The sequence below is a fragment of the Nostoc sp. MG11 genome, from assembly GCF_014904695.1.
Taxonomy (GTDB): domain Bacteria; phylum Cyanobacteriota; class Cyanobacteriia; order Cyanobacteriales; family Nostocaceae; genus Komarekiella.
Genome location: NZ_JACXXN010000001.1, coordinates 346,030 through 576,715, shown reverse-complemented (window position 1 = coordinate 576,715; position 230,686 = coordinate 346,030). Strand labels below are relative to the sequence as shown.

Below are 230,686 nucleotides of genomic sequence, written 5' to 3'. Positions count from 1 at the left end.
CTCTGAATCGTTAAATGCTAATTGATTATTGGACTCAATCTCTAAAGTATTAGTTGTTTTTATTTATAATCATCAATCCCAAGGGATTTGACTTATTGCCAAAGTACTTTGTTTTAATCTTCACTTTGGTAGTAGAATGACGATGTTAAGTTTTATATCCTTGCATTTTAAGGATATGAAACTTCCGAACACTAAACCTGCAATTTCCTAAGCTTTTGTAATAGCTTTAAACTGGAAAACAGTAAAGAGAGGATTTCACAAAATGGCATTTAAACAGCCCCCCCTACCCTTCGACTTTAATGCTTTAGAGCCGTATGGCATGAAAGGTGAGACTTTCGAGTATCACTATGGCAAGCATCATAAAGCTTATGTAGACAACCTGAACAAGTTAACTGAAGGTACGGAACTTGCTGATAAGTCTCTAGAAGAAGTAATTCAAACTTCCTTCAAAGACTCCTCTAAAGCGGGAATCTTCAACAACGCGGCTCAAGTTTGGAACCACACCTTCTTTTGGAACTCCTTGAAGCCTTCCGGTGGTGGCGCACCCACAGGTGATCTCGCAGCCAAGATTAATAAAGACTTTGGTAGCTTCGATAAATTCAAGGAAGAGTTCTCTAACGCTGCTGCAACTCAGTTTGGTAGTGGATGGGCTTGGTTGATTGATGATGGCGGTACTCTGAAAGTGATTAAGACACCGAACGCCGAAAATCCCCTAGCTCATGGCAAAAAGGCACTCCTAACATTAGACGTTTGGGAACATGCTTACTACATTGACTACAGAAATGCTCGTCCAGCGTTTATCAAGAATTTCTTAGATCAGTTGGTAAACTGGGACTTCGCTGCTGAAAATTTAGCCAAAGCTTAATTGGCAACCAGTTGTAAACTGGTTGTAACAGTGGCTTTTACTAAGCTTAATAAAGCGTAAACAATTAGTTAATTTATCAATGTTGCCAGCAGTCACGACTAGTATCGTGGCTGTTTTTGATTAGCTGAGCATTAAAAGCAAAAAATAAAATATATGGATAGCGAAGAACTAGCGCAATACATCGAAGCAACAAATAGTATCTCCAAGCCTTGGCTATTAGTGCAACTACGCCTTAAGAAACTGCAAGAGCGTCGAGCCTCCTTATCAGAAGATATCTATGCCGAAGAATTAGAAGATATTTACCAAGACTTGATGAATTTGGGTGAATGGTGGCGAGGTATTGAAGATGAAGTATTTTAGTAAGTCAAGAGTCAGCAGTCTATTATCCAATTTTAACCCTAGACTCTAGACCCTAGACCCTTGACTATTGACTATTGACCATTGACCATTGACTAACTTTTATGGATTATCGGGATGCAGGCGTTGATGTTGAAGCTGGTCGAGGCTTCGTAGACCAAATTCGCAATTTGGTTCACAGCACTTTTAGACCAGAAGTAATTGGTGGACTGGGTGGTTTTGGTGGCTGCTTTCAACTACCAGGGGGTTTTAAGGAACCAGTGTTGGTTTCTGGTACGGATGGTGTGGGTACAAAGCTCAAAATCGCTCACATCCTTAACCGTCACGATACCGTTGGTATTGATTTGGTGGCGATGTGCGTAAACGATGTACTGACATCGGGCGCAGAACCGCTGTTTTTTTTGGATTATGTGGCAACAGGTAAGCTAGACAAAGAGCAGTTAACTCAGGTGGTGGCGGGTATAGCCTCTGGGTGTCAGCAGGCGGGTTGTGCCTTGCTGGGAGGAGAAACGGCAGAAATGCCTGGTTTCTACCAAGTAGGTGAATATGACTTGGCTGGTTTTTGTGTAGGAATTGTGGAAAAAAGCCGGATGCTGGATGGTTCCCAAGTACAAGTAGGGGATGTAGCGATCGCTCTTGCTAGTACAGGTGTACACAGTAATGGTTTAAGTTTAGTACGAAAGATTGTTAGCGATCGCGGGTTTTCTTGGAGTGACCGCCCAGAATCTTTAGGTGGTGAAACTATCGGCGAAACTTTCATCAAACCCACCCGTATTTACGTCAAACCTGTTTTAGCAGCTCTACAATCAGGGTTAGACATTCACGGTATGGCTCACATCACAGGTGGTGGATTGCCAGAAAATTTGCCCAGATGTTTGGGGAAGGATCAGGCGATTAAAATTGATCCTAGTAGTTGGACTATCCCCTCTGCATTTGCATGGCTAGCTGAGGTTGGAGCGGTCAGTCTCGATGCCATGTACAATACATTCAATATGGGAATTGGATTTGTATTGCTGGTGCCACCCCATCAGGTAGAGCAGACAATTACCCACTTTCAATCACAGGATATTCCTACTTATGTAATTGGTGAAGTCATTACTGGTTCGGCAGAATTGGTAGGATTACCCGTGTAAAAGATAATCTTTACACATTAAAGTAGAGCTTTGCTTGAGGCTTAGTAGAGATAATAACTCTACAAGCCTGAATTTTACTCAATTATTCAGCAAATGTAATAGCAAAAATTATAAGTAGCTTGAACGATATTTTTTACTAAGCCTTATAAGAGCAATCGAAAATGCTCATGACCGTCTGCGTTTAGATTTGCTAACGTAGTCTTAACATATTGAAAAATTTTGCTCATGAGCCTGAGAAATTAACTGCCAACACTAATTTAAAGTGCTGGTTATCTCTCATCTGGTAAGTGTGGATGTTGGTGTCTTAAAAATTACGTATTTTTCTTCAGAGGGGGTTATGGCTGTAAATTTTGCCCGGACTACTGCTTCCACAGAACTTTTGAAGCAAGTATTCCAGAGCATTGATGCACAAAGTTGTCCGAGGTTATTTAACTTTCACATGCACACGGTCTACTCGGATGGAAGATTGCAGCCGAGTGGATTGATGGAGCAGGCGATCGCTATTGGTCTAAAAGGGTTTGCGATCACTGACCATCATAGTATTGCTGGCTATCAACTGGCACAAGCTTGGTTGGAAGACTGGAAGTGGAATAATCCTGGCGAAAGCACTCCTCACCTGTGGAGTGGCGTGGAAATCAATGCCAACCTTTTGGACATAGAAGTTCACATTTTGGCTTATGCTTTCGAGCCAGAACACCATAGTATAAAACCTTATCTGCAAAGAAAAGCTACTACAGGCAAAGAATATCAGGCAAGTAACGTGATTGCGGCTGTTCATCAAGCTGGAGGATTAGCAGTACTTGCTCATCCAGCTCGGTACAAGCGATCGCATTTTGACTTAATTCCTGCTGCTGCCCAAAAAGGTATCGATGGTGTTGAAACTTTCTACGCCTACAATAATCCTAACCCTTGGCAACCTAGCGCTTTGGAATCACAACAAATGCAAAAGTTAGCTGATGAATACTCTCTTTTCAATACATGTGGCACTGATACCCATGGTTTAAGTCTACTACAACGGTTGTAAACCATAACTTTGATCGCTTCAGATGATTGAGGGTCAGGTTCGAGAATCAACAACCCCCGATTCATAATAGAAACCTGTGCCTCAACTTTCTGAATAGAGATTTTGGGTAATTGGAATTATTGCGCTTCTAGTTTCAATCCCTAATAGGGATTTTGTGTAATTGAAATCGGTAGAATTGGCATCCACGCGCCACAAAGTAGCGTTTCAATCCCTAATAGGGATTTTGTGTAATTGAAATACTCTTATAGTTCATAGCTCTGGGCTTTCTCTTCTTGTTTCAATCCCTAATAGGGATTTTGTGTAATTGAAATCTCGTTTGGTTTATTTTGTCACATCACAGCCACAAGGTTTCAATCCCTAATAGGGATTTTGTGTAATTGAAATTGATGGGGGTATTAAGAGGCGTGTTGTTCCTCTTAGTTTCAATCCCTAATAGGGATTTTGTGTAATTGAAATTCGATCGCTGCCAAATTGAAATCTGCCATCTCTTAGTTTCAATCCCTAATAGGGATTTTGTGTAATTGAAATTCCGCAAGGGGAGTACGCCAATAAAAGGTATTGTTTCAATCCCTAATAGGGATTTTGTGTAATTGAAATTCATTGATCTTTGCGCCAATTTCAGCAATGGTCAATTCGTTTCAATCCCTAATAGGGATTTTGTGTAATTGAAATGCTATCAACAAAATCCTTAGAAACACTTTACAGAGTTTCAATCCCTAATAGGGATTTTGTGTAATTGAAATATATTTACTCCAACATCATCACAAAATTTTATAATGTTTCAATCCCTAATAGGGATTTTGTGTAATTGAAATAACCCGGGTTTGTGCCACTGACTCATACAGCTTCAATCCTTGTTTCAATCCCTAATAGGGATTTTGTGTAATTGAAATTTGTTGAGCGTGTTGCTTTTTTTGGGCAAGGGCTATCTACACGTTTCAATCCCTAATAGGGATTTTTTGTAATTGAAATGAGATTTGATAGCACAGTTTGGCAAGAGAGCAAAAGTTTCAATCCCTAATAGGGATTTTTTGTAATTGAAATCCAGCAGTGAGTACACCAAGTGGGCTAGGTTGAATGTTTCAATCCCTAATAGGGATTTTTTGTAATTGAAATCTTGAAACAACAGGCTTGTTTGATAAAGGAAAAATACCGTTTCAATCCCTAATAGGGATTTTTTGTAATTGAAATAAACTACCACCTAATTCTTCTCTTAATTTATTTCTTGTTTCAATCTCTAATAGGGATTTTTTGTAATTGAAATTCTTCTGTGCGGCTGCTTGTTGTTGCTGGGCACTGTGTTGTGTTTCAATCCCTAATAGGGATTTTTTGTAATTGAAATGTGCAGCCACTCCCAATCGTGTAGGTGCTGTAGTTCGCTTAAGGTTTCAATCCCTAATAGGGATTTTTTGTAATTGAAATCCCACATCTGTTGAGAATTCCTGATTGTAGGTCTGTTTCAATCCCTAATAGGGATTTTTTGTAATTGAAATCGATTATTTAATTCTTAAATCATTAGAAAAAGGAAGTTTCAATCCCTAATAGGGATTTTTTGTAATTGAAATATCTTAGTATCAACTTGAGTTAGTAATTCTACAAGTTTCAATCCCTAATAGGGATTTTTTGTAATTGAAATCAAGCGGCGATGAGCGACAATCGCAAGATTTTCTTAGTTTCAATCCCTAATAGGGATTTTTTGTAATTGAAATTTGCGTGTTCCCACAACATGATACAAAACTACGTTTCAATCCCTAATAGGGATTTTTTGTAATTGAAATTAAAGTGGCTTTGGAAACTATTGCTTTTGATGCTGTTTCAATCCCTAATAGGGATTTTTTGTAATTGAAATCCCAATATGATTTTGCCTACTTCTCTGGATATGTGTTTCAATCCCTAATAGGGATTTTTTGTAATTGAAATGCTCACACTTCGACCTTGTGCGTGAGCAACCATTTTTGTTTCAATCCCTAATAGGGATTTTTTGTAATTGAAATAAATTCTCTGGGTGGAGTTCACGCATCTTCATTAACACGTTTCAATCCCTAATAGGGATTTTTTGTAATTGAAATCTTTATGTATTCCTGCTACAAGAATCGCGTTTATTGTTTCAATCCCTAATAGGGATTTTTTGTAATTGAAATGGCAGAATGTCAGCTTAGCTATGCGCTACGAGTCTGTTTCAATCCCTAATAGGGATTTTTTGTAATTGAAATAACAGATGATAATGCGATTGATGTTAAGGTAAACAAGTTTCAATCCCTAATAGGGATTTTTTGTAATTGAAATGTGGGGTATTAAGTGATATAGGACACGATTTTAGTTTCAATCCCTAATAGGGATTTTTTGTAATTGAAATGTGTTAAAAATCTCAAACGCCATTTGAGGTGAGTGTTTCAATCCCTAATAGGGATTTTTTGTAATTGAAATCTTAGCATTCGTTCCGAAATTATTGAGGAGGGTGTTGTTTCAATCCCTAATAGGGATTTTTTGTAATTGAAATCGAAGGGATAAGTACGTCTAAGCTTGCAGCAGAAAGTTTCAATCCCTAATAGGGATTTTTTGTAATTGAAATGAGCATTGAAGTTTGTTTGAGTAAAGATGGAGCAAGCAGCAGAAAGTTTCAATCCCTAATAGGGATTTTTTGTAATTGAAATGCTAAATTAGCAGTGTTCAGCGCTTTATTAAAATGTTTCAATCCCTAATAGGGATTTTTTGTAATTGAAATCTAATACCATAAGCTTAAAAGCTGGAAAGCTTAGATGGTATTTGTTTCAATCCCTAATAGGGATTTTTTGTAATTGAAATCTAAATCAGTACACACAGCGTAATCAACAACTTTCCAGTTTCAATCCCTAATAGGGATTTTTTGTAATTGAAATTCAACATACGCACGGTCTGGGCTAATTGTAAACATGTTTCAATCCCTAATAGGGATTTTTTGTAATTGAAATGGTAATGTCAATATATAAATCACCATTGTTACCTAGTTTCAATCCCTAATAGGGATTTTTTGTAATTGAAATAAACCAGTTAATGTATCAGTCAAGTTAGTTACTGAGTTTCAATCCCTAATAGGGATTTTTTGTAATTGAAATAATAGAATCAAGACCGGGATACTAGGCAATTGGTCGCGTTTCAATCCCTAATAGGGATTTTTTGTAATTGAAATTATTGGAGATAGACCACATAGTAAGAAAAAATGGTTTCAATCCCTAATAGGGATTTTTTGTAATTGAAATTTAGCAATGAAGTACTTTAAAAAGGAAGATGGTAGTTTCAATCCCTAATAGGGATTTTTTGTAATTGAAATCATTAATGCCTCCTCGTCTACAAGTCTCGTACCCGTTTCAATCCCTAATAGGGATTTTTTGTAATTGAAATCTATGCTACACAACTAGCTTGCTACTCTTATTCAATGGGTTTCAATCCCTAATAGGGATTTTTTGTAATTGAAATTATTCAGATACCGGAGATTCCGGCTCCGTAAATGTTTCAATCCCTAATAGGGATTTTTTGTAATTGAAATTAAGCACATAACCAAGCAGCTCGTCATGTACAGTAGCAGTTTCAATCCCTAATAGGGATTTTTTGTAATTGAAATTTTCTTTCTTAACTATAGACGCTATTTAACAAAAAGTTTCAATCCCTAATAGGGATTTTTTGTAATTGAAATTCCCGGTAACGCGGCTTATGGTTCGGATGGTATAGTTTCAATCCCTAATAGGGATTTTTTGTAATTGAAATTTTACTTTCTCCTCTGTTTCTATATTTATAATATGTTTCAATCCCTAATAGGGATTTTTTGTAATTGAAATTTCCTTCCAGGTATCCAGTGGGGGTGGAAATGTTGAATTCGTTTCAATCCCTAATAGGGATTTTTTGTAATTGAAATGCTATTTGTTTATTCTGGTACGTGACTTTCTTTAGTTTCAATCCCTAATAGGGATTTTTTGTAATTGAAATGTACCTGTCTTTAATCTTGCCTGAGTACAGCTTAGTAGTTTCAATCCCTAATAGGGATTTTTTGTAATTGAAATATTAGCCTGCCAATAAACGACTTTCAGCCATACGTTTCAATCCCTAATAGGGATTTTTTGTAATTGAAATTCTATAATGTGCCCACACAGATGGAGATAAAGGGTTTCAATCCCTAATAGGGATTTTTTGTAATTGAAATATAGTATCAAGAGGCTTAAGTTTTATACCTTTGAGTTTCAATCCCTAATAGGGATTTTTTGTAATTGAAATAATTTTTACAACAATACAATCTTCATAAATTGTGAGTTTCAATCCCTAATAGGGATTTTTTGTAATTGAAATTCCCAGATAAGTATCTCAAAGCTAGAGATATTGAAGTTTCAATCCCTAATAGGGATTTTTTGTAATTGAAATCTAGTGTGCGTATTTTGCTAGGGCAAGGCACTGGGTTTCAATCCCTAATAGGGATTTTTTGTAATTGAAATAGGTAGGGGAAGCGGTGGTACTGGGTACATAGTAGTTTCAATCCCTAATAGGGATTTTTTGTAATTGAAATAATAGATAAATTAATCGAGTTAAGGAATCCAATAAGTTTCAATCCCTAATAGGGATTTTTTGTAATTGAAATAAGAAAAAGCGAATTTGTAGTACGATTTTTACCCGTTTCAATCCCTAATAGGGATTTTTTGTAATTGAAATGGCAGGATTCTGAAACCCTTGCCGTATTTGGTTTTCAAGGTTCTGTTGCGCGAATGTAGAAATCATAACATAAGGTATGGTAGTTGTGCTAAATGCAAATGCCTAAAAGCTAGTCTAGATAAGGTGCGCGGATAGTTTCAAGATTTTCAAGATGCGATCGCAATCAATTTCTTACACACAAGGGAATTCAGCCATTTTCTTGTCGCCACTTCCCTAACACCTACCCATCCGCGCACTCAGCAAAAAACTAGTCTGATTGCAAAGCATATCATCAATCAGCTTAGCTAACTTTGGAGCAATGCCTACGGCGTTAAACTACGCACTCCTCACAACCGAAGCATGACCGAGTTAATTGTCGCATCTGACAAATTAATAGTCTTAATAAAATTTAAAGTTTTTCTTTAGTAGCTAACATGTGTAAAATTTTCTCCACATGATCTAAATCGCCAACAATTCGCCGAATCGGGTGAGGCCAAACTTTGACAAGGGTAGGAGTTGCAGAAACTTGATTGATTTCTGCTTGTTCTGGATTAGTTAAAACATCAATGACTTTCAAAGTATAAGGGTGTCCAAGCGATCGCTCCAACAGTTCGTGCAGATTTTGAAGGATGCGTTCGGTAGTTCCACTATGCCCTGCAACAAACAAGCGCAGGACATAGCCTTGTGTTGTTACTTGCTCCTTTTGGGCGGTTATTACCGGTTGATGGTATTTTGGTACTGGTTCGGAAAGGTCTAAGCGCACAATTAAATCATGGTCTTCCCAAAGTTGCGGGAATGAGGAACGATAAGTTGTTAACACCATGCGATCGCACAACCCATCTTGCCAGGGAGCGGCTTGCCATACTAGCTCTTTTGTGCCAAAAATAGCGTTAAGCACGGACTGATGTCTGATTACTGCCGGATAAGCTTCAGCAAAAGTTCGCACTCGTTGGCTACGCGGATCTAACCAGTGGTCAATAGTTGCTGTATAGCAAGGCACTAAAAAATGTGGTGGCTCTGGTAAGTCTAAGATTTCTTGCAAAGCATTACACAAATGCAAATGCCATCGACCTTGCTTGCTAGGGTCGATACAGTAAATCAAATCTCCTCCAGGAGTAAATAGAGCAATGCCTTTGAACAACTGGGGTTTAGATAATTTGTTTGTTGTCAAGTTATTCACGGAGGCTAGGGAACTAAAAGTAAAAAGTAAAAAATCTGTCTTTTACCTTTTACCTTAGCTATAACGGCAACCAGGAACATAAAAATATTTACGATTGGGGCATTGGGTATGGGGAAGCCACTGCGGTCTTCTCCCTTCTGGTGCGTCGGCTCCGCCAACGGCATGGCTTCTCTTCGAGACGCTGCGCGTAGCTTGTTTAAGCGCAGGGGTACGCTTAGAGCAAGTCCGCGAGCGTCTGGGGTTCCCCAAGTGAAGCAAGTGGCGTCATGGGGCATGGGTTATTCTCTTTATCCCCCAACCGCCTTGGTCAATAAACTCATTGCCCCTTGTCCTCAATCCCCAGTCCCCAATCCGTTAAACTCGACCTCGGAGAAATTGCGCCATTTCGTTAGGAGTTGGTGACATTTCCAAAGCAGTTTCTTCAGTGATGCGCCCATCTTGATAGAGATTGAGTAACGACTGATTCATCGTAACCATGCCGTCAAAACTGGCTTGCTTCATTAGCTCGGTAATTTCATCATACTTACCGTCTTTGATCCATTCTTTGATTGCCTCAGTGTTAATGAGGACATCGTGGAAAGCAGCCCGCTTGCCATCAGTTGTACGGCACAAACCCTGAGCAATAACTGCTACTAAAGACTCAGAAATTGCTACCCGCATTGCATCCTGTTCCTCACCAGAGTAAAGATTCAGAATCCGTTCAATGGTTTTTACAGCGCTATTCGTGTGTAGGGTTCCCATTACCAAGTGACCAGTTTGAGCAGCTTTGAGGGCAGTATTGACCGTTTCTTTATCACGCATTTCCCCTACCAGAATCAAATCTGGATCTTCCCGCAAAGCCGCTTTCAAAGCGTTGTCAAATTTCCGGGTGTGCATTCCCACCTCCCGCTGTTTGACTAAGGACTTGCGGCTTTGGTGGACAAATTCTATTGGATCTTCAATGGTGATGATATGCTTAGCCATCTCTTTATTGATGTAGTCAATCATCGCTGCCATTGTCGTAGACTTACCAGAACCAGTAGGCCCAGTCACCAAAATTAAACCTTTATGGTTATGGCAAATATCCCGAAAAACTGTAGGTAATCTCAACTGTTCCATAGTCAAGATTTTTAGCGGAATCAACCGTAACACCATTGCTGGCCCTTTGAGAGAGCCAAAAACATTAATCCGCACGCGAGCAAAATCATACTGAGTCGCTCCGTCAAATTCTAGATGTTCTTCAAAGCGCTGAATTTCCGCTTCGGTCATTACCTCTCGCAACCAATTCATCAAAGTCTCTTTATCCGTTTCTGGATAATCCGTTGGTTGAATTTCTCCTCGGTTGCGAAAGCGGGGTACTTCACCTACACCCAAGTGAAGGTCAGAATATCCTTGATCGTAAGCTTCTCTGATTAACTGCGCCAAAGTAAGTCCCGTACTGCTGTTTTTGGAACGAGATGTAGGCATTGGTGGTGGACTACCCGGACGATGAGCTCCAACAGGTGTGGAAGCTGGCGGTGGCGGTGGTGCAGAGTTAATAACAGGAGTGTTGGTACTCCTATCAATTGACATATCCAATGTTTGTGTAAACTGGCGCTGTGTACTAAACGTTGGTGGTGGCGGCGGTACTGGCGGCAAATTACGGCTAGCAGCATTGGAATTTAAGGGATGCTGTGATTCTGTCATATATCTTAAAATTTGGCTGATAGTAAAGTTGAGTTACAAAGAAGTCATTTTTGTTGAGGACTTCTGGAGAATGCTTGTGTGGACGCTCTATGGACGGTAAAAAGTAATCGGAATTCTAGAGCCACGGTCAGTCTATTTCATTCTCCTCCACTAGTATCTTTTTTTCTTTAACTGCCACTATCTAGTAGTCTTATAAAAAATATTTCACTCGTATAACCTTGTTTAACATACATAAGACCTTAAAAAGCCTCAGTTATTATACTTTAGCAAAAAGTGCTTTTATATACTTAGATTTTTATTGTTAACACTTCAACTTGTTAGATGAGAAATTTGCTTCAGATAAAAACCAAAAATTGCTAGCAATTAACAGCATAGTCAGCGGCAGATAATTTTTTTAGCCTATTTATGAATTATGAGAAGTTCTACTCTTAGTTATAAGAAATGTTAAGTTGGGCGGAAATAAAGTGCTGACGATAAGCGTTAAAAGCTAATGACTTTTAGCTTCTATACCTCAAGACAGATGCTAAAAACTAGCTGTTTAAATATATGTGAACTTGAGTTTACATTCATAATTACGAAAGATTAACTGTAAACTTTAGTAAATAAATGCTCATTTTCTCTATTGGTTTTTATATACTGAATTTCACTTGAAGAAGTTCAGTTTGCTCGTAAAAAGCGAGATTTTACTGAAATTACATTTGCTGTGTATTTTGGGAGGAAAAGTCATGGTTTCGGCTCAAAGCTCTAATCTAGGAAAGACCTACTCCTTATTAAAGGTCAAAAGCTTTTTGATCTGGACTTTCACGTTGGCAGTATGCTTGTTGGTTGTCGGTTTCCCCTTAGTTGTGTTGATGGCTACGGTCGGATGTCTGTTGTCGATTGTTCTACAATCTGTGATGCCTGTTAGTGCTGTTTTGCTCGTAGCAGGTGGTTTAATAATGTTCAATGTCATGGCAGTTGTCTTTGCTGCGGGTGTGCTAACTATTAAGGGTGTTCATCCTAGTGAAGTCAAATGGTTAAGCTGGCTTCATGGAGAGGCAGACCAAATGCAGACTACTGTTTATGCCGCTTGTCCTTTAACTTGTGATATCAAAATGTAGTTATCACTGCTAAATTCGATAAACAGTGCATCTGCCCGGTTAAGCCGGGTTTTTTCATGCTTATTTGTAATTTGTAAAGATTAGACCTATTGCATAAATCCCTAAAGTATGATTTTGAGCAAAGCGAAACTGGCTCCCCAATACCCATTGCCATAAGCCCGATTTTCAAAGTTTTCTGTAAGGTGGGCATTGCCACCAATATCTTAAATGTATATTAGATAAACTTTTGTAAGCAATGCCCACTCTACGATTTGTCGTCTAATCATTTGAAAAGCGCTGTAAATTTGAATTTTTTAATTACAAATTACGTTAGTGTACCTCTACGGTGAAGCAAGTTACACACAGCGTTTTTTAGAGAAGCGGGGCGTAACCTATTACGAATTGGTGAACGTTGTGATCTGAACGCATGTTGCATCCAAACAAGAACTGCTATATTGGCTCTTGACTAATCACTAAAATAACTAATTACTAATGGCTAATGACTAACCAAAAACGAGTTTGCATTATTTTGGGTACTCGTCCAGAAGCAATCAAACTAGCTCCGGTGATTCAAGTTTTCCAAAAATCTACAGATTTTGAGTTGAAAGTAATTTTAACTGGACAGCATCGAGAAATGGTTGAGCAAGTCATGCAATTGTTCAATATAAAGGCAGATCATGACTTGGAGATTATGCAGGCTCAGCAATCCTTAAGTGATATTACCTGCCGTAGCTTGCGAGGTTTAGAAACATTATTCCAGGAAAAAAAGCCAGATTTAGTGCTGGTGCAGGGAGATACTACCACAGCTTTTGCCGCAACTTTAGCAGCTTTTTACCAAAAAATCCCTGTAGGTCATGTAGAAGCAGGGTTAAGAACTGATAATATTTTTAATCCTTATCCAGAAGAAGCTAATCGGCGGTTAATTTCTCAACTCACTCAGTTGCACTTTGCGCCAACTTCTTTAGCTATGGAAAACTTGCAACGTTCTGGTGTTTTGGGTGAAATTCACCTAACAGGTAACACGGTGATTGATGCACTGTTGAATGTGGCTGCAACTCAACCAGCCTGCAATATACCAGGTTTAAACTGGGACTCATATCGCGTTCTGCTAGCAACAGTACATCGTCGAGAGAATTGGGGAGAACCACTACAAGCGATCGCTCAGGGGTTTTTACAGATTTTAGATAAGTTTCCAGATACAGCATTGCTTTTACCATTACATCGTAACCCGACAGTGCGTGAACCTTTGCAAGCGCTTTTAGGAAATCATCCCCGAATTTTCTTGACAGAACCTCTAGATTATGGAGAACTAGTAGGAGCGATTGGGCGATCGCATCTTTTGCTCACCGACTCTGGTGGATTGCAGGAAGAAGCACCCAGTCTTGGAAAACCAGTGTTAGTGCTGAGAGACACCACAGAAAGACCGGAGGCTGTTGCAGCAGGTACAGCTAAACTTGTAGGAACTACGAGTGAGAAAATTTTTGCCCTCACTAGTGAGTTGCTCAGTAACTCAGCTGCTTATGAAGCAATGGCAAATGCAATTAATCCCTTTGGTGATGGTCATGCAGCAGAGTACATTTTGGAAATTGTGCAAAATTACTTATTAGATCTTGACTAAAAAATATTATTTTAGGTCTAAATTATCTGTCATTTGAGTTATGCGATCGTGTAAAGCTAATTAGATGTAAAAGTTAGTTTTTAATCTTCACAGGAATCTCAATCACAAACTCTGCCCCTTGCCCTGGAATAGAAATACAGCTAATTTGTCCGCCATGTTTTTCAACTATAATTTGATAGCTGATTGATAAACCTATTCCAGTGCCTTTACCTACAGGTTTAGTAGTAAAAAAGGGGTCAAATAACCTGGAACGCACTTCTTCGTTGATTCCACAACCATTATCGGCAATACTTATTGCTATCCATTTGTTATCAAGTGCCTTGGTGCGAATGTGAATTGTCGGTAATAGGTAGTTATATTTTTCTTCTATACTACCCGTAACCAGTGACTCATTAAAACTTTGTAACGCATCAATGGCATTGGCAATAATATTCATAAAGACTTGATTGAGTTGGCTGGGATAGCATTCTATTAAAGGTAATTGACCATATTCTTTAATAACTTTGATTCCTGAATATCCTTGTCTAGCTTGCATACAGTGTTCCAGAATCATTAAAGTGCTATCAATACCTTCGTGAATATCGATAGTTTTAACTTCTGCTTCATCTAAACGAGAAAAATTTCGCAGTGACTTAACAATCTCGCTAATTCGTTTTGTTCCCACTGTCATGGAATTTAGAATTTTAGTTAGGTCTTCAGATAGAAAATTTAGTTCAGTTTCTTTGATTAATTCTTGAATTTCCTCTGGAGGATTTGGATAATAAGCTTGATAGCTTTGGATTAAATTTAGTAAAATCTCGGTATATTGTTTAGCATAAATGAGATTACCATGAATAAAATTTACAGGATTGTTAATTTCATGAGCAATACCAGCAACTAGTTGTCCCAAACTAGACATTTTTTCAGTATGAACTAGCTGGATTTGAGTTGTCTGAAGCTTGTCTAAAGTTTTTTGAAGGTGGGCGTTTGTTTGTTCAAGGCGATCGGATTGACTGATGGTAGATTGCTCAGAAACATCCAATAACTGAGTTAATGTTGCAATTTGTGAGTTGAGATACTGAAAGTTATCATTTTTATTTGTTGCAATTGAAATTTTATCGTTCATAACAGTTTTATTATGCTTAGTAAAAATATTTTCATCCTCAAAAGGTAGGATTGCCATTTTTACATTTAATGCTAGTGGTTGCAACAAATCGACAGTTATCCGAGGAATTACTACTCTCAAAAACATGAGAATTACAAACATATTTCCCGATGGTAATAATCCTCCAAATCCAACCACAGACTTTATATTAAATGGGATTACAAACGATGTTTGTGAAGGGATGTAGGGGCTACCCAAGGCATCGGGAATATAAAAGACGTTATACATCCGTTGTTCTAAATCAGTTAATAAATTTGCATCTGGTTGTACTACAGTGCCGAGATTTAACCCTAGTTGTTGGATAAGTTGAAAAATCATTGGTATGCGAGCGATCGCCTCTTCATTTGCTAGAGGAATTGCCGTGTCCCCCAGATTTGTGCCGCGAGTTCCATTCTGGTAGTTCCCCAGCAGTTGCTAATAAAGTTAAGCACTTGAGACTATCATCTGGTAAATGATTACCTAACTGACTTTGTGCATATTCTTGCAATTCTGATGTTAGTTCGATGTACGAGTGAGTTTTGAAAAAACGGATAAGTACCCAGGCATTTTTACCAGATTGCTTATCAATTAAATTTTCATAAAGATGTTGGATAATATAATTGCTAGCCTCTTCCATACTGTTAGTTTTATTGCCTAAATGACGCAGAGCTAAACCGCATTCTGACATATCTCTTAAAGTAAATTTTTGCAAGTCATACATAATAGACATCTCCTGAATATGCATGAAGGGGATGATGACGAAGTACCAGATCAAGCAAGGACACGTAATTATCAAAACCCCTAATTTAAAGTTATTCCCACATAAAACAGTTGTATTTCATACAAGACTGACTTAGGGAATTGAGGAGAAAGCCTTACTAAAGCTTCTTGAAACTGATCTTCGATATAAATTTTAGGTAATATGACAATCTTGAAAGAAATATATTGTGTTATTGATTTCAGCAATTTTGCTGCTAAGATAATTTGTATTTTTTTAATTTTGATCTAAAACAAGAACTAGTGATGCTAGATGCCATATTTATTCAGCGAGTTCCAAATTTGCAACCCGCGTCTTGACTAATATTCAGAAAATCGATTTTGCAAGGACTATTTCAATACGGTTCGGATAAGCATACTGTTGCTTAAAAATACTAGTTGGGAAAAGGTTAATGGGGAAGGGTTAAAGGAAAAGAGAAACACCTTATCCCTTAACCGAACTATATTGAGAGCTATTTGGCTCATCAAACTTACTTTCATGAAAAGCGATCGCGCCAAAAAAAACTCATGATTAGCATGTTCGAGCAATGCTATCATGAGCCATAAAAATATCTACTTAATTTAGGCGATTTAGGATTTGCTACTAGTTACTGCCTTGTTTAGCACTAACTCTGGTTGTGGTGTTTGCTCCTCTTCTTCTGGTAAGCCGTAAATTGACCTGTACAACTTCACATATTGCTTAGCAGACTGATACCAGCTAAAGTCTTGGCTCATGCCGCGTTTTTGTAATTCTTGCCACTGGGGTTTGAAACGGAAGCCTTCCCAGGCACGGATCATACAGGTAAAGAGGTCTAGCGGTTCATAGCGGTCAAAGCAATAACCGGTGCCTACTTCATTTACGGGGTCGTAGTGCGATACGGTGTCCACTAATCCGCCTGTACGGCGAACAATAGGTACTGAACCATAACGTAAAGACATCATTTGGCTAATACCGCAGGGTTCAAAACGGCTAGGCATTAAGAAGGCGTCAGTACCAGCGTAAATCCGGCGAGACAAGGCATCGTTATACAGTAGGTAAGTCGCCATGCGTCCGGGAAAGCGAGATGCTAACTGCCACATTTGGCTTTCGTAGTAGCGATCGCCTGTTCCCAAAAGCACAAATTGTGCATCTGTATAAGCCATGAAGCGATCGAGGATTTGCAATATTAAATCAATGCCTTTTTGTTCCACTAATCGCGTCACAATTCCAATTAAAAAGGCATTAGAGTTAACTTCTAATCCTACTTCTTCTTGCAAAGCAATTTTATTAGCTCTGCGTTTATCTAGAGTATCAGCAGTGAAGGTTTGGGCAATATATTTGTCATTTTCTGGATTATAAACTTCGGTATCTATGCCGTTAATAATCCCAGATAATTTGCCGCTAATAAAGGACAGCAAACCTTCTAATGTTTCACCATAAGTAGGTGTTTTAATTTGCTCAGCATAAGTTGGGGAAACTGTATTTACCTTATTAGCATATTGCACCGCAGCGGCCATTGTATTGTGTCCTTGCATATACCAAGGACACCAGGTAATTTTCTCCAAATACCAACGCCATGGCCCTTGATAAGCCAGGTTATGAATGGTAAAAACAGTGGTGATATCAGGATCTTGATGCATCCACACAGGAATCATTCCTGTGTGCCAATCGTGGCAATGGATAATTTCCGGCTTCCAGTGATTCCAGGCAAATTCAGCTGCACCATTGGCAAAAAAGGTGAACCGCCAGTCTTCATCTTCTCCAGAGTAAATGCGGCGGGGCAAAAAAACGGGATGTCCAAATAAGTACAAAGGAACATCAGTACCAGGTAAAACTGCTTCGTAAACAGCAAAGTCCTGGAACATAGCAGATCCCCGCCAGACGGGTTCTTTGGGAATTTCCATTTTGTCTGGCAGGAAACCGTAGTAAGGCAAGAATATTCGTACATCATGCCCCATTGCTCTTAAGAATTTGGGTAATGCCCCAACAACATCACCCATTCCGCCTACTTTCGCAATGGGTGCTGCTTCTGCTGCAACAAATAGAATCCGCATGGTAATTTTTGCTTCCCCGGTTCTGCCTAATATTGTCAAAGTAACTTCACGATCCTGCTCAACGCGAGCTGTCGCGTCTAGCACACCTTTTGTGCAACGGCGATCAATTCTTATCTAACCACATCTCCTCGCCCTATAGCCTAGGAACCCCGCTGAATCACAGCAAAGATTTCTGCCAAAATTTCTTCTGCTCCTTGTTGGCGTAACAGATGTGCTAGTTCTGTACCTACGGCTTCGGCATTGTTGGCTTCTCCAGTGACGGTATCTTTTACCATCTTTTGACCATCAACACTGGCGACTATCCCCGTTAATGTCAATTTATTACCAGTAATTTCTGTATTTACACCAATAGGTACTTGACAACCACCTTCAAGATCGCGCAAGAATGCTCGTTCGGCGAGACAGCGATCACGTGTTTGGGGATGTTCGATCGCTTTGAGTAAGGAGATCAATTCGCTATCATCAGCACGGCATTCAATACCTAAAGCTCCTTGTCCAACGGCATGGAGAGAGATTTCTTTAGGTATAATTTGGTGAACGCGATCGCCCATTCCCAATCGCTCTAATCCTGCTGCTGCCAAAATCAAAGCATCGTACTCACCTGCATCCAGTTTTGCCAAGCGTGTATTCAAGTTTCCCCGCACATCTTTGAAAGTAAAGTGAGGGAAGTAGTGGCGTAATTGTGCTAACCGCCGCAGAGAAGATGTACCGATTACTGCACCCTCTGGTAAAGTATCGATTTGTTTATCTTTGTGTTTTTCATGCACCACCAGTGCATCTGCCGGATTTTCCCGTTCTGTAATTGCTGCTAGTGTTAACTCTGCTGGTAAGTGAGTCGGTAGATCCTTCAAGGAATGAACTGCAAAGTCAATCTCCTTGTTGAGCATTCCCAGTTCAAGTTCTTTAGTAAATAGTCCTTTATCGCCAATCTTGGCTAAAGCTACATCCAAGATTTTGTCACCTTGGGTAGACATGGTGTGGACTTCAAAAGTGATATCAGGAAAGCTTTTCTGGAGTTGCTCTTGTACCCAGTATGTTTGAACAAGAGCAAGTTGGCTTTTGCGTGAACCAATACGAATAGTGCGTGTGGGGCTAGCAACAACTGAAGTCATAAAAAATTATGTCAAACCAGGCGATAAATTCACTCTCATCTAGACTACCGTAGTCAGTGACTCACCGGATTGCATTTGCCCAATTACAGTCAAGTTTATTTTTGTTTTTCTTTACATACTTTTACATTCTTTCTTATTACTCAACACTCGTCATGAGTTGCATACACCAACACTTATGAGAATGTATTTCTTTAAGAATTTTCACTCAGTACTCTTTACTCAGCACGGACTAAACGCCCCGCTACCGCACTTCAGCACTCGTCTTAAGGGTCGGATTTAAGATATTCCTGTAATTGTTGCGTGCGCTGTTTTGTGGTCTTTTCTAGGCAAGTAAAATAAACAGTAGGAATAATACTTCCACCTTCGTATCTGCTTTTTTCAAATTCACAACTAGTATCTCTAAACTTGATCCATGCTTGTTGTGCAGTAGTTAATTTCTGTCGCCTAGACCTTTCTAATTTTGGCAGTAGTTGCTGATAAACTTGATTCAATTTTTTGTCTGTATTCTGATAGAACAACTGAGTGCATCTATTAATTTCTGCTTGAGTTTGAGCATTATTGCAATTTAAATTTTGAGCAAAGAGGATCTCTGTTATATCTGGCGTTGTGCTTGTTATTGTTACGGCAGAGGTATCTAAACTGCTAAAAGTTAGTATATTTATAAAAACTAGTAATAACTGACGCATAGTAAAATTTATTTTGTAAGTATAAATAAAAGATACCAGCACATCTGTCACCATTGCTCTGTGCATCCGAAAGAGATTCCCACACTTTATAGATAAGCAAACCTGTCGTCAGATGGAAGTTGAAATTGTACAGGAATGCTAGGAATAGTTTGGTATTTTATAAATCTAAGCTTAATTTTCATACCTTATGAACCGTTCCGCCTGCCTTATCTTCAATCCAGTTGCGGGTCAAGGAGACCCAGAAGTAGAACTGGCACAGATTCGGGCAATATTAGAGCCAGAAATTGACCTGGATATTTATCTCACAACAGAAGAAATCGACGCTGACGCACTGGCTCATGCAGCAGTAGAACGGGGGGTAGATGCGATCATTGCTTCCGGGGGAGATGGCACGCTGTCAGCAGCGGCGGCGGCTGTAGTGGGTACAGATATTCCATTTGGGATTATTTCCCGTGGAACAGCAAACGCTTTTGCCACAGCTTTAGGAATCCCTGACACGATCGCAGGTGCATGTCAAACAATTTTGCAGGGAGATACTTGCAGCGTAGACGTAGCCTATTGCAATGATCAGCCAATGGTACTGCTTGCAGGTATTGGCTTTGAGGCTGAAACTGTAGAACTGGCAGATCGAGAAGCTAAGAATCGTTTTGGAATGATGGCGTACGTCCTAGCAGGAATTCAGCAATTAAGAAATTTAAAGACCTTTGATGTTGAAATTGAAACTGAAGACAAGATAATTAAAACTAGCGCCGTGGCAGTAACAGTAGCAAATGCCGCACCGCCAACTTCAGTCTTAGCTCAAGGTCCAGCAGGTTTGGTTTATGACGATGGGCTACTAGATTTGACAATCGTAGCTCCAACTAGCAAAGCCGGAGCGATCGCCGCGACATTCCATCTATTTCAAACAGCCTCAACGGGTAACGCCGCAGAACGTGATGATATTGGCTTTCTGCGAGCCAAACAATTTAAAATCACCACAGACCCACCACAAAAAGTTGTCCTGGATGGTGAAATCGCAGGCACAACTCCGATAGAAATTAAGTGCGTACCAGCCGGCTTGAAGATTTTTGTGCCATTAGTAGAAGAAATAGAGCCTACGGAAAAACTAAATGGACTTCCTAACCTGACTGTTGAAATGAAAGAGCCAGCGGAGGAGTGAGGAGAGTGCTGAGCGGAGTGGGGGAGTGGGGAGACAATGAGGAGAAGGAGAACAAGAGGGACAAGGGGGAAAATAATAACTTTTGACTCTTGACTCTTGACCCTTGACCCTTAACCCTTGCCCAATTCCTAGTGAAAGATTCAGGAGTAAGTGGCGTTGAAATTTGTATCTGATCCGGCGATCACTAAAAAAATTCGCAAGATGAATCAGCGGGTGCGGTGGCAAGATCCGTTGATTGTGGAACGAGGCATTGATCAAACTCGGCTAGTGCTGGAAGATGATCAGGCAGATGATTCTGAGTTCTCGTTTTTGGTTGTAGGTGATAGTGGTTCTGGATCACACAAGGGACACAATCCCCAGCGACAGGTTGCTGAACTCATGCTGCCCCATCACAATGAATGCCGTTTTATGCTGCATATGGGTGATGTGATTTATCTAGTGGGGTCGAGTGAATACTACCAGCAAAACTTTATCAAGCCTTACCGAGAGTTTATCTTGGGCGGAGAGCATCCAAGACAGATAGCTTACGACCAGATGATTTTCAGTCTGCCCATTCTACCTGTACCTGGAAATCATGATTACTATGACTTGCCGATACTTTTGAGCTTAGCGTCCTTGACAACATTACCTATTCGTCAGCTGTTGCGATCGCGGCTAGACATTGATGTAGGCTTACATGGCTCAAACGCAGGTGATGCTTATGCAAAGGCGTTTTTGGACTATCTCAAGGCGTTTCAGCTTCCTGGAGAATTAGATCGTCACTTAAACAAGCACTACACTGCTAAGACAGATACAGGGCGTTGTCTTTGCTATGAACCTGGGCAATTCACCCGCCTCCCTAATCGCTACTACACTTTTCGCTATGGCGGTATTGACTTCTTTGCTCTGGACTCTAATACATTTAATGATCCATTGCCACTGCCTAAAACAAAAGAAGGCGCAGCTGATCGGAAAATTCTAGAAAAACGTCGTCAGGATTTAGAGCAGGAAAAAATGCAAATCTTGGAAGAATCAGCAAAGCTTAATCCCGACAATTCTCAAGAAGCCGATCAACTGGATGACATGCAAGGTAAGGTGTCACAAATTGAAGAAATTGTAGTTGATATCGACAAGCAACTGAGTTCTAACCAACAAACACTAACTGACATCGAACAACTTGACTGGCTCAAGCAAAGACTAATTGAATCTTGGAATACCGCCGAAGTTCGGGGAAGGATAATTTATTTCCACCATCCTCCCTATGTAACTGAGGCGACGAAATGGCAACAGGCACAGACTCTTGTAATTCGTCACCGCTTGCGTAGTGTATTGGATGCGGTGGCTGAAAAAGTAGGTTCTTTAACTCAAGGGCGTCCCCTGATAGATCTGGTATTAAACGGTCACGCGCACTGCTTAGAATACCTGAAGACAATGGACACAGGACACGCTGATTCTCACATCCACTGGATTGTTTGTGGCGGTAGTGGGTATAGCCTGCGACGCCAGCGAACTGAAGGGCCAGATTTGGTGGAAACTTTTGGCAGTACAGATAAACAAGAGAGTAGATTAGTAGCGCGATCGCATTTCTTTCTCGGTCGCAACGGTCAAGGTTCCCAGAAACGACGACCTTACTCAGGTCTACGGATTGATGTTAAAGGCGAACATCAGCCCCAATTCATTATCCGTCCCTTAGTTGCCGAATGGTATCAGCGGCATTGGCATCATCCTGAACTTGAGCCGTTGAGCATTTAAGGAATGGGGCATTGGAAGCTTTGAGGTTCTAAGGTGGATGAATCCAGTTCTGAGGCGGATGAATCCAGTTCTGAGGTGGATGAACGAAGATCTAACTCTCCCCTGCTCTCCCGCTCCTCCGCTCCCACTCATTTATTTAACGGTCTACCGACCCCATCACAACATCAATACTTCCTAAGATGACGAAAATATCTGCTACTTTTTGACCCCGGATTAACTGAGGTAAAACTTGCAAATTATTGAAATCGGCTGGACGGATTTTCCAACGCCAGGGGAAAACATGATCATCACCGATGAGATAAATTCCTAATTCTCCTCTCCCTGACTCTACACGGACATAATTTTCACCTTGAGGAATCTTAAATGTGGGTGCAACTTTTTTGGCAATGAACTGGTAATCAAACCCGTTCCACTCAGATTTAGCCCCTGCTACCATGCGTTGTGCTTCCAAATTTTCGTATGCACCACCAGGTAATCCCTTGAGTGCTTGCTGAATAATCTTGACTGACTCACGCATTTCCCCAATTCTCACAAGATATCTAGCAAAGCAATCTCCTGCTGTATGCCACTGTACTTCCCAGTTAAAATCGTCGTAGCATTCATAGTGGTCAACCTTTCGTAAATCCCACTTCACCCCAGAAGCCCGTAACATGGGGCCAGAAATACCCCAGTTAATAGCATCTTCCCGACTTAGAACTCCCACACCCTCAGCTCGGCGGCGAAAAATGGGGTTATTGGTCATTAATTTTTCATACTCATCGATTGTGGGTACAAAGTAGTTACAAAAGTCTTCGCATTTATCCACCCAACCAAAAGGAAGGTCAGCAGCAACCCCTCCCATGCGAAAATAATTATTGTTGACCATGCGATAGCCTGTGGCAGCTTCAAACAAGTCAAGAATCATTTCGCGATCGCGCAAAGTGTAAAATATCGGAGTTTGTGCGCCAAAGTCTCCTAGAAAAGGCCCTAACCACAGCAGATGGTTAACAATTCGAGCTAACTCCAGCATGATTACCCGAATGTAGCTAGCACGTTTTGGAATGGAGATATTTGCTAATTTCTCAACAGCATTTACCGTTACTGCTTCATTAAACATCCCGCCATAGTAATCCCATCTACTCACATAAGGGACATACATAATGTTGGTACGGTTTTCAGCAATCTTTTCCATACCTCGGTGCAGGTAGCCGATAACAGGTTCACAGTCTACGACATCTTCTCCATCCAAGGTGACAACAATCCGAAAACACCCATGCATAGAGGGATGATGAGGGCCAAAGTTAATCACCATTGGGTCAGTTTTAGTTTCAATTCTGCCCATAAATAAAGTTTCCTTAATCCCTAAACATGCAGAACAAAATGCCGTTTTTGGATAGTGTAGGAACTTTACGAGCTAGAGTCTTTCAAATTCGTCTGATTTTTTGCATATTTGCCCTATCTTTGTTGAATAGTTTTCGGAGTTACACCCAATAGACGTTTAAATTGAAAATTCAGATGGCTTTGACTAGCAAAACCAACCAAGCGAGCAATGTCAGCGATCGCCATTTCTCCCTTCAGCAATAATTCCTTGGCTCGTTCTACTCGACAGTAAATTACATATTTATGAGGAGTCATTCCTATCGATTGTTTAAAAAGCTGGGAAAAATAATGAGGACTCATTGGTATCAACGCCGCCAATTCTGCTAAACCTAAATTTTGGTCGAGATGTTCGTGAATATAATCAATAACTTGCTGTAATTCCCGCCGTGGCAGACTTTTATATGCTTTTAATATTAGTTTTCGTGTGGAGTAGTGTTGCATTAAATGTACTGATAAAGCATTCACCATCGTCTCTGCATAAAGACGACTCCCTGAAGGATTGTTTTCCAAAATGCTTTTTAGTGCTAACCCTATTTGATAAACTAGGGGGTCTGGTGTGGCAAAGTGCGGCACAAGTTCAATCTGCTCGCTATCTGCTGTTTCATCAACTGCACGAGCAAGAATCTGTGGTTCAATGCCGAGTAAGATAAAGTCTCCCTCAGCATCCCAAGAAGCCTCATGCCCGATGTTCACGGGAGTAATGACTATATCACCGCCAAATACAGCATCACGATGTCTGCGTCCATCTATTTTCCGTTCAGCATAAATTACCCGCTCTCCATGAGTAAAAATGCCAAGAGAGTGCCACCGGGGAGTGGAAACTTCAGGAAATGCATAAGCAGGCTGACACATATACCCAAATGAAAAACCAGGCCAACCTGCTTGAAGGCTTGTGAGAATTGGTAGACGCGGGTAAAGCGGGAATATTTCATCTTCTTTGGTGATAACTAATGGCTTTTGTTCTGACATGGGCTACCACAAATTCTTACAAGCCCAATTTATCAAAAGCTGAGAAACGCTAACTAAACATTGATGTTAAAAACAATAACTCTACTAACGCCAAGCGCGATCGCTACCTCAAGCACTATTTATCCCTTGGTGGCATAATCCTGTTGAGTCGTTTAAAATTTGCTCCCACTCATCAATCTACTTAAATAGCAATACAGACGTGATTAATCGCGTCTGTATAACCTGTCCCGCTAGCCCTTTTACGTGTAATTGCACCTAGGAAAATCCGAAAAAGTAATAGATATTAACTAAATTACTCCTGGGCCTTTACCCCGTTTGTCACCCTTTTCTGTCAACTTACCTTCCTCGTCCTGATTAATTTCTCCGAGTTCTTCAACACGTTCAGCGGTGTCTTCTGCTGCTTGTTTACGTGCATCACCTGGTTGTTCGTAGTACATTTCCGGTTCAACTGCATAGTTGTTCGCCAAACCTTCTTTGTCCACAGTGTAGCCGTCAGTGGTGCGTATACTCCCGCTATCGGTTTGGTCATCGGTAGGCGCACCTGCCTCTCTCTCTTCTGTGGGAAGTGTTTTGTACTTATCTCCTTCTCTTTTCATCCGAGCAGCAGTTTCAGCTGGGATAATGCCGCGATCGTATGTATCTACTTCAGCCCGATCTGATGAGTCTATTGATTTATTATCTGCTTGATTAGCCATAATTTATGTCCTCGTTTCGTTAAAGATTTTGTTGAATAACTTCGAGAACTAGATTAGGAGGTTTCTCATTTATAATCTACTATCTTTAGAAGTGATTTGTATTAAAAGATATATTATTTTCTCTGTCTTTGGATGTATTTAGAACAACAATGCAAGTCAGCAAGGTAATACACAATTTCTATTAAAGATTAAGCTACTGAGAGTCATCATAGCTATATTAGAATATAACTCATCGGCTATAATTGCTTATTGATTAAATAGAGTAATTTACTTCTAAACAAAATCCAACCAAATACAGGATGGAAATTACCCATCTACTATAATAAAACATTGGCATTGCTGAATTGAAGTATAAAATTTAAAAACTTAACATCTTAAATTCTTACTCTCTGCGCCTCTGTCTTTAAAAGCTTTGATCGGAGGAAACCTCCGATCAAACTTTTCGCTGCGTCTCTGCGTGTTAGCATTCGCGGAGTGTTTCGTAGAGAAGCGGGGCGTAGCCCGGTAAATTCATACCTGGATTCAGCAACGCCAAAATATTCAACAGTACCAACTCCTGCCTTAAAACTAAGTTAATGAGTTTAAAATTTGTTAGCCTACAATTTGCTCTTTTAGTATTTGAATTTCCTTAGCTAATTCTTGCCGAGTTGAAGCTCTGATGAGATAACGGGAACTAAACCACGTGGCATAACCAATTCCAATTAACTCAAAAGTTGGTGATAACAGTGGAATATCGTTAATTGCATCCAGTACTGCTAGCACTACTTTAACTGTAACAATCGCAGTTAAAATTAAAGCTACAGTTATTAAAGACTGACTGTATTTATTAAAAAACCTACTTAAATAATCAGGCAGTTGTTCTAAAAATTGAGCAATTTGTTTGCTAACTTGCTGCCATTGTGATTCTGGTTCAGGAGCAGGTGGTAACTTTGGTAAGTTTGTAGTTTCTGCACCTTCCAGTGCTAGTAGACCTTGTGGTGACGTAGTATTGATAGATTCGAGTTGCTGTTGTTCAGCTTCCATAGTTTTTTCGGCAATTACGACAGTTTTTTTAAGTGACTGAGCTTAAATAAACATTATTTTGAGAGTCGTCAATTGTCAATTATCTGTGGTCAGTTGTATTGACTACTGACCACCATTTAGTAGGAGCATTAAAGTTTTATTTATGCTTACCTACTTCTATAAATTTGTTGTTAGCCACTTCAGCTTTTTGGTGGAGCAACAGTTGCTTTGTTAACTACGGCTGTGACACCTTTGATTTCTTTAGCTAAAGGTTCAATTTTAGATAACTGATCCTGATTATTTACAGTTCCCGCTACGGTAACAGTGCCATTTTCTACTGCATTAACTGTTAACTGTCCACCAGGTATATTAGCTTCCAATTTAGAGCGAACTTCACTAGCTAGGTCAGCTGGCGCTCTATTTGCATCGCCACCAGTTGCATTATTTCGCTGTTCACGAGCGCGAATATCTGCATCTAGTTGTCTTCTGCGGACTTCACTTTGTGCATCTTCTTTAGAAGCTTGTGTTGTTTGTGCAGTCGGCGCCTGTGGACTAGCATTAACAGTATCGGGCGCATCTACACTAGTTCTAGCAGGATCTTGACAAGCAGCTGCACCGAAAACTAAAAGGCCACTAATTAGGAAAGGAGTTAGCTTTTGCATATGTTTGATTCTGGCTCGAAAGAAGTCTGTTGATATTTGCGGCAGTAGTGAGGAGCAAGTATTTTAAGATAGAGCAAGGTTACGATATTCTTGCTCTAGCAATTTTTTAGAATGAGTGTGAGTGACAACTTTTTTGGGTTAAACTGTTTCGTCTCGACGGTCAACAATGATCACAGAAGGATCATGAGTTCCTGTTGAGTAATTAGTGCGAACGGTATCAGAATTTGTAACTCGGTCGAAACCAGAGCGATGTTCGCTTAAATCAGTAGCATCATAGATGGCGAATTCTTCTATACCTCGACGTTTGAGAATCCCTTCAGCATGACGTATTTCAGCTTCCGTACCATCTACAATTACTAAGTAGTCGCCTCGTTGAAAGCGATCGCTATAAACTCGCGCTCGATCTTCAGGAATTCCTAAGCCTACGAGTCCGCCAACTATACCCCCTGCTGCTGCACCAATCGCACCGCCAGTTACCGTTGTTGCTAAAGCAGTCGCGGCTGCACCACCGGCAATCACGGGCCCAACCCCAGGAATTGCTAAAGCGCCAAGTCCAACTAATAAACCGCCTAAACCGCCTAGAACGCCGCCTGTAGCCGCTCCAGTTTTGGCTCCCTCGCCTGCTTTATTACCTGCACCTGCATTTGTATCTACACCAGCTATATTTTGACCGTTTGCATCCTTGGCAATAATGGAAACGTTATTCATCGCGAAACCAGCATCTCGCAATTCTGTAAGTGCTGCTTCTGCATCTCGACGATGAGAAAATGCCCCGATCGCGCGTCTGCCGAAATCTCTACGAGCGGTAGTTGAAATTGGAGTAGTGGGAGTAGGAGTTACATAATCAGTAGTTGCATTTCTAGCATCTGGGTGATCATAAATGCCAAACTCTTCGACACCCCGATGATTTAGAATTGCTTGGGCGCTAGCGATTTCTGCATCTGTGCCATCTATAATGACTAAATAATGTCCTTGCTTGACTCGTTCATCGTAAACTCTGGCTCGTTCTTCGGGGATTCCTAACCCGATCAATGCACCCAATAAACCACCTGCTGCTGCACCAATACCAGCGCCAGCTAGAGTAGTAGCTAAGGTAGTTGCTGCGGCTCCGGCGAGCATGATTGGCCCAATTCCAGGGATTGCCAAAGTACCAAGACCGACTAATAAGCCAGTTAATCCGCCCAAAGCACCGCCTGTGACTGCTCCAGCTTTTGCACCTTCATCAGATTTATCGCCAACGCGATCGCGTACTTCAGCCCCAGCAATATCATCACGTTCCCCATCCTGGGTAATGACAGATACTCTATCCATGCCAAAACCAGCATTTTTTAAGTCATGGAGCGCTTGCTCAACATCACGACGATTAGAAAATACACCTACAGCACGCTTATGTAAACCTACAACCATGTCTTTTCTCCCAACACTAAAAAGCAATTATTCACAAATTTATAGTTGCCAATAATCCTCTTTATACCTTTTTAAATATTTTTTTTCATCAATCGCTTGGAGTAATTTTTACCTCTATCATTGGGCATAGGTGAATTTATCGAAATGCGTAAAAATTAGCAAGTATAAAATCTTGATTTATTCCCGACGATTTAATTTTTATTTGTGTCAATTACACACATATAAACAACTAAATTTTTCACTAAATACTAACTATATATAATATTTTTTAGCTTTTACATATCTTGTTCAATATGTTAATAACACATTAGTTTATTTGTAATTACTAAAGCCGTATATCAAATGAATTCGTGAGCAATTTGAGCAGTTTTGCAAAATATAGATTCAGAATATCTTGCTAATAGCGACTGCAAATCATCGCCAAATACTTGTAGATTTAATCAGCAAGATTTATCTCAAGAAGATATTAATCGCATTCATTGGTGCGATCGCTGTCAAATTTATAGCCTTATACCGATTCAATTAATGATTGCAACAAATCCTTTGGTAGAGACGTTGCAATGCAACGTCTCTACAATGATCTATCTGTCGCATTATTTTTTTTTAATTGGTATTACTTAGGTGAAGCTGCCATTTATTAGCGACAGATTTAATAGTCATAATCTCCTTATACTTTTCGCACTTTCACAGATTATTATTAAGTAATTTTATTTTTTTGGATTCTAAACAAATCTTTTTTATTAACTAACTATTCAAGCTTTAAACAGCATAAACAAGGGGTGTTGTTTATATTCCCCTTGTCCTGCTTTGAGTAATTAGCAACTTTAATTAATTACAACAATCCTTCCAATTTGCGACGAATGTTGTCAAGTTCAGAATCAGACAATTCTGGTTCTTCTAGTTGTTGGCTGGGTCGAATGTATTGATCAGTATCCTCCTTCGAGGCATCTGGTTGCCAATCAGTTTCTTCCACGTTAAGTTCGGGAACTTTTTCAATTAGAGGGCTGTTTTCCGGGACGATTTCCCATTCATAACCCGCACTTTCGCAAAATTCTTTGATTTCCTCAGCATCAATTGGCTCTGGTGTAGGTGCGGGGAAATCTTGAGCTTCTAACAGCAAAGAAAAGCGCGTGGCGTCGTCTTCTGACTCGAACATTAGAATTTTATTGCGATCGCCTACCCGAATCGTGTGAATCCCCTCATTTTCAGTTCGAGCGTTAAACATTAACACAAAAACACGCATAGGTGTAATCATCTGTTCTTTTTAAGGTCTATTCATATTAAAGTTCTAGGTTGTCCCTAAGGGAAAGTCACAGCGACAATTTTCACTTTCTGCGGATTTTCCTGAGAGTACCAACATTATTAAGGATAAATAACGAGTAGTGCAAATGCCGTAACTCAACCGATAAGGTCTTGGGTTTTGTTGATTTATCCTGGAAATGGCATAGTAAATTATTGTGCCAGTTAATGCTTGTGGTGTGCCAGCTACATCCGGCAATTGATACAGTGAAAGCAAATGATTAAATCTCCCAATCTAGATCATCACCCCTCTGCTCCTGTCCGCAAGCGTGTGTGGTTACTCGTGTTGAGTCGCGGTGGCATTGCCTTGGGCGGACTTTTGCTCATTGGAATTTTTGGCGGTATTTGGCGGTTGCGGACTTTTGTCCAAAAAGAGTTAACGCCACTGGCAGAACAAAGTCTCACTACTACACTCAATCGTCCGGTAAAACTAGGAAAAGTCAAAGAATTTTCCTTGACGGGGGTAAAGTTTGGGGCTTCAACCATCCCAGCAACACCTACAGATCCAGACCGAGCAGATGTCGATGCTGTAGAGGTGGGTTTTAACCTACTGCAATTAATCTTTAACCGCCAGCTAAAGCTAGATGTCACCTTAGTCAACGCCGATGTTTATATTGAACAAGATGACCAAGGGCGCTGGATTACCACTAACATAGCACCGCCAGGTAAAGGCGGAGGCATTAAAACAGATTTGGATAAACTGCGGTTTCGTAATGGCAAGCTGGCGTTGATGCCGCAGGTGCGGGGAGGCAGGGGAGCAGGGGAGGCAGGGGAGCAGGGGGAGCAGGGGGGCAGAGGAGCAGAGGGGCAGGGGAGAATAATAACTCAGGACTTAGCACTCAAAAAGCAATCTCCTGTGGCGTTTTCGCAAGTCAACGGAACTGCCCAACTCTTAGAAAACAACCAGCGAATCAGGTTTGACGTGGCAGGTCAGGCGGACAGTGGTGGCAACATTTCCATTCAGGGAGAGACGCGTTCTAAAGTACTAGCTGGCAACTTACAGTTGCAAGGGCAAGGCTTGCTGGCTGCGGATGTTACCCGCTTAATCAAGTTACCATTTAACCTAAAGGCGGGTCGAGTTAATGGCGACTTGCAGCAGGTTCAACTAGTCCCAGGACAGCCGACTTTATTGTATGGCAGTGCCAGTTTACAAGGGGTGACGCTTCAAGTACCCCGCGTACCACAACTATTTAACAACATCCAAGGCAACATTCGCTTCCAGGGAACGGAAGTGCAGCTAGACAATGTTGCCACTAATTACGGCAAAATTCCTGTAGTGGCTACGGGGATTATCGACTCCAAAGCAGGCTTTAAGTTAGCAGGGCGTGTAAATGCCGTGAGTTTGGCAAACGCCCAGGAGGCTCTCAAGATAACGCTGCCTGTACCTGTCGCCGGGCAAGTAAAAGCAGATTTACAGATGGTGGGGCCAACCACTAAGCCAATTCTCTCAGGCACAGTTACCACAATTAAAACTGCGCGGATTGACAAAGTTGATTTTAATAGCATCAGTAGCAAGTTTGATTTTTATACAGATTCTCCTAGAGTTACTCTGAGAGATATTCAAGGCAAAGCTACAGTTGGCGGTGAAATTACGGGTGCTGGTACAATCCAACTTGGTAAAGCTCCCCGACTCGATTTGAATTTCGCAGCCAAGAACCTTCCTGGAGATGCGATCGCTAAAGTTTACGAAACTAAACCTAACTTTAAAATCGGCACTATTTCAGCTACAGCTCAACTGCGAGGTGCTCCTACCAGTGTTCAAACTGTGGTACAGTTTCAAGCTCCTGGCGGAACTTACCCCGGAACTGGCGAAGTTGCGGTAGCTCCAAATCGTACCGTCTCTTTCCGCAATGTCGCCCTTAATGTTGCTAGTGGTATAGTGCGGGGAACTGGCAGTTACGCTAATCAACGTTGGCAAGCCGTTGCTCAAGCCTCTGGTGTCCAGGTAGAACCCTTTGTCAACAAAAATCAACTGCAAAATGTCTCTTTAGCGGGGGCGCTATTTAATGGTCGTCTGCTTCTTTCAGGAACTACAGGCCCATTCCAAGTGGCGACAATTCGCACTGAAGGGGCAGGAGTTCAAGTCGCTGGTGGTACAGTTGCAGTTTCTAATGTCCAGTTGCAAGACCAAAGCTTTTCTGCTCAATTAGTCGCAAATGGTGTGCGGCTAGGGCGAATATTGAAAAAGTCTCCCCCAGTTTTAACTGGGCCATTGGCGGGTACGTTTCAAATAGCAGGCAGCAGAGATAATTTCAGCCTCAAAACTCTACGCGCTACTGGTACAGCCCGCCTTGCTGTTGCTAGTGGTGCAGTTACAGCTAAAAATATCCAAGTTGCTGATGGTGTATATCAGGCGCAAATCCAAGCAAATAATGTACCTGTGCAACAGTTAGCAGGAGTTCCGGCACGGGTTAAAGGAGCCTTAAATGGTGATTTTAAGGTAGCGGGTTCTGTAGAGTCCTTCCAGCCGCAAAATATTCAAGCCAACGGTCAAGCACGGGTGAATATTGGAAGTGGCACAGTTATAGCCAAAAATATCCAACTGGCTAATGGTCGCTATCAGGCGCAAGTTCAAGCAAATAATGTGCCTTTGGAGCAATTGGCAGCAATACCGCCGCAGTTTCAAGGAGCGTTGAATGCTCAACTGAACGTGGCGGGTTCTGTGGAGTCTTTCCAACCGCAAAATATCCAAGCCAGCGGTCAAGGACAGGTAAATATCGCAGGTGGCGCAGTTACAGCCTCTAACATCCAATTGGTGAATGGTCGCTATCAAGCTGTAGTTGATGCTTCAGGTGTGGAATTAGGTCGGTTAAATCAGCAGTTGCGGGGTCAGTTTGGCGGTAGGGTGCAAGTAGTAGGCACACTAGAATCATCCAAATTAGCTGATGTGCGTGCTACTGGTCAGGTGCGGTTGTCTCAAGGTATACCTGGTTTTGAACAACCCCTAACAGCTGCGATCGCCTGGAATGGTGAAAGGCTTACCATTGAGCAAGCAACTGCTCCAGGTTTAAATATTACTGGTGCCATATTAGCCAATGCACAACGAGCAGGCATACCGGAAATTACCGCCTTAAATCTTAACGTCCAAGCGCAGAATTATAATCTTAAACAGTTACCTATTAATCTGCCTAATCAGTTGGCTGTAGCTGGTAAAGTTGATTTTAATGGACAAATTACTGGTAAGCTGCCCTTACCAAATGTTACAGGGCAAATCAAGTTACGAGACTTTATAGTTCAAGATATTGCTTTTGAGCCGTTATTAACTGGAAATATTCAGTCAGCGCAGGGAGGCGGTTTGAACTTAGACTTGACAGGTAGTAGTGACCGTATTGCTCTCAATCTAGATACGAAAAATCGTCCTCAATCCTTCCTAGTCAAATGGCAGCAAGCATTAGCATCAGGTCAAGCTCAAGGGGATAATTTGGCGCTCAAATTGGAGAACTTCCCCTTAAAAATATTGAATTTGACTGCACCACCGAATTTTCGCTTGGGTGCTGGTAGGGTAGCTGGGTTATTAACTGGGGATTTACTCGTTAATCAGCAGACATTAGCAGTAAATGGGAATTTAGCGATCGCTAATCCGCAAATTGGATATATTAAAGGCGATCGTTTAGCTGCTCAGTTCCGCTACGGTAATGGTCAAGCAACATTCACCAATAGTGAATTTGTCAAAGGCAACAGTCGTTATGCCTTTGCTGGTAATTTTGGTCAAACCGCCAAAGGGCCTCAATTACAAGGTAAACTTAACATCAACCAGGGTAATATTCAAGATGTCCTGGCAGTAGCACAGGTATTTGAATTACAAGATTTACAACGCGGTTCAGCAGAGCCAACCTACGGTACAGCAGCAGATTTGGCCACCAATCCCCAAGGTTTACCAAATCAACCTTTACTGAACCAACTCCAGCGCTTTTATGAAATTGACGCCCTGCTTGCAGAACAGGAACAACAGCAGATATCCACTCCCATACCAGATTTGGCAGACTTAAAGGGAACTTTTAACGGGGAAGTGGCTGTAGATACTGCCACAACTAACGGGCTTTCAGTGCAATTTAATTTGAATGGTCAAAACTTTGTTTGGGGTAAAGAAGAACAACCAGGTCGTTTTTATAAAGCTGATAGAGTAATTGCCGAAGGCAACTTTGAAAACGGGGTTTTGAGGTTGCGACCTTTACGGTTTGAATCTCAAAATAGACTAATTGCTTTTGCAGGTAACATTGGCGGTAATGAACAGTCTGGTCAACTGCGGGTAAGTAATTTTCCATTACAAGTACTGAATAATTTCGTTAAGCTCCCAGTTGGCATAACAGGTAATCTTAACGCTACAGCTGCTTTAGCAGGTAGCATTGCCAATCCTCAAGCTCAAGGCGAATTGCAAATCACAGAAGGAACGCTGAATCAAAAAGTAGTAGAGTCAGCAATGGCAAGTTTCAGTTATGCCAATGGACGTTTGAACTTTGGCAGCAACGTATCAGTTGCCGGGCCACAACCAGTTAATATTACTGGCAGCATACCTTACCAGTTGCCTTTTGCTTCCGTAACGCCAGACAGTGACCAAATAAGTTTGGATGTGAAGGTGGAAAATGAAGGATTGGCACTATTAAACCTGTTGACTAACCAAGTAGTATTTGAGAAAGGTGAAGGACAAGTAGACATTCAAGTGCGCGGGACGAGACAGCAGCCACAGGTAAATGGAATTGCTACCATTAATGATGCTACTTTTTCAGCACAAGCTTTGCCAGGAAAAGTAAGACGTGTCACAGGTAAGGTACAGTTTGATTTTGACCGTGTTTTGGTAGAAAATCTTCAGGGTAGATTTAGCCGAGGTAAGGTAGAAGCGGCTGGAGAGATTCCCATCTTTAACAATGACAAAGTGAGTATCAACAATCCCCTGACTGTTAACCTCGACCAGTTAAAGGTGAATTTGAAGGGATTGTATCAAGGAGGCGCTAACGGCAATTTGCAGATTACTGGTTCTGCTCTTAACCCATTAGTTGGCGGTAAAGTAGATTTGTTTGATGGTCAAGTTCTGCTAGCAGCAGATACCAACACCACGCAAAGTTCAAATAGTAGTATTGGTGTGTCACTTACCAAAGCCAACAAGCAAAGTAAAGCTGAAACGGGTAATGAGAATGCAAGGTTTAATAATCTAGAACTAGAGCTAGGGAAAAACGTCCAAATCACCCGTCCACCGATTCTCAACTTTCGAGCAACTGGTAATCTGACAGTTAACGGCTCCTTTGCTCAACCCATACCCGATGGCACTATTCGGCTAAAAGCAGGTGGGGTAAATTTGTTTACTACCCAATTTAGCCTGGCTCGTGGCTATGATCACACTGCAACTTTTACACCCAATCAACCCCGCGACCCCGATTTAGATATTCAGCTATTTGCCAAGGTTCTGGACATCATTCAGAATAGTGACTTCAGTCGCTCAAATTCTACTGGGTTAGCAGCCTTAGAAACTGTGCGAGTAGAAGCCAATATCAAAGGCCCTGCCAGTAAACTGAATGAAAATCTTCAATTAACTAGTAGTCCGTCACGTGGTCAAACAGAAATTGTGGCTCTGTTGGGTGGTGGATTTGTAGACACTCAGGGACGTGGTGACAGTACTTTGGGTCTGATAAACATAGCAGGCTCAGCTGTATTCAACAACTTTCAGTCAGCTTTTAACCAGATTGGCGGTGCTTTGGGTTTAAGTGAACTGCGTGTATTTCCCACCGTCATCTCTGAGAATCCCGAAGCGGGAAGGAGCAGCTCAAGTTTAGAATTAGCAGCAGAGGCCGGGATTGATATTTCTCCCAAAGTTTCCGTTTCTAGCATCAAGATTTTGACCGCAGATGATCCCTTTCAGTGGGGTGTAAATTACCGGATAAACGATGAATTTCGAGCGCGTGCTTCCACTAATTTATCTGATGACAGTCGTGCAATTGTGGAGTATCAAACGCGGTTTTAAATCAAACCTCGTGATTTGGGAAAAGGGTAAAGGGTAAATTCAAACATGCACCTCTTTCTCCTCCTAACCACCACCCCCGTTTATTTTCAAGGTAGGTCTAATAAAAAAGCGTTGCATGAAAACTTCGCAACGCTTTTTCCAAGATATTAGTTTAGCTCTTTCTCGCCTTTAATTACCGCTAGAGGGGTTTGTGCCATTACTCAACCAAGATTGTTGAACTATAGCTGTTGCCAGGTAGTTTGGGAGATCATCTGATCATAAAATCCTGATGCTAAAAGGCTTGAAAGCCTTTCCCCTGCTATATGGTCAAACAACACGGATGCAATTTATTCTCGATGAACTGAGTCCACAGACATTGTTTCAAAATCTGCTTTCTCCTTTTTCGAGGTTTTCTGTGGGTGAAATGTTATTGGGAAGTTTTGTCTAATCTTCACTTCTTTGTAGGTGGTAGGTCAGGGGTTGTTGATTATTCTGAACATCAGGTGAAGAATAGTGGGCGATGACAAACACTGGTAGTGTTAGAGTCAATAGTGCGATCGCAGTTCCCACAATGTCTGCCAAACGATGGGAATATGTGTCGGCATTGGCAGACTGGCTATTTGAATTCATACAAAAAATTGAGGTTCGTCGGATCACTTGTAGGTCTACTCTCTGAGTGAGAGTCTTGATGCTATTTTAGCTATTTTTTAACTGTAAACTGTTTAGCTGTCAAGAAATTCAACCAGTTTTGCAAGCGTCATAATATTATTTTTATACATGAAAGTTTTGATACAAAATCATCAGCTAACGAATCAGGTTTTATTTTGTGACTAATATTTTCAGATCCTTCACAGTATGGTGTAACAGATACCTTACGCATGGCTGATGATAACAGCATTATAAATTACCTTTTTCTGCTGATTAAAGATTAATTAGCAAAATGTGTTTTTTTGAACTTCTTCAATTATAACATCTGACAACGCCCTTGCTCACTTCATTTTGACATAATTAGCAATTTGTGATACAGAATACAATTCCCGCAAAAATACCGAACACATATCTGTGTTTTCAATTATTCAACAGTAGATATACATAAAAATATTTGAGACAAAGGATGAACCAGGTATTGATGATTTTTGAAACCATTAGTTCTTACCGAATAAATACAGATATATTAATCGTGTTGTCCAGAATTAATTCAGTGATAATACCAAACAAATATTTTAGGGTTTAAACTTATAAAACTGTTTAATATGACTGTAATTTTGTCAATCTGTATATAGGTAGAGTAAAAATATCTCGAACATAAACCATCGCTTGTATTCTACAAACACCCAATTCCAATTCTTAAAACTGCATAACTATGAGCCTTAGTTTTTGGTAAATCAAGATGTAATGTTTAAGTCCGTTCTTCCAATAGTCGATGCTACGCTCTGAGTCACAACTATTTAACCGGAATTTTTATATAAATCTTATAACAAATTAACCAAGCAAAAAAACCGCCACTAGAGTAGGGCGGTCTGGTTAAGCAATCGGAGGGTAATTACAGGTTACTCTGGTGATAAGTAAAATTGTTGTAGCAGAGTTTGCATTTGTTGCTAGCCTAAACCTAAAGATAAACTAACGTTTACCATAAACGCTCATTGGCTCTTTAATAAACCGGATGTAAAGATGCTTAAACGTAGACTTAACTACGCGGGGCATAGCAAAATCAATGGGCATTAATTTGTCTGGTAGCCGCCAATCTTCTATTTTTAGTAAGTCAGGATGTAAGTGAGGAAATTCTATAGCAGCAAGTTCTGGGCAAACTCCCAGTCTTTGAGAAGCTGCAATAGTAGGTACTTGTTCGGGTGGGACGTTGAGGATTTCTATCATTGCCCGGTCTAAGGCAAATACGTTTGATGCTGCTGCTAAAATGCCTAATTGACGAGGTTCGCCGCCACTAGGGCCATTACCTTCATGACCGATAATCCCATCTAAAATGGTTAAGTTTGGGTTAATTGCTTTAGCGGTTTCTACCAACATTTCACCAAATCGGTTTGTGTCTTTTCCTGCTTCCATGTGCCACCAAGCTTTCATTTTGCCGGGAACGCAACCAAACAGGTTTTTTACACCCAATGTTAATGTTAGCTGCATATGTGATTTGACTTTAGGTAGATTAATTACTACATCTGCTTCCATTGCCTCTTTGCAAAGCCGCAGATGATTAAAATCTTCATTTACTGTTTGGTAACGCTTGCCGTGAAACTCGATAATCGGCAAATTCAGTTCTTCTAAAATAGGTAGATAGCCATTTGCGAGTGCTACCCCTTTAGCACTGCCAAAAGCCGGACTATCTCCTAAAAATGGCTTACCACCAGCCTCAATTACCATCTGGGCAACTTCGTAAACTAGTTCAGGGCGGGTGGTACACTCTTTAGTAGGACGCGCTCCTGTAAGTAAATTAGGTTTGAGTAAGACGCGATCGCCTTTTTTGACAAAAGCTGCCATTCCCCCTAAAGGTTCCAGCAGTGTGGCTAAAGATTCTCTTAAAGTCTCTCGTTCGTAGGAAGTAGCCCGAATTAGACTAACAGATGGTTTTTGAGTCTGCATGGATAAATAAAGTGTTAAGAATGAATAGAAGAAAGAAGAAATTCTTCTTTGCTTCTATCTTCCTACTTTGTTTGTAATCTACTTCTGTCTATTCTGACTTGAGGGGTAAGATACCACTCATTTGTTCTAGATTTAACACTGTGGCTAATTCGGCTTCACTCATCAGCCCTTGTTCTAGGACAATCTGTCGCAGAGATTTGCCAGTTTTCAAAGATTCTTTGGCTACATCTGCTGCTTTTAGATAACCGATGTGCGAATTGAGTGCGGTTACTAAAGCTAAACTGCCTTCGGCATATGCTAAACAACGTTCTTTGTTAGCTGTAATTCCCTGGATGCAGCGTTGCGCGAGTGCGGCGATGGTTAACCCAAGAATTTCGATACTGTGAATCAGGTTATAGGCAATTAGCGGCATCATCACATTTAATTCTAATTGTCCTGCTTGGGCGGCTAAAGCGATCGCACTGTCATAACCCATTACCTGAAAACATACCATTGATGTCATCTCTGCCATTACCGGGTTATACTTCCCTGGCATAATTGAGGAACCGGGTTGCACTGGGGGTAATTGAATTTCTTTTAAGCCAGTTTTTGGCCCCGAATCCATCAACCGCAAATCATGGGATATTTTGACTAAATCTTGCGCTAAGTTGCGTAAAGCACCGGAAACATTCACAAATGGGGCCATACTTTGCATAGCTGCCATGAGATGGGGTGCAGGTTCCAGGGGAGAGTTTAGTAAGTCTGAGAGAATTTCTACCACACGAGCGCGATATTGAGGATGAGTATTCATCCCTGTACCAGCAGCACTACCTCCCAAACCCAGCACCATCAAGTCACCGGAAGCTGTGTAAATGCGGTTTTGATGTTCTGTCAGGATTTGCGCCCAAGCGCGAAAGTTTTCACCCAAACGCACCGGTACAGCATCTTGCATGTGGGTTCTGCCAGATTTGACGATATCTTGAAATTCTACAGCTTTGTCTTCTAGAGCTGCGATTGCATTATCTAAACCTGGGTGTAACGTCTTTGACAGCGCCAATAAGCCACCAATACGAATTGCTGTGGGAATCACATCATTGGTAGACTGCCCATAGTTAACGTGGTCATTGGGACTAACCCGCTTGTAATTGCCTTTTTCTTCACCGAGAATTTCTAAGGCACGATTTGCTAGAACTTCGTTGACGTTCATGTGGTGCGATGTTCCAGCACCCGCTTGATAGACATCGACAACAAACTGGTCACGAAATTTGCCGGCGAGTATTTCATCAGCAGCTTGCACAATTGCCTGACTAATATCTTGGGGAATACAACTTAGTTCACCATTAACAATTGCTGTAGCTTTTTTAATTAAAAGACAAGCATCTACGTAGGTAGGTAAAGGGCGTATCCCGCTAATGGGGAAGTTTTCGATCGCTCGCAGCGTTTGGATACCATAATAAACGCTACTGGCGATTTGGCGATCGCCCATCGAATCGCGTTCGATGCGAAATTCGGAGTCTGGTTGTTGAGTCATAGATTCTTTGGTAAATATCAAAAAACCGATCATCCCACGCAGGTAAACTCAGATCAGCTAGTCTGCATAGAATCTGTACATTTTTAAATTCCCTATGACTCTACCTAACTGGATTACCTTTTCTCGCCTTTCGGGGATTCCATTTTTGCTTTATGGCTTATATAATCCCACACCACAAGCTAGGTGGATATGTTTGGCAATTTTTCTGATTGCGGCATTAACTGATTGGTTAGACGGCTATTTAGCACGGAAACTCAACCAAATCAGCGAATTGGGCAAGTTTCTCGACCCTTTAGTCGATAAACTTTTGGTACTTGCGCCGTTATTAGTGTTAATTGAACTAGCAAAGGTTCCAGCTTGGGGAGTGTTTTTGATTTTAGCGCGGGAATTAGCGATCGCTGGTTGGCGAGTTAATCAAACGACAATTACTGGAGCAAATATTTGGGGTAAACTCAAAACTATTAGTCAAATAGTGGCGATCGCTCTTTTAATTGCACCCTTACCACCAGTGTGGGAAATTCCATCCCTGATTGCCTTCTGGGTTTCAGTTGCTTTGACAATCATATCTGGGGTAGTTTACCTAATACCACCAAAAGTTAGTGTTGCCGAATCTAAAAATAAAATTACAGATCAAAATCAGTAATCACAGATAAATAACGATTGTTCATTTACATTTATCTGTATCTAAGGAACCACAATTACAAGGGTTCCTATTCTCACTATTTCATACAATTTCCGCACATCCTCGTTATACATGCGAACACAACCATAAGAAATTGCCTTCCCTACAGAGTCTCGCTTATAAGTACCATGAAATCCGATTTCGTCTTTTCCATCAGTCCAAAATCCAATCCAACGCTCTCCTAGAGGATTTTTTAAACCTGGAGGAACAACTTCTCTGTAAGTAACGAATGGATTTTCCCAAGCTGGGTTTTCAACCATATTAAGCACTTTAAATTTGCCTGTAGGCGTTTCCCATTTTGGTTTACCAATAGCCACTGGATAACTGGCTAGTAAAACATCCTCCTGATAAACATAAAGTCTTCGTTGCTTGAGAACGAGTAGTAGATGGATATTTTGCTCAGAAGTGTTAGGAGGGGTTGGCTGCACTGGAAGCTTGAGCCTGAGCAGTAAACGCATCATTCGCTCAGAGGTGCTAGGAAGAGTTGGTTGCGTGGGCGGAGAGTTCAGTTGACTAATTATTGTCTTCTCCATTACTTCTTTCTCCATTACTCCTTGCTCAACCGTTGTTCTGGCAGTAGCACTTAATTGAAGCCAGAAAAGCAAAGTAATTGAGATCAATCCTAACTTGAGAGTATTACGATAATACACATTACTACTCATAAGCTCTTGCATCAACTGTATAAGTTATAAGTTTATTACAAACATTTATTAAAAGTAATTCAGAACTCAAATTCCAACTAGCTTGAAGTCTGAATTCTGAATTGTTACTCAGCTATTTTGTCAGATTTAACTAATCAAAGAAGTTTTATCCTCGTCCTCGAACGCGACGTATTTGTGTTGTATTATCAGGAGTATTTCGATTAACTGGCTTTGTGGTATTTGGTGTATTTTGATTAATCGGCTTTATGGTATTTGGAGCATTTTGATTAACTGGCTTTATGGGTTCTGGAGCATTTTGATTAATCGGCTTTATGGGTTCTGGAGCATTTTGATTAGTTGGCTTTATGGGTTCTGGAGCATTTTGATTAATCGGCTTTATGGGTTCTGGAGCATTTTGATTAATCGGCTTTATGGGTTCTGGAGCATTTTGATTAGTTGGCTTTATGGGTTCTGGAGCATTTTGATTAGTTGGCTTTATGGGTTCTGGAGCATTTTGATTAGTTGGCTTTATGGGTTCTGGAGTATTTTGATTAATCGGCTTTATGGGTTCTGTTGGTGTTGACTCTTGTGTAGGCTGCCCTAGTACTATTCGTGGGAGAATAGCAAAGCTGAAAGAAGAAGTGAAAAATAGTAAAGAAACTACGTTCAATATAAATTTTGAGTTTTTAGATGACTTCTGTTTCATTTTACCTTGCTCCTTGAACATTTCATGTTTTGCAGTTAGTCTATCATTAAAAGGAGATCTACTATTTTAAAATTCTAAAAGTTACAGAATATACTTATATTTATTATTTTTAATTACATGATATTATCTTTTCTCCTGACAAATTCCCTTTTTGCCAAACTCCACTCTTAAAAGAGCCATTAGCAAATTGAAATACTCCATCTCCTTCACATTTCCCATCTTTGAAATTTCCTCTATATTCATTACCATTTTTCCATCTTAATCTTCCTAGACCTTCAGGCTTATCGTTTACATATTGACCTATATAATCTTGATGTGAGATAGTTTCAGTCAGAAATGAATATCTTCCACAACCATCACGCTTATCGTTTTTTAATTCTCCATCATATCTATCACCATTTTTAAATAGTAAGGTTCCCTTGCCAGTTAATTTCTTATTGTGAACAAGATAGCCATGATATTTACTACCACCTTTACCCATTGTGTATGCTTCGTCTGGTAATGTAGGTAAAGGTAATAAAGATAGTTCAGCATCGCAAGGTAGTTGAGTAAAGTTTTCGGTCGTTTTGGTACGTAACATAATAAAAGGAGCTAACACAAGCATTACAAGTATTCCTGCTCCAGTGGCAACTAAAACTTTTCCGCGAGATGGTAATTTCCGCGACGTTGTTGACTTTGATCGTGCTGGAAATATAGAATTCAGTGCTTGCAAAGCCTCGCTTGCTGTTTGGTATCGCTGGCTAAAGTTGTAACGTACCATTTTGGTTAAAACGTCAGCCAGTTTATTGCTGACATTTGCCTCGTTTCGCCAAATTATTTCTCCATTACTGGGGTCTTCTTGGAAGTTTATAGGTAATTTGCCTATCAAAGCTTGAATACCAATAACTCCCACTGCATAGATGTCACTACACAGTCTTGGCTTAGAATTAGCTTGCTCATTTGGCATATAACCATTTGAGCCAATAACAATAGTTGAAGTAACTTGACCTTGAGTATTTGCCGCCAAACCTTTAATCTCTTTGACAGCTCCAAAGTCAATTAGCACAATCTTGCCATCCTCACGACGACGCATCAAGTTTTGGGGCTTAATATCTCGATGGATGATATTTTGCTGATGAACTACAGCTAAAACTTCTAGAATTTCTTGCAAAAGTTTAATGGCCTCGCCTTCACTCCATTTGTTACCAGGAATGATTTCTGCGGTCAAGTTATCCCCATCTACAAATTCCTGTACTAGATAAAATTCGTCATTTTCTTCAAAATGAGCAAATAGTTTAGGAATTTGCTTACTAAGCTGACCTAAGCGGTATAAAAATTCTGCTTCACTCTCAAATAGTCGTCTAGCAACCAGCAAAACTTCCGGCTCGGATGTTTTTGGCTTAAGCTGTTTCACAACACATTTGGGATGGCTAGGCAAATCTAAGTCTTCTGCTAAATAGGTGTCGCCAAACGCACCACTTCCCAAAAACCTTATAATTCTATAGCGTTTACGGATAACTGTGTATATTAGTCTATCAGCATCCATTTGATTCCAAAACCCTTAATTCTTCATTCTGCGTCTACTAACTGTAAAGTACCTGCATTACAGTTGAAGGCTTTCTTTGTAATCTTACGCTCTAATTTAACTTCGTAGAATTTGACTGGTTTTTCCTCTATATTTGCGTCAAGAAAAGGCTCTTGAATATAATTAAATTCTTTTTTTTCAACAAACCTTTCTATCCTACCTGTTTTTGTTGGTTCCCATATAATCTCTTCATTGTTAACACTCGTTTTTGCATGTAAAAACACTCCAGCATATATTGTCGCTCCACCGGGAGTTCTATCCAATCCCCCTGGCTCAACATTAATCCAACCTCTAGTTTCTGATACATCATCTAAAGCAGTGAAGCTAATAGCTACTCGTACAGTATTAGGACAACTATCATTAGTTTTTAGAGTTAATTGATTGTAAAATTCCTTTTTTTGCCTCATTGTTTCTTTAATTTCTCTAACTTTTTGCCTATGATCACTAAATTTCTGGTTGTATAGCTTTTGTTTCTCAATTTTAAACTCTTCTTGTTGCTTTAGTTTATCAGCTTGTAGCTGAACACGCTGCTTAATTTCTTCAGTTTTCTGGCTCATTATATTTGCATTTAAAGTAAGTATTGAACCAACAAGTGTTACTATTGCGCCTATTATCGCTACCTGTATTGTTGGCTCTTGCCACCAATGTTTTGGTTTATTTGAAGTTGAATCGGGATTAACCGGACTTGAATTTGGATTGGGATTAACCGAACTTGAATTTTTATTGGAATTAACCGGATTTGAATTTTGATTAGGATTAACCAAACTTGAATTTTTACTGGAAAATTTTAAACCCGAATAATTTGTCGATTCAAGTTCATAAATTTGAATATCAATAATTTCAATTTTTTGCGTTCCTAACACAATTTTGCTGTTTAGTTTTAATGGTAATTCTTTACCAATAGCTAAGTCTTCATCATCCACTTTAGGAATATTAGTATCTCTCAAATTCTTAATAATAAATCTTCTTATTTGTTCATCACAATAGATTTTAACGTGTTCTTTTGATACACTACTGTCATTTATAACGATGTCGCAGACTACATTGTCACGACCAATAATGATGGCATGATTATGTTTAGATACTTGTTGTTTAGAAATTTGCTGAGTTTTTAAGTTACCAGTGCTAACGTCGTTCCACTGGAAGGTGATTGCCCACTGTAAAGTAGATGCGTTCATGATTATGTCCTTGTAACTCTTTGTAAATTAATACAACTTTTCAGAAGATGATTCCTGAAAAAAAACTATACAAGAGTGAGCAACTTTTTACTTGATAATTGCACAATATTATGTCTGAGGTTTGCAGTCAGCATAATATTTATTCTCATCAGATAAAAAAAGGATAGGGAATGAGAAAAATATAGTTATTATAAATAGGACTTACGCACTGTACAAATTTTTTATGTTTTATGCATTAACAGAAATAGGTCCTTTCAGATTTTGATTAATTATCCTTTGAAAAATAGCGTAGGCGCAGCCCAACCTAGGCATCGCTTAAAAAGTGTCGAAAAATCAAGGTTTAATGCCTGAAATCAATACTACATATTTGGTATTTCCTGTCAATACATGAGTCTTAATAACTTATATATTGACAAATAACTTATCATTTGTATAACTCCTTAGACAAGGAACAAGGAGGTTCTATTTAACTAACATATTAGTTTTAATGTCATATTTATTAATTCTATAAAACTCATATAAAAACTCATATAAAAACTCATGTATAAAAATAATCTAGTATAAAATTGGGATTTTTAAACACTAAAGAACGATACGGGGTACGGAGATTTACAGGACATAAATCGTATAGCCAGCTTGGTTTTGCGGAACGGGAAAAGTCAGGAACAAACACAGCTAGCAGAAGCGCAAGCAGAACGTTTGGCAGCTAAGTTGAGAGAATTGGGTGTAAATCCTGACGAGTTAGTTTGATATCTAACCCAGTTTTTCATCTTTTTTGTTTTTTAGTCTGTGAAGGTAGGCTTTTCGGCCCACCCCACAAAACTAATTTGCAAATTAAGCAGTCACTAAATAAGGCGAGTTAATCGCCGCTACACGGACAGCATCTACTAAAGCTTGATACACCATTACTGCTACCTCAGCGCGTGTAGCATCGCGGGTAGGGTTGAGTTGCTTGAGGTTCGGGTGATTAACGATAATCTGCTTTTCTGTAGCTTTTGCTACTTCATCTTTGGCATAATCGGGAATTTTTGCTTGGTCATCGAAAGCTTTGATGGTCGTACTATTAGCAGATAACCCCAGTCCATTGACTAGAGAGACTATAACTTGCACGCGCTGGATATTCTGGTTAGGGCGGAAGGTGTTATCGGGAAAACCAGAGAGAAATAAACCTTGATACGCCTGCTGAATTACCTTGGATGCCCAGAAATTATCTGGTACATCCTTAAATTTGCTCACAGCGCGGTTTGGCGATGGATTGAAAGCTTTTACAAGTAAGGCTGCGTATTGCGATCGCGTCATTGTAGCATCAGGTTTAAACGTGCGATCAGGAAAACCGTTGACTATTCCCTGTTTAACTAATTCTCGAATAAATGCAGCTGCCCAATGATTAGCAATATCGCTTAAATCAATAAAGCTGGGTGTAGGGGTTGGTGTGGGTATGGGTATAGGTACGAGTATAGGTGGTGTGGGAGTAGGTGCGGGTGTTGGTGTAGGTGTGGTGGATATCGGGGAGGGTGTGGGAGTAGGTGCGGGTATTGGTGTCAGGATAGGAACTGAACTATCTTCAAACTCTAAGTTTCCCGTGGCTTTAGCCGGATTTATTTGGTTTCCTACCAAAACCAGCTTGTTGGAACTAGCATTTTGCAAATCAAATTTACCGTTATTGCGTAGGATGTTCCCGCCTGGATTATTGGTACTACCGAGATCAGGAAAGGCAGTTGCAATTATTGTCAGACCATCGTCAGTATTGTTTTCGCTGAGATTATTACGTAGCACAGGACGCGCACTACCAGAGATGACTATCCCAGAACGGTTTTCGTAAATTTTGTTTTCTAGAAGTGTGGGTGATGCTGTATCACTAATTGCTATGCCGTAGCCTGTTTTAACGCAGGTATTCCCTTTAATTTGACCTTTGGAATTTCTCGCGATCGCAATTCCATTGGCTGCATTCTCACTAAAAACATTACCTAGAATAACTGGGTTAGCATCACCTGTTGCAAATACTCCCTCACGCTTGCACTGGGTAAAGGTGCAATTAGCTACTGTAGGAGCGGTTGACTCAACCCAGACACCACTACCACGACTAGCTAAATTTGTCACAGTTACCCCCCGGAGTTCGGCGCTAGTCAGCAGTACCAAGGTGACGTTTTGACCAGCAAAAGTGCGACTGAGGTAGTTACCACTCCCTTCAATCACAATACCTCTGCCTTTACTAGCTTCATTACCCACCACTGTTACACCAGATGGAACTGTCAGAGGAAAAGCTTCACCACTGGCGGCATTGTAATTCCCTTCTGCTAGTTGAATTTTTGTGCCGAGTGTGGCAACTTTGAGGGCTTGCGTAATCGTTTTAAACGGGGTTTGTTGGCTACCAGAGTTGACATCACTCCCTCTTGAGGGATTCACGTAAAAGCTTTGAGTCATATTTATACTTTAAAAAAATATATAGCCATAGTAGCGCTAACCGCTGAAGTAGGTAGCGATCGCTGAAATTAATTTGCAATATTGATTGGGGATTGAGGACTGAGGAGCAGTGAGGAGCAGGGGAGAGAAATTCTAACTCAGCTACTCATCACTATTGATAGCAAGCCAGCACAAGACAATGGAAACTCTTGTAACAGCATTACTAGCTATGGCTTCGATATATTAGCGGTTAACAGGCAACGGTTAAAAGGAGTTAAAGAGATGGAAACTAAGCCAACTGACCCATCGCTAGCACTCACAGAAATTCCCCCTGGCTATCTCAACATCATGGGTTACGTTGATAAATCAGAGGTCAACGGGCCTGGTTGTCGTGCTGTTGTTTGGGTGCAGGGTTGTCCTCGTGAGTGTCCTGGCTGCTTTAATCCTGACTCTTGGTCATTTGAGACTAACCAGCTGATAGCTATTGATACCCTTGCAAAGAACATTCTCAGCAATCCCCACAATACAGGTTTGACGTTCTCTGGTGGAGAACCCTTTTGGCAAGCGCCTACATTAGCGTCTTTAGCCAGGAAGGTAAAAGCTGCGGGATTAAATGTGATGTCTTTTACTGGGTTTACTCTTGAGCAGCTACAGTCTGAATCTGCACCGCCAGGTTCCCAAGCATTATTAGAACAATTAGATATCCTAATTGACGGGCCTTTTGTGCAAACTCTAGCACTTAATTCTCCCAACTCCCCCGTTTCTTCTAGTAATCAGCGGGTTCATGTACTTAACCCAGCCTTCCAAGACCAAATTACTTGGGCGAGTGACCAGATAGAAGTTCACATCCTCAAGAATGGTGGTCGTATTGTTACTGGCTATCAAGGTGGGCTAGAGCTGACTTAGGAGGGAAGTGAGGAGTGGAGGAGATATTTTTTGGAATATAACAATGAGTTTTTGATACTCATTAATGACCTGAAATCATATCAATCGCTACTTGGCTGTCCTTGACTCGTGCCATGTAGTTTCATAAAACTATCAAAGGCATACCATGCTAATACGTACCAGGGAATAATTTCAAATTGCAGACCCTTAGCTATTAACTGCCTAGCAGCAAGAATACTAAGTCCTAGAGGGAAGAGAAAGCGCAAATCAACTGCACCGTTTGTTGCTAGTTCGACTTTTTTATTTAGGTCTACAACTGCATTCGTGACGCCCATTGCTGCCTCAGAGTCGCTTTGGGTAATACTGTCAAAAATCAGCCCTATATCTTGTAGAGTGGCAAAAACATTTTTTAAACTGCCATCTTTCCCATCGTGGTTGATAAGAATACTACCATGATAAATGTTAGTCCCTACCTGACTAATGTTAGGTTGTGCTTCTAATGCACTAGCAATGCGTTGCATTTCCTTTGCTTGACAATAGGGTCGAGCAATTCTTATTCTTAGCCTACCTGGGGTATTGCTGACAATTTTTGTGTATATATGTTTAGCTGGAGTTTTTATTGTTTTTGAGGTTGTTTGCTTGATAACTTTAGACATTTTGGCAAGATGACCGTGATTATTTCTCAACACACAGCCGCCCTCCTGTGATTAGATTTTGAACCTATGACAAAGAAGAACTTCTTTAGTGAGTAGGGGAAGCAGAGGGAGATACAGCAGATTTCAGGTAAATGAACTACATAAATAAAACCCGAAACCCTGTAGAGACGTTACATGTAACGTCTCTACATGTGATTCTTTCTTACGCACCATTATCTGCTGTAGTGTCAACAGGGGTGCTAACAGCTTCAAAAGCTGGATTTTGCTTGTCTTCAGCAATTTCTGCCTTGGCTTCGGCTACAATGTCTTCCCAGGTTTCGCCCAGTTCTGCAAAAGCTCCTTTGCTCTTTTCGTAAGCAACAAGTCCGCCTTTGATCATCGACTTGGCTAGGGGTTTACCAATTCCAGCTACAACGGGAACTATTACAGGGGCTAGCAGAACTGCCCCAATACCAGCTATAATTCCGACTGGGCCTGCATCTTCAACGAAATCAGTAATTTTAGGTGCCATTGTTAAATTTCCTCCTGTAAATTAGGGAAATTGTAGTAAAGGTTTGAAGCATACTCTACTCAAAATCGTGATCTCATCTTGCTAGTGATAGAGTTGTGCTTGATGACGGTTTGAGAATTGGACGCAGACCGTTTACTCCTGCAACCACTGTTGAGCCATTGTTAACTACTGTTGCTGCTAAGGGGTTAAGACCAAAGATCACAGCGATCGCCATTGCCGCTAAATTAGGAATAGCAACGATACTGGTATTTTGATGAATTAATTGCCTGGCTTTACGAGCGATCGCGATCGCTTCTAATAAACCATACAAGTCATTCTGCATTAACACCACGTCTGCTGTCTCGCGGGCAATATCAGAACTATTAGCGAAGGAGACTGAAACATCAGCATAGGCTAAAGCTGGTGAATCATTAATTCCATCACCTACAAATGCAACTGTTTTACCTTGTTCGTGTAGTTTGCGGACAACTGTTGCTTTTTGTTCGGGAAAAGCTTCTGCGTGAGTATGCGTTGGCGCAATGCCCAGCTTAGCAGCTACAGCCTTAGCTGTTCGCTTGTTATCTCCGGTGAGCATGTGAACTTCCACACCTTCGACCGTCAACAATTGAGCAACTACTTTTTGACTTTCTGGACGGAGAACATCACTATATTTTATCTTACCTTGAAGTTGCCCATTGCTAGCTACATAAATCGCTGAACTTGCCCCTTTTTGATGACCATTTAGCTGTTCGGTGTCAACGCCTTGCTGACGCAAAAAGCGATCGCTGCCTACATAAACAACCTCTCCGTCAATCTCTGCTTGCACACCCAAACCCAGTTGGTAATTCCACTGACCACGATTAGGAATTATCACTTGCTTTGCTTCGGCGTAGCGCATCACCGCCTCGGCTACTGGGTGTGTTAAACGTTGTTCAGCCGCCGCAGCTAATGCTAGTACCCGTGAACTTGGCGTTGAGGAATTGAGACTCTTAACATCAACAACCGCCACTTCTCCTTTAGTCAGCGTCCCTGTCTTATCAAACACAATTGTGTCAACTGCTGCTAGTTGTTCTAGAGCACGTCCACTACGGATAAGAATGCCGTGTTTTGCTGCATAAGTCAGAGCTGCCAAAACCGTTGTTGGAATAGATACCCGAATTCCTGTACATAAGTCGAGAGTAAGGACACTGGCTACTCGTGCTGGGTTGCGGGTTGTGGCAAACACTGCCCCACCTAGTAATAAAGTTGGTACAACAGCTTTTTCGGCAATTTTTGTAGCATAGTTCTCCATGCGCGTATCGTGAACAGGAGCTTCTTGCATTAACTTGATACTTTGTCCAGCACGGGTGTCATTACCTACCCGTTCTGCCAAGATATAAATCCGTCCCTCGCGCATTAAAGTGGAGGCAAAAACAGCCTGTCCCTTTTTTTTCAAAACTGGCATGGATTCGCCAGTGAGCTTTTGTTCATCCAGCAGTGCTTTACCCCGGAGGATACTACCATCAACTGGAACCTGTTCGCCGGGATAAACAATAACTGTATCACCGCTCTGCACTTCTTGCAGGGAAATTTGTTGCTTGATGCCATCGCGCTCAACCCAGACAAACTGTCCCAAGGAATTGAGTAGATCCAAAGTTTGCAATTGAGAAGAACGGGCAGTGCGATCACGAATATTTTCGCCAATTTCAATTAAACTCAACATTAGCGATGGTGTGAGAAATTGACCTTGGACAGTAGTAATCGCGATCGCCAGAAAATCTAAAAAGTCAATGTTCAGTTTACGCTGCGTCGTGATGCCATCCAAAGCTCTTTGGAAAACAGGCAATGTAGCCAAGGCAATGGTTCCCACCATCATAATTGGTGGAATGGGCAAGCCTAACGGCCCTCCTAGCAAAGCTAAACTGGTAGCCATAGCCGAAAGTTGCATACCAGGCCAGGATTTATTAGCATCGTTGTCTGTTGATGATGTGTTAGCAGCAGGAGTTATTGCTACGTCATTCGCCGCTAGAATCAAACGACTCAAATGCGATCGCATTTGAGCATCTGCAACCAAATCGCATTTATAAGTAACAACTAACGACGCAGCCGCAGTATTTATCCGTACACTTGTAACCAGGGGATCGCTTTGAATTAATCCTTGCAGCCTGTGAGCATAGTCTATATCATGGCGTAATCGAGCCACATGAAACCGTACTCTTCCCCGAATTGCATGGATGACACTGGAGGTAACTTGAGGAATCTGCTGGCGGGAATGTTCATTGCTATCAGCTAGACGAACTTTCCCATTCTGTTCTCCTGCAATCTCGTGAGCAATTATAGTTGGCGGCGATGCTAATTGAACCGTAACTTTTGCCATTCCCTTCACTCATGTAGGTTGGTTACACTTGGTTATCTCTCTCGTCACGCAGATAAGATAGCGCCAAGAGAGCAAAATAGCCCCAATCTTACGAGATTGGTTAGCTGATAAGTATTGCTGATAGATCAAATTCTTTTAGAGCCGTTCTCGCTTGCCATCCCTACTGTTACATCGCTGGCAGATTCAATTAGACTAGCTAAATGTGATGCTGCCGTTTCCAAGACGCTTTGAACTTGCTTTTGGGAATCTTGGAGCATTCCAGTTTTATAAGTAATCACAATTGATATTGCATCCCTATTAACTCGCTCACTTGTGACTACCGGATCTTCTTTGAGTAAAGCCTCTAAACGTTGGACGTATTTGGGATCTGAAGCAATTTGAGGTACGCGAAACCGCACTCTTCCTGGAATCGCATGAACAATGTTATACGCAACTTTTGCAGGCTGTTGAGCTAGTTGACGAGCTTGTTGGGGATGGGTAACAAGCTCCGGTTCTGATGCAGGCTGTTGAGCTAGTTGACGAGCTTGTTGGGGATGGGTAATAAGCTGCGGTTCTGAGTTTGAAATAGCTGGTTCTGTGGTTGTTTGCTCAACTGCCGCTTCTGCATCGCTAGCAGTCTGAAGGAGACTAATCAAATGCCATCGCATCTCAATATCTGACATTACCCCTGGCATATAGGTAATGACAATAGATCCAGCAATGGGATTAATTTGCTCACTAATTACCCAAGGTTCAGCTTGCAGCAACGCTAGCAGGCGTTGCTGATATTTGTGATTTTCGCTAATTTGAGGTACATAAAATCCTACTTGTCCGGCAACTGCATAAGTAATGCTATAAACTACCTTCATCGGTTGCGTGCAGGTGTGAATGGTAGATTTTGGAACTGAGTGTAATGTAGAGTCCTCCATTTTTTCCTCCAGTGTTCCTGATAGAACTCGTCTATAAGGGAAAGTTCGCCATCAAGGCTAAGGAATAAGACAGAGATGCAGGCTTTAAATCAGCCCATAAACTCGATATATTTAGAGTTTGTCCTGCCAAAACCGTTGTGGTTTGCATACGTTCAGTAGACTGACTAACTGGCTCTGGAGGTGGTTGCTGCTCTGTTATTTTAATCAGATTATTAGGTGGGTTCGTTTGCAAAGCCAACTCCATCAAATTCACCCAATGAGTTATGTTAATCTCACTAGACTGATAAGCGATCGCGATCGATGCTGCGTCACAATTCACGCGCACACTCAACACTAAGGGATCGCTTTTCATTAATCTCTCTAGTCGCCTCGCGTAGGCACGATCCTCAGCAAGTCGAGGCACACTAAACCTAATGCGTCCCTCAATTGCATGGACTACTCTATAAGCAATTTTTGCTGGTGCTGTAAACTCATTACCTTTATCAACAAAGACAGATTTGCTTTCTTCTTCTGTTGATAAAGGTTGCGAGGTATTCTTATCCTTCTTTCGAGGTTTACCTTCTCCAGTTGATAAGGGGGATTGCAGAGATTTTGTAAAAGCGGTTGTTTGAGAAGTTTTGCTGATTTTTGCTCCTGAAACTTGCGGCTCCAGATAATTCATCACCCGACGAGTTGCATCTGCTGTAATCATGTAGACTGAAATCGCGGCCAAACCGCTGACTCCTAGTCCTCCGGTTACTGCCAACCCTGTTATTAAGGGAATAAATGAAATAGACTGCTCTTTCCAAAAATCAAGTGATTTCCATACAGCAAAAGCATCCATCTCACTGACAGACTCAGACGAAGTTTGAGATTGGTGAATACCAAATTTTTGCAGTATCTCCAACACCTGCGACAATGACAGCTGATTTTCGTCATAAGTGACAATCATACTGCCCGTTTGCTGATTGATTACAATTTCCTTCACCCCACACTGTTGCCGTAAATGTTGGGATATACTTTCTAGTCTTGAGTTAAAACTATCTTCACTAACGCGGATTCTTACACGCCCAGTCGTAGCATGAATAATTTGCAGTCCATCTGAAGACAGTTGCACTTGTGACTGTGCGACTGCTTTACTTTGATTCTGACTAAATTTTACTTCATTACTTTGGCGTTCAGAAGAAACTAAGTCAGAAGACATTTTTAACTGCGGACTTAACCCGTTGTGACTAACAGTATTGGTCATTTACTCGATAGCTAAACCAAACCATAGGTTAACGCTAGGTTAAATGTACCTTAAACTTGAGTAGAAAGCATCATTCTTGAGAGCTATTCCGAATTAAGTATTGTTAATTACTCGTTGTTGGTATTCTTGCTCTGTGAGCATATCGAGAGTAGTTTCTAGACGATCTACAAATACAATACCGTCAAGATGGTCGTACTCGTGTTGAAAGATCCGAGCAACAAAATCAGTTAACTCTTGCTTTTGTAACTTGCCATTGCGATCAGTGTATTCCACTTCAATTGCCTGATATCTGGGAATTAACCCCCTAATCCCTGGAACGCTTAAACAACCTTCCCAACCTTTGACAATTTCAATTGAATGAGCAATGATTCTGGGATTAATCATCGCAGTTGGTTCCATTTCCGGGGCATTGGGATATCTAGGATTAGGACGGGAAGCGACAATCAATAAACGATAAGATTCTGCCACTTGAGGTGCAGCAATTCCCACACCGTTAGCCTTGGCAACAGTAGCAACTAGATCTTCAATTAATTTTTGAATCTGCTCATCTTGAGTATTGTCAACCCAAACAGCTTTTTGACGCAATATTGGATTGCCTAATTGAATAATTGTCACTAATTCAGCCATGATCAAAATTCCTCTAAATAATAGGAAGTAGAGTTGTGAGTGCTGAAGCGCGATAGCGAGGCGTTTAGCCCGTGCTGAGTAAGAGAAGAATAATTAATGACAAATGACATCAACCCTCACGTTGTACAGGCAAAGGAGCTGGTCGGACTCCTACTTGTGAACTTTGTCCATCGCGTTCTACTTGTATTTGCAACGTACTACCGATTTTGCTATTTTCTACGAGTTTTTGTACTTCCTCAATTTTTGTAACAGGCTGATTATTAATGCTTTTAATTACATCACCGGATTGTAGTCCAGCCACAGATGCGGGCGATCGCGGCACAACAGCAACTACCAAAACGCCCTGATCTGCTCTTAGATTGAGGCGATCGCCAACTCTATTTTGAATTCTTTCTTTCACTTCTGGCGTCAGTGTCACCATCTGAACACCTAAATAAGGATGCTCGACTTTGCCGTTAGCAATTAATTCCTGAGCAATTCTTTGCACCGTGTTGATGGGAATGGCAAATCCCAAGCCTTGAGCGCCTCGAATAATAGCTGTGTTCATCCCAATCGCCTGGCCACGAGCATTTAGTAGTGGCCCACCAGAGTTACCAGGGTTAATTGCAGCATCGGTTTGAATGTAATCAACCCGCTTGTCGCTAGCACCGATATCGCTACCAGAGCGGCCTGTAGCACTAATAATCCCAGAAGTAACGGTATTATTTAGACCTAAAGGATTACCGATGGCAATTACTGCTTCTCCGGGTTGCAGTCCATCGGAGTTACCCACAGCTAAAGTTGGCAGATTATTGGCGTCAATGTTGATTACAGCCACATCAGTTACCGGGTCTTCACCCAGTACTTTGCCATCAAAAGTCCGGCCATCTTTGAGTGTAACGGTGACTCTATCAGCACCATCTACCACGTGTGAATTGGTCAAAATTTGACCTGAAGAATTAATAATCCATCCAGAGCCGCTACCCCGTTCTACCCGTTGTCTAGGCTGTGATGGTACGTTTTCTCCAAAAAACCGCCGGAAAAATGGATCATTAAACTCATCTGGTACACGAGAAGTGACTGTTCTGGCAGAATCAATCCGAACTACCGCAGGCCCAACCTTTTGCACTACTGAGACTACAAAGTTGGGATCTCCAGAGGACGAGATAATTGGCGGGGGAGCAATTATCGGATTGGAGACAGTAGTATTTTGAGGCTGAGTATCGTTTTGTTGAGTCTCCAATGACTTGGTAGGTAGAAAAGAGCAGCTTCCCAAACACACCACTGCTAACCCTTTTAGCAGCATCAATAAAACGCTCTTTATTGATCGACGAGGCAAATTATTAGTATCAATATTTTTAGGCGTTAAGTAATGGTCTATGTTATTCATGTATTTTTACTTCTCCGTGCTAGCCAGCGAGTGGTAGGATATTGCCTACTGGGTATATCCCAGAATGATTACAACTTGAAAGCTTGTTTTAGGTCTTGAGTGTCTCAATGCTAAATTGGTGCTTGCTCATATCTTCTATTGTGACGACTAGCAGCAAAGGTAGTAGATAATGGAAATTCCCATAGAAAGTCTGTGGAGTCAGGTATTAGAGCGTTTACAGCTAGAATTATCCCGACCCACCTTTGAAACTTGGATCAAAACTGCTAGTGCGGAGCGATTAGAAAATAATTGTTTAGTTATACGTACTCCTAACCCATTTGCTCGTAATTGGCTACAAAAATATTACATCAATACAATTGCTCATGTGGTGCGAGATATTCTGGGGCATCCTGTGGAAATTTATATTACTGTTGCCAAAGGTGATGAATCTCATCTGAGTACACGAGATGTTACTGAAGAATTACCAATTTCAAGCAGTATTGCCCAGAGTATTGCTACAAACAAACAAAAAGCTACAGAATTAAATTCTAAGTATATATTTTCACGGTTTGTAGTAGGGGCTAATAACCGTATGGCCCATGCTGCTTCTTTAGCTGTTGCTGAATCTCCAGGTAGAGAATTTAATCCCTTATTTCTATGCGGTGGTGTAGGCTTAGGTAAAACTCATTTAATGCAGGCTATTGGTCACTATCGCTGTGAAATTTCTCCTGATTGCAAAATATTTTATGTTTCTACTGAGCAGTTTACTAATGATTTAATTACAGCAATCCGTAAGGATAGTATGCAAAGCTTTCGAGAGCATTACCGGGCTGCTGATGTTTTGTTAGTAGATGATATTCAGTTTTTGGAAGGTAAAGAATATACGCAAGAAGAATTTTTTCATACTTTTAATACCTTACACGAAGCTGGAAAACAAGTTGTGATAGCTTCTGACCGTCCTCCTAACCATATTCCTAGCTTACAAGAACGTCTTTGCTCTCGTTTTTCTATGGGGTTAATCGCAGATATTCAACCACCAGATTTAGAAACGAGAATGGCAATTTTACAGAAAAAATCTGAGTATGAAAATATTCGTCTTCCCAGAGATGTGATTGAGTATATTGCTTCTAACTATACTTCTAATATTCGAGAATTAGAAGGAGCTTTAATTCGGGCATTGGCCTATATTTCCATTTGGGGTTTACCCATGACTGTGGGAAATATCGCACCAGTTTTAGAGCCATCCAGTGAGAAAGTGGCAGCTACTCCAGAAGCAATTTTGAAAATTATAGCGGATACTTTTGATGTTTCAGTTGAAGACCTTAAAAGCAACTCACGCCGTCGGGAAATTAGCTGGGCGCGTCAAATAGGTATGTATCTAATGCGGCAACATACGGCTCTAAGTTTGCCTAGAATTGGCGAAGAGTTTGGTGGTAAAGATCATACAACGGTAATCTACAGTTGTGATAAAATCACCCAACTCCGGGAAAGCGATCGCACCTTAGCACAAACACTACGTCAACTGAGCGATCGCATCAATATGACTAGCCGCTCTCAACAATCATCGTAAAAGGGACTGGTGACTGGGGCAGCAGAAGGGCAAAAGAATAACTCTCTTTCCCCCTTACCCATTCCCCATGCCCGTGGTTTTTCATTTTTTATTTCACTAGAACTACTACAATTACTATTGATGCTAGATAATGGGAAAGCTTTGACATTTTCTTGCCAATCTAGCCCGGAAAAACAGACCTAACACTTATGCGAACTCACTATTGCGGCGAACTCCGAAAAGAACATATTGGAGAAACTGTTACCTTGTACGGATGGGTAGACCGTCGCCGCGATCATGGGGGTGTGATATTTTTAGACTTACGCGATCGCTCTGGCATCCTCCAAATTGTCAGCGATCCGCAACGCACCCCAGATTCCTACGAGCAGGCAAACGCCCTACGAAATGAATACGTTGTTGAAATCACTGGTAGGGTAACGCAACGTCCTGAAGAATCTTTGAATACCCGCATACCGACAGGTGAAGTTGAAATCTACGCTGATAAAATTGTACTGCTCAACGGTGTCCGTAAACAGTTACCCTTTCAAGTTTCCACTGCTGACACCGAGACGGTGCGGGAAGACTTGCGGCTAAAGTATCGTTATTTGGATTTGCGACGCGATCGCATGGCGCAAAATATGCAACTGCGTCATCAAATTGTCAAAGCCATGCGTCGTTACCTAGAAGATTTGGCAGGTTTTATCGAAGTCGAAACCCCAATCCTTACGCGTTCCACTCCTGAAGGTGCGCGGGACTATATTCTACCCAGCCGCGTTAACGCTGGTGAGTGGTTTGCCTTACCACAATCACCGCAGTTATTCAAACAATTGCTGATGGTATCTGGCTTAGACAGATATTATCAGATTGCCCGTTGCTTCCGCGATGAAGATTTACGCGCCGATAGACAACCGGAATTCACTCAGTTGGACATGGAAATGAGTTTCATGTCCCAAGAAGAAATTATCGAACTAAATGAAAAGTTAGTTTGTCATATTTTCAAAATAGTTAAAGGCATTGAATTACATAGTCCTTTCCCGCGTCTGACTTATGCTGAGGGGATGGAACGTTATGGTAGTGATAAACCAGATACTCGTTATGGATTGGAGTTAGTCAACGTCTCGGATGTGCTCAAAGACTCCGGTTTTAAAGTCTTTCGGGACGCCGTTGGCAATGGTGGTGTCGTCAAAATTCTGCCAATTCCCAACGGTAATGATGTAATTTCTAACGTCCGCATCAAACCAGGCGGAGATTTATTCAAAGAAGCCAACGAAGCTGGTGCCAAAGGTTTAGCTTACATCCGAGTCAGGGATGATGGTGAAATTGATACTATTGGCGCTATTAAAGACAACCTGTCAGCAGAACAAAAACAGGAAATTTTACGCCGCACAGGTGCAAAAGCTGGACATCTGCTGTTATTTGGGGCTGGTGATACTGCTACCGTTAATAAAACTTTAGACAGATTGCGGCAAGTTATCGCTAGAGAGTTTGGGTTAATTGATCCAGAAAAAATCAACTTGCTCTGGATTACAGATTTTCCTATGTTTGAGTGGAATGCTGACGAAAAACGCTTAGAAGCACTGCACCATCCGTTTACTGCACCGCATCCTGATGATTTGAGTGACTTGAAAACTGCACGCGCTCAAGCTTATGATTTAGTATTCAACGGCATGGAAGTGGGCGGTGGAAGTCTGCGGATTTATCAAAGAGAAATTCAACAGCAGGTATTTGAAGCGATCGGTTTGTCTCCTGAAGAAGCACAAAATAAATTTGGCTTTCTGTTGGAAGCATTTGAATATGGTACACCGCCTCATGGCGGTATCGCCTACGGTTTAGATCGTTTGGTGATGCTGCTTGCTGGAGAAGAATCTATTCGAGATGTAATTGCTTTTCCAAAGACGCAACAAGCGCGGTGTTTATTAACTGACGCACCTTCAGGAGTAGATGCCAAGCAATTGAAAGAACTGCATGTTGCTTCGACTCATAAACCAAAGTCTTAGTTGAGTCCAAGGGAATCTATTCTCAATCAATAGTAGGGTGGGCATTGCAATGCCCACACTTTCAACGCGAACAAATGAAATGGTAATAGTGGTTATCGTAATTAACACTCTAATTTCGCTGATGCTATTCTATGCAGCTTGGCGAGTCTGGCAACTCAAGCGGCAGTTAGCATACATAGCCGATAGGTTAATTGACTATGAACGCTGTAGCCATGCGGCACTGTATAAAGCACCCGAAAATATTTCTCTGAGCCAGCAGAGTATTCATAACTTGCGCCAAGGAAACCAAGGGCTACAGGTGCAAATTCAACAAGTGCGACAAATTATCAGTCTGCTATTTTTAGGACGCCAAGTCTGGCGGCGAAATTTTCCAAGAGTAAAGTTCACATCTGCAAAAAAGACAGTCGCAAAAAGAGTTTAATGAATACAAGCAACATTTCTGGATGATATATTGTCACGATAGGTTAAATGGATAAAATTCTTTGGGTCTTGCAAGGAGAGAAAACCCACCTAAAATGAGTGTAAGGAGAGAAACAATAAGATGTCTAATAACCGTTCTGGAGTATTTATTGGTGGGTTGATGTTGGGAGCTACCATCGGTGCTTTAACCGGGTTGCTAGCAGCTCCACGCACAGGGCGTGAAACGCGTAAATTATTGAAAAAATCTGCCAATGCTATCCCAGAATTGGCAGAAGATTTATCAACAAGTGTACAAATCCAGGCAGATCGTCTTTCTGCTAGCGCACTACGAAACTGGGATGATACTTTAGATAGATTACGGGAAGCGATCGCAGCTGGTGTAGATGCCAGTCAGCGAGAAAGCCAAGTCTTAAAACGGCAAACAGCTGTAGAAGACTCAGATCCGGTTCCCCAGCAATTAGAACGCTCATAGATGGCATAACTGTGATTGATCCCCTGTTTTGGTTGGGACTGTCTATTCTCTTAGTCGCTACCAGTTTGACTGCGGTTTTGGTAGCGGCGATACCAGCTTTGCAGGAGCTAGCACGCGCTGCTCGCAGTGCAGAAAAGCTATTTGATACCCTCTCACGAGAATTACCACCTACTCTAGACGCTATCCGTATGACTGGCTTAGAAATCACTGACTTGACCGATGATGTCAGTGAAGGTGTCAAAAGCGCCGGTCAAGTCGTTAAACAAGTTGATCAAAGCCTCGATAGTGCAAAAAAACAAGCTCAAAATCTGCAAGTAGGCACACGCAGCGTCTTTGTTGGCATCAAAGCAGCATGGAAAAATTTCACGCGTCAAAAACCTGCGAGGCGAACAGTAGAACGTCTGCCAATTAATGAGAAACCACCGCTAACGTTGCGCGAACGAGAAGCACTCAGACAAGAAAATCGCCGGACAAAAGCAGAAGCGTACCGCACTGAGGACGGTTTCAATGAAGCTGCTAGCTGGGAAACTAATTTTGAAGATGAAGATTTACTTTCCAAGTCCATAGCCTCTGACGATTGGTATAACCAAGACTAGAAAAGCATCAAAGGGATTTGGACTGGCGACTGGATATTTGGTGTAGAGAAAACTGTTTCCTAATTTTTAATCCCTAATCGCCAGTCCCCAGCCCCCAATTCCTAGCCCCCTAATCCCCAGTCCTTTGCTTTGATCCCTTAGATTAGAGTAAAGTAAACAAGTGTAAAGAAGTATCACTTTTCCATTACTCTTTTAAAACAACTTGTTCACTTCTACTGTTGATATTTGTATAAAAACGTCCATGCAGTCTTGTTTTTGGCGACGAATCCTGGTATCTATTGCGGTATTTTTCCTGGCTGGGTCAATTTGGGTCATGCATTCTTCCCCAGCTCTTGCGTATGACAATCCTGAATTACTACCTAACACCTTTACCCCAGTTGTAGACTTAGCTAAAACTCTTCCTGAGTTGCAAGAAGAAAAGCTTGTCACAGATTTAGAGCAATTTGAAGCTGATACTGGCTGGAAATTACGAGTATTGACCCAGTATGACCGTACTCCAGGGCGGGCAGTCATCAAATATTGGAGTTTAGATGATAAAAGTATTTTATTAGTTGCCGATTCTCGTGGCGGTAACATCCTCAGCTTTAGTGTTGGTGATGCTGTTTATAAACTTTTACCTCGGACTTTCTGGATAGAACTGCAAACCCGCTTTGGTAATTTGTACTTTGTACGTGAACAAGGCGAAGACCAAGCCATTCTCCAAGCCCTAGAATCGGTTAAAGGCTGTTTATTAAAGGGTGGTTGCAATGTTGTTCCTGGACTACCACGAGAGCAGTGGATTCTCACCTTGATTACCTCAATCATTGGTGGGGTAATTTGTGGATTTGCAGCTCAACCTCACCGCGAAGGACAAGTTTTTGCTTGGCAATGGGCTTTAATCTTCTCTCCTTTATGGGGAATATTATTCATTGCCTTCGGGATTGGGCCAGTAGTGACGCGCACGAGTGAATGGTTGCCTCTAGTTCGCAATATCGCCGGTTTTCTGATTGGCGTTTTAGTTGCGTACCTATCTCCTATTTTCAGTCGGCCTTCTTCTAGTCCTGAGTCCTGAGTCTTGTTAGCGGTAGCGGGGCGTTTAGCCCGTCCTGAGTCCTGAGTAAAAATAAAATAAAAATACTCAGTACTCAGTGTTCTCTGAAGCTGATAAGCTGAAAGCTGATATCTGAGAAGCTCAACAACAATGGAATGGCACGTAACTGATGCTCAAAGTTTAGCAATCATTGATAGTGAAATTGGTGATCATGTTTTTTCACCCGCAGAGTATGAGATTGTCCGGCGGGTAGTATATGCCACAGCAGACTTTGAGTATAAGTCTTTGATTCGCTTTTCTGAGCGTGCCTTGCAAGCTGGTGCAGCAGCATTAGCGGCGCGTACCACAATTGTGGTAGATGTGCCGATGGTACAAGTAGGTATTGCGTACGATATTCAAAATACCTTTGCCAATCCGGTGTATTGCAGTATGGAAGCCTTGACGCGCCCCCAAAAAGAAAAAACTCGTACAGCGTGGGGAATAGAAACCCTAGCTAAGCGTTATCCAGAGGGCATTTTTGTCGTAGGTCAAGCACAAACAGCACTAACAACATTGGTTGATTTAATTGAAGCTGAAGAAATTAGACCCGCTTTGATAATTGCTACTCCAGTGGGTTTTGTGAATGTGGATGCTGCCAAAGCCTGCTTACAAGATTCTCTAGTACCTCACATTACAATAGACAGTCGCAAAGGCAATGCAGTTGTAGCAGCCGCAATCCTTGATGGATTAGTAGACTTGGCTTGGCAAGCCTATGGACAAGATGGACATGGAGGAAATTGAAAAAGAGAGTAGGGGAGCAAAAGAGAATTAATATCTGTAATCTTCTCCACTCCCCTGCTCCTCTGCTCCTCTGCTCCTCCGCCCCTCTGCCCCTCCACTCGTCCGCCCCTCTGAGCGCCGCCGCCGCGGTCTTTCCTGTTGGTCTTCACGTAAGCGGCGACCGACTTCATTAAAGAAATCTCTTCGCAGATAAGGATAGTCGCTGACCCAGAGGTTGCGATTGGGAAAGTATATATCGCTGAATTCTTCAATGCTGCTCAAATCTGCGCGATTTGACATTAACACCATTTCTGCAATTTGACCGCGAGCAATGGCTTTGTGGGCAGGACGCAGCGGTGCCATAAACTCAATGCTAAATCCTGTGTCATCACCTATTTCTAAGTTAATCTGTTTTTCTCGATTTTCGACAATCACCAATTCGCCTTTACTGTTGACGGTTTCTTGTTTACCAATCAACTGGTCTGTAATCCACCAATCCAGTACTCGACCACGAAAAAAGCCGCTGTACTTGTAACGCCGGCATTGTATATTCCGCATACTTGCCTGAAATACTGGATACCACAACCAAAAAAAAGCGCTAATTACCCCCAACACAAATACTATTGAACCAAACTCAAGCCTGAACAAAGCTTTCACAAGTAGAATAACAACTACAGAAACTACAGAAATTAACAGCCGTTGCAAAAAATTTGAAAACTTCCCCCAGTAGTACTTGTACTGTAGACCAGTAGCAATCAGGGGGACGAGTTGTTCAAATTTCTGGCGAGTCAGTGGAACAAGCATTAGTGCTAAGTTTAGAGGATCTTTTCTAATCCATATACTAACGACTTTAGCGCCAAGACTTTGCGAATTGCCAATAGCACTCCTGGCATATAGCAAGCGCGATCGCTCGTGTCATGTCGTAAAGTATAAATCTGACCGGCTGCGCCAAAAATTACTTCCTGATGGGCAACCAATCCTGGCAAGCGCACGCTATGAATCCGAATGCCTTCGTTTGCCTGACTACCTCTGGCTCCTGGTAATTTCTCCGTCTCTTCCACAAGAGGCTGGTTAAAAGTTTTACCCAACTCTCCTAATAACTGCGCTGTTTGAATCGCTGTACCACTGGGAGCATCTGCTTTTTGATTGTGATGCAGTTCGATAATTTCCACATGGTCAAAATATTGCGAGGCTGCAACTGCTGCTTGTTGCAACAACACCATTCCAATAGAGAAGTTAGGAATAATTAGGCATCCGGTACTAGCTTTATCGGCAAAGTCTGCCAAATCTTGAATTTGTTCGGGACTTAACCCTGTCGTGCCAACAACCGGACGAATCCCGTAGGCGATCGCACTGCGAATATTGTCATACACTGAATCAGGATGGGTAAAGTCTACAATCACCCCCGGCGGAGACTGTCTATCGCCAGCCACATACCCTAACATCGGTTCTAATTGATTGGTAATCGGCACTTCCAGTGGTTCGCTTAAACCTGCCAATTCTCCAGCGTCTTTATCTTGATGTTCCACACTGTGGTCAATTGCACCCACTAGGTTCAAGTCAGGTGCTTGCGCTACCGCTTTTACTACTTCACGTCCCATTTTGCCAGCAGCACCGTTGACAATAACCGGGATAGGAGCTTGATTCGTCATAGATTGAGAAATACTTTTTGAGTCAACAAGGGAATTGTAGAGACTTTGGTGATCTAGTGGCTAGTTCTTCAAATCTCTGGTTCAATTCCGACTGCTCTTAGTTGTGCAGCTAATTGTGCAGTTTTTCCACTCTCCAAAGCAAGAGTTTACTCTACTGAGTACGGTGAACTACTCAAATACTGGTGACCACACATCAGAAATTGCTACTTCCCAGCCAGAGAGTAAGTCTTGGAGAGTCAGCACATCACCATCCTGTAATACTCCTTTTTCGCCAGGACGGTAGACTTCCATAGTTCTAGTTTTGGGGTCAATCAAAATTCCGATTTTGGTACCTAGGCTAATAAACTCCTGAATCTTCTGGCGAAGTTTATCTAGGGAATCAGTCTTAGACTTGACCTCTACCACTAAGTCAGGAACCAATTCTGCATAGTCTTCCGTGGAACGTTTGAGTCTATCTGCCCGAATAAATGATACATTGGAGCGCGTAAATCTGTGTTAGGCAGTCTGAAGCCAGCACTGGAACCAGCTACACGTCCAAGTTTGCGCGGTCTAACCCAATTCCTCAACAAAGCTGCAAACTCGGTTCCGACTTCTTCGGACTCATAACCTGATGGACTCATGACAACTACGTTCCCGTTAACCAATTCCATGCGATAGTCAGGATAAGCTGCCTGCATTTTCTCCAGGTCTTTGACAGTTAGAGACATAAGACCTCCTGAAACATCTAAATCTATATTGGATTGGCATTTCTAGTAAAAAAAGAGCCAGAAAACTAGTCTGGCTCATAGTTGGAGACAAAAGAATCATCAAATAAAGGTTGATGCTAAAAACTAGATTCTTCCTAAGTTATGTAGCCCTAAGATAATGCCTGTACCTAAGATGTGACCAAAGGCGGTAGTTGCTAATAGTGTAGGTAAACCAAACCGACCAAGTGGATTGGGTAAGGGGAGAGCTGGTTCTGCATCTGGATACTTGATTGTGGATTTGCCAAAGGCAATAGCAGCGAGATTCGCTAGAATCATGATTATCCCAACTGTAGGACTCCATGACAGGGGTGTAGTTGCAGCAGCTAGTAAGGTCGAAGTTAACACCTGATTTGCTCCTGAAATTTATTAATGATTGAAAATATAATCTGAAACTTTCCGAAGCAAATTACCAAAAACTCCTAATTTTGCATCAATATTTAACAGTTATTCTCACTACTTAATACAATCAGTCTCCTGCTGTAGCTTTTTCGCCGCCAGGGGCTAATTAAGTCTTGCTTGCGATCGCTCATTCTGAGAAACTTCTCAAAAATAGGAAAGGCTAACCTCCCATTAGGCAGGTTGGAAACTTGCACGCGCTAAAATAAAGATGTAGTACACCTGAACAAGCAGAACTAGTACCGCTACGCTAAATTCGTAATTGTTATATTGCAAGAGTTTAATTAATTAGGAATATGTGCTTTATTTACGCTGTACTGATGTCTCGCCTAGTCATAATTAAGTAATCAGCCTAATCTTCAGGAAAGATCAGAATTAAGTTTTTGTGATTAGACTAGTTAAAAAACATGACTAATATTAATGCGATCGCATTAATAACCTAAATTTGACATTTCATAGTCAATAACGGCTGTTATGGTTAACTTAGATGCCAAAGTGAAGTGTAAGCGCGATCGCTAAGCAAGATAATTTACACTCAAAGTGATACCGATTAATTGTAGCTTCTGTTATGTCCTCAACTCTAGATTCTTTGCCACCTGCACTCGCTAAAATTGTCCAGCGCTTTCAACGCGCTTCCGAACCCAAGCGACGCTACGAACAGCTAATCTGGTATGCTCAGAAGCTCAATGAGTTTCCAGAAGCGGATAAACTACCTGAAAATAAAGTTCCTGGTTGCGTTTCTCAAGTTTACGTCACAGCATCATTGAATGATGGCAAAGTTGCGTTTCAGGGCGACTCTGATTCCCAGTTAACCAAAGGATTAGTAGGGCTGTTGGTTGAAGGATTAGATGGACTAACTCCCACCGAAATTGTGCAACTAACTCCAGATTTTATTCAAGCAACAGGTTTAAATGTTAGCCTAACACCTTCCCGTGCTAATGGTTTTTATAACATTTTTAAAACCATGCAAAAAAAAGCTTTGGAATGTAAGTTAGATCTGCCAAACTAAGCTTATTTAGTTAATACTGTCATTGGTCATTAATAAAATAACAAAATTTAATCTGATGTCTACCAACTTATTATCAACTTCTGATGCTGTTGGCTTTGGTGGAGCAGTTCAAGAATATCTCTGGAATTGGGACAATCAGCAATTGCGCGTTGTTTATGAAACTCTTGGCAAAGGTTCACCACTATTGCTACTCCCAGCTTTCAGCACTGTTTCCACACGTTTAGAAATGGGTGAACTTGCCAGGTTACTAGCTCCCCATTTTCAAGTTACAGCGGTTGATTGGCCTGGTTTTGGGGAATCTTCTCGACCTAGTTTAGACTATAGCCCAACTTTATATCACCGATTTTTGGCAAATTTTGTCAAATCTGTGTTTAATACAGCTATTACAGTAGTTGCTGCTGGTCATGCTGCTGGTTACGTGTTGCAACTAGCTCAGAGAGAGCCTGCTGTTTTCTCGCGGATTGCGTTGGTAGCTCCCACTTGGCGGGGCCCCTTGCCAACAATGGGGGCAACTCAGCAGATAGCTGGTATGGTAAAAGAATTAGTGCGATCGCCTATTCTCGGTCAAGCTCTCTACAAACTCAATACCACTCCATCTTTTTTAAGTTTTATGTACCGCCGCCACGTCTTTACCGACGCGGCTAAACTTACACCCAACTTCATCGAAAAGAAATGGCACACAACTCAACAACCAGGAGCACGATTTGCTTCTGCTGCCTTTGTGACTGGTAATCTAGATGCTGTACACGAGCAATCTGATTTTCTGGCACTTGTGCGATCGTTATCCGTACCACTCATAATAGTAATTGGAGAATCTAGCCCTCCCAAATCACAAGCAGAAATGGAAGCTTTAGCAGCGTTACCAGGAGTTAAGAGCGTGGTAATTCCTGGTTCCTTGGGAATGCATGAAGAATACCCAGCAGAGGTTTTAGAAGCAGTTCAAGATTTTTTATTCTCTGCATAAAATTGGATTTTCACGCCAAGAGACAAAATCCTTGATCAGCAAAATTTAGATCACTGAGAACCTCCTGGGCATAAAACTCTACAGCCGTGCCGTAAGAGTTATTTAGCAAGGGAAAGCTTTTGTAGCTGTAAACTAAGCAGACACTTCAACGTCTTGCTTATACATTGCATATGCTTGATGATACTCCATCGTGCGAGCAACTTCAGTAATAAATTGGTCATCGTATCCCGCTCGTTGCAACAGATAAAATCCTAGCTCCATTCCCGAACTGATACCTCCTGCTGTAACAATCCGACCCGCATCCACTACCCGCGCACGACTCACCCGACACGCAGGTGCGATTTCTGCTAGGCGATCAATAGGAATCTTACCCATTGAAGAAGCTTCAAGTCGATCTGGCTCTTTACGATTAGTAGCAGCTAAACCATTCAGCAATCCCATCTTGCCGTAAATCCAAGAACCTGTACACACACTTGTTAACAGGCATGATTCAAGCAAAGAATCAATGAATGTGTGTAAATTGCGGTTGTGTAGTTCTTGGCGTGTACCAAATCCCCCCGGAATTAAGAAAGCATCCATTGCAGGCTTATCGTTAAATGAATAGTTTGGCAGAACGGTAAATCCTGCCTGAGTTTGAACAGGACGCATACTTTCTGCAACCAGAAACACATCAAGTTCTGGATCAAAACGGCGAGCAACGGAAAATACTCCGTAGGGAGATGCAAAATCAATGACTTCAGCATCTTTGAAAACGTAAATGCCCAAGCGAAACCCGGCAATGCGATGAGTTGACATGAGGTAATCTCTTGTGTGAATTGTTGATATCATTGAGCGGCGATAAGTTTTTCTAATTCAGTGATTCTGGCTTGCAATGCCGCAACTTCCTGTTCGGAATAGCGGATAGGGATGTGTTGCGGACAGTTCCAATTCCAGGCTTCAATTTGAAACAGAATCACTCGTTCAATCTCCGCTTCATAGTTGGGAACCTTCAAGCGTTCTATTAGTTGGTCATCTTTCTCTACATACCTAGCTCGTCCCCAAATTTTCAGCCGTTTGCGATGGCGATAATCCATTAAAAATAAGAAGGCTTTGTCGTTCTCTGAAAGATTGCCAACAGAGACATACTGAACATTTCCTTTATAGTCAGCAAACCCCAAGGTCTTGTCATCTAATGCTTTTAAAAAACCAGATTGTCCACCGCGAAACTGAATGTAAGGATAGCCATTAGAACTGACAGTTCCCAAGTAGAAACCATCTATTTGAGCAATAAATTCTTCAATTTCGGGCGTGATAGTATCGTTATCGGGGCCATTTTGTTCAAATCGGGCGTAGGTCTGTCGAGAACCACGTTGTTCTTGAGCTGCTTTGACGGCAGGAGTGAAGGCGAGTTGTGTAAATTTACGTGGCATAACTTCATCACATTAGATAATAATATGAGTCGAGCCAAGAGAGCATTTTCTAGAGCTTTACCATAGGGATGTAACCTGGTAATTGTTCGATTCGAGCAATCCACTGTTGGATGTGAGGATAGGGGTCAAGGGCAATTTTCCCGTCGGGTGACAGAGCAACGTAGGGGAAGACCGCCACGTCTGCGATGGTTGGTCGCTCGAACTCTAACCATTGGCGATCGCTCAAATGTTGATCAAGTTGCGTAAGAATGAATTCTGCTTTCTGGCTAGCTCGGTCGATATTGATACTCGTGGCGTTGAACAAGTAATACAGACGAGCAGATTCAGGGCCCTGACGGACTTCCCCTGCGGTAGTAGACAACCAGCGCACAATCTGGCTGAGGGACACCGCATCTAAAGGAAGCCACTGGTCGCCGCCATAGCAACGAGCCAAATAAACCAAAATCGCTTGAGCGTCTACAACAGTTGTATCGCCATCCACTAGTACAGGAACTTGACCAAAGGAATTGAGCGATAAAAACTCAGGTGATTTATGTTCTCCCTTCATCAAATCGACCTTAATCCACTCATATTCAAGATTTAAAAGTGATAGAAAGAGCCGTACTTTGTGACAGTTGCCAGACAATTCGTGACCGTAGAGTTTAATCATTCTGGTTCTTTTTAGATTTTATTTAGCGATGTTAATGTTAGATTTTTATGTTTTCTACGCTTGATTCCTTATTTTCTCAAACAGTATGAGCAGGAAGAAATCGGCGGATATGATTGGCAATAACATCACCCTCTTCATCAAGGGCAAAATGTCCCGTATCCAATAAATGCACCTCAATGGTTCTCAAATCCCGTGTAAATGCATTGGCCCCTTCGACAGCAAAGAAGGGATCGTTTTTGCCCCAAACAACTAGTGTTGGTGGTTGATGCTGACGAAAATACTGATGCCATTCGGGATAGCGTTCCAAATTTTTGCGGTAGTTGTAGAACAGTTCAAGCTGTGCGGCTGCATTTTCAGGGCGATTTAGAAAATACTGGTCGAGATTCCAGTTATCGGGGTTGATGTTGCTGCGATCGCGGCTACCTGCCGTATAAAAAAAGACTGTGGTATCGTATTTCAGAAATTCCTGCACTGCCGCTTCCGTTGCTTTTGTTCGTTCCTCCCATAAATCTCGGAATGGTTGCCAAGCATTAGTCAGTCCTTCCTCATACGCGTTTCCATTTTGGACAATCAACGCCTGAATCCACTCTGGATGACGGGTAGCAATCCGAAAACCAATCGGTGCGCCGTAATCTTGAAGATAGAAACTGAAACGATTTAACCTCAATATCTGGAGAAATCGTTCAACTACATCTGCGAGATGATCAAAGCTATATTCAAACTCTTCAACTGATGGACAGTCACTATTACCAAAACTAGGATAGTCAAGTGCAATTAAGTGGAATCTGTCTGAGAGTTCATACATCAGATCGCGGTACATCTGGGATGAAGTGGGAAAACCGTGCAACAGAATAATCGTAGGAAGGTCTTTTGAACCTGCTTGGCGGTAGAAGATATTGAGGTTATCAACTGCAATCGTGTGATAGGTCGCCATAGCTTTTCCCTTTGGAAATTGAGTAAAATATTTGTACCGTTCGTTCGGTTTGCTTTACTGTACCGAACGAACGGTCTGAAGTCAATACGTAAACTTAAAATTGCTTTCCATGCCAAAAGACACATACATTCCATGCCTGCTAAATCTGTTTCGGCAACATGGTTACGATGGAGCGACTCTATCTAAAATTTCTCAACAGACAGGCTTAGGAAAAGCGAGCCTTTATCACCACTTTCCTGGTGGTAAAGACGACATGGTGAATGCCGTGTTAAATTTTCTCGAAAGTTACTTGGAGCAACACATCTTACAGGCGCTTCGCAGTGAAGGAGATGCACTGGCTCGATTGCAGAAAATGTGTGCTCAGTTCAGTGAGCTATATGAAGGTGGGCAACAACCATGCCTGTTCGCCATATTGCTTATGGGTTCGGCACGAGATATCTTTCATACCAAAGTACAAACTTTATTACGCACATGGATTGATGAGATTGCAAGCGTACTGATTGAGGCAGGATTAGACAAATCGCTAGCAAGACAGCGAGGCGAAGATGCTGTCATTGCAATTCAAGGCTCTCTGATTCTGGCGCAAGGCTTAAACGATCTTGCTCCTTTTCAACGTATAGTCAAACAATTACCGCAAGAACTTTGCCGAGATTTGTAAGAATATTTGTCATTTAAACTATGCAATTATTTTACTAAAATCAAAATCAATGCTAAGTTCGCACAAAAATATAAAAAGTCTTATCATGGGTGATAATGATTATCCATAAGGTGAGACAAGAGGCATTTAGAGTATGGTGGCTGACGTAATCACACATTCAGTTCCCGTTACTGTTCTGACTGGCTATTTGGGAGCAGGTAAAACGACTCTACTCAATCACATCCTCACCTACGAACACGGCAAAAAAGTTGCTGTGATTGTTAATGAATTTGGGGAAGTGGGTATTGATAATCAACTGGTTATCGATGCAGATGAAGAAATATTTGAGATGAACAACGGCTGTATCTGTTGTACAGTTCGCGGCGACTTAATTCGCATCATCAACAATTTGATGAAGCGGCGCGATAAGTTTGACCATTTAGTAATAGAAACAACTGGAATAGCTGACCCTGCACCAGTGATTCAGACATTCTTTGTAGATGAAGATATGCAAAGCCAACTGTCTCTAGATGCGGTGGTGACAGTTGTAGATGCCAAGCACATTTGGCAGCACTGGGATGCAGACGAAGCACAAGAGCAGATTGCGTTTGCGGATGTAATTTTACTTAATAAAACTGATTTAGTAGCGCCAGAAGAGTTAGATGAATTAGAAAAGCGGATTCGGGCGATGAATGCGATCGCTAAAATCTACCGTACCCGCAACTCTGAACTAAAAATGGATGCTTTGTTGGGTGTAAAAGCCTTTGACTTAGACCGCGCGTTGGAAATTGATCCGAATTTCTTAGGCGAAGATGCCCACCAACATGATGAAAGCGTTTTTTCTGTGGCGTTAGTAGATAAAGGTGAACTTGATGGGGAAAAATTAAACGCTTGGATTTCTGAGTTACTGCGTACTCAAGGCCCAGATATCTTTCGGATGAAAGGCATTTTAAATATCGCTGGGGAAGATAATCGATTTGTCTTTCAAGGGGTACACATGATATTCGATGGTAGACCCGATCGCCCCTGGAAACCAAGCGAAACCCGCAAAAACGAACTAGTCTTCATCGGTCGCAACCTCGATGCAGACCAACTCAAACAAGATTTCCTCGCCTGTCTAGCATAAAAAAACTAAAGACTCTTAAGAAGGGAAAAAGCTTAAAACGCAAAGTCTGAGCGGAGGCTTCCTCCGATCAGAACTTTGTAAGAGAGGGTAAGGGGATGGTTTTTCCCTTTCCCCCTTACCCCTTTGCCTTTCCCCACTCCTCCACTCCCCCACTTCACAAATTATGAACTCCACAACCAGCAAATCTAAGGAATTTGAAGAACATTATTCGGGGACGCTTTCAGATTATGTAACTGCGATCGCCTGGTCGCCACAAGGAAAAACCCTAGTAGCAACTTCCGCCGCTGGGGAAGTAGTATTGTGGAACGATGGCGATTTGGCAACTCTGCAAACTGGTAACGGTCAATCAGTTGATTGTGTTGCTTTTTCCCCAAACGGAAAATTTTTAGCAGTTGGGGGACAAGATGGACAAGTCAAAATTTGGCAGGACACTGAATTAATCGCCACTTTAAAAAACGCCCCAGCATGGGTTGACAAGCTAGCTTGGAGTCACACTAGTAATCAACTAGCTTTTAGTTTGGGGCGTTACGTGCAAGTGTGGGATGCGGATACTCGTGAGATTGTCGTAACGCTGAATTTTGAAAACTCGTCAGTCTTGGGCATTGATTGGCGCATTGATGGGCAATACCTAGCGATTAGCGGTTATCACGGAGTCAAGATTTGGCACAGTCCAAACTGGGATGAAGAACCATATATCTTGGATATGCCTACTGTCAGTGTCGCTATGGCTTGGTCGCCCGATGGCAAATTTCTGGCTTCTGGGAATATGGATCGTAGTGTCACTGTTTTGGAGTGGAATAACCCCGACCCTTGGGTGATGCGTGGCTTTCCTGGGAAAATTCGCCAACTAGCATGGTCAGAAGTTACTACTAAACTGGGTGCGCCAATACTGGCATCTTCTAGTGTGGAAGGTATTGTAGTGTGGGAGAAGCTAGAGGATGATTCCTTGGGGTGGGAAGCGCGAGTCTTAACTAATCATGTAGGTGTCATCTGTGCGATCGCTTTCGCACCCAACAGTTTCCTTCTTGCTTCCGCTGGTGCTGATGGTTGGTTGTGTTTGTGGAACAAAGCCAAGCAAGTATCCCAAGTGATCACAGGTGTTGCAGCAGGATTTTCCAGTCTGGCTTGGCATCCCCAAGGCAAGTTACTTGCTGCGGGCGGTGAAAATGGCGAATTACTGGTCTGGTCAAGGGTTTCGCGCGGTCAAGGATTCGGGCGAATTTGAGTAATACTTAGTGATCAAGGTTGAAGGTAGCCCATAAATTGGCTATGCTGTATCAACAATAGTATCTATGTGTGAATTATGAATATAGCCAAACTGATTTTGCTTGCCTGTCCTGTATTTCTCGCATCTATACTAGTGGTAGCCAATCCGGCGATCGCATCCAGTCTGAAATCTGTACCTGCTATACAGACTATTACGGTAGCATCTACGCAGCAAATTACTGAATTTACAACACCAAAGTTAGCTCAAGCATCCAATCCGATCATTGAGCAACTTGGATGCAACTGCGGTAATTGCACTCAAGCTAAATTTCAGCGGTTACAAGGCAAGCTGCCATCTGCCAGTTTTTGATAAAGTTACAAGTTATAAATACTGTAAAGGAAAGGTACAGCAATGCTGTGCCTTTATTAATTTCAAATCTCACCCACGCTTCAAATATTTTAATTGTCTTAAAAAAGAATAACTCAGTCTCTTGTGCCAGCGATCGCTCTGTGACGCACGCTTCGTGCCACAAATACTTACTACTGTTCTCCCATAATTTGCTAATTGGTTGTTTTTTTAACTTCCACATGCCCACACGCCCTGAACCTACCGCTACAATTGCCTTAGATTCACGATTCGGCTAGCAAAATCACCTCATATGAACAATACACACCATCATCCTCACATTCCACACTTTAATCGCATAATCCCAGTCAATTTGCGACCTTTGCCAGAAATCACCACAATAGTGTAATTGCTGCTTCAGCAGGCGTTGAGAGAACCGCACTAAACTACTTACCAAAGGCACTAACCCCTGCATCACCCTCTTGCGACCTCTAGTTTTCTAGCCTGCAACGAGAAGCTAACATTTTGCGTAGCACAGACACCTTGGTAGTTGACAGCCTAACCCTGAACCTCTGGTATTTCGCTAAGTAAATATTAATAATGATTATCGTTTTTATGCAATTAGCAGGAGTGGATGATGTCCAACAATCCATTAAGTAATTCCTTACGAGCTGCTCTTGTCGCCTTGACGATTGGATTTTTTGGGTGCGGAAATCAAGCTGCAAGCACCTCATTCACTCAAACCACCACTGAGGTGAACGATAATCTTCCCCGAGTAGTAGCAACGACAACTGTACTGTGTGACTTAACTCAACAGGTTGCTGGGGATACTATTAATCTCACCTGCTTGATGTCTCCTGGTGCAGACCCCCACCTTTATCAACCAAAATCGGAAGATCGTAAAGCCATTGAGCAAGCAAGTCTTATTCTCTATAATGGCTACAATTTTGAACCAGGTTTAATCAAAATAATTAAAGCATCTAAAAACCCTGCGCCGAAAATAGCCGTTGGTCAAGCTGCTGTGCCTAAGCCACAACGACTCCAGAAAGGTAGCAAGAAAGTTACTGATCCTCATCTTTGGCATAATACCAAGAATGCCATCAGGATGGTGGAAGTAATTAATCGCAACCTGGGAAAATTAGAACCAAATGAAGCAAAAAATTATACTAGTAATGCTAGAAAAATCACTAATGAAATAACCCAAATGGATAACTGGATGAAGTCAACAATTGCCAGTATTCCGCCTAAACAACGTAAATTAGTCACAACTCATGATGCAATGGGTTATTATGCCAGAGCGTATGGTCTTTCATTAGCAGGAGCATTGGAAGGTATTAGCACTACGGAAAAACCGACAGATACACGAGTGAAAAATTTAGTTACGGGCATTAAACGGGCTAAAGTACCAACAATTTTTGCAGAGACGACAACTAACTCCAACTTGATTGAGTCTGTAGCTAGAGAGGCAAAAGTGAAAGTTTCTAGCAGAAAATTGTATGCTGATGGACTTGGTGAACCGGGAAGTGATGCAGAAACTTACCAAAAAATGATGGTTGCCAATACACGCACAATTGTAGAAGGGCTAGGAGGGACGTACTTGATGTTTGAAGCCAAAGCTACTAAGTAGCCCAAATAGGGGAGCTAGTGCGTTGCTCTGGTCAAGAGAGTTGTAACAACATAATTCGTAATTTGTGGTTATAACCAGTGTTAGCTCTAAACCCACCACTGTCTTGAAAAGTTTCCTGCGGAGAGAAACCCTCCTGCAGAACTTTTCGCTGATTGAAGATTACCAAATATGCAGACTTGGTGGTAGCTTATATCATGTGCGCTTAATTAATTATAATTTCCGCATCTGTGCAAAAACCGGAAAATCCTCTTTCCCCTGCTACCTGCTTCGGTTGCTGAGCGCAGTCGAAGCACTGCTCCCCTGCGGTCTTAATGATAAGTCTTTCGCCGGACACGATATTACCCATTTAATACGAATTACGTAAAGCCTCCAGCATAGCTACGCTTAGAGCGCAGCGGTGCGTAATACTCTGCTTGATAATAGCGAAGAGAGTTTTCTCACTTGCTATTCTCGCACCTAATAAATTCCGCGCTGTCAGTCCCACTTGCAAAGCAGCTAGTCTGCCCATGAGAAATAATTCGTAACCCGGCCAACGCAGATAAAGCGTAAGAGGTAAGGAGAACTCAAATTTTGGGCGTTGCATAATTGCGAGATAATTTATTTCACGCAGAGAGAAGTTTGTAGATTGCTTTCCGTAGGTGCAGCGGCTACTCTACGGGAACGCCAACGGCGGTTCGCCTTTGGCGCAGAATTTCATTCCCTGATTCAGCAAGCTCTATCAGTCTATAACGAAAGTATTAAATCAAATCTTAGACGTTTTTCGGATGTGGATAGTCAAGTTTAATTCGTATTATGCTGATATTAAGCAAAAAATACACAAATGACAAGATGCAATCAGATAACGGACATGAGGTTAAGCAAAAAGCACATGAGATTTATATGAGATTTATATGAGATTTATAGCTTTCATTTTCTTAAATGAATAACTAAACTGAAAACAGTTATAACTAATGAGGTGGTATCCATGAAATGCTTATGACTGGTATCTTGCAGTTTTAAATACTTTAGGATAATTAACGTTGAAATCCTTGTTTAATTGCCGAAAAAGCCGCTCTAATAAAACTTATCATAAGATGTCGAAAAATTAAGAAAACTCTATCCTTATCTCTCAAGTCCTTTTCTCGATTTTAGGAGACGAGAACACAAGATGTGAGGGGAGTTTTGGCATTATTTAACACTTTTTGTACATCTTATAAAACTTTTTTTGGAGGCGATAATTTTAACCCTGACTCTACATTTTTTTGCTCTACTATTGACATGCACACAATATAATCTTGGTCAATCAATATTTAGATGTATATTTCTAAATTTAGAAGCAATCGAGTCGGCAATTAAGCTAGGCTATTGATATAAGAAGCAAAATTTGTAAACTGCGGTAAAAAATAAAACGATTAAGCAAAATTATATCTCGTCATAACTTCAGTTTAATCTTAAAGCTTTAAACTTTTACACTGTTTGGTTTTAATTCAGTATAGCATCAAGAAAATTTCTTGATGAATTCGGTATTTGCTCTTATTAGAATAAAGAGAGTGGTAGTATCAAAAACTAGTGTAGAAGTTACCGAAAAGGCAATGCAGATGTTGGAAATAAACTTTAAAATTTGTAACAACTTACCTATTAGCAGAGAGTGTAAGACTTTAATGGATGACTCATTGATATATATAATGATTTGATAGAAATATGTTATTTGACATAACTCTTGAATAATGTATTATTTGAAAGTCTTTGAATAAAATTTGTATGTTGCTTTGATAGATATAGATTTTTGTTAATATTTGCATAAAACTTGAATAAGTAACAGATTTGTATAAAGAAAGAATAGTCAAATAACATAAAAATCTTTATTCAGGAGGGATGCAGATGTACAATACTATTCGAGTGCTAGTGGCTGATAGAGATTCGCTGATGGGAGTCGCTATTCGTGCTACTTTGATTGCTGAAAAAGATTTGATCATAGTAGGTGAAGCAAACAATCCCGATAAAGTTCAAGAATTAGAGCGAAAGCTTCAGCCAGATTTGCTAATAATTGATCTAGATTCACCAAATTTTACACCGCCTGAGCCAATATTCTATTTACATAAATCCTGTCCAAACTTGAAAATGCTGGCACTGGCTAACTGTGGTGAATTTTATCCCTCTATTTTAAGAGTAGGCGGTATAGTAGGCTGTGTTTTGAAATCTGAAAAGCCGCAAACGTTGGTTCGTGCTATTCGGACAGTGGCAAAAGGTAATACATGGTATAGTCAGAGCATTTTAGAGGAGCTTGTTGCACAAGAAGAGAATGAACTAAATCAAGATGGAAAAGCCGCTTTGACAGAGCGAGAGCAACAAGTTCTTAGCATGATTGCCCAAGGTTGGGATAATATTCGCATTGCTAGTGAGCTAAACCTTGGACACCAGACAGTGCGGAATTACATCAGCCGCATCTATGCTAAATTAGCAGTCAGTTCACGAGCTGAGGCGGTTGTATGGGCTATGGAACATAGCCCCAAGAGTTTTAAAAAAGTGCTGGAACCAAGATAGCCATAGCATTGGCGAATGTAATACAAAAATCTGAAAAGCATTGTTGTAATCACTAAACTCCGTTTTCAAGCAAGATAGTTACCGTCTGAGAGTTGTAGTGGATGCCGTTGGCCAAGTTAAGAAGCACCTTATAAGCCTTTTGCTTTCCAGATGTTTGCCAGAATATATAGCTGTTTCCAGGTATTTTAGGACATCAGCTGCTCATAAAACCCTGATATTAAGAGACTTTCAAGCCTGTTTCCTGTTAAGAGTTCCCTGCTATATATGCCTGTGACAAGCTGCATAATAGTATAAAAAGTTTTCTGTTATATCCCTTGTCTAAATTTAAAATAGTGTAATGATTCGACTTCTGCTTGTAGACGACCAAACGCTTTTTCGGCAAGGATTAGCATCTTTACTATCACTAGAAGAAGACTTAGAAGTTGTTGGTCAAGCTAGTCATGGCAAAGAAGCGATCGCTCTTACCGAACAACTCCAGCCCGATGTTATTCTCATGGATGTGCGGATGCCTATCTGCAATGGCGTAGTAGCAACACGCGAAATTCATCAACGTTTCCCCTGGATCAGAATTCTTGTATTCACAACATTTGATGAAGACGAGTACATCTGGCAGTCTTTGCAAGCAGGCGCACTCGGCTATTTGCTGAAAAGTACCCCCGCAGCACAGTTGGCGACGGCAATTCGTACTCTACACCAAGGCTATTGTCAACTTAGTTCAACGATCGCACATAAGGTCTTTGCTCAACTCAACCCTCCACCGGCTGTCAAACAAAACTCTTATCAGCAGCTTTTGAGTGAGCGGGAATTAGAAGTGTTAACCCTAGTGACTCAAGGTAAAAATAATCGAGAAATTGCCAGAGCGCTACATCTGAGCGAGGGAACAGTTAAAAACTATGTTAGTCAGATTCTAGCTCGATTGGGAGTACGCGATCGCACTCAGGCTGCTCTCTGGGCAAAGCAAAATATTTCCATTTAAAAGAGTGGAAAACCAAATTTTGATACCAATAACTTCGCTAAAAAAAGAGGGTATTGTTGGTGTGGTAATCCTAAAAGGAAAACATAGAAAGCCGTCTCTTAAAAGGCTTAACCTCCCTTTATCCAGATTTTAGGTAGTCAACCAAAGTTACATAACCAACACTATCTTCACCGCCTTGTCCTAAGATGCAAAATCCTGTGAACTATTATGAAACTTCATACACGTCTTCTGTCACCCGGCCTGATATGGTTCTTGCGATTTTCTCTCCCTTTTTTTCAAAAGTACTGGGTTCAATGGGTTTTGCTCATCTTAGCAGTGCTATTCCAACTGGCCTTTGAGGTGCTTGTTCCCTTTGCTTACAAGTTGATCTTTGATCGCGCTATTGTTAATCGTGATGCTAGTTTCCTTGCACTCTTACTGAGCGGACTAGCTGTTGCTTTCATCATCCAATCCTTAGCTGGTCTTAGTCAGGATTATCTCAGTGCTCGAATAGGGGCAGGTGTTTTGAAAGATATACGCCTCAAAATGTTCAATCATTTGCAGCACTTATCCTTGGGTTTTTACACTCGCGTTCAAGCGGGCGAACTCATGTCTCGCTTCTCCAGCGATCTATCTGATATTGAAAGAGCGATTGTCATTGATATCCCGATGGGTACTTTCAACATCCTTTTAATGGTTATTAGTACCCTCTTACTCTTCGTCGTCGAGTGGCGACTGGCTCTAGTCACTTTAGTTACGTTGTCCGTAGGCTTCATAGGGCCACACCTATTCGGGTTACGGGTTGCTAAGACCAGTTATAGACGCAGACAAGACGAAGCAAAAGTTTTAAGTATACTTCAAGAGAATATCAGTGCCCAACCTGTGATTAGGAACTTTGGATTGCAAAAGTCAGCGCTATTCCAATTCCGAGAGCAACTGATTGTCTTATTACATAGCAGCCTACGCAGTAACTTCTACAGTGTTCTACTAGGGAGGCTTTCAAACCTGAGCATTAACTTTCTTCAGTTATTAATCATTGGTTTTGGTGCCTTTTTAGCCATGCGTGGCTATCTAACAACAGGAGCATTAATCGGGTTTATCAGCCTTCTGTTAAACGTGAATATCGCAACTGATGGTTTAACTCAACAAGTGCCAGCCCTAATAAGGACTACGAGTGGGATGCTACGCATCAAAGAACTGCTGGCTGAGCAACCTGAGGTAATGGATTCAGCTGATGCATTGCCACTATCACAGCTGGCCAAAGAGATTCGCTTTGAAAATGTAACCTTTAACTATTACGGAACGCAGCCCATTCTGGACAATATCAGTTTTACGATTCAAGTAGGTGAGTCTGTAGCTTTTGTTGGCCCTAGTGGCTCTGGCAAAAGCACAATCCTCAACCTGCTCGTGCGGTTTTACGATCCTAACCAGGGTTCAGTCCTCTTTAACGGTTACGACCTGCGACAAGTCACTCAGGCATCGCTACGCGCACAAATAGGCACTGTCTTCCAAGAAACTTTCCTTTTCAACACCACAATTCGTGAAAACATCTGCCTGGGTAAGCCCGATACAACCAATTTGGAAATTGAAGCAGCCGCAAAAGCAGCGGAAATCCATGACACGATTCTGCGTTTTCCTCAGGGATATGACACCGTAGTGGGTGAAAGAGGTGGGCAAATCTCAGGTGGTCAGAGGCAGCGAATTGCTATAGCACGGGCAATCTTACGCAATCCAGCAATACTTATACTCGACGAGGCGACTTCATCGCTAGATCCAGAGACCGAATCAGCCATCAATACCACCCTAAAAAATTTAGCAATAGGTCGTACCGTCATCTCTGTAACGCATCGACTTACTTCCGTTGTGAATTGCGATCGCATCTTCGTGCTTGAAAGAGGAAAGCTAATTGAACAGGGTACTCATAGAGAGTTAGTTAAGCTTCGGGGTCTGTATTATCGACTTTGGTGTAAACAGAGGGGAGAGTCTCAAGTTGGTGAAAACAGCCTGGAGCAGCCAAAATTGGGAGATTTCTCTCACTGACTGTGTGAGTAAGAAACTTCCAAAGAATAAATTATCGAAAAAATCGAGAAACTGCAACCCTTTCTCTATCCAAATACGCATGAAAGTTTTGCACTTATGTTGCTTTATTTCTGGTAAAATTCTGGAGTTTTAGTATTGTTAATTATAGTTATATATAACTTTGATAACTATTTCTAAAAAAGATATTGTTCCACAGCAGATATAGCAGTGGTTAGGTAGCTTAGGACATTAGCAAGTCGTAAGAGAGCGGCTGTCATAGCTATCCATAGCAGACTTGTCCTAACCATGATGACAGCCGCTATATCAATAAATCACTAATACAAAAAGGGTAAGAATAAGCTGCTGTCAGCAGTTTGTTATTACCCCATTATTTACTGGATATTTTGTTTTTTGTAAGTCTTATTATGCTGCAATGTAACTTTCAAGTAAATCAATTCCATTCTCAAACTTATCCAGACGCATGAATTCTTTTTGCATTTGCTCAATGTTCTTCATATAGCTGTTGTCGCTGGAAATCTTATTGATGAGTCTGGACAATTCCTGATGCTCGATCCACCTAAGATCTCCTCGTACACCCAACCCATGATAAACTACCCTGGCTGCGTTTCCGGGTTGATCGTTTCTGGCGGGCAAAACTATCATCGGGACACCAAGACAGATGCACTCCTTGATCGTATTCATCCCTCCATTAGTAATCATCATTGCACTTTTTTGCAGAACCGCCATTTGCGGAACCCACTTGCAGGCATACACATTATCTGGAATCTCCCCAAGATCTTCCACTTCGCAGGTGTTTCCGATATTGAGTACGAACTCATAGTCTTGTCGTTGCTGGAACGTCTTAAGGGCAACCCGGAAGAAGCGCTTGCTGGCAGGATATTCCCAACTGCGTGTGCCCAACGAGCAGTAGATCAGCGGTTTAGTGCCACTGAGCTTATCCACCTTGAAATCTTCATCTGCACGTGAGAGATCCACAACACACCCAAGATACTCAGCTCCAGGACGGGATTCAAAATCTAGCCTTTTCGGCATCAAATAGTGTAGGGGAGACTTGAACATCGGGCCGTAATCTGAAAAACCTAGTGTTAATCCCGTCGCACGCGCACGATCCCTGACGAATGCTCCGATCCCAAAGTAATATCTGAGGAAGTGTTTGGGGCGAAACGTTATAAACAATCTCACCACAAAAGCCAACAACATCCAGTCCAACAGAATTATCAATGATGAACGTGAGCTGCGATCGGGAATAAACGATGAGTCTGAAGGGGGAATTTTTGAATTAATAAATCCAGCAAATGCCGTACCAACCCCAACATAAGGAACCCCAGATTCTATGGCCGCAATAGCAACGAATGAAATAATTGAATCAATGAGCACCAGACCTACATTGCACTCTTTGATAATCTTGATAGTGTCCTCAAGTATATTCGCCAAAATCTCAGTTTCACGGCGAGTCTGTGCAAGCATCCCTCCGAACCGCTTGGGAAATGGCCTCAGAAGCTTATATTGAAACCCTTGTTCTTCTATATACTTTTTGTAATGTTCCACCTGCTGGCTATGAAGAGAGAGTTTTTCATCTCCTTCTGGTGGGAGAACAAACAGCACGTCCCATCCGCGTCTAGAAAAAGCCTTCGCCAATGCCATCATCGGCATGAACCCACCCCATTCAGGATATAAAGCAAACAATATAGACTTGTTTTCTTGCACTATACGCTCCATCCTATATGCTCCTGACAGTTCGCTAATTGTTTCTAAGGTGATAAAAATTTAGAGGTGCTGATACTAAGTAATTTTCAAGCAACATTTGAGAGCTACGATGCTAATTTTGCTTGTACTATCGCTTCTTTTTTATCTGAATACTATTTTTTCAAGGTTAATCAAATAACTTGTGGAAAGTTTATATAGATTGGTTTTGAGCTTTTACTATCGATAAAACTCTAGTCTAAATTTTTACTAGTTTCCAAAGCTGAAGCTTCTTGGGATAAATATCCTCTAGCTTATATTTTTGCCCTTTTTCCAACTTCTCCCTAATTAATTCCATAGAAAAATTGTGGTTGGGAAGGTATAAAAATACATCACTAAAATTATTAGAAATCTGGGGCATATTTAGCTCGTTCACCAACTGAAGCCTTACCTTTGGAGCAAGCAGATGGCTCAGAGATAGTTCATCGCCTATACCATTTAGTTGACAGGAAGTAATCAAAAGTGGGTGAGTAGCTTTGTTAATGATCTGAACCACTTGAGGAGTATAAATGTTAAGGGACTTATTCCACCAAGTATCTGCTTGAGAACTAATTGCACAGGATAAGATTCCAACAGAGAGCAATGCAACCATGATCAGTTGCCAAAGCTTCTGTTGCCAAATATTAACAAATGTTGAGGTAATTTGAGTGGCCAGGAGGTAACTAACAGCTAACTGAATACCCAAATAAGTGGGGATTATATACCGAGGGTTTGTTGATCGAATTCCTCCCCAAATTAGATCGGGTATTACTAGAGGTAGCACTGGAACTACAATCAACGTTAAAACAAACAACCAAATCCGCTTTGAAGCTTTGCGACAGAGAAAATAAATTGAATATCCTACTAAAACTAAGATAAAAGGAATCAAACATAGTTGTATATATTCCAATGTTGTATTATTAAAAGTCTGCACAAAATCGTAGTTTAAATCAACAAAAAGAGAGCTAATATTAAGAGTCCAAACTGCAATTAATTCTAAAAGAGATATCTTAGTGTCAGATGTCCAGCTTGTTGTTTCATTAATTTGGGCTAACTGAATAATAACAATCAACAACCAAGGCATAAAAGCTAAAAGCCCTATTAGAGACGCAAGTAAATAGGCAGTAACAGTCTTGCTTAATCGGAAGCTTTCAGTTGCAACTACATAGATACCATGAGCAATTGCTACAAACCCAGAAAACAGAAACGTATATAGCCCCAATGCTACGGTAGCTGCGTACATTCCCCAGCTCAACTTTGTTTTCAGTCGCATTGCTCGTAGTAGTGTTGCACTTGATAGTAAAATCGTTACAGTCCACAAACTATACTGCCGTGCTTCTTGTGCGTACAATACATGAAGTGGCAATACAGCTAGCAGTGCAATTGCTACCCATCCCATCAAAGATGATTTAAATAATTCCAGACATAGCCAATAAATACAGGGGAACGCTAACAAGCTAATTAAGGCAGACAAACTTCTCGTTACTGCGACTGAATTGCCAAACCATTGCACCCAAAACCTCGCAATCACGAAATACAGAGGTGAATGCTGAGGGACTTCCACTGCTAAAGATTTAATAGTATCTATTGACGTTCTTCCAACAGCAGAAAGCTGATATTTCTGTAAATCTTCAACACCAATTTCGCGTCCATCACAGACATGCTTGGCTGCTTCTTGTTGTGTGTAGCCTGAAATTCGTAATGAAGTAAAAGTCTCATCAAACCAGTAAACTTTTCGACCAAGATTAACGAAGCGAAAAAACACACCCAATAACAATAAAATGATGACTAAAAACTTTAACCAGACAATCTGTTTGCGACTTACCATGCTACCTCATAACCAAACTTATCAAAGGATGATTGAAAAAACTAAAACAACCTATTTTTGTTAGTACACATGATATTCATTTGTACAATGTTTAAGTCTTATAACTAGCCTTTTCAAGGTGGGTAAAAAACCCAAAAAACCACCAAGGTACTGAGACACCGAGAAAAATACAGTGCATTTTGAAAGAAAGGGCTGGTCTCAGAAGGGTTATCTTGAAAATATCTTTTCTATCGCTAAAGCTAGGCGCAAAAGCAGTACTTCAGAGAAGGGTGCTGCCAACAACATCAGTCCGACTGGCAACCCTGAAGAAGTAAATCCCACAGGTAGGGAAATTGCACACAGTCCTAGCATGTTTGCTAAACGCGTGTTTCGTAATGACAAGAGATTCTCTGCGGCGTACTTTTGACTATTTTGTTCTAAATCATTAATAATGGGTGGTACATTTGCCACAGTTGGCATAATAACAGCAGTATAATCATTCGTTCTCTGCAAATACTGCTTTTTAAGGTCTTTCAAACCCTGATACACTTCATAAGCATCGCTCTCCTGAATTTTTGCTCCTACATAAAATCTATCCAGTATATCTTGTGAAATAGAGTTAGGATGAGCTTCTAAAAATTCGAGCCAATTTTTACTTGCCTCGTAGTTAACAATATTACCTTTTGTATTAATAAGTTTTAGTGCTTGTTCAAACTCTGGAATATTGCTCCTTTTAATAATTGCCCCTTGTGCTGCAATATTGTCTATAGAAGCATCCAAAATAGCCGCAACTTCCGAATCAGCATCGTCCCAGACAATATTTGTACATACTAATAAACTTAGACCTTTACATCCAACATCCGCAAAATTAATCTTATCAGTCTGAGCAATTACATGGTAAAGGATAGCTGCATCTTCAACGGAATGAGTAATAAAACCAACTGTATCTAATGTTTGACTTAGAGGAATAACACCTTCTGTTGAAATTAGCCCCGCAGTTGTTTTTAAACCAACTAAATTATTCCAAGCAGCGGGTGTTCGGATTGAGCCACCCGTGTCAGTTCCTATACCAGCGCAACATAAACCTTTTGCCACAGCAACAGCTGAACCTGATGAAGAACCACCGGGAACTCTTGCTTGCTCAGAACTAAAAGGATTTATTGGTGTCCCGAATGTAGGATTAATTCCTAAACCCGAAAAAGCCAATTCCGTCATATTAGTTTTACCAAGACAAATAAAGCCAGCATCAACAGATGTTTTGTAAGCTACTGCATCCTTTTGAGCAACTCTATCCAATAGAACCTTCAACCCTGCACTTGTCGGTTTACCCTGAATATCAAAATTGTCTTTCCATGCGAGGGGAATCCCATCATAAAGCGAAAGTCGTGTGTTAGTAGTCGCCCTTTTATATGCGGCATCTGCTTGACTTTTAGCTTGTTGTTCAAAAACCTCTATAAATATTTTTTCCTTCTTTTTTTCTTGATCAATTTTAGTTAAAAAATACTCAACTAATTCGCGTGGATCTATATTGCCATTATCAATACCATATCCAATGACTTCCATAGTTGAATTTTCCCAAACTTGATCAATCATCATTATTTACTCCATTAATAACCTTATTGCAAAAGTCTGAATTTTAAAATCTTTTTCTGCGTCTCTTTTTTGGAAAGTTTGAGACGCAGAGAGTAATGAGAAACTTATCTGTTTAAGAGTTGATAATCTGATTCATGCAAGATGTCTCATAAATAGCGCAAGACAGACTACCTTACCATTCCAAAATTGGTTGAGGAATAGTCTTATCAGAATTATCTTTTTCCAATTCAGATACAAGTTTTATAAATCTTTTTTGCTCTTTCCTTGGTAAACTATCTAGTCTCTTGACAAATAGAGACTCGTATCGAGCCAACTCTTTTTTTAGATAGTCAGGTGCTTTCTTTCCATAGAACTTAACAAACATGCGGTAGGTGTTGTAGTGGTTTTTATCCACATCATCTTTATAATCAGTAATATCATCGTAAATATCAATAAGTACCTCTAAAGGCCACATAACATCAAAGGTTTTTTGATCATAAGTCTTTTTAGCTACTTGTACTAAAATTCCGTGCAGAGCACGTATATCAGAAGTGCGTAACTCAGTAGCTTTGATAATATCTTCATAAGTTACATCTTTCTGAGATAATAGCTGACTTTCTAATTCAAAGTATTTTCCTAAATTTTCTAATTCTTGTTCAATTAACGAATGATACAAGTTTCTAGTTTTAAGTACATCAATGATGATTTTATGCTTTTGATTCCAGGAGTTTTTGACTTCAGAAAATAATTCTTTCTCCTGAAGGGCTTCTACTGCCTCATCAACTTCATATACTAAAGCTTCCACAAAGCCTAGAACTGGATAATAAGCAAAAAAATCTTTATATGAAAGCTCATATAGCGGGAAATAAAGTGATGTAATTAAATCTAAAATCCGGGCAGACTTGTGCATACCCCAATAAGATACATAGGGTCGCATAACAACATTGCTAGTTAAAGTAGTCATATCTCATTTACCTCTTTTGGATATTAATCTAGTGGTAGGTTGATCTTCAATTAGCTAACTCTAAGTCAATCTCAAGTTGTTGGCTAATATAATCTATAGTGTGTTGTACTGTCTCAAATTTTGTAGTTGCTTGATTAGAGATTTCAATATTGAATGTTTCTTCAAGAGCAACTATTAGTTCTAATATATCTAAAGAATCCGCTCCCAAATCTCTGGTAAAATTTGCAATGGGAGTGACTTTTTCTGGATCAATTCCCAACTTTTCTACAACAATATTTTGGACTTTTTCAAAAACTTTTACCTTCTTCAACTGGTTAGACTGAGTTATTATTTTAATTTCCTCCATGAGCTTAGCTAATTCTTTCAGGATCATTAAAATACGTTGGTAGCGTTGAATATCTTCCTTATTTAAAGGAAAACCGTTGCGGGCTTGCAGCCATTGCTTACAAATCTGATATCTATAACAATCAATGCGAAAGTCCCAAACTTCAGATGATGTTGTTGCAAGGCAGTGATTTTTATTATTCTGCTTATCTGTAAGAGGCTCACTAATTTTTAGTAAAAGAGAGTCAGTCATGGCTGATGAGAGAGGATTTTCAAATGTTTAAGTTGTTTTTACATCAGGTCTAAAAGTAGGATTGTAATGTGCCGCGACGTCGAATGTCTAAAGTTGCACAATGAAATGCACCACCAAAGGGATTGAAGTGTAAAAAATTGCAAGGTATTGGTTTAAAACCCCAATCTTTTAAGGCTTGGATTGTTGGTTCTTGAGATTTTTCACATATTACCCGTTCTTCATCTAGAACCAAAACATTCATGCTTAACCACATACTACATAGAGCAGCAGTTTCACTGAATAAACCTCCTTTGATAATGACTGGTTTGGGTGCAACTAGTATGTCCCAAGATTTTAAAATTGATGGCAGTTTTTTAACGTCAATATACTCTGGGTTAATCATTACTTTTCCTGGTGCAAGAGGCACAAATGTAGTGTCAATATGCATAGGTTGTTTTGAGCGTGTCTCAATAGTATGAACACGAAAATCATTTCCCAAATGACGTTGTAACCAGTTTATTCCAGCTTGGTTAGTTACATTACTTTTAGTTACGAAAATATCTCTGCCACAACGTACAAAATCGGCAGCGTCAAAAACAACTTCAGATTCGTTAATAACATAGCGCATAGATTCTCCATCTTTAGGGACAGTATAGTTTTTGTCATATAGAGAATCTAGTAGTAGCGGTCTAGGAGCAGAAGTCCATTTTGCACCTTGCTCAAAATATTCCTTAAATAAAGGGTAATAAGCATGACGTTCAAAATAACGACATCTCCAGGACATAGGTGCTTCAATAATTTCATTGCCAATGACCAAAAAACAGTCTCGTGGGCAAGCTGAGCAGTTACCTTTAGATTTCCAGTTAGGAGTAGAAAAAGTCCGACTATAGTCAGTAAAACTAGGACGTCTGACCTTCACACCTTCTGATTCGAGAATATGAATAAACTCATCTAATTCTTTTTGCGCTGGCGCAATACCCCATCTTTTGGAAACTTTACTTCCACCGACCAAGGAAAGAACATTATAAAGTTTCTTGGGGATTCCTCCTAACAAAGATATATGTTTAGGTGGATGAATAGCACCCTCTAATCTACCAACAACAATTTCTTCTAATGGATCCCATTCATTATATGAATTGACAACTAGACTATCTGTATTTGCATGTTGGAATTCTTCCTTTTCATAAGTTTTACTTTCCGTCACTCTATTTGTTGTTTGTATGCTGCTAAGTTCCATAACTATCTGCTCCAAAATTTTTCTAATTTGCTTGATAATCTTTGCTGACAACGTTCCTAGCTTTGACGTTCCACCAGCTTGATATATAAATCATCACAAATACCTATTATTCTGTTGTTATAGATAACTTCCGTTACAGCAATCAGGTAAGGTTCATCTGCATTAACAAGTTCTTTAACTGTTACTCGAAATTGAACCTGATTTTTTTCCCTTTTTACTTCACCACGGAATTTAGTTGAGCTTTTTAGAGAGCTAAAAAATACAGGTTTACAGTTATTAAACTTAGTATGTAAACCTAGATAGTACATGTAGAAAAACACAACTTGATAGCAGCCCTCTATCAGCATTGTTCCTGGCATAACAGGATCATTTTTAAAGTGTGCGTTAAATACCCAATGCTCAGGGTCAATATCTACTTCGCCTAAAACCTGTCCTAAACCCCACGCTCCCCCTTGAGGATCAACGTGTAAAATTCGATTAATCATTAGTAGTTTATCACTGGCAAGAGCGTAGGGCTTTTGCGGTTGGTAGGCATCACCAAAGCAGATATTGAAATTACCTTTTTGCAGAGCTTGAATATCCTCGTCGCTGAATTTGGTTTTGTCGCATGTCAGCAGAGGTGAAAAATTCTGTTTGACAATAGTTTGTCCTGGGGAAACTGTAAACGCGGGTAATCCCTTAGAATTATTGATATCTGCGTCTGAAAAATAACCTGAATTAGCATTAAGTCTGACTAAGGGCCGATTTTTGTGATAGCAGATATATTCGTATTGCAAGAGCAGATTGTTTTTGGCTTTTATGAGCTTATGGATATATACTTCCCCGCGTATCGTCTCACCTGGTGCAGGAAACTCATCTAGACATTCAGACTGGCAGCTTAAAGCTCTGTAGCGTAACTGCCCTTCAAACATCATGTCACAACCTATGTAAGCAAGAGCCAGCAGCATTGCATGGGAAGCCTCTAAGATCATCAATCCAGACAGAGTATTATGAGCCGCATAAAACGTATCTGGAGGAATATCATATTCCCACTCGACCATACATGGTTGCAACTTACCACGCTCAGCTGTCATCTTGGTGACTCTGCTGATGAACATAAAAGGAGGCGAAGGTGTTCTAGTACGTATAGGCCGTTTATCCATTTCTTGATAATAAGCCCCTAGTACATTCGAGATTTTTCCATCTACTATTTCTGTTATTTCTTTTAAATTCCAAATTAGCTCTTTTGATTCATGAACTGACTTACTTTCGTCTGCTTGGATAGAAGTTGATATAGTTGCATTTTTTTGATTTGATGATGCGTTAGCAACAATATCTACAGCTAAATTCTTCGATTCAGATTGCTCTATATTAGTTGTCAAACTTGAACTAACTTTATCATAAAATGCATCTTGAATTTGTAAAAACAAATTCTGTAATTTTGCATTCCATAAGTACTGTTTTTCGGCAAGCATTTGTTTGCGTTCTGCGTTTCTCTGCGAGACGCTCCGCGAACGCAGCAGTGCTTCGCTATCGCGCATAGTAGGCTGTCCCCCCATCCAATAATTCTCTGAAAAAGATTGTTCTGGTGTAAGTTTTATAAGTTTGGGAATTTTGATAGTGCTAAATTGTTTGATATTATCGTCACTCAGAATAACATCTCTCATTCTGGCACTACCGTTCAACATGGTTTTTATCACCCCTTTTTTACTTGCTACTTGATGAGCAACTTGGGGACTTAGCTGTATTTCTTGATAATCTCCTTCACCCAAAATTAGATGAGCATAGGAGTAATCATTACTAATCATATTAACAGCCCCAAATCGCTTTTTTTGTTGACTGGGTAACTGCCATGATTGGACAGACTGTTGCGGAGAAATGCTTGGGATAAAGCGATGATAGAGGCACAAAGATGTTTTGATAATACTTGCCATACCTGATAGCACAAAGCTATTACCAACATTCTCTTTAACAGAACCCACATTTGTGTGTTCAAGAGAATACAGTGTATTCAAACCTACTTTTTCATCCTTATCTTTGGCAAATATTCCACTTTCATTCAATTCTATATAACCCACTTCGTTAGGGTTAACCTCGGCTGTTGCTAAAGACTTTCGTGTTGCTTGCCACACGCAGTCAGAAACAACTTCATTTCCATTTCCTTGAATAATTGCTAGCGACTCTATCGTGGCATAAATCTTATCTTGAGACTTTTGTGCATCTTCTTTTCGCTTCAGGACGATCGCACCTGCACCTTCTCCAAATGTAAGTTGAGAATTATGCTGATTAAGTTGTTTTCGCAATTCTACATTTTCCCAACTTGCTGCTTGGTCAATGGCTCCCACTACCACAGCATCTACTGTACCGAAGTCTAGTAAAAGCTTGGCTATTTCAATTGCTTTATAAACAGAACTTTCTTGAGCTGAGACTGTGAAAGCTGGCCCTGTAAAATCCCAGAGGGCTGCAATTCGACTAGCTACTAAATTGCCTATTCCTCCTGTTACTCCCTCTACATAAAGGCATGGCGACATACTATCTTTCAAGGCCGATTCCAGTTGATTCACCTGGACATCTGTTAATTGAATATTGAATTTCTGAAAACATTCCCGAAGATGCCAGGGCATATTGAGCCTGGTAATATTGCGGTGAATTGTCAGATTCATTTCTGTAGCAATGATGACAGCTGTATTGCTAAAATCATGGTGTCGTTTGAAACCAGCATCACGCAGAGCTATATCAGCAACTTTCATCATGAACAGATGATCAAATAAGACAGATCCCACTTCATTAGGAGGCATTTTGAAAGCAATACAATCAAGATCAAACTTATCCAGATAGGCTGCTTTGGGTGGAGCTTCACTTAGCGTCTCTTCGGCTCCTGACCAGCGTTCAGGTGGTAAAGATTCCATCACTTCCCGACTCTCGCAAAGTATCTTTGCAAAAGCCTCAAGTCCTTCGATAGCGCCAATCTGTATGTGCATACCAACAATAGCTGGAATACTTGGTTTGCTCTGTTTTGGCTTGAGTACAAGTGAAGTCGGTTGAGTGGAAGTCGGGCTATACTCTCTCAGAATTAAATGAGCATTTGTACCACCGAAACCAAATGCATTTATCCCGGCCCTTTTAGGTTTATTTGTCTGCGGCCAGGGTGTATGCTCACAGACGATACTTGCAGAGGTTATTATGCCATTTTGAGTAGCGATCGCATTCTCAACGCCAATGGTAGCAGGGATAACCCCTTCTTTCATTGCCCAGATGACTTTAATCATGCTGGCCATGGCTGAAGCTGTCAGCATGTGACCTGTATGAGCTTTATTGGCTCCCAGCAAAGGTATTTTATCCTTGGTTGCAAAGAATTCTTCTATGGAATTGAGTTCTGTCTGATCACCTAAAGAAGTTCCAGTTGCATGGCATTCTATATAATCTACTGGTTCTGACCCCTGATAAGCTCGTTTCAGCGCCAGATGTTGTCCTTTCTTCGATGGACTCAGGATATGTTTCCCGCCACCATCATTGGATAGACCGATATTTTCAATTACAGCATATATGCGATCGCCATTTTTCTCGGCATCTGAAAGCCGCTTTAAGACAAACATGCCTACTCCTTCACCGATTTTTATACCTTCGGATGATTGATCGAAAGGAGCGCTATTTCCTTGGTCTGGAAAAGCATTCAGCACATTAAATCCGTGAATAATATTCAGGCGTTCTGAACCGCAAACTGCGCCAGCAAGCATCATATCTACCTGACCAGTATTCAGATAATAAGAAGCTAGCTCCATGACATATAATGAACTGGAACAAGCAGAATCAATTGCGTAGCGAATTCCTCCTAGTCCCAAACCGCTGCAAACAATACTAGCTGGTAAGCTAGCAGTTATAGCATTATCGAGAGAAATATTCAGTCCCGATGTTGGGTCATTAAAACTAAAATCTTGATAGTTGAGAAGCTCTTTGACAAAGTACTCTAAAGTCTTTAAGTGCATTGACGAAAAAAGCTTGCTAGAATGCTCTGTCGCAAAAGAGAGATTGCCTAGAATCAGTCCACTTTTGTTTAATACCTCTTGATCATTAAGATAACCACTGTCTTTCAGAGCTTCTCTTGCTGCATATAAAGACCAGTGAAATATCCTATCTAAGGCGATTAGCTTTTCGGGATGAACTTTATAACCGTAAGGGTCAAAGTTAAAATCCCGAATATAACCGTTTTTCGTATAGCTAATCTTGTCTGGTATTCCCCGTTTTTGACTGTGGTATATCGATGGATCTCTACCCATGTCTTCGGCAGTTACTTCAGAAGTGACATCATTGCCACTCATTAACATCTGCCAAAACTCTTCAGGGTTTTCTGCTCCGGGAAATAAGCAACCAATCCCAACAATGGCAATCTCATTCATTTAAGCTTACACTCCTTTTTCCCAATACAACGCTTGGAGATTTTTCATCATAATATAACTAACTTCAAGCCAGCGAATATATATCTCTCCATGTTCATTGTGAACAAAAATATTGGCTGTTAGCTTGCTTTTATTAAAAGAAACAATTTCAGTTGAAACGTAAAAATCGGTATCAAAATCAAGAGCTTGGAATTGCTCAAATTTTTCAAATCCCATTGGTAAACAAGTATTGTCCAGTTGGTAATAAGTCCATATAAGTACACCCTGTAACTGGACATCACCTAGGAAAGGATTAAATGAATTAACAGTAAATTGTCCCTGTTGTTTTTGACTAATCGTAGGCAAATTACAGAGTGAAGTAATTTTGCGATCGCTAATCTGTAAAACTTTCTTTATCCCTTGAAAGTTTTTCCCATGAAATAAGCCACTTCCTTCCTGATAAGTTTTATACGTTTTACCATCTGATTTAATATCTAGATTGCCATAAATAGGCATGGAACCCCATTCTTTTTCAAAAAAGAGCGTTGCACCATAATGATAAAGTGAGTTATTTTTATCTTTTGGCTGGCTGCTGATTTTGACTACAAAACTCTGTACATTATCTTCAGCATTAGCAAGAGTTATCCGAGCCAAATATTCTTCTTGATATTGTTCATCAAAGACAATACCTTTAAGTACTTGGAAGTTCTCAATAGCTCTAACTTTATGGTTTGGCAAAACATCCTCAGAAGATTTCACCATCCAGTTAACGGCACAAGTCGCTGGTAAAACTGCATTCTTGCCAATTACATGGTCTTTGATGAATGGATTACCATTTTGCTGCATAATCCGTTTACTTTCTACCACATTTATTTGTTCTATCTGGTGATTACTAGGTAAGCTTAATTTTCCACTTACAAGAATTTGTTCTACAGCATGGTCTTTGCTAATTCGTAATTCATCCCGGCAGAATTTAATGCCTATATCCACAGGAATAAGGTCAATATTACTTTCTTGGTAAAATTTCTTTAGCGTTGGGCTGATCATTCCCCTATCCCAAGGCCCCCAGTTTATTGAAACGATCCGAATCTTAGGAAAGAGATGTTTAAAAGAGTAGGCAAATTTATTCAGAACATCATTAGCCAAAGCATAGTCTGTTTGACCTGCATTCCCAAAATACCCAGAGACAGAAGAAAATAAAATAACATACTTAAGTTCTTCTAAATTAACAATAGAGAGCAAGTTCTCTAATCCTTTAATCTTGGGTTCAAATACTCGATTAAAGTCTTCTTCTGTCTTCTTCTCAATGCGTTTATCAGCTATATTGCCAGCTCCATGAATAATACCTGTAATATTTTTAAAATGTTCTGGTAATTTTTCAATTTGCTTTGCTAAATCAAGTTTTTGAGTGACATTTACACTAAGATAAATTGCTTCTCCACCATATTGCTTTATCTGCTTTAATGAATTTCTAATATCACGTTGTGATATTAAATCATGTAAAACTTTATCGACTTCAATAGGAGTGGGTTTCTTTCCCTGTTGGATGAAATCATTAATAATCAGCTTTTTGAATTCTTTATGGTCAGTACAGTTATTCGCCCATTCAGGCTCATGAGGCTGTAAAACAGTGCGTCCTAATAAAATGAACTTAGATTTATAGGCTTTAGCAAGTTCTGCTACACAATCGGCAGTAATTCCACGTCCACCGCCACTAACTAAAAACACACTCTGAGAGTCTGGAGTTTTTCCAAGGTAACTAAGATTATGAATGCGCTCTGTGGTGAGGGTAATCCGCTCTCCTACTTGATTACGCCCAACTTCTAATAACCCCAAATTAGTATCGGCTATTTCCTCCATAACAATGTTTGCAGCTTCCTTAATGTTGATACTGGATTCCAAATCAATGTAACGACAACAAACATTTGCCCATTCGCGATTTAATGACTTGACTAACCCTGATAAACCACCACCTATAACAGCACAGGCTTTTTTTCCAGAAGTTCCCATCTCTCCATCAAGCTTGGTAACAGTTACAAAATAAGCATTGCCACGATTATTTTCACACGCATTATTCAAAGATAATTTGAGATGTTTGGCAATTAAAAAGACTAATTTAACTGTCTCTTTGTCTTGTTCTTGAAAAAGGTCGTTGGAGGATAAAACATTTTGAGCTAATGGATGAGTATGAATAAATCCTCCAATCAAACCAACTTGTTCTTGAATTGTCTCTAGAGTTTCTTTGATGTGCAATTCTGTTGAATTATTTAGGTTGATTACATCAATATTAGTTTGAGCAACTTGTTGATTAAAAGCTGAGTAGGTAGGGAGTTTTAGGATGACTGCTTTTTGTCCCTGCTGATGTAGCTTTTCTGCTACAGCAATTCCTACTCCCTCACCTCCCTCAGTAATTAACCAGATATGACCTTTAGACAGTTGCAACTTGCGTTGATCGGGTTTGCTCAGGATTTTTTTTTAACAACCTGTCTTTCAATACCTTGTTCTTGATCAACCTTGCCATTGTTTGAAGATTGCGTTGCTTGTTTCGACAAGTGTTCTTGTAGATAATCAACGATTTTAGCGAGTGTTCGCAAATCTCTGAACAATTCTGGGTCTACATCCATATCTGGGAATTCCTCATGCATAGCAGCAAAAATTTCTAACTGCTTGATTGAATCAATCCCCAAATCTGCTTCTAAATCCATATTTAGATCCAGCATATCGACTGGATATCCAGTTTTATCGCTAACTACCTCCAGTAATCGATTGCTGAATCCACTCAAATCAACTGAAGCAGCTGGAGCATCTTCTTGAGGAAGAACTGGTGCAGAGACGCTCTCTACAGCATTATTAGTTGGTTCTAGCGGAGCAGTTGGAATACTAGGTGCAGAAACGCTCTCTACAGCACTATTAGTTGGTTCTGGCGAAGCAGTTGGAATACTAGGTGCAGAAATGCTCTCTACAGCATCACTGGTTGGTTGTGAGGTGATAATAACTTGCTGCAAGAAGGAGGGTTTAGGTGGTGTTGAAACGATTCCAGGAGTAGGAGCTACGGTTTCAACAACGTTAGTTTTAGGTACAGAACCATTAGGTTCTTTGTTAACAGGAATATAATTAAACTCATTAGAAGAAGGAACTTGAGCTAATTCCTCAGTTTTTGTCGGTGTAGCTACATTACTTGCTAATTGGTTAGCAGATGAATCTAAAGAACTTTGCAATTCTTGTTTTGAAGAAAGAGGAAGTACAGCTTGAGTTTCGGGAGTTGCAGCATTGAGTTGTTTGCTCACAGAAACATCATCTAGCTTGTTAGACATATCTGTTGGTAACTCACTTGTGCGAATCAAATTTAATTGATTCTGCAAATAACCTTCATGATTGATATTGTAATTAAGCTGATTTCTTTGCAAAATTTGCAGTATTTGGTCAAAATTATGCATTGCTTTGGGTAGCGCAGCAGAATCTTGATATTTATCAAGCATTAACGCTTGATAATCAACAATTTTAGACAGCAGATCAATATACTTGCCTTGATTTTGATTGAATTGTTGATGCACTGTACTTAAGAAATTTTGTTCTTGAATCTGAGCCAGAATATCAGTTTGATTGGCTACAGGATATGCTGCTACAGAAAGGTTTTGAGGATTACGATTATCGCCGTTACCAGAATGATTATTTTTTTCGATGTTAGCTATTTGTGTTGTTGCACTCATGATTGTCTCCTGATTGTTTTTGATTTTCACGCTTAGCATTAAGAACGTGATGGCGCTTGCTTATTGAGAAATTCATCTAAAAGCGATGTGTCTTTTTCAAAAAGTGCTTTTTCTCTGAGTTCTTTAGTTTTAGGATTGAAATAAAACCCACCATTCAAATTGACAGCTACGCTTCTTCCAGATTTAGGTTGCTCAATAGGTTTTGGTGTTTGATAAGGGTCAATATCTTGAATCACAAGACCACCTACCAAAAGTTGGACTATAGAACGGCGAAACTCGTATTCTGAACTGTTTTGGGAACGCGGGTTGAGAGCGATCGCCAAATGTTCTCGACCTTTAAGAATATCGCTCACAAAGTTGGTTAATGTGTTTTTCGGCCCAATTTCAACAAACACATAACCTCCTTGATTATATATTGTTTCTATTGCTTGTTTAAAAGCAACTGGACTTAACAAGTGAGTTGCAAGTATTTTTTTAATATCATCTGCATTGTGAGGATAAGGTTTACTAGTTACGTTGGAATAAACAGGGATAGAAGGCGTTTGGAAGTTTGTTTGAGAAATTTCTCTAGCAAAAGGTTCAGCAGCATGTCTGACAAAATTCGTATGATACGCATTATCAACAGCTAAAAGAGTAGATTGAACTCCCTGCTTTTGCAACGTATGATATAACGCCTTTATCGATTGCTCTGCTCCGCCTAAAACTATCTGAGAGTTGGAATTGTAATTAGTGATTATGACATCAGAGTAATTAGCAATTAGAGCATTGACATCTACTTCATAAGCATTAACTGCTAGCATTGAACCCCTCTCTTTGACTGAGGAGTTTTCTGCCCTCATGGCGTGTCCTCTAGCTATGGCAAGTTTATAAAAATCGTGATCGCTGAGAGCGCCTGATGCCCATAGAGCAGTAATTTCGCCAAAACTATGTCCAATCACAAAGTCAGGTTTAAACCCAGCTTTTTGAAGTATTTTGTAAATTCCTACACTGATAGCACCAATAGCTGGCTGTCCATGTTCAGTTTTCAAAATCTCATTTTTCTGTTTGATGATGTTATTTTCATCAAAGACTGAAGGCGGATAAATGATATCAGATAAAATAGACTGCTTCTGTTGATAGAAGAGTTGATTTATCTCTGATAAAACTCTACGCATTTCTGGATAGTTTTTAGCAAAATCTATCCCCATATTCAAGTATTGTGAACCTTGCCCTGGGAATAAAGCTACAACTCTACCCTTCAAGTTCATGCCAGCAGTTCGGTAGTAAATGCCTTTAGGATGTTGCCAGTTATCTTTAGAGTTAGAACTAAATATTGATAAAGATTCCTTCAAAAGTTCTATAGTTTGCTCTAATGACTCACTGACAAAACCAATTCTTGCTGAGTTTATTGGAATATCTTTGTTTTTGGTATGATTGAGATATTGGTAATAATCATTTTTGCCAGATTCCGATTTAAAAATATCCAGTAAATCCGCACATTTTTTAATCAAAGCATTGCGATCGCCTGCATATATGAGCACAATATCAGGAACATTATGCATTCTATACACAGCATCATGCTCTTGTTGATATTCCTCTACAATTACGTGAAAGTTAGTACCTCCAAAACCAAAAGAACTGATTGCCGCCCGACGTTTAGAACCATCAATAGGTTGAATCCAAGGTCTAGCTTCAGTATTTAAATAAAAACTACTGTTCTCCAGATCAAATTTGGGGTTTGGTTGAACAATATTAATTGTCGGAGGTAATATTTTATGATATAAAGCCAAAGTCGTCTTAATTAAAGCAGCAGAACCAGCAGCGGTTCGGGTATGTCCAATCTGAGATTTTACGCTACCTAAAGCTACAGAGTAATTTGCGACTTGATTTTGCTTATATACATGACTAATACTTTGAAATTCACATATATCTCCAGCAACCGTTCCTGTTCCATGTGCTTCAACTAATTGAATTTGTTTAGGGCTGATCCCCGTTTTCTCATAAGCTCTATCTAAAGCTTTTACCTGCCCTTCAAACCTCGGAGCATAGATACTTTTTGCCCGTCCATCACTGGAAGTACCTATACCCTTAATTACACCATAAATTTTATTATGATCTCTTTCTGCATCTTCTAAACGCTTCAAAACCATCATCCCTACGCCATCACCTAAAACAATGCCATCAGATGATGCATCAAAAGGACGAGAACGACCTTCTCTAGAAAGTGCTGGAGTCTTACTAAAACACATATAGGCGAAGATGGAATTATCAACATTAACTCCACCAGTTAATACTGCATCACAACTACCATCAGCTAACTCTGCGATCGCCATCTTGATAGCTGCTAAGCTACTAGCACAAGCTGCATCAATAGTGCAGTTAGTCCCTCCTAAATCAAAGTGGCTAGTAATCCGACCAGCTACTACATTGCTTAGCAAACCAGGAAAACTACTTTCTCGCCAACCTGCATATAAATCTTTCAGTTTCTCTACGATGGCAATAACCATTTCATCAGGAAAACCAAAGTTTTTGATGACCTTTTCCCACTGGGGAGAATTATTTCTCGTTGTCAGTGGAAAAGCAGTATTACCACACCCTCCAACCCCAAGAATAACCCCTGTTCTGTCACGGATTGCAGCCGTAGATTCATCTCGGTTGTAACCAGCATCCGCTAAAGCCTGCTTAGCTATTAGTAGTGCCATTAATTGTGTAGTACTAATTGACTCTAAGTTGATTGGTGGAATTCCAAATTCCATCGGATCAAATTTTACTTCTGGAATAAAAGCACCGATTTTGCTATATGTTTTATCTGGAGCAGATGGATCTGGATCAAAATACTCATCAATACTCCAGTAACCTTCAAAACTTGGGTCTTCATCAACTATCTCTTTAATGCAATTTTTTCGAGTTAGAATATTATCCCAAAAGTCTCCAACTGTTTTTGCTTCCGGGAAAAGAGATCCAATGCCAACAATAGCAATAGGAGTAGGATGATTTATCTGCTTCATTACTATTCCTTATTTTTATTTAATGAATTGTTGAGATATCGCTTATTTATTTGTTAAATATCACTTTGTCGTATCGCCCACCCAATTTAATCTCTATCCCCTGAGGGGACGGAAAGTTAGTAGTTTTTTACTTCTACTAACTTTCCTCAACCACTCAGAGAGATGGTCAAGCATAGGACTTGAGTACACCGCGCCTACGAACATCAAGTGTTGAACAGTGGAAAGAACCCAAGAATGGATAATAATCTTCAAACTCACATACGATGGGTTTAAATCCCCAGTCTTTTAGTGCTTTGATCATGTACTCCTGAGATTTTTCGACGACAACTCTCTCTTCGTCTATACTCAGCACGTTCATGTTCACCCAATGGCTAATTACATTTGTTCCATAAAGTGTCTTAGGAGTTCTGTTAGGTTCAGGCGCAATCAAGATATCCCAAGATTTTAAGAAGTCAGGAAGTTTATTCACATCTAAATTAATCGGATTCACTAATACCTTCCCTGGAGCGAGGGGAACTAAGGTGGTATCGATGTGTAATGCTTGTGGGCAAAGGGAATCTACCACATGTATGCGATAATCATCACCTATGTGACGTTGTAACCAAGCGATACCAAAGCTATTGGTAACATGACTCTTCTGTACAACAATATCCCGACCAAAGCGTACAAAGTCCGCTGCATCAAAAGTAGGCTCAAACTCGTTGATTACATAGCGCATCTTCTCGCCAGGAGCCGGGAATTTGTAATCTTGGTCATAGAGATCATCAAGTAGTTGTGGTCTAGGAACCGCAGTCCACTTAGCTCCTCCCTTGAAGTACTCTTTGAGCAGAGAACGATAGCCCCAAGTTTCAAAATAACGACCCCTATCGGCCATAGGAGCCTCAATAATCTCATTCCCAATAACTATAAATACGTCACGAGGATTTGCAGAACAGAAGCCATTAAGTATCTTCCAAGCAGGTGTGTTAAAGGATGCAGAATGGTTAACAACATCAGGACGACGTACTACAACTCCCTCAGATTCAAGAATATGGACGAATTCTTTGAGGTTCTTAGTAGCAGCCTCAATCATCCTCTTTGGATAAGGAAGCCGATATTGCTCTATCTGCTTGCTCATTTCGTTCACTTCTTTATCCTGACCACCAGGTATCGTCACCCGATAGATAGTATGCCAGGATGGAACCATCGCCCCATCAACAATGCCGACGATGACTTCTTCGAGCGGATCCCATTCATTGTAAGAACATACAGGAGATGTTGTATTAGTTGTAGCTGTATCCAAAGTACTCAAATTGTTTGTCATCGGTTTTCTCTTGAAGTTAATAAGTAGTGCTGGAAATCTGTCATTCAACTATTTTGAATTTGTGCTTGATGAGATACTACGGTCTTTCCCGATATCTACCCATCTGCTGAAGGTTAATATTTGATAGTCGCTAGGGGAGACTGGTTAGCCGGAGAGGCTATAAAGCCTTTTTCTACACAATATTTCAAGTAAGTTGAGAGTAAATCAATATCAACCTTGTGGCAGAAAATATTAGCCTTTGAAAGAAATTCTTCGGCATTTGATGTATCAATGATTACTGATGTATCTATCAATTCTGGAGATAATTCTGAACCTGTGATCAGATCCGAAAATAACAACAGATTAATAAAAGAAGAACTGTAAATCTTCCCTTCTTTGAAGACTGAATTATCTCTAAACAGAGATATGTATTTTTCATAGGGAAGTATTTTGACTCTGTAGCCAACATCCACGATCAGATTAACAAAATCGTAAAATGATTTACAGTCGGGATTAATAATGTGAAAAGTTTTACCGTAAGCCTCTGGATTAAGCGCTAAGTGAAGCGAAGATTCTGCCGCATAATCAACTGGCGTAATGTAAAAGTAATCTTTTAAGAAAAAGAATAGCCCTGTATCAACAATAGCCTTAATAATACCATAATATATGCCTTTAATAGTTGTACCTGTGAGCGGATAACAACCAGTTTTACTGTCACCAAGAATATCACCAAGTCTTACAATTACCCATTTGAGTCCTCGATTTCCCGCCTCATGAACTCGCTGCTCTGCTTGCAGTTTAGTATGTTCATAATTTTGGTTATCAAAAGTCTGCCCAATATCAAGGTCGGTTTCTTTGAATACTAAACCTGGCTCCATAGTTTTACTACCTATAACACTATAGCTAGATGTATGGAGCATGGGAATTTGACCAGCTAGGCAAAATTCAATAACTTCTGAAGTGCCTTTTAGATTGACCTCAGCTAATTTTTCAAAACTAGCTACCATATTAACGTTTGCAGCTACGTGAAAAACTTGATCAATCTTCTGAACAAGGTGAGAATAATCTTCAGTTGTTAACCCAAAGTGCTTATTGGTAATATCCCCAATTATAACATTAGTTCTTGATTCAAACTGGGAAAATATTTTATGTTGTGGGTCATAAACTGTAAGAATATCAGCAATTCTTTGTTTAGCTTTTTGGACATTATCTGCTCTGACTAAGCAATATACATTTGCTTGTGTAGAGGCAAGAATTTCATATAGGAGTCTTCCCCCTACTACCCCTGTTACACCTGTGATGAAAATATTTTTGCAATCTACTTGATTCATAATCAATGTTTAACTCAAATGTATACTTTCTAAAGTGCCGATATTCAAACCACCATCTAACTCGAATATTGCTCCGTTGAGATAATCAGTTTTACATGTTGCTAAAAATAGAACGACTTCAGCTACATCTTCAGAATTGCCAAAACGACCAGCAGGAATATAATCCAGCACTATCTTTTTTTTCATAGAAACAGAACGTTCGTCTTCCTCAGCCCGTTCCAACATATTGGTTTGAAAGATACCTGGCGCGATCGCATTCACACACACGCCATAAGCACCTAGTTCTCTGGCCCAAGATTTAGAAGCAGCAATCATCCCAGCCTTAGAAGCAGAATAAGCAGAAGCAAAGGACGCTCCCCAAGTACCCGCCATAGAAGAAATATTAATCACACGTCCACTTTTCCTTTTAACCATGAACTTAGAGAAAAAGCTCGTGCAATTGTAAGTTCCTATCAGATTGGTATCGATTATTTGCCGTGCTTTCTCATGATATTCTGTCAACAAAACTGGAGTCCGCCCAAAAATACCTGCATTATTAACCAGAACAAAAATCTTATCTCCAAATAAATTAATAATTTGCTCACCAGCTTTTTGAACGCTTTGCAAATCACATATATCCATACCAAATAAGCCAAGCTTTTCCGAAGAACCTACATAATTCTGCAAGCGTTCTAACTTGTCTTCAAAAAGATCTGTTGCTGCAACATAAAATCCTGCTGCCAACAATTGAAGAACAATTTGCTGTCCAAACCCCCCGGCTGCTCCGGTGACAACTGCTATTCTATCTTGATTAATCATTTGATAGTTACTGTTCATTTTATTCAGTTAAAATGTATTGCTAATTCCTATATAAATCCCCGGCTATCTATTTATTGAAAGTATTGGTAGTTCGTCAAATTGAAACTATAACTTTCACAAATAAATTCGGATTATATAAGCTTATTTATCCCTTATTTATCCCACCGTCTAAATCGAGTATTGCACCGTTGAGATAATTGGTTTTACATGTAGCTAGAAATAGAACTACTTCAGCCACATCTTCAGGATTGCCAAAACGACTAACAGGAATAAAATCCAGCAATATCTTTTTTCTCAATGAAACAGAAGAATTTTGTTGCTCAGCACTTTCTAGCGTATTAGGATGGCAGCTACCTGGCGCGATCGCATTTACGCACACACCATAAGAACCTAGTTCTCTGGCCCAAGATCTAGAAGCAGCAATCATCCCAGCTTTGGAAGCAGCATACGCAGAGGCAAAAGACGCTCCCCAAGTACCTGCAATAGAAGCAATGTTAATAATGCGTCCACTTTTCCTTTTGACCATGAACCTGGAGAAAAAGCTGGTGCAATTATAAGTTCCTATCAGATTGGTATCGATAATTTCCCTGACTTTATCATGATGTTCTGACGACAAAATAGGAGTAGGCTCCAAAATGTCTGCATTGTTAACTAAAACGAAAATCTGCTCTCCAAATAGATTAGTAATCTGCTCACCAGCTTTCTGAATGCTTTGCAAATTACATGAATCCATAAAAAGCAAGCCAAGTCTTTCAAAAGATCCTAGATAAGTCTGCAAGCTTGCCAGCTTCTCTTCAGAAGCATCTGTTGCTGCTACATAAAATCCTGCTGCCAACAATTGCAGCACAATCTGGTGTCCAAATCTGCCTGCTGCTCCAGTGACAACTGCTATTCTATCTTGACTTTTTATTTGATAGTTACTGTGCATTATTCTCAAGTTCTAAATATGCATTGTCTGGAACACTTGAGAAGCCCCTTTACTCAATGACCAGCTGCCCGTCTTGCAAAAGTCTTAATTTTACGTTCTTTCTTGCGCAACGTACACTTTGCTCAAGTCGCCACTTGCTTGTCCAGAGTTGTCGCAGCGGCAAAAGGTATTGCTTAAACTTCTCTCTGCGTGAGGCAAATAAACAAGATTGAATTGATGAAATTGTTGGGGAATGGTGCGTGCTATTACGCTCCGCACCCTATGCCCTAAAGCGCATTAATCACTTTAGTCCTGTCAATTATTCGTAATCTTGTCACTACAAAAATTCGTTAATTCTGGCGATATCAGTCATGACTTCACCTATCCTTTCTTTAAAGAAAGTTACATCAGAGTCATCCATGAGCAGATTACTAAAAAACCTAGAAACCGGGGAAAATTGGATGCCATAATTTCTAGCAAGCCGTGTAATCAAGATATCCCGCAGCTTGGTAGTTTCGTTGTAACCTTCAGCTTTAGTAAGTGGTGCTGACTCAGAATGGAAAACTAAAACACCAGGTACACCTTGAGCTACCATTGGTATTCCGACATTTTTTGCAGCATCCACAAGAGACTGACCTATTTGTGTCAGGTAATTAGCCATTCTCTCATAACATGATGGATCGTTTTCCAACAACTCAATGGTTGCTAGTACAGCAGCTAATCCAAGTGGATAACCATTGAATGTGCCGGCGTGGATAACTTTATTATCCGTATAGAGTTGCATGATTTCCTTCTTGCCGACAATGGCAGACATTGGTAGAGCACCTCCACCCATTGCCTTGGCAAAAACAGTAATATCAGGTGTTACACCTAACAGGGATTGTGCCCCGCCTAGAGCGACTCTAAAACCGGTAATCACTTCATCAAATATAAGTGCTATGTGATATTGATCGCACAGTTCTCTAACCTTTTCTAAATATCCTGGTGCAGGTACTATTCCGCCTCCATTGATACAAATAGGCTCCATCAAAATAATGCCAATTTCATCACCACGATATAGCAATAGCTTTTCTAAAGCATCAATATTATTCCAGGGGATAAGGAAAGACTGCTCCTCCAAAATGTTAGGAGCACGTCCATCAGTACCCATGTAATCTCCTTCATATTCAACAGGGACAGGATACTCAGAAGATGTTGGTTTACCACCCATAATATTGTCTGCATTACCGTGATAATGCCCTTGGAAGCGGACAAATTTGGGCTTACCTGTATAGGCTCTGGCAAGCCTAATCGCATTTTGCACGGCTTCTGTGCCACTCAGCCCGAAACGTACCATTTCAGCACTAGGCACATGATGAATAATCCGTTCACAAACGCGTTCTTCCAAATCGCATTGGTCTACGGAAAGTACTTTATTGATGTAGTAAATTAACTTTGCATTATATTCTTCATTTTGATGTCCGACAATCAAAGCACCAAATTTACAAAATAAATCAAGATGTTCATTGTTGTCTAAATCCCATACTCTTGAGCCTTTTCCTCTGTTAAAAGGTATGATGGTATCTTTGCCCTCATACCGAAAATTGTAATGAACTCCTCCAGGTAAATATTTCTTCACCTGACTAGCTGCTTGTTGAGATTGAGGAAATTTAAGTTTTGGCATTGCTTCTACTTAACCTGCTAAAATTTAAGTGAATAATTAGAAATGATTCATTTCATGAAAAGTCCCATCAAACCAAGGACTTTTGAGAAAAATCCCAGCTTTGATAATTGGATTAATGCTTCGTTTCTCCAATTACATAGAGTGAGAAAGATGAAAGATTATGGTGTTACTTTATAAGTTCCGTAACTATCAACATAATTTACCCCTAAACTATTAAGTTGACGGATACGGAAGAGATAAGCAGCTCCTTTCATCAAATGGTAAGCAACATCAATAACATGACGGTTTTCTGGTGTCTCCAAGTAAGAACCCTTTACCCACTCATTGAATGCTCCCATTGCTGGGCCGCACCATACTTGATAATCCATTTTTCGTTCTTGCATTCCAGCTTTAGCCCAGAAAGATGATTTTCCTAAATACCATCTAAAAATTAGGGCCATTTTTTTCTTGGGATTTTCTAAAGCTTTCTGAATTTGACTAGGGTCACGTTCCTGGAAAAACTGAACAGTTTCATCCCACACCGTATCTAAGTTTTTTTGAAACAACTGTTCTTCAATTTTTTTCCTTTCTATCAATGGAATTTCATCGATAGAATCATATTGTCGATAAATTTCATAGAGTTTCTGGGCACGCATAGCAAAAAGCGTTCCTCTTTTGAGGACTTGTACCTTTACGCCCATTTCAAACATATCTGCGGCAGGAGCCATAGCAAAATCTACAATGTCTGCTTGTGCTAATGCGGCTTTGACGATTTCCGATGCTCCAGACTCTCTACACGCTTGATTCACCGAACCAGTCACGATGTAGTCTGCTCCCATCGCAAAAGCAGCTAAAGCCGCTTGAGGTGTGCTTATTCCGCCTCCAGCTCCGACTCTAATGTTTTTTTCGTACTTGTACTCTTGTTGGATGCGGTTTCTAATCTCTTGAATCAAAGGCAGTAAACAAACAAGTGGTCTATTATCTGTGTGCCCTGCTGAATCGGCTTCTACAGTAATGTCACTAGCTACAGGAACTTTTTGAGCCAAAGCACTTTGTTCTGTAGTAATTAGACCTTTTGATACCAAATCTTGCAGTATCTTATCTGGTGCTGGCTTCATGAAGACTTCTGCAACTTCTCTGCGAGAAATTTTAGCGATAATGTTATTTCTAGCTATAATCTCGCCATGACTACCCTGAGAAAGTCCAGCAGCGCGATAATAAACGATATTAGGCGTTAAGTTCATAAAAGCAGACGCTTCTACCGTTTTTACTCCGTACTTCAAATACAATTCCACACATTCTCTTTCCAAGTTGGGTTCGGAAGGACTGTGAATAAGATTGAAAGCATAAGGAGCATCATGAAGAGTAGCTTGGAGAGTTGTGATAGCTTCTTCTACTCTCTTCAAAGGTAAACCTGCTGCGCCAAACGAGCTTAAATATCCTTTTCTACCTAGGGAAGTTACCAAATCAATGGAAGCAATACCATTAGCCATAGCTCCTGCTTGGTATGCATAATTTGTGCCGTGAGCTTTTTTAAAGGCATCACTACCAAGACACTCAGGATTAAAAGCTGGTATTAAACCTAAGCAATTGTAATCTCCTGTAGGCGAAATTTCTCCACCTGTTGCAAGCGCAATACTAGAACCAGTGTGCAATATATAGAATGGTGTGTCTATATCGTGTAAACAGTACTCAATTTGCTTTGCATCTGTTTTGAGTAGATAATCTGACCCTTTCCACTTTAAGGGTGTACAAGCAATATTTGTTTTAGGAAAAAGACCATTATCAATCATGAAGTTGCATTTGTATATTTGCAAGATAACTCAGGCTAGAACAAGCACAACACTACTTTAATAAGACAAAACAAAAATATTGCCTTATTAAGTGATATCAGCAAAATATTTGAAGCTGTATGATATAGGGCTATTTTTCAATCTTCATGTCTTTTGTGTTCATAATTGTCAAACCTTTTTATGTTGGTTAGAGAATTTGTCAAAAGATATAATTGATACTACTTGCTTAACTGGCATTGGGAAACGTTGAGTGCGCTAGACTCGACGGCTATTAGCATGTAGCAGTTGATAAACGTCATACAACTATGATTAACTAAATCGGAATGTCTGTATAGTTACACAAGTACCTTTTTGATTTGAGCTAGTTCTGTTGCAAAGACTAAGGCTCGTCTGGTAAAAGTAAAACTTGTATCAAAGATGATGCTCTCTGGCAACTCGTAAATCAACTCCAGATATCTATTTAAGTAGCACCGCTCTTTCCGAAAAGCTTTAAAAGCTTGTCACAATAGAACTCATAGAGCAATTAATGTAAATAAAAATATTGCTGATTTAATTGCAATTTATGAGCTTAAAAAAGAATAAAACTTAGCCAAGGAGTGTAAATTATGGCGAATCAAGTACTTAAATAGGTATATCAAATCAGTTCATTGATTTATGAAGCGATCGCTTAAATCAGGATTGAAACTTTAAATCATTTCATACAGTGATAATCACACTTCTTGGTTATGAAACGATGTATATGATTCGTAAAAGGCAGGTTCATAGATGCAAGTCAGAATTTAAAATCAGAATTTATTGCCCAAGCCTTTAGAGTGATTGTATAAAAGTTAACTTTCTAAAAGAATTTTCAGATTCTTAAGAATTTTTTGCAACAATACTCCAAAATTTAGTGTCAGAAAAATTGTTTCATGATAACATCACTTACATACTAAATTATTTAAAGATTAACTTTCCACGGTGGTGGAGTCTGTCAAAACCTGTGGCTGTTACTGGAGGGTTTTTAGGAAACCTACCGAAGAATACTTAACATTACTTATTATCATAGCGATTACCCTCTTTTTTGGGTGATATATGGTGCGTGTCTTCCAAGAACAACAGGCTTTCGTTAGCTCAATTATGACCCCCTTTGATCGAGTACTCTATATTTTATTTCTTCTAAAATTGACAACAAATGAATAAGCTAGGAGAAACATCATGTCAGAGACAACCATCATTAATAGCAAAGATGTTCTTCATCAAATCAAGCTATCTTTCAAAATTACTGAAATAATTGAAGAGATTCTTTGCCGTCAGGTAATTGAGAGTGCTGCTGCTAGTGCAGGCATCACAACAGAAACCGAGGAACTTCAGCAGGCAGCAGACAAATTCAGACTCATAAACCGCCTGGAAAATGCTAATGATACATTGGCGTGGTTAGAAAAGAAAGGTCTTTCTGTAGATGATTTTGAAGAATTAGTTCATAACACAGTTATCTCTGGAAAGTTAGCTGCTCATTTATTTAAAGATAAAGTTGAACCTTATTTCTTTGAAAATTACTTCGATTACATGTGCGTAGCTATTTATGAGCTAATTATAGATGATCAAGATTTGGCAATAGAACTGTTTTATATCATTCAGCAAGACGAGATGAGTTTCTATGATGTAGCTCACAAATATATCCAGGATACAGAATTACGCCGCAAAGGCGGGTATCGAGGGATAGTAACCCGAAATGATTTAAAACCGGAGATTTCTGCGGCTGTTTTTGCTGTTAAGCCACCGCATCTTCTCAAACCAATTGTTACTTCTTCGGGTGCACACCTAATTTTAGTTGAGGAAATTATTCAACCGCAATTAGATCAGAAATTGTTTTCTAAAATTCTTTCTGATTTGTTTCATACCTGGCTGAAACAACAAACTGAAAACTTGGAAGTTATTCATAAGTTTTAGGCTCACATTGAGGAACTTTAGTGATGAAATATCTTTATTGAATATTAGTTTGTGGATATTCAAGGAATGTTTTTAAGCAATGAATATTACTTGATCATGTCAATTGCTAATTTACAATTATGTCACATCATCAAGGAACCTCTAACGCCCAGAATTCAGTACCCTTTAAAGGTAAGTTTCTGAATGCGTTTCAGCGTAAACTGTTGCAAAAAAGTATGCAAGAGGATTTACCTCAGTTCTACCACCAGCGTATTGAAATTATGTTGTTGGCGGACGAGGGTAAATCCCAAACAGAGATTAGTCAAATTTTGGGATGTTGTCCAGCGACAGTGCGCCATTGGACACATATAGCGCGTGCTGGGATGGCGCACCAGTGGCAGGACTGTCCAATTGGTGGCCCTAAGACAGTGAATCAGGAATATTTGGAACGATTGAAAGAACTAGTAAACCATAGCCCTCGTGATTACGGCTATCCTTTTACGCGCTGGACAGGGAATTGGCTGAATAAACATCTGTCGAAAGAATTTGGAATTGATTTAAGCGATCGCCATATTAATCGTTTGTTAAAACAGATGGGCTTGTCCTGTAAACCAAAGCCTAATAAAGAAAATAATACCTCTGTTCAGACAAAAAATTCCAAAATCCTGATTTGCGATCTGGAATCTCAACAGATGCCGATTACTAACGATTTTTTACCTGTTAATTCAGTAAAATTAAATACTAATTCAGACATTCATGGCGGAAAATCTATCCGAGCAATTAATTTCTTTGCAACAGCTCAGCCACACTTTAGGCTGTTCTCTTGCCGCAGAGGAATACCAACATTGTCTTAAACAAGTTAAAGTTCTCAAGCCGAAAGTAGGAAAGTTCTGGCAAGGTGAAGTTGCATCCGGTATTTACATCGTGACTGCTGGCAAGGTGAGGTTGCTAGATGAGGCAGATGAGTTAATTGCCACTTTAGAGACGGGAGATTCCTTTGGCGAATTCACTTTGTTTCCGAAGGCTGAGTTTGAGCCTTACATGGCTAGGGCTGCGATTAATCTGCACTTGTGCTTTGTTCCTAGTGAAGTGTTGTTGCCATTGATGGCTAAGTATCCACAAATCCGAGAGCAATTGTCAACTCAAGCGCAAAAACGCGTTGGCGGAGCCTCTAGCAGAGAAGCGGCTTGTCCTCAGACATCGCATAGTTCCCTATTAACTAGCTCTAATAACTCTCCAGTAGCGATCGCAGTTGAATCTAATAATGATAGTTCGTCAACGCCAGCGTTAGAGCCAAAGCCACAGAAAAAAATTAGTAAAGCTTACATACCCACTCCCACACAACGAATCGGGCATCTATGGCAAAGGGTGATTAGGCGCTATCCTTTTTTTGCCCAACAAAGTGCATCAGATTGTGGTGTAGCTTGTTTGGTGATGGTGTCTAGATATTGGGGGAAACAATTTAGTATCAATCGCTTGCGTGATCTCGCCAATGTTAACCGTGACGGTGCATCCTTGCGTGGATTATCGGCAGCAGCAGAAAGTATCGGCTTCACTACACGACCGATAAAAGCAAGTCTTGACCAGCTAGCGAAGCAAAAATTACCTGCAATTGTCCACTGGGAAGGAAAACACTACATTGTTGTCCATGAAATCAGCCAGAAAAAGGTCGTTGTAGCAGATCCAGCCATTGGTCAATGCACTCTCAGTCACGCTGAATTTAAAGCTAATTGGACTGGCTATACACTACTACTACAACCCACAGTCTTGTTCAAAGATGCCAAAGAGACAACAACAACAACATGGCAATTCTTTGAATTAATGAAGCCTCATGGCTTAGTAATGTTGGAAATATTCATCGCTTCCGTATTTATTCAGATATTTGGGCTGATTACCCCACTATTTACCCAGTTGATTTTAGACAGAGTGGTAGTACAGCGATCAGAACTCACTCTAACAGCGGTGGGCTTAGGATTGGTGATGTTTAGCCTCTTTCGGGTAGCGATGATGGGGTTACGGCAGTATCTACTTGACCACACAGCCAACAGAGTCGATTTAGCGTTAATTGTTGGTTTTATCGGTCATACTCTGCGGCTACCTTTAAAATTCTTCGAGTCGCATTATGTGGGGGATATCGTCTCTCGCGTACAAGAAAACCGGAAAATTCAACGCTTCCTTTCTGGTGAGGCGTTGTCTATTCTGCTGGACTTACTCACGGTCTTTATCTATGTAGGATTGATGTTTTGGTACAGTTGGAAAATGGCGTTATTGTCATTGGTGATTGTGCCGCCTTTTTTCTTGCTAGCGTTAATTGCTACACCTTTTTTACAGAAGATTTCGCGGAAAATCTTTAATGCCTTTGCCAGTGAGAGTAGTTATCTAATTGAATTCTTAACTGGTGTGCGGACAGTTAAAGCTACAGCAGTGGAACAAACAGTACGTTGGCATTGGGAAGAGTTACTAGATAAAGAGATAAAAACTAACTTCTCTGGACAAATTATCAACAATCGTCTGCAAATATTTAGCAATACAATTCAAGCAATGGCAACCACGCTCTTACTATGGTTTGGGGCACATTTGGTGATTCAAAATCAGTTAACTATTGGGCAACTGGTGGCATTTAATATGCTACTAGATAATATTATTGCACCCTTCCAAAGATTAACCGTATTGTGGAACGAATTGCAGGAAGTTGTAATTGCAGTAGAACGCATTAATGATGTATTAGATGCAGAACCAGAGGAAGACTTAAACCATCAATCACGGCAATCTTTACCACCAATTCAGGGGGAAATTTGCTTTAATAACGTAACATTCCGCTATCACCCTGAAAGCGATATTAATGTCTTGGAAAATCTGAGTTTTATCCTAAAACCAGGACAAACGGTTGCAATAGTGGGACGCAGTGGTTCAGGAAAGACGACGATTTCTAAATTAGTTTTGGGGTTGTACCCGCCAACGGATGGCAAAGTGTTGATTGATGGGCAGGATATTAACAGTATTTTCTTGCGTTCTTTACGTCAGCAGGTGGGAGTTGTTGACCAAAACACCTTTTTGTTTGGCGGTACGATTCGGGAAAATATTAGTTTAGGACATCCTGAAGTAAGTTTGTCAGAGGTTATTGAAGCAGCAAAACTAGCGGGCGCTAATGAATTTATTAAAAACTTACCGATGGGTTATGAAACGCAGATTGGTGAAGGTGGAGGGTTGTTGTCTGGTGGACAACGCCAGCGAATTGCTATAGCCAGAGCTTTATTAGGCAATCCTCGGTTATTGATTTTAGATGAGGCGACTTCTCATCTTGATACAGAATCAGAAAGAATTATTCAAAAGAATTTGAATACAATTCTCAAAGGACGTACCGCTTTGGTTATTGCTCACCGTCTTTCAACTGTGCAGAATGCAGATTTGATTTTAGTGCTAGATAGAGGCATGTTGATTGAGAGCGGAACTCACTCAGAGTTGATGGCAAAGCGAGGGCATTACTTTTATTTGAATCAACAGCAGTTGAATATGGCAGTAGAGATGTAGCACGCTAAGTTTCTACAACCCAAAATCCAAAATTTGTTCAGGAGAAATCATGCCAAATACATTGAATGGATCAGTTACTAACAACATCCCCGATAATCAACAGCACTCTCAAAATTTAGCCTCTTCGGTTACAGCTACTTTAACTAATGATTGGTCTAATGTAACTAAGGAATCACTCGATAGCTTTCCTAAAGTTTGGACAAGAGGATTACTATATTTTTTGGTGGTATTTGTATCTATCATTTTACCTTGGACAATACTGTTTAAAGTGGATGAAACGGGTACAGCTAGAGGGCAACTTGAGCCTCAAGGAAACACAGTGAGACTGGATGCTGCTGTAGAGGGAATAGTTACAGCAATTAGGGTAAAAGAAGGTGATGTAGTTAAAGATGGACAGACATTGTTAGTGCTGGAATCAGAATTAATTAATGCAGAATTACGGCAGGCAAAAGATAAATTAGAAGGTCAATTAAATCGGCGATCGCAGTCAAATTTACTAAAAAATCAATTGGCTGTAGCTTTGGCGACACAACGACAACAAAATCAAGCTCAAGAGTTAGAAAAGCAGGTTCAAATTGACCAAGCGCGACAAAGCTATCAGACTATTATGAATTCGTATAATTTGCAAAAAGAAGAAAAAATAGCTCAAGTTAATCAAGCAAAAACGACTCTTGAGTATAATCAAGATGTAATTAAGTTAGCAGAGAGTAGTTTAGCAAGTGCCCGGAAAGAAGTTGAAAGATTTAGTAAGTTAACTCGTGAAGGAATTGTTTCAGAAATTCAAGTCGTAGACAAAGAAGATATCGCTAAAGAAAAACAAAAAATATTTGAACAAAACAAGTCAGATATTCAACAAGCAAAGTTACGTTTTGCAGAACAAACAAGTAACTATCAACGCAGCATTCAGCAAGCCAAGGCAGATATTGATCAGGCCAAACTGCGATTGGAAGAACAAGAAAGGAGTTATCGAACTTTGACTCATTCTGGTAAGTTGGCGGCATTAAAAAGCGAGGAGCAACTAAAAAATCTGACAGCAGAAATTACTACACTCCAGGCAGAAATTGCTCAAACTAAAATTCAGATTAACTCATTGGAGTTTCAATTAAAACAAAGAGTATTAAAAGCCCCTGTGAGTGGTACGGTGTTTAAGTTGCCAATTGAAAAGGCAGGGTCTTTAGTGCAGCCTGGTACAATGGTTTCGGAGATAGCGCCGATAAATTCGCCTTTAATCATACGGGCGCAAATGCCAACAGATGAAAGTGGTTCTTTACAGAAAGGATTACCAGTTAAGTTAAAGTTTGATGCTTTTCCATTTCAAGATTATGGAGTAGTAGAAGGGAAATTATTAGAAATATCTCCTACTACCATACAAGTAGACACACCTAATGGTAAAGTATCAGCTTACGATTTAAAAATTGCCTTGAATCAAAATTGTATTTTTACAGCGAATAAATGTGCTGATTTGCGTCCTGGTGATACAGCGACGGTAGAAGTAATTGTGCGCCAACGCCGGATTATTGATTTTATTCTTGACCCATTTAAGAAATTACAGCAAGGAGGAGTAAAATTGTAGTTTCATATTGTCTGATTAAAGACTACAAAGCTTGTTATATCTATTGACCAGCCTTTTTATCGCAATTATCACGTAAGTTTTTTATATCAAATGTTCATGCACAATATCAAAATTAATCACAATAGGTAAAGTGATGAATAGAAACATAAAAAAAGCTTTGTTATTTATTGTTTTTACTTTCCTAAGCAATTATCTTCTGATAGCTCTTTACTTTGCACTAGGCGGGAAATGGGTCATGCCTAACGCACTGATTGTCACTGCGGTTTATATGTTTATACCTATGCTTATTGCTATCATTACCCAGAAATTGATTTACAGAGAATCTTTAAAATCTTTAGGGTTATCTTGGAAGTTAAATAAGTGGTTTTTGGTAGCATGGCTACTACCTTTGATAATTGTATTTGCTACTTTAGCTATTAGCTTACTGTTTCCTGGCGTTGAATACTCTCCAACCATGTCAGAGGAATTAGAGCGGATTAAATCTATCGTTACGCCAGAAGAATTAAAACAAATCCAAAGTGATTTAGCTGCTGTGCCAAGCTATGTTTTGATATTGACAAGAATACTGCAAGGTTTGATTGCAGGTGTGACAATTAACGCAGTTTTTGGTTTTGGTGAAGAATTAGGCTGGCGAGGACTTTTGCAAACAGAACTTAATTTTATGGGTTTCTGGAAGTCATCAGCAATTATCGGTCTAACTTGGGGAGTATGGCACGCTCCATTAATTTTGCAAGGACATAATTATCCTCAGCATCCTCAAATTGGTGTGCTTATGATGACAATTTTGACTTTATTATTATCCCCTATATATAGTTACATCAGAATCAAATCAAAATCAGTTATTGCGGCAGCTATTATGCATGGCACAACTAATGCACTTGCTGTACTCCCTATTTCGCTGATTAAGGGAGGAAACGATTTAACGGTTGGGATAACTGGGTTAGCAGGACTGATTGCGATCGCCATCGTAATTATAGGTCTTTTCGCCTACGATTATTTCTTAGCTAAAGAGCCTGTAATGTCAAAGTAAAGGTTGCGCCATAACTTAATCAGGTTAGTTGGGATATGAGAACCCCGGTTTATTCAAAAAACCGGGGTTCCTGGTTTGCGTTTAGAGGATATTTGTAAAGTCTAATTTATGAGGAAGATTGAAGACATCACTGTAACAGTGTTGTCCAAAAAATTCTTTTCGGTAATTTCACACCTTGCAAGAATGGCACTAAAATGAGCATAAATTCTTCATTTAACGGGCTTTTAGGTGTAAGGCGTTGAGAATTAAGAACTAGGATGCATTGCAAATTTATCAACTCCTACACTCTACCTCTAGCCTCCACAAAGATTTCAAAACATTTTATGAAAAGTCAGGATTTGAGGTAGTTCTAATCAATTAAGTAAAAACAGTCACGACAAGGGACACTTAATGTCAACACCAACAGCAACGTCTTTACCTAGCTTTCGTCAATTTATTTTGGCAACACCATTTTATCTCCTGATTCCAGTGGGGTTTGGTTTACTGCCTTTGATTTGGGGTAAAGAACTACTTTGGAAGTTAGTTGGTTTGGGTATTGTTGCATGGATTGTTGCGCTTATACTTAGGGGCCCAGTAGCACTGATAGCAAACAAAAAAGCTAGTTCAACCGAAGTAGGTCAGCGTTGGGTGGTTCTCTCTTCAGGGCCAATAGAAGAGTTAATCAGATTATGTACGCTAACACTAGTAAGCAAGGACTTTATTTCTGCCTACTCAATTGGTCTAGGTTGGGGAGGAATTGAAGTGGCGTATGCTGTTTTAAGCGGATATTTAATTACCACACTCATCCATAAAAATGACGAAGAAGCTATCCAACTTAGGGAGTATCTTCAAGAACTTGGTATGCTAACGGAATCAGCACCTTTTTTAGGAATAATAGAGCGTTTTTCTGCTACTGCATTCCACATTGGTTTTACGCTTTTATTAGCAAAATGGTCTCTTTTCATTTTTCCTGGTTCTATCATTCACAGTAGCTTCAATCTAGGCACTTTTATGATGCTGCGGTATAACCCTATAGGTGTTCAAATAATTATTGCTGTAATTGGGATAGTATTTTTCTTATTGGGTTTATCAGTATTCGTACAACTCTGATGAATAGCTGAATTACTGCTGAGCATTAGTCTATTTTATTAAATGACTCTTAATTAAGAATAGTAAAAGTAGCGTTATGAAACAACATACAGCAGATTTCAGGTAAATGAAGTATGTAAATAAAACCCGAAACCCTGTAGAGACGTTACATGTAACGTCTCTACCTATGTATTATTCATGAATATGCCAACTGCTGTATATGTTATTTAACCCTGATTTAGCCAAACTAAATCTATAAAGTTGCTTTTTTATTAAAATTAAATTAATAGATGCTTTTTGGATTTCAAGAGACATGAATAATTCATAAATGTCTGAAATAGATACTTAAAAATATTGATTTTAAAAGTCAAAAAATGAATACTTGTTTTTGTCTGGAACAACTATGAAACCAGACAATCTAATACTTTAGTTTTCAGGAGTATCTGAAAATGGCTTGCATAAAAATCAATAATCTAGCACCAGCTGGATCTGACTTATTCAAGGGTTCCGAAAGCTTTCTGAATGAGCTAACTGAAGAAGAACTTGGGGTTTCAGGTGGTGCACGCGCTACCGTAACCATAACTCTCACTTATACAGTGACCTTGACTCGGACTTACTCTTACACCTGGACTCGCACTCGGACTTTCTAGTCACGGCTGTAATTTTTTGAAAATTAAGGAGAATCTAAAATGGCTAACATCAAAATCCACAATCTTAGACCAGCAGGTTCCGAATTATTCAACGATTCAGAAAGCTTTCTGAATGAATTAACTGAGGGTGAGATTACCACTGTAGAAGGTGGACTTGTTAGTTTAACTCTCACTTATTCAGTGACAGTGACTCGGACTTACTCTTATAGCTGGACTCGTACTAGAACTTTTCCCTCTAGACTTCCATAGTCGATAAGTTCGTCTAGCATTTTGCTAGCTGTAGTCTTTATTTTCATAGACTACAGCTATCTTAAAAGACATGACTGTTACATTTATGTCTTAACTAACAGCTAAAGAAAATTGATTTTTAAACTGCGATCGCAAATACTTGTATCTAGTACACATAATCTGACTGACCTTTGTAAAATCTGATAAATCTTGTCAAGGCTTAAGTCCAGTGAAGGTTAAATTATGACATTTCGGTTAACCACTCAAAATGTTTTTGAGTATTTATGCAAGCAAGGTATTTGCATAGATGAGGATTTGCAAGGAAGCACTGAACGGATCTCTGGTAAAAACTTCAATCTGCTAATTACTTTACCTAGTAGTCGTAAACTCTTTGTTAAACAGGAACGTTACGATCGCGAAGGAAACGCAGCAGGTGAATTTCAGCATGAATGGCAGTTTTATGAGCTTTTGCAGCGCTTCCCAGAGTTACAGCACATTCATCCCTGGGTTCCAGAAATACTCCACTTTGATGCCAATTACTCAGTCCTTGTTTGCAGTTACTTGGATAGCTATCGTGATTTGTCAGATTTTTATGCTAAGGAAAATGTCTTTCCAACTGAGCTTGCAGCTACTTTAGGAAGTGTGATAGCTACAATTCATCGTGCAACGCTAAACCGTCAAGAATACAAAGATTTCCTGACTCAACATTCTCAAGATGAGTCTATTTATCGAGTTTCTGACTACACTCGAAGTTTAGATCGGGTTGAACCAGAAATTTTTGGCACGGTTCCGGTGGATGGTATCAAGTTTTTTGTTCTCTATCAACGCTATGAAAGCTTAAGACAAGCAGTTGCAGAGCTAGGTGCAAGTTCCGAACCATGTTGTTTGACGCACAATGATCTAAAGCTAAACAACGTTCTTTTATATCGAGATTGGGAACAATCTCTCAGCCAGAATGCACCATCTAGTCCTAATCTTGTGCGTGTTTTGGATTGGGAGAGGTCTGCATGGGGAGATCCGGCGGCTGATTTGGGAGCAATGATTGCTAGCTACCTTCAACTTTGGTTAAACAGCTTAATTATCACTAAAAATTTGAGTATTGAAGAATCTGTGCAATTAGCAACGGTTCCATTAGAAAAAGTCCAACCTTCTATTGCCGCTCTAACTCAAGCTTATTTGAAGAACTTCCCAGAAATTCTAGACTGTCGTCTTAATTTCTTGCAAAGAGCTATTCAGTTTGCTGGATTAACCTTAATTCAACAAGTTCAGGCAGGAATTCAGTATCAAAAAACCTTTGGAAATATGGGAATTGCCATGCTTCAAGTTGCTAAGTCCTTGTTATGCACTCCAAAACAATCAGCGCCAACGGTTTTTGGCAAAGCGATCGCTGAATTTCCCTCTGCTATTTTTCTTAGCTAAGTTCTTTTCGTTTCAACTAGATCATGATCAAGCTGCTGGATTCTGTACATAGTCAAATATTGGATGATTTTACATCCCACCTGCAAAGTTCTCTGCAAGATATTGTCAGCAAAGTTAAAATTGAGTCCAACTTTTGTATTAGCCATCCAGATTACAAACCTTTAAAACTACCAGATCAAATGGTAGAGCGTCTGTATCAGTTACCTTCTGATATGCAACACAAGCATCTCACTCAACAACTGAGCAATTTTCTTTACGGCATTTATTACAACGCTTCTTTACGTTCTGTTCTTAGACCAGATACCAATTCAACAAATTATTTGCTGCTTGATCAAGAGCCAGAAAACAAGACTTTTTTAGGAGTTGACCTAGAATTTTACGAGCAATTGCACAATAGCAATAGCGGTACTGGCTACTTTGATCCTGGTTGGTCTGTGGTTAGGCAAGAAAGCGATGGACAACTTGCAGTCCTCAAACAAGAGCTGACCCTACATATTGAACGTAGTAGACATTTACAATTAGCTGACCAATCTGCTGCTGTTGGTGAACAAGTAGCTATTAAGATGCCTCAGAATTTTGTGCAAAACGGATTCTACATGGCAGTTGGGAATGCTGGCCCAGATGACCATCGAAATCCAGATGGAAATTCTGGGACTGTACGCATCTACTTTAATCTCACTGCTGAAGGTGCAGTTGCGCTAATGGCTAATTTGACGCGACAACTGAATGATTTGTTTATTCCCTTCACTTTCAAGGCATTGTATAACCCAGAAGATTACGTGCGATACGACTCAGCTGTGCTCTACTTTCAAAAAAGCAATTACTTGAATGTCCTGCCAACTCTGCAAGCTATTTACATAGAGGAAATAGCGCATTTTAAAATAGAAGTTCCTCTATTCACCAAACAACTAGCACCAGGACTAGGACTGGCAGAGGAGCCAGACCAAAAATTCTCTACACAAGAAAGCTTTGGCACTAACCGCTGTCAAATTGTTGCTAATGGTTTGTTGGATGCTTGGCTTGCTGGGGATGAATCCTCGGAAGGACGCATCAATAAAATCCTCCAACATTTCTCTCTTTTGGGAATAGACTGGCAGCGTGCTTACCTAAATGCCAGTTCTGAAGATATCTACACACCATTAGAAGTATGAAAATATTTGATCTTCCTGCGAAATCTTCGTCGGTGCTACCAAATGCATCCAATCATGTAGTTAACGAGTTTTCAAACTCTAATTTACCGTTTTATCGCAAACTTGGACGAACCGATCTCACAGTCAGTTGTTTAGGTATTGGAGGTGGTGGTAGTATTTCCAGCGAGGATACTCTTTATGCCTTCGATCAAGGAATTAATTACTTTTTCTACTCCAGCGATTTACATCACTATATCTATAGTCCCATGTCTGATGCTCTACGACAGTTATGTGGTCGTAGTTCTTCAGTGCGGGAGAAAGTAGTTCTAGCAACTGTGACTTACCTCAAAGGTACAGAAGCGGCAACAGCTGCTCTGCTAGACCAGTTTACAGAGCTAAAAATGGACTATATAGATGTGTTTTTTTGGGGTTGGATTGGCCATAATGATGGAGCAGTTTTTGAAGATAGTATGCATACCTCTCGCGACTTGAGAGGTTCTAATAGCATTTATCATCGTCTGATTGAAAGAATGATTGGCACTTCAGAACGCATGAAGAAAATGGGTATCGTTCGCTACGTAGGTGCTTCTTTTCATGATCTCAATCTAGCTCAGCAGTGGGTAGACAGTCCTTTACTTGATGTGGTGATGGTCAGACACAATGTCGCTCACCGTCATGCTCAGGATTATGTCTTCAAGCATCTGGATGCTAACAACCCTCAACGACCAGGGGTTGTAACATTTAAGTCTGCTGGGATGTTGAATCCTCTTTGGGAAACTCCCGCAGGTTTACCAAAAGATTGTTGGCAACCTTCAGTTCCCGATTTATACCGCTACTCTTTGAGCCAAAACTGTGTGGATGTTGCCTTGATGGGCCCGGAAAAGCGGGAACACATAGATGCTGCGATCGCAGGTGTTAAAGAAGGCAAACTGAAGCCGAATGAAATTGATTATCTCAACTTATATGGCGATTTACATCGCGATCGCTTGTCAATTGAAGAAGTATCACCTCAACGACTCATCTACCAAGCATAAGAAACATGAAAGACAATTCTGCAACAATATCACTACCTAAAGTATTACCAGCAACAGATGAAAAAGTTATCCAGTATTTGCGCTATTCATGCAAATTTGCAGAATTTGCTGATTTAGCTGAGCGAGATGCTATTGTTTTGAGCGTTTGTGAACAGTTTGGTATTACTGTTTCTGAAGACGAGTTGCAAGCGGCAGGAGATACCTTTCGCCAAGAATACAAATTGCTAGATGCTGCTGAAACCTTTAGCTGGTTTGACCAGCAGCGAATTGCTGTACAAGATTGGTCTCAAGGTATTCAAGTAGCACTGCTAACGAAAAAGCTCAAAGAGCATCTTTTTGCAGACAACGCCGATTTTTTTTATTTGCATAATCGCGATAACTGTAAACGTGTTGCTCTTTCTCAAATTTTAGTGCGCGATCTCACAACTGCTTTGAAAATAATCCAACAGATCAAAGAGGATAAGGCTTTTTTTTGTAGCTTAGCACTAGAGCATTCTCAGGGTAAGCAGTCAAAAGAAAGTGGTGGCTTCGTTGGTGTTCGTTTCCTGGCAGAACTGTTATCAGAACTGGCACAAGCTATTGTCAATGGCAAGGAAGGAGAAGTGATCGGCCCAATTCAGACAAAACTGGGCTACCACATATTGAAAATTGAAAAGTGGTTTCCCAGTGAATTTAATGAAATTAAAGAGCCAATTTTGGAAATTATGTTTCAAGCATGGTTGAAAGAACAAAGTGACTCTAACTTTGAGACTCTAATAAAGAACAACTGACTTTAAAATACACTTTGCCCTACTGTATTACATTAATTACTACAGTTGTAAATTTTAAAAAAGCTACTAGCTTAAGAGCTTTTTGGGAATTTTTTAATTGTTACAGAAAGAATGCATATCTGTGTAATTAATTTCTTTATCTACAACTGTAGTACTAAATACTTGTATAAACTCTTAATCAAATAAATTATTAGTTTATCAAACAATATCATCGATTTATTAACAAAATTTTAAATTTCATATTTTTCTCTGCTTCAAGTTATGCAACGCTAATTCTCGTGTAATGGAACCATCACCTGAATACAAGTACCTTTACTTGGCTCAGTGTTAATTTTCAGATCACCACCTAGTAATTGCACCCGTTCTTGTATTCCCCGCAGTCCAAATCCAGAACGAGGAAGCTCACTATCAAAGCCTCTACCATCATCAGTTAATTCCAAGATAATAGCAGAAACAGTAGAGTAACCCCGTAGCATTACACAAGAAGCATGAGCGTGTTTTTGAACATTAGTAAGTCCTTCCTGTACAATGCAATAGAGTTGATGGCTAGTTTGAAGAGGCAATTTTGGCAGATTTACATCCACACGAATTGTAAAGCTTTGATTTTGTTTTACCTGTTCTACTAAAGTACTCAAAGCTTGATTAAGATTAAAATCTTTTGAGCGCATTGTTTGTACTGCAATGCGTACATCTTGTAAGCATTGTTTTGCGAGAATTTTGGCAGTATCTAGAGCCTGTATAGCTTGTTCGGGTTTGCGCTGGCGTAATCTCTGTACTAATTCTAATTGCACATCGAGAGTAGTAAGCGTGTGTCCCAGAGAATCATGGATTTCCCTAGCAATGCGGGTGCGCTCCAAAGTTGCTGCTAAGACTTCTACTTCTTGAGCAAGAGCAACTGCTTGCTGACGGCTTTTTTGTTCTGCGAGTACAACAAAGCTCATTAGAATTACAAACACACTAGCTGCTAAATAGTAACCAACATCTTGAATTAGAGAGTCTATAATAATTTGCTTAGTGTCCTCCGCAGTTGGAGGACTAACAGAACTCAACCACTCGATTGCTCTAGGAAAAGTCGAAAACGATATGAGACTCCAAGCTAATCCTGTAGCTATTACGGTGATAATTACATCTTTGCGTCCCAATAAAAAGCAACTTTTGGCAATAATGATATGGATTAAGATTGTATCTAGATTAAAACCAATTAACCTGATGGATAGCAATAGTAAAATTTCTAAAAAAATATATGCCCTTCTCTGATTAATATTGTGCTTTATTGGAAATATTAGGCTTAATAAAGCAAAAGCAAATATAAAGGGTAAAATTACTATTTTAGGTGTATTTGGTAAGTAATAGATAGCGCTGCTTGTTAAACAAATAAAAGTAGTAACAAGTAAAAGTGTCCATTCAGCATATAGGATAGTACGGCGAATAGAAGGAAAAGTGTTCTTAATTTCATTCATCGGTATTAAATTAGTAAATTTTTATTAGTATAATTAATTGCTACCTCTCAACTACCTTGCCATAATCTAGCTTAATTAGTTTATCTGCTAAATAAAAATAGCGATCATCATGAGTAATTGCCAGTATAGTTTTGCCTTGATGCTTGAGTTCTGGTAAAAGCTGTTTGTAAAATATCTCTCGAAAGTAGGGGTCTTGATCGGCAGCCCACTCATCAAATAAATAAATTGGGCGATCTTCTAAGTATGCTGTTAGAAGTGCCAGTCTCTTACGTTGCCCGTGAGAAAGATTTATAGTTGATAATGAACCTTCCTTAATCTCAACTTTATGTTCTAATTGAAGCTTTTGTAAATACTCAAAAGCTTCAGCATTCAGATTATCAGAACTAATACCAAAAAACCTTTCAAATAAATAAAAATCAGAAAAGACAGTAGAAAATAACTGACGGTATTGCTCTCGGTTATTGTCTGTTATTGGTTTACTATTTAGAAGAATTTCACCTGACTCTGGAACATATAAACCTGTAATTAACTTGGCAAGTGAGGATTTACCACTACCATTGCCACCAATAATAAAAATCACACTTCCTGGACGGAATGTTAGATTAATCGGCCCTAATAAAAAATTTTTGGCTTCACCCTCTCGAAGATATGAATACTTTACGTCAACTAGTTCCAGACTGTGAAAAGCTGGTGTTAAATTAATGGATTCGTTTAAAATAACTTCAGAACGACTGGCTAGAGATAATCCTAAATTTTTAATTTTATTGATTGCAACACTTCCCTGGATTATCTGCGGAAACATCTGTAAAATGTTTGAAATTGGATCGTTTAAAAAAGTTATTACCAGAGCATATCCAGACAGTACTGTTGTGTTAATTCCTGTAAGCTTTGGAATAACAAAAAGCAACATACCCATGATACTAAAAAAGAACAGTTGGCCAAGATAAGAGGTAAATCCTAGAAGGGTAATACTAATGACGTTGTAACGCCGTCGAGACTCTGCTGTGATTTGAAATTCTTGTGTCACAAAGGCTTGACGACGATAGCTGTTTAGTTTGAGTTCTTTAATACCATCTATGATTGTTTGAAAATGTCTGAACATGTAATCTTGCTGTTCGCGGGCAAGTTCCATCAATTTTTCAGACCTTGTGAGAAAAACCTGAATTACTGCGACTGCTAGCAACAGAAAGATGAATATACTAAGAAAGATTTGCCATGAAAGAATGCTTAGGTATGCTAAACAACCAATAATTAGCGCAAAATCAATAAATAAAAATGGCAAAACGATCGCAGAATCAGAAATTTTGTCTACATCATCTGTCAAAGTTGCTAGCAACCTACTAGCTCCCAGTTCTTCTAGATAACGTAAGGGACAAGCCAATATCCAATCTACTAGACGTTGCCTAAGTCTCACAACAGCTGATTGAGATAGGCGAACCAGAAAATATTGAGAAAGTGTCCCTGTAATCATCATCACAATTATCAACTGAATAAAATTCCAAAGAAGTTGATTGTCAATTGGATGATTAGCATTAATAGTGTCGTTAATCAGGGCAATAAGTAAAACACTACAAGCACCACTAATAGTACCTAAAATCAGAGAAATTATTATTAAACGCCAGGAAGTACGAACTAAAAACCAGATGAGATTCATATTATTTACTTGGGAAAATTAGGTAAACCATTTTACTTAAAAATTACTTTTTGCTTGAGAGAAAAGGAAATCTATAATAATGGCAAAATTCCTGTAAAACTTTGTAAATATCAAAGTTTAAAAAGCTGAGTCTTTCCCATATAAGCTGATGAGTTATAAATTCATTTCCTTAATTTATAGATAGCCATAAAATAAGTCAGATTTCCAATTGCTTAATGCGACCATCTTCCATGTGGATAATCCGATCCGCAATATCTAAAATCCGATTATCGTGAGTAACAAGTAGAATAGCGCACTTCTGTTCCTTTGATAGTCGCTGCATAATATCTGCCACATCTCGACCAGATTTACTATCAAGAGCAGCCGTTGGTTCATCAGCTAAAACCAACTTTGGCTGACTCACTAACGCACGAGCGATCGCAACTCTTTGCTTCTGTCCACCAGAAATGTTTTCTGGATAGTAATTCACTCGCTCTCCTAAACCCACTGCTTCTAACATTGCCACAGAGTATTCTTTACGTTGACTCCCAGAAAGATTTTCGTGTAGCTTTAATGACATAGAAACATTTTCCCAAACAGTTAGACACTTGAGCAAATTATGCGCCTGGAAAATAAAGCCAATTTGACTCCGAACTTGTATAAGTTTCTTTTTACTAGCAGCCTTCAACTCCTGACCCAAAACCTGTAAACTACCTTCTTGCATTGAGCGTAATCCACCGATCAAGGTAAGCAACGTTGTTTTACCACTACCAGAATGACCAGTCAAAATTACAATTTCTCCTGGATTAACATCAAAATTAATATCCATAAGTACGGGTTTCTGCAAAGCTCCATTGCCAAAACTATGATTGAGATTACGAGTAGAAATGACAGGATTAGGTTTTAATAAAGTTGCATTCATTGTTCAAGACTCAGAAATTATTCAGCTTTCCAATTTTGATGATGAATAAATCAAGATCACAAAACTAAAAAGTGCAATAGTTTAGGTAACTTTCAAGAAATACATGGACATTGGATAGTTGCTTTTGATGATTGCCAAGTATAGGTTGAGGAACTTATTGGTTCCGTTAGCAATCAGGGGATATTTTCTCAAAGAGGTTTAAAAGCTATGACACTTATACGGCAAGGATTTTAACTACCTTGTCGTCCTTTCAACTGTTGAGCAATTTAGACTGAGGTGTTTTTCAATCGCATCACAGGTAGTTTGTACTCCTTTCTCCGACTGAATGCGATTTCGCACTTCTAATGCTTTCACTTTGTATTGAGGTTGAGTCAGCAATTTGTTTAGCTCAATTGTTACACGATCCGCGTGATACTGTTTTGGCTTGAGCATACGCCCCACACCCAAGCGAACCAGGCGTGCCGCAGTATCGGGTTGCTCATACTCGTATGGTACTAATAACATCGGAATTCCAGCCAATAATGCCTGTGCTGTCGTACCCATCCCGCTTTGATGGACGATTAGCGCAGCACGAGGAAAAATTTCCGAATGTGGTGCATAATTGACCGCAACTATACCCTTTGGTAGTGGCTTTGATGGTAAATTTTGCGTGTTATTACCAACTAGCAAAACGGCGCGATAGCCTAACTTTTGAGCAGCTATCACACTCTGAGTATAAAAATTTTCTGCATCCGCAGCGTAAACTGCTGAAGAACCTAGCGTAAAAACAATGGGTGGAGAACCAGAATCTAGGAATTCTGCCAGTGTTGGAGAGAGTTCTTGATTAGGAAGTTGGCTGTCAAAAGTGAAACCCGTGATTTGGGTATTGACAGGGTAATCGGAGCGCCGCTTTGCTATCACGGGTGAATATAATGCTAGTACTAGTTCTGGCGAAAATAGGTCTGAGAAAAATGTATTTCGTTTGACTCGTGGTAGTCCTAACTCTGCCCGTAACTGAGAAATATGTTTGTGTATTAACAGCACGGACGCTATAAAAGACACAAAAAATGTCATCAACTCAATAAAAGCACGATTCACCCAGGCGAATGGCGTTATTCCCAAGTAATCTTCGGCAACGTAAAACGGATCTGCAACACAAGATATCCAGCGCATCCTGGTCTTTTGAGCAACGAGTGGTGCAACAACAACTGTGCAGTTGATAGATACCAACAAATCGGCTCCCTGGACTGCTTTAATCAAATCGTCATATGTTTGTCTTTGGGTTGAACAGAATAAGTCCATTAAGCTCTGATCATGAATAAAAGGATCTAAAAGCAGGCTTGTCCATTCCGCACCCATGCTAGGGGGTATTTTAGGACGCAAGGCATGAAAGCTAACGCCAATTTCTTCTACTTTAGAACGATAACCTTCGGTAGTAGCAATAACAACGTGATGTCCACGATTTTGTAGTTCGAGTGCAATTATCATTGCTGGATATAAATCACCAAGAGTGCCGAAAGCTGTTAAAACAATTCGTTTGTGACTTGTCATATTTTTGGGTAGCTCTAAACTAGTAAAACAGAGTATGAATACGCAAATTCAAAAAACATCAGCTGGGTCAGCAGAACGAAGTTTTCCTGAAGCGATCGCCGCAGACATAACACACATAACAATGGTGAGAATGAAAACAGTCGCTACTATTTCAGCATTCATGATCAATTCTAAGCGCGTCAGATTACCAAGAAAGCCGTACATCCAAAAAGAGACAGCAAATCCAGGAAGAAATCCTAATACGGCAAGAATAATTGCTTCAGAAAAAATTACTCCTAGGAGTGCGATATCAGAATAACCTATTGCTTTGAGTGTTGCATACTCTGCCAAGTGATCGTTAACATCAGCGTAGAGAACTTGATAGACAATTACAACCCCTACAATAAACCCCATAATCGCACCAAAACTGAAAATTGGGCCAACGGCAGTGGTTTCTTGAAACTTTAATTCTTTTCTAATCAGTTCTTCATGGGTATATGCTTTGATGCCAGGAACATTTGCTTCAATTGCTTTTTTAACTGCTTTTATATCAGCGTTATTTTCTAAATTTACTACTCCAATACTGACTTGATTTAGAGCACTTTGTCCAAACAAATTTGTATATGTGGCTTCACTCATTATCAGATTACCTGAACCTAAGAAAAAAGAATTTCCCAAATTAAATAGCCCTATAACAGAAATCCGGCGATTGTTAAGTACAGCAGTCACATTGCCTTTATTGGTAAAGAGTCGGGGAATCGGACCAAAGTCAGGTTTAGCCATACGATCAAATAAAACACTATTAGGGATATTAAGAAGAGATTGTTGTTTAATAACCTCTGGAATAGAAAATACTTGTTGCGAAGGGTTAAAGGCATAAACGCGGGCTTCAAAAGATTTTTTTTGCTGAGAATATGCCCAAGGCGTCCCCGTACTTGTATAAACCGGAGTAGTGTTAGTAACGCCTTTTATTCCTGCTGCTTGATATAAACGAATGAGATCAAAACCATTAGAACCTATAAATTCTGTAGTTGAATTTAGTAAGAATAAATCCCCTTTCATACTTTTGGGTAAAGCGGTTGCCCCACCACTGAAAAGTGACAAGAAACCTAATTGCATAAAGATTAGTACGTTAGCAAAAGCAATTCCACCCATTGCTACAGTCAGGCGAACTTTTTGATGAGATAGTTGTGCTATGGCAAGGGGACGCTGATCTACAAATTTATCAAGAAATGATTTAAATCCAGAAACTTTCATGAGGTAAGAAGTAAAAGGTGACATATCCAAAAATTTTCAACAGAATGTAAACAATAATCGTACATAAATGCTTTTGTAAATGTATTACTAGCAAACATGTAATTGCTTCATAGAGACAATTTGAAAAATTTGTAGCTGTTCTTGAATGCTAGATACAGCTACAAGCAGTTAATAGTTGATAACCCTACAAATCAATTAGATGTTTGAAAAAAATAACAGTTAATCACGCTTGTCCATAAGTACTTTAGGCTTCCACTCTGGAGGCCCAAATATACTCTGAGACTTTTCCATAAAACCTTGAGATTTTCTGAATATGGATAAAGTTCTCAAGTGTTCAATAAAGTTAATCTTGAGTGGATTATGGGTATTGACATTTTCAGTAAGTCCGTAAACAACTTTTTCGGTTTCAGGCTCATATGTTCCGAATAACCTATCCCAAATTATCAGTATTCCACCGTAGTTTTTATCGATATACTTCTGATTTGAACCATGATGAACTCGATGAAGAGAAGGGGTATTTAATATTCCATCTAGGAATCCTAATTTACCAACTTTTTGGTTATGTACCCAGATTTGGTACAATGCGACAATTTGACCAGCTAAAATGCATTGCAAAGGATTGAAGCCAAAATATACTGCGGGGATTAATAATGTCCACAAAGTAAAGTCATCAAACCATCCTTGTCGAACTGATGTTGAAAGATTGAAATCAGTGGAACTATGGTGTACATTGTGATTCATCCAGAACAATCGTACTCGGTGTTCGGTTCGATGCAGCCAGTAGTACGATAAATCCACAATCAATAATGCTAGAATCCATGTCCACCAATTCACTTCAAGTTTGAAGAGACTTATATTTGAAAAGAATAAGACTCCAATTCCAGCAACAATTTTTCCAGCAGTACTACCAATGATCTGGTTCCCTACACTAACACCAAAGTTAGCTAAAGTTTCTTTGTAATCTCGCTTTTTCTTAGCACAAAAGTCGATAAAAACTTCAACAATCATAATTACCAACATAATTGACAAGAACAACTCTAGCTGATTGATAATTACGTTAGAATCAGTAAACTGATATGCAATGTACTCGTTCATAACCTCACTCTTCCTCTCGAATTACACTTAATTGACAAGAACAATTACCTTTAAGCAATCACCTGAAAATCCATTTCATCCCTAAGAGTTAAACTTTACTAAGTAGCTAGGCGTAAATAAATTCAAGCTTGTAGTCGGGACTTTAGTCCTGATAATCCTTGTTTTGAGCGATAAATCACGTACTACGAACTAGGATTTTATTTGATTTTTAATTATGCCTACCTACTTAGAATCGGTCAAATTTTCATCAAATCAGTTTAAACTGATTGTTTTCCTCATTAGAGACTTTAATAAATGGTTTTGATAAAAATTACTTCAGTCTGCTGACTTGCTATAAAATTAATCTTTGTCAGAACAAGACTAACGTAAAAAGGATAATATTCTAGAGGAAAATCGAATGATAATACTGTGTAAGAGTGTTTGACAAAAATCAAAAAAATGTCTATTTTTGTTAACAGCTAGCAGCTAATTTTTAGCACTTACTTGATTTATTTGCTGTAAGTTAAGTTTCACTCTGACTTGCATGTTTGTTAGTCCAGCAACTTTGGGATTATCCTGTTTATCAATCCGGACTTTGACTGCAACAATACGTGCATTTTGATCAGTGGTTGGACTGTTGGCAGCAGCAGCGTCTTGGAGTGATTTCCTACCGATTTGTAAACCAATATATTCGACTGCGCCACGAATTTCATTTGGAAAACCGCCATACTCACTGGTAATAGTTGCCCGTTGTCCAGGACGGACTTTGCCAATATCAGTCTCGGAAATTTCGGCAACTGCAAACATGTGGTTAGTCTGAGCCAATTCTACAATGCCTTGATCTGTGTTAACTTGCTCGCCAATGCGAGTGTTAATTCTCAGAATTTGTCCCGCTATGGGCGCTCGTACCTTAGTATTTTCTAAATCTGCTTTTCTTTGCTCAACTGCAATCCTAGCTTTCTCAAATTGCAACTGAGCAATCTTGATGTCTACTGGTCGTACCTCTAGGAGTTCTGCTAGCCTTTCTTTTTCCTGGGTAATTTCTGCTGAGAGGGTTTTTGTGGTTTGTTCTAAGTCTGCTTTTCTCTCAACTAGAGTAGCTTGGGCAGTTGCTAGCTCACGCTGTGCTACATCTCTATCTGCACGAGAGATTGCTCCTTGGTTCGCTAAAGTTTGCCGCCGCTCAAAAGTTAGTTGAGCTTCATATAAAGCTGCTTCTGCACTAGAAATCACAGCTTTTCTTTGCTGGACTTCTGTATCAACTTGTGCTTGCAAGCGTGCGATCGCCGCCTCTTGCATCCTCAGTTGTGCTTTCTTGGCTTCTCCTTGCTGCACTTTCGTTAGTTCTGCTTTTCTGAGCTGCATCTCTGCAAGAGCATCTCTTAAGGCAGCTTCACTACTATCAATACCCTGCAAAATTGCAATTATCTGATTTGCTTTTACAAAATCACCTTCCTTAACTAAAATTCGATTAACGCGGCTGTCTTGGGCATTAGCTACTGAAACTTTAATTACTTCACCTTCAGGTTCAATCCGTCCCAACGCCACAACAGATGCAACAGGAGCAGGTTTTACAGAAGTGTCTGGGGTAGAGTTCTGCTGTGTGGCATTACAAGCAGTACACACACTAACTATGCTTAAAATAATTGTTAATCTCTGTAATTTTCCCATTATTAACAAAATAGGTATTTTGCAAGATATCTCATATAAAATCTGCGTAGTTACAAATTTCATATATTTTTACTTGCAAATTCAACTTATGATTTAATGCTAATTTAAAAAATCTGTTATTCTTATTGCCTAAAGTCATCTAAATTAATGACTTTAGTCATATAGGTCGTATTAGGCTATCCCACATTTACGGCAAGTTTTATCTGAATAGACCACAGTAGGGCGGACATTACAATGCATTGGTGTCAACTTCAGCTCAAACACTCAATTTCCAGTAGTTTCAGATCCCCCAACCCCCTTCAAAAGGGGGCATTCGATTCTAATTCCCCCCTTAAAAAGGCTACGGTGTACACACATCTCTGTACAAAACCAAAATCGTTGTATATCCTCCTAAATCCCCCTTAAAAAGGGGGACTTTGAGAGGTTTTTGCCCCCCTTTTGAAGGGGGGTTGGGGGGATCAAAAGCCTGTGGGGCAACTCTAAAAGACTTGTGTGTACACCGTAGCTTAAAAAGGGGAGCCAGCGCGGTCTTCTCCCAAGGGGAGACGCAATCATGCGATGGGGTCTCCCCAAGTGGAGCGACTGGCGTGGGTTAGGGGGGATCTCAAGTCTCAGTGGTACATCGAAAAACTTTGAAATGCTTATCAGACTAGGCTTTCACGTTAAGTTGACACCAATGATTACAATGTCCACCCTACAAGCAAGAAATATTGGCATTACTGATTAGGGGTATGAATTTATCTCACCCAGAGACGCAGCGAAAAGTTCTGTTCGCCTCCGGTCTCCATCAGGAGAAGGAGGATTAGCCCGACCCAGGAAACTTTTCAAGACAGAGGCGCAGAGAGTAAGAGTTTGAAAAAGCGAATTTTTAAATTTCATACTTCAGTTCAGCAACACCGAAATATTTGCTGTAAAAAACTGAATTAGGCTCACCATCCCCAAGAGCCAGGGCCACCTTTGAACGGCCCGACGATATCGCTAGTTACCCAACCGCCGTAAAAGTTACCTGGTTGCGGTTGTACTTGTTCGCCATTGACATAACAAGCATCCATGAGATGAACATAAAAAGCTACGTAGTCTTTAATAGATGCAAAGTCTGGTGTGGGATTAGGGTAGAACCAAGCAGCATTCTGAACTGTCTTATCATCTACATTAATTGTGTAGTAACCCGCTCGTCCTTTCCACTCGCAAAAGCTAGATTGCGGTGTCAAAAGCAGATATTCCATTTTGATATCCGCAGGAGGTATGTAGTAAGAGGGTGGATGACTAGTTTCTAAAACACGCTTGGCGCTGTGGGTATCTGTAATTATTACGCCATTAAAAATAATCTGGATATGTTTATTTGTGTCCTCCAAACGAGGGGGACGAGGGTAATCCCAAACTGATTCTTGTCCGGAAGCGGGTTCGATGCGTTGAGGGTAGACCATTTTGCACTTTGGATTAGAAATTGGGAATTGGCAATAATTTATTAATATAAACTACAACTTTACTGATTACCTCTTCCCTAATATCTTCTAATCGCCAAGATTAACGTACCTCTTTAAGAGTCTCAACTTGTTTTGTAAACAACTCGGTGAACAGACTCATTACTGTTCGTTCTTCGCGCACTTTAATATTGGCACTAATCGACATCCCTGACTGTAAAGAGACGTTTTCATCCCGAATTTGTAAGGATTGTTTATCTAATTGGATTTTTGCTGGAAATCGATAAAACTGATGTGTTTCATCTGGCGGTAATGCATCTGACCCTATCCCAAGTACTTCTCCTTTGATATCGCCAAATTCGCTGTAAGGAAAAGAGTCAATCCTCACATCTACTTTCATGCCTTTCCGTACAAAACCAATATCTTTGTTAGTGATGAAAACTTCAGCTATGTAGTTATCATTTGGCACAATTTGGAGAAGTTTTTGCGTACTATTCGCCACAAAGCCAGGATTTTTGGCTTGCAAATCAAAAACTGTTCCGGCTACAGGAGCGCGAAGTTCTTGATATTTAACATTTAACTGTGTTTGAGAGATTTTGCTATTGACATCTGCTAAACGCTGTTCATTTTCCAGCACAACTTTCATGAATTGGCTATCGATTTCAGCAATGCTTTTTTTATTGTCACCTATCTTATCTAAAATAACTTTATCAGAAACAGCCACAGTATTATTTAAGTCTTGCCGCCCCTTTTCAATATCAAACTTGAGGCGTTGCCCTTCCTGAAATAATTGTGCTACTTCTGCTGCAAGATTTTGTACTTGTTGCTGTTGATTAAGATACTGAAGCTGAGAAATCCCACCTTCTTCTGCCAAGATTTTAAGTTTATTTAAAATCCGCTCTTGAATGGCTAAACTTGCTTTAGTATCTTCTAGTTTTACTTGATTTTGAGCTAGTTGTTTTTTGGTTTTTTCTACTTCTAATTGCGCTGCTGCTGAGCGAGAGTCTAATTCTCTTTTGGCAACCTGTATACGTTCTAGTTCATCAGCTCCTAATCCTGCACCTGTACCGAAATTTTCTAATTGAGTTCGCAATAATTGATTTTCTGCAACTAACGACGCCCGACTTTTTAGGAGAAAAGTCGCTTCTTGTGATAGTTTACCGCGCAAAAATTGCAGTTCAGATACAACACCGGAACTTGCTCCCATTAATCGGCGATAAATCTGATTTTCTTGAGTTAATGCAGTGCGAATTTTGTTTAAGGAATTTAATTCAGCAACGGTGGCGATGGAGTCGAAAGTCAGCAGTAAATCTCCCGGTTTTACCTCTTGTCCATCTTTTACATAAAGCTCTTTTACTACTCCACTTACAGGAGCTTGAACTTCTTTAATCGTACCTTCAGGCTTTAATTGACCTGTCGCTGGTATTACTTGCTCGATTTTAGCAAAAGAAGCCCAACCAATTCCAAAGCAGGCTAACCCTACTAAAGTCACCATGATTGTACGTGACCAAACTGGAGATTGCCGTAAAACAACGGATTGTTCAAAGTTAGGATTATCGGAGTTAGTTAATGGCTGTTTAGCAGTCTTACCTTGATTTTTAAGTATTTGTGAATCTTGCTTTGTTTCGTTTTTATGCTTGCCGTTTTTATGATTACCGTTGAGTTTATTACCGTTTATGAGAGCCATAATTATTATTAGATGTTGGATGATTGAATTTGAGGATTAGTACTTGTTGAGTTGCTCATTCGTAATTACGTTACTTGTCAATTTTCAGCAGTTTTTCACAACTGACAACTGACTAATATGGGCACGGCGAGAATCTGCTGATGCCGTGCCAATAATTACAAATTTACTTCTTGTTGCTGATACAGGTAATAATAATGACCTTTAGAAGCCATTAATTCTTGATGGCTTCCTTGTTCTATCACCCTGCCACCATCCATTACGACAATGATATCTGCATTACTCACGGTGTTCAAACGATGGGTAATAAAAAATACTGTATCACCTTGAAATGCTTTGGCTAAATTGAGACAAACTTGTCGCTCTGTGGGATAGTCTAAAGCGCTGGTTGCTTCATCTAAAACTAATAATTTTGGTCGTTGTAAAACTGAACGGGCGATCGCAATTCTTTGTCGTTGTCCACCCGAAAGTGCCGCACCACGTTCACCTACCCGCGTATTATAACCGTTGGGCAAGTTCATAATAAATTCGTGGGCAGCGGCAATCCGAGCCGCTTCAACAATTTCCTCGGTTGTCGCATCAGGATTCGTCAAGGCGATATTTTCCTGAACTGTGCCATCAAATAACAGCGAGTCTTGGGGAACTACACCAACTTGTCGCCGTAGTGAATAAAGTTCTACCTTAGAAATATCGTAACCATCAATTAAAATTCTGCCCGACTCTGTTTCGTAAAGCCTGAGCAGTAATTTCATCATCGTACTTTTACCAGATCCACTTTGTCCGACGATGCCAACAAATTTTCCGGGAGCAAATTCTACATTGACATTGACCAGTTGTAGAGGGCCACTTGGTGCAAATCGGAAGGAAACATTTTCATATTTCACTGCTCCAACGATCGCAGGTAAGGGAATATTTTGACGGTCTGTTTCTGCTTCTTGGGGCGTATCGACAATATCACTCAAACGCTCTAAAGACAATGCAGTTTCTTGGAAGCTCTGCCAAAGTTGAGCTAAGCGTAATATGGGACTGGTAACATAACCAGAGATAATCCTAAAGGCAATTAATTCGCCTAGAGTTAGTTCCCCTTGGAGTACCAGATAAGCTCCCACCCACAAAACCATCAAGCTACTGAGTTTGTTGAGAAAGTTACTGGTAGAATTGGCTAGGGTAGAAGTGACAACGGTTTTAAAGCCTGCTGCGACAAAACGCGCGTAACGCTCTTGCCAAGAAAAGCGCGATCGCAATTCAATATTTTGCGCTTTTACCGTTTGAATCCCCGACATTACTTCAACTAAATAAGATTGAGTTTCGGAGTTGCGTTCGGCTTTAGCACGTAATTGTCTGCTTATCGTAGGCGAGGCCATTAAAGTGATTAGAATAAACACTGGAATTGTGCCTAAACCTACCAAGGTGAGTTGCCAACTATAAATCAGCATTACACCTATATAAACTACCGAAAATACAGCATCCAATCCTACTGTTAAAGCAGTACCCGTGAGAAACTGGCGAATATTTTCTAATTCGTTGATCCGAGTAGCCAATTCACCCACCGGTCGGCGTTCAAAATAGCGCAGCGGTAGACGCAATAAGTGGTCAATGATTTGCGACCCCAAACCCATATCGATCCGGTTAGTGGTATCGACAAATAAGTAAGTCCGCAAGGTAGTTAGTACTGCTTCAAATAGTCCTACTACTAATAGCAGAATTCCCAAAATATGTAGAGTACTAATACTATTTTGAGCAATTACTTTGTCAATAATTAACTGGACGACAAGCGGATTTGCTAGGGCTGCTAACTGTACGAAAAAGGAAGCAATAAAGACTTCGATCAGGACTCGGCGGTGACGTGACAAATAAGGCAAAAACCACCGTAAACCAAAACGCTCTTGGGGTGTGTCTTTGGTGGGAGCGAGCAGCAATACCCTGACTTGCGGCGGTAAGTTGGTTTCATCAACATCTAATTGGTCAATAAATTGAGAGGGTTTGCAATGCACGATTCCTTGGGATGGTACACCCACAACTATAGTGCTTGCATCTGCTGCATATAAGACTGCAAAACTATCACCATAGCGAATCAGTGCCGGTGTCGGAATGCGCGTCACTGAGGCGATGGGTAAATCTATCAACTGTGCTTTGAGTCCAATTAACTCTGCTAAATAAGCAGTAACTTGAAAAGATATACTACCCTGGCGTTTAATTTGCTCAGTTAAGATGCGGCGAACTACTTCTCGACGAAATGGTATTTCCAAGTGCTTCGTGAGCATTTGGAAACAGGCGAAGGCTGTATTTAATTCTCCCTTACCGCGCACAAACGGATATTTTTTATGTTTTTGTCTATCTTGTGACGCATAAGGATCTGACTGGGGAACTTCTTCAGTTGAGGCGTAGGGAATTTCTAGATCATCTGCGCCACTTAGTTGGCTATGATTTACCTCAAGCTGTACCTGATGAGTATCTAGCAATAACAAATCTAACGGTCGTATACCAATCAAACGTGCGGGACTTTTCCCAATCACATCAATCACGTCTGTTGCATCGTTTGATTCTAAGCGAGAGCCAGCGGGGAAATTTGTGACTGTACCATTACCACTAACAAACCAAATATTGTCGCTATCCAATTGATGGAATGGAGTTTTTCCTGGCAGGAGGTAATGTACTTTTGCTCCTTCTAAAGCTTTCTCGGTTAGTTCTCTAAGATTTAAAGCAGCATTAGCTTGCTGTGCTAATTGCAAGCTCAGAATATCAAAGACTTCTACCAAATAACTCTGATTTTTGCGAATATTGGCAAAATCTGGGTATGAAGAGAGGAGATTGAAATATTCAGCAGCACTCAAGCTTAAACATACTAGTTCGGTAGAAGCGATCGCTGTCTCACAAGCTACCTGACGTAACAAACCTATTTCGCCCAGAATTGCCCCTGGTTGAAGTAATTTTAAGGTAACTGGTATTTGCGTTTGAGGGTCGTAACCCAACAGGCGCACTTGTCCCTCGTAGATAATTGTTACTTGTTCGGGGAGTTTGTCTTTACCGAGGATTTTCTGACCGATGCGATAGCGCCAAGCCTGTAGTTGTTGTGATAATTTGGCGATCGCCTCCTCTGGTAGTTGGTCAAAACCCTCCAACGCAGTGAGAAATTCAGGTAAGGCATTCTTGGTATAAGTCATATCAAACAAGTCACAAGTTAAAAGTGTGGAGTCAGGTATCTAAAGTTACAAGTTAGGGATGCTAAATCCTTACTCTAACTCTGCGATCGCAGAGCGTGAACGTTGGTCAATCACCTGAGCAATAAACATCTCTTTTACCCACAGCAGTATTTGCTGTTTTACCAGCAGTTGCAAAGCTTTTGTGGTAGCCAGCGCGTGCAGACGCGTATAAGCCCAAAGAGCGACTTTATCTAATTGCAGACCTGCATTCATATCACTTGTTAACAGTATGTTCACCGTTATGAATTGTCTTAAAAAAATTAGCGCAATTTAAGATTGAGTGTAGGTTATCAATTAGTTAATGTTACATAATTTTATACAAATTGCTTTTCTGTATTTAACTTACTTATTAGAGGCATATTTAGTCAAAAAGTACAGTATGAAGGCGCGTTTGTAAAAATTGGCGTTGAAACTGGCTAAATTTTGATATTCTAGGTAAAGCTATCATAATTATCTACCTAAGTAAATCCCTACAGAAATATCGTCACATGAAGAAGTTTAATCTTAGGAATTATTTGTGACAAAGCTTTTAAGAAGGTATGAGGGTACAAGTGACTCAGAATATAGAGCAATGTCTCACGATCAGCTGACGTCTACGCATCCCTAATCAAATAACACTCATTGGCAGTAGTAAACGAATTATAAATTAAATTCGATCTCGCCTAATTAGGTAGAAATTAACACTAAAAGTAGAGTCGGTGATTTTTGTGCCACGTTAGATAAGTCAACCTAATTCATAATTAATAATTACTAATTCATAATTGCAATCAGTGGTAGCTCTGGACCCACCACTGTCTTGAAAAGTTTCCTAGGTTGGGAAACCTGCCTACAGAACTTTTCGCTGATTGTAGACCACTGAAATCATAGATTTCAGCGTTAGCTCTGAACCCATTTAATTATGAATTATGAACTATGAATTAATAATTATTTGGTCAACTATTAAATTTATGTGAGCAAGTCAATAACTGCCTTCAGTAAATTTACTAGTATTAGTGTCGAGTCTGTCCAATATTGTTAGAAATAAAACAACCACAACTTACTAAGCTGTGGTTGTTAAGTTTTTATATCAACTAGCTAAGCAATACTTAAATTCAAGCGGACAATGACATCGTTATAATCATTATCACCGCCACTTGGTAAATCCTCAAAGCCAAAGGTGTTATTGCCTAACAGGCGAATGTGATCTGCCTTATCAGTGTTCGCTCCCAAGAACGTGAAGTAAACCGCCGGATCATTACTGAGATTGCCATCAACAATTGCATCAGGTTTCCCGTTAACAATAATAAAAGGTGCAAAGATAGAACCAGGCTCAAAACTGCCGCTAAAATTTGCTGTACCTTGGTTATTGACTGTCAGGTCAATGCCCACAACACGCGCACGCACGGCGGCTTGAGCATAACCAGTCTGTCCGACGAAAATATCTGCTACTCCATCATCGTTAGTGTCAATACCACCACTCTCATCAGCCACCTGATAGAAGCCAACAAAGTTATTGAAAACTGCTTCTCTGTTGACTACACAATCAGCTTTTACCTTGGTTTTAACCTCGCGCAAATCGATGAGTTCGCCTTGATACTTTCCTTGCAGACCTGTACCCAAAGATATCTCTTGGGCTGTCGCCTGAATATTCACAACCAAATTCTGGAAGCTGATAGAGAATCCATCATCTTCTGTGTTAGTGTTCGTAGCTGAGGAAAACTGGACATTTGAGAAAGAGGTTTTTCCAGACAGTACAGATTGAGTTGTACTATTGGATACCATGTAGAATCTAAGTTTGGTATCAGAGTTGAATTCTACAATATTTTTCAGGTCAGCGGGATTAAAACCATTGGGCAGATTGGCAATAGAGGAGAAAATCACCTTTGAACGCTGGAGAGCCACTAGCGTATAACCTTCTGCACCAGGGGCTATGCCGTTAATCGTACCTTGTTCATCGTCAACGGCAAAGACACATAGTTCATTAATCTCTTTAGAGACGCTGCTTTTAATTTTGATTGAGAGCTTTGCTTTACCACCTTTAACTTTACTTTTGACAGTAAAAACATTCTCAGTAATATTGGTCAGCTGGAAAATAGTTGTCACCTGGGTACTTGTAAAAAACCCAAACTCGTTAATATTAACAGCCAACTCTTTTTCAAAGGAGAGTCCACCAAGGTCAGTAGTGCGGACGCGAATATTGTAAGTAGATTTATTTAGGGAAGATTTAATCTTGAGGCTATTCCCCTCAATGATGAATGCATCATTATCAGTATCGCCACTGCCTGCTACCAAGCTATAAGTGTGCTCATCGTCTAGGTCTGGGTCAATGGTGGTGAAGTTACCGATGATTTTTTGATCATTATCGTCATCATCGTCTCCATCACCACTACCATCATTATCATCATCATCGTCATCATCGTCGTCATCGTCATCATCGTCGCTGATAGCACTCAATACCAAGTCTGTGGGGTTTTCGTTGAGGTCGAAGTTATTCAGCAGCACCGAGACATTGTTGGAATCATAGTTAGCTACAACTAAGTCCAGTTTGTTGTCACCGTCAAAATCTTCTATGGCAACCGACCCAGGACTTGTCCCGACTGTGAAGTTGGTGGCAGTGTTAAAGCCACCCATACCATCATTCAGCAGCACCGAGACATTGTTGGAATCATAGTTAGCTACAACTAAGTCCAGTTTGTTGTCACCGTCAAAATCTTCTACGGCAACCGACCCAGGACTTGTCCCGACTGTGAAGTTGGTGGCAGTGTTAAAGCCACCCATACCATCATTCAGTAGCACTGAGACATTGTTGGAATCATAGTTAGCTACAACTAAGTCCAGTTTGCCGTCATCGTCAAAATCTCCCACAGCAACAGAACTAGGCTTTGTCCCGACTGTGAAATTGGTGGCAGCGTTAAAGCCACCACTGCCATTGTTCAGTAGCACTGAGACATTGTTGGAATCATAGTTAGCTACAACTAAGTCCAGTTTGCCGTCATCGTCAAAATCTCCCACAGCAACAGAACTAGGCTGTGTTCCGACTGTGAAATTGGTGGCAGCGTTAAAGCCACCACTGCCATTATTCAGTAGCACTGAGACATTAGTTGCACCATAGTTTGCTACAACTAAGTCCAGTTGGCTATCAGCGTTAAAGTCTCCTAATGCAACGGAAATGGGATTTGTCCCAACTGAGAAACTAGTAGAAGTGCCAAAGCCACCCATACCATCGTTAAGTAGGAGCGAGACAGTGCTGGAATCATAGTTCGTGACTACAAAATCTAGTTGGCTGTCATCGTTAAAGTCTGCTATCGCAACAAAATAGCTAGATAACCCAGCTGCAAAGTTAGTGGCAGTGCCAAAGCTGCCATTACCATTGTTCAGCAGCACCGAGACATTATTGGAACCATAATTAGCTACCACTAAGTCTTTTTTGCCGTCACCGTTAATATCTTTGACTGCAACGGTACTGGGATTTGTCCCAGCTAAAAAGTTAGTAGCATTTGCAAATGATGCGCTCATGTTGTTTTTATGAATAGGGTGTTAGCTTCCTCACACCTGTTTGTGCTGCGATCGCAAGATAATTAGCAAAGATAATATTCTTTGTCCGTAAGGCGAGGAATGACCCGTACAGCTTATTGTGTCAATCTAGTGAATTGCCTCAGTAAATAAACTGATAAAAAAAACTCCACCCGCAATCAGATGGAGTTTCTCGCCTAATACTTCTCGGTTAAAGAGAGAAGGGGAAAAATCTTGCTCGAAGTTAAGCGAAATAAGCAAGATTTCTTAAGCAATACTCAAATTTACGCGCACAATCACATCGTTGTAATCTTTATCACCGCCATTTAATAAATCTTCAAAACCGAAGGTGTTATTCCCTAACAGGCGAATGTGATCGGTTTTGTCAGTATTAGCACTTAAGAAGGGAAAGTACACTGCTGGATCGTTATTGGCATTACTATCGAGAATTGCATCGGGGCTACCATCAACAATAATAAATGGTGCAAACAAAGAATCAGGCTCGAAAGTGCTGGCGTAAGTTGCCGTACCTTGATTGTTCACAGTCAGGTCAATACCTGCGACTCGTCCACGCACCGCTGCTTCAGTATAACCCGCCTGTCCAACGAGAATATCTGCTGTGCGATCGCCATTAATATCAATACCACCATTCTCATCACTCACTCGATAGAAGCCAACAAAATTATTGAAAACAGCTTCTCTATTGACGACAAACTCAGCTTTCACCTGTTGTGTCACATCCCGTAAATCAATCAATTCTGCTTCTTGCTGTCCTTGCAAACCTGTACCCAAAGGTAATTCTTGGTTTGTTGGTTGAATTTCTACTACCAAATCCTGGAAGTTGAGAGAGAATACTTCATTTTTTGAGGGTTCAACTTCAAAATTTGCCGCTGAGGAGAAAATTACATCTGAGAAAGCAGCTTCTCCAGTCAGCACCCCATTAATACTGCTGTTGCGTACTAAGAAAAACCTTAGCTTCTCACCAGAGTTGAATTCTTGCAGAGTCGCTAAGTCAGTATTAAACCCATTGGGGATATTAGCAAGTGAAGAGAAAACTACCTTAGCTCGTTTAAGAGCCGCTTCGGTATACCCGGTTGTACCAGGAGCAATATCGCCAATCTTACCTTCTGCATCGTCAACGGTAAATACTCCTAGTTCGTAGACCATACTAGAACTTTGCTTTACCAGCTTAAAAGAGAGATTTGTTTGTGTAGTAACATTAATAGTAAAGTTGTTTGGCGAAGCGCTGTAATCTGTGCCATCAGTGATTTTGAACTGGAAGCTGGCAAAATTGTTACCTGTGGCAGTAATATCAGTCTTAAGCTTCAGCTGGCTCAATTTATCCAGCGGAATTATTTGCCCCAATGAGATAGCTTCACCAGAATCTAGAGTATCGTTATCATCGCTATCTAAGAAAAATCCTAACTCAGGCAATGTGATAATTTGTATTGCTTGCAAGCTGTCGCCGCTGTCAGGGTCGCTAAATGCAAAGTCGCTAGGCTGGAAAATGTAGAGGCTGTCGGAATTGATAGTGATAGCTTTGTCAGCAGAAGTCGGAACTGTATTGTTCTCTATGATTTGCAAACCACTGTTTTCATCAGCAATGTAAACATATTTACCCACTACAGCTACACCTAAAGCAGCGCCAGGAGTATCTAATGTATTTTTGAGGAAAGGTGCAGCCGGGTCTGTAATATCAATGATTTGTAAACCACTGGTGGTGTCAGCAACATAAGCATAGTTACCTGCTACAGCCACGTTATAGGCATTGCCAGTAGTATCTAATGTACCTTTGAGAAAGGGTGCAGTCGGGTCTGTAATGTCAATGATTTGCAAACCACTGCCATAGTCAGCGACATAGGCGTAGTTACCCGCTACAGCCACACCATAAGCATTACCAGGAGTATCGAATCTAGCTGTGAGGGAAGGTGCAGCGGGGTCTGTGACATCAATGATTTCTAAACCATTGCCAGCAACGTAAGCATAGTCACTTACTACAGTTACGCCCAAGGCAGGGCCAGTATTTAATGTACCTTTGAGGAAGGGTGCTGTAGGGTTTGTAATGTCAATAATTTGCAAACCACTGGTGATATCAACAACGTAGGCGTAGTTACCCACTACAGCTACATTTAAGGCAAAAATAGTATCGAATGTACTTTTGAGGGAGGGTGCAGCCGGGTTTGTGATGTCGATGATTTGCAAACCACTGGTGGTGTCAGCAACATAAGCGTAGTTACCTGCTACAGCTACGCCATAAGCAAGACCAGTAGTATCTAATGAACCTTTGAGGAAGGGTGCGCTAGGGTTTGTAATGTCAATGATTTGCAAACCATTGTTGGCGTCAGCGACGTAGGCGTAGTTATCCACTACAGCTACACTATAGGCAACGCCAAGAGTATCTAATGTACCTTTTAAAAAAGAATTCAGCACTGATGGGTATGCGGTTATCGACATAGTTTTTATGAACACTAAAATTTATGCACTGTTAAAAACGATTAAGTATAAGAGCGGGTTTTTAGCTATTAAAGTTTAATTTTTATACTATAGCGATCGCTGTCCCACCACAAGCCGCTTTACGTTTACGCTACCTGCTTTTAAGCTGTTAGCAACAGCCTGAAATAATCACGAATTGGTATAAAACTATTACTCCGAGTTCTGAGCACGAAGTTCTGAGTTCTGAGCACGAAGTTCCGAGTTCTGAGCACGAAGTTCCGAGTTCCGAACACGAAGTTCCGAGTTCTGAGCACGAAGTTCCGAGTTCTGAGCACGAAGTTCCGAGTTCTGAGCACGAAGTTCCGAGTTCCGAACACGAAGTTTCGAGTTCTGAGCACGAAGTTCCGAGTTTCAAACACGAAGTTCCGAGTTTCAAACACGAAGTTCCGAGTTTCAAACACGAAGTTCCGAGTTTCAAACACGAAGTTCCGAGTTCTGAAGGTGAAAACTGGAGTTTCAAGCTTTAATAGACTTGCCTTTTATCTTGAAAGGCAAAAAATAACCCCACCCCGCAAGCAGGATGAGGTTATTTAAAATTATCTGATTTTGATATTACCTGGCTAAGCGATATTCAAATTCACACGCACAGTCATATCGTTATAATCTTTGTCACCGCCATTGGGTAAATCCTCAAAGCCAAAGGTGTTATTACCTAATAGGCGAATGTGATCTACTTTGTCTGAATTAGCGCCTAAGAATGGGAAGTAAACCGCCGGATTGTTACTGGGATTACTATCGAGAATTGCATCGGGTCTACCATTAGCGATGATAAATGCTGCAAAGATAGAACCAGGCTCAAAAGTGCCAGTGTATGTTGCCGTATCTTGGTTGTTTGCTGTCAGGTCAATGCCTGTAACACGTCCACGCACTGCTGCTTCAGTATAACCAGTTTGGCCAACGAGAATATCTGCTTTGCGATCGCCGTTAGTATCAATACCACCATTCTCATCAGTTACCTGATAGAAGCTGATGTAATTGTTATAACCAGCATCTCTGTTAACTACAAACTCAGCGCTTACTGGTTGTGTCGCATCGCGTAAATCCAGGAGGTTGCTTTGTGCTAAATTAAGCGGCTTTTCTAACTCCAGAGTGATAATTTCGTTGTTATCAATCCCACCTGGTCGTCCCTGTGAGAAGGGATAATTGTTATCGTTGGCAACTAAAAGCGTTTTGGCATCTAGTACCAATACATCTTCGATAGTTACAAAGGGGAAAGTGAATTTGGTATTGCCGTCTTTATTCAAGTCGTTGGGGTCTTGAATATTCATCAAATCCACGACTTCCTCTTTAGCTACAAAACCATCAGCATCTTTTTTAGACAAGTCAACTTTGAATATCTTCTTGAACTTAGCAGTCTCACCTTGACCACCATCTCGCTCAATTACGAGATATTCATTTGAGTTAACAGCGGTAAAATCACCAATGGCGTAACTTGGGTCATCTAATTGGTAAAAGCCTAATTGACCTTGGAACTGCTCAGATGCTACATCAAATTTGTAGATTCGCAGTGAACCAGCGGGGTCGCCAGTAACAGTACCTTCTAGTAAAGGATACAGAGTTTTCTTGTCGGGACTGATGGCTAGTCCCTCAAATCCTTTGGAACCACCAAGGTTGGAGACAGCAGGTTCACCCGCGAGTTGGTCGCGCACCAGGTCGCCTGTACCGGGGAAGTCAGTGAAGTAGCCATCAACTCCTAAGTCGATGAACTGTTCATATTCCTTTTTCGGGTCGCCGTTGTAATCTGATGCTAAGAAAACCCCTTCGTTGCGGAAGGTGTAAGGATGTACTAACAAGTTAGCATCATGAGCATCTTTCACCAAAGTAGTGGGAGTACCCAAAACTCTATCAGGCTCGCTGATTGTGCCATCACCATTCAAGTCATCTGGTTGACCATCGCCGTTACGGTCAACTGTTTGCGCGGGAACAATCAGGCGCTTGTTGGGGCCAATACCAGCAGCATAAGTAGCGATCGCAGCTAGTTCTGTCGGTTTGGTAAGATCGCCGTAGGTGCGAGAGTCACCACTAACAATAAAATCATAAGGCTTGCCTGTGGCTCCACCAAATAACTGAACTAGTGGCAAATCAATTTCTGCTTTAGGCATGATGTCCTGTTTCAGTTCCTTGAGATTGCCCACCTCAAAGGACTGGATGAATACCCGCTCAGGATCAGTAAACTCTTTAGCAACTAAGGTGTCAACTAGTTTCTGACCTAAGTTGATGCCGATATTTTCAAAGTAGGTGGGGTGCTTGGTTTCTGGGTAAATACCAATTTTGCGACCTGTTTCTGTTTCTACCTGCTTCACCAAATCGATGATTTCTTCGAGAGTGGGAACTTTCAGCTTGTCATTGTTAAATTTGGTTCCCCGGAGTTCAGGTAGACGTTCAATGGCATTCAGGGTTTTCAGTTCTTCCAGAGTTAAGTCTTCTGTAAACCAGCCTGTGATAGTGCGCTCATCAATGACTTTAGTAGTTTTACGGTCGGCGAACTCTGGACGTAGATAGATATCGGTGCTGGTGTCGGTGGTGTTCAGTGTCCCATCGTCATTGATAATTGCTAGAGCGTTTTCGTGACGCGCTACCAAATAACCATCCTTGGTGGCAACTAAATCTGGTTCAATGAAATCAGCCCCATCAGCGATCGCTAGTTTATATGCTTCCAAAGTATGTTCTGGACGTAAACCGCTAGCACCGCGATGACCGATAACTAAAGGCGCATTCCCATCCAAGGTTTGGAATTGTGTCTTCTCTAATACATCAGGATTTTGTGGTGAACGCACAAAATCCCCGGTTAATTGGTCGCGCACCAAGTCGCCTGTACCAGGGAAGTCAGTAAAGTAACCATCAACACCTAAATTGATGTACTGTTTAAATTCTTCTTGTGGGTTGCCGTTGTAATCTGATGCTAAGTAACGTTCTTCATCGCGGAAGGTGTAAGGATGTACTAGTAAACCTGCATCATGGGCATCTTTCACCAAAGAAGTGGGTTCAGTTAGGGTTTTGTCAGCATCGTTGACTACGCCATCGCCATTCACATCATCCGCTTCACCATCGCCATCGGCATCAACACCCGCAACCGAGACAATCATCCGTTTCCAGGGGCCAATACCATCAGCGTAGGTGGCAACTTCCTCTAAGCCTGCGGGTGTCCGCAAATCTGCATAAGTGCGAGAGTCTTTATCAACGACGAAATCGTAAGGCTTGGTTTCAATCAGCGAACCATCGAGATTAACATCAACAGCATCCAATAACTGAACCAGGGGTATGTCGGTTTTCTCATTCAGTTCTTTAAGATTACTGGTTTCAAAGGACTGGATAAATACCCGGCTGGGGTCAGTAAACTTGGTTTTCTCTAAGGTTGCTAACAGAGGTTCTTCTAGAGATAGACCAAGCGCATCGTGATAAGTTGGGTGCTTGGTTTCTGGATAAATGCCAATTTTACGACCTGTATCGGCTTCAGTCTGTTTAACTAACTCGATGATTTCTTCAAAAGTCGGGATTTCATACAAACCGTTAAACGCTTGAGGACGGAAGGCTTGCGGCATAATTGCCCGCAGTGTCTTGATTTCTGCTAGGGTAAAGTCGGAAGCAAAAAAGCCTTCTTCTTCTACACCATCAACGATTTTAGTCGTTTTGCGATCGCTAAATTCTGGACGCTCAGCCACATCGGTGGTATTGATCATATTCGGCTCGTGACGAGCAATCAACACACCATCCTTAGTAGAAACCAAGTCGGGTTCGATGAAGTCAGCACCGCGTTCAATCGCCAACTTGTAAGCGCCTAAAGTATGCTCTGGGAGTTCTCCACTTGCGCCCCGGTGTCCAATCACAATTGGCGGTTTACCACCGAGTGTGTCGAGATTAGTTGTATTTGGTGTGGCAACGGGAGCATCTAGCAGCTTGCCATTGGCGTCGAAGTGCAACACGTAAGGGCCAAATTCATCACCAATCCAGAATGTGCCATCGGCAGCCATTGCTAAAGATTCTACATCGAAGTCTGCACCAGTTAAAAGGCGTTCTTCAGTGTTTTCATTAACAATGTCGAAAGGTACTTTCTTGTCAGGGTCAGAAAGCTGGATAAAGTCCAACACCTTGACACTTCCATCACCTTGTGCCTCAGCACCTCGGAAACTGGGGTCAAGGCGATAAATTCGCAGCAGATAATCAGCGCTGTTGCTCTTGCTACCAAAACCGTTGTCAGAAAGGAACCAGAAGGAATTGTCATCAGCAACCTGTACACCACTAAACCCTTGAATGGGCTGTTTAGCAAATGGGACATTGCGTCCGTTAGTACCTGTGATATCGCTACCAGAGGGAGGGCCTTCAGCGAAGGTATCAGCGGGGAGGGAAGCAAAACCTTTGAGTGTAACCTTTTGGGCAACAGGTAGGTCGTTAGGTAGCTCAATGATACCGAGTTTTTCAGGATTCGCGGGAGATACAATGTCAACGGTAAGCGAGCCATCAGGATTTGTTGTTGTTCCTGTAACGCTAAAATCGTTGTCGTTAATGATTGCTAGAGTATTGGGCGCTACTAGTGCTAATCCTTCCAGTTTATCGACTCCAGTGTAACCAAGTTCAGCAGCATTAACGATCAGGCTCTTGCTGACAGGGACAATATCAGCAGCCGCTAACTCGTCAGTGGTTAGTTGTTCAATGGTTTTACCTGTAGGCAACGTAGCCAATTTGGGAGAACTATTGATGTTAGTTGCTCCTGCTAGGTCGATTTGGAAGATTAATTTGTTGGAAGTGGCATCACTCTTGTCATCTCGCTCTATTACAGCAAATCTACCGTTACCTAAAGAGACTGCATCGCCAATTTTGTCAGTGCCTTGTAGTCCTTCTAAGACATAAAGAAACTCACCCGTAACTTTTTTGGTGACAGTATCAAACTCTAGAATTCGCAGGTTTTGAGAATTCTTGGAAGTCGTGTCATCGCTGTCATCTGGGTTATCAATGGGACTTTGGATAAAGGCATAAAGCTTAGTACCCTCTAAGGCTACGCCTTCAAAGCCTCTATTTGCCCGTCTTTGAGCGTAAACAGCGGGAAGTGCAGGTGTACCATAGGATTTACCACCATTTTGAGTCGCATCAGTGGCATCACCTGCGGGGATGAAGCGGTCAATCAGCTTACCGTTGCTATTAAAGTGATAAATCGCCGGACGGTATTCATCCACCATCCAAAAGTCGCTATTTTCTGTAACGACAATTCCTTCCATGTCTGCACCGAAAGGATCGTTAGCTAAGACATTATTGTTCAGGTCAACGCCAATTTCATCAGTGTAGGCGGTATTCTCTTCCCCTGTTTGTAAATTTGGCAGTCCAGTTAACGGAGTTGTGCCATCTTCACGAAATAGCTTGGTACGTTTGGTAATGCTAATCTCACCCGTGGAACGGTTGAGTTCAAAGCTGACTATTTCTGGCTGGTAATCGGGTAATGGAAATGGTCTGCCACTATCAGTATTATCGCCATTGGGGCCGCGATCTGGATGAGTGACAAACTTAAGGTTGCCGTTGGCTGCAATTCCTTGGAAGTACAGACCAGAGAATCCTCCCAAGAAAACATCTTGACCATTGCTAGCAGTACCTAACTTGGGTAGATTTTCAAAATCATAAATAGTCAGCTTAGGCTGGGCAACAGGATTGCGAGGATCGTAACTGGTGGTGTCAATATTTAATGGATTGGGGAATGCGTTGGCGATGTTTTCCCAAGGTACTAGCTTAAAGTTAGAGTTGATATTTGCCAATTCATCTTCATCTTGAACTAACTTGGCAGGGTCATTATCACCATCTTGAGTAACAAATAAACCCTGTGGGAAATTGGGCCCCAGTGGTACGTTAACTACATCTGCACCGTCCGATTCTTGTACGCTGTCAATTGCCCCATTGCTACCAACGGCAAAGTTACCTATATATTCGTTATTACCTTCGCGGGTATAAGCCACAAAGGTGTTGTCTCCTTGACTGGATGCTAGTAGATAGCCAGTACCGTTTGCACCATAGTAGATACTCAGTCCTTCAACATCGTTGGTGAGGTTAGTACCGCCCAAATCTTTGACGCGATCAATTAGTTTACCAGTTGTGCCACCGTCGGGTTCTGCTTGGAACTTCCAAATTCCCACATCTTCTTGTCCAATGTAGAGGAAGCCAGTTTCTTGGTCTACTACCATGCCCTCAGTTTGGGGTTCGCGCTCCTCAGTTGTGGGTATGGTGAATTCCCGCACCCGTTCCACGCCAATCTTGCCATTACCTTTGTCAAGCAGTTTGAACTGAGCCACATCTCCGGTTTCTCGTCGGTTAACAAAGGCATAGTAATCATTAGAGATGGGGCTACGGTACAGAGCAACTCCGTAAGCGCTGCGTTCCGATGGGTCGTAAGGTGGCTCAAAGGGTGGTGCTTGGAAGAGAGTACCAATACTGCTATCGGTGATATCTTCTAGGTACTTACCCTCAGCGTTGGCATTCGGGTTAATCTTGAAGATTGCTAGTTTATCATTTTCGCGATCGCTAGCTACGGCAATATCCACAGATTCATCGCCTAATTTAAAACCGTATTGCAGGTCAATATTGTTGTAGCGTATATCACCTGGATTGACTTCTTGCAACAACTCACCAGACAAGTTATAAACCCTTAACCCGGCATTTTTCACCGCTGTCAATACCAAGCTGTCGGCTGAGTCAGTGGCATTCACATAAATAGCAGGGTCATCAGCATCAGCTCGCCCAGATGTGGGCAGTGTCTCATCATCAAATAAATCAGGACGAGTCTCTACTGTAGGAATTGCGGTATTCACGATGTCTGCACTCAAAGTAAGAATTTGGGTAAATTGGGTTTGGCTGAAGTTGTTGTCACTCACCAGTACAATTGACTGGCTACCATCCGCTAGTTTGGGGCCGAAGGCCAGACCCTCGATGTTATCTGTACCTGTAGGCAAGTTCAACGAGTCAAGATTCAACAGCAATCGCTTCTGGGCTGGTTGGAGAGCAGCCAGTTGAGCTTCGCTGAGGCTTTCGAGTGAGTCGATGGCGCTAATGTCGGTTGCACCTTGTAAGGTAACTTCGTAAATTTTGATGGTGTTGCCTGTACCAGGAACTCCCGCAGAGAAAGAACGCTCTAACGCCAGCAAAGTACCTCGATTGTCAATTGCTAGTAAATCTACTAAGCCATTAGTACTAAATGCATCTGCTGGATTGGGAGGAACTGCTACGGAATCGGTGACATAGAGATATTCTTTCTCTGGTTGTCCCGATAGTAGGTTGTATTGCATAATGCGCGATCGCGTTTCTGTAGTGGTAGTGGCAACTGGCCCATCTTGGAACAGGGCGTTTTCGGTGGCGGTAAATAGGGTTTTTTGGTCGGGTGTAATCGTGAGGCTTTCTAATGCTGCGTTGTTGCGAACACCAGATATTTGAGTATCACCAGCGTTAACAATACCGTCGCCATTAGTATCCTGTACCACTGGTAGGTACTTGCTAGGAACAGATAGCGATCGCACCTCTTGCCCTGTAGTCAACGAAAACTCTTTAACGAAAGGATCACTAACGCGACCTGCATTAAGATTAACTTCACCCTCCGAAGAAATAAAGACTGTGCCGTTATCAGTCAGGGCAATGCCTTCAGGGTCGAGGCTATTGAGTGCAAAGAAGTTACCACGGCTATCTTTCAGGGGGGTGACATTAGTAAAAGTCGCCCCAGTTGTGGTGATGGTAGCTGGGTCAGCAGTGAAAGTATAAAAACGGGCAGGGCCAAATTGCGAGCGATCGTCTGAAATAGCGTAATAGACGTTTTTGGTGGCATCGTAGGTAACACCAGATAGCCCACCCACGGGAGTTTCTACACCATTCACCGCCCCCGCTACACCAGCAGGAATAAAGCCTGTAGTAAATACCGTCTGTCCCTGGAATTCTGCACTAGGAATAGTTTTACCTGCTTCAGTTGCACCAACTTGCACATCTGCGAACACCAGGCGATGGTCGGAACTGGGGAAGGGGAAAGTACCTACCAAGGGAAATGTCGGGTCGGTATTCAGGGGCCAGAATACTTCTGAGTTATTAATTTTCAAATCAGCGGAGGGTAGCACGTAATCTACTCGCAGGTTTCCCGGAGCCGTATCGCCGAAGTCTGCGGTATCAAAACTGGGATTACCCTTTTGACTGGCGTTTGCACCACCTTGTAAGTCTGCTTGTTGAGCAGCACCGGGACTGCTGGGAATAACATTAGTATTAATGCCAGGATTCTGCAACAGTTGCCGAATGGCGTTGTCAAAACTATCACCATCTACGGGGTCTGCATTCTGGTCGCCCATAATCACAAAGCTCGACCCAGCAGCAATACCACCCTTTTTCCCGCCATCATCATAGATGTAATCGCCTTTACCTGGGGTTATGTAGTCTGCCCAAAAGCGGATCTCGTCGTGGTTGCGCTTACCGTTGCGGTCTTCAGCACCATCGAAGGTGGGAGGTGTAGGATGGCTGGCGAGGACGTGAACTGTCTCGCCATTCACTTGGATAGGAACATCCCAGTGACTCTTGGAAGAAAGGCGCAATACTTCTAGTTCGTCCGCAGAATACCAGTCATTCGGTTTGGGTGTTGTGGGGTCATCGGGAAGCAAAGCATTAGGCATATCCTTCCAAAGAAAATTTTGGAAAGTCCGCACATTCTCGGTGTCGATGGGATATTTTGACAGTAGTAACATCCCGTATTGACCAGGAAAATTCCCAAAGCCGATCGCATCATCGCCGTATCCTGGTTCGCCTGGGGTTGTAACCGCTGTACCGTTGTTGTTTAAATCAAACCCAGAGGCAATCCCTGTATTACTAGGAGCAATGTAGATGTAGGGGTAATCAACGGGAGTTGCACCGTTTTGGCTAATAGCAAGGTAATTTTGCTGGAAGAGTTCAACAGTTTGATTAGGATTTTCTGAATCGTAGTCGAACTCATTAATTAGTAGTACATCCGGGTTGCTGCGCTGGATGATTTCGGCAACAGCTTTTGCTTGAGCATTATCAGGAGTAGATAAATCAGTTGTCAACTGACCTTCGGCGTTGCGGTTTAGGGAAGCATTGAACTGAGAAAAGCGAATTGAGTTTGTAGTCACCATAAAATCAGCAAATAATTGCTTGTTTAATAGAGTTTGCATATTTCAGGACTTACGCACTCAGATCCCCCAACCCCCTTAAAAAGGGGGCTTTAGAAGTTCCCCCCTTTTTAAGGGGAGCCAGCGCGGTCTTCTCCCTTCGCGTAGCGTCTCCAAGAGTTGGGGAGACGCAATCATGCGATGGGGTCTCCCCAAGTGGAGCGACTGGCGTGGGCTAGGGGGGATCTAGGTTTCAAGCTTCAGTGCGTAAGTCCTATATTTGTTTTTAGATGCAATGCATCCACAACCGCGATCGCAGTTGTGGACACAATCTAAAACACAAAGTTGTAGAAGTTATTCATCGCCGCTGGGGTAACGTTGTCTAAATATAGGAAGGGTTGATAAGTCGCCGAACCAAGTAAACCATCGCGGTCAATTTGGAGGACTGTATTTTTAGCTGTACTTCCTTGTACCAGACGCACATAGCCATCAGCGATCGCATCACTGCCGTTATAACCACCAGCAACCAGGCTATCGAGTAGCTTAGTCAAAACGATTTTGTCGCTACCCACTTTAAAGTCGATGATGTAATTATTTGTATCGTTGATGCTGTTGTAGACAAATTGGTCGTTGCCTTGACCGCCTGCGATCGCTTTTTTACCAGGGCTACCTACAATCACATCATCGCCCTTAGTGCCAATCACAACTTTGCGTCCAGGTGGAGGAGTGATGACTTTATCCACACTAAACAAGTTCAGCCCCACTAGCACTGGATCGTGGTCAGAGGAACGGAAGGCGTCAGCATTGTATAAACTATCTTGCTGTCCTGCTGACTTGAACTCAGTGTTGTAGTCGAGAACGTTGGGTTCATCGGCATTGATGTGCCACTTAGCACCGCCAGTAACTTGTGCTCCTAAACTGCCATTAGCTAGGGCATAGTCAAGAGTACCCCACTGTCCATCAAAGACATAAGAGTAGCTGTCATAAGAAAATTGGTTGTTATATCCTGCACTTGCCAAAGTAGTAACTGGATCTTCTTTGGCGTAAGCGTTGAGATCACCAATAACCAAGTAGTCAGGATCATTAGTACCTGTGGGTTTAGTTGCTAACCAAGTTGCTAGGTCTTCAGCCGCACGAGTCCGCGTACCATTAGAAAGACCTTGACCATCGCCAGCGTCAGCATCACCAACACCCCCGGAACTTGAACCTTTAGACTTGAAGTGATTCACAACTACTGTGAAGTTTTCCCGATTCGAGTTTTGCCGAAAGGTCTGTGCTAAGGGTTTCCGCCCAGTTAAGTCAAATGCACCTTGACCATATCCATCGGGCATTGTTGCAGCCGCACCGACTGGGGTAACTTGACCAGGTTTGTAGATGATTCCCACTGCAATTTGATCGGTTCCCAAACTTGTGCCGGGATTGATGAAGGCATAAGTACCAGCACCGGAAACTGCATTCAATCCGTTAACAAGATCCTGAATGGCACTGTTAGCACCGTAGCCATCATTCTCTATCTCGATTAATCCAAGGACATCTGCCCCTGAGCCAATAATGGCTTGAATAGTCTTGTCACGCTGACGGTTAAACTCAGTCAGGTTATCCGCTCCTCTGGGAGTAGGGAAGCCTCCGCCTGTACCGTTACCGTTGAAGTAGTTGAGAATGTTGAAGCTAGCAACCTGGAGCGTACCGCCCACATTTGGCGGTGTCGTTGGGCGAGGATTCGCAGGTGTAAAGTTTTGTCCGGTGGAGGTTTGAACGCGATACCCTTCAAAACGTTGGTCTAAAACACCATTGATGCTAGCGATCGTGTCACCACCACGCAATGTATTTTCAGCACTCAGAGGAATCCCGCCACGCGCATGAATGATTGGGTCGGGGTTTTGAGTGCCTCTACCGTCATCTAAGATGATCCGACGCTGAGCAATCTCATTTAAGTAGGCAGAGTATCCACTGACACTTGGCGCATTAAATTGGGTGTACTGGTCAAGTCTGCCATCAGTACCGGGTTGGTTGCTGGCATCAGTTGCCGAGAGAACAACTTGCCCAAATCGACCAAGTTGGAAATGCTCGGTTACAGTCAGGTTCCTACTTGCAGCACTAATGTTAACCAGCATCCCCTCGTAGCGCTCTAAGTCTGTGACGCTAGTTACAGGTAACTTGATGTTAGTAACAGTAGGCAGAGTGCTAGCGCCCAAGTTGACGACACTTGTAACACTAGAAAGTTGCGTCAGACTGCTGTTGACACCACCACTGCTAGTCGTGAATTCACCAACCGTTCCAGTTACCCTTACTTGATCGCCAACTTTACCAGAGAACAGCCCTGTGGGATCAAAAACAAAGATAGCTTCTGAGGTTGCAGCGTCACTATCGGCATCTGTATTCTCTTCCTGTATGTAGAAGCCGTTCAGTTGCGAAGAACCACCAAAAGCACCGACGACAACGCCCTCAATTGTCCGATTACCACCAAAAGCGGGGTTAAAGGTTGCACCACTACCCTGAATCTCGTGAATCTTGGTAATTGAAACAGCTACATCATTGTCAGCAATTGTTGCATTTACAGAAGCGATCGCAACATTGTTATAGTTAGCATCGCTGCTGGTTGCTGTATGGCTGATAGTGCTGGAGTGTGTACCTTCTGTTACCAAATCATCGACTGCACTGACTGTTACTGTTTGCGCCACATTCCAGTTAGCAGCAGTAAAGGTAAGTGTAGTAGCACTGGTTGTGCTTTGAGAATCCGGGGTAATGGCAATAGTAACGTCTGCTGTTGGTTGACTATTAAGTACTATTGTGTATGTATCTGTTGCACCACCTTCAGTAATGTTAGTGCTGCCACTAGATTCGGTGATGGTGACACCAGCAGGAAGAACAGCATTAGCTGTACCTGGTGTTGGGGTTAGTGCTTGGTAGGTGCTGGTGTTGCGACCGCCTCCTGCACCATTTGGAACCCGTTGAAGGGAATCATTAGCGCTACCGTTTGCACCACTGTTTTCATCTACTTGAGGCTGAGACGGATTGAGTAGAGCAAGCAAACCGGGGTCATCGGCATCATTTGTGTCATAGGCGATCGCATCAATTAGATTAGTTGTGGTGATCGGTGTATTATTTGGGAAATCGCTAGCATTAGCTGTGTAGAGTGCAACTGCATCCGCCCCATTTTGCAGAGTATTTCCAGGAAAGATTAAATCTACACTCGGTACACCTGCATTCCCAAGCAGAAAGTATCCATTAGCATCAGTGGTATAGCCATCCAAGTCAAAGGCGGCATAAGATAGGTCGTTGCTACCGTTGTAGAAAACAACCACTAGTCCGCTGAGGTCTGTATTGCCTGCACCACCATCATAAAGCTCGACAAACTCCGCTACGTCAGTGCTAGGAGTATCCGAGTCAATTTCGTTAATGATCACAATATCAATCCTCTTGTGTCAAAGTTATCCCCAGAAGCAAGGATTAAAGTATCACTTAATACGTTGCTGAATTAGTATTAGTTCGCAGATAATATATGCAAAGATATACTTTGCATTTAGGGCTGATGCCTTTGCGATCGCAATATCAGCATGGCAAACTCAGGAATGTAGGAGAATACAGCTACATTCCTAATTGGTATCAATTCTTATTCAGCCCCCTCAAACTATCCCAGTAACATTAAGAAACTGCTAGCGAAAGGTTAAAACAACAGATAATTGAGAGCTAATAACTTACATTCTCGTTGTTATGCAAGATACCTCTTGGAAAGCCTAATTATCCTAATTAATACTTTCACTCAGTAATGCTAATTTTTCTATGTTGGTAGAGTAAGAAGATTTTGATCAGTTTTACCAAAAATAAATATACAAATTATATGCACAACAGCTTATGACAAGTAACGAAACAACAGTTGACTTTCAGAAAACAACAGAATTCCTCAAGCAAGTTTATCAATCAGAGTCCGAACTTCCGCTTAAAAATAAAGCCTGTGGTTCAAAATTCTTTGTTTATCCTCACTCCACCTCCAAGGTTTGTCTCTTCTTGCATGGTTTCACAGCAGGCCCCTACCAGTTTGAGCCGCTCGGCAAAGCCTTCTTCAACAGAGGATACAATGTTCTTATTCCTTTACAACCCGGTCATGGACGCGCAGGTAACTGGAAGCGCCAAAATCCTCCACCACTTCCAACAGACATTCAGACTTATCAACAATTTGTGCTGAAGTGGTTAGAGATTGCAAAAACGCTAGGTCAACAAGTCGTAGTTGGTGGATTATCAACGGGTGGAACCTTAGCAGCCTGGTTAGCTTTAGAGCATCCTCAGCAGATTAATCGCGCTTTATTGTTCACACCTTATTTGGGTACTCATCATTCATTATTTGATTGGCTCATCAAAATCCTACCGATTTACTTTGAATGGTTCAACAAAGATGCACCCGGTAATTTTGGCTACAAAGGTTTTCAAATTCCAGCATTACGAATATTTTTAGAATTAGGAGAAAATGTTTTAGAACAGGCTAAAACTTGTGTTGCGGCCCCTGTTTTAATGGTGTGTAGCGAAGCTGATCAGGTTGTTAACCGCTCTAAACAGCAGGATTTTTTCAAAAGGGTACTCAAACAGCAAACAAAATCCTGGTATTACTGCTTTGATGATTCGCTTCACATAGAACACCGGATGATGACAAAACTAGAAGACAATGATTATGAGGAACTAGTGATTATCCTTGGCAAAGCTTTTGTTGATAGTGATTTAACTTGGGCACAGTTTCAACAAATGGCAACTCGCATAGTACAAGGAGAAACCTATGAGCAGATTAAGCCAAAATTGAACCTTGATGGTCAAGCTTGTGAACAGCTATATGCAATGATGACTCAACATTTTGGTTGTGATCATCTTGAATGCATTAATCCATCTAAGTAAACAGTCAGAAGTCATTCCTGCTTTTGCTGATACTTTTGAACAAAGTCTAATAGACTTGCTCTCTTGTCTGTACACATCGTATCAATCGCCGCTGCGGCAACGCCAAGAGTATAGGCAGTTTCGTTATGGCTGGTTACTCTTGCGGCTGCTGATTTATTCGCTTCCGCAATTCAGCTTCAAACTATTCTCCAAAATAAGACTACAGATGGAAACCTCAAAACCCAGATGAAATATGACTTTCATAATTATGAATTATGAATTATGAATTGGTATTAGTACGTTCATCCATCCGAACTATGTTGATTGATTGCATCAAATTGCTTGCCGCTACACATCTGCGATACAGCGCTCGTAACTGCTCTGGTGTCGGTTCTATATCCTCCTTGGATCCAAAAATTTCTCAAAAAAAGTCTAGTAGCCCTTGATTTACGACAAGTCTGAATTTACGACGAAGGATATAAATCAAAAGCGATCGCTCCGACTACCAATCAATGCGATCGCTTTCTGTAGACAAGACTCGCTACCGCTGCACCAATGCGTCTATCCGGCACTCAGGCTTCTGCCGACAGCGTTGGCTCCCCTTGAGCCTTTTAACGGAAGTTCCTAGGATTGAGCCGAGTGGGAGTTTGAGAGCGTTGAGGTTGAGGACGTACTACTCCATTGCTCAGGTTTCTGGCTGTACCGCCATCTTTAGGATCAAGGTAAGGTTTCAGATTAATCCCGCTTCTAGATGAAGTAACTCGATTATTGCCACCGCCCAAAAGTGTGCGACCTAAATTGTATAATTCGTTTGCTCCTCCCTGATTGCGATCGCCATAAGTATTAACAGCTGTGGTTTGCTGCCCGCTGTCAGCAGTAGTCAGGTTTTGGAAAACGCTATTGCGTACCACATAAGCGTCTTTGCCACGCGGTACTGTCAGCACAATTCTACAACTGGGGTCAGCCTCGGTTGTCACGCAAACAATATTTTCTCTATTTTGTACGCCTGTTTGGAGTTCTTGTAAGCCATCTTGCCGATAGGATTCTAAACGATTAGCAATAGTTTGACAGCGAAGTTGTGAATTCCAACCACCACCCAAAGCCGCTGGAGCCGCCCAAGGAAAGTACTGTCCTGGTTGACTTTGTGGCTGATACATGACTGTGTACTGTCCATTGTAATACTGACAGCCAAAACGAGTCACACCGTCAGCAGAGGGTGAACTAGTTGTACTTGTCGTTGATGTATCTATTGGTATTGGTCTATCTACTGGTGTTGATGTGCCGCCTGATGGAATTGTGGGTACTACTACACCATCCGATGTAGAAGGATTATATTGGGCAAGTGCTGCGGAATTGCCCAAACATAAGGATAAGCCAAGACCGCTCAGAGAGAAAAACTTAACTAGTTGTGATGACATGAATCATCCTCCGGTGGAAGTAGGTAGGGAATTGATAGTTTAAGTGACGAATAGTTTTGTGTTTTGATTCATTAAGAACTTGACTTTTTTTCTTCTCGTTCTTTTTTCTCTTTGAGTAGCTGTTTGACTCGTGCTTTTATTTCCGCGTGTCGCCCGACTCCTTCGTAGGCGTAGCGGTTATATTTACTACGAGAAATTAGGTTTTCTATCTCACTAACTCGCTCGTTACCGCCTGGGTGCGAAGACAACCAACTGGGAGGAGCATTTTTCTGTTGTTTGTCTAGTGTAACCATCAAGTTACGCAAGCCATCAGCAGCGTAGCCAGTAGCAACAATCAGGCGTGTGCCGAGTGTATCTGCTTGACGTTCCATGTCGCGGCTGTAACTGAGTGCAAAAAGTTGACCAATGGTTCCACCTAGAGGTATGTACTGGGTAACGTTAGAAATTAGGTTGCCTTGGGTGACTAGTTGAAAGCCGTGAGATAAGACTACATGGGATAATTCATGACCGATTAACCCAGCGATTTCTGCTTCTGAGTTAGTTTTGGCGATCGCACCTGCATTCAGAAAGATTTTACCTCCAGGCAATGCAAAGGCGTTGAGGCTTTCCTCTGGAATTACAAAAAACTCGTATTTAAACTCATCACGTCCAGCTACCTTCGCCAATTTCTGCCCGATTTCATTGACGTATCCCAAAACATTTTCATCTTTAATGACATCGAGCTGTTTTTTCGCCTGCTTCGCCACCGATTCACCTATGGCTTCTTCTCCTTGTAGCAACATGATGGTGGAGTCAAGAGCAGAAAACGGCCCTAGAAGACTGCCAGTAACGGCGTAACCTAATGCACCTGTAATAATATTACCGAGGACATTACCTCTAATTTCTTCTCTGATATGAGATTTGTAGCGTTTGAGATTTTCTTGAGCTAGCTTTGTAAATTCAGGTGCTTGCGGGTTTTGGGGGTTGAGAATCGCAAATTGACGCGCCGCTAAAGAAGCTTCCATCCATTTTTTTTCTTCAGCGAGCGCTGTAACTCTAGCTTTGATCAATTCTGGTTGATTTGGATAAAGGGATGTCGCACGTTCTAATATATCTAATGCTGCTTGGGGGCGATCATATTGCTTCAATACTTCAGCATATCGAATATGACCAGGGATAAATTCTGGATTCTTTTCTACTAACAATTGCAGAGGTACTAAAGTTCTGGTTTGAAGTTTACTTGCTATCCCTGCCTCTGCTTCTCGCCAGTATACTTTACCACCTGGAGATAGTTGCGTTGGATCAGCGATCGCTGCTTTGCGTCCTTCAGGTACACTTGTTTTTGCAAAAGGTTCTTTCACCTGGCGATACAGTTTTTCCGCTTCTGGGATTTGTCCCGCCAAATAAAGCTTGTCTGCTTCTATTAGTTGTTGCTGACGGGCGATTTCTTCAGGAGTGGGTAAAGGTTCCTGTGCTGAATCTGGCTTTTTCGATTCGCTGGCTTCCGGGGTTTCTAGCGTTGATGGTTGCAGCGCATTCTGTAACTTTTGAACTTTAGTCGCTTCTGAACTGGGCGAATTTGGATCAATAGTGCTAGACGCAGCAGGTTCTTGTGCGGGAACCGGTGCTATGGGTTGCGTCAGGATAATCAAAATCGATGTTCCAACTGATAGTAGTACCCAGTTCAAGGCTAGCAGTAGAGACTTCCAGGTTCGTTTCATACTGAGATTTAACTTTGCAAAAGGCTATTTTTTTAAATCTTATGAGGAATTACCAAAATACATCTAAAGCGATCGCAAGCCTTTTGAAGGTGTAACGTATTTTTCTTGGTGTCTTAGCGTTTTTGTAGTTAAAAAAGTAACTTATTAACCACCAAGGCACGAAGGTGAAAAGCCTAAAATTCGGTAAATTTTTTTGGGATGTTTGCTTAGCTTGAAAGGGCTACTGAGTAACCCAAATACTTGTAAATTTTGTCTATATATGCTACTGCAAATTATTTGGATCAATACCTTGAGATTGTAAATAGGCAATTAGCCGTTCTTTTTGCTGGCGTTCCTGTTCGGCACGTTGGCGTTCTTGTTCAATTTGTTCCACTGCCCAAAGTAACAAATTACCTGCCTCATCCCACCAGCGCAACCAGTAACCCGTTCTGGCTTCTTTTGTTCCTTGCCAAGTTCCCAAAAATAAACCCATTGAAGCAATCCAATGACGACCATTTTCATCAGGTTGCTTTAACTCGTAACGTCCATTTTCGAGTTGGTAAAATTCTAATAAACCACCATTTGGGTCAAAAATCACGTAAATCGGAACTTGAAGAATCTGCTCGTAAAAAAACCATTTTCCTGGTGGATAGGTTCGCTTAAAAGAGTATTCTCCACCCTCGGTGTCAGATAGGAATTCCATCACCACCGCCGGAATATCACCCTCTAAATTGGGTGTATAGCTTTTGCGCTCTCCTAAAACTTCATTTACCACTGAAACATAAACCCAGTCGGGTGCTTTCGCCACAAACTGACCGTTTATCGTCGCGCAAAGTCCAAAATTTGAGGCAATTAACATCTGGGGTTGGATGAAACCACTGATCTCAAGGCTTTCGCGCAAAGCACCAGCCAATAGTGGCTGACCTGGATTTTCCACTGGTTCATCCTCTAACTGAAAATCTGCGGGCAACGCTTCCCAAGATATTATCAGTTCTATTGAAGATTTAGCTTCGCTGAGTTGGGTTGCCATAAACGCCCCCTTTTATTGATTTGTCTTTATTTTATGGCTGACCAGTCGCTTGTTGTCAGGCGATACCTGCGGCGGGCTACGCCTACGCAATTAGCTGTAGATACTTTCATGGGAGGTGGTTGCAAAGTTCTAATTTCGTTCACAATTTTTTACACAAAAATTACGTAAACTATCTCAAATTGGCTGATAAATATAGTAAAGATTCAAAATTGCCTAAATTTACTCATATTTAGTTGGTGGTATAGCCAAGAGAGACAGAATGACGCAATATATTCAGTTTGCCACTGAAGACGGTAGCACTATCCTTGTGGAAGTAGAAGAAGAGGAAGTGTCATCACCTCCAGGATTAGTGAAGGCTGGCTTGCAAGACAAAGTAAAACAGACTGTTGGTGTAGCACAAAGTACTTTTGCAGAAGCCATAAACATAACTATTAAGCATAACGTCAATGCATTTATTGAGTCAGTACAGTGTCTATCTGAACCACCGACTGAAATGGAGGTGACTTTTGGACTAAAAATGACTGGCGAGGCAGGGAATGTTGCTGTATGCAAGGGAAGTGGTGAAGTAAATTACGGTGTCAAGCTGGTGTGGAAGCAACTTTCAAAAGCTAGAGAGTGAAATGATTACACAACGGGATAATTTAACTCAAGGTATAGTTCGCATCCTGAAACCAGACGGGAAAACAGCTGGTACTGGTTTTATTCTTACTAGAGATGGGTTAATTGTTACCTGTGCTCATGTTGTAGAGTATGCTAAAGCCGAGCCAGGCAGTAGTGTAAGTCTCGTTTTTTATGCTGGACAGCAGATATATATAGGGCGTGTAGATGAGAAGTACTGGTCTGCATCTACAGTGGGTGACGTTGCGATTCTGCACCTAGAGGGAGATCTACCAGATGAAGTAAAACCTTTGCAATTAGGCACTTCTTTGGGTTCGTCAGGTCATGCATTTAAAACCTTTGGCTTTCCCGAAACCAAGCCAATAGAAGGAATGTATGGCTATGGCACTATAGGTGACTTGATGAGTGGCGAGAATGGTCTACCTTTAGTTCAACTGACCAACGCTACAGAGGTAACACCTGGTTTTAGTGGTGCGCCAGTCGTAGATGAACGTACTCATCGTGTAGTGGGAATGGTAACAGCCATTACACCAGTTGATAAATATCAACGACAGGCAGAGACTGCTTTCATAACTCCTAGTGAATACTTGCAAGAAATTTTTCCTAAACTACAAATTACAAACATCTGCCCTTATGTAGGCTTAAAAGCATTTACTAAAGATAAAGCCGATTTCTTTTTTGGTCGTGAGGCACTAGTTGCAGAATTAGCTAATCACCTAAAAAACAATCCTCGGTTTCTAGCTATAGTTGGGTCTTCAGGAAGCGGAAAATCTTCTGTTGTGCAAGCAGGTCTATTGCCATACATTGAGCAAGTTAAGCTACCGGGATTTAATAAAATCTGCACAGTTAGCTATCGTTATACCGCTCACATTGCTAACCCATCTGACGATTTACATAGTTGTTTACAAAAATCTGGAATTTTCAATGTTGAAGATACAAATACTCGAATAATTATTTTTATTGACCAATTTGAAGAAATATTTGCACTCTGTCCTGAGCCAGAACAGTCAAAATTTCTGAGATTTTTAACTGAATTAGTAGATCAAAAATTATTTCAGAATAACAAAATTACACTAATTATAGCTGTACGAGCAGATTTCTATGATCCATTGCTCAGGTCTCCTCTAGGACATTTCCTTGGAGTTGGTCAAGTTAATATTACTCCTCTTAAGGAAACTGAATTAAGAGAAGCGATCGCTAAACCAGCTGCACAAGTTGGTTTAGAAATTGAGTCTGGTTTAGATGAACGAATTATTGAGGACATTGGGGCTACGCAAAACCCGCTTCCATTACTAGAATTTACTCTCGAACAACTTTGTAAAAACGAACATTCTAACGGGAGATTAACTCATGTAGATTACGAAAAAATTGGTAAAGTAACTGGTGCAATCGGGCAGTGGGCAAATGAGACATACAGGAATCTTGATGAAAAAGAGCAACTCATAGCTAAACGGATTTTTACTCGTCTAATCCACTATGGCGAAGGCACAATACCCGATACTCGTCGTCGTTTACTAATCTCTCAATTGCTAACTACCAATGATGAAAAACTTACTCGTCAAGTCATAAAAACACTTGCTGATCAACGTCTTCTTGTAACCGATGCGGAGACTGTAGACATTATCCATGAAGCCTTATTGCGTGAATGGTCTGATCTAGGAATATGCATTAGAGAGCAAAGAAGTTTTCTACTGTGGCGTCAGAGGTTAGATGAAAGGCGAACTGAATGGATCAACAACAAAAAGGATCAAGGACTTCTCTTGCGGGGTCTTTCTTTACTAGAGGCAAAAAAATGGTTGCAAAAACCTGAAGTTGACCTGAACTTAGATGAACAAGCTTTCATTCAAGAAAGTACTAAACTACGGCAAATAGAGCAATTTAGATTGTGGACAGGAATTAGCTCTGTAGTTTCGCTCATTATCGGAGGTGTTGTCATTTTTATTAATCAACAAAATCAGAAACAGTTGGATCTTCTTGCTGCTTGGGCTGGTGTCAGTCAAATTGACAACAATATTGAAACATTACAGAAACTTTTTGAGGAAGCAGATAAATACAAGAAGGTAGCAGATAAAAAAAGCCAGAATCAGATAAATACAAAATGGGATAAAGATGAGGATTTAATGCGAGCTTTTAGTTACTATGTGACCATCCAGTCAACAGCCAATCAGATGCTTGGTGAAACTAATAAAAATCAAATAAAAATTAAAAAAAGTGATTTAGATAAAATTAAAAGTATTATGGCTGAAGCTGAAAAAAAGAGAGTAGAAATGATTTATGGCCACTTACATCCAGTACTTATTCAACGTTTAGATGCAAAAAATTATGGAATTTATTTATCTTCCAATGAAGATGGTCTGGTAGATGGTGAAAACTTATATACAAAAGAAAGTGCTTTACAAGAAACTTATAAGATTATATTTAAAACTGGAGCAGACTTGAATCGTGATCAAAAAATAGATACACAAGAGGAAGCAAACTTAATACCTAGTGAAACTTTATTAGAGATTGAAAAAGTATGGCTAAAGAAAACGGAAAATTATTGTGGTTGGTGCAATCCATGTGTGGGTTCAGGTGTGGGTTCAAAACCACACCAATTAGGAAAAACTTATAGCATTAAACAAATATTATTTTTCTCTTTGACTAGCTTTGTTGATGATCGCTTCAAATCGGTTTTGGGCAATCGCTGTTCCTCTGACTGAGATATAGATAGTAAGTAGGTGTTTTCAGATTCAATTATTGCTTTGGAGGAGAGTTTTGTGAAGTTAATTCATTCCCAAATATTACTTATTTCTGCATTAACTACTGCACTGATACCTTTTTACTCGTTAGCAATTGATGTTAAGAGTTCTGCACAAGAGCCTGTTAAGGCGGAAATTAAAAATATAGGAGATCAAGGACAAGAACTGCAAGTATTGGAAAAAAAGGATCGTGGATTGGTTCCTGTAGCCGATCAACCTAAAGTAATCACAGCTAAGAATCGGTTTTTATTAGTCCCATCTGGCTCCAAAAAACCTTTTGGTCATTTGAGGTTTTTTACCAGTTCTGGTGCTATAGATCCATTGGTACAAGTCGGCCCTAATACCCAGAAAACTACATACAAGTTTCCTTGTAACCCTTTAAATGGTAAATTTATGTTTGCTTGGGGTCTTCTTACTAATACTAATAAAAATGGCTTGTGTCATGGAATAATAAAAGTACGAGACATGGGGCAAGTAAGTAGAAATCAAACCTTTCCTTTCTTTGTCTCTAAAATTTCTGATATTACTCAGTTTGCTAGTAGTCTATTTAAAAATAAAGCTTTGTCTAACTTTCTTAGCAGCCAAGCAGACTCTTCTGAGAATATTAATCTTTCCCCTGAAGGTAGTGGCATAACCATAGTTCAAGTTGATTCTTCTGCTGAAAGGGTAATAATTGATGCCTTAGTTGGTAATGCCAAAATTACTACTGATAGTCAGCCAGAAGCAATATCTTTAAAAGAAGGTTTCAGCTACGATAGCAGTAAACCAGATCCTATTGAACCAATCCAAATTACTGAAGAAACTCGTTGGGCGATCGCAGTATTTGTAGATCCTCAAAACTGGACTGAATCTGTCGCTCCTCAAATACCGACTCTTCGACAACAGCCATCTCTACAGAAGTTTTTAGACCAGGAGGTAATAGATTACGGTGACGCAGACCTTCGTCCAAATCCTCCGAGAGAAGTACCTAGGTAATATTTATATAAAAAAAGAAAAGCCATGAAAAAAAGTGCAATTCTGCTTTTATGTTTCTTGATTGGAATAGGTATATTGATGTATGGTTTTATATCTGAACAAGGTGTTTCTGCTGAAACTCCTGAGCGACAATTTGCTCAAGAAGTTCTTAAATCTGACTGGGATGGAAAATGGAAGTGTAATTTGGATGGTCGGACAGCAGAAGTAGAGTTTAGTTATGAATCAACTGAAAACATAGTTTTTGGATATATCAGTGATAATGGTGGAGAGAGGAAAGCTTTCGGTGAAAGAAAGCTAAATAAGTCTGACTTACCTAGCTCCCGTCGAGATCACATGCTTCCCTTACTCTACGACGGAAAAGTTAAGTGGATGCTAATGATGCATACGTGGGATCGCAGTTACGCTAGCGGATATACATATTGGGAAGGCATCCCTTTCGGGTTACAGTGCCACAAAGAGTCATAGAGAAGACAGAATGTCAACTGCCCTACCGACGAGTGGATGGGGCTTGTAACTAACTGAGAGACTCGGCTGAAACCTATGGTGCCGTTTGGGATGCGTAGGCGTAGCCCCTCGTAGACATCGCATAAAAATAAAACACAAAAAACCCCGGCGAAACTAGCCGAGGCAAAAGGGGAGAAGTACGAATGACGATGAGATACAGTGATACCGAAATTGAAAATTTTAGCTAACGCTAAAACCAACCAAAACTAAAGTAGTGACAATTAAAGTCGCAAAAACACCTTGTAAAACGTATTTACGTTGTTCCCAAATTGCAGGGTATTCAGCGCAGTAAACCTGGGGTTCAGTTGCGTAGTTATTGAGAATGCCGTCTTCATTTACTGTGGTGTACATAGTTTTTTCTCTTCTTTTGTTTAGTTATGTAAACAAATTTAACAAGTTTGTTACAAATGGTCAATAGGACTTGACAAAAAAAGACTAATGGTAGCCATAAAAGTGACTTATAGCTTACATGACTCTTTTAAAAAACAAATGATTAGCCTAATCCTTTATCACTGCATCCAATAGCACATTGGCATCAAAGCGGACGACATCGGTGCAAGGTAGCCCGGTTTCTGCTATGGTTTGAGCGATCGCATCAGTAGCCGCAGACTCATCTAGATGAGCTGTATTAAGCGCTATACCGACTACAGGTATAGTTCCAAAAGCACCACCAGCGCTAGCGACAGTCTCATAGAGCCGGATCACTTCTGGTAAAGGTGGGATTAGTACATGGGGATGATTACGCACATGAACTTGTCCCGCCCGATGTGCTAACACTAGTTGTGTTGGTTGCGAACCACGGATTAGAGGTAGAGTTGCTGTTGAACCAGGATGCAGCAGTGAACCTTGTCCTTCAACGTGCAAAATATCGTAGTTTTTGCCATAGCGCATAACTATCTGTTCTATAGCACCAGCTGCAAAGTCTACCCGCACTGCATCCAAAGCTACACCATCCCCTTCTAACATCACACCAGTTTGACCTGTAGCCAGGAATTTAGAACGCCAGCCCCGAAGTTTTGATGCCCAATGTAGCTCTAGACTAGTTGACATTTTACCGATCGCCATGTCGGTTCCTACAGTCAACACTCGCCGACAGGGTAAGGTGCGTGCCATCCCACTAGCAACACTTAAATTAGACGGCTCTTTCCGCACATCCCAAATTAATTGTCCAGGTTTGAGCAGTGCATTTAACTCTGGCATGTTTGCCATTGGTGTGTGCAAACCATTTACTAAAGACATCCCAGCCTCTAGAGCGTTTTTGATTTCCAACCAGTAATCATCTGGTACAGCACCACCTCCTGGGGCTATGCCAATTACCAAGACTTCTGGTTCGTATTCTAAGGCTGCGGCTATTGATGCCACAATCGGCACATCACGCTTGATACCTGTTAATTCTGGCAAGGATTTGCTAGCAGTCTCACGATCAATTACTGCTACGATTGGGGCTTCACTGTAGCGTAAAATTGCCAGCCCTGTTTTGCCGTGAGTCCCGCTAATTCCCTCATGCAGTAAGATAGCTACTCGTTGATTAAGTGGCAGACGCACTGTGTTGTACCCCCAAACCTGGTGAATCGTTTGGCAAAACTCTCCCCTCTTGCACCAATGCACCCGTAAAGGGGTCATCAATTAAGTTAAGGTGACTGTCTAAATCTAGATAATCAGCTAGTGGCGCTAGCTGTGCCGCTGCCGTATTTGCTAGCGAACTGTCAGAATAGCAACCGAACATCACTTCTAACCCATAGGCTCGCGCTGTATGTACCATCCGCATTGCCTCGCTTAAGCCCCCAGATTTCATCAGTTTGATGTTAACGCCATCCACATAGTTTGCCAAATGGGGAATATCGGAACTTGTAAAGCAACTTTCATCAACAAAGATGGGCAGGGACGAATGCTCCTTGAGTTTTGCTAAATTTGTTTCTTGCCCGCGTGGCAATGGCTGTTCTACATACTTTATACTCAATTCAGCCAGCCAATTGCACATTTCTATAGCATCAGCCAAATTCCAACCCCCATTTGCATCAACAAATAATTCTGGTTCAGGCGCTTCTTCTCGCACTGCCAACAGCATTTTTTTATCTGCATCTATGCCATCTGGATTACCTAGCTTCACCTTGAAAAGGCGGACATCAGTAAATTGCAACCAGTCGCGCGCTCTAGCCTTAGCTCCTTCTGGTGAATTAATTCCTATTGTGACTGAAGTTGGTACTATGGCATTGCGATCAAGTCCCCAAATTTGCCACAGTGGTAGCCCTACGTGTTTACCCAGCCAGTCATGCATCGCCATATCTAATGCTGCTTTGACAGAAGAAGGAACCTGCTGTTTTGTTAAGACTTGCTCAATTTGTTGTCTCTGTAACGGGCTGAATGCTTGTAATATTGGCACAATTTGCTGTAACGCAGCTTTGATTGTGTCAGTTGATTGCTTGCGATCGCCTATACTAAATGGCGACGCTTCCCCCCACCCTTCGATACCATCTTGCGAAATTTTCACCCATACATTCGTCGTCTGTGCCGTTGTACCCCGACTAATTGTCAACGGGAATCTCTTATTTACTGTAAATAAATTTACATTAATTTGCATACTTGTGCTGCATATTATGTTAGAGCAAAAGTCAGTGTAAGTTCAAAGTTTAGGTTATCTGATGCATCTGTTATACTTTTTTACATTCACTGCTTAATTACTAAATTTTTTATACCTTATTTTATTTATTACTTAGTCTATGAACGACTTAAAAAAATGGAAAACTTTGAAGTCAAAAATGGTCTTAGATCATCGCTGGTGTAAAGTAAGGCAAGATGAAATAGAGTTACCTAACGGTAAAATTGTAGATGATTACTTTGTCAGTATTAAACCAGACGTTGCCTTGGTTTTACCTATAACTAGTAGTAGAGAAATTGTTTTCGTCCGGCAATATAGACACGCTGTAGGTGAATTTTTTTTAGAATTACCAGCAGGAAGTTTTGATTCAAAAAAAGAGAGTGCCGAAGCAGCAGCTATCAGAGAACTTGAAGAAGAGACTGGTTATACTTCCCAAGAACTTATAAAAATAGCAACTCTACACGACAAACCGAGCAAAGATACTAATCAAATCCATTTATTTCTAGCAGAAAATGTGAGAAAAGTTGGAGAGCAACAACTAGATATTACAGAAGAGATTGAAGTTGTATTAATTCCTACAGAATCTGTTTTAGATAAAGTGTCTCAAGGTGAAATATCTGTTGCAGGAACTATTGCAGCTCTCTTGTTAAGTTTACCATTTCTTACTAATTAATAATCAATATAGCTTTTTTGTTTTTTTAATAAAAAGGCTTGAGGCAAATTGATTTTAAACTTTTTATATCAAATTGTTTGGCATTTTTAGAGAAAATGGGATTCAGATATTTTAAGCATAATAAGTAATTGAGCCGCTTTATTTCGTTTTTGGGGTAGTACTTATAAGTTGTTTGTAGAGTGTTTAGGGTTAGGTTCGCGTAGATGATATTCTAGGTAAGTCTCTCAGGTGCGATCGCAGCATCAACACATCATTATAAGACTCTACGTTTTCCTGAGAGATTGATGATTTTTGGGCGATAATGCTTACTCTTGACTCAAGTTACACTGCTTTTGCTCAAGTGAACAAATTGCTCGTTTACCTTGTAAACGCTCTCCCCTCTGTGAAATTTGAACATTACCAGACAGAACAACTTGCCTTCCTGTTAGTACATATCGAATTTCATTAGCACTGGCTTGAATTTGAGCTTTTGGATACGCCCAAGTAGCATTGCCGATTGCCCTGACTTTTTTTGTACTCTCATCGTAGTCTTGTGCATCTGAGGTGATGGTCATTTCTCCCGTTTCAATTAATTGGGCAATAGTCTGCGCGTTTGCTTTTGTATCAACTGTTGAGTAGAGGAATGCTGAAAACCATTCAGAAATCTGTCCTGAAGTCATGGTTGGAATAACGAAAACAGCAGCGGTCGCAAGTGACACACAAGCGAGTATAGAAGCGCGGCAATTTAACCGCCCAAGCGAAAAGTTCATTCGATTCACTCGTTGGTGAGTTTGTAATAGTTCAGCTTCTAGTTGAGCCTTAAATGTCGGATCTGGTTCAATACTTTCTGCAAGATGAGTCAGATGTGAAAGGAAATCTGCATCTTGCTGAGAAAGATTGGTAGGTTGATCGTGTCTAGAATTCATAGTTTTACTCACAGGTAGTTTCCACATACTTGCGTAGGTCTTTCAAAGCTCGACAAACCAGCATCTTGACGGCAGCTTCGCTTTTTCCCATAACTTGCCCCACTTCAACCGCACTCAGCCCAGCAAAAATTTGCAAGGCAACTGCTTCTGCTCGTTCAGGTGTAAGTAAACTTAGGGCTTGAGCAACTTGCTCTAAAGACAATTGACGAGCAACTAATTCATCTGGTGAAATCGAGTTATCTGCAAGCTGACTGCCCGCTTCCAGTGGCAATGTTGGGCGTTTGCGGCGAAAGTAGTCTGCTGTTTTCCGACGAGCAATTCCTAACAACCAAGCGGCAAATTTGCCTCGCCCTCGGAAGCTAGAGATTGCTTCTTGAGCGACTAAAAACGTTTGGGCTGTCAAGTCCTGTGCATCATGAATGTTACTAACCCTTGCTAAATGGTAGCTGTAGACAGCTTTGAGGTTACGTCGGTAAAGTTCTGCGAAAGCCTTAGAACTATGCTGTGCCTTCTGAGCCAACTTTTCATCTGACTTCATCCTGAATTCCGAGAAAAATTGACCTTGAGATGAACCAGATGAGGGGTAATTCATTCATACTTTCCTTTAAGCCAGAAATATGGTTCTATTGGTATGTCGTAGAAGACTATTATTTCGTAACAGCCAAAATCTCAAAAATTGCCTAATCCAGAAAAGCAGCAGTCATAGTTTGGATCACCTAGAATGATTACTCCTAAAGTTTTTGCAGATTTTCAGAATGCTTATGCTGAAAAGCGTTTGCGTTTGAACTGTATTGGTACAATCGAAGACTTGGCAAATCAGAGTATTGAGTTACAGGATGGGCAGTTGCTTACGCTGTATAGCGAGGATTTGGAAGTTGATGGAGTAGTGCAGTTCTCCGAAGAGGAGAAGTTGTGGGTTGCTGCCATTGATTGGGAGCGAATCAGGCAAGTTGAGATCTTGTCGTGCAGGCACAAGTTTGAGTATCCACGCTACCTACCAAAAAAAAGACCAGCCTCCCACAGCCGGTCACAAAGATATTTTTTTCGCGTTGTCTTCTCAATAGAGTTAAAACCCGATGCGCGTTCCCAAAATGCAACGGGCAACTTTTCTTAACAATATTGTAACAGCCAACACAGATTTTTCATGAAAATTCACCAAAAAAAGATACGAACAAAGATAAAAAGCCTCTACCTAACAGGATAATTCTGCGGATGGCAAGGAGGAAATGTAGGAAGCAGGGAGAAATAGGAGGACAAGCGCAATAACTATTGACTATTGACTATTGACTATTGACTATTAACTGCGGTTGTCCCCAAAGGATGCTCTCCTGCTTGTAGATAGCAATTCCTGGTTTAGCACCTTTGGGTTTGTAGACGTGCTTTGGCTGGGTGTAAACCACTGGTACTTGATCACTCTGACGAGCGCGACTGTAGTATGCGGTAAGATTAGCAACAAATTTCAAATCAGCTTCTTCTGGGACAGTACCCGGTTCTAGACGCAGTAATACATGGCTTCCTGGAATTTCTTGAGCGTGGAACCACAGGTCATAATCCCCAGCCACACGAAAGGTTAGTTGGTCATTTTGGCGATTGTTGCGACCGATTAAGACTTCAAAACCGCTAGGGGTGCGGTAACGATAAAAGTTGCTGATGGCGGCTTCATTGGTGCTGCGGCTGCGGTACTCTGGGTCTTCGAGATACTTTTGACTAATTAACTCTTCGCGGATTTCTTCTAAAGCTTGCAAATCTTCTACTGTTTGGTATTTGTCTATCTGGTTAATCGCTGCTTCTACTTGCTCTAAGTATTCAATCTCTGCCTGTACCTCTAAAAGCAACGGTTCGACAGCAGAACGAGCGCGTTTGAGCTTTTGGTGCTGTTTGTAAAGACTTTGGGCATTTTGTACAGCATTTTTATCTGGCTGGAGAGCGATGGCTACTGGTTTACCTGTGTCAAAATCAGCAAGGGTAATTTCTTTCATACCCGGTTCCCAGTTTTGCAGGTTAGCCATTAATAAATCAGCTTTTTGCCGATACTCATCGGCTCGATCTGATTGTTGCAACCGTTCTGCAAATGTCTGCGCTTTATTTCGTAATTTTGCCAGAATATTGTGCAATTTCTGACTTAGCTGATGGCGCAGTTGAGAAAATAACTGTTGATTTAACTGGTCAGTATAGTAGCGATTGAGTATTTCTTGGATGTCTTTCGCGGTTGCAACTGCACCCCAACCCATTACGGTATATCCGTCTGCTGTCCAGGCTGGTTGAAACTTACCAGATTCCAAAGTTTGCAGCCATTCTTGCCAGCGCTTAAACAGCCGTTGCCAGTCGTCAGGGTTTAGAGTATCGGTGGTTATTTCTGATGTTATGTTTGCTACGAGCAGCATTGAATCTAAGAGTGCTGCACTCAAGCCGCTATAACTTTTTAACAACTGACGCTTGATGCCTCCTGGTACTAAACTTACTCGTTCTTGCCAACGTTCTTGGGATTCGCTCAAGCTGGGGATAGTACCAGTGAGTTTCGGTGGTGTTTCATAAGGTTGTCCAGTTTGGATTGGACGGACGCTGGATTGTTGCTGACTAACTTGATGAGCAGCGGTGATCATTACATTGCTGGCGTCGGTGAGGATGACGTTGCTGTATTTGCCCATAATTTCCGCATACACATGATATTGGGCGCTTTCTCCAGGACGACGCGCAAATTGTAAATTAACAACACGCTCCCAAGGGGCGATCGCTTCAATCCCCACCAACGCCAAACCACCCAACTGGTGTATTAATTGCTGGCTGAAGGTGAAGGTATCTGGTATTCTTGGTGGCGGTTCGCCGATGCAAATGTGTGCAGCTTGGGGATGCCAAGAAATCTCTAGCCAACTTCGCTGTTTGAGGGTGCGTAATGCCATAGCAATAGTGTAGCGATCGCGCTGGTAAACCTGTTCTATCCGCGAGGGTAGCCAGTTAGCGCGTAATTCGCTACAAGCAGCTGTGAGGGTGGTAAAGTCAACTGGTTGCACAGCGATTAATGGTGGCGTTCAAATGTCGATGCTCAGTATACTTCCATCTTCTCTGATTTAGATGGAATAATACAAAAAAGCGTTCAGCATTATCTTCTCAAAGATAATGCTGAACGCTTTGGTCTTAAGTTGTCTTGTTATTTTGCCAAAACTTCAATCGTTGTGGTTTAAGATAACCCGATTTTTGCTACTTTCTTTCTTTTGCTTGCAACTGCGCTTGTAATTCCAATCACGAAGATAGCACTGAGAGTACCAGGTTCCGGTACTGATGTCTTAGGTGAATTACCCACTTTTATTTGAAAAGCGAGATTAGAACGCATTGGTTGTGCACCTGTCCAGCTCATCGCCGCTTTGCCTGTGATTGTGAACGGCGATGTGATGTCGCTGATCTGAAGATAATCTATGTCTCTTGTGGAGGTACCTACAGAAGAGACACTGCTTATGATCTGTCCCTGAGCATTCTTCATTTGCTGGTCATCAAATAGGAGGTTACTTAGGGTCATTGTGCTGTTTGTAGTAGCAGCGGTGCGAAGGAAGATATCACTTGCTGAACCGTTAAAATCCATGCTACTTAGCAACTTGCCGCCCAGGGTATAATTAACCTTGCTTCCTGTGTATTCTAAGGTAAAGTCCCATAAGTTACCATTTCCCCAAACAAAGTCATCTTGGATACTAACTGGGGCACCTTGCTGAACATCACCATTAATCTTTAATTCCCGCTCCCCCATGTTTAAACTATTGTTGCCAATACGACCTTCAGCGACAAATAATTCTTTAAAATCCCCTTTATTAAGCATCTCTATAAATGGAGCATCTGTAGTCCAGGATTTATACTCGAATGTCGCAGCTTTGGCTGGATTAGTTGCAACAAATGACCCCAGCGTAATTAATCCTAAAATAAAAATCGATTTGTGTTGATTTATAGACTTGCTTACAGACAGCATCTTATCTCCTTCGGGAAAAACATTTAGTTATAGCTTCCCAAGCTTAAAACACTGTTTTCTCTGCTGTCGATAAAAGGTATTCTACTTTACTAAAATTTTTATGTATAATAAACATTTTATTTTTCTAAATGTTTATACTTAAACAACTCGAAAAAATTCAAATGTTTTTTCGTAAAAATTATTTTAACATATTACGCTTAAATACATATAAATAATATTTAGATTAGCACAAAGGTTTGAACAAAACAAAAGGCTCCAGAGAGCCATAATCGTTTGACACTGAGCAGGTATTTGAGACAACGACATTAGGCTAAACACTCTCTGTTATCATTTACAGCAGATTTTAGGTAAATGAAGTACATAAATAAAACCCGAAACCATGTAGAGACGTTACATGTATGGAAAATCCTCTTTATTAATAATTTTGTGTCGGAAGCTGGAAATAGGGAATTGGCAGTTAATCATGAGTAATTACAAAAAGTAAAACAACAAACGAATGCCAAATTCTTTGTTCTTTCTTGCTCTTAACTATTACACCGATTAACGAAGCGGGTGGGAGCGCATTATTGAGCGAGCAATGCGCGTTCTTCGACTGATTGCTCCAACAGTTGGCTGTAAAGTTCGCTCAACTGACTTGCTACACCATGCCAACTAAACTTGGTTTCAACGCGTTTTCTACCAGCTTTACCTAATTCATCTCGCCACTGTGGAGAGATGAGAATTCGGGCAATGGCAGATGCAAAGGCATCTACATCTTCTGGTGGTGCTAATAAACCTGTTTCTTCTGGAACTACGGTAAATTGAAGTCCACCAACATCGCTTGCTACTACTGGTGTGCTGCTTGCCATCGCTTCAATTGCCACGAGTCCAAAGGGTTCGTAGTGACTAGGAACGACGCAAATATCGGCAGCTGCGTAATAAATTGGCAAGATTTCTTGACTGAGACGACCAGCAAGAGTTGTAAAGTCGCTCATCCCCAATTCATTAATAATTTTCTCAATGCGATCGCGTTCTCTGCCATCGCTGTTACCTGGAGTGCTACCACCACCAATAATTAGCTGAAGATTATTAGAATCACGTAATTTAGATTTGTTTAATGCACGCACTAAGGTTTCTATACCTTTGCGTGGGTCAAAGCGTCCTACATACAATACAACTTTGGCTTCTGGAGCAATTCCCAACTCAGATCTGGCTGCTTCTCGTGTAATTGAACCAAACCGATGAATATCTGTACCACAGGGAATTATATCTATATTGCCTTTAAGGGAAACAAGCGATCGCATGTGTTGCTTTTCTTGCGGACTTGTTGCCACAATCCTTTCTGCTGTCTCTAACACCTCTTTTTCCACTGCTAATCGCTTACTAGCAATTAAAGGAATTGTCTTTATTGTGTTGTACTTGACTGCTCCTAAAGAGTGATATGTGTGAACCTGTTTGCTCCCTTGGATTTTTTTGAGCTGTATCCCCACCCAGCTGGAGAGCCAATAGTTTGTATGAACCAATTGATATTTAATACTGTTTTCTTTTTGAAACTCAAGAAAATTATTTATAAATTCTGGTAAATCTCCAAAAAGCTGATCTCTCGGCACAAACTCCAGGGAACCGGCTTTTAAACGAATGGTTCGACAATTTTGGCTATGTTGAACAATTGTCTGTTGGTCTGGACTAACTTTGCGGGTAAACATATCAACTTGCCATCCCAACTGCGCTAGTGTTTCACCCACATGGCGCACATAAACATTTTGTCCTCCAGCTTCTTCCTTGCCGATTTCAATCGCTGGATCTCCGTGGACGGAAATCAAGGCGATGTGTTTTTCAGTGGTGGTAGAGTTCATAGTTTGTATGTTGCTGATAGTAATATCTCAGGCAGTTTTAAGTTTGCGTTTAGCACGCTTAGCACGCTTGCCTGAATTATTTAAGAACATTGAGTAATATCTATTTTAATTTAATAGAATAATATGTCTAATATTTATACACATCTACTGCCAGAAGTATACTTTTTGATTAAGTAAGTATTTGTCTTTATTTTTTTTTCTTACATATAATACTTTTGATAGATGAAATTATACTTTTCTGTGATGTGAAAACGAATTTAAATTTTATAGATATATGCACGAGTATATTATTCATCGCTGTGTTAGCTACTACTGTAGCGATGTCAGGCAAAATGGTATTAGTTTTAAAACTTAAATATTTAGTATTTTTAAGAATTACCTTATTTATTAAAAAATTTAAACTAATTAGTAGTTGAAACTGCGAATTTAAATAAGATAATTCAATAGTGAATGATTACAACTTTCGGCTGGGAATAGCTACATAAAATTTGCTCAAAGTTGTCTCTAAGCTAATACGGTTAAGTTAAGTCCACAAGCTTTGTTTGTTTAACCGTGCCTTTTAAAATGATGGCTACCGTTAACTAAATAGTGTTAGTCTCTAAATGAACAAGTGAAAAGTTTTATAGGCGGATTTCCCACGCCCTAAAAACTTTATCATAAAATTTAGCGGCAAGCTAATTCGCACCAGAGTAATTTAGCCAAAGGCTATGTTTCATCTCATAGATGCGATCACGTAGCGGCTCCCCTAGGGAGCATCACACTCACAAAAATAGCTGCAAGTGCCTTTAATTATGCAGCTAAGGAATAATTAAAAATTAAAAATCAATTCTGATTTTTAATTTTTAATTTATTTCCGTTGAGGATTAATTTGTAGCTTGTGCAGCTAGCATCTGCTTCAACTTTTCTAATTCAGAAGCCCAACGGGGATCTGGACGAATAGCATCTGATTCTGTATTACTGGTACTTTCGCGGGAAACGCCACCACCACCACGACGAGGCTTTTTAGAGCCTTTCTCGCGACGACTACCTTCTCTGTTGGGGCTAGGAGTAGGGCTACTACTACTGGGACTAGCAATTTTGGGAGCAGATTGTTCTTCGCTCTCATCACCCTTTGTACGAGGTAAAGCCTTTTCTAGTTTGATAGCTGTATCTTTGAACAATTGACCATTATACTTTTCAATTATTTGATCAGCTTGGTCGTCATTGTTGACCGTAAGAAAACCAAAACCACGGCATTTGCCAGTTTTTCGGTCTTTAATTAGTTTAGTGGTGACAGCATCACCTTCATCTGCAAAAACTGCTTGCAGTTCTTGACGATCTATTTCTTCTTTTGGCAAATTACCTATATATAGGCGAACGGACATGAACTATACCTCCAGAGTTGAATGAACATGGCAAGGCAAGAAAACAATTACTTGGCTTCGGCTTTTAAATAGATGCTATTGACCAAGACTGCCATAAACCAATTTTTTTATTCCAAACTGTCAACCTATACAATACAGTTTTTCCTCGGGTTCAAGCTTGTTTAATCTAAAAGCTCACACTATGCTGAGCTAATAACACCTTAATTCTAAGAATTGTAAATTTATTAGCCTACTGCCTGCCAAAATACACGCCTTCTTCAATGCCTTGTTTCGCAGAATTAAATACCATTCCTTACATTATCACGGTATTTTCTACGTAGCTAGTTCAGCGCATACATTTCCAACCATAGTATGATCGCATCGTAGCATAAAAGACAATTTTTTTTTCAAGAGGGGATATTCGGAAACAAAAACCAGCCATTGGCTGGTTGATTTGCTGCTGTGTTGGGAGAATACACGTTGATGTATCAGCAAAAGCAGCCAGACTCATAACAAAGCTAGGGCGCTGAGTTATGTTGGTTGCTATTGATTATGTAAATAAATGTAACACTTGTAAAGATAATCTGCAACTTTTGTTTACATTTGCCGTTACGCGGAGTCCAAAGTCAATAGTCCACAGTCCAAAATTATTACTTAACTCTTGACACTTGACTATCCTGTGAGAAAAATATATGCACCCCAAGCCTGTGCCGCGACTGCCAAGACAGTAGACCAAATGGGATGAGGGCTGTTAATGGTTTTACCACTTTGAGTTTGCAGAGTTTGGATGTCAATCCAGGGCGTTGCTCCTCGTCGAAACCAACCTCTGACAGTAATTTGCCGACCGATTAAGTCTTGGTGATTGACCGACTGTCCCAGCCAAGAAATATGATGTAATTTCACTAAACCTGTGCTCGACTGGAGGATTAAGTCTTGTGCTAGGCAGTTACTAGTACCTTGACGACCTATTAGTTTGCCGACAAGACACACGCTGATGCTATCAATGGGTAAAGCAGATGGGTCAGCGAGTAAGCTGGGTAAGCAGTCGTTAGTTTGTACAGTGGCAGGTTTTATATCGGGAAAAAAAGAATTCATCCGCATCACTGTACCGATACTAAAGCTAATGAGCAGGCAACCTGTTATGAAAGACCAATCTTCGTATATCCACTTTAAATTCAAAAATTTGAGTGCGAATGCTATTTGCCAAGTCAACCATATTACTCCTGCAAACAGAAAACCCAAGGGAATTCCTAGCCAGGGAGCAATTTGTAATAAGAAAGACTGACGTTTAAGCTTTAAGGATTGCTCACTAATAAGATTTAGTTCAGTTTCTAGATGCCAGTGGCGAGCTATTTGACAGAGGCGTTTGATGCGATCGCCAATTAAAGGATGGCTATTGTTGATTGTAAACCATTGGCGATAAGGATTGAGAGCGTCCCACATCAAGAACGATTCAAAAGATAGATGACTGGCAATAGTCCCCAAAGAGAGGCTCTGTTGGTGTCCCACTGGTGTTAGAAGATTTAAGCTTTCTAACTGCCAACTAGTATGTTCTTGTTTTTCGATATCAGCTGCAATGCCAATGGCAATTTTAATTAAGCCACGAATTAGAGAATTGGGATTACCAGTAATTTCAGCGGCGAGGCGATCGCTATAGTAAAGCCGTAAGCGCGATAACCACAAAGCAGTTCCAGTTAGCAAACACCACACTCCATAAACAAGACTAGCCAAGATTGTCACTGGCCAGCGCCGTATTCCTGATATGTTATTTCCCCACTCCGATACTTGTTGATATAACCTGTAAATCGTTAGTGTCACCAGCAACACCAGAGACATCACAACAAAATCCCAGTGAGCAATATGCCCTAACTGCGTAGCGTAGATAGTAGCAATTTCATCATCTGCCAGTTGCTCTAACAACCCCTGACTCACAACAATCCGGGCATTACGTGGTAAATTACCATAGGTCAGGATAATTGGTGCAGCCATTGGCAAAATCCGCAGTTTGGGTAACTGCCAACCTCGCTGTTGGCAAGAGCGTTGTAATACTCGGACTGCTTCGCGACTATAGTTATTCAATACATCTTTGGACAATTGTCGCTGTCCATAAAAGTTTGCCAGTAGCCAATCTAGCAACCAGGGTGACACTGCGATCAAAACCGTCAATACTAATAGCAACAATGGGGTAGGATCACGATACAAAAGCTGCAATGGCTCTAGAAATGGTAGTTTGACTAAAATCTGGTTGGTTAATCCCATGACTAACTTGAACATTTCCCGGATCACCCAAAATAGGGCGATGAATGTTCCAGCTGCCAGCAGCCGCAAGGGTATTAAGTTCAGCTTACGCAGGGGTTGCCATGCCTTGGCACGTTTTGCTTGTCGCCAATAAATAACACCGAATAGTTTGGCTTGTGTGCGACCCACAGATCCCATGAAGCCACTGATTGAGGCAGTTGGCGATATGTCGTGGTTTTTGGTTTCTGGTATTGTCTCTTTTGGTTTCTGTAATTTAACTGGAGCTTTCAAACCACCAGGTGATACAGGTGAGATGTTGTTGCTCTTAGTTTCATTGACTGGTTGCTCTTTTGGCTTCTCCTGCGATCCAGTACTTAGTGGGGAAGAATCTGGACGGGAGTTATCAAAGGCAACAAATCCAGTTTCGGACTTTTTTGATTCCTGACTACGTTGTTTACGTTTTGTCAAGTGTTCAAGAGCGCGTGTTGCCCACTCTTGAACTTGCGGATTATTACTCCCTGTGAGATTTTGACACAGGGCGATCGCCTTGGGGGCTTCGCCACTGCGTGCATAAGCCATCACTAAACCAACCTGGGCTTGCAAGCTAGCAGTCCCATTTTCCTGGTTGCTAGCAATAGGTTCTAGTTGAGCGATCGCTGTTTGGTAATTTCCCTGCTTGAGGGCAACTAAACCAGCCTCCAAAGACGATTCGGCATGTGAAGGCATACAAATTCTGGCACTCCAATCTCTGCTAGGTGATCCACGTTTGTTTTTGCAAAAGCGCGAACCTCGGATGCCGTGGAAATCAACCGCGTCCGGTTAGTCCTGTCGAGTGAATTATTCCACTGGTTGTTGACTGGAAAATACCGGGGCGATCGCGCTTAATTTTAACTCTGGATGGTCGCCCTGTAACTGTTGGCAATTCCATTCATTTCGGAATAGCAATACTGGGCGTCCCATGCTGTCTTTGACTGTAGTGGTGTTGAATAAACGTCCCACCTGATTCAAAGCTTCCCAACCACCCTCAATCCAACGAGCGACACTATAGGGTAATAAATCTAGTATGGTTTCTACACCATACTCGTTTTGTAAGCGAAACTGCACCACCTCGAATTGCAACTGACCCACCGCGGCCATAATTGGATCGCGCTTGGCTTCATCAGTTGAGTACATAATTTGCACAGCACCTTCTTCTCTCAATTCTGCAACGCCTTTTTGGAATTGTTTAAACTTCGAGGGGTTGGGGTTCCGAAGAGTCGCAAACAGTTCTGGCGAGAAATACGGAATCCCTTCATATTCTAGTTTTTGCCCCGTGTAGATTGTATCCCCGATCGCAAAAACACCAGGATTGTTCAAACCGATCACATCGCCAGGATAAGCCTCATCAATGGATTCTCTTTCTTGGGCAAAGAGTTTCTGCGGACGAGACAAGCGGACGACTTTACCAGTTCGGGCATGATTCACTGTCATATCTTTTTCAAACTTACCAGTGCAGACCCGGACAAAAGCCACACGATCTCGGTGCTTCGGATCCATGTTTGCTTGCAGTTTGAAAACAAACCCAGAAAACTCCGGGTATGTAGGGGAGACATCACCGACACTACTGTGGTGGGAACCGGGTTTGAGGGCATAGTCAAGGAAGTACTTGAGGAATAACTCTACTCCAAAGTTCGTCATGGCGCTACCAAAGAATACTGGCGTCATTTTGCCTTGGTGTATCAACTGCAAATCTAGTTCTGGCCCAACTCCCTCTAACAGTTCTAAATCATTTTTCAGTTGATAGTAAAGGTCTTGTTCCAGCAGTTGTTCAATTCTCGGGTCACCTAATTCCGCTATCGTATCACGGGCTTCTCGGCTGCCGTGGGCGCTACGTTCAAACAGGTGAATTTGTTGTTTGTGCCGATCAAAGACACCTTTAAAGCAATCGCCCATGCCAATCGGCCAGTTTACTGCATAGGTTTGCAATCCCAGTTCTTGCTCAATTTCATCTAACAGTTCCAGTGGTTCTCTTCCCGGACGGTCGAGTTTATTTACAAATGTAAAAATGGGCAGACCCCGCAGTTTACAAACTTCAAATAGTTTGCGGGTTTGAGGTTCTAAACCTTTTGCGGCATCAATTAGCATCACCGCATTATCGGCAGCAGCTAGGGTACGATATGTATCTTCACTAAAGTCTTGGTGTCCGGGGGTGTCTAATAAATTTATTTGACAATTTCGGTATTCAAATTGCAACACCGTCGAGGTAATAGAGATACCGCGTTGTTGTTCCATGGCCATCCAGTCGGAGGTAGCCTTGCGCTGCGCCCGTCGCGCCTTGACCGCCCCAGCTTCGTGAATTGCGCCTCCATATAGCAGTAGCTTTTCTGTGAGTGTAGTTTTACCCGCATCGGGGTGAGAAATAATGGCAAAGTTGCGACGAAGTTCAACTGCTTGATGCAGTTCAGACTGAAGTTCAGTTGACATAACTGTATTTGTTTGCTTTTTACTTAACTTAACTTAATTTTTTCTGACTCTAGCAAGTCTTTCAATCTTAAGACAATGATGCTCGCGATCGGGTCGTAATATAATTGAAAGCCTGTTTAATGGGAGAAAACAATGTACGACACAGATAAACGAAAGCTTCTATCCGCTCTGTCTCATGGAGCCATTTTTTTTAGCACTGCATTTATCTCTGTAGGTGTACCCATAGCCATATTTTTCGTATCAGATGATCCTGTTGTTAAGGAGAACGCCAAAGAATCCATTAATTTCCACTTTAATGTATGGTTCTATGGCTTGATTATTACAGGATTGGTTTGGATCACATTTGGCTTGTTACTACCATTAGCAGGTCTTGGTTATCTATTACACTGGGGATTAACCATTTGGGCATTAGCACAGGTTTTTAGCAATCCTGATACACCCTTTCGTTATCCCTTAATTTTCCGAATTTTCTAGCACAAATTGTGGTATTGAGTAATCGGCTCACTGAATCAATACCTTATTACCCAAGTTCCCTGATTAATTGGGTCAGATTTTTTAGATTGTTTCTTTCAATCCTTCTAAGAGATGTCAACAAAGCTGTAAAATACAAAATTGCCCCACAATTTCATGAAGAGTAGGGCAAGGGACAGTTAAGCACTATTTGTAGTCTGTCTGACAGCAGCAACGTTTTTCCTTGCTTTTGTGACGCTTTGTCTTGTGTCCATTAATATTCTTTAAAAGTGTCTGGTCTTACTTGAAAGCAAGTAAGCAGCAAAAGTGTTCTAATTTGTAGCGGGGTTTTCTAAAAAGGGTGTTCTAAAAAATACTCAACTGGATGTTGTTTTATACATCTGCTTCACTGTAGATGTTTAAGTTGTCCATGCGTTCAGACAGCAAATAGTAGGTTATCAATTGGATAAAGATAGCATACTTGACTGTTTGCTAGTTACCCATAACTAAGCGACAGTTATCCTGTTTGAGTAGATGTTAATGTTTAATAATTAATAATTAATAATTAATAGTGTGAATACTTGGCTTAAGGGCGTCGTACCATACTTCATGGGACAAGTAAGCACCTTTAGTGCAGCATTGACCCGCTTAGTCTTTACCTTTAAAAAGCTCTATGTTTCCGACACATCGCCCCCGTCGTCTGCGTACCCATCCCCAACTGCGCCGAATGGTGCGTGAAACTGTATTAACAACGAATGATTTAATTTATCCTCTGTTTGCCGTACCTGGTGATGGAATTGCCAATGAAGTCAAATCAATGCCGGGAGTTTATCAGCTTTCGGTAGACAAAATTGTCGAAGAGGCAAAAGAAGTTTATGACTTAGGTATTCCTGCGATTATTTTATTTGGTATTCCTGCGGATAAAGATGTAGATGCTACTGGCGCTTGGCATGATTGCGGCATCGTACAAAAAGCGGCTACTGCGGTCAAGGAAGCAGTACCAGATTTAATTATCATTGCAGACACATGTTTGTGTGAATACACCAGTCACGGTCACTGTGGTTTTCTGCAAGTGGGTGATTTGACGGGACGGGTTTTAAATGACCCCACCTTGGAATTGCTGAAGAAAACGGCGGTTTCCCAAGCAAAAGCTGGTGCTGATATCATCGCACCTTCTGGGATGATGGATGGCTTTGTGCAGGCAATTCGTGTGGGTTTGGATGAGGCCGGATTTCAAGACACGCCAATTTTGTCTTATGCTGCTAAGTATGCATCAGCTTATTATGGCCCGTTTCGGGATGCAGCAGACTCGACACCGCAATTTGGCGATCGCAGAACTTACCAAATGGATCCAGGTAATGGTCGTGAAGCAATTAAAGAAATTGAACTGGATATCGCTGAAGGTGCTGATATGCTGATGGTTAAACCAGCTTTGGCATACATGGATATTATCTGGCGTGTGAAGGAAGCAAGTAATTTACCTGTTGCTGCTTACAATGTTTCTGGCGAGTATTCGATGGTTAAAGCTGCGGCTCTCAATGGTTGGATTGATGAGGAGCGTGTGGTTATGGAAACTTTAACTGGGTTTAAACGCGCTGGCGCCGACTTGATTTTGACCTACCATGCTAAAGATGCAGCGCGATGGTTGCGGTAAACTAGTCATCTTGAATACTAATTTTGTGGTAAATCTCACGCAGAGACGCGGAAGCGCAGAGTTTTTTGTGTTTTGGTGTCTGGGCGTGAGATTGTTTGTATTTTGGCTTTGGCTGTTGCTAAATTCAAAATTTAATTAATCCGCGTTCTACTAGTCACACGTGCAATACAGGTATGACAAAATTCATGCTCAGTGTCAGGCTGGACGAAGAAACGGAATGTCGGCTAGCCGAGATCTTGGCTCACGAACAAACAGACAAGAGTGAGTTGATCCGACGCTTAATTGCTGAACGCTGGCTAACCTTGCAAGCGGATAAAACTTTAGTTGAGAGGCGGGGTAGACACCCTGAACATCTCCTGCAAGATGCAGCCAGCGAACTATCTGAACGCTCGAACCGCAAGAAAGCGATCGCTCAATATCTCAACAAGCGCCACCCATGACCTACTATCCGCTTATACTCGCGGATAGCGGGTTTTTGTTTGCGTACTATAGCGCCAGAGATCAGTATCACCAACAGGTGCGTCGCTTCTTTGAGAACTGTACTTCTAGGCTAGTAACTACGCCCATTTGTATTGCAGAAGTGGTGTGGTTACTCAACTTTGATTGGCGCACACAAAACGAGTTTCTTCTAGACGTTGCGAAACAACTCTACGAGTGTGAGCAATTATTACCTCAAGACTTTTCGCGCATTGCTGAATTGAATACTCAGTACAGAGATTTACCAGGGGATTTTGCAGATTTGTCTTTGAGGTGTATTTTGCTATCAATCAAATAAAATAATTAAAGTTTGTAGTAAGGACTTTAGTCCTGATAATTCTTGTTTTGAGCGATGAATCGCTCACTACGAACTAGGATTTTATTTTATGTTTAATTATACTAATCTACTTGCAACAGATTTCTTACTCTGTCCTCACTTCAGTTATGGCGCTATATTTAAAATATTAATTTTGTGCTGATTGTCTCAGTGATAGCACGCAAGTAGAGGTTTGCCTCGTTTGCCAGAGTGGGAAGCGATCGCTTATAAAATGAAGATAGTTAATAAATTTTTCTCAAATTGGTATTTAATGTTGAGTTGATCGATTTAGAATATTCTTGATTTTCAAGGGGAGCATTAAATTATGGATATGCAAGTCTTGAGAGAGCGTGCGGGGCTTAGCCGTGCAGAGGTTGCCTTCAGGCTTGCAATCAGTGAAACTAGTGTTCGCAACTGGGAGGCTGGGCGTACTGAACCGACAATGACGCCAAAAAAATATTTAGATGCTTTGCGTTTGTTCAAATGCACACCTGAAGAATTGGCAGCGGCAAGTGAAAAGTCAATCAATCAGCGGCATAAACGCAAACCAGGAAGACCGAAACGCTTTCCTGATAATCAGGTATCTCACGTCACTGATTCACCAGTTTGTACCTGATTACATGCTAAATGGAGTTTAGTAAGTATCTTATTTTGTGTCGAGACTTCAGAAAAGCTATAAAATCTAACTTATCCTCTCGCTTGCTCCAGTGCGGTTATTTTAGGATAATTGACCAAATAATTAATACTAATGTACTGGAAAGTAATTTTCCAAATTATTGTTGATTAGTCTTAATTATTACTGTATCAGCATCTCTTTGTGACAAAATTTTTCCTGTACGAAGCTGCTCAAACTAGCAAAGTTGCCCCATCTTTCTAATACATTGTCAGTGCATAATTTACAGTATATTTACGCTTATTTAGGGTTTTGGGAACAGCTTTGGTATAGTTATCTCGATAATTACTTCCTGCCTAGAGGCAAAATAGCAATCAGAGAGCGGAGGAATCAAAAAGGCAGAATCTTTTTATCTTTTACTTTTTATCCTCTGTAGTTGGAGCGATTAGTTCAAACAATCTAATCTCTAACTAGTGCGATCGCTCACGGTATTTACCAAAACGGCACGATAAAATTCTAAAACCATAATCGTACTAAAGGTCTAAATGGCAGAAACACTATTTTTCAACGCCTTACGGGAAGCCATTGATGAAGAAATGGCGCGTGACTCCAGTGTCTTTGTTCTCGGTGAAGACGTAGGACACTACGGCGGTTCTTACAAAGTTACCAAAGACCTGTACCAAAAGTATGGCGAACTCCGAATTCTAGACACCCCCATCGCCGAAAATAGCTTTACTGGCATGGCAGTGGGAGCAGCGATGACTGGGTTACGACCCATAATCGAAGGCATGAATATGGGCTTTTTACTCCTAGCCTTCAACCAAATATCCAACAATGCTGGGATGTTGCGCTACACTTCTGGCGGTAACTTTAAAATTCCTATGGTAATTCGCGGCCCTGGTGGTGTAGGACGGCAGCTAGGAGCAGAACATTCTCAACGACTAGAAACCTACTTCCAAGCCGTACCAGGGTTGAAGATAGTCGCCTGCTCCACACCAAGAAACGCCAAAGGATTACTAAAATCTGCTATCCGCGATGATAATCCAGTGTTGTTCTTTGAACACGTTCTGCTTTACAACTTGAAAGAAGACTTGCCAGAAGAAGAATACCTGTTGCCCTTGAATAAAGCAGAAGTTGTGCGTCAAGGAAAAGATGTCACAATTATCACTTATTCTCGAATGCGGCATCATGTGATGCAAGCAGTAAAAACTTTAGAAAAAGAAGGTTATGACCCTGAAGTTATTGATCTAATATCACTCAAGCCGTTAGATTTTGATACAATCGGCGCATCCATACGGAAAACCCATCGAGTGATTGTTGTGGAAGAGTCCATGCGAACCGCGGGTATTGGAGCAGAAGTTATTGCCTCAATCAATGACCGCTTGTTTGATGAATTAGATGCGCCAGTGTTGCGGCTTTCTTCCCAAGACATTCCTACGCCTTACAACGGTAATCTGGAGCGATTGACAATTGTCCAACCAGAGCAAATAGTCGAAGCTGTAGAAAAAATGGTAGCTCAGCGAGTCTAGGTATTGGGGACTCTTAAGAGGGGGAAAGGTTAAAGGGTAAAGGGTAAGGGAATGGTTTTCCCTTTCCCCCTTACCCCTTTCCCTTTTCCCCATGTCCTAACTCATACTCATAACTCGATAAAAGAGCGCTATTATAGCCTTTGTCAGTTGCGAGTTATGGTATGCAAAGACAGCGATCGCTATTAGTCTTGATTTTAGTCTTGGTAATCGCCGCTATTGCGGTGATTGCCACAATTCCCATACCTTTGGGGCTTGACTTGCGAGGAGGTTCACAGCTAACAATTCAGGTGAAACCATCAGCGGAAATTCCCCAAATCACCGAACGAGAATTGGAAGGTGTGAAGAAAGTTATCGAAGGTCGGATTAATGGTCTTGGTGTTTCTGAGCCAGTGATTCAAACAGTTGGCGCAGACAAGATATTAGTGCAGTTACCAGGGGTCAATGATCCAGAGCAAGCCGAACGAGTATTGGGAGGTACGGCACAGTTAGAGTTCCGTACACAAAAGGCTGGAACCGAAACCCAACTGTTTGCTTTCCAGACATCACGAGCCGAATTGAAGGTAAAGCAAGAGGAGTTGCGAAAGAGCAACGACAAAGCAGCTATTGCTAAAAATCAAGAAGATTTACAGAAAAATAATCAAGCGATCGCTGAATTGTTTGAAAGCACCAACCCGCCACTAATTGGCAAATACCTCCAGGATGCCTACGGTGAACCCACTTCTCAAGGCAGCAATTGGAATGTTGCCATTCGCTTCAACCAAAATGGTGGTGAACTGTTTGCCCAATTGACTAAAAGTCTCGCCGGTACTGGGCGGAGCATCGGTGTTTTTCTAGATAATGAACTGATTAGCGCTCCTACCGTTGGCCCAGAATTTGCTGCCACTGGTATCACTGGTGGTTCTGCGGTGATTACAGGCAGGTTTACAGCCCAAGAAGCCAACGACTTAGGCGTGCAGTTACGTGGTGGGGCATTACCCGTACCAGTAGAAATCGCAGAGATCCGCACTGTTGGGGCAACCTTGGGTAAAGACAGTATTATTAGTAGTATCTATGCGGGTATCGGTGGTCTGACTTTAGTATTAATATTTATGGTGGTGTACTATAGACTACCAGGACTGATTGCTGATGTATCACTATTAATCTACTCTCTGCTGACCTGGGCTACCTTTGCTTTATTGGGTGTCACCTTAACCCTACCGGGAATTGCCGGTTTTATCCTCAGTATTGGGATGGCGGTGGATGCAAATGTGCTAATTTTTGAGCGGACGCGGGAGGAATTGCAAGCAGGCAAATCCCTATATCGTTCTATAGAATCTGGCTTTTACCGTGCCTTTTCTAGTATCTTAGACGGCAACGTTACCACAGTCATTGCCTGTGCCGCACTATTCTGGCTAGGGGCTGGTTTGGTGAAAGGCTTTGCTCTAACTTTAGCTCTAGGCGTAGCAGTGAGTATGTTTACAGCAATTACCTGTAGTCGCACCTTCATGTTTTTAGCATATACAATTCCCGCACTGCGGAAACCAGAACTTTTCTGTCCAAACTTGCCAGCAGCATCAAATAAGGCAGAGGTGGCGCGATGAAATTGAGTATTAACAAATCGCGATCGCTTTGGTGGGCTATTTCTTGTGCGATTATGCTTGCTGGTATCATCTCAATGGTGATTTCTTGGCAAAATCCAAGTATTCGCGCCCCCCTACGCCCTAGTTTAGATTTTGTCGGCGGTACACGATTGCAGTTTGAACGGGATTGTACCAAACCTGGTAACTGCGATCAGCCGATTGATATCAATGTCGTCCGGGAAGTAGCTAAAACAGAGGGTCTGGGTGACAGCAGCATCCAAATTGTTGCTGACAGAGAGACAGGCGCAGAAAATGGCATATTAATTCGGACAAAAAACTTGGATCGCGAACAGCGTACCAACTTGCAAAAAGCTTTAAGCGAAAAAGTCGGCTCTTTTGACGAGCAAAAAAACCAACTTGACACAGTTGGCCCGACTCTGGGGGCAGAACTGTTTAGATCTGGAATCATCGCTCTAATAGTTTCTTTCGCAGGCATCATTATTTACTTGAGCTTCCGGTTCCAGCTGGATTATGCTGTGTTTGCGATCGTTGCGCTATTTCATGATGTCGTGATTACGGCAGGAATTTTTTCGATTCTGGGTTTAGTACTGGGTACTGAAGTAGATAGCCTCTTCATCGTTGCTCTGCTAACAATTACAGGTTTCTCAGTTAACGATACTGTGGTGATTTACGATCGCATTCGTGAGACGTTGCAAATAAATCCTAATCGACCAATTGCTGAAATTGTAGATGATGCTGTCAACCAAACCCTAGCAAGGTCTATCAATACGACTTTTACCACAATGCTGTCATTGTTTGCTATCTTTCTGTTTGGCGGCGAAACACTAAAAAACTTTGCCTTAGCTCTAATTATTGGTTTCACTGCGGGAGCTTATTCAAGTATTTTCATCGCCAGTACTCTTCTGACTTTGTGGCGAGAGCGTAGTGGTCAATCTCAGGCGGTAGCTAATACTGAGTCGATTGATACATCTGCGAGTAATTAGTTGTTTGTCATTTGTTATTAGTCATTGGTCATTTGTCAAGGGTTAAGAGTCAGTATTTATTTACCTTGTGCTCCCTTGCTCCTCCACCCCTCTGCTTCTCCACTCTCCATCTCTCCATAGCCTATGGATCAATCCGAACACCCTTCAATAACTGACCCAGCTTTTACTCAACAGGTGCAAAGGTTACATCGGTTGACAGTATATGGCAGGTGGCTATTTGTTAGCTGCTTGTGGCTCACCATTGCACCTATTTGCTTGTGGGATCTACGTACAGAAATTGCTCTCTGGCAACAATACTTTACCTGGGTGGCGGTGCGATATGGACTCTTTTATCATCCACTGTCTACCCTAGGTCTAGGCTTTTGTATTGGGATGACCGTTGCTGTTTTAGTTTGGCAAAGTCGGAATATCTTACTGGGACTACCACAACAAGAAAAGCAACGTTTAGAAAAACAAGTTTTTCAGATACGCCAGCAGGGAGCAACTCATCCTTTATGGAAGTGGGTTTGTCATTAAATATCTGAATAGATAATGAAATTTCAAATAGTTGTTTGTAGATAAATATTCAGCGCTTTATAGCAAAATATGACTTAACAATCACCAAGATATTGCCATTAGGTGCTGTACATGAACTTTCCTCAAATCCAATTTAGCGATCGCAAGTCTGAAATTGATCTTTACCAACTCCAAGAACTATTAAACGTTTCAGCTTTCTGGGCAAAAGGGCGCAGTATCGAGGATTTAGGTATAGTCATTGCCAATAGTGACCCAGTAATTTCTGTCTCGGATGAAAATCGACTCATTGGTTTTGCCAGGGCTACTTCCGATGGCATATATCGCGCCACGATTTGGGATGTTGTCATTTATCCAGAATATCGTGGTAGTGGAATAGGAAGTAATTTAGTACAAACAGTTCTGAGTCATCCCCGTATGAAGTGGGTTGAGCGTGTATACCTGATGACTACTCACCAACAGGAGTTCTACGAAAAAATTGGTTTCCAGCCCAACACCACCACCACGATGGTGTTATGCAGCCAAGCTAACCTTGATACCCTTCCTGCTACAGAACAGCTTCAGAAATCACTAGAGGGATAGATACTTGTAATCTAATAAGCTGCTGACCTGCTTCCTTAGCAATTGCAGAAGGCAAGATTTCTAACTTTCCTCCCATAACTTCCACCAAAGTTTGATTGAGTAATAGCTTCATTCCTGGAGAAAGACTGGTATTATCTTGGTCAGTCTGAGGTAACTTGTCTTCAGACTTAATCAAATCAATTGATTCACTCCAGGGCATAGCATGAGTTGGCACATCTAACCAAATGTGAGCCAAATTACTTGTAGGTATGATGTTACTTGAAATATTAATACTGCCTTCTTCCATCTGAGAAATAGCAGTGTCTACTAAATTTATCAATACTTGGCGGAGCCAACGGTGATCTGCCAAAACATAAATTTCTGGATCTGCGGGCAACATTTGTAAAGAAAAATTACGATTTGCTGCCAGCATATAAGTTAAGTCATAAACCTCCTCCAAAACTTGGGCTAACGATCTGGGTTGAATATCCAATTTATTAGTACCATGTTCAGTTCTAGCAACGCTCAGAATTTCATCCATCAGCTTGAGCAATTTTAGCGTCCGCTCGTGAGCTTGGGCAATGAATTCTCGTTCTTCCGCTGGGTCTTCACACAGATCTGACAAAATTAATTGATGTAAGCCAATTAGACCATTGAGAGGCGATCGCAATTCATGAGTAGTCCGCGCCAAAAAGCCAGCTTTAAACTGGCTCATTTCCCTTGCCATTTGGTACGCCAGCTGCGTTTGCTGAATTTGCTGCTGGATTAATGGCACATGCTGTTGATCTAATGGCGCTACGGGGAATGAGCTAGAGACGTTTGATAATCGTGCAAATAACCAACGAAAACCCAACCCCAGTCCTAGTCCTACTCCTAGGTATATCCAGTTGCTCCAATTCATAATTTGCCAATTTTCAACTTGTTAATTGACCACAACAGCGCAAAATAAAGTTCCGGATTTCCCCGTTGTTAATCAATCCAACAGAGTCTTCTAGGAGTCGGCTAAGTTACTCACGAAATTTAGCTATAAGATGTCAGACCAAAATGAGGAAAACAACATTATAGCTATCTATTGCTAGTTCCCAGTCGCAAAATCTAACTTGATTGCACCTTGGCGCAAAATTTGCCAATCTATCCCTGTCCATTTAGCAACGGTGGAAGGTACACCAATCCCAGGCATTTCGTCTTGGCATTCTGTAGTTGCGACGAGAACTTGGGAGAATGTAGCCTCAATTTCTGCCATCGTCTTTAAAGGCGGCTGACCGGACAAATTAGCGCTAGTGGTTGCAAGAGGGCCTGTTTCCTTCAAAATAGTTTGGGCGATCGCACTTTTTGGTACTCTAATGCCAATTGTCGTTGGGTCAATGAGGTTCATAACTTTTGGCACGCGCTCACTTGCCGATAAGACCAAGGTCAATGCTCCCGGCCAATATTTATCTACTATTTCTTGCCAAATCTTATACTCATCTTCACTCCCTTTGACATAAGGCCACAAATCCTCAGCACTAGCTGCCATCAATATCAAAGGTTTGTCCTGACTACGTTGCTTAGCCGCAAAAATTAATTCTGCCATTTCTGGTATAGCTGCTAGTGCAGGAACGGTATCCGTGGGAAAGCTCACTAAGAGACCAGCACGTGCGCCAGCTATTAGGGTTTCTAGAGAAACTTGGGTCATCTTTACGAATTTAGCAGTCAGGAATCAGAAGTTAACCACTACTTCTCAGCTCATAACTTTACACTTATTGCTTAGCACTAATATAGGCAAGGGCAAAGCGTTCAATTCCAGCTAAATCAGCGTGAATTTGAATATTGCAATAACTACCTTGATTTTGCAGAAGTTCTCGTACTGCATCCGCTTGTCCTGCCATCATCTCAATCAGCCACACACCACCAGGTTGCAAATAAATGGGAGATATTTCTATCAAATGGCGGATGCAATCTAAACCGTCAGCGCCACCATTCAAAGCTAAACGTGGTTCATGGTTGACGACTTCCGGTTGCAAAGTAGGCAAGATACTGGTGGGGATATAAGGCGGGTTTGACACCATACCACTAAACTCACCTTTGAGGAATTCTAGTGGCTCCCACCAGCAACCTTGATAAAATCGAATTCGGTCAGCGAAACCCAAATTATCGGCGTTGGTTTGCGCGATCGCCAAAGCTTCTGGACTGTAATCAACGGCGTGAATTGTTGCTGGTAAGACATCTGCTAGTCCTAGAGCGATCGCGCCACTTCCAGTACCCAAATCTGCCCAGTGTCCTGACATACTGCTAGCAGCCGCTACAGCTAGATCAATTAAGCACTCTGTTTCTGGTCTGGGAATCAAAACTGCATTCGATACCGCGATCTTAAACTGTCGCCAAGGTGTGACTCTCGCAATGTACTGCACTGGTAAGCGGTCATCTAATCGCCTCTGCCAAAGTTGCTCTAACTCTTCTAGAGGCTGCTCCATTTGAATCTGAGGCCAGTTTTTGAAAGACTCCAAACGCAGCGCTAAACTATCTAACCCGGCTATTTCTTGCAGAAGCCAATCCACTTCTGCTGGTGGAACATTAGAGGCGATCGCCGCTTGGATTGCCTCATAACGCCACTGCCAAAGTTGTAAACCAGAAACTACTTTTGGCTGCTTTGCCATCTCTTAACGTTGCGGAGGCTTTGCAGGCTGTGAATTGTTTCGATTGGGAGCAGCAGGGGTATTAGGTGTGTTGTTATTCCTAGGCAGCGTCTTGATATATTCTCTAGATTCTGGAGACGGCACTAGGACAACTTGATTCAACCAAGGATCATTTTTATCTTGTAAAGTTTTAATAACCCCATCTACGTCTATTACTTGAATATCAGCCTTAGGATTCTTTGACTTCACTTGGTTCAATAAACCTTGTGCGTCTTGCTTACTCAAGAATAGAGGAATAAGTTGCTGATTATCAGCTGTCAGTTTAATGGGTACATATCCTTTATCTGGTGCAAATCTGACAGCAAAAACAGGCACACTCTTAAACTGAGTTACCTGTTGCCCACTTTGGCGCAGCAACTCCATTGCTCCCTTAATTTCTTGCTCGACAGGTTTAAAAGCAAACAAAAGACGGTTTGGTTGGTTTTTGGTTTGTTGCAATTGCTGATATATCACTCCCATCGGCACTGGTGTTACTTGTAAGTTTTTCACCATTTCGTCCATTTTGGGGTCTTTGCCTTTTGCATTCTTTAGTTCGTTGATAAAAGTCTGGGCTTCCTGCCGACTCATATAAACGCCTGTCACCGAACCACCACCTTTTTGCCCATTTTGACCTTCAGGCAACGCACGACTTAGTGGTAAACCTTTGTCGTTAGTAATCAAGTAAACAGGTACGGAGTCTAATTTCTCTTTTATTTGTTGTTCTGACAATGCCAGTACTGGCACACTTGCGCCAAGTACTGTTCCCAGTAAAGTACTACCGATTAAACCCCATGTCGCGCCCCAGCGAACCAATGATTTCATAACTACTCCTCGTATCAATAGTTCAATTACGTTAGATAAATGGTTGGATTTGCACAACACTAACTTGTTTTAGTTATATAGCAATCCACTTGAGTTGTAAAAAACTCATGATAGTTGTTGACTGTTAACTGCCAATAGTCAAAAAATTGACTGTACTAAAGTTGTGTTTTCCTTTTTTTTCACCTTGCTATTCACTGCAAAATGCTATGGATGCCTATTATATGTCTTCTCAAGCAGTGAAAAATTTCTGTAATCCTGAATGTGATGAATGCCATTTTATTGCCTTTCTCTAATACATGTGACGCCATTTCTTAATTTATCGTTCCACCTGCCGTTAGTTTAATATGTGCTCGAATTTATACAAAACGCGATTTTAGAAGTAATTTACTCCTTAGCCATCTAACGTACCTGTTAGTCTTTAAGATTCGGCATAATAGTAGCAAAGCAAAATTTGTCTTTTCCGGGAAACTAAGCAATTTAAATGCACATTTTAGCAATAAAACCTCTAGTCAATCTTTAATTAAAACAGAGTAAATTTTGATTTTTTTATTCTATATATTAATAAACCCCAGATTTACTAATGTATCTAGGGTTTATTAACTGAATATCATATAAAATCGGGATGACAGTAAAATCGGGATGACAGGATTTGAACCTGCGGCATCCTGCTCCCAAAGCAGGCGCGCTACCAAGCTGCGCTACATCCCGTCTATATCAATCTACATTATAATGATTTAGTTTTGGCTTGTCACCAAAAAAATCAAGCTTCACCGTAATTATATCAGATGAAGCGGCTTATTGCTTACACTTTTTATTCTTTGTAAAGACGATAGTTAATTTTATCTTTACATTAATAAAAATCTTAAGCTGATTTAAGCTCTACAAGACATAATACCTACTTATGTGTTGATTGAGCTTCTCCGAGCCACACTAAATATAGATTTTTTCTATCATAGCTGATTTTCTTAGCGCAAGCTGTTTCATTTAGTCCGGGCATCAGTGAGGATACCAAAACATACCTTTGATCCCTTCTGGATCAGCCATAAACCCCATCGTTCGGTAAAAATCTACGACATGAGGGTCAGCGAAGAGAGTCACATTGCTAATCTCTTCACTTCTGAGTTTCTTGAGTACGTATTTCATCAGTGCTTTTCCCAGTCCTTGATTTTGAAAGTCTGGGTGAACTACCACATCCCAAATAGTGGCATTAAACGCATGATCCGAGGTAGCACGGGCAAAACCAATGAGCCGCCTTTGGTTTCCTCGCACTTGCCACATCGAGGCTACGAGAAAACTATGCTCAATGGCTTTTTTTACTTTTCTTAGAGGACGACGCGACCAACCAACTGCATCACAAAGTTCTTCTAGTTCATACAGGTCAATGTCTCGCTCCGTGCTGAAGACGATGCGAGTCTCCTTTGGAGAGGCTTCGCCAACGCTATTATGGCTGTTGCCCACAGTTTCCGCTGTATGTTCTTCAAAGGAGGTTGTCCTAGTTGTCGCTACAGACTCAGGAGTACTAAACCAAGTTTTCCAAAAACCCATGCCAACGCGGTTCGGGTAGTATAACTGAATTGGTTTCCACTCTCAAGAGTGTTGATTTCCGCTTAACATAGCTACTGCCATTTTTACCCCTAATACTCAAAGTTTTTCGGTTATTTTCGGGATTTGCAATGGTAACAGCTAGTTTGAGCGTGTTTCACACCAATCATTTTCAACTTTAGCATTTTGTTGTAAAGCCTAGGAGAAATTCACCAAAAGGGAGGATATGAGAGTGAATTGTACATAAGTAGAGGTATTGAGGATTGGAAATTAGGGATTGGACAACCTCAAAGTGAAACGATATTACATAGTCCCCAGTCAATGTTATTTATTGCCCCTTAATTTCCAGAGGGTGCTCCCAGTTTCCTAGTTCCCTAATGACATGAAAGCAAGCGAGTCTTACACCTAACAATGGCTTCTGGTTTAAAATCCTCGACACTGGAACTCCTAAAGCGCTTTAACCGAGCGTTTCCCCAGTTTTATGAGCAATTTGTCAGCAGTGAGATTCAACTACAAAATTTGCGGCTAGCCTACCGTCTCTATAAAACTAGACGCGCTGTTATAGAACTGAAACCGGAAGGTAGCAAGAGTGCCCTGCATTTTGCCTACCGTAACCAGTCTTTTCTCCTCAGCGATATTTTTGGTGTGCTGGCAGCTTATGGGTTGACTATCCACGGCTTAAGTCTATACGGTCAGATCCGACCACCAATGTTAGTTTTTATCAAGCTGCTGGTATCTCGTGGCAGCAAAGCGCTGACCGATAAAACCGCAGAAAATGTCTGCCGCGCCATTCGCGAGGCTCTAGGAGGGCGGTTTGAGGTAGAAGAGATGCTAGCGGTTGAATTCAACCTTGACACTGGCTTAGAGCAGGTACAAACAGAGTTTTACGTCGATCCAGTCTTTCATCTTCCTGCTTTAGTTATTGAAGCCGATAATCAACCAGGATTATTCTATAAAGTAATGTACGCCATCTGGCAGGAAGACCTGCTGGTAGTCAATGCCAATTTGTTGGTTTGGCGCGGACGTACACGTCTAATTCTCTACTTGTTGGGGCCAAATGAAAGCCTAATTCCTGAATATCTGGGTCACAAAATTGCTGAAGGGGTGCGACAGAGGTTGCTAGGTCAATAAACATCTTGCATAAATGCTTAAATTGTCATGTTGAACAGAGCGAAACATCTCGGAGATTCTTCCCTCTACTACGTTCTGGTCAGAATGACACTCATAATTTTCGGACTTTTGCAAGAGCCCCCATGAGCGACGCTCACAAGGAACAATGAAAATGATGTTGTCACGATTCTGCGTTGTTTTAGCCTCTATTTTCAAGGCAGGTCTAATAAACATGCAATTAAAATTCCAAATTTTTAATTTGCTTCTCTAATTCCATATTTAGTCGCACTCGCCCTTAAGGGTACGATAAAAGTATGGCAAACATCGAAATCTTGGGCGTTCCACACGCATACGAGCTTACAGCTCCCACGTCTTCCTGCTTCCATACTTTAGTGTTTATCCACGGTTGGCTCAATAGCCGTGGATACTGGCAACCTGTGATTTCTCGTTTATCAGCCGATTTGCAGTGCCTATCTTATGATTTGCGGGGTTTTGGTGAGTCCCAATCTCACGCAAAAACCGATTTTAGTCAAATACCAACTTCTGTGAGCCTAAACTCTATTTCCAGTAGTGTGGTTGGCTCAACTTTCGATTCTCTTTATACTCCTGCTGCCTATGCTCAGGATTTAACAGTCCTCTTGCAACAGATGAATATTACCAGTGCTTGGCTAATTGGTCACTCTTTAGGAGGCACGATCGCCCTTTGGGGAGCTGCTCAAATGCCTGAGTGTGTTAAGGGAGTTATCTGTATTAATGCAGGTGGTGGTATTTATCTTAAAGAAGCTTTTGAGCAATTTCGCTCGGCAGGTCAGAAATTTTTGCAAGTGCGCCCGCGCTGGTTATCCCAGATGCCTTTGATTGATTTACTATTTACCAGAGCGAGTGTGGCACGTCCCTTAGAGCGCTATTGGGCGCGTCAGAGGGTGATTGATTTCGTTGTGGCTGACCCGGAAGCTGCTCTAGGAACACTGCTAGACTCCACAACTGAAGAAGAAATTAACCGCTTACCCCAACTAGTATCGCAACTTAAGCAACCAGTTTATTTTTTGGCTGGTGCTGAAGACAAAGTTATGGAACCCAAGTATGTGCGCCATCTAGCTAGCTTTCATCGACTGTTCCAATACTGTGGTGATAATGTCATCGAAATTCCTGAGTGCGGACACCTGGCTATGTTAGAACAGCCGGATGCAGTTGTAGAGCACATCCAAGCAATAGTCAAGAGTCATTAGTCAAGAGTCAAGAGCTTTGAACAAATGACAAATGACTATTAAATAATTTGATATAATTTCATTACTTGAGTAAGCGCTAACCTAGACTCAACACCTAGGGTGAGAGGCGATTTATGACCATGAGATATATGGTCAGCAGCCGCACAGCCAATCATGGCAGCATTATCAGTACAGAATTTGAGGGGAGGGAATAGCACACGCAGGTTATGTTCAGCAGATGCGGCTTGTAGGTTCTTTCTCAGACCGCTGTTAGCCGCTACACCGCCACCAACAGAAATTGTGTCTAGACCATAATCAAGAGCACAAGCGATCGCTCTTTTGGTTAGCGATCGCGCTACAGTTTCCTGAAAGCTAGCTGCTACGTCTGCCACTGGCACTTGCTCACTATCTTTCTCTAACTGCTGCACTAAACGCAGTACCGCCGTCTTTAACCCACTAAAACTCGCATCGTAACGATGATACCCCCCGCCAGGTAAGGAAACTTTTCCTTCTGGTAAGGTAAAGGCTTGAGGATTCCCTGCTTGTGCCAACTTGTCAATGACCGGCCCACCGGGATAACCCAGCTTTAACAATCGCGCCACTTTATCAAAGGCTTCACCCGCAGCATCATCACGGGTTTCGCCCAGTGTTTCGTAGTTACCACAATCTCTGACATAAATCAAGCTTGTATGTCCCCCAGAAACTAATAAACTCAAGAAAGGGGGATTTAAACTTGGCTCGCTCAAGTAAGTTGCGTAAATATGACCTTCAAGGTGATGGACGCCCAAAAATGGTTTGTTGTGTACCATCGCCAGGGTTTTGGCAGCAGTTAATCCCACCAGAAGCGCTCCTACGAGTCCAGGGGCACAAGTAGCGGCAATCCCGTCAATTTTCTCCCAGTCTAGTTCTGCTTGCTCGAAAGCTTGAGCGATCGCCTCATTTATCGTTGCCAAGTGCTCGCGAGAAGCTACTTCCGGCACTACCCCACCATACGGCTGATGGACTGGGATTTGTGAGGCTACGATACTACTGCAAACTTGACGATTGTTAACAATTGCGACGGCAGTTTCATCACAACTAGTTTCTATTGCTAAAACGGTTGCCATTAAGATTGCTGAGTTATGAGTCCTGAGTGGTAGAGACAAAATGTTGCTTCTCTACTAACCTACAACAATTCCCTACTCAGCACGAGCTAAACGCCCTGCTACCGCGCTTCAGCATTCGGAACTCGACAAGGAATTGTTTGAGAAGCTTTAACTTTTATTTACTTAAACTTTACTCGGTTCCCACCCAAGAGTATGATGACATGCTAGTTATGCAAATAAAGACTGTACAAGCCGCTTCGTTTTGTACAAAAAACTTTTTGTTTTGTAATAAAAGGAAACAACTCCATGCGACGATTGTTTGCTTTGATTTTAGCGATTTGTCTTTGGTTCAATTTTGCCCCTCCAGCAAAAGCTCTGGGGGCTGACCTTGTACCTTGTAAAGACTCTCCCGCATTTCAACAGCTAGCAGCAAATGCCCGTAATACCACCGCTGACCCTGAATCTGGGAGAAAGCGGTTTGAGCGTTATTCTCAGGCTCTATGTGGCCCTGAAGGTTATCCCCATTTGATTGTTGATGGTCGTCTTGATCGTGCTGGAGATTTTCTAATTCCCAGCATTCTCTTTCTCTATATTGCTGGTTGGATTGGTTGGGTAGGACGTGCCTATCTGCAAGCAGTCAAAAAAGAATCAGATACCGAACAAAAAGAGATCCAAATCGATCTTGGCTTAGCACTACCAATCATGGCTACAGGCTTCGCTTGGCCAGCAGCAGCTATCCAAGAATTGCTCTCTGGGAAACTAACAGCCAAGGATACAGAAATCCCTATTTCTCCCCGTTAATTCAGCTTAACTAATTCACTTGTTTTGGAGACTAAATTCATGGCGGACAAAGGCGATCAATCATCCTATTTGATTAAATTTATTTCCACAGCGCCAGTGGCAGCTACTATATGGCTGACAATCACAGCAGGTATCTTGATTGAATTCAACCGCTTTTTTCCTGACCTACTTTTTCACCCGCTGCCATAAGTGAAAAGTGGGATGAAAAAAAGTTGAATGTGTTGTCTTGTACCTAAAATTGTTTAGTTGGGTAAATTGTCTTATTTAGGTGAAATTATCACTCAAATAAGCAGTGAAAACAGTTTAATGAAACTCGTAATGCTGTTTACAGCTTGCGAGTTTCAGACTTTTGAAAACAGCTAAATTAATTTTTCTAAACTTATGAGTTAAAAAACATCTTTAGCTACAATTATTATTAATATAAAAATGCCACCATTCTAATTTAGAGGCGAACATAAAAAATATGGCGCAAGCAGTAGATGCATCAAAAAATCTCCCCAGCGATCCGAGAAATCGTGAGGTTGTTTTTCCCGCAGGACGTGATCCGCAGCAGGGCAATCTAGAAACCCCAATTAATGCTTCTCCCTTAAGCAAGTGGTTCATTAATAACTTGCCCGCTTACCGCCCAGGTATTACTCCTTCCAGAAGAGGGCTAGAAGTTGGTATGGCTCATGGTTACTTGCTATTTGGCCCTTTTGCTAAATTGGGCCCCCTGCGTGATACAGCTAATGCTAATTTAGCGGGATTACTGGCAAGCATAGGTTTGGTAGTTCTTCTCACTGCCTGTCTATCGTTGTATGCGAGTAGCAATCCTCCTAAAGCACTCGCCAGTGTTACCGTACCAAACCCTCCAGCCGATGCTTTTAACTCCAAGGAAAGCTGGAATAACTTTACCAGTTCTTTCTTAATTGGTGGTATCGGTGGTGCAGTTGTTGCTTACTTTTTGACTAGTAACTTAGGACTAATTCAAGGTTTAGCGGGTTAATTTAGTCATTAATCATTAGTCAGCAGTTAGTAGTTAGTAGTGAATAAATATCGACTAACAAATGACAAATGACAAAGGACACAAAGTTTTTCCTTTGTGTCCTTTTTTAATTATTACTAAAAATGAGCGTGTTGTTAAGGGCGCAAAATTATCCAAACAAAGCCGCTTCAATGTCTTTTAGAGCAGTTTCAAAATCGTCATTAACGATTTGAATATCAAATTCATCTGCGGCTTTAATTTCTTCTTGAGCACAGCGCAGACGCCGGGCGATCGCTTCTTCCGAATCCTGTGCGCGACCACGTATCCGTTTTTCCAATTCATTAAAGGAAGGTGGCAAAATAAAAATGCTGAGGGCACTGGGGAAAGAAGCACGAATTTGTCTTGCTCCTTCTAACTCAATTTCCAGCACTACCAACTTGCCAGAGCGAATTTGGTTAAGCACAGCTTCACGGGGAGTGCCGTAATAGTTTCCAGCAAATTCCGCCCATTCTAGTAATTCGCTTTGAGCAATCAATTGCTCAAACTTACTGCGGCTGATAAAGTGATAATTTTTGCCATCAATTTCCCCTGGACGGGGAGAACGAGTCGTCACGGATATAGAATAATATAGCTCTGGATGACGCTGTAGGAGCGATCGCATTAAAGTGCCTTTTCCAACCCCACTAGGGCCAGTCAAAACAATTAGCCTGCCACTGGGCGGGTATTCTTTGGTAGCACCACTCTCAATAGGTAAAACTTGCATCATCCGTTCAATCTGTGAATTAATCAATAAATATTATTCATTAGCTACTAGTCTTGTGTTCGTTACCAAGACCACTGTTGACTAAGGAATTTGTAGCACGGGTGACAGAAAACTTGTCTAATTCACATGGTACTGCTGATACGGTGCAAATAGAGTGAGGCTACTAAACCATTCTTAATTAATTATCTACAGTCTGATGATCGCGGGAAATTACGAAGCGATTCGCTACCGTTTCCGGCTGAATCGCTGACAGAATTACGTGGCTAGAATCAGTGATAATTACAGCCCTAGTCCGGCGACCGTAAGTTGCGTCAATCAGTTGGCCTCTGTCCCGGGCATCGGTAATGATCCGCTTAATCGGGGCAGACTCCGGACTGACGATCGCAACTACTCGCCTGGCAGACACGATATTGCCAAAACCAATGTTGATTAGCTGAATGTCCATATAAATAACTGACACCAAACGCGGTGTGAGAAGCTTGTAAGAAACTTATTCCCATGTTATCCCCAAAAATGGGAGTTAAAACGCTTAAATTCACGCCAGCCTTCGTTTTTAAATAATGTCTGCTTTTTTTTAGCAGTTTATCAGCCAAATTAACTTAAAATCTACCCAAAGATATAGGCAAGATTCCACTGATACAAGCTATTCGGCTGATGTAGATTTATTTTTAATCACAATCTGGTATGGAATTTGATGGAGAGCAAAATCGATTGGAACAGTCTCGCTCTAGCGGTGCTGGCTCAGTACAACGTCAGTGCTGCACGATTGGTGTTTTTGGGCCATAGCGAAAATTTAACGTTTCGGATTGATACGCGGGATGCTGAAAATTGCAAGTCATTTCTTCTCCGTATTCATCACCCGATCGCCCAGTTCCGCGATCGCATTTGGCAACAACACGCCGTGATTGAGTCAGAACTCGCGTGGCTAACCGCATTGCATCAAGATACCGATTTAGTTGTGCCGTACCCCGTGCAAAACCTCAACGGTACTTTCGTCACCTCTGTAGCGATTGATCACACCAGCGAAACGCTCAACTGTACATTATTAAACTGGGTTGATGGTTCTCCCCTCGACACCGAACCTACACCAACGCAAGCTTGGCGAGTCGGGGAACTTATGGCTCGGTTGCACCAGCACGCCAGCCTTTGGGAGTTGCCTATAGGCTTCACGCGACCAAAATACGATTGTGAGCAACTATATATATCACTGATGGAACTGCGATCGCTAGTAGATACTGGCACCATATCTATTACTGATTTTGCTGTGCTTGAGACTGTGGTGCAGCGAATTGCCCAGGTGATGACAGCACTAGAAAAAACACGCCAGAGTTGGGGTCTGATTCACGCAGACCTGAATGAAAACAATTACATCTTTCACGCAGGTGAAGCACGAGCCATTGACTTTTCCTGTTGTGGCTTCGGTTATTATCTTTATGACATTGCCTCTACACTCAAACATTTAATGCCTGGAAACCGTACATCATTCGTCAATGGCTATCAAAGCGTGTGCCAACTGCCCAATGAGTATCAAAATATGTTGGAGGCGTTCTTTATTGGGGCAACGATAGACAATTTTGCCTTTCTCGCATTACAGCCAAATGAACATAATTACCTATCACAAGATATACCCTACGTCACCGCAAAGCTCTGTAGCAGATATCTGAAAGGCGAGCCATTTTTGTTTAAGTCCCGTTAGCTGTTCTGCTTTGGTATTAGGTTCGCTTACCCAGTCAAGATAACTTATGGATTTTTGCTACTCTCTTCCCGCTAATTGTTCTGGTGGGATACTTTACGGTCGCCATCTATGAACCGGAACCCACTGGAGGACTTCTTTCGCAACTTGGGTGTTAATCAGGGCTTTATAAGGTTCACGTTTATATTCGGAACCACCGCGCCACTCCACGTCAGGAAGTAGGGATTGAGCCATTTCTTGACTAGTTCGATGTGCTGAAGAAATGTCATCCGCACATAGCAGCAAGGTCAAATGACCGGGATTGGGGCAGTGTAAAGCGCACCGCGCTGCTTGGGCTGCGTCTCTCACATCGAGAAAAGCGCCATATTCCCAAAATGGGTTCCATTCAAAATCGGGATTGGCTCGCCGATTGGAAATAATAAAATCGTAAGTCTCTTCATCAAACACACCTGGCGCTCGCAGACAAATAGTTGAGATACCTGTGCTGTCGGTAAAATATCGGCACATTTCTTCACCAAGCCGCTTGGAAATAGCGTAGGGAGTGGCTGGATAACAAGGGTGATTATCGTCCAACGGAAGATAATCCGGTTTTCGCTCACCTTTGAAGATTCCCAACGCATCAACGCTGCTGAAGAAAACGATACGTTTCAGTTTTGCCTCTGCTGCCGCGCTTAAAATATGCCAAGTACCAAGAAGATTGACTGCCATTATTTCATCTGGCGTGTCATCAGGGCTTCCAAGTAGCGCTGCTAGATGAACTATTGCGTCACAACCTTGAAGTGCGGAACGGATTTCGTTTGGATTCAGAATATTATGACCACTTATAATATCAAAGCCAATCACTTCATATCCGTCGGCACGCAAGACTTTTTCAACAACCGAACCGATCATTCCTTGGTTGCCCGTAACCAATATTTTCATGCGTAATTATTTATATAAGCATTTGCTAATTATTGGTTTAGCTAAAACTTTTGTCAAATATGAATTATTCTATGTTTTTAACGAGTTTTCTTGATTTAAAGTCCTTTTTCAAACTTTCCCATCTTTGTCGCAGTCGCTTCAAGTCAGGAGGATGACCACCATAGCGCCAGCCAACATAGGCTTGACAAATTTCATCTATTACCTGAGCAATAACCGGAGCATGATGCTGGTGTGATACTTTGGCATACTCAAGGGGTGTTTGTGCTGGATGTTTACCCAAACCTTTTTCGGCTGTCCATTGGAGCATTTGTTGATAAAGTTTTTCCATTGCTGGCAATTTATTCAACCATTGGCGGTTGCGCCATTCTAGCCACTGACCCCAACTCAGCCAACCTAAGAAAGCCGCTGTAGTCGTCAAGATTAAGCCAGTTAATACACCGAACCAACCTTGAGAAAATAAAGCTAAAAACCAAGCGATCGCCCTAGTTACCCAGCTAAATATTGTCCCAAATATATTATTTAGTAAACCTGTCACTGGAGATGGTAGCCACCCAGCAACCCAGTGCCACAACTGACGTAGGACGCTAAAAGTTTGGGTATCCTCAATTGAAGGGGGAATTAGGGGATGATTAGGAATTGGGTCAAAGGCAAACCAGCCATATTTGGGGAAATACACTTCTGTCATCGCGTAGGCATCTGTATTACGGACAACATACATCCCCGTAAATGGATTAAACTCTCCTGCACTAAACCCCGCCACTAACCGTGCTGGGATGCCAATCGAACGCAGCATCACTGTGAGAACGGTTGAGAAGTGGTCGGGATAGCCTCCTTTGTGCTTAAACAAAAAAGCTTCTACTAAGTCTTCTTTTTCACCCAAATAAGGCAGTTCTAACGGATTTTGCGGGAGAGAGTAGTTTTGCTTCAAGTACTGAGCTAAGTAGAGAGCCTTCTCATAGGGTGAATCGAGTGTTTTAAATGACTTAGCCACCCGCTCCCGATTGTAGTTAGCGAATATTTCTTCTGTGCGTTGCCGGACTTTTTCAGCAATTTCAGGAGGAATTTGTAGATAATACTTTTGAATTTGCTGCGGGTATTTTGTCGGAGCTTGTCCTAACAAAGTGCGATCGCGGTATGGTACTTCAGATATTACTGTGTAGGTGAGGTCTTCTGATAATTCCACAGGCGATCGCAACCCATCTTCTTTATCAACAGCAATTATTGGTGTGGGAAAGTAAATTTCTTTAGGATAAGCCATCGCTGGAATCAGATTGGGCAAATCTGATACGACTGTATAAGTTTGTACCACCTCTTTGGTTTTACCAGTGATCCAGGGTGGGGAAAGAAAAATTTGGTAAGACCAAGGCGATCGCTTGATCGTCGTAACATCTTCATTACGAGAAACTTCCCATCCTTTACCTGTATAACGGTCAAATCCCAGGACTCGCCAAAAACCCTCAGTTTGCGACCGTACCCGCATTACAACTTTCGGTGTCATCTCGCCCCGAAGATTTTGATTAATCTGGCTATTAAAACCGTAATAAAAGCCCTGATCTACTTTTTCTGGTTGGCCTGTTTGGTTTTGCCCCGTACCACTACTACCCCCCTTATTACCATTACCTCGGCGGACATAACCAGGATTGATAATGTTACGCCCTGTAAAATCTCCTTTTACTCCGATAGGAGAACTTACAGGAAATGTCCGTAACTGGTAGCCAGGAAAACGGGGCAAAATAGCAAAAATTGCCAGTCCCAGACTGACAATTAGCAAAAAATTAAGAATTAAAAATTTTATATTTAAACTTGAAAATTTTCCTTTTTGGAATATTTCCTTTTTTGTTTTTAACTGCCGTAAGCCCAAGCGTGAGCGGTAATCTAGTACTAAAGTTGGCAGAGCGATCGCTAAAAATAACAACAGGATCGGTGCAAAGGCTAAGGTCTGACTCAATGTCCCAGCCACACCTATTAAAATCAGTCCTATAACAATTGAATAACCCAAGTTTTTGCGGCGGGGTGTATCAAAGCTGTGTAGTACTTGGAGTTGTATTAATAATTCTGCTAAACCCAACCGCGTATCATTTAATTCTCCCACTAACCGCCCAAAGAAAGCGCCCAGTGCTACTAACATCCCTATAGCGATGCAGAACTTGACTGTAATATTGGCGTAACCACGACGGTAGTAACTCCAAATTGCACCAACTACACTCAGAGGTAATGCCCAAGGACTGAATGCAGTCTCAGCGGCAATATCTGTTGCCACAATTCCCAAAATAACCAACGCTAGCACCAGCACCCGCAAAGAAATAGAATCTTCCACTTCTGTTAAAGGCGACCCCTGCGTATGCCGCCAGAAATTATTTACAGGGAGACGCCAAAACCGATTCATCCTGGATAAGTTAAACATTTTGAGTCTAAGTAAAGCAATGATGTAGATGCTACGCGGACATAATACTAGTGACGTAAATGGCCCCCACCTGAAGCTACTCCCCTTGAGAAAGCTTTCTTACCCTTTCTTTAGAGACACTTTAAATATTTATGGGGGCCTGTGCGTCTTATATTAAATGTCCTTCTCAGAGCCGCTTTTCCTAAACCCCTAATGACCGCATGTTGAAAAATAGGATAAGCTTCAAAACCAGGAAAATCATCTTTATATATCGTCGTTGATTAACGTAGAGTGCTAGCGTTGGCAATTTGCTACATTGTGGAACTAATCAAAAATAACAGTGGTTGTTCGTCTATTTCTGGAAACTCAAATTCCAGGGTATAGGTCTGGCTAAGCTGCCTACAGTATAATTCTACACTTAAGCTTTCTGGACTGGAAGACTGTGACGTTGCTAGGGTGCCATTCCCCTGAAGCGTCATAATTCCTTTAGTCGGTAAATCAGCCTGAACAAGCAACTTTGTCAAGTTACCCAAAGACTGGCATTCTACCCTGATGTTTAGAGTACCGACACTAGTTAACCACTGTCTTTCTACCACTGGATTAGTCGATGAAAGTGGTAAAGTCAGATTCTCCAGCAGTTGTTTTGCTGCCAGCAACGACAGTGCCATCTGTTGACGTGGTAGTAAATCTGTGTATTCGCTCTGAATGTTGGGCATTGTTTCCAGGGCATCCACAGATCTATATGTGCTTCTTAGCACCAATCCAGCTATATCGTTAAGTGTCTGAGACTCAGTGGGAAAAAAGCTTTCCACTACCTGAACTAATTTTGCCCCTAACGGTACTGAAGACGTGAGTAAAGCTTGACACTGCTCTAGTAATTGCCGAAAAACTCTTTCTGGCAAAGGAAGTGGCAGATTCAGCTTCGATTGCTGTGCCATCCATCCCCAGGTAGGTACCAGTGCGATAGATGGTTCGTCAACAAAATCGGGATAGTCTGTTAACTTTGTTTCCCAAGGAAACAAAGGTGGGTGGTCTTGGATTTGGATTTGTAACCGACGCTTAAGGACGGCTTGGAAACGTTCTTGCACAGTAGGAATTTCTCCCAGTTGAAAGGTTTGGGGTGTCCCTCTCAATTTTTGCTGGTCACTTTTTGAAGTGGCAGCTTCCTTGAAAAGGTTTTCTCCCCCGTCATTTTCCTTACACTCTACCAAGGGTTGCTCGCAGTTTTTGACATTATCTGTCAGTAAAAAATCGAGAAACTGGTGTTGTAAGGATTCTGAGTCACTATTCATGAGTAGATGCACCTGATCCGGACACTAACGAGTTACGAATTTCCCAAGCTTGTTCAAGAATTTTAAACCATCGTTTTTGAAGTTGTGCCATTGACAGCCCCAAAGTTTTTGCAATTTTTTCGTCGGGTTGTCCTTGTTGCTTCAACTCTAGTAAAGAACGCTGTTTATCATCCAACTGTGCTGTGTATAGTTGCCATTGCTGGGGAGTTAAGCCCAAATTTGTGTGCAAAGAAGCTTCCAACCACTCATGAACTAGTTCCCAGCGATGCAACAAGGCAAACCGGATTAAATGATACTTGAAGCGTTGCTGTAAGTAATCCCTCTGACGAGGGGTTAAACCTAAAACCGACTCAATTTCTTGTGCTGATAAATCCTGGAGACGGAGGGAAAAGTAATCAGCACAGTCAGATTGTTGCCGCTGTTCTAGATAATCCATTAATTCCGTAATCACAACAGAGCGCAATGTGTCTTCTTCTGGTTCTGGTTCGGATTGCGTCGCCATCGTTGAGCGTAATTGCTGCACTGCTGGCTCCTCCCAAGAACCATCGGCTTCGTTGCTGCTACCTTCTGCTGCTTGTTCTATGTCTACGCTGGTTTCCGGGGGTTGCTGTTGGGAGAAAGTTTGCGCTCGCAAAATAATTAGCTGCTGCTGACGACCTGGTAAGGGAATGCGTCGTTTGCCATAGCGTTCGGTAAATGCCATGTACTCTGCCAACTCCAGCAATGTCTGGGGACGATAAGTGGCGCTGAGTTGGTTTTCCCTACGGAAAGCGTTTAAGGCCTCTAGATAAAAACTCTGTAAGAAATCTTCAATTATAGTCAGCCGACCTTGATAGCTCAGTTGCCTCTGAGGCGGATTAATGTAACGATAAATAATTGCACTCAAAGTACTGTGTAATTCTACCCGTCCGCGATTTGAACCCAACAGATAGTACCTGAGACACTGTTGTAGGCGATGTCGGGCAAGGGTCATTGCCGAATTTTCCACAGCACCAGAAGCTTGAATACGTTTGCTTTCACTGCAAATCCGGTAGACTTCGGTGTTAATTCGTGTCGCCACATCGTGGCAATTCTGTTCCGAAGCTTTGGTTGACTGCTGAAGCTCCTTGAATAGGAGTTGAAATATCACCTCCACGCCGATAGAATTTTCTCCCAGAATAGTTGCTGTTGCGGCTGAATTCATAGTCTCGGTTTTTTAAAGGCCCTAACATACTTAAATACAACCTGTATGACCGTGGGTATTGGCTTTGTGTGTTTTGCGTATAAGCTAAACGCAGGCCAGTCCTGCGTTGAGATTTGGCTTAATTTATTGTTCCCAACTCTGTTTTGATTATTCACACTTTAGATAAATGTTATAGCCATTACCCAGGAGCCGTTTACAAGTCATTATGGATTTAGAAGCACAAATTCAATTGCTGATTGACAATGCACCCCACGATGGTATAACACCACAACTTATCGCAGCAATCGCCCTGGCGCTCAGCGCGATCGCTCAAAAATTACGCTATCCCCAGTACTATATTCTTCAAAGCTTGAAGGAAGATTGGGTTCTAACTACATTGAGCAACCGTGCAAATCCAAAATTGGAAAAGCGCGTGATTTATGCTTTTCCTACCTTACAGGATGTCTCACTAATCTCCTCTGCTGGGCTTGACCCTCAACTAATAGCTACAGCCATTCCTGTCATTAATATTTTGTTCCAGCTCGTGGCACTAGAACCCGTAGATAGCATAGTTTTTTTTGAAACTCCTGGTACTACTACTAATGCTATTGAAATACCACGAGCTGACTTACAAAACCTTGTTCAACAAAAGCTACAACAAAATAAATCACACAAAAGCATACCCCCTGATATCGCTTGAGTTGATGACTAGGATAAGGGGAAATGGGGGTTAGCTACTGGGAAAGCTGTTTCCTAATCCCTAATCCCTAATAGAGTCGACTCAGATTATATTCAGCTATGTTAAGCAAGGCCTGGTGGGATTCTGAGGGTGGGAGAGCCGCAATATGCTCAGTCGCTAACTTAGCATGGTGAGCAGCTAATTCTCGCGCTCGCTGTATACCTTGACTATCTTGAATCAGCTCCAGCGCTTGCTCTAAATCACCTTCTTGGGCAAACTGTCGTTCTATTAGCGCTTCCAAGTACGGTTTTTCCTCTAAAGCAAATAAAACTGGTGCAGTCAAATGACCGCTTTTGAGATCCGATCCCACTGGTTTACCCAATGCATCTGTTGTACTAGTGAAATCTAAAATATCATCCACAATCTGAAAAGCTAGACCAAGATGACGCCCGTAGTTATACAAATGATCAGCTGTTTCTGGAGAAACTTCGCCTAGTAACCCGGCTGCTTTAGAACTGTTGGCAATTAACGAGGCAGTTTTGTAATAGCTCTTTTCGAGGTAAGACTCAATTGAGATATCAGTATCAAAGCGACTCAATCCCTGCTGGATTTCCCCAGATGCCAGATCCATAATTACTTCCGAAAGTAGTTTCACCACCTCCAGATTGTCCAAATTAGCCAAATACCAAGATGATTGGGCGAAGAGAAAATCTCCTGCTAGTATGGCAATGCGGTTCCCAACCAAACTATGAATAGTGGGAACACCACGTCGCATATTTGACTCATCTACTACATCGTCGTGTACCAAGCTAGCTGTGTGAATCATTTCCGTAATTTCTGCTAGGCGTCGGTGACGAGGTGTAATGTCTTGTTCTAACATGATCGCCCGCGATACCAGCAAGACAATTGCTGGTCTGATGCGTTTCCCCCCAGCCCCGAATAAATGTTCGGCTGCTGCACAGAGGATGGGGTGGCGATTTCCAACTAGCTGTTTTAGGTTATCTGCTAGTATTCGCAAGTCTGCTTCCACAGGGGTAAACAGGGAGGTGGCTGGGGTCATGAATGGGCGGACTCTGGCTTAGGTTACGAAAGTTTACATATCCTATACTCATTTTAAGATAAGCCTGTGCCAGCGCAAAGTTTTCATCAAGTAATCCTACACTTAAACTTATCCTTCAAGAAATCTTGATGGCGGTGAGAGTGTCTGTTGCTGGCAGCAAGAACCTTTTTTGTGCATTTCTACTCTTTTGGCTTTACTTTTCCACACTCATAAGCCTCGAAATAAATGTGTGTAAGCATTACTTCTATAAGTAGTAATGTGCATTTTTGCTAATTTCCTGACAATAGTTTCACACATATATTTTATATTTATGTCAATAAGCAATTGTGCTCTAGTTTTTACGAAAATGTAGGTATTCCGTATACGGAGCAGGAGGTTTCTTAAAGTTATGTTACATCTTTCCCAAAAAATGTACGTTTTCTGACATCAAATTAATTTTCAATAAAGTAATATTACTTATTGACAAAATAGATGTTGACTTAAAATTATCACAGATAGAGTTAAGATTAGTTTGTAGAAGCTTGAGGTTCAAGCATCTAAAAAATTTTGAATTTAGCAAACAAGTTGGCTGAAAAGTCAGAGCCATTGTGTTACGCTAAAATCAAGGAATTTTAAATTTTTCAGATATTCGCCCTCCAAAGGTAGATCACCCATAGATGATTTTACCCAATTGGTGTTGTGAGTCTAAAATAACTCGTCGTTGGTTGAATCTAGGAAATTATTCCTTTAGTTAAACCTACGGTATACGAACTCCTAAGTAAGAGCTACGTAATTTCCTTATGGAAGCCCTTGGAGTAATCTTCTCTTGTAGGCGCTTTGTGTAGCTTGTTTCTCCTTATGAGGACGATAACACCTTTGAATAGCGTACCTACCTACGTAGGAGCCAGCACGATCTTAGGGAGCTAGCCTGTTGCAAAGAGAAGTCTGAGCGTCAGCTACTCTATGGGAATGCCTAAAGGCGAATCGGCGTAGACGTTCGGTAGATGCCGAGCGGCTTCTCGGAGAGTAGCTGGCTTGTCAAAAACATCAGAACTTCGGGGAGTTCTCACCTTTGAAGAAACTGGGGTAGTTTATCTCATGCATGACTGGCATTTGAAACGTATTCAGCGCAATTTAGTGTAAGCGTTTCCATACCATAGTAGTGCGTACGAAAATAGTGCAGGCCAGGTAGACTGCTGAGGAGTGTAGTTATAGGTTGGCATTGGGCAACTTATAACTGCTGTAGGATGTATGGTCTGCGAAAAACTAAATTCAATAGTAAATTCGTTAACCGAAGAGAAATGACTCTGTGCGGAAAATCTTGATATAGCGAATTGCAGCCATTAAGAATGCACTTTGTTGGCTAAAGCTTTGCTAATTTTATGAAATTTCATATTCATTTGACAAAAGTGCTAGTAGAACAATGATTCACGGAAGTATGTCTATGATGATTTTTATTTTAGCGGCTGGATATTTGTTTACAATCTACTTGTTATTAGCATTGGCAAAGCGAACGGTTAAAAAAAGTGTTTGTGCAAGTGTTCTTTCATCTGACACAGGCAAACGTCAGCATGAGAGATCAATAAGAACAAAGGTGACTGAAGCAGTCAATAGCCAATAATCATTAGTCTAGAGTCAAAATAATGTTAATCCTTGACTCTTGACTAAATATTAATTATCCAACATGATCTTGTTGGAGTTGGAATGCGGTATCTGTGAAGCATATCTCTTCAACCATTGGCGTATACCCAAGCCATTTTACTCCTGATTGGGCAAATTGTTGCGGACAACCGCTGACAGCGAAGCGAGTAGGCAATGGTAGGTAGGTATTCTTTAAGCCTAGTAAGTCTAACTCTTTAATACAAGCTGCCACAACATGGACAGCTGGGTCAACCAGCTTTACATGAGATGGGAGGAATGATCGCAGTACTGGTGCAAGATGGGGATAATGGGTACAACCGTGGACTAAAGTGTCAATTTCCTGTTGCAGTAAAGGCTCTAGATAGGCTCGTGCTACCTCAGTAGTGTAGGGGTCGTGAATGCGGTTTTGCTCAATCAGTGGCACAAATTCTGGACAGCCAACTTGCCAGACTTGGACATTAGGATCAATTTCGAGAATAGCTTGTCGATAAGCATTACTCTTGGCTGTGGCTGGAGTCGCAATTACACCGATACGCTTTCCTTGTTGCACAGCTGCCCTTGCCCCAGGTAAAATCACTCCCAGAATGGGTATGCTAAATTCCTGACGCACAGTTTCTAAGGCGAGAGCAGAACTAGTATTACAAGCCATAATCACCATTTTTACCCGCTGCTGTTGCAGCCAGGTAAGGATTTCACGCGCAAACTGTAAGATTTCTGCTTGGGAACGAATACCATAAGGAAGTCGAGCCGTATCCCCAAAGTAAACAATTGATTCATTGGGAAGTTGCCGATACACTTGCCGCAATACTGTAAGACCACCAACACCACTATCAAAGATGCCAATTGGGGCACGCTGGGGTTCTTGGTCAGAAAAATCGTAAAGATTCCCTTCAAAAATGGAAGATGAATACACAGGCAGATGTTGATTTAGGTTTTTGGATTTAAAATACAGAACTTAGCAAAAAATTCACCAATTAACCACCACTAAATACTGCACATAAAAGAAGTCTAAATACTACCTCTTTAATTAGTAATTTTTACTACATTTTACCTTGTTGTAAGTACCTGAGGATGCCGCGAGCGATCGACTCTGCCATCCGATTTTGATAATCTGGCGTTGCCAATCTGGCATTATCCTCCCGACCAGACATATAGCCTGTTTCAACTAAAATCGAGGGCATAGAGCTTTTCCTGAGAACGTAAAATCGGGCTTTGCGCGTTCCTCTATCTTTGAGGGCATCGATATTCTGAAGAATGGAATTGCGAACTACTTCAGCCAAAGCATAACCACTGTCGTAATAATACACTTCTAGTCCATTTACATCAGGACGACCTTCAACCGAATTAGCATGAACGCTGACAAACAAAGTAGCGTTAACTCGCTCGGCGATGTCTACCCGTCCTTGAAGTTCTACGAAGAAGTCAGCATCACGTGTTAGCACTGCTTGTACACCATTTTGCTCTAATACTGCTGCTATTCTTCTGCCAATAGGTAGGACTACATCCTTTTCTAGCAATCCGCCTAAACCAGGAGCTCCAGAGTCCTTACCGCCATGTCCGGGGTCAATAACTACTAATAATTTCCCTTTGGGAACTGAAGGACGCGGCTGTGATAAGGGTTGAGGATTATCTGTAGGATCTGGCAATGGTCTCTGATTTAGCAATGGCAGGGGAGGCAAAGCAAGTGTCGGTGTCACTCCCTGAGAACTTTGTAATTGTAGAGCCAAAAGCTGGTCACTAACCTGATTGAGTTCCCCAATTTGCACTCCTGCCGCTGGTTGAACCAAGACAACTACAGTATTAGATTCTTGTGGTTGTAGGCGTACCCGCAGGATGGGACTATTAGCATTAAAAGCAGGTCCGGTGACTTTAGGAGCTAAGTTAGCATTGGCAATAGTAATGCGGAACAGACCAGACGTTCTATCCCAGCCTCCTGTAGCAGATAAATTTTGGTCGGCTCTAATCAGCAGTTGTGTACCATTACCAGCCAGTTCCACAGACTGAATCGTAGCAGGCGAGGTAGTAGGTGTTATGGGGGGTATATTGCCTCCAGGTGATTGAGCAACACTACGACTAGGCAGAACTACGAAACCACCGATACTGCTCTTAGTTGCCCGCCAGTCAGGACTATTTTTGTCCACCTGCAATGTCATGCGAACAACAGGTGTTCTTGTTTGCTGTTGAGTGAATTGGATATGACTGACACCATAGCGATTAATCACCACATCACCTTGCTCTAAACTTGGTGATAAAGATGCGCCAGCAATGTCGATGTTAATTACTTTTTGATCGTTGCTGCGATTTACCTGAATTTGAGGATTACCACCACTGGTGCGGATAAAAAAACCATCGCCTGTGATTTGCAAGTTCTCAATTTGAGTCACACCTGCTGCTACAGTGTTGACTGTTCCGCTGTTAGGTGTGTTAATCACAGGTTCCGTCACAACATTGTAAATATTTCTTGGGGAGAACAAGGGCGTGGATATCTTTGGGGGAGGTGCTGTCGCTGGAACTTCTCTTTGCTGACCTCCAATATCCGTTGACGAGACTACTTGATCAGCTTTTGGCGTGGGTAATTGTACTGTCCAACGACTACCAGTATTACCGACAAATTGCACTCGTTTGGGGTCTAGAGTATAACCAGGAGTGAGTTCGACAACTATACGCGTTGTTTGTTGGTCAAACTGACCAACACGGATAGAGCGAATTGCACCGCCTACCTGTTGCGTGAGCTGCGGACGCCCAAATGTGGTTTCTGGCAAATCAATTACCAGACGAGTCGGGTTAAATACTAATTGCGCTTTGGGTTGAACAGCTCCCAAAGTGTTAATCTCCAGTTTGTTTTGGTTGGCATCAAAACGCCAAGATTCAAGTCTGGCGGCCATTGCCGGCGACGACAGCATGAAGATAGTTCCAATAGTACTGGGTAGTAACCAGTGTAGTTTCACAGTATTTTCTCCTGATTCACATTTATGGGAGCAGTCAATATTTCAACATATTGGCAATCGTCACACCGACACCACCTAAACTTGAGCTTTGATGCCTTGCTTGAGTTTTGCGCTGATCTAAATACACACTTAATGGCGTAGAATTATAGCACTTTACTCTGATTTTGCCATGCTGTTAACGCCTAAAAATTAGACAAGCAAAGCATCAAATTACACTAAAAAATAAAAATTAACTAGACTCAGACAAGTCTAATCAATCACACTGGCATCAGTCAGAGATTCACGTTGTATTGTTAGTGAGCAATGCAACAATAATGCAACGATACAAAAATTTCTATTCCTGTTATTAGCTGACAGTCACTCTAAGATTAATGTTTAGAAAAATATTTACACTTAGATATGTCAAATCTTACACAAAAGAGGTCTGAGCGAAGCAAGCCGTCACTCAAAACTTCTGATATAAACGAATCCTTTTTGAGAGGAATCGGTAATTTGAGATTTTCATGAGTTAAAATGATACGAATTTTTTTCAGTACCAGTAATATTCCTAGCATATTGACTACTAAATTGTATAAAACCGAGAATCATTGAGATTTTTTTACTCAAAGTTCTGGATTAAATTACTTATCTTCTCTTTAGGTACTGGAGGATACCGCGAGCGATCGCCTCTGCCATTTGATTCTGGTAAGCTGAGGTTCTGAGCTTAGCGATATCCTCTCGACCAGTCAAATAACCTGTTTCCACGAGAATAGAAGGCATGGAACTTTTTCTGAGGACATAAAATCTGGCTCGGCGCACTCCTCTGTCTCTGACATTTAAACTTTGGAGAATGTTGTTGTGGACAATGCGAGCTAGACCCAAACCACTGTCGTAATAATACGTTTCCAAGCCACTGACATCCGAGCGACCCGGCCCTATTGCATTAGCGTGGATGCTGACAAACACATCAGCGTTAGCTCGCTCCGCCATAGCTACTCGTCCTTGAAGGCTAACGAAAAAGTCAGAATTTCGCGTTAACACTGCTTGCACGCCATTTTGCTGCAAAATTGCTGCGATTCTTCTACCGATGGGCAATATGACATCCTTCTCACGTACTCCTCCAATGCCAATTGCTCCAGGGTCTTTACCACCATGTCCAGGGTCAATGAGAACTATAACCTTTCCTCTAGGAATCGGGCGTGGCTGTGTAATAGGCTGGGGATTGGGATTATTTGGGTCTGGGAATGGTATGCGATTGGGGGGTGGCAGGGGGGGTAAAGGAAGTGTTCCAGAGCGTGTGACGGCTCGGCGAGAGCTTTGTAGTTGTAGAGCCAAAAGCTGGTCACTAACCTGGTTGAGTTCCCCAATTTGCACTCCTGCTGCTGGTTGAACCAAAACAACTACAGTATTAGGTTCTTGTGGTTGTAGGCGTACTCGTAAGATGGGACTATTAGCATTAAAAACGGGACCTGTAACTCTAGGAGCTAAGTTAGCGTTGTTAATAGTGATGCGGAACAAACCAGACGTTCTATCCCAGCCTCCCTTAGCAGATAAATTTTGATCTGATCTAATCAGCAGTTGTGTACCATTACCAGCCAATTCTACAGATTGAATCGTAGCAGGCGAGCTAATAGCAAGTGGCGTACGAGGCAATGGCAATGGGTTTGACTGATTATCCGGTGGGTTGGTGAGATTATTACTTCTGGGCAATCTTCCAATCCGAGTAGGCAGAACTATTAAACCACCATTGCTGCTCTTAGCTGCCTGCCAGTCAGGGCTATTTTTATCTACCCGCAATGTCATGCGGACACCAGGTGGTTGGGTTTGCAGTTGAGTGAATTCGACACTACTAACACCGTGTCGATTAACTGACACATCATCTCGCCGTGCTAAGGATGGTGATAAAGTTGCGCCAGAGATGTCCATGAAAATGGTACTGCGATCGCGGCTGCGATTTACCCTAAGCTGAGGATTACCACCACTGGTGCGGATGTAAAACCCATCACCTGTTACTTGCAAGTTCTCAATTTGAGTCGCCGCTGGTGTAGCATTGGCGGCAACCTTTGAGAAATCAGGTTTGGTTTCGGAGTTTGGTGTGACTACACTGTAAATATTTCTGGGAGAGGATACTACTTTTTCAAGGACTGGTGTGGGTAATTGTACTATCCAACGACTACCAGTATTACCGACAAATTGCACTCGTTTGGGGTCTAGAGTATAACCAGGAGTGAGTTCGACAACTATACGCGTTGTTTGTTGGTCAAACTGACCAACACGGATAGAGCGAATTGCACCGCCTACCTGTTGCGTGAGCTGCGGACGCCCAAATGTGGTTTCTGGCAAATCAATTACCAGACGAGTCGGGTTAAATACTAATTGCGCTTTGGGTTGAACAGCCCCCAAAGTGTTAATCTCCAGTTTGTTTTGGTTGGCATCAAAACGCCAAGATTCAAGTCTGGCGGCCATTGCCGGCGACGACAGCATGAAGATAGTTCCAATAGTACTGGGTAGTAACCAGTGTAGTTTCACAGTATTTTCTCCTGATTCACATTTATGGGAGCAGTCAATATTTCAACATATTGGCAATCGTCACACCGACACCACCTAAACTTGAGTTTTGATGCCTTAGTTGAGTTTTACGCTGATACAAATACACACTTAATGGCGTAATTTAGAGTCTATTCTTGTGATTTTGCCATGCTGCTAGTACCTAAAAACTTGACCAGCAAAGTATCCAGATGGTGACAACAAAGAGATAGCCAGAATTAACACTACTCAGTCAAACCAAGTCAGCAACACTTGAGTTAGTCAGGAATTGATGTTTATTTGTTTGATTGCTGCAATTCATGCACTGAGTAAATAATTCCCACTACGTCAGCGGATCTAGCAAAATTTATGGAAACTCCCTAATTACTTGGAAAATATTCAGATTAGGACTGTGAAGTAGAGTGAGATGAAAAATAGATAACATTCCGAATGCTGGTAAAAATTAGAAACAAACGATAATTTTACAATCTCACGGGACGGAGATTTGAGGAGAGAAGTTTCCACTTGACTTTAGCAAAATCTACCAAGCACTTATAGAGTCCTGAGTTCTGATAATTACTCAGAACTCAGTTTTGTTCTACATCAAGACGCTGGCAACAAACGATTTCCACCCAGTATTTTGATTAACTCTCTTGAGAATCTGGGGCTGTTTCCAAAGTTTCACGCTCATTTGACACCATCGCCTGAGGTGGTTCAATTACCAACGATTTTCCAGAGGAACCGTCTAGAATCAGTTTCTCTGAACCCATATCCAAGGTTTCTGGATCTGGAAATACGAATCGTAACAAGGGAGGGGCTAAAAAGGTTGTCAAGATAACCATCATGATAATGGCGGCTCCTAGTGGTTTCGAGAGAGCACCGCTGGCAGCGCCGACACCAGCAAAGACTAAACCGACCTCGCCCCTGGGAATCATGCCCACACCAATTGCTAAACGGTTGATTTGCGGTTGACCAAACACGCTTAAGCCTGTGATCACTTTACCAAGAATGGCTACTGTGATCAGGAAAGTTGCCATAATTAGACCTTCCCGATTGTCGGGAATTGCTGGGTTCAACACTCCCAAATCAGTTTTTGCCCCAACAGTCACAAAGAAAATTGGCACTAGCATATCGGCAATGGGAATGACTTGCTTTTGCAGTTCTTTGCGCTCATCTGTCTCCTCTAGAACTAAGCCAGCTGCAAAAGCCCCCAGAATTGCTTCTAACTGGATGACAGCGGCAAAGTATGACATAACAAAGGCGAAGATGAATGCCGGTATTACTAGTCCACCGCGTGTCTTAAGTTGATTAGCGATCGCTACAAAAGACTTATTGAAAACATTGCCTAGCAGGATGGCTCCAAGCAGAAAACTACTGGCGCTGATAATCAAATAAATGACTTTGCTTACATCTACCACGCCATCTTTAGCCAAGCTAGCAACTACAGCCAGAACAATGATTCCCAGAACATCATCAATCACGGCAGCGCCGAGAATAATTTGCCCTTCTTTAGAATTGAGCCGTCCTAGTTCTGACAGCACCTTGGAAGTAATACCAATACTAGTGGCAGTTAAAGCTGCCCCAGCAAAAATTGCGGGTACAGCGTCAATACCAAATAAAGTCATTAGTCCCACAGTACCAGCGGTAAAGGGAACTACGACCCCTACCACTGCAACGACAACGGCTTGAACACCGACTGCCATTAGGTCTTTGAGGTTCGACTCCAAACCAATTTCAAATAGCAGTATGATCACACCCAATTCTGCTAAAACAGAAACGACCTCCGACTGCGCCGCAAATACTTCGGGAGTGGCTTCAGGACTTAAACCCGCAGTGGTTTGTAGGAAGGTCATGATCAAAGAACTAGAACTGTCTGCCCCGCCTTCTGGAAACACCAAAAGATGTAAAACAGAGATGCCAACTACTACACCACCGACGAGTTCGCCTAAGACAGGCGGTAAACCTACTTGGTTTGATAACTCCCCACCAAGTTTACTGGCGAGGTAAATTACCACTAAGCTTAGTAGCACTGCTGCTACTACCATTGAACTGTCTGCTGCTTTTGTCGCGCTTGCCAGCAGAGGAAAAGAGAAGTTAATTGGCTCTAACAAATACATTTGGTTCTGCGAAAATCCTTCTCCTTATTTTTACGCGTTTATGGAATTTAGCTATTTTTCATAGATGCGCGACAGCTTACATTAATTATTTTGTGCCACCTGTCAACTCAATTAAATACTGCCAATAAAGTTCAGATATCGGGACTACAGATAGTCTAGGAAGTCGCAGCAAGTCAAAATCTGTGAATTTGCTGTCCTGCTTAATTTGGGTTAAGGTGATCGGCTGATTGACTCTTCCCACTGCCCGCACATCCACAACTACCCTCTTGTGATCATTGAGTGCTGGATCAGCATAAGGTTGACTAACTATCTCTGCTACACCCATGACTTGACGTTCTTTGCCTGTGTGGTAAATTAACGCCAAATCGTTAAGGAGCATCATACGTAGATGTTTTAGCGCCAAGACATTGTTGACTCCATCCCAAACTATACTGCCGTCCCGTTCTAAATCGAAGTAGGAATAATTTTCCGGTTCAGTTTTCAGCAGCCAATACGCCATCACAAAATCTCCAAATGGGTTGGTGTAATTTTTTCAGTTTCCAAAAATGTAACCATTTCAGCTTTTGACTATGGCAGTGTCAAAGTAGGAACATACAAAAAGTGCTGAGTTATAAGTGAAAGTAAAGAGACTATGAGTAATCATAGGCTTAGTTTTACTCAGTAATACTGAAGCATCTGTAGATATTTTTCAGAGGAGTGCAAATCTGATGCATAGAGCCGCTTTATCTGGTTCTCAGTTTCAAGCTGGGAACTTGTGGAAAACACTGCCTTTAGCTTTGCTAATGTGTATAACTTTTACATTGCCTGCTTTGGCACAAGAAAAAGAAAAATTGTGGCGAACTCTTACTGTTAGTGGCCGTGGAGTGGAAATGATTCCTACAACCCTGTCACAAATAAGTTTAGGAGTAGAGATTCAGGGTAAAACAGCACAAGAGGTACAGCAAGAGGCAGCTCGTAGGTCATCATCTGTAGTAGCATTACTGAAGCGCCAAAATGTGGAAAAATTGGAAACTACTGGTATCCGTCTCAATCCAGTTTATAGCTACAATAATAATGTACAACGGATTACAGGCTATGCAGCCAATAATACAGTGAGTTTTAGGATTGCTACTGATAAAGCTGGTACGTTGTTGGATGATGCAGTCAAAGCAGGTGCGACACAAATTAACAGCATCAGTTTTGTCGCTAACGAAGAGGCGATCGCTAGCGCCCAAAAACAAGCACTCAAAGAGGCTACCCAAGACGCTCAACAGCAAGCTGATGCTGTATTTAGTGCCCTAGGTCTTAAGCCTAAAGAAGTAGTCAACATTCAAGTTAATAATGCTAGTGCGCCTCCACCACCTATTTTGTACCGTGCTGAGGCTGCTAAGGTATCTAATGCTGATGCTTCCACCCCTGTCATTGGTGGTGAACAGCAAGTAGAAGCATCGGTGACGCTGCAAATTAGTTATTAGTCGTGTTTTGTCATTCGTCTTTTGTCATTTGTCAGAACAAAGGACGAATGACAGTTGACAAATGACTATTTAAAAATGTTCTGAAGACATATCTGCCGTACCGCCTTCACCATCCCGCTTAGAACCTAATAAATCGAGTTGGTCTACTTGGATAACTGGTGTGGAACGGCTGGCTCCTGTTTGGCGATCGCTCCATGTGTCAAACTTCAAAGAACCCTTGACGGCAATTTGCCTGCCTTTACGTACATAATTACCTGCCACTTCTGCCGTTTTTCCCCATAGTTCCAAATTAAACCAGTCAGTATGTTCCCCTTCCTTAGTGCGCCGATTAACTGCTAGTGTCAATTTACACTTAACACTACCAGACTCGAAATATTTTATATCTGGGTCGTTGCCTACACGACCGATGAGGGTGACAACATTGATGCTCATGGGTGTTACCTTTCAGTACAGGCGTACTCATTAATTCAGACTCCCATCATAGCGAATTGTGAAACTATTGAAAATAATGTGTTAAACAGTTAACAATATGAAGGAGATGAAAAATGATACAAACTACTAAGGGAAAACTCGAAAAGTATACGGATATACTGGCTTAACCTGAGAATATCAAAAAATAGAGGCCTGAGACATAGTAAATATTGCCGGGAATTATATAAAAATATAGTCTGGTTTACTGGACTCAGGATAAAAAAGGTAATAGAATCCAGCACGATTCACTCTTAACCGTTGTAGTAAAAAGTATCGCAAATAGGGGGCGTACAGACGCGTGGGTCTTTTCAGGAACTTTCGCACATCATGGGATATGGGTATCGACCTCGGTACCGCCAACACCCTCGTTTACGTATCTGGTAAAGGCATCGTACTCCAAGAGCCATCGGTGGTTGCCATTGATCAAAATGAAAAGGTAGCACTGGCAGTAGGAGAAGAAGCAAAAAAAATGCTTGGTCGGACACCTGGAAATGTGATTGCTCTCCGTCCTTTGCGCGACGGCGTAATCGCTGACTTCGATACAGCGGAGTTAATGCTGAAAAGCTTTATCCAGCGCGTCAATGAGGGTAGGTCTTTAATTTTACCTCGGATTGTCATTGGTATTCCCAGCGGCGTTACAGGTGTAGAAAGGCGAGCTGTAATGGATGCAGCAGCTCAAGCTGGGGCTAGAGAAGTTTACTTAATTGATGAACCGGTAGCTGCGGCAATTGGTGCAGGACTACCTGTTGCCGAACCGACTGGCAACATGATTATCGATATTGGTGGCGGCACAACAGAAGTTGCGGTGCTGAGTCTCCAAGGTACGGTGATCAGTGAGTCAGTACGCATTGCCGGGGATGAATTGACTGAGGCAATCATCCAGTACTTGAAGAAAGTTCATAACTTAGTGATTGGAGAACGTACTGCTGAGGACATCAAGATTCGGATTGGCTCTGCCTATCCGACTAATGATGATAGTGATGCAATTATGGAAGTCCGAGGCTTACACTTGCTTTCTGGTCTACCGCGAACTGTAACAATTAAGGGCCCAGAAATCCGTGAAAGCATGTTGGAACCTTTATCAGTAATTATAGAAGCTGTAAAGCGGACACTGGAACGTACACCTCCAGAACTGGCAGCAGACATTATTGATAGGGGTATTATGCTAGCTGGTGGTGGTGCTTTGCTCAAAGGCATAGATACCCTGATTAGCCATGAGACAGGAATCGTAACACACATTGCCGCTGATCCTTTGAGCTGCGTTGTGCTGGGAACGGGTCGTGTGTTAGAAAACTTTAAACAGTTGGAACGAGTCTTCAGCGGGCGTTCTCGCAACATGTAGCAAAAAATATTAGATATTGGGTGATATTTGGGTTCTATTTGGGTTTTATATAAATAGAATCCAATATCTCCTTAGATTATAAAAATAATAGGTATAGATGGTTACTGTACGTAGATGGTGGGGTCATAAAGGGTTACAAATCGGTCTGTTATCTCTACTAGTTGGTAGTGCCTGGATGCTGCGACAGACTCAAGGTGCATTGCTGCTTGAAATATACCAAGTAATTACCCGTCCTTTGCAGATGTTACAGCCAGGGCCAAGTTCAGAGGAACGTCTCAGGGATGTCCGGTTATTGGAGTTGCAAACCCGCATAGTAGATCTGGAAAGTCAAAATAAAAAGTTACAAGATTTATTAGGCTACGTCGAGAAAGAGCCACTTGCATCGCGCCCAATTCCAGCGCGGGTAGTGGGACGCAGTGCTGACAACTGGTGGCAACAAGTTACGTTGAATCGTGGCTCGAATGTCGGAATTCAAGAAGGCTTTATCGTTAAGGCTGACGGCGGATTGGTAGGTTTGGTAGAGAGTGTAACTCCCAATACTAGTCGGGTGTTGTTAATCAGTGACCTCAAGAGTCAAGTGGGTGTCACGATTAGCCGCACCGCAGCTAAGGGCGTTTTACGGGGGGATGCTTCTGCGGAAGCTGTGCTGGAGTTTTATGAAAAAGTCCCAAATGTCAAGGTGGGAGATTTAATTTCCACATCTACTTATAGCCAAAAGTTCCCTGCGGGCTTGGCGGTAGGACGTGTAAAGTCTTTAGATTTGAAAAAACTCCCAGCATCAGTTGCGAGAGTTGAGCTTTTCCCACCAATACGATCGCTAGATTGGGTAGGTGTATACCAGAAGCCAACAAACCAAGAGTTGGAAAACCAAACGTCAGCAAACCAAGAACTACAAAAGTCTAATTAGATTCTCGAAAATCTCTCAAAACAATGAAGATACCTTCATTTGGTGGCAGCAAGCAAAAACAGCCGAAATCGTCAGAGTCCGTCTTAAAAAGTTCTGAGGGTCAGAAGTCGGCGCTTAGATTTTCCGCAAAATCCAAAATTCCAAACAAGCCTTTTTCTCATTGGCATCCTGGGCTACGTCAACTAGTAAATTGGACAGTGACGGTTGGGTCTGTACTGTTATGTTTAATGTTACTGCCTACTCGCTTACCAGGTATGGAATTATTGGAAATTGGGCCTAACTGGCTGTTAATTTGGGTAGTAACTTGGAGTGTAAAGCGGACAGTTTTTGTAGGAGCATTAGCAGGTATAGTCCTGGGGTTGCTTCAAGATTCAATGACATCACCCAACCCTACTCATGCTGTGAGTCTGGCGATAGTGGGAATTTTGACTAGTCTGCTCCAGAAACAGCGTTTTATGGAAGAAGATTTTATCTCTATTGCTTTAATTGCTTTTGGTATGGCTTTTTTGGCAGAAACTATCTTTGGGTTGCAATTGACTTTAATGAGCGATGCCTATGGCGGGCACAGCCTACGCAAAGTAGCAGATATCTGGACATATTATCAGCGTGTCGCTCTTGCCTCTGCTATTCTTAGTAGTCTGTGGGCACCTGTTGTTTATTATCCATTAAATCTTTGGTGGCAACGGATGAAATTATTAGAGCAGTCTTGAACCATTCAAAATAATCTACAGGAATCCGATTGTAATTTTGAAGGCGCACTGAGAGTGAGAGTCTTACTCAGTTAGACTTTTATTTTAAAATCTTTTCAGCAATCAAACCGGATTCCTTATGTTAGTTTATGTTACCACTCGATACTTAGAAATGCTTGAGCCAAGTCAGCTTCGTCCTGCTTTTTCAAGCAACCTAAACCTTACGGTCATCCGTGCTGAAATTCCATGCCCTGAGCTAAATCGCTTTTTATACCAAAGCGTAGGTAGCAACTGGTATTGGATAAACCGTTTAAACTGGAGCTACGAACGCTGGTTAGAATACCTAAACCGTCCAGAGCTCCAAACCTGGGTAGTATATCTTTCAGGAACACCCGCAGGCTATATTGAGCTAGAAGCACAACCAGGCGACAACGTGGAGATTGCCTACTTCGGTCTACTACGACAGTTTATTGGGCAGTCTATTGGTGGACATTTACTGAGTGTTGGTGTAGAAAAAGCTTGGGCGATGGGAGCAAAGCGGGTGTGGGTTCATACGTACAGTTTGGATGGTGGTCATGCACTTGCCAATTACCAAGCAAAAGGTTTCCAACTCTACAAACAGGAAATCCATCAGCAGGAACTACCAGAGAAAGCGATTGGGCTTTGGACTGGTGCATATGTTTAAAAGACAAGCCCGTGTAGTGAGTGGCATAGGCAAGAATGTTGATATCTCATGACTAGAAGTAGGATAGTCAACCCTACAGTTGAGTGAAATATCGCATAAGCTGAGATAGCCAATAATAGCGCTTGGATATTACCGTTTAGTTATCAGGTTCAAAACGCGATTCCGCTGTACAGAGGCTAGGCGATCGCGTGCAGAATGTTTACAGTATTGCCTAAAATTATGGATAATTCCCCAGTGGTCGCTCAAGCGAATGCATCTCTACCCAATTACACTCAAGAAAATATACTTCTAGTGGAGTCAGTAGTTGAATCGAATTCTCCACCCAAAGAAAAGGTAGGAAGTGACTTTGACTCTCGGATGATGCAGCGGTGTTTGGAACTTGCTCGCCGCGCTTTAGGACGCACTTCGCCAAATCCGCTTGTGGGAGCGGTGATTGTTAAAGATGGTGAGATTGTGGGGGAAGGGTTTCATCCGCGTGCAGGTGAGCCTCATGCGGAAGTTTTTGCTCTAAAAGCAGCAGGCGTTGGCGCCGCCTCTCCCCAGGAAAATCGTGCTCGTGGTGCGACAATCTATGTCAGTCTCGAACCTTGCAATCACTACGGACGCACTCCTCCCTGTTCGGAAGGGCTGATAGCGGCTGGGGTGGCAAAGGTGGTAGTGGGCATGGTTGACCCCAATCCATTGGTAGCAGGAGGTGGGATCGCGCGTTTACGTGCAGCAGGGATAGAAGTGTTGGTAGGAGTGGAAGAAGAAGCCTGTCGTCAGCTAAATGAAGCTTTTATTCATCGCATTCTCTACAAACGACCTTTGGGGATTTTGAAATATGCCATGACTTTAGATGGTAAAATTGCTACCAACTCTGGTCATAGTGCCTGGGTAACTAGCCAGGACGCCCGCAGTGAAGTACATCAACTACGGGCAGCTTGTGATGCAGTAATTGTAGGTGGTAATACAGTACGACAGGATAATCCTTACTTAACTAGCCATCAGACGGGGGCACATAATCCTCTGCGGGTGGTGATGAGTCGCCATCTCAACTTACCGGAAAATGCCCGTCTGTGGCAAACTGCGGAGGCTCCTACTTTAGTACTGACAGAGCAGGGAAGCTCTCCTGATTTTCAAGAACTTTTGCTCAAAAAGGGTGTGGAGGTGGTGCAATTAACATCACTTACACCAGATAATGCAATGGCGTACTTATATGAGCGAGGTTTTTGTAGTGTCTTGTGGGAATGTGGTGGTACTTTAGCTGCTGGTGCGATCGCTCAAGGAGCAGTACAAAAAGTTCTGGCATTTATTGCCCCAAAAATCATCGGTGGTAGTAATGCTCCTACGCCTGTGGGCGATTTAGGTTTTTCCACTATGACTGAGGCTCTACCCCTAGAACGTGTCCGTTGGCGCGTAGTAGGTTCAGACTGCTTAGTAGAAGGTTATTTACCTCTAAAAAGTCAATAGTTATTAGTCTTGACTCTGGACTAATCCATTGTGATTTTATGATCATGAACACTGGCGTTCATGGGCAAGATCACGAATGAGGGCTAGCCTGGATTGAATGTAGTGGCTGAGGAAGTCAGTTTCGTTGGGATCTAACAACACTTGCGTTTCGGTTTGTTTTACCAACCACTGCACCAAGCTAGCATCGTCCAGTTGTAAGAGGATCTTTGCTTGGGCGGTTTCAACCACAGACCAAAGCTGACGCATTATCGTAGGAGTCATCAGACCTCAATTGAATCATTAGCTTAGCTGTTTTCAGATTACACAATTCCAGCAACACCTTACGACATGAATGTAGAACCTGAGACAAGTATTATTAAAAGCTTCATGATGAGACTTATAACTTTTTATAACTTTATGAAGATTAAGAATAGAAAACTCTGGCTTGAAAATGGGTCATGGGGCATTGAGGAGCCAGTGCCGGACAATATTGGCAAATGTAATACAGAATGTATATAAAAATGTTACAATTACTAAAATCCTTGATTTGCCGTACACATTATGATTGTATTCAAATACAACTTAATGAAGAAGACGTTTATATTGCAGGTATGGAGATAGAAGGTATTTTAATTGCGATCGCCAGCTTTGCTAGAAAAACTGCGTCAGATTTAGCATCAGACCAGAACTTTAACACTGCTTGGCAGTAGACGGATTCACAAAATCATGTAAATCTGCATCCCAAACACTAATGTAAATAAAATCACAGTTCTGTCGGATAATCTGACCCTTCACTTGACCCTTTGAAAAACGAAAATTATCAGACTGACGCTGTTGTACTTGTTGGAGTCCTTGCTGAATTTCTTCAGTAGCTTGTCCATTTAACATACCATTTAATGTTGCCTGCATTACCTGTAGATCTACCGATTGGGCAAAAGCTGCCTCGGTTTGACGCAGTACTTTAGAATTACGATCAAATAAGTAGCCAAGGTCAATTTGGTTTGGTACAAGTTTGTAAACAACAGCGCGAGTATTGCGCCAAACACCTCTTAAATCTTTACTTGGCTTACCAAGGGTAGCTTCTACAGTGCTTCTTGGTGTCCCCGTGGGAAATGCTGGAACGCTTTGCCTGCTGGTAGTGGTAGCTAATTTATTTGCAGGCTGGTTGTTTTGTGGTGTAGGAACCGCGACCGTCGGTTTCTCTGGTTCTGGCTGTGGTGGTGGAGTATCTGAAGTTACAGGTTCGTTTGCTGGTGATGGTATAGGTGCGACTGGGAAATTGGGAGCTACTTTCGGATTGGCTGTTGACAAGGGTGCAGGATTTACTTGCTGCGGTGGTGAGGTAGGTATAACTGGGGTTAGAGAAGGTTGGGAAGAAATAGGCGGATCGGTAGATACAGGGGTGGGAAGCGAAGATTCTGGTGATGGGATGGGACTTGTGGCAATGTTTACTTCCGGCTGTTGTTGGCGAGTGATACCAGAAATTGCGATCGCACTAATCAAACCACCCACCATTAAACTGCCAATAATCACAGCAGGTTTTTGCCAACCGGGAGTATTAGATCTGTTGATAATTGTACTTTGTTGAGGTAAAGATAATGGCTGGGTTTGCCGGGTGGATGCCACAGTTGCAGCTGGCTCTGGAGGAATATAACTAGCAGACTGCAAAGCATGTAGCATTTTATTGGCAGTACTGTAGCGATCGCCTGCATGGGGCTTAATAGCCTGATTAAGTATCATTACCAGTTGGGGGGAGACATTAGGGGCGTGTTGCTGCCAAAGTATTTCTCCAGTTTGCAGATCAGTTAGTATTTGTTGCGGGTGTTTGCCAGTCAGCAGATAAATTGCCGTCAAGCCTAAGCTATAAATGTCAGTAGCGTAAACTGGGCGTCCAACAGCTTGTTCGCTAGGCATATAACCAGGTGTCCCAATCACTAGCGATCGCGTAGCGTGTCCTGGAAAACTCACAACTGAGCGTATCGTCTCCTTGACTGCACCAAAATCAATCAAAACTGGTTTGCTATCAAGAGAACGGAGAATAATGTTATCAGGCTTAATATCTCGATGAATAATTCCTTTACTGTGGACATAATCCAATACTGGCAACAAATTCCAGAGAATTTGCCGGACAGTAGTTTCGCTTTCGCATCCTTTGGCTTCAATGATTTTTTTTAGGGTTTGACCGTGAATCCATTCCTGGACAAGGTAAAACTGCCCGTTCTCAGAAAAGTAGGCGTAAAGTTTGGGAATTTGGTCACTACTTTCACCCAGATACTCTAAAGTTGCTGCTTCCCGTTCAAACCGCTGTTGAATTATCTGGTAGGTTTGCGGGTCATTACTAGTTATCGGTTTGAGTTGCTTGATAACACAGCGACGACGAGAAGGCATGTGGGTATCTTCTGCCAGTAAGGTCTCACCAAACCCACCAGCACCGATTACCTGGATAACTTGATAGCGATTGTTTAGCAGCGTTGTTGTCATGAAAGGTTACAGCGGATTTCAAGTTGATGAAGTACACAACCTCAGTCTCAAAACCAAGCATAAAGCCTGTTTTACTTCTGAATTCTGACTCCTGAATTCTGAATTATGCTGTATGAGCTTAGACACGCAGCGGCTTGTCGTCAGCAGTCTATGTGCGGGGCGCACCTTCAAGATGGAACAAAGCGAGAGACAGATTGGGTATTTATATTCAAAAAAAGAGCTTTGTTAGGAGACATCGCCCTTACCAAATGTACATCAGATATATCCCCTATATTTGAGCTTAACCTGTGATATCTAATGACAAAGCTTTATTTCAGGGCGGAGCTACTTGGTATCACTAACAACCCATTTGCTATTTTGGGCATCCCATAAAAGGAAAAAGCGTACAGAACCAGAAATTACTTTTCCAGTGTTCATCAAGTATTTTAATTTAGTATTTACTGTAGCTGTTTCTGCACTTGCTTGTACCAAATTAACTTGTTCAATATCTACGCTTTGAACCTTTCCTCCCCACCAGTCGATGTAGGAAAGATAGCCATCTGGGTGTAGGCGTTTATTATTTTGATAGCTAGGAGATAGCTGATTCCATCCAGTTTGAAACTCGCGTTTATTAATAGTTTCAAAATAGTTTTGCACAGCTTGCTCTGGTGATGGTCTATCGACTTGTGGCTGTGTTGTGGGAGGAAGTTGAGAAGATTGGGTGGGGCTAGGAATGCTATTGCTGGGAAATGGTACTGGTGCATTATCCTGCGGTTCGTTACTTGTAGCAGGTTCTAGAGTGCTGGAAACTGGCGATTGTACAGGCGGCGTATCTTGTGGTTCCTCGCGGATTGTAGAGGATTCAGATAAGGTGGTTGATTGTACTACTGGTTGAGGTGATTTGTTGAGAGCAAAACCAATGATAATAGCAGCACCAATCAAACCACCTGCAATTATACTGGCGAGAAAGATTCCCTTTTGTCCACTGCCTTGATTGGCAGGTTGAGTGGAAGACCCTGGACTAACGGAAATTGTTTTTTGAAGTGTTGGGGGAGGTACTGTAGTTGCTGGTGGTTGGAGATAAGGCACTGTAGGAGCGGAACCCGCCCCCGATTGCAAGACTTCTAGCATTTCTTTAGCAGAGGCGAAGCGATCGCGTGGATGGTAGGCGATCGCCCGATCTATCA

184 protein-coding genes, 1 tRNA gene, 3 pseudogenes and 1 CRISPR repeat array (1 of these 189 cut by a window edge) are annotated in these 230,686 nt (G+C 41.3%); of the genes and pseudogenes, 78 read left to right on the top strand and 110 right to left on the bottom strand.

Features of this window, described 5'->3' with window-relative positions; all coding sequences use genetic code 11:
* Positions 1-262 precede the first annotated feature (262 nt).
* The 4 genes from HCR01_RS02445 (at position 263) to HCR01_RS02430 (ending at position 3,379) form a co-directional block, all read left to right on the top strand.
* On the top strand, positions 263-865 hold the full coding sequence (locus HCR01_RS02445) for a superoxide dismutase (protein WP_193194138.1): 603 nt from the start codon (positions 263-265) through the stop codon (positions 863-865).
* A gap of 153 nt (positions 866-1,018) precedes the next feature.
* Positions 1,019-1,225: a hypothetical protein gene (locus HCR01_RS02440; protein WP_191758575.1), complete on the top strand. Its 207-nt coding sequence runs from the start codon at positions 1,019-1,021 to the stop codon at positions 1,223-1,225.
* 101 nt (positions 1,226-1,326) lie between these two features.
* Positions 1,327-2,355, top strand: coding sequence for a phosphoribosylformylglycinamidine cyclo-ligase (gene purM, locus HCR01_RS02435; protein WP_193194136.1), 1,029 nt, complete (start codon positions 1,327-1,329; stop codon positions 2,353-2,355).
* A 337-nt stretch (positions 2,356-2,692) separates the two neighbouring features.
* Positions 2,693-3,379, top strand: coding sequence for a PHP domain-containing protein (locus HCR01_RS02430; protein WP_193194134.1), 687 nt, complete (start codon positions 2,693-2,695; stop codon positions 3,377-3,379).
* 130 nt (positions 3,380-3,509) lie between these two features.
* A CRISPR array of direct repeats spans positions 3,510-8,056; the repeat unit is 37 nt; unit sequence GTTTCAATCCCTAATAGGGATTTTTTGTAATTGAAAT.
* Positions 8,057-8,444: 388 nt separating this feature from the next.
* Here HCR01_RS02430 and HCR01_RS02425 read toward each other — a convergent pair.
* From HCR01_RS02425 to HCR01_RS02415, 3 genes are all read right to left on the bottom strand, one after another.
* On the bottom strand, positions 8,445-9,215 hold the full coding sequence (locus HCR01_RS02425; protein ID WP_193194133.1) for a circadian clock KaiB family protein: 771 nt from the start codon (positions 9,213-9,215) through the stop codon (positions 8,445-8,447).
* 5 nt (positions 9,216-9,220) lie between these two features.
* A complete protein-coding gene (locus tag HCR01_RS02420) occupies positions 9,221-9,490 on the bottom strand; it encodes a hypothetical protein (protein WP_193194131.1) in 270 nt (89 codons plus the stop codon).
* Between the two features lie 79 nt (positions 9,491-9,569).
* Positions 9,570-10,880 carry a type IV pilus twitching motility protein PilT gene (locus HCR01_RS02415; protein ID WP_193194129.1) on the bottom strand — a complete coding sequence of 437 codons (1,311 nt, stop codon included), beginning with the start codon at positions 10,878-10,880 and terminating at the stop codon, positions 9,570-9,572.
* A gap of 725 nt (positions 10,881-11,605) precedes the next feature.
* Between HCR01_RS02415 and HCR01_RS02410 the strand changes: the two genes are divergently transcribed.
* Both HCR01_RS02410 and wecB read left to right on the top strand, forming a co-directional pair.
* The gene (locus tag HCR01_RS02410; RefSeq protein ID WP_162398475.1) at positions 11,606-11,980 is read left to right on the top strand and encodes a hypothetical protein; all 375 of its coding nucleotides are present in this window, start codon (positions 11,606-11,608) and stop codon (positions 11,978-11,980) included.
* Positions 11,981-12,458: 478 nt separating this feature from the next.
* The gene (gene wecB / locus HCR01_RS02405; RefSeq protein ID WP_193194127.1) at positions 12,459-13,577 is read left to right on the top strand and encodes a non-hydrolyzing UDP-N-acetylglucosamine 2-epimerase; all 1,119 of its coding nucleotides are present in this window, start codon (positions 12,459-12,461) and stop codon (positions 13,575-13,577) included.
* Between the two features lie 73 nt (positions 13,578-13,650).
* On the opposite strand, the gene HCR01_RS02400 is transcribed toward wecB, so the two are convergent.
* The 5 genes from HCR01_RS02400 to HCR01_RS02380 all read right to left on the bottom strand — a co-directional run bounded on the left by HCR01_RS02400 (position 13,651) and on the right by HCR01_RS02380 (position 19,288).
* The gene (locus tag HCR01_RS02400) at positions 13,651-15,039 is read right to left on the bottom strand and encodes a sensor histidine kinase (RefSeq protein WP_320073072.1); all 1,389 of its coding nucleotides are present in this window, start codon (positions 15,037-15,039) and stop codon (positions 13,651-13,653) included.
* A 22-nt stretch (positions 15,040-15,061) separates the two neighbouring features.
* A complete protein-coding gene (locus tag HCR01_RS40380; RefSeq protein WP_193194125.1) occupies positions 15,062-15,421 on the bottom strand; it encodes a hypothetical protein in 360 nt (119 codons plus the stop codon).
* A gap of 626 nt (positions 15,422-16,047) precedes the next feature.
* Positions 16,048-17,490, bottom strand: a complete 1,443-nt coding sequence (gene glgA, locus HCR01_RS02390) for a glycogen synthase GlgA (RefSeq protein WP_193194255.1) — start codon at positions 17,488-17,490, stop codon at positions 16,048-16,050.
* A gap of 140 nt (positions 17,491-17,630) precedes the next feature.
* The gene (hemC, locus tag HCR01_RS02385; RefSeq protein ID WP_193194123.1) at positions 17,631-18,602 is read right to left on the bottom strand and encodes a hydroxymethylbilane synthase; all 972 of its coding nucleotides are present in this window, start codon (positions 18,600-18,602) and stop codon (positions 17,631-17,633) included.
* A gap of 263 nt (positions 18,603-18,865) precedes the next feature.
* Entirely contained in the window at positions 18,866-19,288 is a 423-nt protein-coding gene (locus HCR01_RS02380; protein WP_193194253.1) for a lysozyme inhibitor LprI family protein, read from the bottom strand.
* A gap of 187 nt (positions 19,289-19,475) precedes the next feature.
* Between HCR01_RS02380 and HCR01_RS02375 the strand changes: the two genes are divergently transcribed.
* Both HCR01_RS02375 and HCR01_RS02370 read left to right on the top strand, forming a co-directional pair.
* Positions 19,476-20,447, top strand: a complete 972-nt coding sequence (locus HCR01_RS02375) for a YegS/Rv2252/BmrU family lipid kinase (protein WP_193194121.1) — start codon at positions 19,476-19,478, stop codon at positions 20,445-20,447.
* 156 nt (positions 20,448-20,603) lie between these two features.
* A complete protein-coding gene (locus tag HCR01_RS02370; RefSeq protein WP_193194119.1) occupies positions 20,604-22,178 on the top strand; it encodes a metallophosphoesterase in 1,575 nt (524 codons plus the stop codon).
* Positions 22,179-22,314: 136 nt separating this feature from the next.
* Here HCR01_RS02370 and HCR01_RS02365 read toward each other — a convergent pair whose 3' ends face one another.
* The 6 genes from HCR01_RS02365 to HCR01_RS02340 form a co-directional block, all read right to left on the bottom strand.
* A complete protein-coding gene (locus tag HCR01_RS02365; protein ID WP_193194117.1) occupies positions 22,315-23,499 on the bottom strand; it encodes an NAD(P)H-quinone oxidoreductase subunit H in 1,185 nt (394 codons plus the stop codon).
* Between the two features lie 113 nt (positions 23,500-23,612).
* Positions 23,613-24,506: an AraC family transcriptional regulator gene (locus HCR01_RS02360; protein ID WP_193194115.1), complete on the bottom strand. Its 894-nt coding sequence runs from the start codon at positions 24,504-24,506 to the stop codon at positions 23,613-23,615.
* A gap of 287 nt (positions 24,507-24,793) precedes the next feature.
* Positions 24,794-25,201, bottom strand: coding sequence for a hypothetical protein (locus HCR01_RS02355; protein ID WP_193194113.1), 408 nt, complete (start codon positions 25,199-25,201; stop codon positions 24,794-24,796).
* Positions 25,202-25,792: 591 nt separating this feature from the next.
* A complete protein-coding gene (locus HCR01_RS02350; RefSeq protein ID WP_193194111.1) occupies positions 25,793-26,224 on the bottom strand; it encodes a CAAD domain-containing protein in 432 nt (143 codons plus the stop codon).
* 179 nt (positions 26,225-26,403) lie between these two features.
* Complete coding sequence (locus tag HCR01_RS02345; protein ID WP_193194109.1) at positions 26,404-26,865, bottom strand: BON domain-containing protein; 462 nt, start codon at positions 26,863-26,865, stop codon at positions 26,404-26,406.
* 138 nt (positions 26,866-27,003) lie between these two features.
* Positions 27,004-28,272 (bottom strand): histidine kinase, encoded by a 1,269-nt coding sequence (locus HCR01_RS02340; RefSeq protein WP_193194107.1) that lies wholly within the window; start codon positions 28,270-28,272, stop codon positions 27,004-27,006.
* Positions 28,273-28,641: 369 nt separating this feature from the next.
* Here HCR01_RS02340 and HCR01_RS02335 point away from each other — a divergent pair, with 369 nt between their 5' ends.
* Entirely contained in the window at positions 28,642-28,893 is a 252-nt protein-coding gene (locus HCR01_RS02335) for a hypothetical protein (protein WP_193194106.1), read from the top strand.
* Between the two features lie 211 nt (positions 28,894-29,104).
* On the opposite strand, the gene HCR01_RS02330 is transcribed toward HCR01_RS02335, so the two are convergent.
* Both HCR01_RS02330 and HCR01_RS02325 read right to left on the bottom strand, forming a co-directional pair.
* Positions 29,105-29,527: a DUF3110 domain-containing protein gene (locus HCR01_RS02330; protein ID WP_193194104.1), complete on the bottom strand. Its 423-nt coding sequence runs from the start codon at positions 29,525-29,527 to the stop codon at positions 29,105-29,107.
* 33 nt (positions 29,528-29,560) lie between these two features.
* The gene (locus HCR01_RS02325) at positions 29,561-29,788 is read right to left on the bottom strand and encodes a hypothetical protein (protein ID WP_193194102.1); all 228 of its coding nucleotides are present in this window, start codon (positions 29,786-29,788) and stop codon (positions 29,561-29,563) included.
* On the opposite strand from HCR01_RS02325, the gene HCR01_RS02320 reads away from it, so the two are divergent.
* Together HCR01_RS02320 and HCR01_RS02315 are read left to right on the top strand one after the other, a co-directional pair.
* Positions 29,789-35,527: a translocation/assembly module TamB domain-containing protein gene (locus HCR01_RS02320; RefSeq protein ID WP_193194100.1), complete on the top strand. Its 5,739-nt coding sequence runs from the start codon at positions 29,789-29,791 to the stop codon at positions 35,525-35,527.
* 268 nt (positions 35,528-35,795) lie between these two features.
* The gene (locus HCR01_RS02315) at positions 35,796-35,954 is read left to right on the top strand and encodes a hypothetical protein (protein WP_193194097.1); all 159 of its coding nucleotides are present in this window, start codon (positions 35,796-35,798) and stop codon (positions 35,952-35,954) included.
* Here the strand turns inward: HCR01_RS02315 and HCR01_RS02310 are convergent.
* From HCR01_RS02310 to HCR01_RS02300, 3 genes are all read right to left on the bottom strand, one after another.
* Positions 35,951-36,136, bottom strand: coding sequence for a hypothetical protein (locus tag HCR01_RS02310; RefSeq protein WP_193194096.1), 186 nt, complete (start codon positions 36,134-36,136; stop codon positions 35,951-35,953). The two genes, HCR01_RS02315 and HCR01_RS02310, sit on opposite strands and share 4 nt — an antisense overlap.
* A gap of 990 nt (positions 36,137-37,126) precedes the next feature.
* Positions 37,127-38,098 carry a DUF362 domain-containing protein gene (locus tag HCR01_RS02305; RefSeq protein WP_193194095.1) on the bottom strand — a complete coding sequence of 324 codons (972 nt, stop codon included), beginning with the start codon at positions 38,096-38,098 and terminating at the stop codon, positions 37,127-37,129.
* Positions 38,099-38,186: 88 nt separating this feature from the next.
* The gene (locus tag HCR01_RS02300; protein ID WP_193194094.1) at positions 38,187-39,608 is read right to left on the bottom strand and encodes an aspartate ammonia-lyase; all 1,422 of its coding nucleotides are present in this window, start codon (positions 39,606-39,608) and stop codon (positions 38,187-38,189) included.
* 94 nt (positions 39,609-39,702) lie between these two features.
* Here HCR01_RS02300 and pgsA point away from each other — a divergent pair, with 94 nt between their 5' ends.
* Entirely contained in the window at positions 39,703-40,251 is a 549-nt protein-coding gene (gene pgsA, locus HCR01_RS02295; protein ID WP_193194093.1) for a CDP-diacylglycerol--glycerol-3-phosphate 3-phosphatidyltransferase, read from the top strand.
* 41 nt (positions 40,252-40,292) lie between these two features.
* Here pgsA and HCR01_RS02290 read toward each other — a convergent pair whose 3' ends face one another.
* From HCR01_RS02290 to HCR01_RS02265, 6 genes and pseudogenes are all read right to left on the bottom strand, one after another.
* Positions 40,293-40,952: a L,D-transpeptidase gene (locus tag HCR01_RS02290; protein WP_193194092.1), complete on the bottom strand. Its 660-nt coding sequence runs from the start codon at positions 40,950-40,952 to the stop codon at positions 40,293-40,295.
* A 145-nt stretch (positions 40,953-41,097) separates the two neighbouring features.
* Positions 41,098-41,637, bottom strand: a complete 540-nt coding sequence (locus tag HCR01_RS02285; RefSeq protein WP_193194091.1) for a hypothetical protein — start codon at positions 41,635-41,637, stop codon at positions 41,098-41,100.
* Positions 41,638-41,746: 109 nt separating this feature from the next.
* Positions 41,747-42,118: a hypothetical protein gene (locus HCR01_RS38345; protein ID WP_226889088.1), complete on the bottom strand. Its 372-nt coding sequence runs from the start codon at positions 42,116-42,118 to the stop codon at positions 41,747-41,749.
* 156 nt (positions 42,119-42,274) lie between these two features.
* A pseudogene (locus HCR01_RS38340) lies at positions 42,275-43,162 on the bottom strand (protein kinase domain-containing protein); the annotation flags it as partial.
* A gap of 23 nt (positions 43,163-43,185) precedes the next feature.
* Entirely contained in the window at positions 43,186-44,379 is a 1,194-nt protein-coding gene (locus tag HCR01_RS02275; protein WP_193194089.1) for an FHA domain-containing protein, read from the bottom strand.
* An 834-nt stretch (positions 44,380-45,213) separates the two neighbouring features.
* Positions 45,214-46,803: a DUF1565 domain-containing protein gene (locus HCR01_RS02265; protein ID WP_193194088.1), complete on the bottom strand. Its 1,590-nt coding sequence runs from the start codon at positions 46,801-46,803 to the stop codon at positions 45,214-45,216.
* 261 nt (positions 46,804-47,064) lie between these two features.
* Between HCR01_RS02265 and HCR01_RS02260 the strand changes: the two genes are divergently transcribed.
* Entirely contained in the window at positions 47,065-47,688 is a 624-nt protein-coding gene (locus HCR01_RS02260) for a 4Fe-4S single cluster domain-containing protein (RefSeq protein WP_193194086.1), read from the top strand.
* Between the two features lie 80 nt (positions 47,689-47,768).
* Here the strand turns inward: HCR01_RS02260 and HCR01_RS02255 are convergent, their stop codons facing one another.
* The 7 genes from HCR01_RS02255 to HCR01_RS02225 form a co-directional block, all read right to left on the bottom strand.
* Positions 47,769-48,356 (bottom strand): HMA2 domain-containing protein, encoded by a 588-nt coding sequence (locus HCR01_RS02255; protein WP_193194084.1) that lies wholly within the window; start codon positions 48,354-48,356, stop codon positions 47,769-47,771.
* A gap of 169 nt (positions 48,357-48,525) precedes the next feature.
* Positions 48,526-48,834 (bottom strand): DUF5132 domain-containing protein, encoded by a 309-nt coding sequence (locus tag HCR01_RS02250; protein ID WP_162398501.1) that lies wholly within the window; start codon positions 48,832-48,834, stop codon positions 48,526-48,528.
* Positions 48,835-48,907: 73 nt separating this feature from the next.
* Positions 48,908-51,169 (bottom strand): heavy metal translocating P-type ATPase, encoded by a 2,262-nt coding sequence (locus HCR01_RS02245; protein ID WP_193194082.1) that lies wholly within the window; start codon positions 51,167-51,169, stop codon positions 48,908-48,910.
* Between the two features lie 125 nt (positions 51,170-51,294).
* The gene (locus HCR01_RS02240; protein WP_193194080.1) at positions 51,295-52,077 is read right to left on the bottom strand and encodes a hypothetical protein; all 783 of its coding nucleotides are present in this window, start codon (positions 52,075-52,077) and stop codon (positions 51,295-51,297) included.
* Positions 52,078-52,108: 31 nt separating this feature from the next.
* A complete protein-coding gene (locus HCR01_RS02235) occupies positions 52,109-53,305 on the bottom strand; it encodes an HMA2 domain-containing protein (RefSeq protein WP_193194079.1) in 1,197 nt (398 codons plus the stop codon).
* A gap of 93 nt (positions 53,306-53,398) precedes the next feature.
* Positions 53,399-53,932 (bottom strand): peptide deformylase, encoded by a 534-nt coding sequence (gene def / locus HCR01_RS02230; protein WP_193194077.1) that lies wholly within the window; start codon positions 53,930-53,932, stop codon positions 53,399-53,401.
* A 109-nt stretch (positions 53,933-54,041) separates the two neighbouring features.
* Positions 54,042-55,301 carry an HhoA/HhoB/HtrA family serine endopeptidase gene (locus tag HCR01_RS02225; protein WP_193194075.1) on the bottom strand — a complete coding sequence of 420 codons (1,260 nt, stop codon included), beginning with the start codon at positions 55,299-55,301 and terminating at the stop codon, positions 54,042-54,044.
* A 169-nt stretch (positions 55,302-55,470) separates the two neighbouring features.
* Here HCR01_RS02225 and dnaA point away from each other — a divergent pair, with 169 nt between their 5' ends.
* From dnaA to HCR01_RS02190, 7 genes are all read left to right on the top strand, one after another.
* A complete protein-coding gene (gene dnaA, locus HCR01_RS02220) occupies positions 55,471-56,850 on the top strand; it encodes a chromosomal replication initiator protein DnaA (RefSeq protein WP_193194073.1) in 1,380 nt (459 codons plus the stop codon).
* Between the two features lie 188 nt (positions 56,851-57,038).
* On the top strand, positions 57,039-58,826 hold the full coding sequence (gene aspS / locus HCR01_RS02215) for an aspartate--tRNA ligase (protein WP_193194071.1): 1,788 nt from the start codon (positions 57,039-57,041) through the stop codon (positions 58,824-58,826).
* 79 nt (positions 58,827-58,905) lie between these two features.
* Positions 58,906-59,247, top strand: coding sequence for a hypothetical protein (locus tag HCR01_RS02210; RefSeq protein ID WP_193194064.1), 342 nt, complete (start codon positions 58,906-58,908; stop codon positions 59,245-59,247).
* Positions 59,248-59,367: 120 nt separating this feature from the next.
* Complete coding sequence (locus tag HCR01_RS02205; RefSeq protein WP_162395257.1) at positions 59,368-59,718, top strand: YtxH domain-containing protein; 351 nt, start codon at positions 59,368-59,370, stop codon at positions 59,716-59,718.
* An 11-nt stretch (positions 59,719-59,729) separates the two neighbouring features.
* On the top strand, positions 59,730-60,314 hold the full coding sequence (locus tag HCR01_RS02200) for a DUF948 domain-containing protein (RefSeq protein ID WP_193194062.1): 585 nt from the start codon (positions 59,730-59,732) through the stop codon (positions 60,312-60,314).
* Positions 60,315-60,555: 241 nt separating this feature from the next.
* A complete protein-coding gene (locus HCR01_RS02195) occupies positions 60,556-61,365 on the top strand; it encodes a TPM domain-containing protein (RefSeq protein ID WP_193194060.1) in 810 nt (269 codons plus the stop codon).
* Positions 61,366-61,494: 129 nt separating this feature from the next.
* Entirely contained in the window at positions 61,495-62,124 is a 630-nt protein-coding gene (locus tag HCR01_RS02190; protein ID WP_193194057.1) for a precorrin-8X methylmutase, read from the top strand.
* Between the two features lie 27 nt (positions 62,125-62,151).
* Here HCR01_RS02190 and HCR01_RS02185 read toward each other — a convergent pair whose 3' ends face one another.
* The 4 genes and pseudogenes from HCR01_RS02185 to psaK form a co-directional block, all read right to left on the bottom strand.
* A complete protein-coding gene (locus HCR01_RS02185) occupies positions 62,152-62,907 on the bottom strand; it encodes a phosphate ABC transporter permease (protein WP_226889042.1) in 756 nt (251 codons plus the stop codon).
* An 11-nt stretch (positions 62,908-62,918) separates the two neighbouring features.
* Positions 62,919-63,755: a 4-hydroxy-tetrahydrodipicolinate reductase gene (gene dapB, locus HCR01_RS02180; RefSeq protein WP_193194055.1), complete on the bottom strand. Its 837-nt coding sequence runs from the start codon at positions 63,753-63,755 to the stop codon at positions 62,919-62,921.
* Between the two features lie 168 nt (positions 63,756-63,923).
* Positions 63,924-64,462, bottom strand: a pseudogene (locus HCR01_RS02175) (Uma2 family endonuclease).
* Between the two features lie 123 nt (positions 64,463-64,585).
* On the bottom strand, positions 64,586-64,846 hold the full coding sequence (gene psaK / locus HCR01_RS02170; protein WP_193194053.1) for a photosystem I reaction center subunit PsaK: 261 nt from the start codon (positions 64,844-64,846) through the stop codon (positions 64,586-64,588).
* A 619-nt stretch (positions 64,847-65,465) separates the two neighbouring features.
* Between psaK and HCR01_RS02165 the strand changes: the two genes are divergently transcribed.
* Complete coding sequence (locus tag HCR01_RS02165; RefSeq protein ID WP_193194052.1) at positions 65,466-65,906, top strand: SufE family protein; 441 nt, start codon at positions 65,466-65,468, stop codon at positions 65,904-65,906.
* A 55-nt stretch (positions 65,907-65,961) separates the two neighbouring features.
* Positions 65,962-66,870: an alpha/beta fold hydrolase gene (locus HCR01_RS02160; RefSeq protein WP_193194050.1), complete on the top strand. Its 909-nt coding sequence runs from the start codon at positions 65,962-65,964 to the stop codon at positions 66,868-66,870.
* A 132-nt stretch (positions 66,871-67,002) separates the two neighbouring features.
* Here the strand turns inward: HCR01_RS02160 and HCR01_RS02155 are convergent, their stop codons facing one another.
* The 4 genes from HCR01_RS02155 to HCR01_RS02140 all read right to left on the bottom strand — a co-directional run bounded on the left by HCR01_RS02155 (position 67,003) and on the right by HCR01_RS02140 (position 69,862).
* A complete protein-coding gene (locus HCR01_RS02155; protein WP_193194048.1) occupies positions 67,003-67,665 on the bottom strand; it encodes a DJ-1/PfpI family protein in 663 nt (220 codons plus the stop codon).
* Positions 67,666-67,694: 29 nt separating this feature from the next.
* The gene (locus HCR01_RS02150) at positions 67,695-68,279 is read right to left on the bottom strand and encodes a pyridoxamine 5'-phosphate oxidase family protein (protein ID WP_193194046.1); all 585 of its coding nucleotides are present in this window, start codon (positions 68,277-68,279) and stop codon (positions 67,695-67,697) included.
* Between the two features lie 49 nt (positions 68,280-68,328).
* The gene (locus HCR01_RS02145) at positions 68,329-68,928 is read right to left on the bottom strand and encodes a glutathione S-transferase family protein (protein ID WP_193194044.1); all 600 of its coding nucleotides are present in this window, start codon (positions 68,926-68,928) and stop codon (positions 68,329-68,331) included.
* Positions 68,929-69,004: 76 nt separating this feature from the next.
* Positions 69,005-69,862 (bottom strand): alpha/beta fold hydrolase, encoded by an 858-nt coding sequence (locus HCR01_RS02140; protein ID WP_193194042.1) that lies wholly within the window; start codon positions 69,860-69,862, stop codon positions 69,005-69,007.
* A 109-nt stretch (positions 69,863-69,971) separates the two neighbouring features.
* On the opposite strand from HCR01_RS02140, the gene HCR01_RS02135 reads away from it, so the two are divergent.
* The 5 genes from HCR01_RS02135 to HCR01_RS02115 all read left to right on the top strand — a co-directional run bounded on the left by HCR01_RS02135 (position 69,972) and on the right by HCR01_RS02115 (position 74,804).
* Positions 69,972-70,520 (top strand): TetR/AcrR family transcriptional regulator, encoded by a 549-nt coding sequence (locus HCR01_RS02135; RefSeq protein WP_193194040.1) that lies wholly within the window; start codon positions 69,972-69,974, stop codon positions 70,518-70,520.
* A gap of 133 nt (positions 70,521-70,653) precedes the next feature.
* A complete protein-coding gene (locus tag HCR01_RS02130; RefSeq protein WP_193194038.1) occupies positions 70,654-71,625 on the top strand; it encodes a CobW family GTP-binding protein in 972 nt (323 codons plus the stop codon).
* A 163-nt stretch (positions 71,626-71,788) separates the two neighbouring features.
* Entirely contained in the window at positions 71,789-72,850 is a 1,062-nt protein-coding gene (locus tag HCR01_RS02125; protein ID WP_193194036.1) for a WD40 repeat domain-containing protein, read from the top strand.
* A gap of 78 nt (positions 72,851-72,928) precedes the next feature.
* Positions 72,929-73,201: a hypothetical protein gene (locus HCR01_RS02120; RefSeq protein WP_193194034.1), complete on the top strand. Its 273-nt coding sequence runs from the start codon at positions 72,929-72,931 to the stop codon at positions 73,199-73,201.
* A gap of 610 nt (positions 73,202-73,811) precedes the next feature.
* Positions 73,812-74,804, top strand: a complete 993-nt coding sequence (locus HCR01_RS02115; protein ID WP_193194032.1) for a metal ABC transporter solute-binding protein, Zn/Mn family — start codon at positions 73,812-73,814, stop codon at positions 74,802-74,804.
* Positions 74,805-75,150: 346 nt separating this feature from the next.
* Here HCR01_RS02115 and HCR01_RS02110 read toward each other — a convergent pair.
* Positions 75,151-75,345: pseudogene (locus HCR01_RS02110) on the bottom strand (hypothetical protein); the annotation flags it as partial.
* An 84-nt stretch (positions 75,346-75,429) separates the two neighbouring features.
* Between HCR01_RS02110 and HCR01_RS02105 the strand changes: the two are divergent.
* The 4 genes from HCR01_RS02105 (at position 75,430) to HCR01_RS02090 (ending at position 80,322) form a co-directional block, all read left to right on the top strand.
* Entirely contained in the window at positions 75,430-75,588 is a 159-nt protein-coding gene (locus HCR01_RS02105; protein ID WP_193194030.1) for a hypothetical protein, read from the top strand.
* A gap of 1,076 nt (positions 75,589-76,664) precedes the next feature.
* Positions 76,665-77,327: a LuxR C-terminal-related transcriptional regulator gene (locus tag HCR01_RS02100; RefSeq protein ID WP_193194028.1), complete on the top strand. Its 663-nt coding sequence runs from the start codon at positions 76,665-76,667 to the stop codon at positions 77,325-77,327.
* A 337-nt stretch (positions 77,328-77,664) separates the two neighbouring features.
* The gene (locus tag HCR01_RS02095) at positions 77,665-78,303 is read left to right on the top strand and encodes a response regulator (RefSeq protein ID WP_193194026.1); all 639 of its coding nucleotides are present in this window, start codon (positions 77,665-77,667) and stop codon (positions 78,301-78,303) included.
* Between the two features lie 207 nt (positions 78,304-78,510).
* A complete protein-coding gene (locus tag HCR01_RS02090) occupies positions 78,511-80,322 on the top strand; it encodes an ABC transporter ATP-binding protein (protein WP_226889040.1) in 1,812 nt (603 codons plus the stop codon).
* A 402-nt stretch (positions 80,323-80,724) separates the two neighbouring features.
* Here HCR01_RS02090 and HCR01_RS40375 read toward each other — a convergent pair whose 3' ends face one another.
* From HCR01_RS40375 to HCR01_RS02010, 16 genes are all read right to left on the bottom strand, one after another.
* Entirely contained in the window at positions 80,725-82,029 is a 1,305-nt protein-coding gene (locus HCR01_RS40375) for a glycosyltransferase (protein ID WP_193194022.1), read from the bottom strand.
* Positions 82,030-82,264: 235 nt separating this feature from the next.
* Complete coding sequence (locus HCR01_RS02080; RefSeq protein ID WP_193194020.1) at positions 82,265-83,872, bottom strand: glycosyltransferase family 39 protein; 1,608 nt, start codon at positions 83,870-83,872, stop codon at positions 82,265-82,267.
* A gap of 207 nt (positions 83,873-84,079) precedes the next feature.
* Positions 84,080-85,447, bottom strand: a complete 1,368-nt coding sequence (locus tag HCR01_RS02075) for an amidase (protein WP_193194018.1) — start codon at positions 85,445-85,447, stop codon at positions 84,080-84,082.
* A gap of 169 nt (positions 85,448-85,616) precedes the next feature.
* Positions 85,617-86,387: a hypothetical protein gene (locus HCR01_RS02070; RefSeq protein ID WP_193194017.1), complete on the bottom strand. Its 771-nt coding sequence runs from the start codon at positions 86,385-86,387 to the stop codon at positions 85,617-85,619.
* Between the two features lie 46 nt (positions 86,388-86,433).
* The gene (acpP, locus tag HCR01_RS40370; RefSeq protein WP_320073071.1) at positions 86,434-86,964 is read right to left on the bottom strand and encodes an acyl carrier protein; all 531 of its coding nucleotides are present in this window, start codon (positions 86,962-86,964) and stop codon (positions 86,434-86,436) included.
* A 49-nt stretch (positions 86,965-87,013) separates the two neighbouring features.
* Positions 87,014-88,231, bottom strand: coding sequence for an amidinotransferase (locus HCR01_RS02060; RefSeq protein WP_226889038.1), 1,218 nt, complete (start codon positions 88,229-88,231; stop codon positions 87,014-87,016).
* A 5-nt stretch (positions 88,232-88,236) separates the two neighbouring features.
* Positions 88,237-92,556 carry a beta-ketoacyl synthase N-terminal-like domain-containing protein gene (locus HCR01_RS02055; RefSeq protein ID WP_193194015.1) on the bottom strand — a complete coding sequence of 1,440 codons (4,320 nt, stop codon included), beginning with the start codon at positions 92,554-92,556 and terminating at the stop codon, positions 88,237-88,239.
* A gap of 6 nt (positions 92,557-92,562) precedes the next feature.
* Positions 92,563-94,977: an SDR family NAD(P)-dependent oxidoreductase gene (locus HCR01_RS02050; RefSeq protein ID WP_193194013.1), complete on the bottom strand. Its 2,415-nt coding sequence runs from the start codon at positions 94,975-94,977 to the stop codon at positions 92,563-92,565.
* Between the two features lie 20 nt (positions 94,978-94,997).
* A complete protein-coding gene (locus tag HCR01_RS02045; protein ID WP_193194011.1) occupies positions 94,998-96,245 on the bottom strand; it encodes a phosphopantetheine-binding protein in 1,248 nt (415 codons plus the stop codon).
* A 38-nt stretch (positions 96,246-96,283) separates the two neighbouring features.
* A complete protein-coding gene (locus HCR01_RS02040) occupies positions 96,284-99,232 on the bottom strand; it encodes a type I polyketide synthase (RefSeq protein ID WP_193194009.1) in 2,949 nt (982 codons plus the stop codon).
* A 166-nt stretch (positions 99,233-99,398) separates the two neighbouring features.
* Positions 99,399-100,535, bottom strand: a complete 1,137-nt coding sequence (locus HCR01_RS02035) for an amidinotransferase (protein WP_193194007.1) — start codon at positions 100,533-100,535, stop codon at positions 99,399-99,401.
* 113 nt (positions 100,536-100,648) lie between these two features.
* Positions 100,649-101,845: an SDR family oxidoreductase gene (locus tag HCR01_RS02030; RefSeq protein ID WP_193194005.1), complete on the bottom strand. Its 1,197-nt coding sequence runs from the start codon at positions 101,843-101,845 to the stop codon at positions 100,649-100,651.
* Positions 101,846-101,854: 9 nt separating this feature from the next.
* On the bottom strand, positions 101,855-102,661 hold the full coding sequence (locus tag HCR01_RS02025; RefSeq protein ID WP_226889036.1) for an SDR family NAD(P)-dependent oxidoreductase: 807 nt from the start codon (positions 102,659-102,661) through the stop codon (positions 101,855-101,857).
* 127 nt (positions 102,662-102,788) lie between these two features.
* A complete protein-coding gene (locus HCR01_RS02020; RefSeq protein WP_193194003.1) occupies positions 102,789-103,571 on the bottom strand; it encodes an SDR family NAD(P)-dependent oxidoreductase in 783 nt (260 codons plus the stop codon).
* 316 nt (positions 103,572-103,887) lie between these two features.
* A complete protein-coding gene (locus HCR01_RS02015) occupies positions 103,888-105,213 on the bottom strand; it encodes an aspartate aminotransferase family protein (RefSeq protein WP_193194001.1) in 1,326 nt (441 codons plus the stop codon).
* 158 nt (positions 105,214-105,371) lie between these two features.
* A complete protein-coding gene (locus tag HCR01_RS02010; protein ID WP_193193999.1) occupies positions 105,372-106,985 on the bottom strand; it encodes a PfaD family polyunsaturated fatty acid/polyketide biosynthesis protein in 1,614 nt (537 codons plus the stop codon).
* 1,194 nt (positions 106,986-108,179) lie between these two features.
* On the opposite strand from HCR01_RS02010, the gene HCR01_RS02005 reads away from it, so the two are divergent.
* From HCR01_RS02005 to HCR01_RS01950, 12 genes are all read left to right on the top strand, one after another.
* Positions 108,180-108,914 carry a peptidylprolyl isomerase gene (locus HCR01_RS02005; RefSeq protein ID WP_193193997.1) on the top strand — a complete coding sequence of 245 codons (735 nt, stop codon included), beginning with the start codon at positions 108,180-108,182 and terminating at the stop codon, positions 108,912-108,914.
* 119 nt (positions 108,915-109,033) lie between these two features.
* Positions 109,034-109,747 carry a helix-turn-helix domain-containing protein gene (locus tag HCR01_RS02000; protein ID WP_193193995.1) on the top strand — a complete coding sequence of 238 codons (714 nt, stop codon included), beginning with the start codon at positions 109,034-109,036 and terminating at the stop codon, positions 109,745-109,747.
* Positions 109,650-112,424: a peptidase domain-containing ABC transporter gene (locus tag HCR01_RS01995; protein WP_193193993.1), complete on the top strand. Its 2,775-nt coding sequence runs from the start codon at positions 109,650-109,652 to the stop codon at positions 112,422-112,424. Before HCR01_RS02000 ends, HCR01_RS01995 begins: the two co-directional genes overlap by 98 nt.
* A gap of 49 nt (positions 112,425-112,473) precedes the next feature.
* Entirely contained in the window at positions 112,474-113,997 is a 1,524-nt protein-coding gene (locus HCR01_RS01990; RefSeq protein ID WP_193193991.1) for an HlyD family efflux transporter periplasmic adaptor subunit, read from the top strand.
* Positions 113,998-114,232: 235 nt separating this feature from the next.
* Positions 114,233-115,027, top strand: coding sequence for a CPBP family intramembrane glutamic endopeptidase (locus tag HCR01_RS01985; protein WP_226889034.1), 795 nt, complete (start codon positions 114,233-114,235; stop codon positions 115,025-115,027).
* Positions 115,028-115,417: 390 nt separating this feature from the next.
* A complete protein-coding gene (locus HCR01_RS01980) occupies positions 115,418-116,116 on the top strand; it encodes a YhfC family glutamic-type intramembrane protease (protein ID WP_193193987.1) in 699 nt (232 codons plus the stop codon).
* Positions 116,117-116,544: 428 nt separating this feature from the next.
* Complete coding sequence (locus HCR01_RS01975; protein WP_193193986.1) at positions 116,545-116,745, top strand: hypothetical protein; 201 nt, start codon at positions 116,545-116,547, stop codon at positions 116,743-116,745.
* Between the two features lie 39 nt (positions 116,746-116,784).
* Positions 116,785-116,994, top strand: coding sequence for a hypothetical protein (locus tag HCR01_RS01970; RefSeq protein WP_193193984.1), 210 nt, complete (start codon positions 116,785-116,787; stop codon positions 116,992-116,994).
* Positions 116,995-117,216: 222 nt separating this feature from the next.
* Positions 117,217-118,392, top strand: a complete 1,176-nt coding sequence (locus HCR01_RS01965; protein ID WP_193193981.1) for a phosphotransferase family protein — start codon at positions 117,217-117,219, stop codon at positions 118,390-118,392.
* Between the two features lie 26 nt (positions 118,393-118,418).
* Complete coding sequence (locus tag HCR01_RS01960) at positions 118,419-119,543, top strand: T3SS effector HopA1 family protein (protein ID WP_193194245.1); 1,125 nt, start codon at positions 118,419-118,421, stop codon at positions 119,541-119,543.
* The gene (locus HCR01_RS01955; RefSeq protein WP_193193979.1) at positions 119,540-120,556 is read left to right on the top strand and encodes an aldo/keto reductase; all 1,017 of its coding nucleotides are present in this window, start codon (positions 119,540-119,542) and stop codon (positions 120,554-120,556) included. The genes HCR01_RS01960 and HCR01_RS01955 overlap by 4 nt, the downstream gene beginning before the upstream one ends.
* A 5-nt stretch (positions 120,557-120,561) precedes the next feature.
* Positions 120,562-121,326 carry a peptidylprolyl isomerase gene (locus HCR01_RS01950; RefSeq protein WP_193193977.1) on the top strand — a complete coding sequence of 255 codons (765 nt, stop codon included), beginning with the start codon at positions 120,562-120,564 and terminating at the stop codon, positions 121,324-121,326.
* Positions 121,327-121,595: 269 nt separating this feature from the next.
* On the opposite strand, the gene HCR01_RS01945 is transcribed toward HCR01_RS01950, so the two are convergent.
* The 7 genes from HCR01_RS01945 to HCR01_RS01915 all read right to left on the bottom strand — a co-directional run bounded on the left by HCR01_RS01945 (position 121,596) and on the right by HCR01_RS01915 (position 130,852).
* Positions 121,596-122,546, bottom strand: a complete 951-nt coding sequence (locus HCR01_RS01945) for a sensor histidine kinase (protein ID WP_226889031.1) — start codon at positions 122,544-122,546, stop codon at positions 121,596-121,598.
* A gap of 280 nt (positions 122,547-122,826) precedes the next feature.
* Entirely contained in the window at positions 122,827-124,440 is a 1,614-nt protein-coding gene (locus HCR01_RS01940) for a cyclic peptide export ABC transporter (RefSeq protein WP_193193973.1), read from the bottom strand.
* Positions 124,441-124,636: 196 nt separating this feature from the next.
* Positions 124,637-125,341 carry a DevA family ABC transporter ATP-binding protein gene (locus HCR01_RS01935; RefSeq protein WP_193193971.1) on the bottom strand — a complete coding sequence of 235 codons (705 nt, stop codon included), beginning with the start codon at positions 125,339-125,341 and terminating at the stop codon, positions 124,637-124,639.
* A 234-nt stretch (positions 125,342-125,575) separates the two neighbouring features.
* Entirely contained in the window at positions 125,576-126,871 is a 1,296-nt protein-coding gene (locus HCR01_RS01930; RefSeq protein WP_193193969.1) for a glycosyltransferase, read from the bottom strand.
* A gap of 48 nt (positions 126,872-126,919) precedes the next feature.
* A complete protein-coding gene (gene devC / locus HCR01_RS01925; protein WP_193193966.1) occupies positions 126,920-128,107 on the bottom strand; it encodes an ABC transporter permease DevC in 1,188 nt (395 codons plus the stop codon).
* 219 nt (positions 128,108-128,326) lie between these two features.
* Complete coding sequence (locus tag HCR01_RS01920; RefSeq protein WP_193193964.1) at positions 128,327-129,202, bottom strand: sterol desaturase family protein; 876 nt, start codon at positions 129,200-129,202, stop codon at positions 128,327-128,329.
* Positions 129,203-129,667: 465 nt separating this feature from the next.
* Positions 129,668-130,852: an HlyD family efflux transporter periplasmic adaptor subunit gene (locus HCR01_RS01915; RefSeq protein WP_193193962.1), complete on the bottom strand. Its 1,185-nt coding sequence runs from the start codon at positions 130,850-130,852 to the stop codon at positions 129,668-129,670.
* A 553-nt stretch (positions 130,853-131,405) separates the two neighbouring features.
* Here HCR01_RS01915 and HCR01_RS01910 point away from each other — a divergent pair.
* Positions 131,406-131,579 (top strand): hypothetical protein, encoded by a 174-nt coding sequence (locus tag HCR01_RS01910; RefSeq protein ID WP_193193960.1) that lies wholly within the window; start codon positions 131,406-131,408, stop codon positions 131,577-131,579.
* A 202-nt stretch (positions 131,580-131,781) separates the two neighbouring features.
* Here the strand turns inward: HCR01_RS01910 and HCR01_RS01905 are convergent, their stop codons facing one another.
* The 8 genes from HCR01_RS01905 to HCR01_RS01865 form a co-directional block, all read right to left on the bottom strand.
* Complete coding sequence (locus HCR01_RS01905; protein ID WP_193193958.1) at positions 131,782-132,279, bottom strand: DUF427 domain-containing protein; 498 nt, start codon at positions 132,277-132,279, stop codon at positions 131,782-131,784.
* A 100-nt stretch (positions 132,280-132,379) separates the two neighbouring features.
* Positions 132,380-133,963, bottom strand: coding sequence for an HlyD family efflux transporter periplasmic adaptor subunit (locus tag HCR01_RS01900; RefSeq protein ID WP_193193956.1), 1,584 nt, complete (start codon positions 133,961-133,963; stop codon positions 132,380-132,382).
* A gap of 155 nt (positions 133,964-134,118) precedes the next feature.
* On the bottom strand, positions 134,119-137,124 hold the full coding sequence (locus tag HCR01_RS01895; protein WP_193193954.1) for a peptidase domain-containing ABC transporter: 3,006 nt from the start codon (positions 137,122-137,124) through the stop codon (positions 134,119-134,121).
* Positions 137,125-137,193: 69 nt separating this feature from the next.
* Entirely contained in the window at positions 137,194-137,400 is a 207-nt protein-coding gene (locus tag HCR01_RS01890) for a hypothetical protein (protein WP_193193952.1), read from the bottom strand.
* A gap of 837 nt (positions 137,401-138,237) precedes the next feature.
* On the bottom strand, positions 138,238-140,658 hold the full coding sequence (locus HCR01_RS01885; protein WP_193193949.1) for an FG-GAP-like repeat-containing protein: 2,421 nt from the start codon (positions 140,656-140,658) through the stop codon (positions 138,238-138,240).
* A 264-nt stretch (positions 140,659-140,922) separates the two neighbouring features.
* A complete protein-coding gene (locus tag HCR01_RS38330; protein WP_226889029.1) occupies positions 140,923-143,109 on the bottom strand; it encodes a DUF4114 domain-containing protein in 2,187 nt (728 codons plus the stop codon).
* Positions 143,110-143,708: 599 nt separating this feature from the next.
* Complete coding sequence (locus tag HCR01_RS01870) at positions 143,709-152,243, bottom strand: phytase (RefSeq protein WP_193194241.1); 8,535 nt, start codon at positions 152,241-152,243, stop codon at positions 143,709-143,711.
* A gap of 308 nt (positions 152,244-152,551) precedes the next feature.
* Positions 152,552-155,626, bottom strand: coding sequence for an ExeM/NucH family extracellular endonuclease (locus HCR01_RS01865; RefSeq protein WP_320073070.1), 3,075 nt, complete (start codon positions 155,624-155,626; stop codon positions 152,552-152,554).
* A gap of 95 nt (positions 155,627-155,721) precedes the next feature.
* On the opposite strand from HCR01_RS01865, the gene HCR01_RS01860 reads away from it, so the two are divergent.
* Both HCR01_RS01860 and HCR01_RS01855 read left to right on the top strand, forming a co-directional pair.
* Positions 155,722-155,862 carry a hypothetical protein gene (locus HCR01_RS01860; protein ID WP_193193947.1) on the top strand — a complete coding sequence of 47 codons (141 nt, stop codon included), beginning with the start codon at positions 155,722-155,724 and terminating at the stop codon, positions 155,860-155,862.
* A 212-nt stretch (positions 155,863-156,074) separates the two neighbouring features.
* On the top strand, positions 156,075-157,103 hold the full coding sequence (locus HCR01_RS01855) for an alpha/beta hydrolase (RefSeq protein ID WP_193193944.1): 1,029 nt from the start codon (positions 156,075-156,077) through the stop codon (positions 157,101-157,103).
* A 259-nt stretch (positions 157,104-157,362) separates the two neighbouring features.
* Here the strand turns inward: HCR01_RS01855 and HCR01_RS40675 are convergent, their stop codons facing one another.
* Positions 157,363-157,479, bottom strand: coding sequence for a DUF6888 family protein (locus HCR01_RS40675; protein WP_413773917.1), 117 nt, complete (start codon positions 157,477-157,479; stop codon positions 157,363-157,365).
* Positions 157,480-157,524: 45 nt separating this feature from the next.
* On the opposite strand from HCR01_RS40675, the gene HCR01_RS01850 reads away from it, so the two are divergent.
* Positions 157,525-157,710: a hypothetical protein gene (locus tag HCR01_RS01850; protein ID WP_193193943.1), complete on the top strand. Its 186-nt coding sequence runs from the start codon at positions 157,525-157,527 to the stop codon at positions 157,708-157,710.
* Here HCR01_RS01850 and HCR01_RS01845 read toward each other — a convergent pair.
* The 3 genes from HCR01_RS01845 to HCR01_RS01835 all read right to left on the bottom strand — a co-directional run bounded on the left by HCR01_RS01845 (position 157,694) and on the right by HCR01_RS01835 (position 161,209).
* Positions 157,694-158,500, bottom strand: coding sequence for a COP23 domain-containing protein (locus HCR01_RS01845; protein WP_193193941.1), 807 nt, complete (start codon positions 158,498-158,500; stop codon positions 157,694-157,696). The two genes, HCR01_RS01850 and HCR01_RS01845, sit on opposite strands and share 17 nt — an antisense overlap.
* A 71-nt stretch (positions 158,501-158,571) precedes the next feature.
* Positions 158,572-160,200, bottom strand: coding sequence for a M48 family metallopeptidase (locus HCR01_RS01840; protein WP_193193940.1), 1,629 nt, complete (start codon positions 160,198-160,200; stop codon positions 158,572-158,574).
* A gap of 262 nt (positions 160,201-160,462) precedes the next feature.
* Complete coding sequence (locus HCR01_RS01835) at positions 160,463-161,209, bottom strand: Uma2 family endonuclease (protein ID WP_193193937.1); 747 nt, start codon at positions 161,207-161,209, stop codon at positions 160,463-160,465.
* A gap of 259 nt (positions 161,210-161,468) precedes the next feature.
* On the opposite strand from HCR01_RS01835, the gene HCR01_RS01830 reads away from it, so the two are divergent.
* From HCR01_RS01830 to HCR01_RS01815, 4 genes are read left to right on the top strand one after another with little or no spacing between them, the layout of a single operon-like run.
* On the top strand, positions 161,469-161,828 hold the full coding sequence (locus HCR01_RS01830; RefSeq protein WP_193193935.1) for a CU044_2847 family protein: 360 nt from the start codon (positions 161,469-161,471) through the stop codon (positions 161,826-161,828).
* Between the two features lies 1 nt (position 161,829).
* A complete protein-coding gene (locus tag HCR01_RS01825) occupies positions 161,830-164,526 on the top strand; it encodes a S1 family peptidase (protein ID WP_193193933.1) in 2,697 nt (898 codons plus the stop codon).
* A gap of 57 nt (positions 164,527-164,583) precedes the next feature.
* Positions 164,584-165,540 (top strand): hypothetical protein, encoded by a 957-nt coding sequence (locus HCR01_RS01820; protein ID WP_193193931.1) that lies wholly within the window; start codon positions 164,584-164,586, stop codon positions 165,538-165,540.
* Between the two features lie 24 nt (positions 165,541-165,564).
* Complete coding sequence (locus HCR01_RS01815; protein ID WP_193193929.1) at positions 165,565-166,005, top strand: hypothetical protein; 441 nt, start codon at positions 165,565-165,567, stop codon at positions 166,003-166,005.
* A 219-nt stretch (positions 166,006-166,224) separates the two neighbouring features.
* Here the strand turns inward: HCR01_RS01815 and psb34 are convergent, their stop codons facing one another.
* The 3 genes from psb34 to HCR01_RS01800 all read right to left on the bottom strand — a co-directional run bounded on the left by psb34 (position 166,225) and on the right by HCR01_RS01800 (position 168,625).
* Positions 166,225-166,395, bottom strand: coding sequence for a photosystem II assembly protein Psb34 (psb34, locus tag HCR01_RS01810; RefSeq protein WP_191756949.1), 171 nt, complete (start codon positions 166,393-166,395; stop codon positions 166,225-166,227).
* Between the two features lie 147 nt (positions 166,396-166,542).
* Positions 166,543-167,589 carry a DUF1611 domain-containing protein gene (locus tag HCR01_RS01805; RefSeq protein ID WP_193193927.1) on the bottom strand — a complete coding sequence of 349 codons (1,047 nt, stop codon included), beginning with the start codon at positions 167,587-167,589 and terminating at the stop codon, positions 166,543-166,545.
* A complete protein-coding gene (locus HCR01_RS01800; RefSeq protein WP_193193925.1) occupies positions 167,573-168,625 on the bottom strand; it encodes a dipeptide epimerase in 1,053 nt (350 codons plus the stop codon). The genes HCR01_RS01805 and HCR01_RS01800 overlap by 17 nt, the downstream gene beginning before the upstream one ends.
* 139 nt (positions 168,626-168,764) lie before the next feature.
* Here HCR01_RS01800 and HCR01_RS01795 point away from each other — a divergent pair, with 139 nt between their 5' ends.
* Positions 168,765-169,316 (top strand): NUDIX hydrolase, encoded by a 552-nt coding sequence (locus HCR01_RS01795; protein WP_193193923.1) that lies wholly within the window; start codon positions 168,765-168,767, stop codon positions 169,314-169,316.
* Between the two features lie 305 nt (positions 169,317-169,621).
* Here HCR01_RS01795 and HCR01_RS01790 read toward each other — a convergent pair whose 3' ends face one another.
* Both HCR01_RS01790 and HCR01_RS01785 read right to left on the bottom strand, forming a co-directional pair.
* Positions 169,622-170,221 carry an LptA/OstA family protein gene (locus tag HCR01_RS01790; protein WP_193193921.1) on the bottom strand — a complete coding sequence of 200 codons (600 nt, stop codon included), beginning with the start codon at positions 170,219-170,221 and terminating at the stop codon, positions 169,622-169,624.
* Between the two features lie 4 nt (positions 170,222-170,225).
* Positions 170,226-170,813, bottom strand: a complete 588-nt coding sequence (locus tag HCR01_RS01785) for an RNA polymerase sigma factor (protein ID WP_193193919.1) — start codon at positions 170,811-170,813, stop codon at positions 170,226-170,228.
* A 129-nt stretch (positions 170,814-170,942) separates the two neighbouring features.
* Here HCR01_RS01785 and HCR01_RS38325 point away from each other — a divergent pair, with 129 nt between their 5' ends.
* On the top strand, positions 170,943-171,335 hold the full coding sequence (locus tag HCR01_RS38325; RefSeq protein WP_226889027.1) for a hypothetical protein: 393 nt from the start codon (positions 170,943-170,945) through the stop codon (positions 171,333-171,335).
* Between the two features lie 166 nt (positions 171,336-171,501).
* On the opposite strand, the gene HCR01_RS01775 is transcribed toward HCR01_RS38325, so the two are convergent.
* The 6 genes from HCR01_RS01775 to prfC form a co-directional block, all read right to left on the bottom strand.
* On the bottom strand, positions 171,502-173,232 hold the full coding sequence (locus HCR01_RS01775) for an NFACT family protein (RefSeq protein WP_193193917.1): 1,731 nt from the start codon (positions 173,230-173,232) through the stop codon (positions 171,502-171,504).
* A 167-nt stretch (positions 173,233-173,399) separates the two neighbouring features.
* The gene (locus tag HCR01_RS01770; protein WP_193193915.1) at positions 173,400-174,176 is read right to left on the bottom strand and encodes a choice-of-anchor W domain-containing protein; all 777 of its coding nucleotides are present in this window, start codon (positions 174,174-174,176) and stop codon (positions 173,400-173,402) included.
* Between the two features lie 563 nt (positions 174,177-174,739).
* Positions 174,740-176,011 (bottom strand): glycosyltransferase family 4 protein, encoded by a 1,272-nt coding sequence (locus HCR01_RS01765; protein ID WP_193193913.1) that lies wholly within the window; start codon positions 176,009-176,011, stop codon positions 174,740-174,742.
* Between the two features lie 863 nt (positions 176,012-176,874).
* Positions 176,875-177,375, bottom strand: coding sequence for an RNA recognition motif domain-containing protein (locus HCR01_RS01760; protein WP_193193912.1), 501 nt, complete (start codon positions 177,373-177,375; stop codon positions 176,875-176,877).
* Positions 177,376-178,026: 651 nt separating this feature from the next.
* A complete protein-coding gene (locus tag HCR01_RS01755) occupies positions 178,027-180,318 on the bottom strand; it encodes a M48 family metalloprotease (RefSeq protein WP_193193910.1) in 2,292 nt (763 codons plus the stop codon).
* Between the two features lie 111 nt (positions 180,319-180,429).
* Positions 180,430-182,055: a peptide chain release factor 3 gene (prfC, locus tag HCR01_RS01750; protein WP_193193908.1), complete on the bottom strand. Its 1,626-nt coding sequence runs from the start codon at positions 182,053-182,055 to the stop codon at positions 180,430-180,432.
* 132 nt (positions 182,056-182,187) lie between these two features.
* On the opposite strand from prfC, the gene HCR01_RS01745 reads away from it, so the two are divergent.
* The 10 genes from HCR01_RS01745 to HCR01_RS01700 all read left to right on the top strand — a co-directional run bounded on the left by HCR01_RS01745 (position 182,188) and on the right by HCR01_RS01700 (position 190,752).
* A complete protein-coding gene (locus HCR01_RS01745) occupies positions 182,188-182,529 on the top strand; it encodes a DUF4870 domain-containing protein (protein ID WP_193193906.1) in 342 nt (113 codons plus the stop codon).
* A gap of 649 nt (positions 182,530-183,178) precedes the next feature.
* A complete protein-coding gene (gene hemB / locus HCR01_RS01740) occupies positions 183,179-184,159 on the top strand; it encodes a porphobilinogen synthase (protein ID WP_193193904.1) in 981 nt (326 codons plus the stop codon).
* A gap of 173 nt (positions 184,160-184,332) precedes the next feature.
* Positions 184,333-184,599, top strand: coding sequence for a hypothetical protein (locus HCR01_RS01735; RefSeq protein ID WP_226889026.1), 267 nt, complete (start codon positions 184,333-184,335; stop codon positions 184,597-184,599).
* A complete protein-coding gene (locus HCR01_RS01730; RefSeq protein ID WP_193193902.1) occupies positions 184,596-184,934 on the top strand; it encodes a type II toxin-antitoxin system VapC family toxin in 339 nt (112 codons plus the stop codon). The genes HCR01_RS01735 and HCR01_RS01730 overlap by 4 nt, the downstream gene beginning before the upstream one ends.
* A gap of 343 nt (positions 184,935-185,277) precedes the next feature.
* On the top strand, positions 185,278-185,568 hold the full coding sequence (locus HCR01_RS01725; RefSeq protein ID WP_193193900.1) for a helix-turn-helix domain-containing protein: 291 nt from the start codon (positions 185,278-185,280) through the stop codon (positions 185,566-185,568).
* Positions 185,569-186,110: 542 nt separating this feature from the next.
* Positions 186,111-187,094 (top strand): alpha-ketoacid dehydrogenase subunit beta, encoded by a 984-nt coding sequence (locus HCR01_RS01720; RefSeq protein ID WP_162395184.1) that lies wholly within the window; start codon positions 186,111-186,113, stop codon positions 187,092-187,094.
* A gap of 161 nt (positions 187,095-187,255) precedes the next feature.
* Positions 187,256-188,674, top strand: coding sequence for a protein translocase subunit SecD (gene secD, locus HCR01_RS01715; RefSeq protein ID WP_193194234.1), 1,419 nt, complete (start codon positions 187,256-187,258; stop codon positions 188,672-188,674).
* Entirely contained in the window at positions 188,671-189,657 is a 987-nt protein-coding gene (gene secF, locus HCR01_RS01710) for a protein translocase subunit SecF (RefSeq protein WP_193193898.1), read from the top strand. The genes secD and secF overlap by 4 nt, the downstream gene beginning before the upstream one ends.
* Before the next feature lie 123 nt (positions 189,658-189,780).
* Positions 189,781-190,173, top strand: a complete 393-nt coding sequence (locus HCR01_RS01705) for a hypothetical protein (RefSeq protein ID WP_193193896.1) — start codon at positions 189,781-189,783, stop codon at positions 190,171-190,173.
* A 111-nt stretch (positions 190,174-190,284) separates the two neighbouring features.
* Complete coding sequence (locus tag HCR01_RS01700) at positions 190,285-190,752, top strand: GNAT family N-acetyltransferase (protein ID WP_193193894.1); 468 nt, start codon at positions 190,285-190,287, stop codon at positions 190,750-190,752.
* On the opposite strand, the gene HCR01_RS01695 is transcribed toward HCR01_RS01700, so the two are convergent.
* From HCR01_RS01695 to HCR01_RS01670, 6 genes are all read right to left on the bottom strand, one after another.
* Positions 190,718-191,632: a sensor histidine kinase gene (locus HCR01_RS01695; RefSeq protein ID WP_193193892.1), complete on the bottom strand. Its 915-nt coding sequence runs from the start codon at positions 191,630-191,632 to the stop codon at positions 190,718-190,720. The genes HCR01_RS01700 and HCR01_RS01695 overlap by 35 nt on opposite strands.
* A gap of 174 nt (positions 191,633-191,806) precedes the next feature.
* The gene (locus tag HCR01_RS01690) at positions 191,807-192,406 is read right to left on the bottom strand and encodes an L-threonylcarbamoyladenylate synthase (RefSeq protein WP_193193890.1); all 600 of its coding nucleotides are present in this window, start codon (positions 192,404-192,406) and stop codon (positions 191,807-191,809) included.
* Between the two features lie 64 nt (positions 192,407-192,470).
* Positions 192,471-193,367: a peptide chain release factor N(5)-glutamine methyltransferase gene (gene prmC / locus HCR01_RS01685; RefSeq protein WP_193193888.1), complete on the bottom strand. Its 897-nt coding sequence runs from the start codon at positions 193,365-193,367 to the stop codon at positions 192,471-192,473.
* A gap of 3 nt (positions 193,368-193,370) precedes the next feature.
* Positions 193,371-194,207, bottom strand: a complete 837-nt coding sequence (locus tag HCR01_RS01680; RefSeq protein WP_193193886.1) for a Tic22 family protein — start codon at positions 194,205-194,207, stop codon at positions 193,371-193,373.
* 634 nt (positions 194,208-194,841) lie between these two features.
* Positions 194,842-194,915 (bottom strand) — tRNA-Pro (locus HCR01_RS01675).
* Positions 194,916-195,203: 288 nt separating this feature from the next.
* Positions 195,204-195,752 (bottom strand): GNAT family N-acetyltransferase, encoded by a 549-nt coding sequence (locus HCR01_RS01670; RefSeq protein WP_193193884.1) that lies wholly within the window; start codon positions 195,750-195,752, stop codon positions 195,204-195,206.
* Between the two features lie 408 nt (positions 195,753-196,160).
* Here HCR01_RS01670 and HCR01_RS01665 point away from each other — a divergent pair, with 408 nt between their 5' ends.
* Both HCR01_RS01665 and HCR01_RS01660 read left to right on the top strand, forming a co-directional pair.
* Positions 196,161-196,880, top strand: a complete 720-nt coding sequence (locus HCR01_RS01665; protein ID WP_162395175.1) for a hypothetical protein — start codon at positions 196,161-196,163, stop codon at positions 196,878-196,880.
* 293 nt (positions 196,881-197,173) lie between these two features.
* Positions 197,174-198,088 (top strand): alpha/beta fold hydrolase, encoded by a 915-nt coding sequence (locus HCR01_RS01660; protein ID WP_193193882.1) that lies wholly within the window; start codon positions 197,174-197,176, stop codon positions 198,086-198,088.
* A 38-nt stretch (positions 198,089-198,126) separates the two neighbouring features.
* Here HCR01_RS01660 and tsaD read toward each other — a convergent pair whose 3' ends face one another.
* The gene (tsaD, locus tag HCR01_RS01655; protein WP_193193880.1) at positions 198,127-199,173 is read right to left on the bottom strand and encodes a tRNA (adenosine(37)-N6)-threonylcarbamoyltransferase complex transferase subunit TsaD; all 1,047 of its coding nucleotides are present in this window, start codon (positions 199,171-199,173) and stop codon (positions 198,127-198,129) included.
* Between the two features lie 285 nt (positions 199,174-199,458).
* Between tsaD and HCR01_RS01650 the strand changes: the two genes are divergently transcribed.
* The 3 genes from HCR01_RS01650 to HCR01_RS01640 all read left to right on the top strand — a co-directional run bounded on the left by HCR01_RS01650 (position 199,459) and on the right by HCR01_RS01640 (position 200,938).
* Positions 199,459-199,953: a Photosystem I reaction center subunit III gene (locus HCR01_RS01650; protein WP_193193878.1), complete on the top strand. Its 495-nt coding sequence runs from the start codon at positions 199,459-199,461 to the stop codon at positions 199,951-199,953.
* A 39-nt stretch (positions 199,954-199,992) separates the two neighbouring features.
* Entirely contained in the window at positions 199,993-200,142 is a 150-nt protein-coding gene (gene psaJ, locus HCR01_RS01645; RefSeq protein ID WP_012410218.1) for a photosystem I reaction center subunit IX, read from the top strand.
* Between the two features lie 274 nt (positions 200,143-200,416).
* A complete protein-coding gene (locus tag HCR01_RS01640) occupies positions 200,417-200,938 on the top strand; it encodes a photosystem I reaction center protein subunit XI (RefSeq protein WP_193193877.1) in 522 nt (173 codons plus the stop codon).
* A 148-nt stretch (positions 200,939-201,086) separates the two neighbouring features.
* Here HCR01_RS01640 and gmk read toward each other — a convergent pair whose 3' ends face one another.
* Both gmk and remA read right to left on the bottom strand, forming a co-directional pair.
* Entirely contained in the window at positions 201,087-201,683 is a 597-nt protein-coding gene (gene gmk, locus HCR01_RS01635) for a guanylate kinase (RefSeq protein ID WP_193194232.1), read from the bottom strand.
* A 175-nt stretch (positions 201,684-201,858) separates the two neighbouring features.
* Positions 201,859-202,125, bottom strand: coding sequence for an extracellular matrix/biofilm regulator RemA (remA, locus tag HCR01_RS01630; protein ID WP_162395170.1), 267 nt, complete (start codon positions 202,123-202,125; stop codon positions 201,859-201,861).
* 249 nt (positions 202,126-202,374) lie between these two features.
* Between remA and HCR01_RS01625 the strand changes: the two genes are divergently transcribed.
* Positions 202,375-203,376, top strand: a complete 1,002-nt coding sequence (locus HCR01_RS01625) for a phosphotransferase enzyme family protein (RefSeq protein ID WP_193193875.1) — start codon at positions 202,375-202,377, stop codon at positions 203,374-203,376.
* 93 nt (positions 203,377-203,469) lie between these two features.
* Here the strand turns inward: HCR01_RS01625 and HCR01_RS01620 are convergent, their stop codons facing one another.
* The 4 genes from HCR01_RS01620 to hetZ all read right to left on the bottom strand — a co-directional run bounded on the left by HCR01_RS01620 (position 203,470) and on the right by hetZ (position 209,152).
* Positions 203,470-204,294 (bottom strand): NAD-dependent epimerase/dehydratase family protein, encoded by an 825-nt coding sequence (locus tag HCR01_RS01620; RefSeq protein WP_193193873.1) that lies wholly within the window; start codon positions 204,292-204,294, stop codon positions 203,470-203,472.
* 64 nt (positions 204,295-204,358) lie between these two features.
* Positions 204,359-206,680, bottom strand: coding sequence for a DUF3488 and DUF4129 domain-containing transglutaminase family protein (locus HCR01_RS01615; protein ID WP_193194230.1), 2,322 nt, complete (start codon positions 206,678-206,680; stop codon positions 204,359-204,361).
* A 308-nt stretch (positions 206,681-206,988) separates the two neighbouring features.
* Positions 206,989-207,969: a PatU gene (locus tag HCR01_RS01610; protein ID WP_193193871.1), complete on the bottom strand. Its 981-nt coding sequence runs from the start codon at positions 207,967-207,969 to the stop codon at positions 206,989-206,991.
* Positions 207,962-209,152 (bottom strand): heterocyst differentiation protein HetZ, encoded by a 1,191-nt coding sequence (gene hetZ, locus HCR01_RS01605; RefSeq protein WP_193193869.1) that lies wholly within the window; start codon positions 209,150-209,152, stop codon positions 207,962-207,964. Before hetZ ends, HCR01_RS01610 begins: the two co-directional genes overlap by 8 nt.
* A gap of 205 nt (positions 209,153-209,357) precedes the next feature.
* Between hetZ and HCR01_RS01600 the strand changes: the two genes are divergently transcribed.
* Positions 209,358-209,831 (top strand): hypothetical protein, encoded by a 474-nt coding sequence (locus HCR01_RS01600; protein ID WP_193193867.1) that lies wholly within the window; start codon positions 209,358-209,360, stop codon positions 209,829-209,831.
* A gap of 67 nt (positions 209,832-209,898) precedes the next feature.
* Here the strand turns inward: HCR01_RS01600 and sds are convergent, their stop codons facing one another.
* Positions 209,899-210,870, bottom strand: coding sequence for a solanesyl diphosphate synthase (sds, locus tag HCR01_RS01595; RefSeq protein WP_193193865.1), 972 nt, complete (start codon positions 210,868-210,870; stop codon positions 209,899-209,901).
* Between the two features lie 1,423 nt (positions 210,871-212,293).
* On the opposite strand from sds, the gene HCR01_RS01590 reads away from it, so the two are divergent.
* Positions 212,294-212,470, top strand: a complete 177-nt coding sequence (locus tag HCR01_RS01590) for a hypothetical protein (RefSeq protein WP_320073069.1) — start codon at positions 212,294-212,296, stop codon at positions 212,468-212,470.
* A gap of 54 nt (positions 212,471-212,524) precedes the next feature.
* Here the strand turns inward: HCR01_RS01590 and murI are convergent, their stop codons facing one another.
* From murI to HCR01_RS01565, 5 genes are all read right to left on the bottom strand, one after another.
* The gene (gene murI / locus HCR01_RS01585) at positions 212,525-213,403 is read right to left on the bottom strand and encodes a glutamate racemase (RefSeq protein WP_193193861.1); all 879 of its coding nucleotides are present in this window, start codon (positions 213,401-213,403) and stop codon (positions 212,525-212,527) included.
* A 127-nt stretch (positions 213,404-213,530) separates the two neighbouring features.
* Positions 213,531-215,438, bottom strand: a complete 1,908-nt coding sequence (locus HCR01_RS01580) for an N-acetylmuramoyl-L-alanine amidase (RefSeq protein WP_193193859.1) — start codon at positions 215,436-215,438, stop codon at positions 213,531-213,533.
* A gap of 624 nt (positions 215,439-216,062) precedes the next feature.
* Entirely contained in the window at positions 216,063-217,946 is a 1,884-nt protein-coding gene (locus HCR01_RS01575; RefSeq protein WP_193193858.1) for an N-acetylmuramoyl-L-alanine amidase, read from the bottom strand.
* A gap of 641 nt (positions 217,947-218,587) precedes the next feature.
* Positions 218,588-220,060 (bottom strand): cation:proton antiporter, encoded by a 1,473-nt coding sequence (locus HCR01_RS01570; protein ID WP_193193856.1) that lies wholly within the window; start codon positions 220,058-220,060, stop codon positions 218,588-218,590.
* Between the two features lie 85 nt (positions 220,061-220,145).
* On the bottom strand, positions 220,146-220,559 hold the full coding sequence (locus tag HCR01_RS01565; RefSeq protein ID WP_193193855.1) for an EVE domain-containing protein: 414 nt from the start codon (positions 220,557-220,559) through the stop codon (positions 220,146-220,148).
* Positions 220,560-220,767: 208 nt separating this feature from the next.
* Here HCR01_RS01565 and HCR01_RS01560 point away from each other — a divergent pair, with 208 nt between their 5' ends.
* The gene (locus HCR01_RS01560) at positions 220,768-221,514 is read left to right on the top strand and encodes an SIMPL domain-containing protein (RefSeq protein WP_193193853.1); all 747 of its coding nucleotides are present in this window, start codon (positions 220,768-220,770) and stop codon (positions 221,512-221,514) included.
* Positions 221,515-221,583: 69 nt separating this feature from the next.
* Here HCR01_RS01560 and HCR01_RS01555 read toward each other — a convergent pair whose 3' ends face one another.
* The gene (locus HCR01_RS01555; protein WP_191756998.1) at positions 221,584-221,946 is read right to left on the bottom strand and encodes a single-stranded DNA-binding protein; all 363 of its coding nucleotides are present in this window, start codon (positions 221,944-221,946) and stop codon (positions 221,584-221,586) included.
* A gap of 373 nt (positions 221,947-222,319) precedes the next feature.
* On the opposite strand from HCR01_RS01555, the gene HCR01_RS01550 reads away from it, so the two are divergent.
* The 5 genes from HCR01_RS01550 to ribD all read left to right on the top strand — a co-directional run bounded on the left by HCR01_RS01550 (position 222,320) and on the right by ribD (position 227,060).
* Positions 222,320-223,327, top strand: a complete 1,008-nt coding sequence (locus tag HCR01_RS01550; RefSeq protein ID WP_193193851.1) for a rod shape-determining protein — start codon at positions 222,320-222,322, stop codon at positions 223,325-223,327.
* 97 nt (positions 223,328-223,424) lie between these two features.
* Positions 223,425-224,234, top strand: coding sequence for a rod shape-determining protein MreC (gene mreC, locus HCR01_RS01545; RefSeq protein WP_193193849.1), 810 nt, complete (start codon positions 223,425-223,427; stop codon positions 224,232-224,234).
* Between the two features lie 23 nt (positions 224,235-224,257).
* The gene (mreD, locus tag HCR01_RS01540; RefSeq protein WP_193193846.1) at positions 224,258-224,944 is read left to right on the top strand and encodes a rod shape-determining protein MreD; all 687 of its coding nucleotides are present in this window, start codon (positions 224,258-224,260) and stop codon (positions 224,942-224,944) included.
* Between the two features lie 118 nt (positions 224,945-225,062).
* The gene (locus HCR01_RS01535) at positions 225,063-225,608 is read left to right on the top strand and encodes a GNAT family N-acetyltransferase (RefSeq protein ID WP_193193844.1); all 546 of its coding nucleotides are present in this window, start codon (positions 225,063-225,065) and stop codon (positions 225,606-225,608) included.
* A 219-nt stretch (positions 225,609-225,827) separates the two neighbouring features.
* Positions 225,828-227,060 (top strand): bifunctional diaminohydroxyphosphoribosylaminopyrimidine deaminase/5-amino-6-(5-phosphoribosylamino)uracil reductase RibD, encoded by a 1,233-nt coding sequence (gene ribD / locus HCR01_RS01530; protein ID WP_193193842.1) that lies wholly within the window; start codon positions 225,828-225,830, stop codon positions 227,058-227,060.
* A 42-nt stretch (positions 227,061-227,102) separates the two neighbouring features.
* Here ribD and HCR01_RS01525 read toward each other — a convergent pair whose 3' ends face one another.
* On the bottom strand, positions 227,103-227,321 hold the full coding sequence (locus HCR01_RS01525; RefSeq protein WP_162395152.1) for a hypothetical protein: 219 nt from the start codon (positions 227,319-227,321) through the stop codon (positions 227,103-227,105).
* Positions 227,322-227,560: 239 nt separating this feature from the next.
* Here HCR01_RS01525 and HCR01_RS01520 point away from each other — a divergent pair, with 239 nt between their 5' ends.
* Positions 227,561-227,749, top strand: a complete 189-nt coding sequence (locus HCR01_RS01520) for a hypothetical protein (RefSeq protein ID WP_193193840.1) — start codon at positions 227,561-227,563, stop codon at positions 227,747-227,749.
* Here HCR01_RS01520 and HCR01_RS01515 read toward each other — a convergent pair.
* Positions 227,730-229,520 (bottom strand): serine/threonine-protein kinase, encoded by a 1,791-nt coding sequence (locus HCR01_RS01515; RefSeq protein WP_193193838.1) that lies wholly within the window; start codon positions 229,518-229,520, stop codon positions 227,730-227,732. The two genes, HCR01_RS01520 and HCR01_RS01515, sit on opposite strands and share 20 nt — an antisense overlap.
* A gap of 324 nt (positions 229,521-229,844) precedes the next feature.
* Positions 229,845-230,686, bottom strand: the 3' portion of a protein-coding gene (locus tag HCR01_RS01510) for a serine/threonine-protein kinase (protein ID WP_193193836.1). It continues 739 nt past the right edge of the window; 842 of the gene's 1,581 nt are visible here — the last part of the coding sequence; its start codon lies beyond the right edge, outside the window; the stop codon is at positions 229,845-229,847.

Coding starts and splice junctions, on each gene's coding strand:
- HCR01_RS02445 (WP_193194138.1), top strand. CDS start 263: ATGGCATTTAAACAGCCCCCCCTACCCTTCGACTTTAATGCTTTAGAG.
- HCR01_RS02440 (WP_191758575.1), top strand. CDS start 1,019: ATGGATAGCGAAGAACTAGCGCAATACATCGAAGCAACAAATAGTATC.
- purM (WP_193194136.1), top strand. CDS start 1,327: ATGGATTATCGGGATGCAGGCGTTGATGTTGAAGCTGGTCGAGGCTTC.
- HCR01_RS02430 (WP_193194134.1), top strand. CDS start 2,693: ATGGCTGTAAATTTTGCCCGGACTACTGCTTCCACAGAACTTTTGAAG.
- HCR01_RS02420 (WP_193194131.1), bottom strand. CDS start 9,490: ATGCCCCATGACGCCACTTGCTTCACTTGGGGAACCCCAGACGCTCGC.
- HCR01_RS02415 (WP_193194129.1), bottom strand. CDS start 10,880: ATGACAGAATCACAGCATCCCTTAAATTCCAATGCTGCTAGCCGTAAT.
- HCR01_RS02410 (WP_162398475.1), top strand. CDS start 11,606: ATGGTTTCGGCTCAAAGCTCTAATCTAGGAAAGACCTACTCCTTATTA.
- wecB (WP_193194127.1), top strand. CDS start 12,459: ATGACTAACCAAAAACGAGTTTGCATTATTTTGGGTACTCGTCCAGAA.
- HCR01_RS02400 (WP_320073072.1), bottom strand. CDS start 15,039: ATGATTTTTCAACTTATCCAACAACTAGGGTTAAATCTCGGCACTGTA.
- HCR01_RS40380 (WP_193194125.1), bottom strand. CDS start 15,421: ATGTATGACTTGCAAAAATTTACTTTAAGAGATATGTCAGAATGCGGT.
- glgA (WP_193194255.1), bottom strand. CDS start 17,490: ATGCGGATTCTATTTGTTGCAGCAGAAGCAGCACCCATTGCGAAAGTA.
- hemC (WP_193194123.1), bottom strand. CDS start 18,602: ATGACTTCAGTTGTTGCTAGCCCCACACGCACTATTCGTATTGGTTCA.
- HCR01_RS02380 (WP_193194253.1), bottom strand. CDS start 19,288: ATGCGTCAGTTATTACTAGTTTTTATAAATATACTAACTTTTAGCAGT.
- HCR01_RS02375 (WP_193194121.1), top strand. CDS start 19,476: ATGAACCGTTCCGCCTGCCTTATCTTCAATCCAGTTGCGGGTCAAGGA.
- HCR01_RS02365 (WP_193194117.1), bottom strand. CDS start 23,499: ATGGGCAGAATTGAAACTAAAACTGACCCAATGGTGATTAACTTTGGC.
- HCR01_RS02360 (WP_193194115.1), bottom strand. CDS start 24,506: ATGTCAGAACAAAAGCCATTAGTTATCACCAAAGAAGATGAAATATTC.
- HCR01_RS02355 (WP_193194113.1), bottom strand. CDS start 25,201: ATGGCTAATCAAGCAGATAATAAATCAATAGACTCATCAGATCGGGCT.
- HCR01_RS02350 (WP_193194111.1), bottom strand. CDS start 26,224: ATGGAAGCTGAACAACAGCAACTCGAATCTATCAATACTACGTCACCA.
- HCR01_RS02345 (WP_193194109.1), bottom strand. CDS start 26,865: ATGCAAAAGCTAACTCCTTTCCTAATTAGTGGCCTTTTAGTTTTCGGT.
- HCR01_RS02340 (WP_193194107.1), bottom strand. CDS start 28,272: ATGGTTGTAGGTTTACATAAGCGTGCTGTAGGTGTATTTTCTAATCGT.
- HCR01_RS02330 (WP_193194104.1), bottom strand. CDS start 29,527: ATGATTACACCTATGCGTGTTTTTGTGTTAATGTTTAACGCTCGAACT.
- HCR01_RS02320 (WP_193194100.1), top strand. CDS start 29,789: ATGATTAAATCTCCCAATCTAGATCATCACCCCTCTGCTCCTGTCCGC.
- HCR01_RS02315 (WP_193194097.1), top strand. CDS start 35,796: ATGCTAAAAGGCTTGAAAGCCTTTCCCCTGCTATATGGTCAAACAACA.
- HCR01_RS02310 (WP_193194096.1), bottom strand. CDS start 36,136: ATGAATTCAAATAGCCAGTCTGCCAATGCCGACACATATTCCCATCGT.
- HCR01_RS02305 (WP_193194095.1), bottom strand. CDS start 38,098: ATGCAGACTCAAAAACCATCTGTTAGTCTAATTCGGGCTACTTCCTAC.
- HCR01_RS02300 (WP_193194094.1), bottom strand. CDS start 39,608: ATGACTCAACAACCAGACTCCGAATTTCGCATCGAACGCGATTCGATG.
- pgsA (WP_193194093.1), top strand. CDS start 39,703: ATGACTCTACCTAACTGGATTACCTTTTCTCGCCTTTCGGGGATTCCA.
- HCR01_RS02290 (WP_193194092.1), bottom strand. CDS start 40,952: ATGAGTAGTAATGTGTATTATCGTAATACTCTCAAGTTAGGATTGATC.
- HCR01_RS02285 (WP_193194091.1), bottom strand. CDS start 41,637: ATGAAACAGAAGTCATCTAAAAACTCAAAATTTATATTGAACGTAGTT.
- HCR01_RS38345 (WP_226889088.1), bottom strand. CDS start 42,118: ATGGGTAAAGGTGGTAGTAAATATCATGGCTATCTTGTTCACAATAAG.
- HCR01_RS02275 (WP_193194089.1), bottom strand. CDS start 44,379: ATGAACGCATCTACTTTACAGTGGGCAATCACCTTCCAGTGGAACGAC.
- HCR01_RS02265 (WP_193194088.1), bottom strand. CDS start 46,803: ATGACTCAAAGCTTTTACGTGAATCCCTCAAGAGGGAGTGATGTCAAC.
- HCR01_RS02260 (WP_193194086.1), top strand. CDS start 47,065: ATGGAAACTAAGCCAACTGACCCATCGCTAGCACTCACAGAAATTCCC.
- HCR01_RS02250 (WP_162398501.1), bottom strand. CDS start 48,834: ATGGCACCTAAAATTACTGATTTCGTTGAAGATGCAGGCCCAGTCGGA.
- HCR01_RS02245 (WP_193194082.1), bottom strand. CDS start 51,169: ATGGCAAAAGTTACGGTTCAATTAGCATCGCCGCCAACTATAATTGCT.
- HCR01_RS02240 (WP_193194080.1), bottom strand. CDS start 52,077: ATGGAGGACTCTACATTACACTCAGTTCCAAAATCTACCATTCACACC.
- HCR01_RS02235 (WP_193194079.1), bottom strand. CDS start 53,305: ATGACCAATACTGTTAGTCACAACGGGTTAAGTCCGCAGTTAAAAATG.
- def (WP_193194077.1), bottom strand. CDS start 53,932: ATGGCTGAATTAGTGACAATTATTCAATTAGGCAATCCAATATTGCGT.
- HCR01_RS02225 (WP_193194075.1), bottom strand. CDS start 55,301: ATGAATAACATAGACCATTACTTAACGCCTAAAAATATTGATACTAAT.
- dnaA (WP_193194073.1), top strand. CDS start 55,471: ATGGAAATTCCCATAGAAAGTCTGTGGAGTCAGGTATTAGAGCGTTTA.
- aspS (WP_193194071.1), top strand. CDS start 57,039: ATGCGAACTCACTATTGCGGCGAACTCCGAAAAGAACATATTGGAGAA.
- HCR01_RS02210 (WP_193194064.1), top strand. CDS start 58,906: ATGGTAATAGTGGTTATCGTAATTAACACTCTAATTTCGCTGATGCTA.
- HCR01_RS02205 (WP_162395257.1), top strand. CDS start 59,368: ATGTCTAATAACCGTTCTGGAGTATTTATTGGTGGGTTGATGTTGGGA.
- HCR01_RS02195 (WP_193194060.1), top strand. CDS start 60,556: ATGCAGTCTTGTTTTTGGCGACGAATCCTGGTATCTATTGCGGTATTT.
- HCR01_RS02190 (WP_193194057.1), top strand. CDS start 61,495: ATGGAATGGCACGTAACTGATGCTCAAAGTTTAGCAATCATTGATAGT.
- HCR01_RS02185 (WP_226889042.1), bottom strand. CDS start 62,907: ATGCTTGTTCCACTGACTCGCCAGAAATTTGAACAACTCGTCCCCCTG.
- dapB (WP_193194055.1), bottom strand. CDS start 63,755: ATGACGAATCAAGCTCCTATCCCGGTTATTGTCAACGGTGCTGCTGGC.
- HCR01_RS02165 (WP_193194052.1), top strand. CDS start 65,466: ATGTCCTCAACTCTAGATTCTTTGCCACCTGCACTCGCTAAAATTGTC.
- HCR01_RS02160 (WP_193194050.1), top strand. CDS start 65,962: ATGTCTACCAACTTATTATCAACTTCTGATGCTGTTGGCTTTGGTGGA.
- HCR01_RS02155 (WP_193194048.1), bottom strand. CDS start 67,665: ATGTCAACTCATCGCATTGCCGGGTTTCGCTTGGGCATTTACGTTTTC.
- HCR01_RS02150 (WP_193194046.1), bottom strand. CDS start 68,279: ATGCCACGTAAATTTACACAACTCGCCTTCACTCCTGCCGTCAAAGCA.
- HCR01_RS02145 (WP_193194044.1), bottom strand. CDS start 68,928: ATGATTAAACTCTACGGTCACGAATTGTCTGGCAACTGTCACAAAGTA.
- HCR01_RS02140 (WP_193194042.1), bottom strand. CDS start 69,862: ATGGCGACCTATCACACGATTGCAGTTGATAACCTCAATATCTTCTAC.
- HCR01_RS02135 (WP_193194040.1), top strand. CDS start 69,972: ATGCCAAAAGACACATACATTCCATGCCTGCTAAATCTGTTTCGGCAA.
- HCR01_RS02130 (WP_193194038.1), top strand. CDS start 70,654: ATGGTGGCTGACGTAATCACACATTCAGTTCCCGTTACTGTTCTGACT.
- HCR01_RS02125 (WP_193194036.1), top strand. CDS start 71,789: ATGAACTCCACAACCAGCAAATCTAAGGAATTTGAAGAACATTATTCG.
- HCR01_RS02120 (WP_193194034.1), top strand. CDS start 72,929: ATGAATATAGCCAAACTGATTTTGCTTGCCTGTCCTGTATTTCTCGCA.
- HCR01_RS02115 (WP_193194032.1), top strand. CDS start 73,812: ATGATGTCCAACAATCCATTAAGTAATTCCTTACGAGCTGCTCTTGTC.
- HCR01_RS02100 (WP_193194028.1), top strand. CDS start 76,665: ATGTACAATACTATTCGAGTGCTAGTGGCTGATAGAGATTCGCTGATG.
- HCR01_RS02095 (WP_193194026.1), top strand. CDS start 77,665: ATGATTCGACTTCTGCTTGTAGACGACCAAACGCTTTTTCGGCAAGGA.
- HCR01_RS02090 (WP_226889040.1), top strand. CDS start 78,511: ATGAAACTTCATACACGTCTTCTGTCACCCGGCCTGATATGGTTCTTG.
- HCR01_RS02080 (WP_193194020.1), bottom strand. CDS start 83,872: ATGGTAAGTCGCAAACAGATTGTCTGGTTAAAGTTTTTAGTCATCATT.
- HCR01_RS02075 (WP_193194018.1), bottom strand. CDS start 85,447: ATGATGATTGATCAAGTTTGGGAAAATTCAACTATGGAAGTCATTGGA.
- HCR01_RS02070 (WP_193194017.1), bottom strand. CDS start 86,387: ATGACTACTTTAACTAGCAATGTTGTTATGCGACCCTATGTATCTTAT.
- acpP (WP_320073071.1), bottom strand. CDS start 86,964: ATGACTGACTCTCTTTTACTAAAAATTAGTGAGCCTCTTACAGATAAG.
- HCR01_RS02055 (WP_193194015.1), bottom strand. CDS start 92,556: ATGAATGAGATTGCCATTGTTGGGATTGGTTGCTTATTTCCCGGAGCA.
- HCR01_RS02045 (WP_193194011.1), bottom strand. CDS start 96,245: ATGAGTGCAACAACACAAATAGCTAACATCGAAAAAAATAATCATTCT.
- HCR01_RS02040 (WP_193194009.1), bottom strand. CDS start 99,232: ATGAAGCAGATAAATCATCCTACTCCTATTGCTATTGTTGGCATTGGA.
- HCR01_RS02035 (WP_193194007.1), bottom strand. CDS start 100,535: ATGACAAACAATTTGAGTACTTTGGATACAGCTACAACTAATACAACA.
- HCR01_RS02030 (WP_193194005.1), bottom strand. CDS start 101,845: ATGAATCAAGTAGATTGCAAAAATATTTTCATCACAGGTGTAACAGGG.
- HCR01_RS02025 (WP_226889036.1), bottom strand. CDS start 102,661: ATGAACAGTAACTATCAAATGATTAATCAAGATAGAATAGCAGTTGTC.
- HCR01_RS02020 (WP_193194003.1), bottom strand. CDS start 103,571: ATGCACAGTAACTATCAAATAAAAAGTCAAGATAGAATAGCAGTTGTC.
- HCR01_RS02015 (WP_193194001.1), bottom strand. CDS start 105,213: ATGCCAAAACTTAAATTTCCTCAATCTCAACAAGCAGCTAGTCAGGTG.
- HCR01_RS02010 (WP_193193999.1), bottom strand. CDS start 106,985: ATGATTGATAATGGTCTTTTTCCTAAAACAAATATTGCTTGTACACCC.
- HCR01_RS02005 (WP_193193997.1), top strand. CDS start 108,180: ATGTCAGAGACAACCATCATTAATAGCAAAGATGTTCTTCATCAAATC.
- HCR01_RS02000 (WP_193193995.1), top strand. CDS start 109,034: ATGTCACATCATCAAGGAACCTCTAACGCCCAGAATTCAGTACCCTTT.
- HCR01_RS01995 (WP_193193993.1), top strand. CDS start 109,650: ATGGCGGAAAATCTATCCGAGCAATTAATTTCTTTGCAACAGCTCAGC.
- HCR01_RS01990 (WP_193193991.1), top strand. CDS start 112,474: ATGCCAAATACATTGAATGGATCAGTTACTAACAACATCCCCGATAAT.
- HCR01_RS01985 (WP_226889034.1), top strand. CDS start 114,233: ATGCCTAACGCACTGATTGTCACTGCGGTTTATATGTTTATACCTATG.
- HCR01_RS01980 (WP_193193987.1), top strand. CDS start 115,418: ATGTCAACACCAACAGCAACGTCTTTACCTAGCTTTCGTCAATTTATT.
- HCR01_RS01975 (WP_193193986.1), top strand. CDS start 116,545: ATGGCTTGCATAAAAATCAATAATCTAGCACCAGCTGGATCTGACTTA.
- HCR01_RS01970 (WP_193193984.1), top strand. CDS start 116,785: ATGGCTAACATCAAAATCCACAATCTTAGACCAGCAGGTTCCGAATTA.
- HCR01_RS01965 (WP_193193981.1), top strand. CDS start 117,217: ATGACATTTCGGTTAACCACTCAAAATGTTTTTGAGTATTTATGCAAG.
- HCR01_RS01955 (WP_193193979.1), top strand. CDS start 119,540: ATGAAAATATTTGATCTTCCTGCGAAATCTTCGTCGGTGCTACCAAAT.
- HCR01_RS01950 (WP_193193977.1), top strand. CDS start 120,562: ATGAAAGACAATTCTGCAACAATATCACTACCTAAAGTATTACCAGCA.
- HCR01_RS01940 (WP_193193973.1), bottom strand. CDS start 124,440: ATGAATCTCATCTGGTTTTTAGTTCGTACTTCCTGGCGTTTAATAATA.
- HCR01_RS01935 (WP_193193971.1), bottom strand. CDS start 125,341: ATGAATGCAACTTTATTAAAACCTAATCCTGTCATTTCTACTCGTAAT.
- HCR01_RS01930 (WP_193193969.1), bottom strand. CDS start 126,871: ATGACAAGTCACAAACGAATTGTTTTAACAGCTTTCGGCACTCTTGGT.
- devC (WP_193193966.1), bottom strand. CDS start 128,107: ATGAAAGTTTCTGGATTTAAATCATTTCTTGATAAATTTGTAGATCAG.
- HCR01_RS01920 (WP_193193964.1), bottom strand. CDS start 129,202: ATGAACGAGTACATTGCATATCAGTTTACTGATTCTAACGTAATTATC.
- HCR01_RS01915 (WP_193193962.1), bottom strand. CDS start 130,852: ATGGGAAAATTACAGAGATTAACAATTATTTTAAGCATAGTTAGTGTG.
- HCR01_RS01910 (WP_193193960.1), top strand. CDS start 131,406: ATGCGATGGGGTCTCCCCAAGTGGAGCGACTGGCGTGGGTTAGGGGGG.
- HCR01_RS01905 (WP_193193958.1), bottom strand. CDS start 132,279: ATGGTCTACCCTCAACGCATCGAACCCGCTTCCGGACAAGAATCAGTT.
- HCR01_RS01900 (WP_193193956.1), bottom strand. CDS start 133,963: ATGGCTCTCATAAACGGTAATAAACTCAACGGTAATCATAAAAACGGC.
- HCR01_RS01895 (WP_193193954.1), bottom strand. CDS start 137,124: ATGACTTATACCAAGAATGCCTTACCTGAATTTCTCACTGCGTTGGAG.
- HCR01_RS01885 (WP_193193949.1), bottom strand. CDS start 140,658: ATGAGCGCATCATTTGCAAATGCTACTAACTTTTTAGCTGGGACAAAT.
- HCR01_RS38330 (WP_226889029.1), bottom strand. CDS start 143,109: ATGTCGATAACCGCATACCCATCAGTGCTGAATTCTTTTTTAAAAGGT.
- HCR01_RS01870 (WP_193194241.1), bottom strand. CDS start 152,243: ATGGTGACTACAAACTCAATTCGCTTTTCTCAGTTCAATGCTTCCCTA.
- HCR01_RS01860 (WP_193193947.1), top strand. CDS start 155,722: ATGCAAAGATATACTTTGCATTTAGGGCTGATGCCTTTGCGATCGCAA.
- HCR01_RS01855 (WP_193193944.1), top strand. CDS start 156,075: ATGACAAGTAACGAAACAACAGTTGACTTTCAGAAAACAACAGAATTC.
- HCR01_RS01845 (WP_193193941.1), bottom strand. CDS start 158,500: ATGTCATCACAACTAGTTAAGTTTTTCTCTCTGAGCGGTCTTGGCTTA.
- HCR01_RS01840 (WP_193193940.1), bottom strand. CDS start 160,200: ATGAAACGAACCTGGAAGTCTCTACTGCTAGCCTTGAACTGGGTACTA.
- HCR01_RS01835 (WP_193193937.1), bottom strand. CDS start 161,209: ATGGCAACCCAACTCAGCGAAGCTAAATCTTCAATAGAACTGATAATA.
- HCR01_RS01830 (WP_193193935.1), top strand. CDS start 161,469: ATGACGCAATATATTCAGTTTGCCACTGAAGACGGTAGCACTATCCTT.
- HCR01_RS01825 (WP_193193933.1), top strand. CDS start 161,830: ATGATTACACAACGGGATAATTTAACTCAAGGTATAGTTCGCATCCTG.
- HCR01_RS01815 (WP_193193929.1), top strand. CDS start 165,565: ATGAAAAAAAGTGCAATTCTGCTTTTATGTTTCTTGATTGGAATAGGT.
- psb34 (WP_191756949.1), bottom strand. CDS start 166,395: ATGTACACCACAGTAAATGAAGACGGCATTCTCAATAACTACGCAACT.
- HCR01_RS01800 (WP_193193925.1), bottom strand. CDS start 168,625: ATGCAAATTAATGTAAATTTATTTACAGTAAATAAGAGATTCCCGTTG.
- HCR01_RS01795 (WP_193193923.1), top strand. CDS start 168,765: ATGAACGACTTAAAAAAATGGAAAACTTTGAAGTCAAAAATGGTCTTA.
- HCR01_RS01790 (WP_193193921.1), bottom strand. CDS start 170,221: ATGAATTCTAGACACGATCAACCTACCAATCTTTCTCAGCAAGATGCA.
- HCR01_RS01785 (WP_193193919.1), bottom strand. CDS start 170,813: ATGAATTACCCCTCATCTGGTTCATCTCAAGGTCAATTTTTCTCGGAA.
- HCR01_RS38325 (WP_226889027.1), top strand. CDS start 170,943: ATGATTACTCCTAAAGTTTTTGCAGATTTTCAGAATGCTTATGCTGAA.
- HCR01_RS01770 (WP_193193915.1), bottom strand. CDS start 174,176: ATGCTGTCTGTAAGCAAGTCTATAAATCAACACAAATCGATTTTTATT.
- HCR01_RS01765 (WP_193193913.1), bottom strand. CDS start 176,011: ATGAACTCTACCACCACTGAAAAACACATCGCCTTGATTTCCGTCCAC.
- HCR01_RS01760 (WP_193193912.1), bottom strand. CDS start 177,375: ATGTCCGTTCGCCTATATATAGGTAATTTGCCAAAAGAAGAAATAGAT.
- HCR01_RS01755 (WP_193193910.1), bottom strand. CDS start 180,318: ATGCCTTCACATGCCGAATCGTCTTTGGAGGCTGGTTTAGTTGCCCTC.
- prfC (WP_193193908.1), bottom strand. CDS start 182,055: ATGTCAACTGAACTTCAGTCTGAACTGCATCAAGCAGTTGAACTTCGT.
- HCR01_RS01745 (WP_193193906.1), top strand. CDS start 182,188: ATGTACGACACAGATAAACGAAAGCTTCTATCCGCTCTGTCTCATGGA.
- hemB (WP_193193904.1), top strand. CDS start 183,179: ATGTTTCCGACACATCGCCCCCGTCGTCTGCGTACCCATCCCCAACTG.
- HCR01_RS01735 (WP_226889026.1), top strand. CDS start 184,333: ATGACAAAATTCATGCTCAGTGTCAGGCTGGACGAAGAAACGGAATGT.
- HCR01_RS01730 (WP_193193902.1), top strand. CDS start 184,596: ATGACCTACTATCCGCTTATACTCGCGGATAGCGGGTTTTTGTTTGCG.
- HCR01_RS01725 (WP_193193900.1), top strand. CDS start 185,278: ATGGATATGCAAGTCTTGAGAGAGCGTGCGGGGCTTAGCCGTGCAGAG.
- HCR01_RS01720 (WP_162395184.1), top strand. CDS start 186,111: ATGGCAGAAACACTATTTTTCAACGCCTTACGGGAAGCCATTGATGAA.
- secD (WP_193194234.1), top strand. CDS start 187,256: ATGCAAAGACAGCGATCGCTATTAGTCTTGATTTTAGTCTTGGTAATC.
- secF (WP_193193898.1), top strand. CDS start 188,671: ATGAAATTGAGTATTAACAAATCGCGATCGCTTTGGTGGGCTATTTCT.
- HCR01_RS01705 (WP_193193896.1), top strand. CDS start 189,781: ATGGATCAATCCGAACACCCTTCAATAACTGACCCAGCTTTTACTCAA.
- HCR01_RS01700 (WP_193193894.1), top strand. CDS start 190,285: ATGAACTTTCCTCAAATCCAATTTAGCGATCGCAAGTCTGAAATTGAT.
- HCR01_RS01695 (WP_193193892.1), bottom strand. CDS start 191,632: ATGAATTGGAGCAACTGGATATACCTAGGAGTAGGACTAGGACTGGGG.
- HCR01_RS01690 (WP_193193890.1), bottom strand. CDS start 192,406: ATGACCCAAGTTTCTCTAGAAACCCTAATAGCTGGCGCACGTGCTGGT.
- prmC (WP_193193888.1), bottom strand. CDS start 193,367: ATGGCAAAGCAGCCAAAAGTAGTTTCTGGTTTACAACTTTGGCAGTGG.
- HCR01_RS01680 (WP_193193886.1), bottom strand. CDS start 194,207: ATGAAATCATTGGTTCGCTGGGGCGCGACATGGGGTTTAATCGGTAGT.
- HCR01_RS01670 (WP_193193884.1), bottom strand. CDS start 195,752: ATGGGTTTTTGGAAAACTTGGTTTAGTACTCCTGAGTCTGTAGCGACA.
- HCR01_RS01665 (WP_162395175.1), top strand. CDS start 196,161: ATGGCTTCTGGTTTAAAATCCTCGACACTGGAACTCCTAAAGCGCTTT.
- HCR01_RS01660 (WP_193193882.1), top strand. CDS start 197,174: ATGGCAAACATCGAAATCTTGGGCGTTCCACACGCATACGAGCTTACA.
- tsaD (WP_193193880.1), bottom strand. CDS start 199,173: ATGGCAACCGTTTTAGCAATAGAAACTAGTTGTGATGAAACTGCCGTC.
- HCR01_RS01650 (WP_193193878.1), top strand. CDS start 199,459: ATGCGACGATTGTTTGCTTTGATTTTAGCGATTTGTCTTTGGTTCAAT.
- psaJ (WP_012410218.1), top strand. CDS start 199,993: ATGGCGGACAAAGGCGATCAATCATCCTATTTGATTAAATTTATTTCC.
- HCR01_RS01640 (WP_193193877.1), top strand. CDS start 200,417: ATGGCGCAAGCAGTAGATGCATCAAAAAATCTCCCCAGCGATCCGAGA.
- gmk (WP_193194232.1), bottom strand. CDS start 201,683: ATGATGCAAGTTTTACCTATTGAGAGTGGTGCTACCAAAGAATACCCG.
- remA (WP_162395170.1), bottom strand. CDS start 202,125: ATGGACATTCAGCTAATCAACATTGGTTTTGGCAATATCGTGTCTGCC.
- HCR01_RS01625 (WP_193193875.1), top strand. CDS start 202,375: ATGGAGAGCAAAATCGATTGGAACAGTCTCGCTCTAGCGGTGCTGGCT.
- HCR01_RS01620 (WP_193193873.1), bottom strand. CDS start 204,294: ATGAAAATATTGGTTACGGGCAACCAAGGAATGATCGGTTCGGTTGTT.
- HCR01_RS01615 (WP_193194230.1), bottom strand. CDS start 206,680: ATGAATCGGTTTTGGCGTCTCCCTGTAAATAATTTCTGGCGGCATACG.
- HCR01_RS01610 (WP_193193871.1), bottom strand. CDS start 207,969: ATGAATAGTGACTCAGAATCCTTACAACACCAGTTTCTCGATTTTTTA.
- hetZ (WP_193193869.1), bottom strand. CDS start 209,152: ATGAATTCAGCCGCAACAGCAACTATTCTGGGAGAAAATTCTATCGGC.
- HCR01_RS01600 (WP_193193867.1), top strand. CDS start 209,358: ATGGATTTAGAAGCACAAATTCAATTGCTGATTGACAATGCACCCCAC.
- sds (WP_193193865.1), bottom strand. CDS start 210,870: ATGACCCCAGCCACCTCCCTGTTTACCCCTGTGGAAGCAGACTTGCGA.
- HCR01_RS01590 (WP_320073069.1), top strand. CDS start 212,294: ATGATGATTTTTATTTTAGCGGCTGGATATTTGTTTACAATCTACTTG.
- HCR01_RS01570 (WP_193193856.1), bottom strand. CDS start 220,060: ATGTATTTGTTAGAGCCAATTAACTTCTCTTTTCCTCTGCTGGCAAGC.
- HCR01_RS01565 (WP_193193855.1), bottom strand. CDS start 220,559: ATGGCGTATTGGCTGCTGAAAACTGAACCGGAAAATTATTCCTACTTC.
- HCR01_RS01560 (WP_193193853.1), top strand. CDS start 220,768: ATGCATAGAGCCGCTTTATCTGGTTCTCAGTTTCAAGCTGGGAACTTG.
- HCR01_RS01555 (WP_191756998.1), bottom strand. CDS start 221,946: ATGAGCATCAATGTTGTCACCCTCATCGGTCGTGTAGGCAACGACCCA.
- HCR01_RS01550 (WP_193193851.1), top strand. CDS start 222,320: ATGGGTATCGACCTCGGTACCGCCAACACCCTCGTTTACGTATCTGGT.
- mreC (WP_193193849.1), top strand. CDS start 223,425: ATGGTTACTGTACGTAGATGGTGGGGTCATAAAGGGTTACAAATCGGT.
- mreD (WP_193193846.1), top strand. CDS start 224,258: ATGAAGATACCTTCATTTGGTGGCAGCAAGCAAAAACAGCCGAAATCG.
- HCR01_RS01535 (WP_193193844.1), top strand. CDS start 225,063: ATGTTAGTTTATGTTACCACTCGATACTTAGAAATGCTTGAGCCAAGT.
- ribD (WP_193193842.1), top strand. CDS start 225,828: ATGGATAATTCCCCAGTGGTCGCTCAAGCGAATGCATCTCTACCCAAT.
- HCR01_RS01525 (WP_162395152.1), bottom strand. CDS start 227,321: ATGACTCCTACGATAATGCGTCAGCTTTGGTCTGTGGTTGAAACCGCC.
- HCR01_RS01520 (WP_193193840.1), top strand. CDS start 227,561: ATGTTACAATTACTAAAATCCTTGATTTGCCGTACACATTATGATTGT.
- HCR01_RS01515 (WP_193193838.1), bottom strand. CDS start 229,520: ATGACAACAACGCTGCTAAACAATCGCTATCAAGTTATCCAGGTAATC.